The 230,686-nt window shown below is 43.9% G+C and carries 183 protein-coding genes, 1 tRNA gene and 4 pseudogenes (1 of these 188 cut by a window edge); 71 read left to right on the top strand and 117 right to left on the bottom strand.

The genetic code is table 11. The annotated features are described in order from the left end of the window. The 4 genes in view from R7F67_RS04810 to R7F67_RS04795 are tightly spaced (at most 9 nt apart) and all read right to left on the bottom strand, a layout consistent with a single transcriptional unit that may run on beyond the window. Positions 1-883 carry the 5' portion of a GGDEF domain-containing protein gene (locus R7F67_RS04810; RefSeq protein ID WP_017635346.1) on the bottom strand. It extends 488 nt beyond the left edge of the window, so 883 of the gene's 1,371 nt are visible here — the first part of the coding sequence; it begins with the start codon at positions 881-883; its stop codon lies beyond the left edge, outside the window. Between the two features lie 9 nt (positions 884-892). Continuing rightward, entirely contained in the window at positions 893-1,489 is a 597-nt protein-coding gene (locus R7F67_RS04805) for a response regulator transcription factor (RefSeq protein WP_158159339.1), read from the bottom strand. Further along, positions 1,482-2,648: an EAL domain-containing response regulator gene (locus R7F67_RS04800; RefSeq protein WP_206948991.1), complete on the bottom strand. Its 1,167-nt coding sequence runs from the start codon at positions 2,646-2,648 to the stop codon at positions 1,482-1,484. The genes R7F67_RS04805 and R7F67_RS04800 overlap by 8 nt, the downstream gene beginning before the upstream one ends. Further along, positions 2,632-6,297, bottom strand: coding sequence for an ATP-binding protein (locus tag R7F67_RS04795; RefSeq protein WP_318057057.1), 3,666 nt, complete (start codon positions 6,295-6,297; stop codon positions 2,632-2,634). The genes R7F67_RS04800 and R7F67_RS04795 overlap by 17 nt, the downstream gene beginning before the upstream one ends. Before the next feature lie 676 nt (positions 6,298-6,973). Here R7F67_RS04795 and R7F67_RS04790 point away from each other — a divergent pair. Continuing rightward, on the top strand, positions 6,974-8,224 hold the full coding sequence (locus R7F67_RS04790; RefSeq protein WP_318057056.1) for a tyrosine-type recombinase/integrase: 1,251 nt from the start codon (positions 6,974-6,976) through the stop codon (positions 8,222-8,224). A gap of 24 nt (positions 8,225-8,248) precedes the next feature. Here the strand turns inward: R7F67_RS04790 and R7F67_RS04785 are convergent. The 11 genes and pseudogenes from R7F67_RS04785 to R7F67_RS04735 form a co-directional block, all read right to left on the bottom strand. Continuing rightward, positions 8,249-8,401, bottom strand: a pseudogene (locus R7F67_RS04785) (IS256 family transposase); the annotation flags it as partial. A 129-nt stretch (positions 8,402-8,530) separates the two neighbouring features. After that, positions 8,531-9,181 (bottom strand): hypothetical protein, encoded by a 651-nt coding sequence (locus tag R7F67_RS04780; RefSeq protein WP_258614610.1) that lies wholly within the window; start codon positions 9,179-9,181, stop codon positions 8,531-8,533. A gap of 85 nt (positions 9,182-9,266) precedes the next feature. After that, positions 9,267-9,563, bottom strand: coding sequence for an antitoxin YezG family protein (locus R7F67_RS04775; protein WP_258614611.1), 297 nt, complete (start codon positions 9,561-9,563; stop codon positions 9,267-9,269). Between the two features lie 6 nt (positions 9,564-9,569). Continuing rightward, on the bottom strand, positions 9,570-10,583 hold the full coding sequence (locus tag R7F67_RS04770) for a DNA/RNA non-specific endonuclease (RefSeq protein ID WP_318057055.1): 1,014 nt from the start codon (positions 10,581-10,583) through the stop codon (positions 9,570-9,572). Between the two features lie 125 nt (positions 10,584-10,708). Next, positions 10,709-11,491 (bottom strand): DNA topoisomerase, encoded by a 783-nt coding sequence (locus tag R7F67_RS04765; RefSeq protein WP_318057054.1) that lies wholly within the window; start codon positions 11,489-11,491, stop codon positions 10,709-10,711. After that, on the bottom strand, positions 11,491-15,273 hold the full coding sequence (locus tag R7F67_RS04760) for an AAA domain-containing protein (RefSeq protein ID WP_318057053.1): 3,783 nt from the start codon (positions 15,271-15,273) through the stop codon (positions 11,491-11,493). The genes R7F67_RS04765 and R7F67_RS04760 overlap by 1 nt, the downstream gene beginning before the upstream one ends. Continuing rightward, positions 15,270-17,102, bottom strand: coding sequence for a hypothetical protein (locus R7F67_RS04755; protein WP_318057052.1), 1,833 nt, complete (start codon positions 17,100-17,102; stop codon positions 15,270-15,272). Before R7F67_RS04755 ends, R7F67_RS04760 begins: the two co-directional genes overlap by 4 nt. Positions 17,103-17,379: 277 nt before the next feature. Then, positions 17,380-17,550, bottom strand: a pseudogene (locus R7F67_RS04750) (IS66 family transposase); the annotation flags it as partial. 211 nt (positions 17,551-17,761) lie between these two features. Next, positions 17,762-20,107 (bottom strand): AAA family ATPase, encoded by a 2,346-nt coding sequence (locus R7F67_RS04745; protein WP_318057051.1) that lies wholly within the window; start codon positions 20,105-20,107, stop codon positions 17,762-17,764. Next, entirely contained in the window at positions 20,073-20,762 is a 690-nt protein-coding gene (locus R7F67_RS04740; RefSeq protein WP_318057050.1) for an ABC-three component system middle component 1, read from the bottom strand. The genes R7F67_RS04745 and R7F67_RS04740 overlap by 35 nt, the downstream gene beginning before the upstream one ends. Continuing rightward, positions 20,755-22,011, bottom strand: coding sequence for an ABC-three component system protein (locus R7F67_RS04735; RefSeq protein WP_258614619.1), 1,257 nt, complete (start codon positions 22,009-22,011; stop codon positions 20,755-20,757). Before R7F67_RS04735 ends, R7F67_RS04740 begins: the two co-directional genes overlap by 8 nt. Positions 22,012-22,373: 362 nt before the next feature. On the opposite strand from R7F67_RS04735, the gene dgt reads away from it, so the two are divergent. Next, complete coding sequence (dgt, locus tag R7F67_RS04730) at positions 22,374-23,903, top strand: dGTPase (protein ID WP_318057049.1); 1,530 nt, start codon at positions 22,374-22,376, stop codon at positions 23,901-23,903. A gap of 95 nt (positions 23,904-23,998) precedes the next feature. Here dgt and R7F67_RS04725 read toward each other — a convergent pair whose 3' ends face one another. The 4 genes from R7F67_RS04725 to R7F67_RS04710 all read right to left on the bottom strand — a co-directional run bounded on the left by R7F67_RS04725 (position 23,999) and on the right by R7F67_RS04710 (position 30,505). Next, positions 23,999-25,345 carry a DNA-processing protein DprA gene (locus R7F67_RS04725; protein ID WP_318057048.1) on the bottom strand — a complete coding sequence of 449 codons (1,347 nt, stop codon included), beginning with the start codon at positions 25,343-25,345 and terminating at the stop codon, positions 23,999-24,001. Then, the gene (locus R7F67_RS04720) at positions 25,345-27,459 is read right to left on the bottom strand and encodes a DEAD/DEAH box helicase (RefSeq protein WP_318057047.1); all 2,115 of its coding nucleotides are present in this window, start codon (positions 27,457-27,459) and stop codon (positions 25,345-25,347) included. Before R7F67_RS04720 ends, R7F67_RS04725 begins: the two co-directional genes overlap by 1 nt. A gap of 182 nt (positions 27,460-27,641) precedes the next feature. Continuing rightward, positions 27,642-28,844, bottom strand: coding sequence for a C-terminal helicase domain-containing protein (locus tag R7F67_RS04715; RefSeq protein ID WP_318057046.1), 1,203 nt, complete (start codon positions 28,842-28,844; stop codon positions 27,642-27,644). A gap of 719 nt (positions 28,845-29,563) precedes the next feature. Beyond that, positions 29,564-30,505 (bottom strand): LysR family transcriptional regulator, encoded by a 942-nt coding sequence (locus R7F67_RS04710; RefSeq protein WP_318057045.1) that lies wholly within the window; start codon positions 30,503-30,505, stop codon positions 29,564-29,566. A gap of 263 nt (positions 30,506-30,768) precedes the next feature. Between R7F67_RS04710 and R7F67_RS04705 the strand changes: the two genes are divergently transcribed. Both R7F67_RS04705 and R7F67_RS04700 read left to right on the top strand, forming a co-directional pair. After that, positions 30,769-32,610, top strand: coding sequence for a 2-oxoacid:acceptor oxidoreductase subunit alpha (locus R7F67_RS04705; protein ID WP_318057044.1), 1,842 nt, complete (start codon positions 30,769-30,771; stop codon positions 32,608-32,610). Continuing rightward, the gene (locus R7F67_RS04700) at positions 32,600-33,598 is read left to right on the top strand and encodes a 2-oxoacid:ferredoxin oxidoreductase subunit beta (RefSeq protein ID WP_318057043.1); all 999 of its coding nucleotides are present in this window, start codon (positions 32,600-32,602) and stop codon (positions 33,596-33,598) included. The genes R7F67_RS04705 and R7F67_RS04700 overlap by 11 nt, the downstream gene beginning before the upstream one ends. A gap of 131 nt (positions 33,599-33,729) precedes the next feature. On the opposite strand, the gene R7F67_RS04695 is transcribed toward R7F67_RS04700, so the two are convergent. From R7F67_RS04695 to R7F67_RS04680, 4 genes are all read right to left on the bottom strand, one after another. Beyond that, entirely contained in the window at positions 33,730-34,368 is a 639-nt protein-coding gene (locus R7F67_RS04695; protein WP_318057042.1) for a CatB-related O-acetyltransferase, read from the bottom strand. Positions 34,369-34,578: 210 nt separating this feature from the next. Further along, positions 34,579-35,742 carry a class C beta-lactamase gene (ampC, locus tag R7F67_RS04690; RefSeq protein WP_318057041.1) on the bottom strand — a complete coding sequence of 388 codons (1,164 nt, stop codon included), beginning with the start codon at positions 35,740-35,742 and terminating at the stop codon, positions 34,579-34,581. 356 nt (positions 35,743-36,098) lie between these two features. Then, complete coding sequence (locus R7F67_RS04685; protein ID WP_318057040.1) at positions 36,099-36,551, bottom strand: carboxymuconolactone decarboxylase family protein; 453 nt, start codon at positions 36,549-36,551, stop codon at positions 36,099-36,101. 326 nt (positions 36,552-36,877) lie between these two features. Beyond that, entirely contained in the window at positions 36,878-37,510 is a 633-nt protein-coding gene (locus R7F67_RS04680; RefSeq protein ID WP_318057039.1) for an NAD(P)H-dependent oxidoreductase, read from the bottom strand. Positions 37,511-37,570: 60 nt separating this feature from the next. Here R7F67_RS04680 and R7F67_RS04675 point away from each other — a divergent pair, with 60 nt between their 5' ends. From R7F67_RS04675 to R7F67_RS04660, 4 genes are all read left to right on the top strand, one after another. Further along, complete coding sequence (locus tag R7F67_RS04675; RefSeq protein ID WP_318057038.1) at positions 37,571-38,986, top strand: PLP-dependent aminotransferase family protein; 1,416 nt, start codon at positions 37,571-37,573, stop codon at positions 38,984-38,986. Between the two features lie 688 nt (positions 38,987-39,674). Beyond that, positions 39,675-40,277, top strand: a complete 603-nt coding sequence (locus tag R7F67_RS04670; protein WP_318057037.1) for an NAD(P)H-dependent oxidoreductase — start codon at positions 39,675-39,677, stop codon at positions 40,275-40,277. Between the two features lie 65 nt (positions 40,278-40,342). After that, positions 40,343-41,398 carry a TlpA family protein disulfide reductase gene (locus tag R7F67_RS04665; protein ID WP_318057036.1) on the top strand — a complete coding sequence of 352 codons (1,056 nt, stop codon included), beginning with the start codon at positions 40,343-40,345 and terminating at the stop codon, positions 41,396-41,398. Positions 41,399-41,492: 94 nt separating this feature from the next. Next, positions 41,493-43,559, top strand: coding sequence for a protein-disulfide reductase DsbD family protein (locus R7F67_RS04660; RefSeq protein WP_318057035.1), 2,067 nt, complete (start codon positions 41,493-41,495; stop codon positions 43,557-43,559). 618 nt (positions 43,560-44,177) lie between these two features. Here R7F67_RS04660 and R7F67_RS04655 read toward each other — a convergent pair. Both R7F67_RS04655 and R7F67_RS04650 read right to left on the bottom strand, forming a co-directional pair. Further along, positions 44,178-44,718 (bottom strand): annotated as a pseudogene (locus R7F67_RS04655) (single-stranded DNA-binding protein). Positions 44,719-44,721: 3 nt separating this feature from the next. Continuing rightward, positions 44,722-45,024 carry a helix-turn-helix transcriptional regulator gene (locus R7F67_RS04650; protein WP_318057034.1) on the bottom strand — a complete coding sequence of 101 codons (303 nt, stop codon included), beginning with the start codon at positions 45,022-45,024 and terminating at the stop codon, positions 44,722-44,724. A gap of 14 nt (positions 45,025-45,038) precedes the next feature. Here R7F67_RS04650 and R7F67_RS25135 point away from each other — a divergent pair, with 14 nt between their 5' ends. From R7F67_RS25135 to R7F67_RS04640, 3 genes are all read left to right on the top strand, one after another. Continuing rightward, positions 45,039-45,230 carry a PhoPQ-activated protein PqaA family protein gene (locus R7F67_RS25135; protein ID WP_411913739.1) on the top strand — a complete coding sequence of 64 codons (192 nt, stop codon included), beginning with the start codon at positions 45,039-45,041 and terminating at the stop codon, positions 45,228-45,230. Between the two features lie 12 nt (positions 45,231-45,242). Further along, entirely contained in the window at positions 45,243-45,647 is a 405-nt protein-coding gene (locus tag R7F67_RS04645) for a PhoPQ-activated protein PqaA family protein (RefSeq protein WP_318057033.1), read from the top strand. A gap of 414 nt (positions 45,648-46,061) precedes the next feature. After that, on the top strand, positions 46,062-47,585 hold the full coding sequence (locus R7F67_RS04640; protein ID WP_318057032.1) for an EAL domain-containing protein: 1,524 nt from the start codon (positions 46,062-46,064) through the stop codon (positions 47,583-47,585). Between the two features lie 42 nt (positions 47,586-47,627). Here R7F67_RS04640 and R7F67_RS04635 read toward each other — a convergent pair whose 3' ends face one another. Then, positions 47,628-48,401 carry a helix-turn-helix transcriptional regulator gene (locus tag R7F67_RS04635; RefSeq protein ID WP_318057031.1) on the bottom strand — a complete coding sequence of 258 codons (774 nt, stop codon included), beginning with the start codon at positions 48,399-48,401 and terminating at the stop codon, positions 47,628-47,630. 97 nt (positions 48,402-48,498) lie between these two features. Between R7F67_RS04635 and R7F67_RS04630 the strand changes: the two genes are divergently transcribed. Next, the gene (locus tag R7F67_RS04630; protein WP_411913738.1) at positions 48,499-49,632 is read left to right on the top strand and encodes a multidrug effflux MFS transporter; all 1,134 of its coding nucleotides are present in this window, start codon (positions 48,499-48,501) and stop codon (positions 49,630-49,632) included. 83 nt (positions 49,633-49,715) lie between these two features. Here R7F67_RS04630 and R7F67_RS04625 read toward each other — a convergent pair whose 3' ends face one another. After that, on the bottom strand, positions 49,716-50,624 hold the full coding sequence (locus R7F67_RS04625; RefSeq protein ID WP_318057029.1) for a LysR substrate-binding domain-containing protein: 909 nt from the start codon (positions 50,622-50,624) through the stop codon (positions 49,716-49,718). A 199-nt stretch (positions 50,625-50,823) separates the two neighbouring features. Here R7F67_RS04625 and R7F67_RS04620 point away from each other — a divergent pair, with 199 nt between their 5' ends. Both R7F67_RS04620 and R7F67_RS04615 read left to right on the top strand, forming a co-directional pair. Then, positions 50,824-51,594, top strand: a complete 771-nt coding sequence (locus tag R7F67_RS04620; protein WP_318057028.1) for a carbohydrate deacetylase — start codon at positions 50,824-50,826, stop codon at positions 51,592-51,594. Positions 51,595-51,742: 148 nt separating this feature from the next. After that, positions 51,743-53,596 (top strand): hybrid-cluster NAD(P)-dependent oxidoreductase, encoded by a 1,854-nt coding sequence (locus R7F67_RS04615; RefSeq protein ID WP_318057027.1) that lies wholly within the window; start codon positions 51,743-51,745, stop codon positions 53,594-53,596. A gap of 14 nt (positions 53,597-53,610) precedes the next feature. Here R7F67_RS04615 and R7F67_RS04610 read toward each other — a convergent pair whose 3' ends face one another. The 3 genes from R7F67_RS04610 to R7F67_RS04600 form a co-directional block, all read right to left on the bottom strand. Next, positions 53,611-53,949, bottom strand: coding sequence for a hypothetical protein (locus R7F67_RS04610; RefSeq protein ID WP_318057026.1), 339 nt, complete (start codon positions 53,947-53,949; stop codon positions 53,611-53,613). Positions 53,950-54,224: 275 nt separating this feature from the next. Beyond that, the gene (locus R7F67_RS04605) at positions 54,225-54,446 is read right to left on the bottom strand and encodes an AlpA family transcriptional regulator (protein WP_411913737.1); all 222 of its coding nucleotides are present in this window, start codon (positions 54,444-54,446) and stop codon (positions 54,225-54,227) included. A 125-nt stretch (positions 54,447-54,571) separates the two neighbouring features. Then, positions 54,572-55,009 carry an RNase H family protein gene (locus R7F67_RS04600; protein WP_318057024.1) on the bottom strand — a complete coding sequence of 146 codons (438 nt, stop codon included), beginning with the start codon at positions 55,007-55,009 and terminating at the stop codon, positions 54,572-54,574. Between the two features lie 228 nt (positions 55,010-55,237). Here R7F67_RS04600 and radC point away from each other — a divergent pair, with 228 nt between their 5' ends. The 6 genes from radC to R7F67_RS04570 all read left to right on the top strand — a co-directional run bounded on the left by radC (position 55,238) and on the right by R7F67_RS04570 (position 59,222). Further along, complete coding sequence (gene radC / locus R7F67_RS04595; RefSeq protein WP_318057023.1) at positions 55,238-55,714, top strand: RadC family protein; 477 nt, start codon at positions 55,238-55,240, stop codon at positions 55,712-55,714. Next, complete coding sequence (locus R7F67_RS04590) at positions 55,711-56,136, top strand: DUF2787 family protein (RefSeq protein ID WP_318057022.1); 426 nt, start codon at positions 55,711-55,713, stop codon at positions 56,134-56,136. Before radC ends, R7F67_RS04590 begins: the two co-directional genes overlap by 4 nt. Before the next feature lie 26 nt (positions 56,137-56,162). Continuing rightward, the gene (locus tag R7F67_RS04585) at positions 56,163-56,591 is read left to right on the top strand and encodes a DUF2787 family protein (RefSeq protein WP_318057021.1); all 429 of its coding nucleotides are present in this window, start codon (positions 56,163-56,165) and stop codon (positions 56,589-56,591) included. A gap of 220 nt (positions 56,592-56,811) precedes the next feature. Next, the gene (locus tag R7F67_RS04580) at positions 56,812-57,642 is read left to right on the top strand and encodes a hypothetical protein (RefSeq protein WP_262638211.1); all 831 of its coding nucleotides are present in this window, start codon (positions 56,812-56,814) and stop codon (positions 57,640-57,642) included. 418 nt (positions 57,643-58,060) lie between these two features. Beyond that, positions 58,061-58,621 carry a tyrosine-type recombinase/integrase gene (locus R7F67_RS04575; RefSeq protein ID WP_318057020.1) on the top strand — a complete coding sequence of 187 codons (561 nt, stop codon included), beginning with the start codon at positions 58,061-58,063 and terminating at the stop codon, positions 58,619-58,621. 100 nt (positions 58,622-58,721) lie between these two features. After that, positions 58,722-59,222: a lecithin retinol acyltransferase family protein gene (locus tag R7F67_RS04570; protein WP_318057019.1), complete on the top strand. Its 501-nt coding sequence runs from the start codon at positions 58,722-58,724 to the stop codon at positions 59,220-59,222. A 26-nt stretch (positions 59,223-59,248) separates the two neighbouring features. On the opposite strand, the gene R7F67_RS04565 is transcribed toward R7F67_RS04570, so the two are convergent. Both R7F67_RS04565 and R7F67_RS04560 read right to left on the bottom strand, forming a co-directional pair. Continuing rightward, positions 59,249-60,016: an inovirus Gp2 family protein gene (locus R7F67_RS04565; protein ID WP_301949065.1), complete on the bottom strand. Its 768-nt coding sequence runs from the start codon at positions 60,014-60,016 to the stop codon at positions 59,249-59,251. A gap of 219 nt (positions 60,017-60,235) precedes the next feature. Then, positions 60,236-61,339, bottom strand: coding sequence for a hypothetical protein (locus R7F67_RS04560; RefSeq protein ID WP_318057018.1), 1,104 nt, complete (start codon positions 61,337-61,339; stop codon positions 60,236-60,238). A gap of 184 nt (positions 61,340-61,523) precedes the next feature. On the opposite strand from R7F67_RS04560, the gene R7F67_RS04555 reads away from it, so the two are divergent. The 3 genes from R7F67_RS04555 (at position 61,524) to cqsA (ending at position 65,311) form a co-directional block, all read left to right on the top strand. Continuing rightward, positions 61,524-62,021: a ribbon-helix-helix protein, CopG family gene (locus tag R7F67_RS04555; RefSeq protein ID WP_318057017.1), complete on the top strand. Its 498-nt coding sequence runs from the start codon at positions 61,524-61,526 to the stop codon at positions 62,019-62,021. A gap of 826 nt (positions 62,022-62,847) precedes the next feature. Further along, on the top strand, positions 62,848-63,792 hold the full coding sequence (gene ylqF, locus R7F67_RS04550) for a ribosome biogenesis GTPase YlqF (RefSeq protein ID WP_054866316.1): 945 nt from the start codon (positions 62,848-62,850) through the stop codon (positions 63,790-63,792). A gap of 337 nt (positions 63,793-64,129) precedes the next feature. Further along, complete coding sequence (gene cqsA / locus R7F67_RS04545; protein WP_053349163.1) at positions 64,130-65,311, top strand: alpha-hydroxyketone-type quorum-sensing autoinducer synthase; 1,182 nt, start codon at positions 64,130-64,132, stop codon at positions 65,309-65,311. 103 nt (positions 65,312-65,414) lie between these two features. Here cqsA and R7F67_RS04540 read toward each other — a convergent pair whose 3' ends face one another. Next, entirely contained in the window at positions 65,415-67,460 is a 2,046-nt protein-coding gene (locus R7F67_RS04540) for a response regulator (protein ID WP_137282685.1), read from the bottom strand. A gap of 363 nt (positions 67,461-67,823) precedes the next feature. On the opposite strand from R7F67_RS04540, the gene R7F67_RS04535 reads away from it, so the two are divergent. Next, on the top strand, positions 67,824-68,441 hold the full coding sequence (locus R7F67_RS04535) for an HAD family phosphatase (protein ID WP_318057016.1): 618 nt from the start codon (positions 67,824-67,826) through the stop codon (positions 68,439-68,441). Between the two features lie 89 nt (positions 68,442-68,530). Here R7F67_RS04535 and R7F67_RS04530 read toward each other — a convergent pair whose 3' ends face one another. Continuing rightward, the gene (locus tag R7F67_RS04530; RefSeq protein WP_005376525.1) at positions 68,531-69,079 is read right to left on the bottom strand and encodes a GNAT family N-acetyltransferase; all 549 of its coding nucleotides are present in this window, start codon (positions 69,077-69,079) and stop codon (positions 68,531-68,533) included. A 271-nt stretch (positions 69,080-69,350) separates the two neighbouring features. Between R7F67_RS04530 and R7F67_RS04525 the strand changes: the two genes are divergently transcribed. Both R7F67_RS04525 and dcuC read left to right on the top strand, forming a co-directional pair. After that, positions 69,351-70,475: an acyl-CoA desaturase gene (locus R7F67_RS04525; protein ID WP_017821552.1), complete on the top strand. Its 1,125-nt coding sequence runs from the start codon at positions 69,351-69,353 to the stop codon at positions 70,473-70,475. Positions 70,476-70,834: 359 nt separating this feature from the next. Further along, positions 70,835-72,202 (top strand): anaerobic C4-dicarboxylate transporter DcuC, encoded by a 1,368-nt coding sequence (dcuC, locus tag R7F67_RS04520; RefSeq protein ID WP_005376528.1) that lies wholly within the window; start codon positions 70,835-70,837, stop codon positions 72,200-72,202. A gap of 103 nt (positions 72,203-72,305) precedes the next feature. Here dcuC and R7F67_RS04515 read toward each other — a convergent pair whose 3' ends face one another. Further along, a complete protein-coding gene (locus tag R7F67_RS04515; protein ID WP_005376535.1) occupies positions 72,306-72,662 on the bottom strand; it encodes a hypothetical protein in 357 nt (118 codons plus the stop codon). Between the two features lie 576 nt (positions 72,663-73,238). Here R7F67_RS04515 and R7F67_RS04510 point away from each other — a divergent pair. The 4 genes from R7F67_RS04510 to R7F67_RS04495 all read left to right on the top strand — a co-directional run bounded on the left by R7F67_RS04510 (position 73,239) and on the right by R7F67_RS04495 (position 77,314). Further along, the gene (locus R7F67_RS04510) at positions 73,239-74,471 is read left to right on the top strand and encodes an OFA family MFS transporter (protein WP_262659667.1); all 1,233 of its coding nucleotides are present in this window, start codon (positions 73,239-73,241) and stop codon (positions 74,469-74,471) included. A 67-nt stretch (positions 74,472-74,538) separates the two neighbouring features. Then, positions 74,539-76,152: a VRR-NUC domain-containing protein gene (locus tag R7F67_RS04505; protein ID WP_017635353.1), complete on the top strand. Its 1,614-nt coding sequence runs from the start codon at positions 74,539-74,541 to the stop codon at positions 76,150-76,152. Positions 76,153-76,315: 163 nt separating this feature from the next. Then, positions 76,316-76,963, top strand: coding sequence for an AcfA family outer membrane beta-barrel protein (locus R7F67_RS04500; RefSeq protein WP_017635354.1), 648 nt, complete (start codon positions 76,316-76,318; stop codon positions 76,961-76,963). A gap of 15 nt (positions 76,964-76,978) precedes the next feature. Next, complete coding sequence (locus R7F67_RS04495) at positions 76,979-77,314, top strand: YgiW/YdeI family stress tolerance OB fold protein (protein ID WP_017635355.1); 336 nt, start codon at positions 76,979-76,981, stop codon at positions 77,312-77,314. An 81-nt stretch (positions 77,315-77,395) separates the two neighbouring features. Here R7F67_RS04495 and yegS read toward each other — a convergent pair whose 3' ends face one another. The 11 genes from yegS to R7F67_RS04440 form a co-directional block, all read right to left on the bottom strand. After that, positions 77,396-78,298: a lipid kinase YegS gene (yegS, locus tag R7F67_RS04490; RefSeq protein WP_017635356.1), complete on the bottom strand. Its 903-nt coding sequence runs from the start codon at positions 78,296-78,298 to the stop codon at positions 77,396-77,398. 8 nt (positions 78,299-78,306) lie between these two features. Then, complete coding sequence (locus R7F67_RS04485; protein ID WP_005376541.1) at positions 78,307-79,212, bottom strand: LysR family transcriptional regulator; 906 nt, start codon at positions 79,210-79,212, stop codon at positions 78,307-78,309. A gap of 172 nt (positions 79,213-79,384) precedes the next feature. Continuing rightward, positions 79,385-79,810 carry a bifunctional diaminohydroxyphosphoribosylaminopyrimidine deaminase/5-amino-6-(5-phosphoribosylamino)uracil reductase RibD gene (locus R7F67_RS04480; RefSeq protein WP_005376542.1) on the bottom strand — a complete coding sequence of 142 codons (426 nt, stop codon included), beginning with the start codon at positions 79,808-79,810 and terminating at the stop codon, positions 79,385-79,387. Between the two features lie 49 nt (positions 79,811-79,859). Continuing rightward, positions 79,860-81,161 (bottom strand): BatD family protein, encoded by a 1,302-nt coding sequence (locus R7F67_RS04475; protein ID WP_318057007.1) that lies wholly within the window; start codon positions 81,159-81,161, stop codon positions 79,860-79,862. Next, positions 81,158-82,888, bottom strand: coding sequence for a vWA domain-containing protein (locus tag R7F67_RS04470; RefSeq protein WP_213966174.1), 1,731 nt, complete (start codon positions 82,886-82,888; stop codon positions 81,158-81,160). The genes R7F67_RS04475 and R7F67_RS04470 overlap by 4 nt, the downstream gene beginning before the upstream one ends. After that, complete coding sequence (locus R7F67_RS04465) at positions 82,881-83,951, bottom strand: vWA domain-containing protein (RefSeq protein WP_222716375.1); 1,071 nt, start codon at positions 83,949-83,951, stop codon at positions 82,881-82,883. The genes R7F67_RS04470 and R7F67_RS04465 overlap by 8 nt, the downstream gene beginning before the upstream one ends. Further along, entirely contained in the window at positions 83,944-84,522 is a 579-nt protein-coding gene (locus tag R7F67_RS04460) for a DUF4381 domain-containing protein (RefSeq protein ID WP_054729304.1), read from the bottom strand. Before R7F67_RS04460 ends, R7F67_RS04465 begins: the two co-directional genes overlap by 8 nt. Then, entirely contained in the window at positions 84,523-85,485 is a 963-nt protein-coding gene (locus R7F67_RS04455) for a DUF58 domain-containing protein (protein ID WP_258475439.1), read from the bottom strand. A 12-nt stretch (positions 85,486-85,497) separates the two neighbouring features. Next, on the bottom strand, positions 85,498-86,481 hold the full coding sequence (locus R7F67_RS04450; RefSeq protein WP_033906480.1) for an AAA family ATPase: 984 nt from the start codon (positions 86,479-86,481) through the stop codon (positions 85,498-85,500). Between the two features lie 106 nt (positions 86,482-86,587). Beyond that, complete coding sequence (locus R7F67_RS04445) at positions 86,588-87,868, bottom strand: anaerobic sulfatase maturase (RefSeq protein ID WP_318057003.1); 1,281 nt, start codon at positions 87,866-87,868, stop codon at positions 86,588-86,590. Positions 87,869-87,974: 106 nt separating this feature from the next. Continuing rightward, positions 87,975-89,501 (bottom strand): arylsulfatase, encoded by a 1,527-nt coding sequence (locus R7F67_RS04440; protein ID WP_054576045.1) that lies wholly within the window; start codon positions 89,499-89,501, stop codon positions 87,975-87,977. A gap of 141 nt (positions 89,502-89,642) precedes the next feature. On the opposite strand from R7F67_RS04440, the gene R7F67_RS04435 reads away from it, so the two are divergent. Further along, entirely contained in the window at positions 89,643-90,500 is an 858-nt protein-coding gene (locus tag R7F67_RS04435) for a LysR family transcriptional regulator (protein WP_005376559.1), read from the top strand. A gap of 135 nt (positions 90,501-90,635) precedes the next feature. Here R7F67_RS04435 and R7F67_RS04430 read toward each other — a convergent pair whose 3' ends face one another. Continuing rightward, entirely contained in the window at positions 90,636-92,183 is a 1,548-nt protein-coding gene (locus R7F67_RS04430; RefSeq protein ID WP_005376560.1) for an arylsulfatase, read from the bottom strand. 306 nt (positions 92,184-92,489) lie between these two features. On the opposite strand from R7F67_RS04430, the gene R7F67_RS04425 reads away from it, so the two are divergent. The 3 genes from R7F67_RS04425 (at position 92,490) to R7F67_RS04415 (ending at position 95,522) form a co-directional block, all read left to right on the top strand. Beyond that, positions 92,490-92,876 (top strand): winged helix-turn-helix domain-containing protein, encoded by a 387-nt coding sequence (locus R7F67_RS04425; RefSeq protein WP_005376561.1) that lies wholly within the window; start codon positions 92,490-92,492, stop codon positions 92,874-92,876. Between the two features lie 80 nt (positions 92,877-92,956). Further along, positions 92,957-95,311: a fatty acid cis/trans isomerase gene (locus R7F67_RS04420; protein WP_054576046.1), complete on the top strand. Its 2,355-nt coding sequence runs from the start codon at positions 92,957-92,959 to the stop codon at positions 95,309-95,311. 19 nt (positions 95,312-95,330) lie between these two features. Then, entirely contained in the window at positions 95,331-95,522 is a 192-nt protein-coding gene (locus tag R7F67_RS04415; RefSeq protein WP_005376565.1) for a hypothetical protein, read from the top strand. 50 nt (positions 95,523-95,572) lie between these two features. On the opposite strand, the gene torS is transcribed toward R7F67_RS04415, so the two are convergent. Continuing rightward, a complete protein-coding gene (torS, locus tag R7F67_RS04410) occupies positions 95,573-98,536 on the bottom strand; it encodes a TMAO reductase system sensor histidine kinase/response regulator TorS (protein ID WP_005376567.1) in 2,964 nt (987 codons plus the stop codon). A gap of 43 nt (positions 98,537-98,579) precedes the next feature. On the opposite strand from torS, the gene torT reads away from it, so the two are divergent. Both torT and R7F67_RS04400 read left to right on the top strand, forming a co-directional pair. Continuing rightward, positions 98,580-99,629, top strand: coding sequence for a TMAO reductase system periplasmic protein TorT (gene torT / locus R7F67_RS04405; protein WP_080960073.1), 1,050 nt, complete (start codon positions 98,580-98,582; stop codon positions 99,627-99,629). Positions 99,630-99,693: 64 nt separating this feature from the next. Further along, positions 99,694-100,149, top strand: a complete 456-nt coding sequence (locus R7F67_RS04400; protein WP_005376571.1) for a methylglyoxal synthase — start codon at positions 99,694-99,696, stop codon at positions 100,147-100,149. 77 nt (positions 100,150-100,226) lie between these two features. Here R7F67_RS04400 and helD read toward each other — a convergent pair whose 3' ends face one another. Next, positions 100,227-102,296, bottom strand: coding sequence for a DNA helicase IV (gene helD / locus R7F67_RS04395; protein WP_005376572.1), 2,070 nt, complete (start codon positions 102,294-102,296; stop codon positions 100,227-100,229). Positions 102,297-102,620: 324 nt separating this feature from the next. Between helD and yccS the strand changes: the two genes are divergently transcribed. The 3 genes from yccS to R7F67_RS04380 all read left to right on the top strand — a co-directional run bounded on the left by yccS (position 102,621) and on the right by R7F67_RS04380 (position 105,577). Then, positions 102,621-104,774 carry a YccS family putative transporter gene (gene yccS, locus R7F67_RS04390; protein WP_005376573.1) on the top strand — a complete coding sequence of 718 codons (2,154 nt, stop codon included), beginning with the start codon at positions 102,621-102,623 and terminating at the stop codon, positions 104,772-104,774. 189 nt (positions 104,775-104,963) lie between these two features. Then, positions 104,964-105,194 (top strand): hypothetical protein, encoded by a 231-nt coding sequence (locus R7F67_RS04385; RefSeq protein WP_005376575.1) that lies wholly within the window; start codon positions 104,964-104,966, stop codon positions 105,192-105,194. An 80-nt stretch (positions 105,195-105,274) separates the two neighbouring features. Further along, entirely contained in the window at positions 105,275-105,577 is a 303-nt protein-coding gene (locus tag R7F67_RS04380) for a hypothetical protein (protein ID WP_176311502.1), read from the top strand. A 183-nt stretch (positions 105,578-105,760) separates the two neighbouring features. Here R7F67_RS04380 and R7F67_RS04375 read toward each other — a convergent pair whose 3' ends face one another. Further along, the gene (locus tag R7F67_RS04375) at positions 105,761-124,381 is read right to left on the bottom strand and encodes a retention module-containing protein (protein ID WP_318056998.1); all 18,621 of its coding nucleotides are present in this window, start codon (positions 124,379-124,381) and stop codon (positions 105,761-105,763) included. Between the two features lie 861 nt (positions 124,382-125,242). Here R7F67_RS04375 and R7F67_RS04370 point away from each other — a divergent pair. Then, complete coding sequence (locus tag R7F67_RS04370) at positions 125,243-125,473, top strand: YgjV family protein (protein ID WP_031780770.1); 231 nt, start codon at positions 125,243-125,245, stop codon at positions 125,471-125,473. A 108-nt stretch (positions 125,474-125,581) separates the two neighbouring features. On the opposite strand, the gene R7F67_RS04365 is transcribed toward R7F67_RS04370, so the two are convergent. Both R7F67_RS04365 and R7F67_RS04360 read right to left on the bottom strand, forming a co-directional pair. After that, entirely contained in the window at positions 125,582-125,863 is a 282-nt protein-coding gene (locus R7F67_RS04365) for a DUF2218 domain-containing protein (protein WP_005376622.1), read from the bottom strand. Positions 125,864-125,904: 41 nt separating this feature from the next. After that, entirely contained in the window at positions 125,905-127,911 is a 2,007-nt protein-coding gene (locus R7F67_RS04360; protein WP_054576049.1) for a TonB-dependent siderophore receptor, read from the bottom strand. Positions 127,912-128,027: 116 nt separating this feature from the next. Here R7F67_RS04360 and R7F67_RS04355 point away from each other — a divergent pair, with 116 nt between their 5' ends. Beyond that, the gene (locus R7F67_RS04355; protein ID WP_054576050.1) at positions 128,028-128,996 is read left to right on the top strand and encodes a helix-turn-helix domain-containing protein; all 969 of its coding nucleotides are present in this window, start codon (positions 128,028-128,030) and stop codon (positions 128,994-128,996) included. An 87-nt stretch (positions 128,997-129,083) separates the two neighbouring features. Further along, entirely contained in the window at positions 129,084-129,470 is a 387-nt protein-coding gene (cueR, locus tag R7F67_RS04350; protein ID WP_005376627.1) for a Cu(I)-responsive transcriptional regulator, read from the top strand. Positions 129,471-129,512: 42 nt separating this feature from the next. Here cueR and vctC read toward each other — a convergent pair whose 3' ends face one another. From vctC to rbsD, 14 genes and pseudogenes are all read right to left on the bottom strand, one after another. Next, complete coding sequence (gene vctC / locus R7F67_RS04345; protein WP_017635379.1) at positions 129,513-130,268, bottom strand: iron chelate ABC transporter ATP-binding protein VctC; 756 nt, start codon at positions 130,266-130,268, stop codon at positions 129,513-129,515. Between the two features lie 2 nt (positions 130,269-130,270). After that, the gene (vctG, locus tag R7F67_RS04340; protein WP_005376631.1) at positions 130,271-131,221 is read right to left on the bottom strand and encodes an iron chelate uptake ABC transporter permease subunit VctG; all 951 of its coding nucleotides are present in this window, start codon (positions 131,219-131,221) and stop codon (positions 130,271-130,273) included. Continuing rightward, positions 131,214-132,149 carry an iron chelate uptake ABC transporter permease subunit VctD gene (vctD, locus tag R7F67_RS04335; RefSeq protein ID WP_017820306.1) on the bottom strand — a complete coding sequence of 312 codons (936 nt, stop codon included), beginning with the start codon at positions 132,147-132,149 and terminating at the stop codon, positions 131,214-131,216. The genes vctG and vctD overlap by 8 nt, the downstream gene beginning before the upstream one ends. Before the next feature lie 22 nt (positions 132,150-132,171). Further along, the gene (locus R7F67_RS04330) at positions 132,172-133,080 is read right to left on the bottom strand and encodes a siderophore ABC transporter substrate-binding protein (RefSeq protein WP_005376635.1); all 909 of its coding nucleotides are present in this window, start codon (positions 133,078-133,080) and stop codon (positions 132,172-132,174) included. A 163-nt stretch (positions 133,081-133,243) separates the two neighbouring features. Next, positions 133,244-133,923 (bottom strand): annotated as a pseudogene (locus R7F67_RS04325) (Crp/Fnr family transcriptional regulator). Positions 133,924-134,057: 134 nt separating this feature from the next. Beyond that, entirely contained in the window at positions 134,058-134,789 is a 732-nt protein-coding gene (locus R7F67_RS04320) for a nucleoside phosphorylase (RefSeq protein WP_017635382.1), read from the bottom strand. A 10-nt stretch (positions 134,790-134,799) separates the two neighbouring features. After that, positions 134,800-135,531, bottom strand: coding sequence for a nicotinamide riboside transporter PnuC (gene pnuC / locus R7F67_RS04315; protein ID WP_318056995.1), 732 nt, complete (start codon positions 135,529-135,531; stop codon positions 134,800-134,802). A gap of 160 nt (positions 135,532-135,691) precedes the next feature. Continuing rightward, entirely contained in the window at positions 135,692-135,910 is a 219-nt protein-coding gene (locus R7F67_RS04310; RefSeq protein WP_005499106.1) for a hypothetical protein, read from the bottom strand. A 231-nt stretch (positions 135,911-136,141) separates the two neighbouring features. Continuing rightward, a complete protein-coding gene (locus R7F67_RS04305) occupies positions 136,142-137,149 on the bottom strand; it encodes a substrate-binding domain-containing protein (RefSeq protein WP_053304493.1) in 1,008 nt (335 codons plus the stop codon). A gap of 35 nt (positions 137,150-137,184) precedes the next feature. After that, positions 137,185-138,102, bottom strand: coding sequence for a ribokinase (rbsK, locus tag R7F67_RS04300; RefSeq protein WP_053304494.1), 918 nt, complete (start codon positions 138,100-138,102; stop codon positions 137,185-137,187). A gap of 222 nt (positions 138,103-138,324) precedes the next feature. After that, positions 138,325-139,203: a ribose ABC transporter substrate-binding protein RbsB gene (gene rbsB, locus R7F67_RS04295; protein WP_005373143.1), complete on the bottom strand. Its 879-nt coding sequence runs from the start codon at positions 139,201-139,203 to the stop codon at positions 138,325-138,327. 87 nt (positions 139,204-139,290) lie between these two features. After that, positions 139,291-140,274, bottom strand: coding sequence for a ribose ABC transporter permease (gene rbsC, locus R7F67_RS04290; protein ID WP_005373145.1), 984 nt, complete (start codon positions 140,272-140,274; stop codon positions 139,291-139,293). After that, entirely contained in the window at positions 140,271-141,776 is a 1,506-nt protein-coding gene (rbsA, locus tag R7F67_RS04285) for a ribose ABC transporter ATP-binding protein RbsA (RefSeq protein WP_158173458.1), read from the bottom strand. The genes rbsC and rbsA overlap by 4 nt, the downstream gene beginning before the upstream one ends. Before the next feature lie 23 nt (positions 141,777-141,799). After that, positions 141,800-142,219, bottom strand: a complete 420-nt coding sequence (gene rbsD / locus R7F67_RS04280; RefSeq protein ID WP_005382620.1) for a D-ribose pyranase — start codon at positions 142,217-142,219, stop codon at positions 141,800-141,802. A 473-nt stretch (positions 142,220-142,692) separates the two neighbouring features. Here rbsD and R7F67_RS04275 point away from each other — a divergent pair, with 473 nt between their 5' ends. Continuing rightward, on the top strand, positions 142,693-145,053 hold the full coding sequence (locus tag R7F67_RS04275; RefSeq protein WP_318056993.1) for an EAL domain-containing protein: 2,361 nt from the start codon (positions 142,693-142,695) through the stop codon (positions 145,051-145,053). Positions 145,054-145,192: 139 nt separating this feature from the next. On the opposite strand, the gene R7F67_RS04270 is transcribed toward R7F67_RS04275, so the two are convergent. After that, the gene (locus tag R7F67_RS04270) at positions 145,193-145,768 is read right to left on the bottom strand and encodes an imm11 family protein (protein WP_171343171.1); all 576 of its coding nucleotides are present in this window, start codon (positions 145,766-145,768) and stop codon (positions 145,193-145,195) included. Positions 145,769-146,626: 858 nt separating this feature from the next. Between R7F67_RS04270 and R7F67_RS04265 the strand changes: the two genes are divergently transcribed. The 3 genes from R7F67_RS04265 (at position 146,627) to R7F67_RS04255 (ending at position 148,463) form a co-directional block, all read left to right on the top strand. After that, positions 146,627-147,268 (top strand): murein L,D-transpeptidase catalytic domain family protein, encoded by a 642-nt coding sequence (locus tag R7F67_RS04265; RefSeq protein WP_017633652.1) that lies wholly within the window; start codon positions 146,627-146,629, stop codon positions 147,266-147,268. Positions 147,269-147,594: 326 nt separating this feature from the next. Continuing rightward, positions 147,595-148,053: a hypothetical protein gene (locus R7F67_RS04260; protein WP_017633653.1), complete on the top strand. Its 459-nt coding sequence runs from the start codon at positions 147,595-147,597 to the stop codon at positions 148,051-148,053. Positions 148,054-148,139: 86 nt separating this feature from the next. Continuing rightward, positions 148,140-148,463 carry a hypothetical protein gene (locus tag R7F67_RS04255; RefSeq protein WP_005373158.1) on the top strand — a complete coding sequence of 108 codons (324 nt, stop codon included), beginning with the start codon at positions 148,140-148,142 and terminating at the stop codon, positions 148,461-148,463. Positions 148,464-148,588: 125 nt separating this feature from the next. Here R7F67_RS04255 and R7F67_RS04250 read toward each other — a convergent pair whose 3' ends face one another. From R7F67_RS04250 to R7F67_RS04240, 3 genes are all read right to left on the bottom strand, one after another. Continuing rightward, on the bottom strand, positions 148,589-149,269 hold the full coding sequence (locus R7F67_RS04250) for a DedA family protein (protein WP_054577812.1): 681 nt from the start codon (positions 149,267-149,269) through the stop codon (positions 148,589-148,591). Between the two features lie 50 nt (positions 149,270-149,319). Next, positions 149,320-149,757 (bottom strand): hypothetical protein, encoded by a 438-nt coding sequence (locus R7F67_RS04245; protein WP_258475446.1) that lies wholly within the window; start codon positions 149,755-149,757, stop codon positions 149,320-149,322. 87 nt (positions 149,758-149,844) lie between these two features. After that, positions 149,845-150,363: a DUF4136 domain-containing protein gene (locus tag R7F67_RS04240; protein ID WP_005382627.1), complete on the bottom strand. Its 519-nt coding sequence runs from the start codon at positions 150,361-150,363 to the stop codon at positions 149,845-149,847. A gap of 371 nt (positions 150,364-150,734) precedes the next feature. Between R7F67_RS04240 and R7F67_RS04235 the strand changes: the two genes are divergently transcribed. Continuing rightward, positions 150,735-150,809: transfer RNA gene (locus tag R7F67_RS04235), tRNA-Gly, on the top strand. A gap of 15 nt (positions 150,810-150,824) precedes the next feature. On the opposite strand, the gene R7F67_RS04230 is transcribed toward R7F67_RS04235, so the two are convergent. Both R7F67_RS04230 and R7F67_RS04225 read right to left on the bottom strand, forming a co-directional pair. Next, positions 150,825-151,682, bottom strand: a complete 858-nt coding sequence (locus R7F67_RS04230; RefSeq protein ID WP_005373167.1) for a sterol desaturase family protein — start codon at positions 151,680-151,682, stop codon at positions 150,825-150,827. A gap of 7 nt (positions 151,683-151,689) precedes the next feature. Then, complete coding sequence (locus R7F67_RS04225) at positions 151,690-152,700, bottom strand: DUF2804 domain-containing protein (RefSeq protein WP_258474104.1); 1,011 nt, start codon at positions 152,698-152,700, stop codon at positions 151,690-151,692. Positions 152,701-153,005: 305 nt separating this feature from the next. On the opposite strand from R7F67_RS04225, the gene gdhA reads away from it, so the two are divergent. Then, positions 153,006-154,358 carry an NADP-specific glutamate dehydrogenase gene (gdhA, locus tag R7F67_RS04220; protein ID WP_258475447.1) on the top strand — a complete coding sequence of 451 codons (1,353 nt, stop codon included), beginning with the start codon at positions 153,006-153,008 and terminating at the stop codon, positions 154,356-154,358. Between the two features lie 75 nt (positions 154,359-154,433). Here the strand turns inward: gdhA and R7F67_RS04215 are convergent, their stop codons facing one another. From R7F67_RS04215 to R7F67_RS04205, 3 genes are all read right to left on the bottom strand, one after another. Continuing rightward, complete coding sequence (locus R7F67_RS04215) at positions 154,434-154,901, bottom strand: OsmC family protein (protein WP_017820322.1); 468 nt, start codon at positions 154,899-154,901, stop codon at positions 154,434-154,436. Between the two features lie 99 nt (positions 154,902-155,000). Next, complete coding sequence (locus R7F67_RS04210; protein ID WP_258475449.1) at positions 155,001-157,358, bottom strand: ATP-binding protein; 2,358 nt, start codon at positions 157,356-157,358, stop codon at positions 155,001-155,003. Continuing rightward, positions 157,351-158,319, bottom strand: coding sequence for a cytochrome-c peroxidase (locus tag R7F67_RS04205; protein WP_005373180.1), 969 nt, complete (start codon positions 158,317-158,319; stop codon positions 157,351-157,353). The genes R7F67_RS04210 and R7F67_RS04205 overlap by 8 nt, the downstream gene beginning before the upstream one ends. A gap of 498 nt (positions 158,320-158,817) precedes the next feature. Here R7F67_RS04205 and R7F67_RS04200 point away from each other — a divergent pair, with 498 nt between their 5' ends. Both R7F67_RS04200 and R7F67_RS04195 read left to right on the top strand, forming a co-directional pair. Then, entirely contained in the window at positions 158,818-160,194 is a 1,377-nt protein-coding gene (locus tag R7F67_RS04200; protein ID WP_170890143.1) for an NfeD family protein, read from the top strand. Positions 160,195-160,204: 10 nt separating this feature from the next. Continuing rightward, positions 160,205-160,987 carry a slipin family protein gene (locus R7F67_RS04195; protein ID WP_005373196.1) on the top strand — a complete coding sequence of 261 codons (783 nt, stop codon included), beginning with the start codon at positions 160,205-160,207 and terminating at the stop codon, positions 160,985-160,987. Between the two features lie 41 nt (positions 160,988-161,028). Here R7F67_RS04195 and R7F67_RS04190 read toward each other — a convergent pair whose 3' ends face one another. Beyond that, on the bottom strand, positions 161,029-161,463 hold the full coding sequence (locus tag R7F67_RS04190; protein WP_031780773.1) for a globin: 435 nt from the start codon (positions 161,461-161,463) through the stop codon (positions 161,029-161,031). Positions 161,464-161,706: 243 nt separating this feature from the next. Here R7F67_RS04190 and R7F67_RS04185 point away from each other — a divergent pair, with 243 nt between their 5' ends. Next, positions 161,707-162,363, top strand: coding sequence for an NAD(P)H-dependent oxidoreductase (locus R7F67_RS04185; RefSeq protein ID WP_170890145.1), 657 nt, complete (start codon positions 161,707-161,709; stop codon positions 162,361-162,363). Between the two features lie 96 nt (positions 162,364-162,459). Here R7F67_RS04185 and choV read toward each other — a convergent pair whose 3' ends face one another. From choV to R7F67_RS04115, 14 genes are all read right to left on the bottom strand, one after another. Further along, entirely contained in the window at positions 162,460-163,638 is a 1,179-nt protein-coding gene (gene choV, locus R7F67_RS04180) for a choline ABC transporter ATP-binding protein (RefSeq protein ID WP_132937138.1), read from the bottom strand. 2 nt (positions 163,639-163,640) lie between these two features. After that, positions 163,641-164,483 (bottom strand): choline ABC transporter permease subunit, encoded by an 843-nt coding sequence (choW, locus tag R7F67_RS04175; protein WP_005392552.1) that lies wholly within the window; start codon positions 164,481-164,483, stop codon positions 163,641-163,643. Between the two features lie 78 nt (positions 164,484-164,561). Further along, complete coding sequence (locus R7F67_RS04170; protein ID WP_005382646.1) at positions 164,562-165,500, bottom strand: choline ABC transporter substrate-binding protein; 939 nt, start codon at positions 165,498-165,500, stop codon at positions 164,562-164,564. A gap of 36 nt (positions 165,501-165,536) precedes the next feature. After that, a complete protein-coding gene (gene betA, locus R7F67_RS04165) occupies positions 165,537-167,252 on the bottom strand; it encodes a choline dehydrogenase (RefSeq protein WP_005373209.1) in 1,716 nt (571 codons plus the stop codon). 180 nt (positions 167,253-167,432) lie between these two features. Then, positions 167,433-168,893 (bottom strand): betaine-aldehyde dehydrogenase, encoded by a 1,461-nt coding sequence (gene betB, locus R7F67_RS04160; protein ID WP_064354705.1) that lies wholly within the window; start codon positions 168,891-168,893, stop codon positions 167,433-167,435. Between the two features lie 18 nt (positions 168,894-168,911). Then, positions 168,912-169,511, bottom strand: coding sequence for a transcriptional regulator BetI (betI, locus tag R7F67_RS04155; RefSeq protein ID WP_017820329.1), 600 nt, complete (start codon positions 169,509-169,511; stop codon positions 168,912-168,914). A gap of 605 nt (positions 169,512-170,116) precedes the next feature. After that, complete coding sequence (locus R7F67_RS04150; protein ID WP_373921102.1) at positions 170,117-172,138, bottom strand: diguanylate cyclase; 2,022 nt, start codon at positions 172,136-172,138, stop codon at positions 170,117-170,119. Between the two features lie 462 nt (positions 172,139-172,600). Then, the gene (locus R7F67_RS04145; RefSeq protein ID WP_033906450.1) at positions 172,601-173,359 is read right to left on the bottom strand and encodes an SDR family oxidoreductase; all 759 of its coding nucleotides are present in this window, start codon (positions 173,357-173,359) and stop codon (positions 172,601-172,603) included. A gap of 9 nt (positions 173,360-173,368) precedes the next feature. Then, positions 173,369-174,265, bottom strand: a complete 897-nt coding sequence (mmsB, locus tag R7F67_RS04140) for a 3-hydroxyisobutyrate dehydrogenase (protein WP_033906449.1) — start codon at positions 174,263-174,265, stop codon at positions 173,369-173,371. A gap of 19 nt (positions 174,266-174,284) precedes the next feature. Next, positions 174,285-175,415: an enoyl-CoA hydratase/isomerase family protein gene (locus R7F67_RS04135; protein ID WP_033906448.1), complete on the bottom strand. Its 1,131-nt coding sequence runs from the start codon at positions 175,413-175,415 to the stop codon at positions 174,285-174,287. Positions 175,416-175,425: 10 nt separating this feature from the next. After that, positions 175,426-176,202 (bottom strand): enoyl-CoA hydratase, encoded by a 777-nt coding sequence (locus R7F67_RS04130; RefSeq protein ID WP_213891419.1) that lies wholly within the window; start codon positions 176,200-176,202, stop codon positions 175,426-175,428. A gap of 49 nt (positions 176,203-176,251) precedes the next feature. Continuing rightward, a complete protein-coding gene (locus R7F67_RS04125; RefSeq protein WP_006741037.1) occupies positions 176,252-177,406 on the bottom strand; it encodes an acyl-CoA dehydrogenase family protein in 1,155 nt (384 codons plus the stop codon). A gap of 95 nt (positions 177,407-177,501) precedes the next feature. Continuing rightward, complete coding sequence (locus tag R7F67_RS04120; protein ID WP_318056987.1) at positions 177,502-178,995, bottom strand: CoA-acylating methylmalonate-semialdehyde dehydrogenase; 1,494 nt, start codon at positions 178,993-178,995, stop codon at positions 177,502-177,504. Between the two features lie 70 nt (positions 178,996-179,065). Next, positions 179,066-180,244, bottom strand: a complete 1,179-nt coding sequence (locus R7F67_RS04115) for a thiolase family protein (protein WP_033906446.1) — start codon at positions 180,242-180,244, stop codon at positions 179,066-179,068. A 209-nt stretch (positions 180,245-180,453) separates the two neighbouring features. On the opposite strand from R7F67_RS04115, the gene R7F67_RS04110 reads away from it, so the two are divergent. The 7 genes from R7F67_RS04110 to R7F67_RS04080 all read left to right on the top strand — a co-directional run bounded on the left by R7F67_RS04110 (position 180,454) and on the right by R7F67_RS04080 (position 188,083). Next, complete coding sequence (locus tag R7F67_RS04110) at positions 180,454-180,840, top strand: MerR family transcriptional regulator (RefSeq protein WP_005373242.1); 387 nt, start codon at positions 180,454-180,456, stop codon at positions 180,838-180,840. Between the two features lie 45 nt (positions 180,841-180,885). Continuing rightward, complete coding sequence (locus R7F67_RS04105) at positions 180,886-182,055, top strand: isovaleryl-CoA dehydrogenase (protein WP_005373245.1); 1,170 nt, start codon at positions 180,886-180,888, stop codon at positions 182,053-182,055. Between the two features lie 114 nt (positions 182,056-182,169). Further along, on the top strand, positions 182,170-183,777 hold the full coding sequence (locus tag R7F67_RS04100; protein ID WP_053304724.1) for a carboxyl transferase domain-containing protein: 1,608 nt from the start codon (positions 182,170-182,172) through the stop codon (positions 183,775-183,777). A 105-nt stretch (positions 183,778-183,882) separates the two neighbouring features. Continuing rightward, positions 183,883-184,665 (top strand): enoyl-CoA hydratase-related protein, encoded by a 783-nt coding sequence (locus R7F67_RS04095; RefSeq protein ID WP_017633676.1) that lies wholly within the window; start codon positions 183,883-183,885, stop codon positions 184,663-184,665. Next, entirely contained in the window at positions 184,658-186,706 is a 2,049-nt protein-coding gene (locus R7F67_RS04090; protein ID WP_318056981.1) for an acetyl/propionyl/methylcrotonyl-CoA carboxylase subunit alpha, read from the top strand. The genes R7F67_RS04095 and R7F67_RS04090 overlap by 8 nt, the downstream gene beginning before the upstream one ends. After that, positions 186,687-187,589: a hydroxymethylglutaryl-CoA lyase gene (locus R7F67_RS04085; RefSeq protein ID WP_033906441.1), complete on the top strand. Its 903-nt coding sequence runs from the start codon at positions 186,687-186,689 to the stop codon at positions 187,587-187,589. Before R7F67_RS04090 ends, R7F67_RS04085 begins: the two co-directional genes overlap by 20 nt. Before the next feature lie 173 nt (positions 187,590-187,762). Next, positions 187,763-188,083, top strand: coding sequence for a DUF1840 domain-containing protein (locus R7F67_RS04080; RefSeq protein WP_005373256.1), 321 nt, complete (start codon positions 187,763-187,765; stop codon positions 188,081-188,083). 98 nt (positions 188,084-188,181) lie between these two features. On the opposite strand, the gene R7F67_RS04075 is transcribed toward R7F67_RS04080, so the two are convergent. Next, positions 188,182-189,048, bottom strand: coding sequence for a mechanosensitive ion channel family protein (locus R7F67_RS04075; RefSeq protein ID WP_005463614.1), 867 nt, complete (start codon positions 189,046-189,048; stop codon positions 188,182-188,184). 338 nt (positions 189,049-189,386) lie between these two features. Between R7F67_RS04075 and R7F67_RS04070 the strand changes: the two genes are divergently transcribed. After that, a complete protein-coding gene (locus R7F67_RS04070; protein WP_033906440.1) occupies positions 189,387-189,935 on the top strand; it encodes a sugar O-acetyltransferase in 549 nt (182 codons plus the stop codon). A gap of 9 nt (positions 189,936-189,944) precedes the next feature. Here the strand turns inward: R7F67_RS04070 and R7F67_RS04065 are convergent, their stop codons facing one another. Next, positions 189,945-191,378, bottom strand: coding sequence for a PLP-dependent aminotransferase family protein (locus R7F67_RS04065; protein WP_085569101.1), 1,434 nt, complete (start codon positions 191,376-191,378; stop codon positions 189,945-189,947). A gap of 136 nt (positions 191,379-191,514) precedes the next feature. On the opposite strand from R7F67_RS04065, the gene R7F67_RS04060 reads away from it, so the two are divergent. From R7F67_RS04060 to R7F67_RS04050, 3 genes are read left to right on the top strand one after another with little or no spacing between them, the layout of a single operon-like run. Then, positions 191,515-192,879 carry a cytochrome ubiquinol oxidase subunit I gene (locus tag R7F67_RS04060; protein ID WP_318056975.1) on the top strand — a complete coding sequence of 455 codons (1,365 nt, stop codon included), beginning with the start codon at positions 191,515-191,517 and terminating at the stop codon, positions 192,877-192,879. A gap of 28 nt (positions 192,880-192,907) precedes the next feature. Continuing rightward, positions 192,908-193,915, top strand: coding sequence for a cytochrome d ubiquinol oxidase subunit II (cydB, locus tag R7F67_RS04055; RefSeq protein ID WP_033906439.1), 1,008 nt, complete (start codon positions 192,908-192,910; stop codon positions 193,913-193,915). 20 nt (positions 193,916-193,935) lie between these two features. Next, complete coding sequence (locus R7F67_RS04050) at positions 193,936-194,064, top strand: DUF2474 domain-containing protein (protein WP_017447407.1); 129 nt, start codon at positions 193,936-193,938, stop codon at positions 194,062-194,064. A gap of 133 nt (positions 194,065-194,197) precedes the next feature. Here R7F67_RS04050 and R7F67_RS04045 read toward each other — a convergent pair whose 3' ends face one another. From R7F67_RS04045 to R7F67_RS04035, 3 genes are all read right to left on the bottom strand, one after another. Then, positions 194,198-194,620, bottom strand: a complete 423-nt coding sequence (locus R7F67_RS04045) for a hypothetical protein (RefSeq protein WP_228010152.1) — start codon at positions 194,618-194,620, stop codon at positions 194,198-194,200. 77 nt (positions 194,621-194,697) lie between these two features. After that, positions 194,698-195,423, bottom strand: coding sequence for a hexitol phosphatase HxpB (gene hxpB, locus R7F67_RS04040; protein ID WP_054574664.1), 726 nt, complete (start codon positions 195,421-195,423; stop codon positions 194,698-194,700). 129 nt (positions 195,424-195,552) lie between these two features. Then, positions 195,553-196,434, bottom strand: a complete 882-nt coding sequence (locus R7F67_RS04035; RefSeq protein ID WP_318056974.1) for a LysR family transcriptional regulator — start codon at positions 196,432-196,434, stop codon at positions 195,553-195,555. A 97-nt stretch (positions 196,435-196,531) separates the two neighbouring features. Here R7F67_RS04035 and budA point away from each other — a divergent pair, with 97 nt between their 5' ends. The 3 genes from budA to R7F67_RS04020 are packed head-to-tail and all read left to right on the top strand — an operon-like array spanning position 196,532 to position 199,805. Then, complete coding sequence (gene budA / locus R7F67_RS04030) at positions 196,532-197,317, top strand: acetolactate decarboxylase (RefSeq protein WP_053304714.1); 786 nt, start codon at positions 196,532-196,534, stop codon at positions 197,315-197,317. A gap of 29 nt (positions 197,318-197,346) precedes the next feature. Continuing rightward, positions 197,347-199,050 carry an acetolactate synthase AlsS gene (alsS, locus tag R7F67_RS04025; protein ID WP_047008215.1) on the top strand — a complete coding sequence of 568 codons (1,704 nt, stop codon included), beginning with the start codon at positions 197,347-197,349 and terminating at the stop codon, positions 199,048-199,050. Beyond that, positions 199,047-199,805, top strand: a complete 759-nt coding sequence (locus R7F67_RS04020) for an SDR family oxidoreductase (protein ID WP_318056973.1) — start codon at positions 199,047-199,049, stop codon at positions 199,803-199,805. Before alsS ends, R7F67_RS04020 begins: the two co-directional genes overlap by 4 nt. A 288-nt stretch (positions 199,806-200,093) precedes the next feature. On the opposite strand, the gene R7F67_RS04015 is transcribed toward R7F67_RS04020, so the two are convergent. The 9 genes from R7F67_RS04015 to R7F67_RS03975 all read right to left on the bottom strand — a co-directional run bounded on the left by R7F67_RS04015 (position 200,094) and on the right by R7F67_RS03975 (position 210,835). Next, the gene (locus R7F67_RS04015) at positions 200,094-200,690 is read right to left on the bottom strand and encodes a methyltransferase domain-containing protein (RefSeq protein ID WP_062731036.1); all 597 of its coding nucleotides are present in this window, start codon (positions 200,688-200,690) and stop codon (positions 200,094-200,096) included. Between the two features lie 136 nt (positions 200,691-200,826). Further along, the gene (locus R7F67_RS04010) at positions 200,827-202,029 is read right to left on the bottom strand and encodes a phenylacetate--CoA ligase family protein (protein ID WP_318056972.1); all 1,203 of its coding nucleotides are present in this window, start codon (positions 202,027-202,029) and stop codon (positions 200,827-200,829) included. Between the two features lie 9 nt (positions 202,030-202,038). After that, complete coding sequence (locus tag R7F67_RS04005; protein WP_005373283.1) at positions 202,039-202,860, bottom strand: ABC transporter ATP-binding protein; 822 nt, start codon at positions 202,858-202,860, stop codon at positions 202,039-202,041. A gap of 80 nt (positions 202,861-202,940) precedes the next feature. Next, positions 202,941-204,185, bottom strand: coding sequence for an ABC transporter substrate-binding protein (locus R7F67_RS04000; RefSeq protein WP_005373285.1), 1,245 nt, complete (start codon positions 204,183-204,185; stop codon positions 202,941-202,943). Between the two features lie 45 nt (positions 204,186-204,230). Further along, positions 204,231-205,298 (bottom strand): branched-chain amino acid ABC transporter permease, encoded by a 1,068-nt coding sequence (locus R7F67_RS03995; RefSeq protein ID WP_005382737.1) that lies wholly within the window; start codon positions 205,296-205,298, stop codon positions 204,231-204,233. 11 nt (positions 205,299-205,309) lie between these two features. Beyond that, on the bottom strand, positions 205,310-206,203 hold the full coding sequence (locus R7F67_RS03990; RefSeq protein WP_005373295.1) for a branched-chain amino acid ABC transporter permease: 894 nt from the start codon (positions 206,201-206,203) through the stop codon (positions 205,310-205,312). Next, complete coding sequence (locus R7F67_RS03985; protein WP_005373296.1) at positions 206,203-208,155, bottom strand: long-chain fatty acid--CoA ligase; 1,953 nt, start codon at positions 208,153-208,155, stop codon at positions 206,203-206,205. The genes R7F67_RS03990 and R7F67_RS03985 overlap by 1 nt, the downstream gene beginning before the upstream one ends. After that, on the bottom strand, positions 208,155-208,955 hold the full coding sequence (locus R7F67_RS03980; protein ID WP_005373297.1) for an ABC transporter ATP-binding protein: 801 nt from the start codon (positions 208,953-208,955) through the stop codon (positions 208,155-208,157). The genes R7F67_RS03985 and R7F67_RS03980 overlap by 1 nt, the downstream gene beginning before the upstream one ends. Before the next feature lie 242 nt (positions 208,956-209,197). Continuing rightward, entirely contained in the window at positions 209,198-210,835 is a 1,638-nt protein-coding gene (locus tag R7F67_RS03975; RefSeq protein ID WP_213872467.1) for an electron transfer flavoprotein-ubiquinone oxidoreductase, read from the bottom strand. 155 nt (positions 210,836-210,990) lie between these two features. Between R7F67_RS03975 and R7F67_RS03970 the strand changes: the two genes are divergently transcribed. The 3 genes from R7F67_RS03970 (at position 210,991) to R7F67_RS03960 (ending at position 214,784) form a co-directional block, all read left to right on the top strand. Continuing rightward, positions 210,991-211,743 (top strand): electron transfer flavoprotein subunit beta/FixA family protein, encoded by a 753-nt coding sequence (locus R7F67_RS03970; protein WP_017633698.1) that lies wholly within the window; start codon positions 210,991-210,993, stop codon positions 211,741-211,743. Then, positions 211,740-212,666: an electron transfer flavoprotein subunit alpha/FixB family protein gene (locus R7F67_RS03965; RefSeq protein WP_017633699.1), complete on the top strand. Its 927-nt coding sequence runs from the start codon at positions 211,740-211,742 to the stop codon at positions 212,664-212,666. The genes R7F67_RS03970 and R7F67_RS03965 overlap by 4 nt, the downstream gene beginning before the upstream one ends. A gap of 87 nt (positions 212,667-212,753) precedes the next feature. Beyond that, entirely contained in the window at positions 212,754-214,784 is a 2,031-nt protein-coding gene (locus R7F67_RS03960) for an acetoacetate--CoA ligase (RefSeq protein ID WP_318056971.1), read from the top strand. A gap of 178 nt (positions 214,785-214,962) precedes the next feature. On the opposite strand, the gene R7F67_RS03955 is transcribed toward R7F67_RS03960, so the two are convergent. Further along, positions 214,963-216,513, bottom strand: coding sequence for an alpha-glucoside-specific PTS transporter subunit IIBC (locus tag R7F67_RS03955; RefSeq protein WP_171345609.1), 1,551 nt, complete (start codon positions 216,511-216,513; stop codon positions 214,963-214,965). A 55-nt stretch (positions 216,514-216,568) separates the two neighbouring features. Further along, positions 216,569-217,897 carry a 6-phospho-alpha-glucosidase gene (locus R7F67_RS03950; RefSeq protein WP_005373308.1) on the bottom strand — a complete coding sequence of 443 codons (1,329 nt, stop codon included), beginning with the start codon at positions 217,895-217,897 and terminating at the stop codon, positions 216,569-216,571. Between the two features lie 180 nt (positions 217,898-218,077). Here R7F67_RS03950 and R7F67_RS03945 point away from each other — a divergent pair, with 180 nt between their 5' ends. After that, the gene (locus R7F67_RS03945) at positions 218,078-218,785 is read left to right on the top strand and encodes a GntR family transcriptional regulator (protein ID WP_005373312.1); all 708 of its coding nucleotides are present in this window, start codon (positions 218,078-218,080) and stop codon (positions 218,783-218,785) included. Between the two features lie 19 nt (positions 218,786-218,804). Here R7F67_RS03945 and mnhG read toward each other — a convergent pair whose 3' ends face one another. From mnhG to R7F67_RS03900, 9 genes are all read right to left on the bottom strand, one after another. Then, complete coding sequence (gene mnhG, locus R7F67_RS03940) at positions 218,805-219,098, bottom strand: monovalent cation/H(+) antiporter subunit G (protein ID WP_005373314.1); 294 nt, start codon at positions 219,096-219,098, stop codon at positions 218,805-218,807. Then, on the bottom strand, positions 219,098-219,376 hold the full coding sequence (locus R7F67_RS03935) for a cation:proton antiporter (protein ID WP_318056970.1): 279 nt from the start codon (positions 219,374-219,376) through the stop codon (positions 219,098-219,100). The genes mnhG and R7F67_RS03935 overlap by 1 nt, the downstream gene beginning before the upstream one ends. Further along, positions 219,369-219,845: a Na+/H+ antiporter subunit E gene (locus tag R7F67_RS03930; protein ID WP_005373320.1), complete on the bottom strand. Its 477-nt coding sequence runs from the start codon at positions 219,843-219,845 to the stop codon at positions 219,369-219,371. The genes R7F67_RS03935 and R7F67_RS03930 overlap by 8 nt, the downstream gene beginning before the upstream one ends. Beyond that, positions 219,842-221,338, bottom strand: a complete 1,497-nt coding sequence (locus R7F67_RS03925) for a Na+/H+ antiporter subunit D (protein ID WP_053349220.1) — start codon at positions 221,336-221,338, stop codon at positions 219,842-219,844. The genes R7F67_RS03930 and R7F67_RS03925 overlap by 4 nt, the downstream gene beginning before the upstream one ends. Continuing rightward, a complete protein-coding gene (locus R7F67_RS03920; RefSeq protein ID WP_017633704.1) occupies positions 221,335-221,688 on the bottom strand; it encodes a Na+/H+ antiporter subunit C in 354 nt (117 codons plus the stop codon). Before R7F67_RS03920 ends, R7F67_RS03925 begins: the two co-directional genes overlap by 4 nt. Then, on the bottom strand, positions 221,688-224,357 hold the full coding sequence (mbhE, locus tag R7F67_RS03915; protein ID WP_318056969.1) for a hydrogen gas-evolving membrane-bound hydrogenase subunit E: 2,670 nt from the start codon (positions 224,355-224,357) through the stop codon (positions 221,688-221,690). Before mbhE ends, R7F67_RS03920 begins: the two co-directional genes overlap by 1 nt. 164 nt (positions 224,358-224,521) lie before the next feature. Then, complete coding sequence (locus R7F67_RS03910; protein ID WP_005373328.1) at positions 224,522-224,713, bottom strand: hypothetical protein; 192 nt, start codon at positions 224,711-224,713, stop codon at positions 224,522-224,524. Positions 224,714-224,822: 109 nt separating this feature from the next. Continuing rightward, complete coding sequence (locus R7F67_RS03905; RefSeq protein ID WP_005373330.1) at positions 224,823-225,758, bottom strand: universal stress protein; 936 nt, start codon at positions 225,756-225,758, stop codon at positions 224,823-224,825. 393 nt (positions 225,759-226,151) lie between these two features. Beyond that, the gene (locus tag R7F67_RS03900; RefSeq protein WP_318056968.1) at positions 226,152-226,871 is read right to left on the bottom strand and encodes an SDR family oxidoreductase; all 720 of its coding nucleotides are present in this window, start codon (positions 226,869-226,871) and stop codon (positions 226,152-226,154) included. A 135-nt stretch (positions 226,872-227,006) separates the two neighbouring features. On the opposite strand from R7F67_RS03900, the gene R7F67_RS03895 reads away from it, so the two are divergent. Continuing rightward, entirely contained in the window at positions 227,007-227,915 is a 909-nt protein-coding gene (locus R7F67_RS03895; RefSeq protein ID WP_005373334.1) for a LysR family transcriptional regulator, read from the top strand. 90 nt (positions 227,916-228,005) lie between these two features. On the opposite strand, the gene R7F67_RS03890 is transcribed toward R7F67_RS03895, so the two are convergent. After that, on the bottom strand, positions 228,006-228,779 hold the full coding sequence (locus R7F67_RS03890) for an AraC family transcriptional regulator (protein WP_053304702.1): 774 nt from the start codon (positions 228,777-228,779) through the stop codon (positions 228,006-228,008). A 99-nt stretch (positions 228,780-228,878) separates the two neighbouring features. Here R7F67_RS03890 and R7F67_RS03885 point away from each other — a divergent pair, with 99 nt between their 5' ends. After that, positions 228,879-230,015 (top strand): multidrug effflux MFS transporter, encoded by a 1,137-nt coding sequence (locus R7F67_RS03885; protein WP_053304701.1) that lies wholly within the window; start codon positions 228,879-228,881, stop codon positions 230,013-230,015. 114 nt (positions 230,016-230,129) lie between these two features. On the opposite strand, the gene R7F67_RS03880 is transcribed toward R7F67_RS03885, so the two are convergent. Then, a complete protein-coding gene (locus R7F67_RS03880) occupies positions 230,130-230,540 on the bottom strand; it encodes a hypothetical protein (RefSeq protein ID WP_318056967.1) in 411 nt (136 codons plus the stop codon). Positions 230,541-230,686: the final 146 nt, after the last annotated feature.

Here is a 230,686-nt window from a genome sequence, read left to right as displayed (position 1 = left end):
TGCTCTCTTTAGATTCATAAGCTTTGTTGTAATACGCTAAAGTTACGAAAAAGAAGATGATAAACAAGAACACGTAATCCAGTACAATTTTACTGAATGGGTACATGTAAACGATAAGATTGTTGTTGTCTGCGACATATGATTGGGTGTACGCGAATGATGGAAAGGGGTAGCCAGCGAAATAAATCACCATTTGCTTGTTCCCATTCGCTATTTGAACATCTACCGCTTTCCCATCATTGTAAAGCGGCGAGAGGTACAATTGTTCCGAGAACTCCCCCACTAACTCACCTTGAAAGTAAACCGGACTCATGATGCTTATCGCCATGTCATCGGAGTATGTCGTTTTAAATGGTAGGGAAAACAATACCCGGTCCGTCAGTTGTTCTTTCCACGCGGCTAACACACAAGAATAGTTACTTTTACACCAATCAACATCAAATGTGGCTTTCACTCCCTCTAGCGCTTCAATCGGTCTCTCTAAGATGAGTTTGTTTCCAGTATAAGAACGAAAATACATAACGGCATTTTGTCGATTGAACGCATTTGATAAATACGCTTCAGCCTGATGAAGCGATTTCCGTGCAACAGCTTCAACGTAATTAAGTTTTTCATAACGTGACAGGGAGTAAATCGCATCTTGAAAGCTCAGCTCTGTTTGCGCTTCTACTTCACTCACGCTCATACCTTTGTATTGCTCGAGCTGCGCTTCCGTCAATAGCCCCATGAGAATTACTTTTTGTTTTATTTTGGCTAAATTATTCGCGTAAGTGTTGAACTGCTTTACTTCATAAGAAATTAACACCGCACCAATCATTGTGACAGAAGTGACGAATAGTAATGTTGCGATGAAAAGAGACAACGCGATACTTTTAAGTGTCATGATGCGGTCTTACGCCCCCGCCACTCTTGTTAGCTCAACAATGTTCTTTACGTTAAATTTATCCAATAGACGGCGTTTGTATGTGCTGACTGTTTTATCACTTATTGATAGCACTGAAGCGATTTCTCTATTGGACTTTCCTTGTAGTAAATACTTCATTACTGCACTTTCTCTGCTTGAAAGTTGTGGCATTTCTCGAACGCTGTTAACAACTTGCTTAAATTTGAAGAAGGTATACCCCTTCTCTACCGCTTCTATCGCGTCTTTAAGAATGTCGTGATTTTCCGATTTACACACATAGCCATCAGCGCCAGAACGAAAAGCCATTTGGCTGTACATTTGGCTAGTTTCAGCGGAGAAGAAAATGACTTTGCCTTCATAACCATGGGATTTGATACGTTTGTAGAAATCAAACCCATCGCAATCTGCCAAGTTCACATCTAAGATCAACAGTTGAATTTCTTCCTTTTTCAATATTTGTAATGCCATCTTCGCTGATGTTGCAGTAAATACCCCGTTTGTTTTACCTAATTCTTCCATCAACGACTTGATCGCAACACAAACGAGAGGATGATCGTCAAAGATCAAGTAATTCAATTTATTCATATCTTTCATTTAGTATGGTTATGGCTTCTAGTGGCATGGGTTTATCAATGTAAAAGCCTTGGCAAAGATCAATCCCATACTCACGTATCGCTTGCAGTGTGACTTCGTCTTCAATACCTTCCGCGACCAGTCGTATATTCAAACTTTTCGCTAACGCGCAAATAGCAACAACGATGTTGTGTTTTTTGATGTCGCATTCGACACCTTGTACAAACGAACGATCGATTTTTAACTCGTTGAATGGCAGTTGAGCCAGTTTTTCAAACGTCGATGAACCCGTGCCAAAATCATCTATTGAGACAGTGACACCGTTCATCCTCAACTTGAGTAAATTCTTGTACAGGGACGCGCTAGTCTGAAATGTATCTCGCTCTGTAATTTCAATGGTGATTTGTGATGGGTCAATCTCGCTCTCTGAACATTGCTGTAAAAAGTAGTGAGAGAACGCCGTATCTTCTAAATTTTCATGGTCTACATTGATGGATACGTTTTGCGTCAATCCGCGGTGTTTCATGTCATAGATAACATTACTCAATACAGCTTGAAACAACTCTCCAGAAAGGCGGCAACGCTCTACAATTGGCAAAAAATAATGAGGGGGTAACACACCATAAATAGGATGATTCCAACGCGCGAGCGCTTCATACCCAAGCACTTCCCCACTTTGCACATCGACTAAAGGCTGGTAATAATTTTTCACGCGCCCTTCAGCCAGAGCAAACAGGAATTCTTGATCTTCCACTTCAATAGGTTGCGCAAAGCTGACTTGTTTCGCTTTTTCATCTTTTATTTTACCCAACAAATCAACGACTTCATTTTCATCGTATGGCTTAGGCAGCTTCCCTAATACTTCAAAACTAAATCCCTCGCACATGGCTCTTACCGCAGAAATAATGGTCAATTCCATTGCACTGACCAGTACAACTTGCCCCTGGTACTGGACTTCATCGAGCATTTCCATCATATCGATGCCGTCTTTTCCGGGCATTTGGATATCACAAAAAATTACGTCAAAATGTTGTTCCTGCACACTCTGAATAGCGGCATCCACACAGTTAAAAGGGATGACTTGCGCGCAATAGCGTTCCAATATTTGCGTAAGTATTGTGGTTTGTAGCGGATGGTCATCAATCACCATCACATTAAATTGTGTATTCATTTGTCTCTACCCAATAGTTTATGTTTTCGATCTCCTGCTCGATTCGTAAAATTAGCTCCGCTGTTCGCCTGTCAAACTCCGCAGCAGTAACTCGTTCTGCCTCAATACAAAGCTCAGCCAGCATGCTTACCCCTATCGTCCCAACCGCTCCTTTGATGCCATGAATGACCCGTTTTTTGTCTCGCTCAGTCGATGCGGCGTTTAAGTTTTTTATATCTGTAGACATTGATTGACTAAACACGCGCGCAATCTCTTTTGCGTCCTGTGCTTTGAACCGTTTAATCCAGCCGGGCAGCCTCCCCCTCTCTTTTTCGCCAATAAATGGAATCAAAACGGTTTTTAATTGATTAAGGTCATAGGGTTTGTAGAGCACATCATCAATGCCGATATCCTGTGTACGTTCAATGGCAAGACGAGCATCTTCTGCTGTCACACCGATGATTGGAATAGCTTTAAATTCGGAGTTTTTCACGTGCCTAACAAGCTCATAGCCATCCATTTCTGGCATATGAAAATCGGTCAGCAGCAACACAACGTTTTCATCTTGGTTGATGTATTCCCATGCTTCGCGGCCGTTGTTCACAATGACAGGTTCGATTCCAAGTTCATGAAGCTGCATTGCTATCACGCTTTGGTTAATGGGATTATCTTCTGCGACCAGTACCGTGCCGAGAACCCAAGAAACCACTTCTTGATTTACGTCACTAAGCTTGGTGTCTTGCTGCGTTTGGCAGAGCAAATTGAACAATATATCTGGATACTTAAGCTCTCTTAGCGTAAGACTGCCAAGTACTCTTTGTTCGTCACGCAGCATTAGGCCATTAAAACTGGCATCGCTGTCGTGTATAGGGTGAAGGTTCGCCACCATTGTTTTTAACGTCGCTGGACGCATTTTCCACGCGTCACACCACTGGCGAATATTAAGTGGTAAGCTCTCGCTATACGTCCAGTTCAAACAAACGTCTGGCTCAGAGTCGCAATGCTCAATTGGCAGTTTGACGGTAATCGTCGTGCCCAAGCCAAATTGTGAATCGATGCAGAGCACGCCGCCCATGCAGTCGATCAATCGGTCAACAATGCTCAGCCCCAATCCAGTACCGCCATATTTACGCGTAATAGTGTCATCCGCTTGAACAAAAGGATTGAGAATGCCTTCGAGTTGGTCATCCGTCATGCCGATACCTGAATCCGCCACTTTCAAAATAAGCTGCTTTTCATGAAGAATGACACTGATTCCAACCTCGCCTTCCGCAGTGAATTTCACCGCATTGGAGAGCAGATTGGTGGTAATTTGCACCAATCGCAGCGCGTCGATTTCAATGAAAGCATTCGAAAATGGTTTGATTGTCACTTTGTAATCCAAACCTTTCGCGAGCGCTCGTGGTTCAAAGCTTCGAAACACATCGCACAAGGTTTTAAGCAAGTCGGTCTTAGCTGGGGCGACGGTTAAGTGCCCTGCTTCTAACTTTGAATAATCCAGTACTTCGTCTACTAGCGTATTCAAATGATTGAGCGAGCGTATGGCTTGGGCAATTAACTCGCGATTTGAATCTGCCGTCACTTGGTGATTTAGCAGATCGAGGATGCCGTGTGCTGCCGACAATGGCGTTCTTAATTCGTGACTCATGGTTGCCAAAAAGTTTTCGCGCGCACGTACCGCGGTTTGCGCTTCTTTTTGCGCATCGATTAACGCCTGCTCACGTTCTTTTTGCTGGGTAATATCTTGAATAACCGTCAGTACAAACTTGTTCTTACCGCTAGGAGAAGCGATGACTTTGCGTTCTCGATATACATGTTTAATATCAAGTTCACAGCCCGACGAGGCAACCTCTTCTGAAACACGCTTTCCAGCAATAACAGTGGTCAGTTCATCAAAATTATTCACCAGAGGAGCGTGCGTAGAATCACTTTTCAACTTACATTGTTGGCACTGTTTACTGTTGTAGTTGGCACAATTGCTCATCTCCATATGGTTATTTTCACTATGGATAAAAACCAAGCTATTGATCTCTTTGATGATGTCCATCAGCCATTGCTTTTGCGCTTCCTCATTGTCAGCATTAAATTCGGCTAACCTCACTTTAAGTCGCATGTGAGATAAGGTGAAATACGCCGCAATTAACATGAGACAGAATATGAATGAACCAGCAACAACAAATGTAGCGATCTGCTCCGCGTCATAGCCATAAGTCAGTTTGAAGCTTCGGTGAGAACGCTGCAGTTTTTCGATCTCGTTAGAATCAATGGTTTCGATGATGCTGTTCAACATGTGTTGCAGTTGTGTATTGTGGTTTGCAACCGCAAATGCATTAGAGAACGTCAAAACGTCCTCCGCATTGATCACCAAGCCATCGACTTGATCTTGTGCAATCATGTTGTGAACGATGTCGTCAGGAATGTAAGCCACATCCAAAACGCCCGATTTCAAATCGGTAAGCAGCTTTTTCAAATCATCATAATGATCAACTTGGCCTTGCTGCCAAGTGCCCAAATGAACTAACCCTTGCTTTTTCAAAGTGAGCAGAATACCCGCTTCTTTCAATGCAGATTTATCGCGCTTGCTCTGCTCCGCTTGGATAGCCACGTAATTACTGTGCATGAATGGTTTAGTGAACAACCAATCTGACTTAGGTAGCTCACCCACATAAGAAACGGGGACTATATCGGCATCAAATGCCGTTAATCCATTAGAAAGGCTCGACGTCGGTTTCACATACTTAAAGCTCAAGCCAGTACGAGACTGCAATAAGTCGATGAAGTCTGGAAAGAAACCGTCTAACTCGCCCGTTTGCGAATCTCGGTAGAGAAACGGATAAGCTTCGTCACTGCTGCTGTAAGTTATCACTAGTTTGTTTTGATGATTACGTCGGTAATCTACCAATAACTTATCACTGATATGGTAAGGATTTTTCGAGGCGACGGAGCGAATGTTTTTTCCATTTTGCTCCCACTGAAGGATTTTGTTGATGTCATCGATCAGACTCTGTTTGTCCAACGAAGCGATAAAACTCACCTCTTCGTTTTTCAACCAACTGGGAATATCGACAACCCCTTTTACAATGTCATTCAAATCCAAATATTGGGTAATACCAACATAAGTGTAAATCAGCGCGTTCGCTTTACCTCGCTTAACTTCATTAAACGCCTCTAAACGTGTTTTAACGTAATGTATCTTATCGATACCACGTTCAGTGAGGTTGTCACAATACACACTGCCCTCAACACACACCCATTTAAGATCACGCGCATCACTATCTCGGTAAGTGGCATTCCGATACCAAACAGCGATAGTGCTCGAAAAGAAAGGCATCGAAAACAAAAAACGCTTTTCTCTTGCTGCTGTTTTACTAAATCCAACCGCACCATCAATCCTCTTGCTTTCGACATCCGCAAGTAAAGACGGAATATGCTTGTAAGTCCGAAGTTCTAACTCATAATCCAAAGCTTTAGTAATGTTAGACAAATACTCAAGACTAATTCCGTACGAAGGACCAACGCTACCGTCAAACGAGTCTTTAGCTTCGTCTTGCGCAATAACGCCAACGATGACCTTCGGTTTAGGACTCTGTTTGGCCATTGAGCAAAAAGAACTCGCTAAAAAAATTAAGGCGACGGACGATACCGTAATACTTCTAAGAATACTGAGCATGACTGCTTCCTCTGAATGGAAGCTCAGACTAGTTTTTGTCAGATAAAAGTCAAACTTCGCTCAACAGCGAAATAAAAATAACACTTTGATATAAAAGCAGAAAACCAAAATTCGTCAGAACAATCTGACAACACAATCCACCTTTGACTACACAGCGTTTGCGTTCGGTCTCTCACCCAGACGGATATTCACTGCGAGTCGGTATATATAAGAGATGTGTGCGTTTAGGTTTGCACGCCATAGCTTTTTACTTTCATCTTGAATGATTCATCATCATTCCATGATAAACTGACGTATTAACATGAAAGAAAGCTCAACTCCGCGGTTTCGAGCAGCTTGAAGTAAACACAGTTTTAGAAAATGCGTTCTAGTATTGTATTACTCAAGACTCACATTGCTACTTTTACAACCGCTGGAGCATTAGAAAAATTAAGGTATTAAATTCAAATGGTTAATAACTCAATCCAGTGGTTTCCTGGACACCCACATGGAAATCCCAGAACTTACCAAGCTATCTCGCTTATTATTTAATATCAATAAGTTAAATAGAATCTCAATTCCAGAACGTCCCACAAAATATCGCTAAAAACCATCATTTTGGTACCCCACCTGGTACCCCACCAAATCAATTTACTATACAATGGTCTTCAAGTAGTCACCTCAAAGATCATTGGCCATGGCAAAACGAATCACTGATACATCAATCAAAGCTCTCGTTATCAAAGAAAAGGAATATACATTCACTGTTGAAGAGGGTTTACAGCTACGTATTCGCCCTAAACGGTCAGATAAAGGGATAGGCACTAAGGCATGGCAATTTAAGTACCGTCACCCTGTAACGCGAAAAATAACCAAAATTCCAATGGGCACCTACCCTTCACTGCGACTTGCAGCTGCAAAACTCGAAGCCGCCGAATATCGGAAACAAATCGCAGAAGGTATCGATCCAAAACGATTCAAAGAAGATAAACGAATCGAAGAATTACGAAAGCACAATGATAGTTTTCTCGAAGTTTCAACCATGTGGTTTGATAGGAAACGCAAGTCAGTCAGCTCATTTCATGCGGAGCGAATCTGGAGAACACTGGAAAAGTACGTATTTGATAACCTAGGGCCCCTTCCAGTAAGTGACATTACTCGACGTGATGCTATTGAAATGCTACGCCCTCTCGAAAAAGACGGAAAGTTATCCACCATCAAAAGAATTTGTCAGAGCTTAAATCAAATAATGGAATTTGCTGTAGCGAGCGACGTGCTACAAGCCAACCCTCTCACTAAAATGATCAACGCTTTTGAAAAACACAAAGTTGAACATATGGCCACAATCCGACCAGAAATGCTCGGCAAGTTTCTATCAAGATTAGAAAAAAACGAAAAGATTCAAGATAAGACAAAGTGTCTGTTGTTATGGCAGCTTCACACGATAGCAAGACCCAAGGAAGCGGCCAGAACACGCTGGAAGGATATTGAACTACAAAATAAGAGCTGGACGATTCCAGCGGCTGAAATGAAGCGCGGAAAAGAGCACAAAGTGCCACTGACTGACGAAGCTATTGAGATTCTATCTAAAATGCGTCCTCAAAGTGAAGGAAAAGAGTTTGTCTTCCCCGGAGAACGAAACCCGAACAGCCATGTAAGCATCTTTACGGCTAACGCGGCACTCAAACGTAGCCTCGGCTTCAAAGGTGAACTTGTTGCGCATGGGCTACGAGCGATTGCTTCTACTGCCTTACATGAACAAGGCTTCGATACGTTGCACATCGAAGCATGTCTATCTCACGCAGATCAAAATGAAACTCGGGCCAGTTACAACCGTTCAAACTTCTTTGAGCAGAGGAAAGACATTATGCGCTGGTGGAGTGAATATATTAGAACTGCGAGTGAAAAGCACTTGAACTCACAGCCAATATCGGACACGACCCTGTAAATAATTCTCTGTAACTGCCATTGGTTACAAGTATTCAGCTAATCGGTCTTCGAACATAATCATAAAGCGGTTCAGCTCTTGCCGCCAGTTTCTAATTGGCATCGTCCATTTCTTGGAGGCAGCCTGAATAGCTAGATAGACCACTTTTCTCGCAGATTCATCCGTTGGGCACAGCTTATGAACGAGCTGAGGTTCAAAAGGTGGAGTCACGGTCGCGAGGTACGTCTAGAAGAATCTAGCCCAGATATAATCTGACAGGCATCGAAAAGTGGGTAACTGTCAGATCAGCTCATAAGCTAGCACATGTTAGTCGAGAAATTTCAACCAATTCAGCCTACTTTGAGCGGTAATAGGCATCGCCGAATTTCCACTGCTAATTTTTATCTGCTCTACCAGTTGTTGCTTTAAGCTTTCATTAATGGGGACCGATTTTTTCACCAGCGCGATCCCATAATCGATCTGTAATCGACTGAGCGTATTCCACCCGTATGTTTTGCTGTAGCGTTCGAAGTTTTGGTCCCAATCATCCAATAAGTTTGTGTAGCCAAAAGTAACTTGGTACATAATGTAAGCATCCAATAGCGCTAAAGATGGAACCCTAGGCATTAATGAATACAGCCGGTTGATACGCTCAAGGTTATCTGGTGAAAGGGGTCGGCAAAGCGTCGCCTTAATCACGTCAGCAATAGCTTTTTGGCATTGAGGGTTATCCTCAATTCCATTCGCCAAGTCTCTATTTGACATGCGATCGAAAGAGGCCGCTATTGATTCCAGTAGGCGCGCATTATCAGGTAAGGAAGGGCTTTTGCTGTATTCCACAGCAAAAGTTTCGATACTCAGCTCTATCCACTCTAAATTGTAACTTAAGGAAGGGGTTTCCATTTGGGTAAGTTTGAGTTTTTCCACACACAAATCTCGAGTGAAAGGCCAATAACTAAAATCTATTTCTTGACTCATACTTACGATCCTGAGTGTACCTTCTTAATTGGAAGTCTTGAGAGAAATGCATGTCAACGTTGAACTCAACTTGTCGAGTCACTTTCTAAACCGAATCAAAATCAATGCTAAAATCACCGGTTGGCTGGAGAGTGAATATAGCTCTATTCCAAGTATTATGCCCATGCTCGGTAGTGATTTGATGAAGTTCTTCAAAAGCTTGATAGGCATCATAGCTAACAACAAAGTCATGCTCACTACCTGAGTCATCTTTTTTGTACACGCACTCAAATTCACCCGCGTCTTCTTCTCGATAAAATACAACAATGGCACTGCTCCATTGATCATCTATCGCATCAACGATGTCTTGAGCGATAGTAAGGTAGAGATCATCTACGGTCATTTATGTTCATTTCCCTGGTCGATTATAGAAGAATTTTACTTTGCTTTTGCCATTTGTCCAATACCTGACTGCGAAGGCATCAGGTCGATTACTGTCTCTACCATAAAGGGGCAAGATATCGACTTTTACGTCTTTAGGAGGGGCGGCTTTTAAAGCACTTCGCCATTCATTCTCCATTTTTAACCAGGCGCTGCGGTTGAGGTTGGAGTCCATCGGGAGATAATTAATCTGCTCTCCCGCGCCAGAAAAGGTGGATGCGACCAAATGACCGCCATCATCACGGGGAAGACCGTCTTTGATGCCGCCTGTTTTACTAGATTTCGATTGTTGATAGGTGTTTCTGTCTCTTGTTTTAAGCTGCAGTTTACCACTGACTCGATTAACACGACCATTAGCGTCTGTCTTATACGTATGATCGCCGACTTTGTAGCTTTGGTTTGATTTAAGTTTCGTGTTGAGCTGTTTATTCCAACTGCCTTTTTTGCCTGGCGCGAGTGTAACTACATTACCCGAATCTTTTGCACTCGTTGGCGTCACCTCTTGCTTAATCTGACTTTGGCTATTGACTTTTATCGTAGAGTGCGTACCTGCCATAAAGCTTTTCTGCAAGACGAGAGCTTCACTTGGATGTGAATGAATCGCTTGCATTATCGCCTGGCCTGATTGATCGGAGACAGGATGGTTATCATCAGCCAAACTCAATGTCATGCCACTCGAGTCTATCAATACTGGTGGGCTGCTTGTGCCCAACTGTTGGGTCGCAACTCGAAAGTCAAACAGCCCAGTAGCATTGAGCCTTTCATGGATTGGTCGTTCGACATCAGGGCTAAGAGAAAGACCAATGGACACCATGGTCGCGTTGAGTGTTTGGATATGCTCCCGATACTGTTGCATTTCATCCGGGTTCGATGTCACATCGGGCTCTAACTTCACGTAGAGTTCTTGATGTAAGTGCTCGAGAAGGAGTCTTTTCAAATACGGTGGTAGACGATGCCAACCGATCAAATGTAACAATGTCATAATACTGTTGAGATCATTCAGGCTCACCTTGCTCGAGAGCGCTCGAATGAGTCTCGAGATCTCTTGCAAACGTTGTTTGTGTAAACGTTCTCCTGTACTACGGGGGTAGGTAATATAACCCATGGCTATTCAACGGTCTTATACAGTTTAGTCACTAGACCACCTACACGCTCTGGACGCTTATCTTGCGAATAAAGCGTATTGGGGTCCGTCCATGTCATCTCGTTGACCTTGGTTCTTTCTTCATATCCGAACAGATCTTCGTAAACCATAAGGATAGGGATATCTGCGGATAGATACCCTGTTTCTACATCCTGCAAGGTGCTTGAAAGTGACCCATTCCACTCGAAGGTTCCAATATCGCCCAGATGCGCCCTGAGAGTCTCGTTAACGATTTGACCGGTTTGGGTCACGGACACCTCATCGACATTGGTATTGATATCTATCAAGGAGGAGTCTTCCATTAACGTGCTTAGAATGTGTTCAATCGTAGAAGGACGTGCGATCCCATACAATTCCATCTGCTCAATTAACTCATCCAAACGAAGCGCAGGAAGCGCTATTTCCTCACCTTCTAAGGTGATCACAAAGTCCCCCCGTTCGATGGCGTCTAAGTCATGTTTCGTCAATGACGGTTCTAGCTTAGGTTTGATCCGATTGTCTTGGAACAGTTCCCCTTCCCACCATCCTGATTGAGTCACTGACTCGACTTCAAATACAATTGGGGCCTGACCATTTTCACTATTGAAAGTGAACTCTAAGGTTTGCTTGATGGTTTCCGCATTTCCCATCTTTTCGGCTTCTTCCATGTGCAAAATCAGCTCAAACAACGCCCTCATATTTGGGTCGCTGATTTCATCCAACACGTCAGAGCTCAAGACACTAATGTCATCATGTGCACTGTTCATCAAACATTATCTCCAATATACAAGCGCTGAAGTAACGTCATGGTCAAACTCGGGGAAAATTTATAGTTGAGGTAAGCATATCGTAACAGCCCCGCTGTCGATCGATTGGGTGGGGAGTAAGAAGTGAGTTTGCTTTCAAGTTTATTGAAACTATACCGTTCGGGATCACTAGCCATCGAAGTAATCTTCTTGTCCTCTAATTGTTTCTTAAATTTGATCACATCATCAGGTGACATGTTGCTCAGTCGCCCTTGTATCTTCCTGCCATTTACGCTTAGGGTCACGTTAATTGACGTCGAGCGTACTCGCTCCACTTCCATCTTCTTTTTGGCCAATAAGTCGAGAACCGCGGCTTTAACACGGCCCATCCCAATCGATTTTATGTTCTTCAAAGGCGCATGCTGTTGGATGACGGCATACATTCGCTGAGCAACCCACTTATCAATAATGTCACGACTTATTTCTGCAGAAACCATGTGTAAATCAAAGTCTCGTGGGTTATCCTTGGCCCCACTAACATGTTCTTTTGTTATAGCATTAAGTGGCACACGGATCATTTTGCGCGCGAGTTCAGGGGCTATTTTTTTCGTGTGTTGGAATAAGTGCCAAGCAATGGTCTCGCCAACGTTGTCATTATCTGTTGCGAGTAAAATACTCTTCACTTTCGGGCCTTCGGTGAGGATTGCGTCCAAAGCCTGAGTGCCATTGCTGTTTAAACCATAGTCGGGCAACAGTTGTCGCCGTGCAGTCTCTACACTGTCCTCCTGCAACCCCGATTTGGTGACAGCGCCATTGGTTGGGTAGACGACATATTCTTGTCCGAGCATCCGCGTCAATACACTCACCTTGCCTTTCGCCTCAACGATAAATAGGTGTTTGGGGAACAGACGTTTACCATGTTGGTTAAGGTAATGCCCTAGAAAGTGGACAGAGTTGCGTGAACCTTGGGACGTTTGCGGGTCGAATGAAACTTGGTTTAAGTGATACAACTTAGGGCAAATTACGGCAATAAACGACTTCTTCGCTCTTGAGACTGCAACATTGAGTAAAAAGGGCTGTTTCTCAAAGAACAGTCGTGCGCTATCACTGTGTGTCTGTACACCAGAAAATATCACGATGTCTTTTTCCGCACCCTGTAACTTATGGATAGTATCAATCGTCGTGTCTTCGATTTCACTCTTTGGGATCAAGTGACCATGTGCCTCATTGGTTTTATACAGTGCATCGCGAATCACTTCGGGCTGTTTATTGAAAGGGGTTACAATCGCTAGCATGGACGCGAGCGCAGGCAGAGCATCTCCCTTTTTCAAGCGCTCTTGCCAACTTCGATAACGCAGAACCACCATTTCAGCGATAAGGTTGGCTTCCGCATAATTGACTTTGGATGTCTTGCCTTTCCCAGCTTCCGAAGACCCAGGCGTTTCCACGTAGGCCATAGCTGGTAGATCTTCTGGGTCGACTTCTTTGTCATTGTTTGGCAGATAGAACAGTTTGTTGTCGTAAACCATTTGATTGCAGTAATCGATGATTTTTTGAAAACAACGATAATGCCCCCTCAACATAAAGCCTGCACCTTGGTAGGAGTACGTTGAGGCGTGCATGACCAAGTGCAATAAACTACCAGAGGTCGGTGTGAAACCAAGCTCTATCAAGCGTGTAATTTGCTTAGCGCTGTACCCTTCCTTTAACCAAGCACTGTAGTCATCATAGGCTGAGATATCTTTCTTGTTATCAATTACTGGCTCTAATTGACTGATGTCTCCAACACTGATCAATTTTCGACACAGCGACATGGAAGGGAGACCTAAGCGAATATCAGCCTGCCCCGACTCATCGGTGATCAGTAAGTCTATCCCACCGTAGACAAAAGAGCGCTGTATGGATCCTGGGGTATAGCTTTTGACCTGCAGTAGCTTAGGCAGCATATGAAGGGTTGAGATGACAACAGGTGTGACCATACAAATGCGTCTTAACCCTTCAATGATGTTTTCTTCTGTTTGAGCAAACAGAACTGAGTTTCTCAGTGATAAAAGGTATTCCGCTTCCCAATACCTTGCCGCAATGTGAAACAATAACGGTCGATACGAGGTATCAAGAAGGTGTTCAATGTAGATATCTACCGTTACGTCGTGTAATTTCTCGCCAAATTTCGCTTCTGGAATGGCTTCATCTTTAATGCGTTCTCGATTTAAGCGCTCGACAATATCCAGATAACCTCGGCTGGTTCTGTCCATTTGTAGCCAAGCCGAAAACTCTTCCCTAGCCGTGACAAAATAAGGTAGGCAATAACGAGTATCAGAGATTGGGAACAAAGCACTAGGCTCAACATGTCCGGCTCTGATTTGAGCCACGCAGTGCTTCGCCACGGCAAGCATCTCTGCACTTTGATCCGTTAAGTACTTATGCAGATAACGTTTCGCTTGTTCTATATGGTCAATGTGTGGGAGCCCCAACCTTTGGCAGTGAAGCTGCAATTTGGCCAAATAGTACGCCTCATGATCTGGCAAGGATTTGAGATGATTAAGCTCCTCACACACACTCGTCCAACCAAAGACAAAAGGCTTCTCTTTACCAAAAGCTTCAATCACCGGCGTTTTGGCTCTTTCTTCTTCAGTGAATTTTTTTAACGCATCGCTGGAGGCTAAAAAGCTGCCGTAGTTGTTGATCTTGGGTAACCAGCGTTGGTACAAAATGAAATCGTCATCGTCATCATGCAATACGTCAGGAAAGGCGGAGACGACATTTTTCACTGATTGGTTCGTTGCACCTGCAGCAACGATGATCGGACACGGCCTTCCCTCTAGGGCTGCGATGACACTTTCTTGAGCAATGACCGCTTTTAACATGGATGTCTTGCCACTACCAGGTGGACCACTTACCGCCAAGACCTGACCCAACTCAGGGTGTTGTTCGTCAAAAGCACCGAGATGCCGGGCCATTATAGAGGCGTGACGTTGTGTATTATCTAATGGAAAAAGCTCACGCGCTTTTTCCGGATCACTATCCCCCGTTCTTGTGTCCATATGCCCCATGATGGCACTCGAGCCGATGTGACCACTGTACCAACCTGTTTGAGCCTCAAGATACTGGGTTGATACCGTCTCCGAATAGCTGTTGCCTTCGAGCGTAGCTAGTAACTTTTTCAGCGGAGTATGCTGCCAATCCTCCGCCCTGTCGGAGAGCAGACCTCGGTATAGATTCGAGATATGCGTTAAGGAGCCTCCCGAATCAAGGACCGACGAAATGCTAAACTGGACCGTTAAATCAACATTGCTCAATTGCCCACTGATTGACTTGGTCAATTCCAGTAAGCTACTTACTTCGCAGGTATGGTAAAAAAGCTCCTTCGCCTCTTTTAGCCAAGACTTTGATGTCCCGAGTTGATAATAGACCGCTATATTTTCTAAAGCATTCGACGAGCTAGCCAAGATCACTTCAGGCTTACTCTCATTGTGTTCACCTAACAGATACTCTGGGTTAATTTGAATCGGCTTGATAGGGTTTGGGTGGAGAAAGAAACCGCTTTTATCGTTTGGAATGTCAATTTTGACCGGAATGGCCAACAACAAGTAGCCTCGACTTTCACCTCGCTTGACCATCTCCAAAATCAAATAACTGGAACCATTTGGCGTTGGCAACTTTTTCGAAGTGAGTTTCTGACTCAAGTCATTGTCCCATTCCTCGATTGATTCAGGAAGCATGAGCCGGGTTCGTTCAGCGTTCTTTAACACTTCGATATTGTTATGTGACGTTAGGGCGTAAAGAGATTTTAGAGCGTTCATTGGCGAAACTTAGCGGAAAGAATTTCTTTCACATTGTTGAATTGACCATTTACCTGGATCTTACAAACATATTCGTAACATTCAGGCTCTGATATCGTTAATAACTGATGACTATAGTCTTTAAATTGAAAGCCGCGCTTTTTATCTAATGAAATGAAGTTGTAGACGCGGACGATTTTGGAGGCTTTAGCTTTCTTATCATAATACGTAAACGCTTGACTGACTTCCTCACAGGAGAAGGTAAGCTCTTCGATAGAGATGCTACTTTGTCGCGAAAGGCCTGTTACTTGCTCGACGTCATCGATGACTTCACAGGTATCAGCGAGCCACCCTTGCTGCCCCTCGGTAAACAATTCAAGAAGTTCGAGTCTTGCTTTACCTCGCATAAGAGTCCCAGCTTCTATTTGAGTTATGCCCTGCAATTTCAGCAATGGTGCTGGTATAAAAATCATATGCGCGACACCCTGTGAGATGACTTGACAGACTAAATGGTTTCGCAATGCGTAGTGATCGAGTTCTCGGTTGACTTGACCGAAAGGGGAATCTTTCTCTTGACTATAGACATACCAATCATGCGCCGCTTTGCCCTCAAACGCGACCAGATCTTGATGATGATGGTTTGGGGCGAGCGCAATGGGATCCTTCGATTTTATTTTCCATTCTGGCGCGAACTTTTTGTTTTTCTGAAACTCGTAGAGACTGACTCTCTCCTGGGCCCCTTTCTCGATATAATCAATGACACTGTGAGCAAATAACTCCGGTTGCTTGATGATGAACTGATTTCCATCAAAGGGTTGTGTTTTAAATACTAAATGCTTGACCTTATTATGGGTAAAGCTGCGTTGATAGGTAATTAATCCTTCGTAATTGGTACAAGTCGAAGAGATAATCCCAAGATAGAGCTGACCTTTTTCTTTTTTTAAGGTAATTTTGAGCATCCCTTCAACAAGATCACCATAAGTTAATTTGTCACCCTCGATACCTAAACGCTGCAGCTCATTTGACCAAGCGACCGCGCGAAAAGTCGCGCCTAAAGTCTCAAAAGTAAAGTAGTACTTGTCACCGTCACTGTTAAGAAAATAAAAACAGTGCCCTACTTTTTGTCCCTCTAGCGTTTGAGCGAGCTTTTCCTTTGCTTGCTTTAAACATACCGTGGACCTGTGGTTTTCGTGGTCAAAATTGAGCGTCACATTGTCAATCTCGCTAGACTCCTTGACTACGAGAAAATCATCTATTAAAAACCCGGGAAACTCGGTATATAGACACTGGCCATCGTCACTACAAAACCAAGCACTGTACCATTTTATGTCCTTTTTACTGTTTGTTTTGGTCGGCTTGACTGTGATGTTGTATAAGTAACCCGTTAACTGAGTCGGCTTTGCTTTGGACTCAACCACCTCAAGCTTGAATCCTTTTTCATCTCTTAAGAAGCTTATCCCTACCAACGAATTGTGAGAAACGCAGTAACAGAGTTTTCGGTAGTTTTCATATGACTCGGAAACGATGGTCAGTAATTCTTTTCCATCCGTATCTAAGCAAGAAATTTGAGGTGATATGTCACCACGATACGAGACTCTCACCATGACCGGCTGTTTGAAATCGCTAAACTCTACTGGAATGAGCTGTTGAATAAAGTGAGGACCTTCAGGCTCACCTTTGACTAATGCTATGTATTCTCGCCCCACTATAGGGAGCGCGTAGAATCGGTTTTCTGTTAAGCTCTTTTTGCCAATATATGCCGTAATGATGCCATCTTTGCCCTCAATCTTTGAGAACAAAGTACCATTAGCATTCTTGCTTAATTTTATGTGGTAGTACTGTAAAGACAAAACCGCACCATCAAAAGGTCATATAGTCAAAGCTCGAAGTAGACCAAGGTTTTTAAACTATGTATTGAACATATATACTAATAGAATTACTAATTAGTTCCAAGGATTACCTCTAAACCCTGCCAAATAAGAATAAACACATGAAAAGGGTAACATCCTGATATTAAATACAAAAAAACAATGTCAATATTCAAGCTCTTTCTCACTTAGTGCTAACATGACTGATTATTGGTAAACGTTCCGCGATCCCACGGGCGCGGCCTTAGTGAGAGAAGTTTCAAGGGAGAAGTGAGTCGATGTCAGGCTCTGGCTTAACCAACTCCTTCATGCCCTAAACCAGACAGTCATACAAAATCAGCCCGTTGGCCTTTGCCGTTTCGATAACGCTGTACAGCATGGCGCTGGCACCTGCACCTTTCGGAGTGTCCATGAAAAGCCAATTTTTCTGCCAATAACCATGGATTTGATTACTAGCTAATTAGCGTCTAGTGAAACGGTAACGAATCAGAAAGGGTTAAAACTAGTCGGTTAAAAATACGAACAGTGGAAAGCGCATAGCTTTCCACTTACGCTGATATAGACAATTACACAAAATTTAGGACAGTCTCTAAAAATAAAACTCGTATCAAGTCGACCATTGACTATATGCTCTAATACATCTAATAAACATTGCCACCATTTGCAGCAAGTTTGGCCTTTTCTAACAAATTAACCTGCTTTCTAGAAAGCCCTGCTTTCCCATACCTGTAACATAAATAGTCGGATATATCCTGCTCATGTGTAGAGATGATTACCTGCCGATCTCTCAGCTCAACTCGAAGTAAATCACTCAATGAAGCAATATTGATCTCATCCATACACTGGGTCGGATCATCAATAAACACAAAAGCGGTCTTAGCGTATTTTTTATTTAATGCTAAAAACAGAGATAATGAAAGTGCACTAATCTGTCCACTACTCATCGACAGAGTTGCATCATGTTGAGAATCACGCGCGGTTGTAAAGTTCATAGCTGCGGTTTTTCGCTGTGCATCCGGTGTATCGATAAACACACCTAATCCACTCTGATAATTTTGAAGTAAGCGTCCGCTGTAAATGTGGAAAAGTGACTCCATTTGGCCAATCGTTCGGTTCATGTAATCGGTTTGAGCGTGCTTTAGTTTAGTCTCAACCTGTCCAAGTTGCCCATTAAGCGTTTCTAAATGGCCTACTTTTTCTTCTGCTAGCAATACCTCTTTATTTTTCTTTAAGATGGAAGCATTAACCGTCAAATTATGCTGCTGCTGAATATAGCTTCGTTTTGACTCAATCATCTCTTCGGTCAAACGATCTAACTTCTCCAGATCACCAAAATTCTGAGCAAAGAAATTTAACTCCTGCTCTGAAATTACCTCATCCTCTTGTTCAAGTGACCTTAAAACTGCACTTTTCACATCTGAAATTTGCTCAGATTGACTCTCTTCCTCAACGACGTAACGTTTTGGTAGATTGATGCCTAGTGAAATAAGTCTCTCTCCAATAGCCATCAACCTTTTTTCCTGATGTTCATGCACCGTTAACTCAGAATACAACCTGCCTTCAAACTCGGTTCGAGCTTTTTCTAAATCAGAAATATATTTAACTTTTAATGGATTCAAAATTGAATTCATACCTTGATAACATTGGGTAATTTGCCTCCCAATCCCGTCCAGTTTTTTCTTTATCAATTCAGTCTTAGCTTCTATCGCCTTAACTAATAGCACTTTTTCTTGATAATCAAAACCACAGAGAGGGCATTCAGAATCATCTTCATCACCAAGTTGTAGCAACTTACCCCGAAGTTGCATCATTTCCACCTGCTTACTACTCATCCCTCCATGTTCGAGAAGCAAGTTATTTTTAACTTGTAAAAGTTTTATCAGCTCTTCAGCTTCTCCTGCTTCAAGGTAAGCTGATAAGAAAGAACCATGACTTGAAGAAAGTTTAGAAGGGTCATTGCTCAACGTCCTACAGACCTTTTCTAGCTCATCTAATCGAACTTTCTTTTTATTTAGTTCTGCTAACCTATCAAAGTGGTGATATAACCTAATGGCTAAACCAAATTCATCACGCTTAGTAAAATCAATCTTTTGCCCGTTTCGAATCCTCTTAGCTATCTCTTGCCTTCCGGCATAAATTCGTTTTAACAAACTAGTTTGCTCTAACAACTCACTTATATTCTTATAATTTTCTACCGAAAATGGTCGCTCCATATCCCACTGTGGAGTAATAGTGGAATCTGTTAATTTCGTATAATTAATTTCCTCTGAATCATCGACAGTTAACGCATCTTGCAGTTCTTTTAGTGAATCCTTTTTAACTGCATGTTCGCCAATAGCTTTAGCCAATTGTTCTTTGCTAGCAGATTTTAATTTACCTATGTTATCAATACGTTTTTTAAGCTCTTCGAGGTTAATAAGATGCTCAATTTGACCAGTCCTCGATCTCTTGTCACACTCGTCTGGGATAACAATGGATTTGCTGTCTTGTTGAAGGTAATTAAGAACAGAAAAGTTACTTAAGAACTTATCACCAAGTTTTTCAGACCAAAATGCGTGCTCATCATCAATTAACCTAGCATCAGCTACACTGTCAAAACTTGTTAATTCATACAGCTTGAAGTCTTCAAAGCTACTCGGCTTATTTTTGCTTGCATCTAGGTCCTCTTTCTTTGCTAGCCTCATTACATAAATCGACTCGTTTTCTTTTCTAAGCTCTGCAATTATCGAGACATCTTGTTCACTATAGTGGTTTTGATACAAGCTTCTTTTAAACTTTTTGCTCCCTGAGACCTTTAACGCACCAAGCCTTGCAGCTACCCTAGGGAGCTTATTACAGAAGAGCACTTGCTTGGCATCAAACAACGAGGTTTTACCGAAACCATTTGGGCCATCGTAAACAATCAGGCTAGATGAGTAACTTTCTTCAAACTCAGAAAATACTTTGAACCCTTTAATCTTTAGCCTGTGAATTCGCCATTTTTCCACGAATATAATCCTCAACTATTGCTTGGTAATTGTTTCCATTGTTGGCAATAAGAGCTTCAAACTCATTATTCAAAGCCAACAAATCCACATTTTTCAGGTAATCATCTGCAAGCTTACAAGGGTCATCCAACTCAGATTCATCCACAGGAACGGATAGGAAAGGTAACTTAATGAAAATTCGGCTTGCTATGCCATACTCAGACTCTACCAACGGGGATTTCTTATATAAGCTGAATTTACTTTGATCTTTTATCAAATTAGCAAAATCTCTTGTATCGATTTCATTGAGAAGATCTAGTTCGGTTTGAGAGTAATACAAAACATGTTTTTTAAAGCTGAAGCCATCTTCCTCTAAAGAAAAAACCTCACTTTCATGGTCAATTATATCGGCTAGCCGATCTAGCTCGAACAAAACCACCACATCTGTATTCTTTGCAAAAGTGGGGTGCTCTCTTAACACGTGCGGTGTATTTGCCAAGACCCATTGATTAAGCTCATTTGGTTTCATCAATTTCGAAACCTTCACAACGGCCAGAAAACGATGATAGTTGCTCGACATAGAACGATAAAAAGAAAACTGCTCAGCATCTTGTTCTACTAGTTCAAACTGACACGGAGAGTTGCTTGATAGCGTATTAATTATTTGATTAATCATTTATTTCATCACTTGCGTCACGGACTGACACAAACCTCACATTGTTTATTTTTGTAATTCGGTTTCTATCGTTTTCAGATATTTCTGTGAATTTACCAGTAGAACTAGATTCACTATTAAGTGGAAATGGAGCACTATCCATATGTACAACTAGATTGTCGTAATCATAAAGCACATCTTGTATGGTCAGGTTTCCACGAAGAGCATCAACATTTTCTTGAATTTGCTTTATATCTAACTCTTGATTTAAAAAATCGAACTTCATTGCAGTAGGAAGAAATGAACCTAATCCATTTTTGAAATAGTGTGGTAAGTCTTCAGATGTTTTAACTCCCATGATGCTAAGAATAACTCTTAAATAATTATCTACTGTATCATTACTAAAACCAGATAATGAGATTTCCTTTTGATTTGGTTTCTTTGAATAATAGAGTCGAGCTAAAGCAGGAGCACCCATATTAGCTACTGCAAATCTACACTGGCAAATACCATTCAAATCAACAGATTCATTTTCTTGAAGACTATCTAATATTTGATCGGTTCTATCCAAAAGAGTCTTTCTAAACTCAAACAAAATTGCTGCTCGATCATCACTATGAATTACCTCAGAACGCAAACAATTTACAATGTCAGAAAAATAAATTGGAATAGATTCTGCAGCTTCAAATTTGTTCATCGACTCATGCTGGTTTCGATAATGAGCTAAGTTTACCTTCCCAGCTAACAATACATGCAACTTAGCCAATTTGTGCGCAATTAGTAATTCTGTGGATGGCAGCCCGTATGATTCAAGGTACTGATCAACAATTTCATTGAGTTTAAGGTCGATAGAGTTCGTTTCAACATAACAACGTTCATCATGGTACTGATAAAACTGAACAAAATGCTCACCATCAGCGTCATTAGCAGCTCTATCAGAAAAGTCATCAAGCTCCACCGAAACGTGAAACCATCTAACAGTATTCTCGTTACACCTCTCTGATACTTTTGATGCCTGCTGCAATGCAGAGTTATAAGAATAGCGCTTGTCACTCTTCATAGCTTTTACTTGATGAAGAGATAAAACACGCCTGGCTCGATCGTGGATAACAAAATCATCTAGGTGCTCAACATTGAGGGAATGTGCTTGAATATCCCGCTGAACTAGAAGACGTATCGCGTGATACAAGGCGACTTTTCCCTGATATACAAACCCACTCCAAGCAGGGATGGCGCTACTGTTGATAATCTGAGAGGATACTTCTGTCAATCTAGATATTCCTTTTGATAAATGGTCCAGTATTTCCAAGCTTTCATAGCTATATACAACGTCAAACTTAACCTTGTACTAATCAAAAGCCCACTCAGCTCTATTTCATGTAATGCTATTGCATATCAGCCTAAAAGGCCATGACAAGAAAGGGAAATTGGCAATAGTCAAAACCTAAAAAGTGAACACATCAACATATAACATTCATCACCTGAGCATCCCGCTTGCGACTAGATAGTTTTTGAAATCTCACTTCAATAAGCATGATTAAATGCCTAATCACATTATTAACTCAATCTAATATGAGCCTACTAGAGTATTAGCTATAGTTACTTCAGCGCGCTAAACAATGAGAAAAGACTATGACTATCAACTTCAACGAAAAAGTTCGAGGGACGAGGGTATATCACAACGGTTCAGCCACTAAACCTCGCTCACTGACTGAACCTGATAAAATTGCAGCACAAGGAAACTTCGAAAGTGATCGAGGTAGAATCCTCAACTCTGCTGCAATCAGAAGGCTTCAACAAAAAACCCAAGTGTTTCCTCTCGAACGCAATGCAGCCGTTCGCAGTCGTCTCACTCACTCTCTCGAAGTTCAACAAGTTGGTCGATACATCACTCAACTAATCTTTAGAGAGCTTTCCGAAAAATCTAAGCAAGAATACAAACTAATCGGATTAGAACGTCAATTTGAGTCGATAGTCGAAATGTCATGTTTAATGCATGACGTTGGCAATCCACCTTTTGGACATTTTGGAGAGCAAGCTATAAACGATTGGTTTTCTAGAAACTTACTATCTCTAGTAATTGATAAGAAAGGTAAGCCCACAATCGACTTACCAAAGCCTATCCAACAAGACCTTACCAATTTCGAAGGTAACGCACAGGCTATCCGCCTAGTTCACACTCTACTCGAACTCAATCTAACCTATTCTCAAGTATCTGGTGTGTTCAAGTATACTCGCCGTGGGGATCAACCATCGCCTAAAACACAGAGCAACCCGGAATTACATGACTATGACTATTTGATGAAAAAAGTGGGTTATTACTTAAGTGAACACCGCTACATAGAGTCACTAAAAACGGTGTTGTCAATGGACTCTCATTGCCGCTCCCCATTTTCATACATAATGGAAGCTGCGGATGATATTTCCTACGGGATTGCAGACATTGAGGATGCTGTTGAAAAAGGCATTCTCACAGTAGATCAACTAAAAGATGCTTTAGACGACGAATACCAATCTCTTGTAAAAAAGTACGCTTTACAAAGCAATGACGAGATGAAAAGGATCGTTGATGTCGCCAGTGAAAGCGCTTCAAAAGCTGATAACTGTGCGAACAGCCACTTCTTCATAACTCTTCGCGTAGAAATAAACAAACGCCTACCACAACATGCATGCAAACAGTTTATAGATAACATAGAGAAAGTATTTCACGGGAGCTTCAATAGAGCGCTAATTGAAGATCATAGTGATAATCATGCATTAGTAAAAGCTCTTAAGAATGTTGCTATGAACTATGCTTTCTGCGATCCAGAAGTAGAAAAAAGTGAGCTACAAGGATATAGAATCATTACGGGGTTACTTGAAGCGTATAAGCCATTATTACTATTAAGCAAAGAGACTTTTACCAACATTAAAGAAGCCCCTCTATACGAGAGAAGACTCTACAAAAAACTACCGAACAAGCATCTTCGAGCATACGAAATAGCTATACAAAGATTAGAGCAAGAAAAAAATAAACCGTCTGACCCTCCGTACTTACCCTACGACTTTGATAACGATGTTTGGGAGTTTTATTTTCGAGTCCGCCTCATCCAAGACTATATTAGCGGCATGACCGATCAGTACGCTTATGACGAATATCGTAATCTACATGTGTTGGACTAAGTAAAAGCAGATAACCTGAAATGTAGTTACAAGTTACAATACAAGGGAAGTCACCTTCCCTTTTAATCACTCTTAATTTAGCTGTTCACGATCATTCATTTTGAATTATCATCAACCCATTGATATCTAACCGGTCTTGTTAGTTTAGTTACCAAATTTTGTTCTAGAGCGAGGGATAGCCAAATTTTTACCTGACCTTTATGTAAATCAGATACTTCCACAAGCTCTGATTCTGATATTGGTTCAATGGCTACAGTTTGTAGATACTGAACAAACAATTGATAAAAGCTGTCTTTAGAAACAATCTCAGTCTCTGACTTTGTTTGTGAAACAGATTCTTTAGTCTCTAACAGAGCTTCATTGTTTTTCGTTTTTTTCTCAGAACCGTCCTCTACAGCCAGATCATCATTGCTATCTCTCGGAGGCATTTCATCATTTGGCTGCGCGAACAAGTCTGCTTGCGGCTGGCTAAACAAGTCTGTTTGACTATTAACGTTAGAGTTGGCGCTGCTAACTAACAACGATTGAACATCCAACTCTGCAATGTTCTCGCTACACCAACTTGCTCCTGCTGCAACAATTCCAGCATTGCCAGCTGCTGAATCTTGGGTTTGTTTTACCCAAGTTGGAACCCAACCTTTCTTTAAGTTCTGAATCGCCCCTTCCCAAGTACCACCTTTAGCACCTGAGTGAACGACTAAAGATGTATCCGCTAAACAATAGATGTATTTATTTCTGTCCATTGCATTGAAGCGGTTGAATCCAGCTTCCGGGTTAAAAGGAGAAACTAGTACGACGTTGCCATTCATGAGGCCACTGCGGTACTTTGCTGAAGTGGAAGCTTTCAATAAACTATCAGCGAGTATACCAACAACGGCACCACCAGAATTCATCGCCCCTAGCATTGAAGACTCATCGACTCCTCTTGCTCCACCAGAAACTGTCCCCAAACCAGCACTCGCCGCTTTAGAACCAACCTGTTCGGCATACACTAGATCTGAAGGTGAAGCGTTACGCGAACCTACTACAGCAATACCACCAGCCTTGAGTAACGCTTTGTCTCCGCATCCATAGAGTACAGGAGGAGCCTGGTTACCAAGTTGGTGAAGTAGACGTTTGGGGTAGCTATCTTTGTCAGCACGAGTAATGACCCACAAGCCTGAGCGACTCCATTTTTCGAGCGCTAGTGCCATGCTGTGCCCTCGCTTCAAGAGGGCTTCAACTCGCTCTTGAGTGATTTTGTTTTTGGGATCACGCCACTGAGATAACAACGCTTTCTTGTTGTTATCCAGTAAGTCGGCAGGACTGAGTTTGCTATCTCTCAACCACATAGCGAAACGCGCCCACTCCGCATTGGTGAGCGGCTTTGCGGCATCTTTATCCTGCTTACCAAAGTAACTGGTAAGCAGGATAATCGCTTGTGCTGTTGTTGTTAAATTCATTAATCATTTACCGATGTGGAAGCTAAAGCGACCGGGTATACTTTTCCGCTGCCAGCTTGCTGAAGCTTCGCCGCTATAACAGTTAACGTCCATCCTGAATCAACAATGTCATCCACTAAGAAGCAAGGACCCTCTGGTATCGACTCCTGAACTTCAAAAGCACCATCTAAATTACGACACTGATGAAAACGGTTTTGCTGGAACTTTTGCTGCTCATTGTCTCTAACTTTTTGTATAACGTCGACAAATTCTAGCCCCAACCTTTCAGCTAATCGCCTAGCATAGTCAGGAACTAGTTCAGGATGGTTGCGGGATGGTACACAACATAACCAAGTTGGTCGTTCTTCCAACTCCCAACGTTCAAGTATCATTTCTGCCATAGCATCAACCAGCTCATTTCGGAAATGATTCTCATGTTTATCATCCCTTACCATTTGCCCCCAACCAGCATCGCCCCAACGAGATAATACTCTGCCCTCTTGAGCTCTCAATTCGAGCGGTAAGTTACCTCTAAAACCTTCTTCAACAAATGCTCCTGCTGCAACCTGAGCGTTTGGTTTTATTGGCATTTCTGCATGGCGTAGAAAAATGCCTGCATCGTGAGCTAATGAAGGGTTAATAGCACTACTCACAATTTCTTGTTCAAGACACACAGCGCATCTTCCGCATGGCTGTGCTTCCTCATCATCCAGAGCTTGACGAAGATAAAGCATTAAACAACGATCACTCACTTGATAATCTAGGACCTCTTGCCATTCTAATTCTCGCTGTTGCGTCAGATGTTCGATTCTATCCTGATCCAAATTGAACCTAGCTGATGTACGTTTCCATTGTGAGCCCTCTTTAACTACAGGAGCCGGATTCTCTACGCTAAGCAACTTCAACACTTTCTCAATTTGGCCAAAACGAAGATTTGTACGTTCTTCCAACTGACGCATTGTCAATCCATCTACAGGAGCAAGCTCATTTAGAATTTCATTAATTTGCTCAAGACTAGGAAATGCTGAAGAGCGAAAGTACTCATGAATATCCGCATCTTCACGCCCAGACAAAAGTATGCCAACTGCGTTATCGATACCACGTCCCGCTCTTCCTACTTGCTGGTAATAAGCCACAATTGAACCTGGTGATTGATAGTGAATAACAAAACTTAAATCAGGTTTGTCATAGCCCATGCCTAGAGCCATCGTTGCAACCAACACATCTATTTGGTTATTAAGTAGCAAATCTTCTAGATGTTGACGATATTGATTAGTATCGAGGCTGCCTGTAGGGCTAACGAAGTCAGGATGGGTAACTTTTCCATGATAAGCGCGAGCATTGATATCGTTTCGTACTAGCCATTCAGTAACTTGTTCCGCATCTCGTGTAGTAAGAGTATAAATAATACCAGTACCATCTAATTGCGGAATTATCTGAGAAAGCCAAGCAAGCCTTGAAGCTTGATCAGGTAAACTAATGTTTTGTAGCGATAAGCTGTCACGCCCTAGCTCTCCACGTTGAATTTGAATATCACCGAGTTGGCGATGAATATCGTTGACCACTCTATTATTAGCAGTAGCTGTGGTTCCCAACACCCCCGTGTTCGCGGGCAGCGAGCTTAAGATATTAGCGATCTGTCGATATTCAGGAATAAAATCATGGCCCCAGTCAGAAATACAATGTGCCTCATCAACAACCATTAGGCCCACGTAATCAGAGATCGGCTCTAATACTTGCTCTCTAAATACTTCATTTGAAAACTGTTTCGGATGGATTAATAGCGCGTCAATTTCATTGTTTCTGAGCGCATGTAAAATTGCAGGTCTCTCATCACGGTTTGTTGAATCCCAACGAACCGCATTTAATCCTAATCTCTCTGCAGATTCTATTTGGTTGCGCATCAATGCAAGCAAAGGTGACACAATGATTGTTGGTCCTTGGCCTCTATCTCTGAAGATTTTGGTACTGATGAAGTAAACTGAGCTTTTCCCCCAGCCTGTTCGTTGAACCACCAGCAATTTCTGATTGTGGTTTACCAGTGCGTCGATTGCCTCCCATTGACCATCTCGAAATTGAGCATCTTCATCACCGATTGCAGTTTTGAGTAACTGCTCTGCCACCTGTTTGTCCATGAAGCCACCTATGTTGATTTTAATTTATTATGTAATCAGATTAGAAAGACTACTTAAGAAAACGTAAGCAAACCATGAGCTGTATTCCAATAAATACAATAGATTAAATACGTAATGGTCGAAGGAGATTAGCCACGATTTTGCATTCCTCCCGGAAAACTGCCCTGACTAGTTCGGGGTGGTTATATGGAATTCAAAGGGGCAAGGTCAATGATCAACGAATCCTTCACTCGATTAAATTCTTCACTTTCTATATCGCAGCCCGTGAAACTTTCTAAAAGCTCTTGTTGCCTAGGCTGTCCAAATGCCAAGCGATAGAGGACAAGTATCTTCTTTACTTCAGCATATTTTGCGACTTCTTTACTCATTGGATAAGTGGGTACAATTCGCTCGATTTGTACTTTCCCATTAGGAGTAAACCAGTACGGCTCTAAGTCACTCTTTTTATTCGCATCATCATTGGCTGCTTTTTCGAATAGCTGCTCCCAAACATCCGCTTTGTTGCCAAAAGCTGGCGTGTAGTTTTCTGCTATACGTTGACGAACGACAAGCGACTTATACCTGTTCACCCGACCTTCTCGTTGCTCAATATCGATAGGGTTGTTGGGTAAGTTCCAATGAACGACTCGACGGCAATACCAATGAAAATCTAGTCCTTCTTGACCTATCGATGTAGAACTCAATACAAATGGTCGGAATGGGGAGTTAAACGCGTCACGTACGCTCACTACTCGTTTCAAGCCGCTATCATCATTGAGTTTTTGACTACCGAGCGGAACAGCAAAATGACAACGCATCGACGATGAACATTTATCTTTCGCTTTTGTTCTATTCTCCCAGAAGTGAACCTGCTCGGATGAACTTCGTATTCCCATGGCATGCTCTAACTTACTTGTTGCGGCATGAACATCGCTGCCTGATGTCGCAAGTAAGTGACAGTATTCATCCAACATTGATTGGTAGTTACCATGTGCGCAATAGACCAAGATCTTATACCAAGCGGGTGACGCTGTCTGTCCAGATAGCAAAGTGTGTTTAACGTTACGTTTCACAATGGGAATAGCGTATTCATGATTGAACAGTCTGGTTGTAAGCTCCGCAAATTGAACAGAGTAACTAACCAAATCGAATTCAGATGTGTCTTCTGACCATAGCGCTTGAATGGTCCTCATCGCGCAGGTAGCAGGATTAGCTAAGCTTGAATATGCCAGCACTTTGGCTAAGTCATCAGGCATTTTACCTAGAGAGAGTGGCTCACTCTCCTCAAAGTACTGCTTAATTTTGGCAAAATGCTTAATACGGCCTTCTGTGTTCAAGCGAGACTCAATCACCTCTAACCAATTCTCGAAATGATCTGTCTTCCCAGCTTGTCGATCCAGCAGCATAGGAGCGAGTACATACTAATCTCTGTTGGTCTTTTCTTCGCTTTCATATTGCTTTAAACAAGCTAATTTACTCTGGATTAACATGGTTTGTTGAGCCAATACCTCATCTAGGCTCTCACCCAAATACAACACGTCGGCTAGCGATTTACAAGGATAAAGTAAATGCCATACGTTGAGAGTTGATTTCCCTTCAAACCGAAGTAAAGGTGAAGAGTTTTTATCACTATGGTACTGCGGCCTCTTACCCTTCCCTTTTATTACTCGACGTTCAGCCTCATAAGACCACAGGCAACTTAAAGCCTTTGGCACAAGCGCCCACGATGAAAATAGAAGCGTCTTTGTAAAATTCTCATTCCCTTTAAATACACCGTCAAATGGGTTGGAAGGTTTTCATTAGCTAAGAAGATAATCCGCATAATAAATTGCTCATCGAAATACAAAAGGGAGCATAGGGTTTCTCACGCCATAGGCACTTTACTGTCTAGCCATCCTTATTCACGCAATCGAATACAAACAAAACATGAGCTGATCTCATATTTGCCTCTATCGTATTATCTCAACAGACACCATTAATTTCACTTCACTCGTCAGAACTTTGTCACAATGCTCCGAAGTTTCTGCCCATAAATCATTGAAAATAGCTCAATAGGACTCAAAACCCTTTATGTACAATCACTCATTGAGCACATGGTTATGCCTATAAAGCTAAATTATTCCACTTATTCTTTTAAACTGCCTCGGTACATCCAACTACTGTTCATTGACTCTCCCTGCCCTTCTAACTTCTGAACCACATACTCAATAAACACTTTCACTTTAGCAGGAACAAAGTCACGACACGGATAATATAGATACACAGCCTGTTCTGGGTTTCTTTGTGGTTGCGATACTAACACCAATTTGCCTTCTTGGACTAAATCGCGAGCAAGGTAATGAGGCATATAAGCAATACCCGCTCCAAGACTAGCCAATATTGCCATCGCGTAACCGTTATCTACTGTTATTTGGCATTCTGGATTGATTTCTATTTTCTGCCCATTGAACGTCATCACCATAGTTACTAAACGACCAGATTGCTTAAAGCGATACATGATCCATTTGTGTTGATTTAGCTGTTCAGCGCTATCAGGCCATCCTTCTTTCTTTAAGTAATCTGGACTGGCAAACATGCCTAAATCAATAGGGCATAACCGTCTAGCAATTAGGTTGCTGTCATTCAGCTTCCCACTTCGTACGGCGATATCCATGCCACTTTCCAGTATGTCGGTATATTCATCCGAAAAGCTAAGATCCAGCTTCACCTCTGGATAAAGGCGACAAAACTCGGGCATCAGAGGAGCAATATAGTGCTGGCCGAATGAAAGAGGGAGATTCACTCGAAGTATCCCCGAAGGTGAACTCGTACTCTGAACTAATTGTTCCTCACTATTTTTAAGAAGATCGACCACTTCTCTTGCCGTGTTTAGGTAATTAAAACCAGCTTCAGTGAGTTTAACCTGACGCGTTGTGCGATGAATCAAGCGAACACCCAAGTCTTGCTCTAACCTGGCAATGGCTTTACTGATGGTCGAAGGTGACTGCCCTAGCTGATTCGCAGCCGAGGTGAAGTTGCCTAAATCAACGACTGATATAAACAGTTTTAATAAATTTAATTTATCCATACTGACCAATAATTAGTGAAATAATTTCATATCTGATGTGATGAAAAATGTATTTCTGTACCCCGTGATCTTTCCTAGTATACCGTGACAAGGCTCAATTCCACACCTTAACATTTTTGCTTTTAGGCTAGATATCTCATAAGTCAGCACTGCACTACACCTTGAAAACTCAGAGTTGTATTCGTCCTTGCCGCTTATTGCTTTTCTGGTCAAAAAAATCGCAACACCTATACCTATATTGAACAATGAAAGTCAGAGGTTTTATGACGATAATTCAACTTGAACGCGAAGTCATTTGTTTTGCCGGAGACTCAGGGGATGGTATCCAGTTGCTAGGAGAGCGCTTTTCAGATAACTCATCAAAGCAAGGTAATGATGTAATGACATTACCTGACTACCCAGCAGAAATACGCGCTCCGGCCGGTACCACATCGGGTGTGTCAGCTTTCCAAATGCAGTTCGCTTCTTCCGAGATATTTACACCGGGCGATGAATTTTCCGTCTTGATTGCTTTAAACGCAGCGGCACTGAAAAGCAAGATTTCACAGTTAGCCTGTGGCGGACTCGTCCTTATTGATGTGGATGGCTTTAATAACAAGAACCTTGAGCTTGCCGGATACCAATCTGATCCATTAACCGATGGCAGTTTGGCAAACTACCGGGTCATTGCCGACAGCTTTACCCGCTTGACAGTGCAATCGCTTGCAGAGCTGAATATTGCGCCAAAAATAGTTAAGCGCAGTAAGAATTTCTTTATGCTTGGTATTGTGTGCTGGATTTATAATCGCCCAATGGAGCCAACCATCCGGTGGTTGAATGATAAGTTCTCTGATAAACCACAAGCTCGTGAGGCGAACATCCTGGCACTAAAATCCGGATTCAATTACGCTGATACCACAGAAATATTCAGTGAATGCTATCAGGTTGCCCCCGTGGCTGAAAAGCACGGTCTCTACCGCACTGTATCTGGCAATGAGGCTTTATCATTAGGCTTGATATGCGCCGCCGAAAAGCTAAAACGTCCATTGTTCTTGGGTTCATACCCCATAACACCAGCATCAGATATTCTCCATACCTTGTCTCGCTACGCACACTTTGGTGTTACGACTTTCCAAGCCGAAGATGAAATTGCTGCCGCTTGCTCAGCTTTAGGCGCATCTTATTCCGGAGGTCTTGGCGTGACATCAACATCTGGCCCCGGGTTATGCTTAAAAGCAGAAACCATTAACCTTGCTGTCATGGCTGAATTACCACTTGTGGTTGTTAATGTTCAGCGCGGTGGTCCTTCAACAGGGTTGCCAACCAAAACCGAGCAATCCGATTTATTACTTTCTTTATATGGCAGGAACGGAGATTCTCCACTGCCCGTTCTGGCTGCCGCGTCACCAGCGGATTGTTTTGAAATGGCCTTAGAAGCAAGTCGTATTGCAACAACCTTTATGACACCTGTAATTTTATTAAGTGATGGTTATCTAGCTAATGGTTCAGAGTCATGGCTCATCCCTAACCCTGACGATATCACTCTAAGCCCGAAACCGTCACATTCAGACTCAACACCATTTCAGCCCTATATGCGTGATGAGGTCTACCTCAGCCGTGAATGGATGACTCCAGGAACCCAAAATAAAATGCACCGCATTGGAGGGTTAGAAAAACAATCAATCACAGGTGAGCCTTCTCACGATCCCGAAAATCATCAGCGTATGACCGAGGAAAGAGCCCACAAAATTAGTAATATCCAACATTTCATACCAAAGCAGTCATTAGTCGGGCACCTTCAAGATTCTGTTTTAGTCATTAGTTGGGGCGGCACTCAGGGCACAATAGCAACCGCAATATCACAACTAAGAAAGCAAGGCGCCTCAGTGGCTCATGTCCATATCCAATACCTCAACCCTTTTCCTGCAAACCTCGCGGACATCATCAGTCAGTATGAGCACATAATCGTCTTCGAACTTAATAATCAGCAGTTAGTTAATGTCATTCGAGCTCAATTTTCCACTGACGCACACAGCATCACTCAGGTTAAGGGGCTGCCATTTAAGGTTCAAGATGTCATAGATTCGATTCAGCATTACCAAGAGGAAATCAAACATGAAGACTAATGAACTCAACCGCAAAGATTTCGCGTCTGATGTTGAAGTGAAGTGGTGTCGTGGGTGCGGCGACTTCAATGTTCTAAAAACCATGCAGTCAGTACTCGCAAAATCGGGACGGTCCAGAGAGAATACCGTCTTCATTTCCGGTATCGGGTGTTCTTCTCGCTTTCCTTACTATTTGGAAACTTATGGGTTTCACACTATTCACGGCAGAGCGCCAGCGATAGCGACAGGTGTTAAGGCGACCAATCCAGATCTGGATGTGTGGGTCGTGACCGGTGACGGTGATGCGTTAAGTATTGGAGGTAATCACTTTATCCACGCAATTAGACGCAACCAAGATATTAAGATCTTGCTATTTAATAACGCGGTTTATGGGTTAACGAAAGGGCAATACTCTCCAACCAGTGAGCAAGGGTTTGTTTCCAAATCAAGCCCAGAGGGCTCGCCTGACCAAACACTAAAACCATTGGCCGTAGCAGCGTCTGCAGGTGCCACTTTCCTTGCACGAACCTCTGACAATGATCCTACCCATATGACCATGGTTCTAGAAGCCGCTGCCGCCCATACTGGAACAGCGGTTGTTGAAATCTTACAGAACTGCGTTATTTTCAATGACAAAGTCCATGAGCCCTATAACGGGCCAGCAAATAGGAATGAACATTTGCTTTACCTCAAGGAAAATGAACCCTTATTGTATGGCAAACACCATTCCAAAGCACTGGCCAACAAAGGGTTTGGGTTTGAGGTCGTGGAATCCGATACTACTAATCTTCTGATGCACTTACCCAATAGTGATAACCCAAACTATGCTTATGCTCTGGCTAACTTGAGTTATCCTGAATTTCCTGTTCCAGTCGGTGTTTTGCGGTCAGTTAACCGCCCAACCTATGACCAAGTGATTCGTCATCAACAACGAGCAGCCGTTGAGAAACATGGCCAAGGTGATCTGCTCACTCTGCTCAAACACAACAGTTACCAACGTGTGTGTTGACCCTATTGAAAATCGGCAAGCCAGTCCTAACTAGCTTGTTTGATAATCATATTTAGAGCTCAAAAATAAACAAAGGAGACGAATATATTCAGCCTCCTTTGTTTGATCAAAAAATAATGGTGGTCTTGTATTCAGCTTGCTCTGCTATCATATTCTGCGCTGGCTTTTTTCAAACCTTCAATGTCATCTGAACATAGTAACCTTTTTAGGCTTTCAATTTTATCTGCCGGCCAGTCATATACTTTCAACGCCATTAACTCATCAATGGTTTCTTTGGTGAAACGATATCTTACATGCTGAGCGGGTGAACCTGCCACCATACTATAAGGCTCTACATCCTTAGTAACTACGCTATTTGCAGCGACAACCGCCCCTTCTCCAATATTGACACCCGGCATGATCATAGATCTCATGCCTAGCCATACTCCATCACCAATATGAGTATCGCCTTTTCCAACATACGCTTCTTCGATAAAGTCCATAAACGGATATAAGCAAAACCAGTCTACTCTGTGAGTACTATTACCACCCATCACAATCACAACCTCAGGCGCAATGCACACGAAGTCACCGATATGTAACTTATCAACCTTCCATTTTAATTCCCAATCTCGGCTGCCCTCATCACCTTGTAAATATCTGACGACAGACTCTTCAAACCCTGCGTCCCAGCAGTCGCTGTAGTAGCTATGTTTACCCTTAATAGTGATATTAGGGTTCGTCACGACTTCATGCAGCAAAGTGGTCTTCGACCAGTGCTTGTTTTTCATTTTAACTCCAGATAAAAACAGAGATTTTGAACTTTTCTAATCACCGTAGATATAGCATCAATCCTACCAAAGCGTATATCGACTTGTCAGTGAATTTATATGTTACTCAACGCCTCATGGATCTTTTATCGGTTCAATATCGGGGAATGGGAAAGAGTGTGTGAGCAAGCTCAACGTTAATTTGAGCTGTTAACGTTGAGCGCTTTCTATCTATTGAGTGATAGCACTAATAATGTCGTAAGCCGCTTCCACTCTTTCATTAATTGGATAGCTTTTATTGGCTAGAATCACCACTCCAATTTTTTCAGAGGGTACATACGCCACATACGCGCCAAAACCACCTGTTGAGCCTGTCTTATTGACCCAAGCAGCACCTCCTAGTTTACTAGATTGGCTTTCAGTAACTGGATTAGAAGCGAACGTAATCTCTCTTGAGTTCCCCTTTAATAAATCTTGAAGTGAAACCGGGTAGTCATAACTCTCCCAACCAACGGCTTGGGTGAATGGGCCAACATCAAAATACCCTTTATGTGTGCTTTCTATCGCCTTCTCAATATCATCACTTAGAGATATTTTTCCCATATTCGCTTCGATAAAGTGAAGCATATCCGCACTAGTCGATTTAATACCATAAGCTTCAGCGTCAAGCACTCCTGGGCTTACTCGCACTGCTTCATTCTTTGCATTATATCCAAAGGCATATTTGTGCGTTAAATTGCTAGGAACATTTACGAACGTATTGGCCATTCCAAGCTTAGGGAGAATAACCTTTTCCATCATTTCAGTGTAGTCAGACTTCATACTCAAGGCACCGATATAACCATACAAACCGATGCTAGGGTTTGAATACCTCCGCTGTTCACCTGCTTCAAACTCAGGCTGCCAAGATTGGTAATAATTGATCATGCCCTGATGATCGGTCACTTCACTAGGAAATTGAAGAGGTAGCCCACCCGCTGTATAGGTGGCGATGTGTAGCAACTTAGCCTCTCCTAGAGGGCTACCATTCAGCTCTGGCATGTAAGCCGAAACTTTATCCCCCATATTCAACTTACCCTTTTGCTCAGCATAGCCAGCCAAAGTTGCCGCGAAAGTCTTACTCACTGAACCCAGCTCAAAGATGGTTTCATTGGTTATCGGGCTGTTGGTTTCTTTATCCGCAACACCATAATCATAATAGTAGCGTTCACCGTCTACCGTGACTGCCACAGCCAAACCCGGAATACCGTACTCCTTCATCAGCTCTGCCGCATTTTCATCTACGATATTTTTTAATTTGCTATCTATGGTCACGTCAGAGCTTGCAAAAGCCGTAAAAGTGCTAACCGAAAAAACAGCGACTAAAGTGGTATGCAGTTTTATACTTTTCTTCATTATCTTCTCTATTTTCAAGTGTTATCTGCCGCGAGCTCAGACAACTAAAATTTACTTCAGGGAAACATTTTAAGTGGTTACTAGGAGGACAAGAATGCCTCGTTACTTTAAATCCTTAGCCGACATAACAAGTCAGCTGTTCAAAGTCTGTTAAACTTAGGAGCCCTATACATCAAAATAGGGGTAATCCTAATTTCTTTAAACTGATTCTGTCTGTACAGAAAAACGCTATATGAGTTGTTTGTCTCTTATTTCTAGAACCACCTGTAGTGTCAGTTCAAGGTGTAGATTTCCGGTTCATAAAATGAAAGACGCGGATTCATCCGCACCTATTCATTGCATTAAGCCTATCTTGTTTATTTCTTTGCGATTTGCGGTTTGAACGTTTTCGCTACCCTGTTCCAGCTATTAATGGCGTTGATCGCTACGACTAAATCGACTACCGCTTTATCACCCAAAACTTCCACTGCTTGGCTGTATTTGTCGTCTTCCAATGATTGCCCTAGGGTGAGAACTTCTGCCATATCAAGTGCTATCGATTCGACCTGATCGTAAAAAGGCATTTCACGCCATGCGCTAAGACCGATCAATCGTTCCACACTTTCTCCTTGCTCAAGCGCATCTTTACTATGCAAATTCACACAGTACGCACATTGATTCATCTGAGACACTCTAAGCTTAATCAACTCCCATAACTGAACCGTAAGAGTTTCAGATATTTTAAATTGCTCACGCAAATACTCTTCTTGTCCAATCAGAATTTTCATCGCTTCCGGAGCAGTAGTGTAATAATTCATACGTGATTTCATACTCTTATATTTCCTCTAAAATCAAAACTGAGCACATTGCCATTGTGTGTTTTGGGTCACACCCTACATGACATCGAGTTAATAAATGAACAACCAACCATCAATAATCTTTGAAGAGAAACAATAAAAAAGCCTCATGCAAAACAATCAATGAGGCTCAAACTAACCTTAGTTAATCACATAAGGGTCAACAGAGAGACTCTGAATACAGAGCTAATTTATCGATATGTCTCCCTTACGACAATCAGACGGCTCTAAAAAATCATGACTCAGTGATATACGGCGATACTACAAGGAAGTATCTATATCTTAGTTACCGATTACCATTAAGTCGCGACTAATATCTCTCTTGACATGTCAGTACTTTCTAAATGGTCTTTTAATTGTTTTTGCAGTACATCAATTTGTTCTTGTACGGTTTCGCGATTTGTAGCAGTCCCTTCAATGGTGAAAAACTTCATATCTTTTAACCCTATTGTAGCCATAATTTCTGTCAGGTACGGAGTAAAGAAATCTGGCTGATAAGAATTTTCCCCAGAAAACCTTCCGCCTGCAGATACAAGAACATAAATAGGTTTATCGATTAGCAAACCACGCTTTCCAGTGTCTGTAATCTCAAATGTCCTTCCAGCCCTCACCACATGGTCCACCCAGCTTTTAAGACTGGAAGGTAAAGTAAAGTTATGCATTGGTGATGCAATAATAATGAGATCAGCTTTATTTAGCTGGGCAATTAATTGATTCGACAATGATAAACTACCGCTTGATTCATCGTACATAAGGTCAGGCGTACTCAGTGCCTTAGCATAATCAGCATCAAGATGAGGCAAGGTTGCTGTATCGACTTCAACCACTTCAACGTCTACCTTCTCTGACATCTGCTGAATAATAAATTGCGCCAATTGATACGTACAGGCTTGAAGCTTTCTAGGACTACTGTTAACTAGCAGGATATTCATATATTTCTCCCAAAAAACAGGGTAATTGCTGCTGCTTTACTTAGTATGTTATAAGAGGTAATGGTTCAGTTTAAGAACCATAAGTTATCTTTTTTTATGGTCCATATAACAATGAAAAAACCAAAACAATTTGCATATAAGCGTGTGTATCGGCGTATTCTCGACGCAATTTTACAACAGACACTAAAACCGGGTGAGAAAGTACCTTCGGCTCGCACACTGGCGAAAGAAATGGGAGTTTCACGAGGGACAGTTGAAGAAGGCTATGCATTACTTAAAGCTGAAGGTTACCTCGAAGCGAAAGGGCAGGCTGGCACTGTCGTCAGTGATCGACTATTGACCCCAGCTAAAGGGAATTCACCTGCTCCCTCTTCTCATCTCAATTTAGAGATCAATCACTCTGATATTTTACCGTTTCACCTAGGCATTCCCGCTTTAGATGCCTTTCCTATCAACACTTGGTCAAGAATTTCGGCGCGATGTGCGAGGAACACACACAAAAGCAGCCTTGCCTATCCTCCAACCTGCGGGCTGCCGGGTTTAAGAGGCGCAATAAGCCAATATCTGCAGTTATACCGAGGTGTCCAGTGCCACCCGGCACAGGTTTTTATTACATCAGGGTATGTCAATTCAATTCGCTGGATCACTAGCGTACTGCTCAAAACACACACTCATATTGGCATTGAAGACCCCGGTTACCCGTTAACTCGTGAGGTATTGGCAAGCAGTGGTTTTCACCCTGAGCCGATTCCTGTTGACGAGGAAGGACTAGCTCTTCCAGACAACAGTAAAGTGAAAGCACTCATTGTCACACCAGCACATCAAAGCCCGACCTGTGTATCACTTTCACTACAACGGCGACAGATGCTATTAAACTGGGCGGTGAGCAATCAAAGCTGGATTATAGAGGATGACTATGACGGAGAGTATCGCCATACAGGGCAGCCCCTACCCGCTTTAAAAAGTTTAGATACTCATGACAGAGTGATTTATTCGGGTACTTTCAGTAAAGTTCTCTTCCCAAGCTTGAGAGTTGCATACATAGTAGTTCCACCAAGTAAGGTCTCTCAATTTGAACAATGTGCAGAGTTATTCGCTGGAAACGTCCCCACTTTTACACAAAACTGTATTCTTACCTTCATGCAAGAAGGTCACTTTCCTCGCCATATTCAACGGATGAGGAAGCTATATCGCGAACGGCGAGAATTAACATCTGAACTGTTCACCAAAATCCTAGGCCACAAGCTATCTATTGAGCCCCAACCGGGGGGAATGCATATAATAGCAAGGTTAAATGACCCTAAGTGTGATGATCTAGCGCTCTCTCGCCAGATGATGAAAGCCGGAATATTTGCTCAAGCGCTATCACTGTGCTCTTCAAAGCCAACGCACCCCAGCCTAATTCTCGGTTTTACCAATATTAGAACAGCTGAAGAATGCCACGGTTTAATTGGCAGGTTAGGTCAATTCCTATAAGCCAACAATCATAGTTCACTCTTGAACACAATCCGCTGTGTCAAAGCTACTCGCGCATCTCTTCCTTAGGAGTACGACAGAAGGCCAAAACTTAAGCCTTCGGACGAAAAATATAAGACTTATCTGATAGTTATAATGCAACTGTTCCTCTTGCTATCTAGCCGACTCTCTGCCGTGATCTACCCACTGTCGCAACTTATAGGAATACATGCATATTCAAGATTCAAAGATTGAGCACTTTAAGTGCTCATCACTTTATCTACACACTATTCACTATCCTCGTTTTCCCCGCAGCAGCGCAGGACATATGTGCCCCACATTCGCTCAACGACAAACCAGAAAATGTATTGCAATGCTTTCTTTCAGAGCCATCACAGAACATGGCTAGCATTGAGCTAGTCAAGTCGGAAGCAAAAGATTCTATCGATATCCATCACTTCAAACTAATTAGCCAATACTGGTCAAATACGCCTATATAGAACGTTGGTAAAGAATGGGAACATACTCTTATCATTTATGTCCCTCACACCATTAAGCACCATCTTGTATGCAAACTGTTTGTTTGAGGGTCTACCCATATGAAAACATGGTCCATAAAAATTTGAAGCTTATGGATCTTATTATAAGCCATATTAGCCATTAATATTACCGGAAATACGGTGCATCTTTATGAAAATTTGGAGATAACATGCAAATACTCTTGATAAATAGTAGCCCGAGGAAGAAAGAGTCCTCTACGTATTTCCTCGCTCAAGCCATAATCAAGTTCATGTCTAAAACTACTTCGGTAAGCGTTACAGAAGAAGACGTGACTACACTTCTCCAAGTAGATGTAGAGTTTTCCAAATCGGTCACTGAAACTGAACATAATTATGATGAGTCAGTGGGTAGTCTCGCCCTGTCAAACCAACTTATTAGCGACCTCATTGACGCAGACCTTATTATAGTTACTTCGCCAATACATAATTTTTCATTGCCTTCAGGTCTAAAAAGCTGGGTAGACCATGTGGTAAGAGCTGGAAAAACCTTTTCAATCGATCCGGCAGGAAAAAAGGGGTTATTAAAAGATAAACCTGTGTATGTTCTTGCATCTTCCGGAGGAAGGATTTTGGGCGAAAATGCTTACCAACCAGATTTTTTCACACCATATATGAAAACAATCCTTTCTACTATTGGTATAGATAGTGTGAAATTTTTTATCATTGAATCAACTGCAGCTACTAATGATTCTATGGAAGATAATATAAATAGGATATGTGAAAAACTATTAAAAGACGTAGAAGGCACCTAATAGAATACAGTATTAGTAATTCAACCATTAAAAATTCACAGTCACTTTAAAATTGGAAAATTGAAATGAAATCAACACCTTCAAACTATTTAAAAATATTACTAATCACCATAGTAAGTATATTTTCTTTGCATCAGCAGGTTCATGCAGAGGAAATAGACTATTCAGCGGATGGCGAACGTCGTGCTAAATCTGCTGGAGAATCATTAGTTGGAAAACTTGCGCCAAATCTGAAAATTACAACCATTGATGGAACGGCTATAGATCTGAACGAACTCTATGGAAAAAAGCCTATCTATATCAAATTCTGGGCTACATGGTGTATTCCTTGTCGTGAACAAATGCCTGGTTTCGAAAAAATATACAATAAGTACAAAGATGAAATAGAAGTGATATCTGTGAACACTGGCATAAACGACAACTTAGAATCTGTTGTTCCTTTTATTTCTAAAATGGGGCTTACTATGCCTACCACAATAGATGATGGAACACTCGCCCGTGCGTTTCAGTTAAGGGTCACCCCACAACATGTATTGATTGATAAGCAAGGTCTTTTTTCATACTTTGGGCATGTAGATGATGAAGACTTCCATAAACAGCTTGAGCATTTGATTGAACAGTCAACAAACGATAAGCCAGCATACGATAACTCAATAGCTTCTGAGCATTTCGAATATAAAGTAGGAGACATTATTCCAGAGTTAAACTTCACAACTATAAACGATCAAAGCATCGAGATTAGATTCGGTGAAAAGAAAGAAGACAAAGTAGGTCTCGTGTTTTTTGGCCCTTGGTGTGAATGGTACTTGGAGGAAACTGCACCTGAGTCAGCACAAGCATGTACTAAAGCTCGTGAAATCCTAGAACTGAAATCTAAAAAAGAGGGCATTGAGTGGGTTTCTATTTCTACCAATGTGTGGTCATCGGTTTCTGAACTACAAGAATACAAGCAGAGTTACGGGACCAGCCTCCCTATTGTATTTGATAGTGACGGTAAGTTATTTGAAATGTTTGGTGTAAATCAAATTCCAACCATTGTTTTGGTGGGCAAAGATGGAAAAATTCAATCAAAGGCATCTGTTCAAGATAGTGAATTTGAAGATTATTTAAACTCACTGTAACTCTTAGATTGAAAACGTCTACTTACAGCTGCCATTTTATTTTTATAAGTAAAAATATTGGTAGCTGTTATTATAATTTTTAGAGATGAAAGCAATGAAATGTGCAGCAATTCCTATCCGCACTATGATTCTTATCACTTTGTTGATAGTTTCATTTCAAGCTATATGTGATCAATATGATTACAGTGATAATATATTATCTGTTTCAATTGTTACTGATTCTGAACAACCATCAGTTGGTAAATCGCAAACACTCGCATTGAAAATGAATCCTCGTAAGGGTTGGCATGGATATTGGGAAAACCCTGGAGATGCTGGCTTTGCGAATAATTTTAAATGGTCTCTACCTGAAGGCATTAGCATAGGTGATTTTGTCTATCCATCACCAAGCCAACTTATATCAAATGGTTTAATGAACTATATCTACCATGGTGAGTATGTCCTTCTGGCACCCTTTACTATAAGTGATGACTATGCTGAAGGTACTTCTTTCGACATGGTGCTTGAGTTAAATTACTTAGTTTGTAACCCTGAAAGTTGCATACCTGAAAGCCAATCTCTTACAAAGACTTTCACAGTTGGGAATGGTGAAATAGACAACGCGCAACAAGATCAATTTGACGCATGGAAGTCATTACTACCCAAACCTATCAACGAAAAGGGGCAGTTTTATACTGACAAAGATAACTTTATTCTGAACCTGCCGTTGCCAGACTCTGTCAACATTAAGAATGCTCATGTGTATCCCGTAATCAATAATTTGATATCGAATATTGCCGATCAGAATTTCACGTTAAAAGATAATCTTCTCACGATGCAAACACAAAAAGGAGATTATCAGGGAGACATATTTGAAGGTGTATTAGCTCTAGAGGACGGGATCTCTCTAAAATTTGTTGCAGAACGCACCGATACTTTAAGTCCTCCGTTGGCTCAATCTAAAACTCTGAGTCAAAACGAAGTCGTACTTTCTGTGATTGCATTTTTTGGTGCAGTTGCTGGTGGTCTGATTCTAAACGTAATGCCATGCGTATTTCCTATACTGAGTCTTAAAATTTTAAGTATTTCCCATCAGTCCTCAGAGAGACAAGCAAGAGCAGGTGCATTAGCATACACCCTCGGTGCTGTATTGGTCTGTGTCGTTCTGGGTGGTGTTATTCTTGCTTTAAGAGCTCTTGGACATCAGATTGGATGGGCTTTTCAGTTACAAAACCCAATCGTAATAGCATCACTGATAATTTTAATGAACGCTATAGCGTTTAACCTTGCTGGGTTATATGAAGTTGGTACCTTAACTTCGGGCTCGAGCCTACAAGAGTCCAAAGGAATCAAGGGAGATTTTTGGACGGGTGTACTCGCAGCTTTTATTGCTACTCCATGTACTGGTCCGTTTATGGCTACTGCGTTAGGTGCTGCTCTCATTTTGCCTATTGCTAGCGCATTTATGATTTTTGCTGGTTTAGGTCTTGGGATGGCCCTTCCATTTTTACTCGTTAGCTTTATACCTAGATTACGCTCGGTGTTACCAAAGCCGGGACCATGGATGATTACAACTAGACGAATTCTTGCACTGCCAATGTTTGTGACAGTATTGGGATTATTATGGATACTCATGCGTCAAGTAAGCAGTGAACTAGTACTGTTAGTAATTGCAGCGACGATGTGTTCAACATTTGGCTTATGGTTAACTGGCTTATGGCAGATTTCGCAAAAGAGAATGCAATGGTGGCCTGCTATTCTTTTAACGATATTCCCACTATTGATAATTGTATCTTGGAACCCTGGTTCTAGCTCATTGATAGATGATTCTCAGGTGATATCAAAAACTTTGAAGTTTGATGAAAGGAAACTGGATAAGCTTCGAACTGAAAATGATATATTTCTATACTTTACCGCTGATTGGTGTCTGACTTGTAAGGTCAATGAAAGTACCGCTATAGAACGAGATAGCGTAAAGAAAGCATTTGATGAAAATGGTGTTATAACAATGGTTGGCGATTGGACTAATGGTGACAGCAACATCACTCAATTCCTTACCAAGCATAAACGTTCAGGTGTACCACTTTATTTATGGTACGAAAAAGGTACGAATGAGCCAGTAATCCTTCCCCAACTACTGACTACTGACGTTCTAATCAATCAATCGCAAAAAGATCAATAGAAATGACAACCATATAAGCCTTTGCTTATATGGTTGTACGCAATGTATACAAACACCTCGAGCACCACTAGCATACTCTTTAATTTGATTTATTTGAGTCTTACTTAAACTATCTTGACCGTTACCTAATATCTCTAGAATCGGGCATTTTCAACAAGCTCTTCTTCGATAGATTGTCACTTTTAACAAAGAGTCAACTAATGCACATTCAGTTGACTCTCCCTAGGGGTATAAGTAGGAACAATGGCGTCGCTCGGTTCGGTGGTTTCTAATAAATCGCCCCTATCAATACAGCCTACATTAGATACGTAACCCTGCCATGAATGCCATGGGCGATAACTTTAAATTTCTCTTACGTATTAATGTACTTCCAAAGAACTAATGTAACGTGATATATCTTCTATCAGACAACTAGTTTAGAGTTTACTATATTAACGTTGAATAACTTCTTACTTAACCAGAAGAAATGGCAGAGAAGTTATCTTCATACGATTGTGACTTAAACAATTAAAAGGCAGATATTAATAAATAAACTAGCGTTTCCACCTTGAAACTAGCTCCCTTTGTGTATCGCCCCACAGCACTTTCTCTCCCCCGAAAATAAGTGGAAACTTTGTCTTAAGCCGCCACGTAACTAAGCATCTTGTAATGACGAAACTCGTTTTGGAACGGTATGTCATCGTCAAAGTCCATTGGTGGCTCGCTGTATTGCTGTTGAGATTGCTCCCAACCACCCTGTTGCTGTGGTGAATGCTGTGGTTGTTTAGGTTGACCCCAACCGCCTTTTTGCTGCTGGCCCCCAACTCGGTTATTGCCAAGCATTTGCATCACGCCATTAAAGCCTTGAACTACTACCTCTGTGCTGTAACGATCTTGGCCTTGCTGGTCTTTCCATTTGCGAGTCTGCAATTGACCCTCGATGTAAACTTGTGACCCTTTGCGTAGGAACTCCCCCGCTACTTCGGCCAACTTGCCGAACAACACCACTCGATACCACTCGGTTTTTTCTCGGCTCTCCCCTGTCGCTTTATCGCGCCAAGTTTCGGATGTAGCGATCGTGATATTCGCTACTGCACCGCCATTTGGTAGGTATCGGATTTCGGGATCTGACCCCCAATTTACCAACCAGAATAACCTTGTTAATGCCTCTTGAAGCCATTCGTTATTCTCCGGTATCTATCTTTACCGCTTCGTCTCTGTTAGAAATTGCATCACCAAAGAACAAATAACCCACGTCTGTACTTGTGTAGACCGCTATCAGTTCTAGGTTTTGCACCCTTGGGTTCACCTCGTCATTCTCGATTTTTCGATAAGTGTCTGGTGATAGCCCTACTAACCTGCTCATTTCGAGTATGGTTAAATCTACTTGCCGTCTCGCTCGCTTGATTCGCGCTGCACGTTGCTGTCGATACTCAAGCGATTGGATTCGAGCGGCCTGTTTAGTCTTTGCGTCTCGCATTTTCATAGAAGCATTACTTACTGTATATCAATGGCGGCACTAATGTTCCCCAAGACGCTCACGGGAACCCTCAGCCAGAGTGCTTAGCTTTACAAGAGATTGCCTTGAACAACGCATCGATAGTTGTGGATCTACATGATGTGCCGAACCAGTATTTGTTTTTTAACGATGGAATACCGCAAAAGGAAGATAGCATAGTGGCTTATAGCTGAATCGTTATATGGATGCGTATTGAGGAGCTACTTGCGTATTCAAATTTACCTGAATACGCAGACCGACTTTCTATTCCAAAATATATTATCAATACCTCATCAGATGACTTTTTTACTCCAGACTCTCTGCTTCAATACATTGATAAACTGCCAGGTGAAAACATGGTTCGAATATTACCTAATGAATCACATTCGATTGATTCCAAAATCATAAGTACGGCTCTTAATGAGTACTACGCTCTGTTCCTTGATAATCACTCTTATCCCTCAGTGACATGGAGATACGACAAAAAACATATCGTAATCACGACAGATTTGTTCCAGAAAAGGAAGCGACACTTTGGTCTGCATACAACCCCAATGGGCGTGATTTTCGCATATTCCCTACCAACATTAGGTACAGCGCCAATACGATAAAAGGCCGCTGTGATGAGAAAAATGTACGTTTACTCTACCCAAAGTGACAAATACCATCGGTTGGACGTCTAGGTTTATTGAATTCAACTATAAAGAAGGAAAACATGAGATAACCGTGACCTCTCCTGCGTTTGTCTCGCCCAATACCTACCCACAACCCAATCAGTAACATAAAATTCTCGGTTTACGTATAATAAAACATTTCCGACTACATATTGAGATCAACTGCTTGCAGGCCTAAAATCATCAGGGCTCAAGTTATGCGCATCAATGACGTATTCAGGACACCAATTTCGTGTCACCGTTATTGAGACATTCAAAGCCTCACAACATAGTTGGGGAACTGCCCAGCTTGAACAGCATTGACTTACAAGCGATACACTCAATCATTAACACGCAGAAACGAGGTAAACTATGTCACTAAACACGATGCGCACTTTAATACTAAGCATTGCGACGGTGACATTTTTGGTGCTGCTTGCACTGGCTAATTTTTCTATTATGCAATTTCAACTTTCCAAGCAATCAGCATTTACTGAAAGGTTACTCGCACATACTGAACGTGTTGTACAAGATGTGATGACGGCTATCGATGAAGCTCAAGAAAAACCACTTGAGCAATGCTCTTCTGCTACCATTGATAAGTTTCAGCTTCTCGCGAATTACCATTATTTTGTCTATGACATTGGTTTGATCGAAAAAGACACACTCGTATGCACCGCCAACTGGGGTCTCTTAGATTCACCTCCTCCTTTGATTGATAAGCAAAGCCAAGAGACTTCAGCGCTGCAAATTTATACAGATACTAACAACCTTTTTCCGGCAGATTTACCTTTGGTTGCCTTTAGAGTAGGCTCCATTGCTGCATTTGCATCACTGGATTTCTATGCTCAGTATTCGCGATTGGCTCCTGATTTTTCTTATCGCATTTTATCCCAAGGCCCGTCTCAGACTCTTGCTTCGTATGAAGCCCTCGACTCAGAAGCCTTTGAGCTACCTTTCCTATATCAACAGATTCAGCAATGCAGTGACACACTGCCTATTTGTATAGACACAAATAACAAGCGTTCTAGTATCTTGTATTTATCAGCTCCCGCGCTCATTGTCGTGGTTCTGATATGCGCTTTGCTCAGTGCCTTACTCACTTATTGGTGGGCTTCCGTTCAAAAGCGACGTGCCTCCATGGAGCATCGATTTCAAGAAGCTCTCAAGCATAAGCGGTTACATTTAGCCTACCAACCTATTGTTGATGCCCGATCTGAACATATTGTCGGAGTTGAGTCGCTACTTAGATGGCACGATGAACGACTAGGCCATGTATCGCCAGAATTTGTCATTCAGATGGCTGAGGAGCTATCACTTTATGCTCAATTGTCTGAATTCATCGCCGATACCGCATTATCAGAGATGGAAGCCCTGCTACGTTCGGACTCCTCGTTTTTCCTCGCATTGAATGTTTCATCTTACGAGATACTTCACTTGGACTATCTTGATGCCCTGATCGATAAAGTGGCCTCAAAGGGGATTAACCCTAGCCAAATTAAACTTGAGATTACTGAAAGAGTGGAATTGGATATTCCTTACCTGAGGGCATTTTCACAAAAAGCGAAAGGGCTCGGTTTTATTGTGGCTCTGGACGATTTTGGAACAGGGTTAGCAAACTTGGTGTGGCTAACGGAAATAGATTTTAGCGAGATAAAAATAGACCGTATTTTTACACAATCTCTATCCAATGATCTCAAGCGAGAGTTGGTTACACATATTATTGTAATGATAAACCAATTGAATAAACCGCTCATTTTTGAGGGCATTGAGCACCCATCGGAGCTGGCACATATCAAACAGCTTTGTGACAGCCCCAAAGCACAGGGTTGGTTATTTTATCGAGCAATGCCAAAAGATGAACTTGAATCCATATTGGGCAAGCACTCACTCTAAACGGGGCGAGCAGTCATGTATGATTTTCTTTCTCGCGCCCGCTTACTCATTATTTTGATAATGGAGTGGCGTATGCCCTGTGTGTTTTTTGAAAAAACTGATAAAAGCACTATCGCTTGAAAAGGCTAATTTATCAGCGACTTGGTTAACTTGTAAGTCATCAGCTAATAAATTCATTGCTTTAAGTAACCGCCATTGCTGACGCCAAGCTTGGTAACTCATGCCCGTCTCAGCTTTGAAAATACGGCTGACCGTCTTCGTACTCATTCCAATTTGTTTAGAGAATGTGTTGAGTTGTTCAGGTAACAAATGATCTTGTTTAAGGTCTGATAACCAAGTTTGTAACCTCGGATGTTTCGGCATTTTTAACTGCCAATATTCGCGTGGTGCGCTCTTTATCTCTTCCAAAAAAAGAGCAAGTATCGTTTTTTGGTCACCCACGGGCATGTCCCATTGCCAATGAGCCATCCTTTCAATCAGCTCTCTCAGTAAAGGATTGACCTCCATTATCTGGACCTTGTCAAAGTCAGGCAACGCAGTGTCAAGCGAGAAGTAAAGTGAACGGTACTCAACGACACCAGTCATTAACACTCTATGTACCATCCCAGCTGGAATCCAAACAGCGCGGCTAGGAGGAAGCAGACATATCCGCTGATCCAATTCAATACTCATACACCCTGCTTGAGCAAACAGCAGTTGGTGAGATCGATGCGTATGTGGGCCAGAGTCATGCACAGCGAGCTTTGAGGCCACGCCAACAACCATGGCATCGATTAAATCAGGATTAAAATCTTGCTGCGGATGAATGATTGCCATAATGTCCTATTTTTGATGTATTTAGTCTTAATTATTATAACAGAGCTTTAAGCGAAACTTTACAATGGCCGCCACTTAATTAATGGAGGTTATTATGATTTCTAAAGTTCCACCTCTATGGCTAGCGGTGGTATTAATGATGTTTCCACAAATCGTGGAGACAATCTACAGTCCAGCTCTTACTGATATCGCTCATCAGTTTAATGTTAGCGATGCTAAAGCATCTCAAACACTTTCCGTCTACTTTTTAGCATTTGCTATCGGAGTGGTGTTTTGGGGAAGACTAAGTGACTTAATCGGAAGACGCCCAACTATGCTTGCAGGTTTACTGACGTATGGACTTGGTGCACTACTCGCTTTAGTCACAAACAAGTTTGAAATATTGTTGTTGGCGCGTGTCATTTCTGCATTTGGTGCCGCAGTGGGTTCGGTCATTACTCAGACAATGCTGCGTGATTGCTATGATGGCTCTGAATTAGCAAAAGTATTCTCCGTCATGGGGGTTGCTCTCTCAATTAGCCCTGTCATAGGCCTATTGAGCGGTGGGTTGCTTGCTGAATACTATGGCTATGTCGGTGTTTTCAGTGGTTTGATGCTACTCGCAATGGTTCTATTGCTCATAGCAGTATGGGGGTTACCTGAAACTAGGCCCATGACAACCTCTAAGGTACAGATGTGGCCCTTGATAAAGCGAATGTCAAAAGACTCAACACTTTGGCTAAACGCCTTACTGGTTGCTACTTTCAACTCAATGTTGTTTGGGTATTACAGCCTCGCACCATTTTTGTTTTCAGATATTGGTATGACAGCAAAAGACTTTGGCTACTCCGGTGTAGTGCTTGCTATGGCGACATTTATTGGTAGCATGATGAATAAGCACCTTATCAATAAGGGATGGTCACCCATGGCACTGACCAAACTCGCCGTTGGTATCGCGCTCATTTGTGGAACAACGGTATGGCTGACTCAATCATCACTGTGGTTCTTGTTACCTATGATGGGCGTTGTGATCTCATTTGGTATCGCAATACCAAATATCTTGAGCCAAGCTTTAGTCGATTACAAAGAGGTTGCGGGGAGCGCTGGCGCATTATTTGGCCTAGCTTATTACTTGTTGCTAAGTATAGGGCTCGGTCTGGCTGGAGCCATGCAGTCGCTGGGATTAGTCTTGACGCTGTGCGGTGTCGCCGCAACGATTTGTGCTTTTTTGTTACATACAAGAAATCGTTGATTTCATTATTCCCAACTCAAAGCCTAGCAGCGATGCTAGGCTTCTTTAGTTGATAGCGAACGAGGCTCTACTGCTCCATCCCATTAGCCCATATGATTATTCTTACTATTCACCTCAGCGTGAATCCAACGAGAGAAGGCTTGAAATTTTGCTCTTGTTTCCATCCCCTTAGGACATACCAGGTCGTAGCCTTTCCCTGATTCAATCCTTGGAAAAAGTGCCACCAGCTTTCCTGCATTAATTAAGGGAAGAGCAAACTCTAGCCGTGCTAGAAAGACCCCTAGAGATAACTCTGCTGCCTCCATTGCTAGGCGGTTATCACTGTAAAAGTCACATTTTTTCTTACAGTCAATATTGGCCCCCATTTCATCTAGCCAATACTGCCATGCACTCGTATCCCCCCTATGAATAAAATTCACCCGAGAAAGTGACTCAATTCCACTATGAAGGTTAAGCTCTTGAGCATAAGAGGCGCTGCATACTGGAGTCCTGATGCCAGAAAAAAGTCGTTCACTATAGTGATTGGGGTAACGCCCTTCGCTATAAAAAATAGCTACATCGTATGGTTCAAACTGAAAATCAGATTGGTTTTGCTTCGTCTGCAACTTAATACTTAAACTTGGGTATTGCCGCCGAAGTGAGGGTAAGCGAGGGATCAACCATGCCGAAGCAAAATAAGGTGAGGTGGCTATGTATAAATCGCCAGTAAGTTCCCCCGTTTGGATATCGGATAATACGGAAAAGATAGATTCGAACGAACTATTGAGTGTAGTTAATACCCTCCCCCCCTCTGGTGTAAGTTCTAGCCTTCTTGTTTTTCGGATAAACAAGTTGAATTTAAGTAAACCCTCAAGCTTTTTTATTCGCTGACTGATCGCTCCTTGCGTTAAGAAAAGCTCCTCAGCGGCATCGGTAAAGCTCAAATGACGAGCAGCCACACTGAATGTATACAGTAGCGAAAGGAGTTGCTGTTGGTTAGCTGGCACACCCATGCATTACCTCAGTTAATTTATATTGGGATTGTATTAGTTTGTTAGACGAAAAATTACATTATAAATTAATCAATCTAATACCCACCATAAAAATACTTAGTTTGGCGTAAGAGAGAAGCTCGAAGCTGTCACTACAGAAAGTTGCTGTGATCATGCTTAATGCCAGTATTATTCACTTTAATCATTCAGGTTATGCCGTATGAAACTTATATTGAATGCAGATGACTTTGGTCTTACAGAGTCAGTAAATTTAGGTATTGCCGACTGTTTTCGCGCAGGAACGGTAAAATCCACAACCATCATGATGAACCAGCCAGCGGTAAACCACGCGATACAACTCTACAAAAGTGGATTAATTCGTCATGTTGGGCTTCATTTTACAGTGACATCAGGCAAGCCTATTTCCAAGCCTGAAGCCATACCGACTCTCGTAGACAAAAATGGTAATTTTTTCTCGAGGACAGCGCTATTTAGTAAGTCAGAGGTGTCCGCTGACGATATAAAAAGAGAGTTACTGGCACAATATCAAGCCGCGCTAGACGCAGGGTTAAAAATCAGCCACATCGACAGCCATCATTTTGCTAGCGCATACCGGCCTCTAAAAGCGGGGTTTGTCCAAGCAGCGAATGAAATCGGCCTTCCGGTAAGACGGATTGATACCTTTATTCTTGGTCAAGATCGACTTTCTGTGCCTACACCAGATGCATTTGACACTGGCTTTTTTGCAGAAGGCGCAACTATCGAACACCTAAAAGCCATATTGACTGCCTACAAGCAAGCCATGCCGAATGGCACCATTGAGTTAATGTGCCACCCTGCTAATTCAGTCAGCGCAGAGTTGGAGCAACTGTCTAGTTATACGCATCATCGACGCCAAGAATGGGAGATCTTAACTAGTGACGCGTTTTCCAACTGGTTGAAAGAGAACGATATCGAGTGTATTGGGTTCGACGACATTCATCCTAAGTAAGTGTGTCTTCGGTTATGAAGCCATATTCTGTCGCAGTAAACGATCATACTTCTATTGATTATGCTCTGTAGGCTGAGATAGGCATTTTCTTAGCGTCAGCCTACTTTTTATTTCATTCCTCAAAAACATCATTTTAAAAGGGCACATTGTGGTCAATCCTACTGTACTTTCTCAAATAAGTGTTTACCCAGTTAAGTCCACTAGTGGAATTTCCCTGTCTTCATCATGGGTCGAAAAGCAAGGCCTCTGTTTTGATCGCCGCTTTATGCTAATGCTAGTGGGTGACTCCCGAGCAATGAGTGCTAAGTACCCGACGATGGTCACTGCACGTCAATACCCGAACATGGTTAAGGTGGCATCAAGCTTACGACCTACGGGAATCGTCTTTACTTATCCCGGCATGCCTCCACTTGAATTGCATTATGCTAATTTCAATATGCACAACACCAACGCAATCGTATGGAGAGATCACTTTTCTGCTTATACGACGACCGATGAAGCGGATGATTGGTTCAGTAAGGTAATAGGCAAACGAGTGACACTCATCTTCACAGGGGAACAGTCCAACCGGATAAGAGAAAACACGGCCCAGCCCGTCAGTTTTGCTGATGGCTTTCCACTATTGCTCATTAGTTCCGCCTCGTTGGATGAGCTCAATAGGCGAAGTAGTGAGGTACATAACATGGCGCAGTTTCGTACCAATCTGGTCGTTCAATCCGATGAGCCTTTTATCGAAGATTCATGGAAGCGGATTAAAATCGGTGACGTAGAGTTTGAAACCGTAGAACCTTGTGAGCGCTGTATATTAACCACACTCAATGTTGATCAAGGCGCATTCAGAGCAAACAAGGAGCCACTCAAGACCTTCTCTCGTTTTAGAGCCAACGAGGATGGAAAAATATTTTTTGGCCAGAATCTTATCGCAAAAAACGAAGGGATGATCTCAACCAATGACATCGTTGAGGTGCTTGAATATAAAGCCAAAGAACGCTACGAAGACCTCGATGCGAAGAAACAAGAGTTTATTTGTGTGGCCAGAGAAACCGTCGCAAAAGATTTTGAGACCTTCTGGCTTAAGCCCAAGACAGATCACACGCCAAGCTACAAAGCTGGTCAGCATCTTCCAATTGAAGTGTTGATCGATAATCAGCGCGTAAAACGAACCTATACCCTCTCCTCTAGTCCAACTCGGCCAGAACGTTTGGCCATTTCGGTGAAGCGAGTCCATGGCGGTAAAGTGTCCAATTGGCTGCTTGCTCATCTTCAAACCGGGGGAACAATTATCGCGGACCAACCAAAAGGGAGTTTTCACCTTTCAGAAGCGTCAAATGCCCCTTTATTATTACTGTCAGCAGGTAGCGGGGTAACCCCTATGATGTCGATACTGCGTGATTTAACAGATAGAAATGATACTCGTGACATCGTGTTCTATCACCAATGCGTGGCCGAAGATGATATACCTTTCAAACAAGAGCTGAGACTCATCAGCGAGCACCACCCGAATGTGACCATTACCTACCTACTCAGCAAGCCATCAGAACATTGGCCAGGACAAGCAGGGCGGTTTAATCTTTCCCATTTGAAGCAAATTCCAGACTTTAGCTCACGACAAGTCTTTGTTTGTGGGCCTAGTGGCTTCATGGAAAATATTAAAAAACTAATGCTAACCAACGGACTAAGAGAAGAACAATATCACCAAGAAACCTTTGGTATATCAAGAGCTCCCTTGCCGCCCTATAAAAAGGTTAAAGTTTGCCTAGATGGAGTGGTATTTGAAGGTGACAACCAAAGCACTATCCTTGAGCAAGCCGAAGCTGCTGGTCTTTCCATCTCCAACAGCTGTAGAGCCGGATTCTGCGGAGCGTGTAAATGCACCGTTAAATCAGGTTCCGTGCACCAAGCCGATGCCCCCGCAATTCAAGCCAGTGAAAAAGCACAAGGTCAGGTGTTGGCGTGCTGTGCGGTACCTATCACCGACATAACCCTCGTTTGCTTTAAATAGCGTATTATTCAGTCTTATCTTGAGATAAGGCTAAAATTTGCCATGCTAACTTGCTGCACCATGCTGCGCCTTCTTGCGCCGATATGGGCTTTTTCTCTCGCAGCAAACTCTCTATGCGCGCGGCGCTCTTTATAAACGCCGCGTCTTTGATGACGACGAACTAAAGTAAACTCATCTGATTTTAACAAGCCCCCACTTACCAACAAGTACACCGTGACACCACCCAACTCAACGATCAGATATCTATTCTCTATTGCGACTGTTTCTAGGTAGTCAGCGCGCTCACTATTTTGACTCGCAGCTAATTCAACCAACTCACCTAGAACACCACAACTACCTCTCAAGCACCCCATGATAACCTCCCTCATTTTTGCGCCTAGAAGACTGATGGAAAGATACTCAGTTCGGACAACAACCATCACTTGGTTTTGTTAGAAATTAATGCGTTAACCGACTATAAATGACACTCTAAATTAAATATTTGTGATTCAATAATAAGCCATACTCTCGAAAGAAATGCACGAGCCAATCAACGCAAGCTACACTGACTTATGACTTTCAAAGCACTACGCAAAACATGAAGACAAAGTGTCAACATTCTCTTCACACATCCTCATTTCCGTGAGAACTATCGCTCTCTAATTTCACGCTCTCCCAAACACGCTTCCATCCAATCATCAATTTCACTATCAACCCAAGCTACAGACCTATCCCCCAAACTGATGGACTTTGGAAACTCACCATCATTCATTTTTCGGTAAATCGCTGAACGGCTCAGTGCAGTTTTTTGCATTACTTCTTTTAACTTTAGAAATCTCATGGGACGTCCTCCTATGCTGTGTGTTCCCATGGGATTGACTGACACGTAGAAAAATACTGCTTTTTGCCCCCTAAGCTTTGTCTGCAAAGCTATAAAATTCGATAACAACAAAAAAGAATCACTTGCTGGTAATACCAGCAAGTGATTCATTGTCATTACAACAGACGTTTCGTTGCCAGGAGAGCGTATCTATAAGCGGCATCTTTTCCTGCGGAACAGGCAGCGACTTTTCTCACCTCAACACGCTTCTCCGCGCTTCTTTCATCCACCAGCCGCCAAAGATCTTCATTAGCTATCGGTTCTTTATTTGCCTTACACCAGTCTCGTCGCTTCCAGCAATCTAACCACTCATTAAAACCCTTGACGCAATAATCGCTGCTTGAATAAATAATATCGCCATCTCTCGCTCGCTTTAATCCAAAAGCAAGCGCTGACAGCTCTAGGTAAGCCTGGTCAGTAACATAGTCAACAGGATCCCAATCTTCATCATCAATACATCCATCAGCATCGAGTGCTATGTACGCAACACCACCAACAAGACGACCTCTTTGTTTTCTCACCATGGCCGCTTCTACATAAATTTCTATACTCATTCTCATACTCTCCAGAGACTAAAAAGCCGATACATTCTTTGATTCGGCTTGGTTGTTAATAACTTGCTTTACAGCGATTTCTACATAACAACGGCAAGTAAGTTATTTTTTACCTGTCTCTGGGCACGCTTGCTTTCTACCCTCCAGTTCCTAACAAGCCTGATTTAAAACACTTTCAGATATATTTCATCAGTACGCATAACCAAACAGATACCCCAAGGAGCCCTTATGCGTACCCCAAATACTGACCATGACTACCCCTTTGAGACTTCAGAACTCAATGAGCTGCTAGAGCGTGCAGCCGAAGCTCTAGCTACGAAATACAAACGTGAAGGCACGTTTACTAACCCCACCAATGTCAAAGAGTATTTAGAACTCAGATTAGGAGCACATGACCGCGAAGTGTTTGCCGTGATGTTTCTTGATAACCAACATCAATTGATCAGCTTCGAAGAGTTGTTCTTTGGCACGATTGACGCCGCTTCGATTTACCCCCGTGAAGTATTAAAAACGGCACTAAACCACAACGCTGCCGCGGTGATTTTTGCCCACAACCACCCTTCCGGCATTGCTGAGCCTAGCCAAGCCGACAAACGCATTACTCAGCGACTTATCGACGCTCTAAAGCTCGTGGATATCCGTGTCTTAGACCACATCGTTGTTGGTGAAGACTGTGTCTCATTTGCTGAAAAGGGATTGATATGAGTGAGTTTATTGTTTCCGGGCTTAATGATGAGCTCGTTACTCCAATGCATTGCTTTCTTGATGCCCTGCTATTGGACAGCACCATTCCTAATACAGTTGAGCGCTTGGCGTTAAACATTCGTTCTCAAGAGACTGACCAACGATTTCAGCCCATTGAAATTCAACTAGAACGCACATCCAGTGATTCGCCTTGGCAACTTCGCTTTATCGCAACCTTTGATGTTGTCGTCACAGGCTCGCCACAAAAAGAGTTATCGCTGTATTTCAACTTCGCGGGTTGTTGGTTCTATCACCCTGAGATTAAGCAGTGCAGCTTACAACGGCCAGAAGTACAAATCTTACTCGCCAGCTGGCTTAAAGCAGTCACTCGCTCGCTCATCGCGCACTCTGCAATCTCAATCGACATTACCCCCATTCGCTAATCTCCATTTCCCTCAAAGAGGTCACTATGAATCAAGCTGCTCACCTGGCTATGTTCGCGTGCAAGCGAGCCAAGCCTTCACGCCAACTCAAAGACTTAATCAAACGCTCTATTCATGATGTTAATTACCGAGGGCGGCTAACTATCCGTTTTAAGGACACCAGTTGCCACCCGAAAGAAGGAGGGTTTCATCCTGTCTCTATAACTATCGATATTAAAGACAGCCATATTGCCATTAGGGAGATAACGGACCGCGTTTATGTTGGTGACGAGACACCGGAACTGGTTCCCGACCTGACTTTTGATTTTGCTAACAACGTCGCTTTCGCTCGCTTTAGCGGCTGGCTGGGCATGCACCTACAAGAAACCACGGAGCTGTATGAAATGTGGGAGTGTAACTTTCTAGCTTATGTAGCAATTGGCGTATATGACTCAATAAAAGTAATCGGCGCCTAAACCCAACTTTTAATTTCATAGAAAATGTAAGTTTTATCAATAAATTCAACCAGACGCATAGAAAAAGCCATGCCTATATATGTATAGTGCTGAACGATATAAGTATATCCGTTCAGCGTGGCGGGCAATCCATCACTAACTTGGCTATTAACTGGGTTGGTGATGCCACTTATTAGGAAGGTACTACTTAACAATTAATCAATGATTCTAAGGATAAACAATGTCAGTAAAAAAGCAGTTTCTACTGAGTTTAACGGCTATCGCCGCCACTATTTCACTATCAGGTTGTGAGGGTGACATAGAGTCACTTCAAAACCAACCTTTTAGCTACATCAATATAGATAACGAAATTATCCAATACGAACGATCATTCACTATTAATCAAGCTTTCAACAATCGCCAGATATGTGAAGAGGTAAACTGGGAAACTTTCGAAGATAGTCGCGAGAGAACCATCGTACAGTACCAGTGTGACTTTAAACAATTAACCAAAGCAATTAACACTCAGATTGAAGATGAGAGGTCTGAGAAAATTGAAAGGCTAACCGAAGAGTACAAAAAGTTAGTCAAAGATCTGGAGCTAAAATCCACACTAGAGCAACGTTTAGAAGAAACAGCGAAGATTGAAAACATTATTAAAAAGCTTGAAGCCGAAAGGCCGATCAAAGACAGCCTTATGCGAGTAGAACGTTCCGAATGGAAGATGAAGAAAGAGTTTCCGCAAGGATTAGAGCCTAGAGTCAACGAGATCAATGATAAATATGCAGATATCATATCTCCAGTGAAAATCAGTGAAATTTATCAATGGTCTACCACTCCAGATGAAACTTATGTATTTTCTTACAATGGCTTTAGCACAGAGATGTCTGACGGTACTCATGTTGACTGTCAAATAGACCTTTTTGATTCTCTCCAAAATATCTACAAAGATAATAATGCACTAAGTTATATGTCATTAACCAAAACGATACTGCATTGGACTCAAGGCATGAATGGCTTGAGTAATAACGACATTATCCACTTACGTGATCTAAAGTGTAAACGTACGTAAAATGTTCATAAGCCTTGAGTCGTTCTCAGGGCTTTTTTGATACAACAACTAAAATCATCTTTCACCATAAAGCATAGATGCTCTCAGCTCACTGCATCATCATAACAAGAAAAGCTAGAAACATAGACCTCTGCTTTTTCTCATCGACAAAATCAACCTAACCCCATGCTTTACAGCTTAAATCACCCCTATTGTGCAAGAGTTTAAATCTCTGGTTTGAGGTTTGACACTTCGTAAAACCTTAGCACTTTCAGTAACCAAGCATTCAACAAAACCACCAGCATAGAGCTACTCCGATGCCTGCTTCCCATATTGTTAAAACGGGAAGCTTCAATCCCTTATTGCACAAGGGTTTCTTGATATCGTCGGCTCTGTGCTTCCCAAAACATCCTTATACAGACAAAAAAGGAAGCAGATTATGGCTGAGGTCCAAGCAATCAAAAACGATGACACCATTCGCCTGATTGGTCATTTGCTGAGTATTCGTTGTCATCCACAAATGGCCGATGTGTGGCATATCGGATTAAACCTGGCACTGCGGATTTCTGATTTGTTATCGATCCGCTTTGAAGACATTCATGGTGACCGACTTATTATTCGTGAGAGCAAAACTGGCAAGCTGGCAAACATTCAGCTCAATACTAAAGCGCAGCAACATATTGCTAGGTTAAGGGAGCAACATCCCGACCATATGCACTTGTTTCAATCCCACCGATGCCAACAGTTGAAAAACAAACCACCACAGCCAATCACGCGACGTGCTGTGTCTATAGCATTTCAACAAGTAGGCCAAGAGCTAAATATCGCTTTAGGTACTCACTCGATGAGAAAGACGCGAGGCTACTTTCTTTACCAATCTACAAAGGATATAGGCCGTGTCATGAAAATGCTTCGTCACACATCTGAGGGCGTCACCCTTCGCTATATCGGTATCACTCAAGATGAAGTCGATAAATACTTTGTTTCTCTTGAGCTTTAAACCTGGTCATTTAGTGAGGGGGCGGGACCGTCAATCCCTTATAAACATTAAGCTCATGGCCTTTTGAGTTTCGTGATTATTACATTTGAGAGAAAATAACATGAATCCATATCACGCAATAGGAAGCTTTGTTGTAGGTAGCTTATCGAAAAGCTTAATCCAAAACTTATTCTGGAAAACCAATCACCCAGTCAGAGGTAGCATTGTGTTTTGCGATCTCGCATTTGGTTATGCTGAACATTCAGGTGTCTACGTGGGAAATGGACGTATCATCCATCGTAATGGTAAAGGTCTTATTGAAGCCGTAACAATTCATCAGTTCCTAGCTGATACTACAGCCCTTTCCATTTACGTGAGCTGCAATGCTCAAGGGAGAGCAATTGGCAGCGAGTTTACCGCTCAAATTGCAGAAGCCATGCTTGGTGTGCAAACAGACTATTCCCTGTTAAATGAAAACTGTCATCAGTTCTGTAGCTACTGTCTAAGTGGTGACATCTTATCAAACACCTTCACATTGACTCAGCTTAAACGTGACGCTCGTACGCACATTCAAGCGAGTCAGTGGCGCGTATGGGACTTAAGGCATCGTCACAAAGGATAAGGGGAAACGAATCCCCTTTTTTTTGTTTAAAAACGAGGAAGTAAACTTTCTTGCAACAACTCTCTAAAGAACTGATTATCTATTTCTTTTTGGGTTCGACGACTAGTGCCGAATGTCCTACCACGCCCGAACGCTCTTGTTCTCAATTTGGTTAAATATACGGCACGGTTAAACAACTCATTGAACATTTTATCAAAACTGCCCCCCTCATAGTCTTCATCATCATAATCATCAAAAGGGTGACGTTCTATTACGTAGTAAATTGGGTTCTCGGGGACATGTACTGCCCCATACGCTGCTTCCAAGTCAATATTAAGCGCCCGCACCCATGCACATACCGCCATTTGATAGAGCGTTTTACACTTATCAACACTCTCCAGGAAGCTAAAGTCATTGTAGTTCCCTAAGCACCGAAAGTTATCCTTGTTCAAAATAATCACAATGTGGAAGTGAGGATACGGTGACGAGTAGATCTCTTTACACCAGATAAAGCGTAAGCGCTCTCGGCTTACTGATGATTTTCGCCTTTTTCGTCGTTTGAGCTCTTCTTTGATTTGACTATTTAATGAACGGAAAAAGTAGGTAATTGCATTGGGAACTTCATCGCCATCATATGAATCAGGGTATCGAAGATCGAGCCTGATGGCCGTTATTCGTGAGAACTCCTCGACCGCATCCGTCAGTACGTCATGGACCTGAACTAGGTTTTTATACACCAAAGGGAACTGTCTTGTTCTTAGCTCTATTCCTTTGAATATATTAGCGTTGGTTGTTCGTGGTTTACGTCTTGTCATGATACTACTCCTTGGTTTAAGAACATATGAGTAGTAGCCATGTAAAAACTAACTGTATCAGTAGTGCCCTACCTACTGATTAGTAATAGGTAATATATTAAACATTTCCGACACCAAAAACGCCCGCGACAATAGATACCGATTGGGCTAGAGGACAGGATTCAACTCGACATTTAGTTACATTAATTATCGCACCCAATCATGCTTAACCTGACCAAACTACTTAAAGAGGGACAAGGTTGTTGATTCATCACAAAATGATACCACCATATGATTTGTACTTAAAAGTTCATGCACATCATCTGTATTACTGAGGTAAGATAGTAGACGCTCAAAGCTCACTTCTGCAGCTCTAATAATGACTCGATAGCTCCAAAGTCTAGACATTGTTATATTTTTTTTCGAAAACATTGAAAACAACAGATCATTCAAGACTTCTTCTCTTACAATTGTATGGTTATCTGGTTTAATCACTTTGCCATCCTTAATATATGACAATTCAAAAATTCTAGACAAGACAACCTCAATAACCTTGAGATAAAAATCATATTTCTGGGGGTTAATGTCATAATGAATAGCATCCCAAACTTTTATTTCCCTCTTAGTAAGCTTTTTGCTCAACCATGTAGGGAGAGTGCTATTTCCTTGAAAAAAAGGGAGATTGCTCATCACTTCTTCTCTTTTAAAGCAATTTAAACCTAACAATACTGGGTTTATTCTACAAATAGAACAAAACGTACCATAATCGTTTTTTACTCCAGGAGAGTAATAAACAATCAACATTTCATCGTCCAAAAACTTTAACATTTTATAATTTAGTGATTTAAAAATCCTTTTGGCTGTTTGAGTACTTTTAGATATCACGGTGGACATGACTTTTAAAGACACCCCACAAACCCAAAAATTATCGTTCATATTATTAAACAAATAAAAAACTAACAAAAACTCTTGAATAGATAGGAAGTCCTGATTTACAACTTGATGTCCATTATTGCCCTTGACAATTTGTCTTTTTCTCAACTTACCGTCTGAGATAATTTCTTTTATCACCTTGTTCAAATTTTCATCGGGCAATGAATAAAAACTTCTCTGAAAATCCAATTCTAAATAACCATTTTCATCCAATGTCCAAGATATAAGCTCTTTTTTACTCAAAGATCTCAGGGACGTAGAAACCATCGTTTTTGACGTACCGATCCTATCAGCAAGTTTCTCGATAGTTGCTCTGTAGCTTTGATCTTGCTCTTCCATAAGATAAGACAGCACGATAAATAAATACTTGCTCTCAGCACTCATCTCGTTGTCCATCAACAGTTCATTCATACCAACCACCTAAATTCACGTATTGATACCTATCATAACATATTGAATCAAACATCATTGAATCATTGTTCAAAGTTTGAGTAGCTGCACATTCCGAATTAATAGTTCTTCTTAAGTTTCACAGCTTGCAACATAGACACCCAACTCTTACACTATCACTAAGTGATATAATAAGGTATGAGTTATGAAGTTTGATATAGAGCATCTAGTAGAAAATGGGATACACGATAAAAATTGGGTGATAAATTATTTATCTAATAAGGTGGGTTACAAGAAAAATATTAGGTTAGAGAATAGAAGAAACATTTTAGAAATAAACAAAATAGTTAACAGGAATTATAATGATGATGAAATAAAGCTTCTTTGCAAGCAAATTCGAGGAGCTTGGTCATCAAAAACCCATCGAGAAAATAAAAAACACCAAAGACCAAACCAAATAAATATATCGATTTCAGATAAAAGTAAGAAAAAACTAGACAGGTTGACTAATAATCTTGACACTAGTCAGGATGATATAATCGAGAGAGCAATAGCTATTATGTTTGATAACTTACTGCCTAGTAGAATCATTAATAAAAGTATCCCATATGTAAATCGAGATATAATTCAGATACTAAATAATCAAATTAAAGAAAAAGATAAGATTATTAAAGAACTAAAGAGATTTAATGGAGATGGATAATTTATCTTAGTTAAGATGCTGATTATATTAACTTATATACTGTTTCTCGAGAACAACGATACTAACTTGAAACCTATTTACGAAGAAGTTTCATCTACCAAAAAATTAAAGGTGAATCATAGAGAAACCAATCAAAGAAATGAGACGAAAACAAATACAATTATAGTAGGCCTAACGATGGTACACACTTAGCTAACGTCTTAATCAAACTGTATCTAGATTAACGTCTAAGTCGAATTTTTTGAAAACTTCCGATAAAATACAAATTCCATAGTTCATTTTATGAGCACTACATTTGTCGTTTTCGGATTGATACTGAAGTGGAGTTCTAAAAAGATTAGGTGTCACTCAAATCGCTACACCGTTATAAACTGTTTTAGAAATTACGTCTGAATTGCCGTTGATATGCAAAAGGCAGATCATCACTTCCAGCCGTGAAAACATTGACTTAAGCGGTAGCTATTAGTAGACCCTCTTTGAACGCTGACAACTCTATAACGTTACATAAGCTAAGAACAGCCCCTCAACCCCAGACTTAAGAGAAGCATTGGTATAAATAATCACTTAAGAGCTGAACTTACGTTAGCGTACCGAGATAGACAGATTAAGCCAGAAAAATAAATCTCACTAATCGACTTGTTAAATTTTTAAAGTGACGAAGATTTTCGTCCTAACAGTTAAAGTGTTAAAATGATCACAACATTGCTGTCGTGGCTTCAGGTGACACTTAAAGTACTTCTAGTACCCCACTATCTGATTTTTTCTTTTGGTACCCCACTTGATACCCCACCGGCTTAACCATAAAAACAAAAGGCATATTTTTCAAATGGTTAACAACAATATTCAATGGTTTCCTGGCCACATGCACAAAGCACGTAAAGAGATCGAAGAAGCAATCCCTCAAGTGGATGTGATCATCGAAGTACTGGATGCTCGTATTCCTTTCAGTAGTGAAAACCCTTTGATTTCTCAAATCCGTGGTGACAAACCTGTCGTTAAAGTTTTGAACAAACGTGATTTGGCCGATCCAGAGTTAACTCAACTGTGGATTGAGCACTTGGAGCAAGAGCAACATGTAAAAGCAATGGCGATCACGACTTCTGAACCACAAGAAGTGCATCGAATCATGGAGCTTTGCCGCAAACTTGCCCCACACCGAGAAGAAATTGGTAAAAACATTCGCACCATGATCATGGGCATCCCAAACGTTGGAAAGTCGACGATCATTAACACCCTCGCAGGTCGAACAATCGCTGTAACAGGTAACCAACCCGCGGTTACACGTCGTCAACAACGTATCAACCTGCAAAATGGCATCGTATTATCTGATACTCCAGGAATTTTATGGCCAAAAGTGGAAAATCCACACAGTGGCTTCCGCCTTGCGGCTACTGGCGCGGTAAAAGATACAGCGATGGAATATGACGAAGTCGCATTCTATACCATTGAATACCTAGCAGCTCATTATGCAGACAAGCTTAAAGAGCGTTATCAAATTGAAGAGCTTCCAGAATCAGATATCGAGATCATGGAAGAAATTGGTCGTCGCCGCGGTGCACTACGTGCAGGTGGACGTGTTGACTTGCACAAAGTATCGGAGATCTTATTGCACGAACTTCGCCAAGGCACTTTGGGCCAAATTACATTAGAACGCCCAGAAATGATCACTCAAGAGCTGATTGAAGTCGAGATTGAAACCGCCCGTAAAGAAGAAGAAAAAGCGAAGCGTAAAGAAGAGCGTCGTAAGCGCTATTTACGTAATAAGCGATAAGCTTGTCTTTTATCTACTCATGTTTCAAGGCGCGATTTTCGCGCCTTTTTTGTTATCTAATGCGCCCATTTTTTTCACTTTTCAAACTTTATATTCCTCATCCAAAATCCCAGATATGAAGCACGAAAAAACACCGCAAAATCGCCGTATAAACTTTAAGCACAAACTAGTTTAGACCCCGGGCCCCTATAGAGTTACAGCCACCATCCAACCCTCAAATGTCGAGTTTGCAAGGGTCTGCAAACTTATGCAACCTGGTTAGTGACACTCTCCCCAAAATCCGCAATATGAATAAGTGTCAGCGCTGGCGTTTTTCCATATGAAGAAGAGATTTATTATGAGTGAAACTATACAAAGCAAACCACTTCCCTCCTTTATCGAGGAACGCCTAGATTTTTATATTCAAGATCTAATCGAACCGAATGAGAACAAAAAACACCTTGTTCTTGGTAAACGCCCACCGTGTAATGCCGTTGTCCTGCAAAGCAATGATTACCTTGCACTGTCTCATAATAAGGAGATTCAAAACGCGCATCGTGATGCGATTTCCCAGCACGATGACAACGTCGTGATGTCCGCGATTTTCTTACAAGATGATGAATCGAAACCTGCATTTGAAACGCAGCTAGCCAGTTTCGTTGGTATGCCTAGTTGTCTACTCTCTCAATCTGGTTGGGCTGCGAATGTCGGTTTATTGCAGACTATTTGTGCACCGAACATACCTGTGTACATTGATTTCTTTGCACATATGTCTTTGTGGGAAGGCGCACGTATTGCCGGAGCACAAATTCATCCGTTCATGCATAACAACACCAGTCACCTAAGAAAACAGATTTCACGTCACGGCTCAGGGATCATTGTTGTGGATTCGGTTTACAGCACTATCGGGACCATCGCTCCTCTACGTGATATCTACGAAATAGCACAGGAGTTTGACTGCGGCCTGGTTGTAGATGAATCACACTCTTTAGGTACACACGGTCCACAAGGTGCGGGGATACTGCAGGGTCTTGGCTTAACTCATAAGGTAGATTTTATTACCGTTAGTCTTGCCAAGACATTTGCTTATCGTGCTGGCGCGATTTTAGGCCCAGAAAAACTGGCGAAGACGCTTCCATTTGTGGCGTACCCTGCAATATTTAGTTCTACCGTACTACCGCAAGAGATCATTCGGCTAGAGAAAACACTGGACGTCATAAGAAAATCAGATGATAAGCGAGATATTCTGTTTGAAAGAGCCAAGTCTTTAGCCGTTGGTTTAAAACGCATTGGATTTACTATTCGCAGTGAATCACAAATTATCGCATTAGAATGTGGTAACGAGAGAAACACTGAGCGAGTCCGCGACTTTCTCGAAGAGCGAAATGTTTACGGCGCAGTGTTTTGCCGCCCTGCAACTGGAAGGAACAAAAACATCATCCGTTTTTCAGTCAATGCAGACATGACAGCTGCTGAAGTTGATCATGTACTCACTGTCTGCCAACAAGCATTTGCACACCCTGACTTAGAGTTTGTGTAAGTTAGTGTGTAGATAAAACTAAAGAGCTCAACAGTTTTGCTGAGCTCTTTATTCGTGTTATTCGTTGTGAGCAACTCGCCTCAAGAAAACAAGTCGCGAATGATTAGATCCAGTTTGCGATTTTATCGAACAAACGATTTTTATCCGCCGGTTTTACGATGAAGTCAGACATACCCGAAGACCCAATTTTGTCCAACGTGACAGGTGAACTATCCCCTGTATGCGCAATAATAGGTACCGACGCATAGTTTTTATCCGAGCTTCGAATTCGCCTAGACGCTTCTACACCATCCATAATTGGCATTTCGATATCCATCAGAATGAGATCAACATCTTCTTGCTCTAGTGTATCCAGAGCCTGCTGCCCGTCTTCTTTCTGAATCACTTCAAAGCCTTGCTTTTCAAGTAACATTGCCGTGAATTTACGCAAAGACTCATTATCATCCACGACCATAATTGTGCGCTTATTTGAATTATCTAACGTCACCGAGGCCGTTGGTGTCGATACATAGCTTGAATCATATAAGAGACGCTCAATAGTTGGTTTAGTATTCAATAACCAGGCTTGCGTTTCGATCCAAATAGGTTCATATGCAGCCTTACGTGCTCTCTGAGTCGGATGATGCTCAAAAAGATAAACTATGCGTGCTTCAGTGAAAGACAAGAGAGATTCTAATCTATCCAATTGGTTTGCTCTTGGATCTAAGCTCTCAAGATCGATAAAAATCAGATCGAATTCGAACTCGTACTCTTTCTTTTTGAGTACTTGGTTGGCATCTAAAATCGTCGAGTCAAAGCCCATAAAACGGCTAATATCTGTTACTTTAGACACCAAGATATCTTGGCTAGTCACCGTTAGAATGGTTTTGAGTTTAGTCAGATCGTTTTTGATTTCAGTAACGGTATCAGATGTCGTTAGTGGGAAAGTTAACGTAAATTGAGACCACTCCCCTAACTGAGATTGACACTCAATGTTCCCCCCAAATGAACGCATGACTTTTTTACAAAACGGTAGGCCCAAACCATAACTTCCTGATTTGCCGGTGGTGTAAAAGTCTTGAAAGATATTGCGTAGAACATCAGGAGCAATACCAGCACCATTATCGGTTACAACAATTTGATTAAAGCGTTCTGAACTTATCATGGATACATGTATGTGAAAATCTTCAGATTTACGGTGATGGAAGGCATTCTTGAAAAGATTATACATAACGTATTTAAGCAGCGTATCACTACCTAGAAACTCAAACTCACTTCTCGCATCCAACGATATGGCAAATCGATCAGTGGCACGTTTATAACTGAAGCTTTCAATTGCCTGTTCAACGACCGAGTGAGCTGAATATTTTTTGAAGCTAGAACGAGAAACTCGATTTTCATCAATCGAAGTCAGCAATAAATCGATGGTTTCATTACCCGATTGGATAATGTTCATTGCATCCTGACTCACTTCACGTAATAAGGTGACATCTTCTACACTCATGACGTACTGCTCTTTTCCTGCCTCTTTCATGTTGGGCAAGATCGACTGGATAACATCTATTGAAGTGCAAAGCCCACTCAACGGGTTACGCATTTCATGTGCAATCCCTGCCCCGAATGATTTTGCCAGCGAGACTTTTGCTTCATGTTCAACTTGGTTACGAAAATAGAACAAATTACCGAAGACATAAATAAACAGAAAGATTGGCACATGAGTCCAATCCATGGTCAGGTCCAGATGGAACCCTTTTGCAACCCAAGCGAAGAATGTGGCCAAGCCTATCCCAGCAAAGGTTTGAGCAAACATGACCCTAGTAACATGAACCAGTAAAATGTGTAAGAAAATTGCAGACATAAACGACATAACCCATACATTGGACCAGTCATTCATCAGTAACATATAAAAAAAGAAAAACGGTAAACACAGCGTTATCGTCACTTGGTAATAAATAGGAACATAATCTCTCCAAGTCGATGATAAGCGGTTTCTAAAAATGATTCCGAAAAACAATAACGAACAAAACAATCTAAGGGGTAAATTTTCATAAGCCTGTGGAAAGGCAAACTCCCAGACAAAGTAGTACAGCGGAAAGCCAAGAAACCCCATCCAGCCAACGAGAGTTAGGTTTGGTTCTGCATATTGATAAACCTTACGTATCGAGTCCATATAATCTGTTTTGCTTACTCCGCCTGACGCACAATAGTGTGATTTTGATTCACTTTTATCGTTTTATTATTAACTAATTATATATTAATCATCATTTATAAGCAGCGCGAAATGACGTAAACAGCTCGCAATACTTATCTTTAGTTTCAATCTTTTAAGACAGCTACACTTGATTTACAACCAAATAAACAAAGTTGCATATAGTTTAGTGCAATTTTGCGATAATCGCTCTGTATCCAATTGGATGTTAATCTCATTTTGTGTAAGAAACTTAAGTCGCGCCTTTGGCACGACTTTCCAACGATTCAAAAACAGCACTCACCGCATATAGCGTGGTGAAGAACAATTGGCTTGGGGTGTGTTATGAATTCTGTCCAGATAAAAAATGTCATTTTTGATGTAGGTAATGTGTTGGTACGCTGGTCTCCAGTAGAAATCGTTCGCTTAACATTTGGTGGTTCCGTAGAATCAGAGAAAATGGCTCAGATGCTATTTTCATCACAAATCTGGAAAGATTTAAATAAAGGGACGCTCTCCGAAAGGGAAGCAAAACAGCGTTATCAACGTGAACACCAAGTAACGACGGAAGAAATGGACCGCTTCTTTTATTATGTAAAACACACTCAAATATTACTTTACGGCAGTATAGAGCTGTTAAAACGAGTAAAAAGAGCCGGATATGGCGTATATGCGCTCACAGACAACATCAACGAAATTGTGGAACATCTTCGTACTACCTATGAGTTTTGGCCACTGTTTGATGGAGCAATCATCTCTTCTGAAGTTCAATTACTAAAACCACAAGCGGAGATCTACCAAACTCTACTTTCAAAGTATCAGCTTAACCCCGAAGAGACAGTATTTCTTGATGACATGCCTTACAATGTTGAAGGTGCCCGAGCAGTTGGCATGGCTGCTATTCAGTTTGAAAATGCTCAGCAATGTGAGCTCGAACTAAAAGCCATGGGGGTTAACTTCTAGAAAGCTTTCAATAAAACATAACGTTAGGGTGCATAAACAAAAAAGAGCAGTGTTGAGACTGCTCTTATCTAATGTTTTAGAACGCTAGGTTAGGAGTAAATCACGTTTTCCTCAATCCCACTAACTAATGACTGGGCGTTCTTCCAACGGAATACTTTTTCTAACACCTCTTTGCCATCAGGTGCGCGCCAAGTTCGCTCTTGATCCTCTTGACCACCAATGTGGCGATAGAATTCAATCGCAGAAATGTTTTGCGACACAACTTCTAAATAAAGACCTGTGTCTTTAAAGTACTGCTGTTGCCATTCTGCGACAGCAAGTAATAGCTGCTTACCAATCCCACGACCACGGTAACTGTCATCAACATGCAATGCGTCAATAAAGGTTCCACGCTCGAAATCATGGTTGCCGAACACACAAACAAAGCCAAGTAGCAAACCTCCCTCCTCCGCCAAGACAATGTGCTGATTGAATGGTGGGTTGGTCAAACGGGTTTGCCAAATCAGTAGTTTGTCGTCAATCGCTTCTTTCTCAAGATAGTTATCACTAAGAATGCCACGGTAATGACGCTTCCAGCTATCCGCATGAAGATGCGCAATGCGCTCGTAGTCCTTATATTCCGCTAATCGTAAATCCATTACGTATTCCTATTTTCTTACATTTTTGCTTCTTTATAGAGTCTCGGTATATTCCACCTTTATAACACTTGTTTCTTGGCAGATTTTATACACCTTAAGCCAGAGCTCATTTTTTAATACTACTCATTATTCAATTAAAAGCAAAATATCCCATCAAGTTCCTTAATCTACACCCAAAGGAATAGTCACATTTGTCTAACTTTAATTTGACTTACATGTGTACGCTGATATTCTGGCGAACAGTTGTTAGCTCAAAGTTAGGGATACACCTGTGACTCAAAACAAACCACCTGTTATCTGGTTGAATACATTAATATTTTCTGCCAGTTTTGTTCTAACTTTTATTGTAATGCCTTGGTATGCATATCATTTTGGACTGGGTTGGGAACATCTAATTTGGGGAGTGATTGCATTTAGTTTTACTAACCTTTCTATTACAGCAGGCTATCATCGTCTCTGGAGCCACAAAACATACGAAGCTCATCCTATTTTGCGCGCCATTTTTGCGATTGGAGGAGCATTTTCTTTGCAAAATAGTGCATTACATTGGTCTTCTGATCATCGTGTGCATCACAAACATGTCGACAATAACGATAAAGATCCGTACTCAGCCAAGCGGGGTTTTTGGTATTCTCACATTGGGTGGATGTTACGTGATTACAATAAATCAAAGGAAAACGAATATACAAACTGCCGTGATCTAAAGCGCGACAAAATCGTCATGTGGCAGCATAAGTATTATGTTCCACTTGCCCTACTGACTAATATTGGTTTCCCAGTCATGCTCGGACTGATCTACGGTGATATCTGGGGGATGTTATTGGTCGTTGGTGCGGCTCGACTCTTTATGAGTCACCATACGACTTTTTTCATTAACTCCCTCGCACATATTTGGGGTAAGCAAACTTTCACAGACAAAAACACTGCTCGCGATAATGGTGTACTCGCCTTTTTCACATTTGGAGAGGGTTACCATAATTTCCATCATATTTTCGAGAATGACTATCGCAATGGCGTGTATTGGTGGCATTACGACCCAACGAAGTGGTTGATAAAGTCATGTTCTTGGCTAGGACTCACATCTAAGTTGCGCACAACGCCTACATTTAGAATTGAAAAAGCCCGTGCGAGTCAACTTTTGAAGAAAGCAAGAGAAAAGCTAGAATCGAAACCGAACACGCAAACAATCCTCGATCAGCTACAGCACGAGTTTGATACTTTAGTTCATCACATGCAGGAATACTACGAGATGCGCAAAGAAGTACTCGGTGCCAAAACTGCCAGTGTGGTAAAAAAATACGAATGTTCTGTAACGAAAATGAAGTACCAGCAAATTAAAGCAGAGTTCGAACGGCAGCAGCGTAGTTGGAACCTTATGGTTCGTCGATACGCATAGTTTATCCTCATTCTTACGATTACTTAGCTTCGCTTCGGCGAAGCTTTTTTGTTGTGAAGAGTGTTTTCCAATAATTGCTTACTGAGTAAAGTCTTTTTCCTATTGTGAATCAATTCACTCTTTATTCATTCACTTTCCTAGTCATATTTTCCTTCCTATAAATAGCTTCAAACCAGCACATAACACTTAGAAAACCAAATTCCAACAATACAATCTAACGAAATTATTTATTAAATTATTATTTGTCTCAGATCATGCAAGCCCCATATTTGTCTCGTGCCACAGCTAAGAATTCTGTAAATTCCTTGTCATAAACTGAAACAGTTTCTTTCTTTTTCACATAACATTCGGAGATCCCTATGTTAGAGCTCTTAATTGGCTTAGTGGTTACCATTGCGGTGGGTTACTTTATTGTCAAAGGCTATAAAGCTGCGGGCGTGTTACTGACCGCTGGTATTGCTTTACTTCTTATGACTGGCGTTTTGGGGCACGACGTGCTGCCGTCAAAAATCACCTCAACTGGTAACATGGTGACAGATGCGCTTGAATACGTGAAATACATGCTTCAATACCGCGGTGGCGGTCTTGGTATGCAAATCATGCTGCTTTGTGGTTTTGCGTCATACATGACTCATATCGGCGCGAACAACGTGGTAGTGAAACAGTTCTCTAAACCGCTTTCTGTCATCAAGTCTCCTTACGTCCTTTTGGTAGCGGCTTACATTGTGGCGTGTTTAATGTCTCTTGCGGTAAGTTCTGCAACAGGCCTTGGCGTACTATTAATGGCGACATTATTCCCAATGATGGTCGCGATGGGCATTTCTCGTCCAGCAGCCGTTGCAGTGTGTGCCTCTCCAGCGGCAATCATCCTTTCTCCTACTTCTGGTGATGTTGTTATCGCAGCAGAAAAGTCTGGTTTAGAGCTTGATGTGTTTGCGGTACAAACTGTGTTGCCTGTTTCTATTTGCGCAATCATCGTCATGGCAGCGGCAGCGTTCTTCTGGAACAAATACTTAGATAAGAAAGAAAATACACCAATGGAAAAAATTGATGTATCAGAGATCAAAGCTGACGCACCAGCGTTTTATGCAGCTCTTCCTTTTCTACCTATCATCGGCGTTTTCCTATTCAACGGTCGTACCATTCCAGGACTTAGTCTAGACATCTACACTATTGTGGTTGGTTCGATTTTCCTTGGAGCTCTGATCCATTATGTTGTAAATAAGTTCGATGGTAAGAAATCACTAGAAGATTTAGATTCTTGTTACGCAGGCATGGCTGACGCGTTCAAAGGCGTTGTGATGCTTTTGGTTGCCGCTGGGGTTTTTGCACAAGGTCTGATGTCTATCGGAGCTATCGATAACCTACTTCATCTAGCAGATAATGCTGGTGCAGGCGGCGTTGCTTTAATGCTTATTCTAACTGCATTGACAGTTGCAGCAGCAATTGCAACGGGTTCGGGTAACGCGCCTTTCTATGCGTTCGTGGAGTTAGCACCATCTTTGGCTGCGAAAATGGGATTAAACCCTGCTTTCCTAATTATCCCGATGCTTCAAGCATCAAACCTAGGCCGTACTATCTCACCAGTATCTGGCGTAATCGTTGCGACATCAGGTATGGCAAACATCAGCCCGTTTGAGGTTGTAAAACGCACATCCGTTCCAGTTCTAGCAGGCCTTATCACGGTGATTATTGGTACTATGGTGCTTGTTCCAATGAGTGCCTAACGGTATTGCCACGATCAAACTAAAAGCAATATCCGAACAAAATTACGTTTAATTAAAAACGCCAGCAAATGTGCTGGCGTTTTTTTTATTCTAATGTGTTGATTTACGCTGACTTAAATCGGTCAGGAATCTTAGTGATGCTCTCTCTGTAGCTAAACCATAAGTAGGTAACGGCAAGCGAAAAGAATAAATATGAAAGTGCGAATACGATTGGAGACGTGATTAATTCCGCGGACATTCCCCACATCACACCGACTACGGTTATCGTCAACTTAGAAAGCATACCGCAAATGAGTAGGAATAAAGCAAGCTGTGGAAAGCGCGAGCTGCGAAATGCGAAGAAATAACAGCTACCTACCGCTAAAGAAGCAATAGATAAGCCCAACATAAATGAATGGATGTGGTCTGCTGATGCGATACCAGCGGATACCGAAGCCATGAGTAATAGGAACAGTTTCATAAGTCACCTCACAACAAATCTAAAAAGCATCCCTTCATAAATGAAAACTCATTTTTCACTATATTCTGCGCCTAAAATCAGCAATTACAAGTTACTTTTTTGCTCACTTAATGAACATAAAAGCTAATCAGCTTCAATTATTACAAAAGGTTAACAATTAAAAATTAAGAAACCCTTTGCATCTGATACTTACGACAGTTAGATGATAAATTCGCCATTTTTGTTACAAATGGTTAACATGGAAACATTTTGAAATTTTTTATTTGAAATGTGAACTGTGCACTCAACAGCGTAAAACCTCTCTGTCTTGACTCATCATTCGTTATTAGCGAACAAAAAATATCACTTTTTTACAACGTTCTTGCTACATACAAAACCATGAATTCACATCCACTTTTAATGTTGCAAATTATTTTATCAGTAACCGTAAAAAGAGATTCCAATCACATATTTATTGGTTATAATCCGCGCTCATTGCGTTAAACGTTGAAAAACGCAAACTAATTTTGAGAAAAAACATCTTTAAACCAACCTTCTTTGCGGCATTGCCAATAAGAGGAAAAACTGAGAATAAAAATGAGCAAGATTGATAAAGCTATGCGCATCCTGTTAGCAGGGTTCTGTATCAACCTTTGTCTTGGCATCCTGTATGCTTGGAGTGTATTCAACAAGGCACTGGTAACTGAATCAGGCTGGAGTGCTGCAGAAGCTTCTGCACCTTACGCAACTGCAACCATCACTTTCTCTATCTGTCTTCTTATTGCAGGTGTTCTTCAAGACCGCATGGGCCCTCGAATGATCCTTATCCTAGGTACTGTTCTTACAGGTCTGGGCATGATCGCGTCTGGCTTTGTTGACACTCCACTCATGCTGAACATTACCTTCGGTGTGATCACAGGTGCAGGTATCGGTTTTGGTTACGCATGCCTATCACCTTCTGCGATGAAGTGGTTCCACGCTTCGAAGAAAGGTATGGTTAACGGCATTATTGCGGCAGGTTTTGGTCTAGCGGCTATTTACCTTGCGCCAGTAACTTCTGCGCTAATAGACAGCATGGGCATTCAAACTAGCTTTATGGTTCTTGGTGTTGGTATCCTAGCGATTGCGGTTCCTCTTGCAGCAACCATCAACAACCCACCAGCAGACTACACACCTGCGGAGCCTAAAGTAAAAGAAGGCCAAGCACCTAAAGCGGTGAAAAAGTCAGATGACTTAACTTGGAAAGCAATGTTGAAAACGCCACAGTTCTACTCTCTATGGATCATGTACGCGTTTGCAGCTTCTGTTGGTCTAATGATCATTGGTAACATCACGACAATCGCAAGCGTTCAAGCAAACTTGCCAAACGCGGTTTACCTAGCGTCTATTCTTGCTGTATTTAACTCTGGCGGTCGTGTTGCCGCGGGTATGCTTGCAGATAAAATCGGCGGTGTTCGTACGCTTCTACTCGCGTTCGTTCTACAAGGCGTAAACATGGTGCTGTTCGCGACGTTCGACTCTGAGTTTACACTGATCATCGGTACAGCAATCGCAGCGGTAGGTTACGGCACACTTCTAGCGGTATTCCCTACTCTAACGGCTGAGTTCTACGGTCTGAAAAACTACGGCACTAACTACGGCGTGCTTTACACAGCATGGGGTATCGGTGGTGCAATCGGCGCAGCGGTTGTTGGTTTCTCGATGACAAATGGCGACGGCTACACCTTGGCTTACACAATTTCTTCAGCAATGATGGCAGTATGTATCGTACTAGCGTTCATCACTAAGCCATTGTCTGAAGCGAAAGTAGCACAGCTAAAAAACGCATAATTGCGAATTGATTTGATAGCGAAAAGGCTTAACCTATGGGTTAAGCCTTTTTTGTTATCGGTCGTTTATGGAAAGCCCTATCGAACTTGCACCAGACTACTATCTAGAGAACTTCTTCAAGCTGACTCATCACGCAATAACTTGGTACAGCGATTTACTGACCAAGGAAGAACACGCATGGCTTTGCTCGTTTGATTCTTTGAGCAAACACGCCCAGTGCCTTTTGGTGCGTTTATACAGCCGAAAGGGATGTTGGTTTCGAAGTGATAAGCTGAGTTATCAAGAAATACCTTCTATCAATGAAGCACTGGCAGAATTGAGTCAGCATGAGTTTGTAGCCCTTTCCCCACCCCTTTCTCATCAAGAGTTAGCGGCTAATTTACTGACCAAACCAGAAATCTCCGCGCTTTATCCCGAACTGCCGAAATCACTCAAGAAAGACGCCCTTGTCGAACATTTGAGTAATACGGAATTTGATCGTATAGAGCGGCTTGAGTTTACGATCGTCAAACTCAATTCTGCTCATATGATCGACGTGTTACTCACTCTGTTTTTTGCCAACACCCATCAAGACTTAAGTCAGTTTGTGCTTGATGACTTAGGTTTGCATCAGTTCGAGCAATATCAATTGAGTAAAGTGCGCCGTTTCTTTGATTCACGTGAGCAAATAGACCGCTTAATTGAACTGAGCCAGTTGGCCAACCTGTACTGGCAATTTGACCGAAAAGACAAAGCCAATCTCGACTTATTAATTGAGGCAATGCCTCAGCCCGTTAAACACCGTTACGTAGATCGTAAACGCGAGCACATGTTGAATGACATAGCACGTGATTACGAACGGCTTAATGATCTAGAGACCGCCCTATCTCTATTTGGCCAAACTCAACTCACACCGAGCCGAGAACGACGCGCACGTATCTATGACAAATTAAACCATGATGATTTATTTGGTGACATTGTCACAGATATGCTTAACTCACCGATCGATGTGTCTGAGCTCGAAGTTGCACAAAAACTTGAGCAACGGTTAAAACGAAAACAAGGCGAGAAAGTGCCAAGAGTGACGAAGCCAACCTGTACGGAATACCGCCTTGAACTGGATTTATCTCAACAGAGAGTCGAACTCGCCAGCAAAGCGTATTTTGAGTCCTTAGGCTGGACTGTATTTTACGCCGAAAATGCACTGCTTAATGCATTACTTGGTCTCACTTTTTGGGATGCGATTTTCGCTCCCATCGAAGGCGCATTCATCAATGCCTATCAACACCGTCCTTTAGATTTGTACCATTCTGATTTTGTTACCAAACGCCAAGCTTTGATAGATGCGACGTTTGATGAGTTGGAAACGGGCAATACTCATACGTTGTTAACTAGGTACGATGAGAAGTTTGGTATCAGCAATCCATTTGTGCATTGGAGCTTAATAAGTAAAGAGCTACTCGAAACGGCACTCGATACAATCCCAACTAGCATGTTGGTGGCGCTATTTAAAATACAATTGAGTGACCTAAAGCTTTACCGCAATGGGATGCCTGATCTGATTGCTTTCAAAGGAAACGAGTTCGAATGGATTGAAGTAAAAGGCCCAGGAGATAAACTCCAAGACAACCAATGGCGTTGGATTAAAGAGTTTACTCGCCTTAATGTGCCATTTGCGGTGTGTTACGTCGCCGCAAGTTAACTCTCTTTATATAAAGAGCTTGGCGCATATTCATTAAAACAATTTCTTTTTTACCGCACCTTGCTCTTTTTCTGAAATATTTTTGTTTCTTCACGATCACTTCACGCTTCATCACACACAATGCGCTTCTACTCATTAAGTTGATTTGAAGAGGCAAAATAAAATGAACAAAACCATTCTTGCGTTACTCGTTACCTGCTCAGTTTCGGTATCTGCGGCTCCTTATGTAGGTCTGGAATATGGACTAGGCACCACTGACCATGACTTGGAACCTCACTTTTCATCTGAAAATGTAACGCTTAATCCAGAACTTGAGGGTGGTATCTTCTCAGGTTTTATCGGTTACTCGTTTAATGACAATTGGGCAATTGAGCTAGGTTACAGCCAGTTTGACCTTGATGACGGCCGTTCTAAGAACCTTGGTATCAAGACAATTGATGGCAAAGATTACCATCATGAAATGGATTGGGATGCCTCTATCACAGCCAAACAAGTCTCGCTAGCACCAGTGTTTAGCTATGCATTAAGTGATAAATGGACAACAAAATTCAAAGCGGGTTTAACTTACACACAATACGACGCCAAGGTTGCTCAACATCAAGAATATGAGCTTGTCGCGAATGACGATGTGGAAATAAGCAACACGCTTTTCCATAGCTCGGAGAAAAGCAACGAGTTAGGCGCAATGTTCTCTGTGGGCGCGGAATACCAAGTGTTGCCAAAGCTCACCATTGGCGCAAACGCTAAATACCAACTAGACAGCTACGCAAACACTGCATCCTTTAACGTAGGCACAACTTATTACTTCTAATATAAGGAGATGATAATGAAAAGAGTATTGTTAACATCCATGCTTGCCCTACTTTCAAGCTCGGCTTTCGCCGCGTTTAATGGTCCAGAAGTCAGTGCAATCAATACGGTGAAAGAGGCGCGCAACGCAACCGACGACAGCGCTGTAGTGCTAACCGGGCATATTGTTCAATCATTTGGTAACGAGACTTACTTGTTCAAAGACAACACTGGTGAGATCGAAGTAGAGATCGACAACGAAGATTGGATGGGTCAAGAAGTGACACCAAAAGATACCGTAATGATTCGAGGAGAGGTTGACTCAGATTGGACAACTACGCAGATAGACGTTGAGACCATTCAAAAACGTTAAGAGGTTGACTGATACCTCAACACAAGCAACACAGCCACATTTTAGTGGCTGTGTTAAGCAATAATCATGGAAAACGCTCGTTTAGCTAGTCAAGCAAGGGCAATCTTGCGGTACGACTAATCGTATACTCTTAGGCTGAACATCAAATCTAATGGTTCTCGAATGATAAGGTTCTCCATCTAAATTAAGAGGCAATGGATTCGGGAAGTCTATCTCCAACCAGCTTGCTCTTGTGTACTTCACAAACTCTCCTTTCTCACTCGGGTTATTGATCTCGTCGATTACTTTAGGCAGCTCATGAGGTAAAAATGGGCGCACCAATGTTAGATCCATCAGCCCATCATTAATCATCGCTTTTGGAGCTAACTCTTGCCCACCTCCAGCAAGGCGCCCATTACAAAACGCACCGAGCAACATTTCTCCCTGATACGCACCACCTTCAATCGTTATTGTTCCGTCATATGGTTTAAAGCCAAGTGCTTTTACAACACCAGTTAGCGTGTAAGCTCCGCCGCCAAGAAAGTTTTTGAGTTCAACAGGCGTTTCTGCTGTAACTTCTGCGCCAAACCCTGCTGTTGCCACGTTAATAAAGCAGCGATCGTTCGCTTTGACGCAATCGACCAAAGCGGACTGCCCCTCAACAGCAAGAGATAAAGACGCCTTAATGGAATTAGGTACTTGAATAGCGGTAGCAAAGTCATTGGCGGTACCAAGTGGAATAATTGCTAACTCAGGACGTTTTTCTTTGTCAATTTGAATAATCGCAGAAGCCGCCTCATTGACGGTCCCATCGCCACCAGCGACAACAATACGTTCAATGCCTTCATCAACCGCTTCTTTTACTAGCCGCGGCATGTCTTGAGATTCCCACGTCACACGCACCTGTACGTCGATGCCTTTGTCTCTCATTTTCATGATTGCATCTCTTAACTCTGGATTCCCAGCTTTTTTTCCGTTAAGGATGGCACGTATTGTCTTTTTCATTGCACTTCCTATTGGTTGATGACTTTTCCTGCTTGCTTAATCTGTGAACGCAACCACTGATGGGCGCTGTCGTTTGTGCGACTAGGATGCCAGATTGTGCAAAGCTCATACATTTGTTCATCAAATGGCATTGATAAAGATTTAACATGATAGGTGTTATTGAACAAGTTGATCATCGACTCTGGCATTAAACCAATGTATTCACTACCACAAATAATTGGGAGCATTTCTAGTACGCCTGAGGCTCGATACTTAATCTTTCTCTTATCCAAGTCGACAATGTCATCGGCGTTTAACAAGCTCTTACGACTCTGCCACTGCGAAACCACTACGTGTTCTTCTTCAAAAAATTGTTCAGCCGTAATCTCGTCATTCAGGCGTGGATGCGCTTCGCTACATACCACCACCAAACGCTCCGTAAGTACAGTTTCCAGTTTTAACACCGTTCTTGCTCTTGGTGTGATATCAATGATCAAATCGTATCGTTGTAACCGCAGATCACTTTCAAAATCTTCCGTAAAAAGCGGATGTACTTCTAATGCAACATTTGGCGCCGACACACGGATTTGTTTCATGACTTGAGGTAGCAACTCAAAGCTTGCAACGGACACACAGGCAATAGAAAACACTCTATTCGACACTTTAGGGTCAAACTCACTAGAGGCCGATAATGTCGAAGTGAAATTTTGTACTGAAGCTAGAAGAGCAGGATAAATATCCATCGCAAACGAGGTAGGCTCGACACCTTTAACGCAACGATGAAACAATGGATCATCGTAGATATCACGTAGCCTTGCTAGCGCTTTACTCACCGCAGGCTGGGTGATGTTTAAACGCGCCGCCGCCCGAGACAAGTTACGCTCTTCATAGATGGCAGTGAAAATGGGAATAAGATTAAGGTCGGTCGGTTTCATGCTATTAAATTTTTCAAAAGTCACTTTCTCTATTTTAATCTAACAGCATGATCCTTCACGTAGCCAAGTGCAATAAATGGGCGGTATCGCTTGTTTTAATGAGTTTTAACTCAATTTTGACGCACTTCATTCACCACATAAACTGGCACCATAGTGCAACGTAAAGCTTGACTTAGGCTTTGCCTAGGTAAGGGGTAAGAAACTCGCTGACTTCCTCGCCGCACAAACCCGTTTCTACCTCTATACCTGCTTGTTTTAGAATCTCGATACCTCGACCACTGTTGCGCGGGTCGGGGTCCAATATGGCTACGACGACTTTGCTTATGCCGGATTTGACTAATGTCACCGCGCAAGCTGGCGTGCGACCAACAAACGAACACGGTTCCAGCGTAACGTATGCCGTCACCGATTCTAACGAGCCTTGATACGCATTCAGCGCTTCCACTTCCGCGTGATTGCCACCAATCGCTTGAGTATGACCTTCAGAAACGATTTGATTGTCTTTCACTAACACGCAGCCAACCGGCGGGTTGGGTTGACATTCAGGAAGCGCATTTTTGGACACTTCCAATGCGCGGCGCATAAACTCTTGGCTCATTTGAACTCTATTCTCTAATAAAAACGAGGCGCTATATTAGCGCCCCGTTTTATTCATTGCCATCTCTTCCAATGACTTTGTCCAGTTCTGGTAACGCTCGCGGAATACGGAATTTAAAGCGTTTTTGTTTGGTCTGGACTTTGCGCCACATCGACTTCAGTAAATGAGCGCTATTTTCACCATTTTGCATTCGCGACGCACTTTTTTGCCACGATTCACTCGTATCGGCTTTGGTCATTTCTAGCTCGGCCGTATTTAAACGCAATTGTTTGTACAATATGGTCCTTGCTTCAGACCAACGTTTAGCCTTTAACAAACGGTGGAACGTCAGCCATGCTGGTGTCGGTCTGTTGCGGTAGTAACGTTTAATGGCTACCAATGAAATAATCACAAAACCCAGAAATACAAGCGTGGATACAATCCATGCAAAGTACGTTTTGATGAAGGATTTCAACGTGTGCTTCGCAGCAAATGTTTTGCCCTCTAACACCACCGTTTCCACTTGTTGAGTCTTACTGTTCCACCAACGGAACTCATAATCTGGCAGGGTTAATTCACCACCTTGTTGAATCACGTACACACTCTCTTCTGTGCGTGTTGACTGGTAGTCACCACGTGTTTGCGTATCTGTAAGACGGTGCGGTTGAGGATACGCTTGGTAACGGGTTGTTGATTCTCCTTTCAACAAGTCTGGTAGCAACACAGATAGCGAATCATGAGCCAAAATGGTGATTTTACGCGTGATTGCATCCCCAACTTTGAGTGACTCAGTGGAGGTTTCCCACTCTTGTTTTACGTCTACGTGCGTTGCAGAAAACCAAGGCGTATCACCGCTCAACAATCCCGATGGCAAGACAGTTTTGAACTTAATCGGCTGCGTATAAAGTGTGCCTGACACCTTCTCGCCATCCGGCGCCGACACCTGAACGCCCACAGCGACAGGTGGAATCACAAAATCACCAGATGCTTGTGGATACAAAGTCACTTCCCAGCGTTGACGCGACCAAGTTTGTCCCTCTTTTTGCTCAGTAAAGTTGGTTGCTAGTTGATTACGCTGTTTGGCGATAACATTGGGTATTTCAATATTGCCAATTCTCGTACCACCCGTAAACCAACGCGGCGTTGCCACTTCGATGGTTAAAATAACTTGCTCATTGACGCTAAAACTTGGTGTTTTACGCTTCTCTCCAGCCGTTGGTTGTTTACCAACCCACGCTTGTAACTCAACACCATGCTCTCGTTGAACGTCACGAATATCTTGAGCCAACACACTACTGCTCAGGAGGAAACCGAAACAGATAACTAACCACAAGGGTAAAGCAAAGTGCGTAAAACGGTGGCTTTTCATCATTGCACCGCCTCCTCTGTATTTTCGTTCGCAGTAGAGGTTGATTCTCCGGTTTCTATTGAACGCAATTGAATCTGAAACTTCGCATTTAAGAAGTATTTAGGATCCGCTTCGACTCGCTTTAACCATTTGTCGGCTAATTCTTGGCTACCTAAGATGTCGTCTGCACTTAACGTCTCTTTAATCATCAACTCCGCTGACGTTTTTTCATCCGCCCCTTCTGCGGTTTGAGGGTTATCGCCTAGCTCGGTTGATGCTTCTTGCTCCGTTCCTGCCTGACTCTCACTCATCCGGTTGATATCCTCTACAATACCACCAATCACTTTCAAGTTATGCTCAACATCCGGTCTTAGCCTCTCGCTTAACGTTGGCTTGTTGGCTAGGGATTTTAACAAGTCACGTGCAGCCAAATATTCACGCTGACGCGCCAATGCACTCGCCGCATTATAAAGACCGTAATCTCGAACCTCTTCGGACGGGTCGTTTTGCATTTCCAAAAACGCACTGTGGGCGAGTTCAAACTCGCTAGCGTAGTAGTACGCCGTCCCTTTGCGTAATGGATCGACAAAGTGTTTCGCGGCTTCTAAATACGCTTGTTGGTTGAACAAACGCTGTCCTTGTTGATCTGGCGTTAGCCACAAATCCCACCACCATTGCGTCACCTTGTCGAAAGCCGTCACTTTTTGCACAACTTGTGGCTGCTCGGCTTTAACTGAAATGTTCTCGGCCAATGCACTTGTTGGCATCAATAACGTGCCGCTCACCATTACAATCACGCACCACTGCACTAACCACCCTTTTCTAAACCACAGCATCATGATCAGCGCGATTGGGAACAGAAGTTGATACCCCATGTCTTTCCAAGGCATTGAAGATTCGCCATTAAGCTGCATATTGCGCTCAACGTATCGATTCAGTTGCTCGATATCACTATTATCGACGGTCACTTCCACCAATCGACCGTTAGTCTGACTAGCCAGTTTTTGTAGAGAATCCAAATCCATTGGGTTGTTACTCACAATGTCAGCATTCCCTGCCGCAAGAATTAACAGTTGATAAGGTTTGCCCGAGAAATACGCTTGGTATTGCTCAATCGTGGCTGGATTAACGCCATCACTCACCAACAGAACGGTGGAGCCTGGTTGACCTTGCAATTGTTGGTCAATTAACGGCAATGCTTTTTCGGCAAGCTTACCTTGCACGGGCATAATTTCTGGCGTAATGGCCGCCAAAAACGGGTCAAATACTTTGCTGTCTTGAGTTATAGGCATCGCGACATGAGCACTGCCCGCGAACACGACTAAACCCGTTTTTCCGCCTTTTCGCACGGCTAGCAAATCGCGTATTTTCTGTTTGGAACGCTCAAGGCGGCTTGGTGGGAGATCTTTTTGCAGCATCGATTCGCTGTTATCAAGCACCACCAGCAGAGAGGCTTTATCTTCGCCAAAGGGGGAAGATTCACGTTGCCACGTTGGGCCTGCACAAATCACAATGGCGATGAACACAATCAGCATCAAGAGCTTAAGCGGCAGTTGCTTACGCCAGCCTCGCTCACCTATCGTCAAAGCATTGCGTAAATGTTCGGGCAGAATATCCTTCCAGCTTGGCTTGCTTTCTTCTCGCCAGCGTAACCACACCAAGAAAAACATGGGGACCAAAGCCAGTAACCACAGTGGTCGAATAAAGTGAAACTGCGTAAAGAATTGCGTCCAACTAAGAGAATCAAACATCGCTCTCTCCTAATGATGATCGTGTAACAGCCCTTCTTTTAAGTGTTGCGACGCTGAACGCGAGCAAATGCATGATGACCACTAACGCCATCAAGTAATGATGAAGGCTTTGTTTTGGGCGGTATGTGGTGCTTTCGTAAAGTTGAGGTTCCAGTTTGCCAATTTCGTCGTAGGCAGCCGATAGTTCATCACGGTTGAGTGCTTCAAACGCTTCACCGCCGGATTCTTTCGCAATGCGATGAATCGTGTCCATATCCAACGCGGTTTCACCTATCGTTTCCGGATCGCCCATCGCAATGACGTGTACTCTCACGCCTTTGGCTTTCGCAACTTTCGCCGCATCAATCGGTTCAACAAAACTGCCCGTGTCGTTACCATCGGTTAATACAATCGCGACTTTTTCACGGTTTTGATCTTGTTCTAAAGCACCACGCGACTTATCGCTTTGCTCAAAAACTTTAATCGCTAAGCCAATCGCATCACCAAGATGGGTACTCTGCCCTGCCATTGCCACATCGGTTTGGTTAAGCAGTTCGAGCCACACTTTTTGGTCTGCGGTAAATGGCGTTTGCACGAAAGCAGCATCACCAAAAAGCACCAAGCCTAATCGGTCACCTTTACGAGACTGAACAAACTCCGACAGCACTTCTTTTGCCGCATCAAGACGAGAAATTTTTTCGCCTGTACGTGAGGTGAAATCTGGCTCGGCCATGGAGCCCGAAAGATCCACCACCACCATCACATCGCGGCCTAAACTCGCGCGAACTTGAGGCTCGCCTAACACGGTGGGTTTTGTCATCGCACACACCACCAAAAGCCATGAAAGAATTAACGTTGCTCGCTGCCACCAACTCGGGGTCAACTGGCTTGCACCTTCTGATGGCGTCTCGCCAATCGCTTCCACCAGCTGACTAAAAAACGGCACTTTGATCGCCATTTGCTTAGTGCGATATGCGGGCACCAAGTAGTACACCACCAACGGCAAGGGCAAAACCAGAAACCACATTGGGTGAGCAAATTCAAAACCAGACAAACCAGTTATCGATGCAAGAAGATCATTCATGTTGACCTCCCTGATGTGCTTTGCGTTTCAATCGTGGTGATTTATTTGCCGCGCTTTTTTGAGCATCACAACGGTGCTCACTCACCCAGTTTTTCGCACGAGCAATAAGCGTTACTCGCTCTTCGTTGGTTAGCGTAACGCTTGGGTCAACAATACTTTGTAGCCAGCACTTTGAAAGCTCATCGTTAAAAACCATTTGCGAGTTTGCTTGAGAATCTTCGGTTTGCGGATACAGCGCATCGAGCTTGCGCAGAAAGGCGGTATCAAACAATTTCGCGTTGCGGCTATCAATATGAATCAGCACTACTTTAAGCACAGAGAACAATACTTTTGGCATGTCTTTGTCGCTCGATTTGATTTGCGAAATCGCCAGTAGAGCTTCTTTTCGGTAACGATTATGCCACCATTGCCGAGCCAATCGATATACGACATACACCAATGCAATGAGCACAACCGCCGCTAAAATTTTCCAGCCAATAGTTTGCGGGTACCAACTCACGCTGGGTGGTACAGCCACATCATGCAGCTCTCTGAGTATGTAGGTACTCGGAGGCGTAGGAAGATCACTCATTTAACGCCCTCCTACCAGTTTTTGGAATTGTTTAATGTGCTCACCTGTCGTATCGAGTTCGATGTGCGGAAGGTGTTTCATCGCCATAAGTTGAGAGAGTGATTGACGCTGTAAGCTAGTTCGAGCCTCAAGCTTTGCGCTCGCAGCTTCTACCTTTGCTTTGCTGTCTAAATTGAGTTGATACTGCCCATCACCAACCACCCATTTCGATTTTGCCAAATCGTCTGGTAGCGCTTGTTCTAATGGGTCACTGACCATCACTGCAAGAACATCGTTGTGCTGTTGTAGCTGTTTAAGGTGATCAAGATGGTGCTCCTCGCAGTCGCTCCAGTCGCTGATAAAAATCAAAGTGGATTGCTTGAGCTTCATGCGTTTAATAAGCTCAATCCATTGACTGAACGTTGCTTTTTCGGAATTGCGGGAGTCCACATTGAGCGATTGATTGGCTTTAGCGAGACGTTTAAGTTGCGCCAGAAGATCGTTTTGCGAACGCTGTGCCTTGCTGTGAAACAACGCCTGCTGGGATGCGATGACAAAACCGACTCGGTCGCCATCTTTTAATACTCGCCACCCACACATCGCTGCGATCTCTGCCGCGACAACTGATTTCATTACTTGCGTCGAAGCAAAAAACATTGTGCTTCTCTGGTCGACACACACGATTACGTTGCGATCTTTTTCTTCTGTATAACTGCGTACATGCGGCTTACCCGTACGCATCGTAACTTTCCAATCAAGGTTACGAATATCGTCACCCAATTGGTAATGGCGCAGCTCTTCGAAGTTCAATCCACGACCGCGAAACAACGAATTGTGTCGGCCAGAGAGTACGCTACCCGCCTTTAGGTGAGGAAGTAAACTGAATGATTCTGCTTGTGCTTGCAGACGTACTAAACGAGCGTAATCGCAGTACAAACGGGTATCCATCCCCTGTGATTTTGGCGCAAGAGTTGGCTTAGCCATAATACCTCCCACTTACCCAATTTCTACACAATCTAGCAGCTCTTGTACGACTCGTTGGTGATCGACTCCGTCTGCTAGTGCGTCGTAGGTCAAAGAAAAACGGTGGCCCAATACAGACGGAACCATGGCACGCACATCGTCAGGAGTCACATGGTCACGTCCTTGCATCCACGCATACGCACGAGCGCATTTGTCGAGTGCGATGGAAGCACGAGGACTAGAGCCAATCTCAATCCATTTTGCTAAGTTTGAATCGGCATAACGCTCTGGCTTACGAGTCGCCATCACTAACGCAACGATGTAGTTTTCCACTAGGTCCGATACCACGATGTTTGGTAACTGACGACGCGCTTCTAGCACCACGTCTGGCTCGATGTGTTTTGGCGTAACAATTTCGCTGCTGGTTTCCGCACCCAATTCTTCACTGCGCACCAAACGAATGATGTCACGTTCGGCGTCATCTTCTGGATAATCGACGGTAACCTTCATGATAAAGCGGTCCATTTGCGCTTCTGGCAGCGGGTACGTGCCCTCTTGCTCTACAGGGTTTTGCGTTGCAAGCACCATAAATAAGTCTGGCAATACGTGAGTTTTATCGCCTACCGTGATTGTGCCTTCGGCCATGGCTTCAAGCAGTGCCGCTTGTACTTTGGCTGGTGCACGGTTGACCTCATCAGCAAGTACAATGCTGTTAAAAATTGGCCCTGACTGAAAATGGAGTTGCGGCTTACCATCCAGCTCTTGATAAACCTCAGTGCCCGTCACGTCAGATGGTAAAAGATCCGGCGTAAACTGGATTCGACCAAAACTGGTGTTTAACAAGTTCGCCAACGATTTTACGGAACGTGTTTTTGCCGTTCCCGGTAAACCTTCTAGCAGAATATGCCCATTTGTTAATAACCCAATGACTAAAGCTCGAACCACGTGGCTTTGTCCAATGACGCTTTTTTCTGTTTGTTCGATGAGTTCTTTTATCGCTTGTTGTGCGTGGTTCATAGGATACCTTTTCAATGGTTTAAGCCGTCTTTTCGATAGTTAAGTATAAGAACAAATGAAATAACTTAAGGTTATATTCACTATGTTATCTTTGCGGTTCTTGAGATTAGAGAAGTTGTGCAAGACCAACCAACATCGGTAACGCATAATCAAAGAACATTTTGATTCCCGAACACAAATAGTTTAGACCACTCTCACCATTCGGCGTTTTGATCAAACGGTTTTTGGGGCACTCACCCCAACAATAAGGCAAGTAAGGGCATTGCTTACAATACGTCGGCAATGAATCGCGTTTTGCCATGCCAAAAGTATATTGTCTTGTAGAGAAGGCCATTTCATTCAGTGAGTGTTCATGAATGTTGGCGAGTTTGTATTCTGGATACACATAGTGGTCGCAACTGAACACGTCGCCATTGTGCTCAATCGCCAACCCTTTGCCACAAAACTCCGCCGTCACGCAAAGCTGAGACGGTTTCCCCATTACTTGCGCCACCGCGGTTTCAAACAGATTAACCAACACACGGCCAAGATCGTTATTCACCCACTCTTCAAAGGTCGCCATTAAAAAGCGTCCCCAGTCTTCAGGATCGACTGACCAATCCGTTACAATCGACATTGGATGCCCCGGTTTAGCCAGAACACTGCCTTTGGTTGGGATCATCTGTTCGTTCCAAAACTGCGGCGCGGTTGTTTGGAAGTTGTTGGCTTCTACCACCGGCGCAAACTGAATATAAGTCACACCCAATTCTTGGGTTAAAAATCGATATACTTCGAGCGGGTATTTCGCATTGTGACGATTCACCGTGACCAACGCGTTGAATTTCACGCCATGCGCTTTGAGCTTATCTACCGCTTTCATCACGAGATCAAACGTTGGCTTACCGCTGCGGGTTTTGCGATATTTGTTGTGCAGCTCTCGTGGCCCATCAATCGACAAGCCAACTAGGAAGTTGTGCTCTTTTAAAAACGCACACCACTCATCGTTTAGCAAAATGCCGTTGGTCTGAAGGTCGTTTTCAATGCGAACGCCTTTCGGCTGATGTTTCTTTTGCAAAGCTACGACATTGCGGAAATAGTCCAACCCAAGCAGCGTCGGCTCCCCGCCCTGCCATGAGAATACAATTTCTTCGCCATCCTGACTTTCGATATAGCTTTTCACGAACGCTTCCAGTGTTGCGTCGTCCATTTTTGGCTGCTTTTCTTGGTGCAGTAGATTTTCTTTATGCAGATAAAAGCAGTACTGACAATCGATGTTGCACTTTGCTCCGCCTGGCTTTGCCATCACATGGAATCGACGGTCATACGCGCCCAGAACCGGCGCTTTAGACGCCGTTTTAAGGGGAACAATAGGCATAGTAGTAGAATGGCGAGGGGAAATCTTACTCATACGTTTCTCACTATTACATATACCCAAATAACCTCCTGAGCGCTGTACAGCAAAAGTGAAGCTATTTGGGTATATAGCGCTCCAAAAAGCGCTATATAATCTTAATTTACTTAGAAGACTTAGGTACGAACGAACCTGCTTCCATACGAGGAGGGAACTCTTTGAATGTACCCATCACCTCTTTCACTGTATCCATTGCTGGCATCATTAAGAATGAACGCTCGTACATCCAACGAGAATAACCCATGCCTTGATCGCCTCGTTCAAATGGATCAATGCTCAAGTCAAAGATCAGTGGCACACGAAGTTTAGTGAACGGCTTACGCCATACATCCATACCCGTTTCATTCTCTTGAATCATAAAGTGGAACTTGTACTTTCCTTGGCGCAATGCCACAAGATCGCCGTCGTCGCTCCAGTAAACGAACTCATTTCGTGCGGATTTGTCTGACTTACCCGTTAAGTATGGCAATTGGTTGTAACCGTCTAGGTGAACTTTGTAGTCCACATCGCCAACTTTTTTGCCTTTTAGTAATTCGTCTTTAACTTTGGTATCACCTGCCGCAGCAACTAGTGTCGGGAAAAAGTCCTCTAATGACATCATGCCGTTGAATGTTTTACCTGCCTCAATTTTTCCAGGCCATTTAATCAACATTGGCACACGGAAACTCCCTTCCCAGCCAGTGTTTTTCTCTGAGCGGAACGGTGTCATCCCAGCATCCGGCCACAAATCAACCATAGGGCCGTTGTCAGTGGTGTAAACAATGATTGTATTGTCATCCACACCTAACTCTTTGATCTTGTTAAGTAGCTGACCGATTTGGTCATCGTGCTGCTTAACACCATCCGCGTAGAAACCGGCACCTGTTTTACCTTGGTATTCTTCAGGAACATGTGTGAAGTTGTGCATGCGAGTGGTGTTAAACCAAGTAAAGAACGGCTTGTCCGCTTTTACTTGCTTTTCTATGAAGCTCTCTGCGGCATCAAGAAACTCACCATCAACATTTTCCATACGCTTACGCGTTAGTGGACCGGTATCTTCGATTTTGCCGTCAGCGTAAGAATGGATAACGCCACGAGGGCCAAATTTCTTCTTGAACTCCGGATCTTTAGGGTAATCCACGTTCTCTGGCTCTTCTTCTGCGTTCAAATGGTATAGGTTGCCGAAGAATTCATCAAAACCGTGGTTGGTAGGAAGATGCTCGTCTCGGTCACCTAAATGGTTCTTACCAAATTGTCCGGTTGCGTAACCCATTTGTTTAAGCACGGTTGCAATCGTCGGATCTTTTTCCGAGATACCTTCCGGAGCGCCTGGTAAGCCCACTTTTGATAGACCTGTACGTTTTGGCATTTGACCAGTGATGAATGAAGAACGGCCTGCTGTCGAGCTTTGCTGTGCGTAGAAGTTAGTGAACTTCGCACCTTCTTTAGCAATGCTATCGATGTTTGGCGTGTTGTACGCCATCATGCCTTGGTTATAGGTACTAAGGTTCCAGTAACCAACATCATCACCAAAGATGACAAGAATGTTGGGTTTGTCCGCTGCATGTGCAACTGCAGATGCAGCGCCTAATGCTAACGTACATGCGTTAAGTACGAGTTTTTTACTGCTCGTTTTGGTCGCATTTTTCATATTATCTCCAAGAGTTCGCTAGTGCGTAAAAAACGGTATTCGCTTTTCAATACCATTGTTGATATAAGATAAAGCACTAATTTCAGGCGATAAATGCAGTCAAAATTAGTTAACCTATAAATTAAATTTATGAGTGACGTTATGGACTTGAATTTGATCCAAACTTTTCTTGTTGTTGCGGAGTTTCAATCTTATACAAAAGCCGCGGAACAATTAGGGCTTACACAACCTGCTGTGAGCGCTGCAATAAAGCGTTTAGAGCAAGTCGTAGATAAGCAATTATTCGTTAAAAAAGGACGAGGTATCGCACTAACCTCCACCGCTTATCAATTACTGCCGCAATTCCAGCAAGCGGTTAGTATTATTGACAATGCGATATCTGATAGAAATCATTTTGAAGTGTGTTGTTCGGAAATTTTGTTGCACATTATGGACCCGATAAAGAACACTATTTTTTATGAATCACCACCCGAAAAATTCCTATTATTTGAGCTGTTAAGACAACAAAAAGTCGATCTAGTAATCGATACGGTGATCACGAAAGATGCAGCGTTTATTATTGAAGATGCCTATGAGGAAGAAGCCGTGGTTATCTGTCGTGAGAACCATCCCCGTGTACACGGCACGCTCACAAAAGAGCAATTTTATGAGGAAACTCACTGTTTATTTTCAGGAAAATGGAACAACATGTCGGGGTTCGAGCAACTAGCAAAGGAAACAATTCAAGAAAGAAAAGTCGACTTGATCACATCTTCGCTAGCGGGCATGGCGCTGTATGTCGCCCAAAGAGACAGTTTAGGGATCGTGTCTCAATCTTTTGCAAACAAGTGGAGCAAAGCGCTCAAACTTCAAATTTTGCCCTGCCCCATTTCGATACGCTCTATCCCTTACAAGTTCGTCTACCATAAGCGAGAGGTAAACAACCCAGCCCACATCGCTCTACGTGAAAAAATCAAAGCCAACTTAACGGCAGCCCACTACGAACCAATTTGTTTATAAATCTTGTCAATTGAAGCGTTAGGCGTTTTCGTCATCAAGCTTTCTACAAACCTTAATAGATAGAATTTTACAGATAAAAAAAGAGGCTCACTTTAATGAGCCTCTTTCTAGATGTGGAACTTCACTTAGCTTTTCTTACTTATTTGGGTTCTCTTTTAGTTTCTCCATCACTTGATCGAGCGAGAAGCTTGCTGCTTTTTGCCTTGGTGGGAACTCTTTAAACGTTTCAAGGAATCTGCCTACGTAAGCTTGCGCAGGAACAAGCATGTAAGCACGGTCTAGCATCCAATCGTAGTAAGTGTTAGAAGTGATATCAGCCACTTCGTAAGGATCCATACGCAAGTTGAAGATCTTAGGAACACGAAGTGTGGTGAATGGTTCAGCCCAAATACGCAACGTACCTTTTGCTCGTTGCTCCATAAAGACCAGCTTCCATTTGTTATAACGAAGTGCAGTTAAGTCTCCATCATCTGAGAAGTAAAAAATTTCTTCACGTGGGGCCTTATCCTCTTTACCAGTCAAATATGGTAGGAAGTTATAGCCGTCTAGGTGAACTTTGAATTTCTTACCATTCGCACTATAACCTTTGAGCAATTTCTCTTTGATATTGTCATCACCCGCGGCAGCAACGAACGTTGGCATCCAGTCCATGTGATGCATGATATCATTCGAAACAGAGCCAGCTTTAATTTTACCCGGCCAACGTACCATCGCAGGAACTCGGTACGCACCTTCCCAGTTGGTATTTTTCTCTCCACGGAATGGCGTTGTGCCTGCATCTGGCCACGAGTTCATGTGTGGGCCATTATCGGTGGAGTAAAAGACGATTGTGTTGTCTTTAATACCCAAATCATCCACTTTTTTCAGCAGCTGACCTACATGATTATCATGCTCGACCATACCATCTGCATACTCGCTGATGCCTGTTTTTCCAGAGTTCTCTTCTTTCACATGAGTACGGAAGTGCATACGAGTTGCGTTCCACCAGACAAAGAAAGGTTTTTCAGCCTTGACTGCACGATCCATAAAGTCGAGTGCCGCATCTAACGTCTCTTCATCCACGGTTTCCATGCGCTTGCGAGTTAGAGGTCCTGTATCCTCAATTTTGCCATCAGCGTACGAACGGATAACGCCGCGCGGACCGAACTTTTTACGAAACTCAGGATCTTTAGGATAATCGACGTTTTCTGGCTCCTCCTCGGCGTTCAAGTGATAAAGGTTGCCAAAAAATTCATCGAAGCCGTGATTAGTAGGAAGGTGCTCATCTTTATCACCTAAGTGGTTTTTACCAAATTGCCCTGTCATATAGCCCATCGGCTTCAGCATTTCGGCAATGGTTGCGTCCTCTTCCTTCAAGCCAAGATCAGCACCTGGAAGCCCCACTTTACTCAAACCTGTTCTAAGAACGGTTTGGCCCGTAATGAAAGTAGAACGGCCCGCTGTACAAGATTGCTCACCGTAATAGTCAGTGAACATCATGCCTTCTTTGGCGATACTGTCTATATTTGGTGTTTTGTACCCCATCAAGCCAAACGTGTAAGCACTGAGATTGGACTGGCCAATATCATCACCCCAAATGACGAGAATATTTGGTTTCTCTGCTGCGATACTGCTACTTGTCGCACCGATTAAAGCGGCGGCAAGAATCGCTAATCGGCGTTTAACGCCATATTTCGCTGTCATATAAACCTCTGTGTGTATTAGAAAAGTGCTTCCTGCAACAGAATGTATAGTTCACAAATGGCGGATAAGCGAATTTACTAAATGAGAATTCTTTCTATCTTTGCCTAACATTACACCGTTATTTGTAGCTAATACGCACTCCAATAGCACTTTAGTTCAGAGCGCCATCGCATCATTCATCACTACTGGTAATCTCAAGTATTAAGATTGTCTACGCATATCACAGTGCTCATAAAGTACCTGATTGCTTTTATATAAATATTAATGATAATACGTTTTACTACTATTAATAATTAAGGTACCCGTGTGCTTGACTCCAAGGTTTCAAATGGAAAAACTTCCCAATGCCAACACAACGGCGTTCACCATAATGATGAGGAGCTATTACTAGATAAGCGCACTCACTCTGTGGTACTCAATTACTTGCCAAACAAGAAATCTGTTCAGTTAACAAGCATTCAATTTAAGCTGCTGCAAACTCTCACTCACCATCAAGATCAAGTGCTTAGTAAGCATTTTCTTTACGAAACAGTACTAAAACGTGAATTTACTGAACATGATCGAGCACTCGATATGCACATGAGCAGAATGAGAAAGCGTCTAGTTCACGAAGGCGTTCCAACAGACAGAATTCAGACAGTCCACCGCCAGGGTTACATTTTCAAGCGCTCAGACAATCAACAGAAAAATTAACGCTAATTGACCCAACTTTTGGTAATTGACCGCTTATTTTGCTTTAATTAATGCAAATTCTAATCACGTAAAATAACTCAATGAATTTGCGCTTAATTTTTACACTTTGCATTGCTACTTTGTTTGCCGGCTGTGCAACCTATGCTGGTCTTAACTATGACCAACTGTTTGGTCCACAGCTCGTGCGTGAACGCACAGTTGACGTGGAAACCCCTCAAGCAAACTTCTTCCAAAGCGAAGTTAAACCCATTATGGATAACCGCTGTGTCGTCTGCCACGCGTGCTACGATGCACCATGCCAACTTAAGCTCTCTTCTGTTGAGGGCATTGACCGTGGTGCGAGTAAAGCACTGGTATATGAAGGAACAAGACTCACAGCCGCAGCACCAACACGCTTATTCGAAGATGCAGAAACAACCCAAGAGTGGCGCGATGCGGGTTTTCATCCGGTTCTCAACGAACGTGATCAAAGCATGGCAGCCAACATTGATGCAGGACTTATCGCACGTTTGCTACAACAAAAAGAGCGCCACCCATTGCCTGACCAAGTCCAGTTAGAAGGCTTTGACTTTTCGATAGACCGAGAGCAAACCTGTCCGACGATTGAAGAATACGAGCAATACGAGAAGGATAACCCAACCTGGGGCATGCCTTTTGGTATGCCAAATCTATCAAACAGTGAATACCACACACTCATGACTTGGTTGGAAAACGGCGCAATAATGAACGTTCACCAACCTGTTAGTGAGAATGAGCAAGCGCAAATAGATAAGTACGAAACATTACTTAACCACTCTGATTTGAAAAATCAGCTGATGGCTAGGTATATATATGAGCATTTGTTTTTATCTCATCTCTACTTTTCAGAACTCGATGAAGATCCCCGATTCTTCACGCTCGTCCGCTCTGCTACACCACCAGGACAGCCCGTCAAACGTATTTCAACGCGTCGCCCGTACGATGATCCAGGGGTTGAACGTGTGTTTTATCGAATTATTCCAGAGCAAGGGACCATAGTAGATAAAACTCACATGCCATTCGCGGTAAACAAGCAACGCATAGAGAACTGGAAAACTTGGTTTATTGATGCTGATTACACGGTTAGCCAGCTACCGAGTTATGCACCAGAAGTTGCTGCAAACCCGATGACATCATTCATCGACCTTCCAGTGAAATCGCGCTTTAAGTTCATGCTAGATAATGCACAAAATACAATAATGGCATACATCAAAGGCCCAGTTTGTCGTGGCCAACTGGCATTGAATGTTATCAATGATCGCTTTTGGGTGTTTTTCCTTGATCCAGATAAAGCAGACATCCCAGAAGTAAATGAGTTTTACCGATCTCAGGCTGATAACCTAAAACTACCGGCAGAACAAGAAAGTAACACGCTACCTGTTACCAACTGGGTCAAGTACGCGCGCCAGCAAGCTCGCTACCTAGAGGCTAAATCTGAGTTCACTAATAACTGGTTTAAAGAAGGTGAAAACCTATCCACCGATGTAATTTGGGACGGTAATGGCACCAACCATAATGCGGCATTAACGATATTCCGCCATTTTGATAGTGCTTCTGTTGTTCAAGGGTTAGTTGGTGAGCAGCCTAAAACAGTGTGGATTCTTGACTACGCGTTACTAGAGCGTATCCACTATTTGCTTGTTGCTGGGTTTGACGTTTACGGTAACTTCGGCCATCAGCTCATGACACGAATGTTTATGGACTTCTTGCGTCTAGAAGGCGAAAGTAACTTTATCTCGTTGTTACCCGCCGATATGCGCCATGAACTGCAATCTAGCTGGTATAAAGATCAAAGCCCGCAGTTGAGTGACTTTTTACAACGAAATGTGAAGCCGTTTAACCAACCAACCAGCGTTCAGTATAAGAGTGACGATCCAAAAACGGAGTTGGTGGAGTTGTTGAGCGAACATGTCTCAGATGTGCTTCTGCCTCGCTACGAAATTCAAGACACGGCTCTTTCTGCGAGTAGTGAAAAGCAACTAAAACGTATTGACCACGTTCGTGGTGAAGGCCTAAAAACCGTTCCGCAAATCACTATGCTTATGGTGAGAAGTCAATCAGGGGAAGATGAACTGTTCACCTTACTTCACAACAATGCACACACAAACATCTCTAGCTTGTTTGATGAAGAAAGTAACCGTGACTTTGCTAACGATGATATGACCATTGTACGCGGCGTTGTGGGAAGCTACCCTGCGGCATTTTTCTCGATCAACGAAAACCAAGTAAAAGATTTTGTCGATCAATTTAGTGCCATCCAAAACGAGTCCGATTACGTTAAGTTATTGGATAATTTTGCGATTCGTAGAAGCTCAGAAAAATTCTGGTCATTTAGCGATCGTTTACATAATTGGTACCGTACAAAACAACCGATCGAATTTGGATTACTTGACTATAATCGTTTTGAGAATCGATGATGATTTAAAGGGGGTTCTCATGGGTATCCGAGATAACATTGCCGCTCTTGAACAACAGATTTACGTTGCTTGTTCTGAGGGAGACTACGAAACGGTCAATATGCTTGAGCATCAACTCGAATACTTGCGTGGCAAAGTGGAACATCCTTTTGATGATGACCCTTATGCCCTAGACACTCGATTCGAGTGGGAAGATGACATGACCGAATAGAAAAAACCTCCGGAAAGCCGGAGGTTTTTTTATTTTCAATGCTCGATGGATTACTTCGCCATTAACTCATCCAGAGCTTGAATTGATGCAGACACTTGAGAAACTAAATCATCTTTAGTCGCATTATAGGTATCTAGAGGTTGAGGCGCGGCTTCAATTGCTTGGCAAGCGTTCATTAGCGCAGTTAGTCCTAAACTTCCTGCACTGCCCTTTAATTTATGGGCAAGGTTCTTTACTTCTTTACTATCATTGTCCTCAGCAGACGCTTGCAGCTTGCTTAATACATCAGTGCTGGTGGCTCTAAACAGATTAATAATGTGCAACATCTTATCTCTGCCCAAGATTTTCATATCGGACTCAATCACGCTCGGATTAATGATAACCACATCGGGTTCCTTTGTTTTAGGTGCTTGAACGACCTTTGATTGTAGCTCTTGTTCTTGAGGCGAAATTTGATCAAACGGGGTACAGTCGGCATTTTGTGGCAACAACAACGGCTTTCCGTCTAGCGCATCCTGAATCAATGCCGCGAGTGCCTCTTTTGCCAATGGCTTAGGCAAGTATCCGTCAAAACCAGCGGCTAGATAGCGCTCAACTTCTTCCGCAAAAACGTGCGCAGACACTGCAATCATTGGCGTGACGGCAAGCGCTTTATTGGCCGGCTTATCACACTCAATCCGCTTTAAGCGTTGGATCAACTCAGTTCCATCACAATCAGGGAGGTTGATGTCGACCAAAGCGATATCAAAATCTTGTGTGCTGATCAGTTGCTCTGCTTGTGAGCCGTTTTCTGCCATCACGACTTGGTGCCCCATGCTTTCTAGAAAGCCTTCCGCGACCACTCGGTTGACTTCATTATCTTCTACTAGCAAGACCTTTGCTTTCACTTTGCAACGTGCGGTTGCCACGGTTCCTGTTTCAATAGGTTCGCTTTCCTCTAACGGAATAGAGAACCAGAATCGGCTACCATTTCCCTCTTCGGAATCGACTTCTAAAACACCGCCCATCGCTTCAATGATTCGCTTACTGATGGCAAGTCCAAGCCCCGTGCCTCCAGTTTGGCTCATCCCACCTTCAGCTTGCGTGAAGGCATCAAACAACGTTCTCTGGTATTTTTTGGCAATTCCTATTCCAGTGTCTGATACTTCAAACAGGACTTGCGACTCGTCCTCTGGGTTCAGGCTAACGTAGATATCAATTTCTCCTTCGTCAGTGAACTTAATCGCGTTACCAACGAGATTGTTCAGCACCTGACTGATTCTGGTGACATCCCCTTTCCAGTAGCGACTAACATCACTTTCAATATGGTAGGAGAACAGCAGCTTCTTCTCTTGTGCTCGACTGTTCATTAACTGGAAAGTGTCCTCCACCATTTGGTGTAAATCAAAGCCCATGTGACGAATTTCTAAATGCCCCGCTTCAATCTTGGAGTAATCCAGTACATCATTAAGGATCGCGAGCAACGTTTTACCACTACGATTAATGATTTCCGCATAACGCTTTTGAATTGGGTTGAGGCCTGAGTCAATCAACAAGCGTGCTGTCCCCAACACTCCGTTCATTGGCGTTCTTATCTCATGGCTCATCGTCGCCAAGAATGCCGATTTTGCTCGGCTCGCTTGCTCTGCTTGCTTGCGAGCTTTAGCGTGATTCAAAACCTCTTCATTCAAACGGCGGTTTGCTTGTTTTAACTGCGAAGTGCGCTGCTCAACGAGCTCTTCTAAATGCTCTTTATGCTCCTCAAGCTCTCGCTTGGCTTGAGCTTCACCCTCTGCTACCACTTTTAGTGCTTGCGCGGTATTACGAGCCGTGATGATGGCCTGCCCCATATGCGCCAACTCATCTTTGCCTTTCACTTCCAACTCAACCGCTAAGTTACCCTGCGCCACAGACAGCAACGCAGCGGAATATTCAGCTAACCGCTTCACAACAGAAAGGTACACCACACGCCATAAAATCAGCACCAATACAATCAAACCAACAATTGAAATAACGGTTAAAGACCACTGAGCGAATTTCAGTGTGCTGGTCAATTGGTCTACAGCAACGGTAGTGGTTTTGTTTGAATCATCAACCAATTTGTTGACCGTGCCATTAAGCTCTGAGAACAACTCTAATGTCTTTTGCATCAGTTGTTGTGACTGTTCGTTATTCTCGTATTGCTGCATCAGTATAGAAAATACGACCTGACGCTTACCAAGCTCTATGAGCAGTTGGCTCATTTGCTTAGAGCGCGTAGGATCTTCCACAGCGAGTACACGGCGTTGCATGATTTTGAGGTTGCTATCGAAATCACTTTGAACCTGTTGAATTCGCTCAATATTCGTTAATGTCCGAGCCTCTTCAATCTGATTCAACATTTTAAAGGCCAACAAGTGCAGTTCATGCAATCGCTCGGTCAGATCAAGATCGACCTCCACCAGTGCATCTAGCGCCTGATAAACTTGCGATTTTTTATTCGATTCTAATAAGTCATAAATATGCGTGACGTTAGCAACAGCAATGGTGCTTGTATTCTGAACTTGCGTACGAGTTAGTTGTTCTAGCTCTTCACTGAGCAGACGCATTTCTTCAACACGAGTATCTATCTCTTTTGCAAGCCACAGCTTTTTTTCAACCGAAACACCGAGTTCTGCCAAATTGTCGATAACGTTCTGGACGTTATTCTCTAAAGCTTCTAACAATTGAGAATCGAACGACTCACTCCCGAGCTCCTTGATGTGAGTGAGTAAAGACTCGAGCTGTTCGAACAGCACTCGCCCTGACTCCTTTCTTTCCTGCTCGTTTCTTGCGTTCGACAACATTTGTACAGACGAAATAATACGAGTACTCAACTCAGAGACTTGTCTCGCCTCAATCATGGCGGGAATCGCAGAATCCACGACATTTCTTTCGGTTTTGGCAACCAAAGAAAATCCAGACACACCAATAAGTGCCGATAACATGACCAGTATTGCCATCGCAATGAAAGACAACAAAAGTTTACGACCGATGCTTGCAGTTGCTAGCAGCATATTTTCATGACCTTAATGTTCGTGTTCAGCGACATATTACGTTATATTTTGCAGTGTTTACTTAATCTATGCCAACGAACTTCATTTCATGGTTAAAAATCAACACGCATTTCGCACATTTTTCAAACATTCTGCAGCCACTTTAACCCTCGTTGCTTCTTTGCCAGCGGTTGCCGCAGAGAAAATATGTGCAATATACCCTCACCTAAAGGATTCATACTGGTTGTCAGTAAACTATGGAATGGTGTCCGAAGCGAAAAGAGAAGGTGTCGAGCTACGAGTCCTTGAAGCGGGCGGCTACCCAAACAAAACCCGTCAAGAACAACAACTCGCACTGTGTAACCAATGGGGAGCAGATGCGGTTATCCTTGGGACCGTGGACCCACAGGCTTACGAGCATTCACTTAAAAATTGGGTGGGGAATACTCCCGTTTTTGCTACTGTGAACCAACTCGACTTGGATGAAGAACAAAGTGAGTTGCTAAAAGGGACTGTCGGTGTTGACTGGCATTGGATGGGATACGAAGCGGGTCAATATTTGGCAGCTCGCCATCCAAAGGGGTCAGGAAAAACCAACATTGCCTTACTTTTGGGGCCGCGAACTCGTGGTGGTACGAAACCCGTTACTGCCGGATTTTATGAAGCGATACAAGGAAGTGATATCAACATTGTTGACTCATTTTGGGCAGACAACGACAAGGAGTTACAACGTAACCTAGTTCAACGTGTGATCGATATGGGAAATATAGATTACATTGTTGGCAGTGCAGTGGCGATTGAAGCGGCCATCAGTGAGCTGCGCAGTGCCGGCAAAGCCGAGGAGATCGGTTTAGTTTCTGTGTACTTAAGTCATGGTGTATATCGAGGCCTGTTACGTAACAAAGTACTCTTCGCACCAACAGATAAAATGGTGCAGCAAGGTCGGCTTTCCGTGATGCAAGCAACGCATTACTTAAGAGGTGAAGCTTATGACAAACATGCCTCACCAACCATCAAACCACTGACTCCGAAGACGCTTCATGACGACACGATCGAAGAATCGTTATCTCCGTCAGAATATAGGCCGACATTCCGTGTTAAGGCTGTTGATTGAAAGACCAAAAACGTGTTCTATTGAGTCACAACAATTTTAAAATCATACAAACGGAAACATCTTGATGCAAAAAACCATTCGTACCATGCCAACCCATAAACATGTGGCTTTGGTTGCTCACGACAACTGCAAACCTGAGCTACTTCGCTGGGTAAAAGAAAACAAAGAAAAGCTACAGAGTCACTTCCTTTACGCAACTGGCACGACAGGACACATGCTGAGTAAAGAAACTGGACTTGCGATCAAGAGCATGATCAGTGGTCCGATGGGCGGTGATCAACAACTAGGCGCTCTCATTTCAGAAGGCAAAATCGACGTTCTCGTTTTCTTTTGGGATCCACTGAATGCCGTACCTCACGACCCAGATGTTAAAGCGCTTCTTCGTATTGCTAGTGTTTGGAATATTCCTGTAGCAACGAACCGAGCCACCGCTAAGTTCCTGTTTAACTCCCCTCTTCTTGAGCAAGAAGTAGACATCGAAGTACCGGATTACGAAGCCTATCTTGCTGAGCGCATGTAAGCTTTGATGCCAACCAAATAAAGCAAGGGCGATACCAAGTATCGCCCTTGCTGTTTTTAACATTCTAAACGTTGCATTTAACGGGAAGTCACTATGGGATAGTCACCATTAACGAGCTCTTGAACGAATGCAGATCCCGCACCAGTATGCGTGATCCAAACCTTCTCTTTCGCACGTGTAATCGCCACGTAAAATAGCCTGCGCTCTTCTGCGTAAGGGAATTTGTCTTTGGACTCCGTCAACGCACCATCAATGTGAATTTGCTTCTTCTTAGCGGGGAATTGCCCCTCATCCACAGAAAGAATAATCACAAAGTCAGCTTCGCGTCCTTTACTCGCATGGCAAGTCATAAAGCGAATATCGAGATTAGGGAAACGTCGCAACCAATCGTCGAACAAATCGGGCTTATGATAATGGTTACGTCCTAGCAATAAAACTGACTTGGTTTGCTTGGCTTGTTGATTCAAGTGATCCAAGATCTTTTCCACTTGATTGCTCGGCGCGGTATGTACGCTCTTCTGCTTGCGTTGTTTGTGGCTGTTTAGTGTTTTCGGCAACTGCGATGGGTTTTGCTGCACGAATGTATTCGCTACATCACCAATCTGATTGTTGAAACGATAAGTTGTATCTAAGTGATGAACGGTAGAGTGAGCAAAGCGTTCTTTAAAGCCAGTGATAAGATCTACATCCGCTCCTGCAAACTGATAGATCGCTTGCCAATCGTCGCCAACAGCAAATAACGTGGCACCTGCTTGTTTCTGAGTGGATTCACACAGTGCTTCAATCAATGCCAGACGATCTGGAGAGATATCTTGATACTCATCGACCATAATAAAGCGCCATGGCGAGACAAACTTCCCTTTATTCACATAATCTGTCGCACGACTGATCATGGTTGGGAAATCCACTTGGTTGCTTTCTTTAAGCATTTTCTGCCACGCTGTAAAACATGGCCAGCATAAGGCGAGTTCACTATTTAAACGCGTATAGTCTTGGTGGTTTACGAGCTTTTCTTGTACTTGCTTTTTGGTCAACCCTACCGCCGCTAAATGAGACAGCTGCGAATCTAGCCAAGCGATCAGTTTTGGATTTTCTGAATGGCTTCCTAACTCATCATCCCCTTTTAGGTACGCAATCGGCCATTTGTCTAAATGTTTTTGCCAACGTTTAAAGTTGGTGGGTGTCATCCAATGTTTTTTCAACCAGTCTACACACCATGCCGTTCGTTGATTTTCGTCCAACGCTAAAGGGCTAATTTCGACAGGTTGCTGTTCGACTTGTTTAAGAATATACAAGCCCAACTGATGGAATGTGTTGACGCGCACACCGTCTGCCGCCATGCCCACTTTATCTACTAAGCGTTCTTTCATTTCAGTCGCCGCATCACGACCGAACGCTAACATGAGAAGCTCTTCTGCTTGAGCCTGATGGCTTTGCAACAAATAGGCAACTCGTGCGGTTAAAACGCTGGTTTTGCCCGAGCCGGCACCAGCAAGAACTAAGTTGTGGTCGTCGTTGAGTAATACCGCATATTGCTGGGATAAATTCAAAGGAGAGGATTCAATTTGATTAAACAGCACTTCCCAATTTGGACGTTCTGCTTCTAGCCAATCGCGATTACGCTCACCAAGCGCCTCAGAGGTATCAATGAGCCAAGGCTCTATTTGCGACATACGATTCGGCATTCGCATTTTGGCTTCTTCTAGGGTGGTTTTCATCTCGCTTAACTCTTGGTTAAGACTTTCAACCCAGGAGACCACTTGAGAATGCGATAAGTAAGCAGGCAAGTGCTTTAGTTTGTAAAGCTCTTCTTCCCACTTAGGTAGATACTCAGCCAGTTTTCGGCACTGAGTGTTGTGCCACTCTTGATATTGACGAACGGCCTCAAGCGCGAACTTTCGGCATTGTGGCCACGGTAAACCTTGGACTAGCCAGCTTTGTTGTTTGCCTTCGTGTTCATGAGCAAAAAACTGTAAAGAGCTCCATAATAACCCACGCTTTACGCTAACTTTGCCATTCCAGATCGTAAAAGGAATATGTTCTTCACTGCCTATCGAGCTTAATAAAACACTGTTCTCTTTTATTTCGACGTGATGGTACTCATTTTGAATAAAAAACTGTGCTTTGCTAGTGGCAGTAAGCTGCATGAAACGTGCGCCTTTTAGTTTAGAAGTTGTCGATTTATATCATTTTAAGGCGCTAAATTGTAGCAACGGCGAGCTCCTAAGTAAGCTTCTTCTTCTATTCTTTAATAAAATTCACATTACTGTCGATTTAATAACCTAAAGCTGAGGTTATTTGAAGCTGGCTTTACAATCCTCAATACATGACCTGGCAGCTTTAATATAAGTCAATGACATCCCTGCTGATTTTATCAGCAACCACGAATTTTTCTTAAAGTAAATCATAAACGCGCTATAGTGGGTCTGGTAGTATTCCCCCTGTTCTTCATCGGAAACATAAGGCGCATTGTGCAAGCAACTTCTAAATTTCGGCTATATTGGGCAAACAAGACGATAAATTACAGCGTTCTTATCCTCATTACCTTACTGGGTGTGGTTATCCCAACTTGGTACTTCGAGCAAAACACGCTGATAACGCCATTAATATTAGGCGTTATTGCTGCTGCTTTGGCTGAAAGTGATGACAGTTTCACTGGACGCATCAAGGCTCTGATTCTCACCTTTCTCTGTTTTGCGCTTGCTGCTTTTTCAATTGAAATCTTGTTCGATACCCCATGGGCGTTTGCGTTGGGATTATTTATCTCAACCTTCGGCTTCATCATTCTTGGGGCGATAGGTCCTAAGTACGCGAGTATTGCTTTTGGTTCGTTGCTGATCGCTATTTATACTATGCTTGGCGCACATGAAAGCACCAACATTTGGTTTCAGCCACTACTGCTTTTGACTGGTGCCGCCTGGTATTACTTCATGTCCATGATTTGGCAGATATTTTGGCCTCTTCAACCGGTGCAACAAAGCTTAGCCAATGTGTTCTTCCAAATGGCGAATTATCTTGATGCGAAAGCCAAGCTTTTTCACCCTGTGACCAACTTGACGCCACAACCGCTGCGGATTGAAGCTGCAAAATGCAATGCTGCCACGGTTACGGCACTAAACGCTTGTAAAACCACATTACTTAACCGATCGAAACGGGGTCACATTGATGGGCCTAGTGACCGATTTTTAAATATTTATTTCATCGCTCAAGACATTCACGAACGCGTCAGTTCTAGCCATTATCGCTATCAGGATTTAGCGACCGAATTTGAACGTTCTGATGTGCTGTTTCGTTTTAAATATCTTTTGGAGTCTCAAGCCCAAGCGTGTCGTGATATTGCACTAGCCATTCAGCTAGGAAATGAATACTCCCATACCGATCAATCTATTCTGGCATTAGCTGAAGTACAAAACTCTCTTGCTTATCTAGAAGAACAAAAGCAAGGGCACTGGAAACGTCTGCTGATGCAGTTAACATATTTATTCAATAACTTAGCGACGGTAGAAAAACAACTTAATAACATTAACAACCCAGATGTTGAAGGCCTCGAAGAAGATACCCTCGCCGATACCAACCCACACACGCTAAAAGCGATGTGGCAGCGTATATCAGCAAATTTACACAAAGATTCGATGCTGTTTCGGCATGCATTACGTATGTCAATTGCCTTAACGATTGGCTATGGAATCATTCAAATATTCAACATCGACCGAGGTTACTGGATACTCTTAACCACTTTATTCGTATGCCAACCGAACTACAGTGCCACTCGCCAAAAATTGACGGCGCGAGTAATAGGTACATTAGCTGGTTTGTTGATTGGTGTACCATTGCTGACTTTTTTCCCTTCTCAAGAAAGCCAGTTAGTATTTATCGTTATCTCTGGTGTGATGTTTTTCGCCTTCCGGATGAACAACTATGGGTACGCGACTGGTTTTATTACACTGCTCGTCCTCTTCTTATTTAATCAACTAGGTGAAGGTTACGCAGTTGTCCTTCCTCGACTAGCAGATACCCTCATCGGGTGTGTGCTTGCAGTAGGAGCTGTATTAGTTATTTTGCCCGACTGGCAGTCGAGAAGGCTTCACAAAGTTATGTCGGATGCGATAGAGGCGAACAAGCAGTATCTCGATCAGATCATTGGTCAGTATAGAATCGGCAAGAAAGACAATTTGAGTTACCGTATCGCTCGCCGCCAGGCCCACAATAATGATGCCTCACTCTCTTCTGCGATTAGTACGATGCTGGCGGAGCCTGGCAAATATCGCGCAGCTGTTGATGAAAGTTTTCGCTTCCTAACGTTAAATCACGCAATGTTGAACTATATTTCTGCATTAGGCGCGCACAGAACTCGCATCGAAGATGAGTCAATTCATAAACTCGTTTTAGATGCTCACCGTTGTATTCATCAGCATCTGGATGTACTTCATAAACAGCTTCACCAGCATTGTGAGGAGTGTGACCTATCTAATATTGATGATGCTGGACTCGAGCAACGCTTAAACGAATGGCGCGATGAAGACGACAGCTCTGCCCGCATGGTATTGCAGCAACTTCATCTTATCTATCGCATGCTCCCAGAGCTTCATTCACTTGCTAGTAAGTTTGCCGTCAGGGTAAGTTAGTAACATTCAAACCATATGTAAGAGGGAAGCGCTATATCGCTTCCCTTTTTCTTTTTACGCTTCCATCTACCCCAAAGTGGGTAATTATGTACCTTCTTAGGAAAAATCTGACGTATCACTTAACACACCTTGACAATATTCGGACAAAAAGCAATCGATCAAATTCTAATCTATTTTGGTTGAATAAATATGTTGTATCCAAAGGATGAAGAATTTCGGGCAACGACGGATAAACCGAATCACGACGAAGGTATTGAGATGAACGCACAACAATTTAATGAACTTAAACAAAAGCTCAGTGATTTAACGGCAAGTCAGTTAAAGTCATTACAAGGTGAGATCAGCGTGAAACTAAATAAAGCGCAAAAACCGGTTCTATCTGGTGAAGAAAGAGAAATGCTTGCCAAACTGTTTGCCTAATCAAGTCATTGATATAAAACACTTGAACGTTTTATAAACTCCACCTATGCTCTCACTATCATAATGTTGGGAGTAGTGATATGCCTGTATCGGGAATTCAATCTGGATACCACATCGTTCAGATGTCACAACAAATGGCCGAGAAAGCTGCACATGGCATTAGCAATAATGTAAGTAAGGTAAAAGAAGAGCTTTCTGATCACAACATCGATTTAGCTGCGGTTGCGGATGTCGCAATAACAGCCTCAACACCTAGCCTTCCCTCTCAAAAAGTTGAATCTCTCATCAACCTCGCACAAGCCGCTGGTTATAGCCGAGTTGGCGCGTCTGTCATAGAGAAAAACAATGAAATCATTGGCAGCTTGCTAGACATCCACGTTTAGGCGATTTAACGTCAAATTATCGCTATTTTAATTTCCAACTATCACTATAACGTCGTAACAAGATAACCCCTTTGCTTCGCACTTTATTTCTATTTCGATTCAAATACTCCTGTTTAAAATCAAGCTTTCCCGAAAAAAATGGGCGGCTTATCAGAGCCGCCCATTTTTGTGTTGTATACAGGTTTATCCGTTATCAATAACACCGTTGTTGAGCAATGACTCTACAATCTCGTTGGAGCTAAGACCGTTGAAGTCGATTGAAGTACCTAAGTTTTCCACGACAATAGTCTGTTGAACATTTGCATCCGTCGTAATGTTCAGAGAAACACTTTCCGTCGATGCATCGTAGTCTGCCGAAATGTGACCAAGCAGATCATCCATGTCGATCATTGAGTTATTGAGATCAGAGATAACTTCACGTAAATCGATACTGTCTTCGTTAACAGTGAAGTCAGTAATGGTATCCACTGCCCCTTCATCAACGGAATCTACCGTCCACTTGAAGATATCGCTGCCGTCTCCACCCGTTAAGATATCTGAGCCTAAGCCACCGATAAGCACGTCATCACCATCACCACCCAGAATAACGTCGTCACCGTCTCCACCAATCAAGTTGGTACCTGTGTCTCCGCTGACTAAATAGCTGTCGTCCACTGCGGTTGACTGGTCAATATCGTCGCTATCACTACTCACATCCAAACTAATTTGGACAGGTGAAGACTGCGCTTCATCGCCATTAGATTCCGTTGATATCGCCGTAAGCGAAATATCGTAAGAACCGACATCAATACCACTGTTAGTATCTGTTGCGACAATTTCTAGCGTATCAATTTCATCGCTTGGTACTGTCCAAGTGGTACCATCGAAGCTAATGCCTGATGGAGAAACGCCACTTGTTACCTCAGCACTAGCTGGTACGCCCGTTAGCTCCAAAGACAGCACCTCGTCAATATCAGTAAGCGCCGCCATGATTCCGACAATCGCTAAACCTTGACTGCTCGCGGTTTGGCTAGCCGCAATTTGACGAATGTAATTAAACTGAGGATTGATACTCAATGTAGGTGCATCAGCTACAGGTGTCACATTGATAGTGAAGTCTTGATTCGCTTCCAATGCGGTACCCGATGCATTTTCGAAGTACACGCCGTTGTCTTCGACTTTCACCGATAAAGTGATTGAAGCTGCGTTGACATCTCCTGCATCCACAAATACACCCTCAGAAGCGTCTGTTGCTCCAAGAACGGAGTTAATATTATCTGGTGTGCCCATTAGGGTGATTTCACCAGCCATCCCCGCCCCAACAGTCACACCACTACCTGCTGGCGGCTCGACACGAAGGTCGCCCTCGGTAACTGTAAGAGTCACGGTCATGCTTTCATTTGCTTGTGCGCCCGCAAAGTCGACGTCACTCACACTAATACCCGTTACTTTCTGGCCATCAGCTTCATTGATCGTATCCGTTACCGACGTTGCAGTGATTTCAGGTGCGTCATTGGTAGCTTCAACATTCAACACTGCTGTGCCCGCGATTGTAATTGGGTCTGGAGCGCCGTTAGTGGTTCCGTCATCTGTGATTTCATAAGTGAAATTAACGTCACCAAAGAAATCTGTTGCGGGTTCAAACGTCCACTCTGTCGCACTCACTTGAGTCAGCGTGCCGGAAGCTGGATCCACTAACACAACATTATCGACGGTCAAGTTGTCTGACTCAGGATCACTTGCGTTGCTCAGCAACTCAGTAGCCGTAATAGTTACCGAACCACCATCTTCTTCCGTACTACTCAACGTTACCTCTGATGTTACCGGTGCATCGTTCACCTCAGTGACTTCGAAGGTCGCCGTTCCTGACACCGTTTGAGGATCAGAAACACCGTTCGTTGTACCGTTGTCGGTAATGTCGTAGGTCAGATCGACCTTGCCGTTGTAGCCAGGCGCAGGAGTAAATGACCATGTACCTGTTACGTTGTCGAAATCCAATGTGCCGCTGCTTGGATCAACCAACTGGACATTGCTCACCATCAAGGTGTCGTTTTCAATATCAGACGCATTCGCCAACAAATCAGCTTGGGTAATATCAACCGCCGTACTGTCTTCTGCGATATCAGAAAGTGTCACTTCAGACGTCGTTGGAGCATCATTGACTTCCGTTACGTTGAACGATGCGCTGCCGTTAACCGATTTAGGATCGGATGCACCATTTGTCGTGCCATCATCTGTAATGGTGTACGTGATTTCAACTGGACCGTTGTAATCTGGTGCTGGGGTAAATTCCCACTCTCCCGTACCACTGTTGAAAGTAATGCTACCCGAATTCGGATCCGTTAACTGAACATTGCTGACCGTGAGGTTATCGTTCTCTACGTCTGTCGCATTCGCAATAAGATCCGCTTCAGAGATGGAGAACACACCACTATCTTCTTCAATATCCGGTAGCGTCACTGGCGTAGTTTCTGGGGTATCATTCACCGCTGTCACTTCAATATTGAAGCTGCTGCTGTTGGTATTTAGGGTGTCATCTACCCCACCAATTACGATACCTTCATTACCTTGGTCATCGACTGTCACATCCACCTGAACGTCACCAAAGAAGTTCAGGTCTGGATTAAACTCAATCAGACCGTCTGCAATGGCATTGTTTAGATCGGCCACTGTGCCTTTCAGTTCAACGGAGTCCGTACCATCACCGCTCACGGTTAGGTTGTAAGTAGTGATAAGCGTTGGGTTGAGCTCCAAGATACCGCTGTCTACAGTAACATTGAGCACGTATTCAGCGTTCGGGTCATCTAACACCGCATCAACGTCTGTAATGTTAAAGCCATCAAGCAGTAACGGAGTATCCTCTTGCGTTTCAACATCCACTGTATTCACGAACTCTGGGCGGTCGTTCACTGCTTCAACATCAACAGTGACATCAAACTCCTCTGCGGAGCCCAAGCTTTGACTGCCATCGAGCCCAGTATCAACGGCTTGCACTTTGAAATGCAGCGAACCATCCCATGAGTTATCGTTGCGATCCCCAGAATTAAACAACACTTGATCCAAGTCTTGAGCATTGATTTCTAAGACAAAAATGCCGCCGCCTTGGTCAGTAAACACTGTCCCATCAGGTAATGAAACACTCGCCCCATCAGGGACATTGGAGACCTCAACTCTCAGCGTCTCTGGATCATTTTCCTGGTAGTTTGCACCATCTCCGATGGACACTTTGTTATCAACCACTAACGCATTTACATTAATAACAATGTCTTCGCCCTCATTACCTGCAGCCGAAGTATCGGGATTCACATCAACATCATCACCAATAGGATTGACAATAAGCGTAAAGTTGTTGTTTCGTTCCGTTGGAACTTGTAGCAACTCCTCTTGAATGAAGACCGTAATACCTATCTCAGCCTCGCCACTAAAGTGTTTTGGCGGTTTAATTTGGATGTCACTCAGGTCAATGGACGTCTGAGTGAGATCTTTTAGTTGAATACTCCATTCGCCCCCACCGTTGTTCTTAACAACATAATCAGAGGAATTGGATTTAACGATAAAGTCATCAGGAAGCCCCGTTAACTTGAGTGAAACGAAACTCTCAGAACCGTCATTATCGTTCAGGCTGATCGAAACACCAGAGCCCGATTGATTCAGCGAAATTAAAGTATCTTCGTCACCAATCACCGTGATTGGCTGCGTCGGATCGGCACCTGTAATGGTAATATCATCAACGACTGGCGTAACTTCAAATGTGACATCGTCAGTGAAGGTTCTCACATCTATATTATCGCCAGAGTTATTCAAGATAGACTGATCAAACACAGCTTCATCAGTAATTTCTCCCTCGATATTAATCTTGACGGTATTTTGGCCACCACCTACGGGGTAATTTTCTTTTGGCTTAAACAGAACATTGTCAAGCGCACCAGCTAAAATCTCAGCTTCATTAAACTCAATACTGGTTCCTAAGCTGTTACCATTGGCATCAACAAACTCACCTAATGTTGTGTCATCAAGCTCTAACTTGATGTTCGTTAGTGTTTCTCGACCACCTTGAGTGTTGTTAAATTGATCGGCAAAATCAACACTCAAGTTAAGTTGGATTAAGCCATCTTCGTAACCAACACCATCCGCCGTGGGAACGTCGTTATTTAGATCAGTCACAGGTTGTTTGTTTGCATCCAAGCCGAAAGTACCGACGATATCTACTCTTACATTTGGTGTGACATCGCTATCCAACGGCTGATCCCCGGCTGAACTCGGAACGTCTGCAACCGGTAAAACCTGAACTGGAAACTGAACATTATTTTCTTTTTCATCACCGGACTCAGTGTCTTTAGTGACGAACCGAATTGGTAATTCGAAATCACCTGCGTAATCTTCTGCCAAGTGCATCGTCAAACCATCAAGGCCAGTAATATTTCCACTCGCATCGATATGGGCTTGGAACACGTATTTACCATTGACAAAGTCGATATCCGTCCCCGTGATCACCAAGCCAGGAGGAATACCAGGAGCTGAAGGATCGACGATAATAGTCAAGACATCCTCCACGCCATCTGCATTAATCGCATCAACTTTCGACGTTAACTGAGCACCAAGGTTAATAGAATTGTCTTCCAACGCTTGAATTTGGACATCATCAGCCACCTGAATCTCTGCCGCTACACTCATTTGCGGTGTGAGAACGGTAGGAAATTCAAGTGTCACATCCGTTTGGCGCATGACCGTCGCATCTTTTTCGTTGCCCAAATCTTCGCCCAAATCATTCACTTCTGCGTAAATGGTTAAGCCAATTTGAGAGAGACCACCGTTATCGCCATCGTCACTGTCATCGTTTGGTGTTAAATCAAGTCCAGACGGCGCTTTAATTGAGAAGTTATCTTCATTGGTTACTGTCCAACGACCCCCACCTTCATTTAGTGCACCGACGATAACCAATTGGTTGAGGATCTCAGGGTCCACATTGTGAAATTGAACAACAAGTTGAGTCACCACTTCATCTGAAGACGCATCAAACTCTTGATATTTAATGATATGAGCACCAGATTCGCCCCCCATAGAAGTGTTGATCGTAAAGTCAATGTTACCTTGATCGTCTGACTTCACGATATCGGTAGCACCACCACCACTTTCAGTGACAAGCAGACGGGTTTGGTCGTCTATTGCCCCCGTCTTATCCTCTGGCTCAACGATTGGATTAACTTGGACATTCACCGTACCATTGATGGTTTTCTCAGCGATACCTTCACCGGGATTCGAAGCGTCAACATATTCATGGTCAATCTCTTTCACAGTGACGGTTGTGGTCAAGTCAAAGTCAGTACTTGAATCCTGCTCCAACTGGACTTGAACATAGCCACTTTGAGAGATTTTAGCGGAAAAATCTTGCTCTGATTCACCGGCTTGCGGTGAAAGCGTTAGTGTTCCAGAAACAAGCGTTTGTGCCACACCATCTACATAGACCGTGCTGCCTGGAGGAAATCCAGAGATGGTTACATCACTAAAGAATTCATCGGTATCAGGGCTTTGTACGAGCGTCGGTTTCCAATCGATGTCAAAGCGCGTATCTTCATCTCCCTCCGATCGAACAACGTAGTTATCTTGGGCGTCAATAACGGGTTCGACTTTGATCCTTACCTCTCTTTCAATCACACGACTATGACCATCATTCTCGGTAACAATGATCGTCCCTGTAATCGCAATGTTTTCAGTTGAAGAGGCTTCCGGAATAATTTGAATACCGGAATTAAAATTCAGCCCAGTGATGTTTGCTTCGTAAATCGGTTGACCGTTACCATCATAGCCAACAAAGGTGAGGTCAACGCTTGAGCCGTCTGAATCTACGACACGAACACCGTCGGGGATGTTGGACAGGATAACAGTAATGGCTTCTGAATCATCCTGTGGTCTATCGGCAACTTCACCAGATACAACCGAGAAGTTAAGGTTTACAACACCATTCTCTTCGATAGTCGTCTCTATCCCGGCCACATCTCCGTCTACGAACCGGTTCCAAACGTTCCCCGCGTCAATTAATACCGTGTCTGGTATGTCAGCAACACCTTTTACACCAACGATGACAGTCTTACTGCCCAGTGACAACACATCTTCTGTCGTACCGGTAGACAATGATGCTGTGTCTTTCACAATGCCTTCGACATTGAAAGTAAAGTCATCATTGCTGTGCAACGGAGGAAGAACTTCGACGTTCGCTAATTCAGACTCTGGCACTTCGTAATAAAGTATATTGCCGCCTGAATCGGTCACTTCTACTATCTGACTTGGGTTTGCTGAGTCCAGCCACACCAAAGTAACCCCATCAATTGAGAAGTTAGAAATGCGCACAAATAACGCTTCAGAACCATCTAAGTCCGCTGATGGTTTCATGGTGATCACTTCACTTAATTGGAGTGGATCGTGATCAGTGACAGGGTCTACCGTATTTTGAGTTCGAGCGTTATCCTCAAACACATTAATTCGATTTACAGTAAAACTACCTTTATCCGCAACTGGGTTTACATCAATAATGATGGTTTCGGTTTCTGAGCGAGCGGTATCTTTCCCAAGCAGTGGATTGTTGTTTTCCGTCGTAATAGCGGTGACATCAATTCTGATTTCGCCCGAGAAGTGATCTATCGGATCAACTTGAACTTCATCAATTCGGCTTGCATCCACCAGATAAACACCACCGGATTTTGGTATCGCACTACCATCTGAATAGACTAACTCTGCGTTACCTTCTCCTTGTGTAAAGACAAGCTCGTACACAATGCCTTCAGGGTTACTAGTGTCTTGGGTTTCAGCCGTGATGTTAAGTGCGACATTGTTTCCATCTTCATCAACCGAGTAGTTAAATTCGCTGCTTGCCGTCCACGTTGCAATATCTGCAACGGCAGCAACTTCAATGTCTAAACGACCATTAATCGTATGATCTGGCGTACCATTGTTAAGAATTTCCACACGGATACGAGGATCGATACCAGAAGCATCGGTTGATGTATGACGATCTGGTACGAAGTACAAGTTATCTAACGAGACAAGCTCACCATTGAATGACTGCTCGACATTTGATGCGTCGAGAACAACCGTATTGCCCACAGATGTTAATTCAATGTAGTTGCCACTGCCGTCTCGGTAGTAGAACGAACCGTTGTGAGTATCAGCATCTCGAATAGTGATGTCACCTAAGCTCTCGTTACGGTCGATATCATGTAAATTGATAACCAAGTCGACTTTCGCAGGGTTAACATCCAGCGTCGACAAGTTGTCCTGTGTATTTGCAGAGTCAACACCCACAACGATACCATCACGCCCTTGGTCCTCGAACGCAGTAACGGTAGACGTGTCAATTTGCGCATTGCGGTCTCTTATCGAGATATCCACATCGGCATCTGCGATATCGCCATCACCATCGGTTGCAACAACGTTGATGGTGAAATCAATCGAGTCGGTTTCGGTATGGTCAAGATCGTCATTCGGACGGAATGACACACTGCCATCGGTTCGAACAACCAAACGACCGATTTCAGTATCCACTCCGTCAAGAACCTTGTGAACAAATACGACTTGGTCGCTGCCGTTCAAATCGACAGAATCAGAATCAACACCATTTTGCTTAAAGTAAATGCCTGAATCATCAGCCGAGAATGAAGTCACTTGTGCGTCGTCAGCACCAAGGTCATCATCCCCCTCTACAGGGTCTCGGAATAAACGAACCGTGCGGCTGCCTTGCCCCTCAACACGCGAAATAGATGCATCGTGCAAGGTTGGAACATCATCGGTAATCGTCACTGGTAAGTTAATACCTGCCGTATCACCATCGACATCGGTCGCAAAGACTGGGAGATCAAGTATGAGTGTATCTTCGCCTTGAGTTGAGTGATCTAGCGCACCCTCAAGCGTAAACTTGTAAGAGCCGTCAGCGTTCAAAACTAGTGTGAACACTGAGTTACCATCAGGTGTTTGACCTTGATAAGTAAAGTTGTTGTTGCTTACCGCGGTTTGAACTAACGTCACCGCAAAACCACCTGAAGTTACTCCTGGTATCGGGTTAGAAGTAAGATCCAGCTGATAAGAGACAACGGTATCTGCCCCTTCCACCGTATCGAAATTGCCCGTTGCTTCTAGGCTGTCTTTGTTGGTTGCCTGAGAGCCGTTGGCAAGGTCATCCTCATCAACAGCCAAAGCATCTGCTGATTTAATTTCGGGAATGTCATCAACTACGGTAATTGGAAGATTCAGTGATGATGACGTGTCACCATCAAAGTCTGTTACTGTAATTGGAATATCAATGACAAGGTTGTTTTCACCTTGAACAGCGTCATGGTCGATTGGTCCCAACAGCTCAAATTGGTAGCTGTCATTATTCGCATCAAGAGACAGCGTGAAGATCTTAGTTGATGTGCCAGTAATAACCGCTTCGTAACTGGTTACTCCACCATTCGTGCTTACTAGATTCAACTCGATGCTGCTGCCGTTCGACGTTAAACCAGACACGACTGCATCGAGGTCTGAAACTTGGTAGCTGACAATCTTGTCTGCACCAGCAACGACCTCAAATCCGCCGTTCAATACCGTAGAATCATTACTTGTCGTGTCAGAGCCACCGGCAAGATCATCTTCATCAACGGTTTGTTGGCTAGAGTCTGTCACGTTCACAATAGCTGGAACATCGTCCACCACGGTGATCGGCAAGGTGATGTTATTGGACACATCGCCATCAAAATCAGTCGCGTTGACTGGGAAGTTAATGACCAACGAGTTTTCATCGTTACCCGCAGGATGATCAAGTGCACCTAATAGTTCAAACTCATAACTGTCAGCTGAGCCATTTAGCGTCAGTTTAAAGACGGTATCCGTCGTACCTTGTACGTAAGCTCGGTACTCAATCACACCATTTGAATTTGAAAATTCAACCAATTCAAGCGGCTGACCACCTGAGGTAAGTCCAGAAACAGGCGACGTTAAGCTATCCAACTGGAAGCTAACGATAGAGTCGGCACCATCAGTAACGTCAAAGTTGCCACCAATGATATTGGATTCTGGCGTGTCGTCCGAACCTTGGCTCGGAATATCATCCTCATCCACAGACAAGGTACTACCAGAGCTAATAGCATCAATGGTTGGCTTGTCATCTACGATCGTCACTGGCAAGGTCGCAGTGATGATATCGTTGTCGCCATCCGTGATCTTCACAGGTAGATTCAACAAAATCTCATCAGAGTTAACCGCGTGATCTAACTGACCAGATAACTCAAAGTCGTATTTACCATCTTGATGAAGTGTCAACGTGAAGACAGTCACTCCACCCGGAGTTTGTCCCACGTAAACAAGCGCGTCAGCAGTTGAAGCACCAACGTCTTGAGAAAGTGTTACCTCTTCTCCACCCGATTTCAGATTCGGGATAGGATTTGAGCTTAGATCCAATTCGAAAGCATCAATACCATCTGCGCTAGTAACTTCGAACTCACCTGATACCGTTAATGGCTCTTTCGTTCCATCAGAACCAAGAGGTAAGTCATCTTCGTCGACACGTAGACTTTCAATATTGGTAACAACTGGAACATCATCCACAACGGTAATTGGCAATGTGAAGGCTGGTGAAGTATCACCATCATTATCTGTCGCCGTCACAGGGAGGTTAATAACAATCTCGTTTTGCTGATTACCATCGGGATGATCAAGCGGCTTCTGTAAATCGAACTCATAGGAGTTGTTCGTTGCATCCAGCGTCAGTTCGAAAACCACTTCAGCAGGATTGCCAGCAACACCTTGGTATACGTTCACGCCGTTTGCGCTAGAAGACAGAACTAAGGTGATAGCTTCACCATCTGAAGTCAGTGACGCAACAGGCGTGGTCAGGTCACTCAGCTGAATAGAAGCAACTTGGTCAGCACCTTCGGTGATATCAAAAGTACCTGAAATAACAGTATCTTCTGCACTTGCAGCATCCGTACCTGCTGGTAGGTCATCTTCATCAACGGTTTGTTCGCTGCCTGCTAGCAAACCATCAATGGTCGGAACATCATCCACAACCGTAATTGGTAAGGTGATGTTGTTCGACACGTCTCCATCAAAGTCAGTCGCGTTTATCGGTAAATTGATGATCAGTTCATTTTGTCCATCAGCATTTGGATGATCGAGAAGAGCGAGCAAATCGAACGTGTAGCTGTCATCAGAGGCATCGAGGGTTACACGGAATACTGGTGTCGTCGTGCCATCAATACGAGCTTCGTAAACTGAAACACCACCTGCGTTTGATACTTCAACCATAACCAGTGATTGACCACCAGAGGTCAGGCCTTGTACTGGCGTCGTTAGGTCAGAAACGCTGTACTCGACAATGCCATCAGAACCATCAGTCGCGATGAAGTTACCGGCAATGCTGTTCGACTGTGTACCATCAGATCCGACTGTTGGGATATCATCCTCATCAACCGTTTGCACACTTGTTGCTTCGATTCCACCAAGTGTCGGCTTGTCATCAACGATCTTGACAGGAATTGTCTCAGCAGAGGTATCGCCATCAAAGTCTGTTGCGATGATTGGGAAGTTCAGTGTCAACTCATCACTATCTACTGCGTGGTCGATTGGACCTTCAAGCGTGAAGTTGTAACTACCATCAGTATTCACTATCAGAGTAAAGACCGCTTCAGTACCCGCTGTCGCCTCGTAAGTAAAGCTGCCATCACCATTTGCGGTTTCCGTCAGTGTGACTGCCACGCCTTGTGATGTAAGGCCAGCCACTGGTGTTGCAGACGCGTCAAGCTGATAGCTCACTACTCGGTCCGAGCCTTGTGTGGTAGTGAAGTTGCCATCGATTGAAATCGGGCCAGTCTGATCTGAACCAATCGTGCCTAGGTCATCTTCATCAACGGTAATCGCATCGACATCGGTAATGGTCGGCTTATCATCCACAATGGTGACTGGGATCATTTCTGTGGTGGTATCACCATCAAAATCCGTCGCGATGATTGGGAAGTTCAGCGTCAGCTCATCACTACCCGTCGCATGGTCGATTGGACCTTGCAGCGTGAAGTTGTATGAACCATCCGTATTAATGGTCAGCGTAAATACGGCTTCAGTTCCTGCTGTCGCTTCATAAGTGTAGCTACCATCACCGTTTGCAGTTTCAGTCAGCGTCACTGCCACACCTTGCGATGTTAGGCCATCAACTGGCGTTGCAGAAGCATCCAATTGGTAACTCACTACCCCATCAGAGCCTTGCGTTGTAGTGAAGTTGCCATCAATGGAAATTGGGTCAGAGCCGTCAGAGCCAATCGTCGTTAAGTCATCTTCATCAACCGTGATGGCATCTACGTCAGTGATGGTTGGCTTATCATCAACGATAGTGACAGGTAACGTCTCCGATGAGGTGTCGCCATCAAAGTCTGTTGCGATAATCGGGAAGTCGATTTGCAGGCTGTCGCTGTTCACCGCATGGTCTAGTGGACCTTGCAGTGTAAAGTTGTAGCTGCCATCTGGCTTCACAATCAATTCAAATACGGCATTGCCATCTGCCGTGGCTGTGTAAGTAAAACTACCGTCGCCGTTAGCAGTTTCAGCAAGCACGACAGGCTCACCATGAGAGGTCAACCCAGATACTGGATCTGCTGTTGCATCAAGCTGGTATTTAACAACGCTGTCTGAGCCTTCAGTTGTGGTGAAAGAACCCGACATAAACGCATCATCGTTTTGGTCTGAGCCAATTGAGGCGAGATCATCTTCGTCCACCGTGAGTGGAACAACGTTGTCGATAGTTGGAACGTCATCAGTAATCGTGACGGGAATGGTCGCGGTCGTCGTATCGCCGTCAAAGTCTGTTGCAATGATTGGGAAGTTCAGTACTAATTCATCGCTGTTTAACGCGTGATCGACCGGCCCTTCCAGACGGAAATTGTATGTGCCATCAGCATTCACGTTCATGGTGAAAACCGGATTGCCATCCGCGGTAGCCACGTAAGTAAAGCTGCCATCAGCATTCGCAGTCTCTACCAGAGTAACTGGCTCACCTTGGGAGGTTAGCCCCGAAACAGGATCAGAAGTTGAATCAAGTTGGTAGCTCACCACACGGTCTGAACCTTGGGTAGTGGTGAACGCGCCTTCAACAAACACAGCGTCAGTTTGGTCTGAGCCAATACCTGATAAATCATCTTCGTCTACAGCCAGAGGCAAAACATTATCGATGATTGGTGCATCATCCGTAATCGTGACTGGAATGGTTGCCGAAGTCGTATCACCATCAAAATCGGTGGCAATAATTGGGAAATCAATCGTCAGGCTGTCACTGTTAGCTGCATGGTCAATCGGGCCTTGCAGCGTAAAATCGTAAGTGCCATCTGTTGCTACGTTTAACGTGAATACCGGATTGCCGTCTGCGGTCGCCACATAAGTAAAGCTGCCATCACCGTTGGCGGTTTCCACCAAGGTAATCGCCTCACCTTGAGACGTTAGCCCCGCAACAGGATCAGCCGTTGAATCCAGTTGATAGCTCACCACTCGGTCAGAGCCTTGAATAGTGGTAAACGCGCCTTCAACGAACACAGCGTCAGTTTGGTCTGAGCCCACGCCGCTAAGGTCATCTTCATCGACACTCAACGCATCCACCGCTGTGATGGTCGGTACATCATCAACAATCGTGACTGGAATGGTTTCAGTAACGGTGTCGCCATCGAAGTCGGTTGCGATAATTGGGAAGTTGAGTGTCAGCTCATCACTATCCACCGCGTGATCAATTGGCCCTTCTAGCGTGAAGTTGTAAGAGCCATCAGTATCTACTGTCAGAGTAAATACTGGGTTGCCACCCGCAGTCGCTTCATAAGTGAAACTACCATCACCATTTGCGGTTTCTATCAGTGTGACAGCCACGCCTTGCGATGTTAAACCGTCCACTGGTGTTGCTGAAGCATCGAGTTGGTAGCTCACCACTCGGTCAGAGCCTTGTGTGGTAGTAAAGTTGCCATCAATAGAAATTGGATTGCTTTGGTCTGAGCCAATTGACGCTAGATCATCTTCATCAACCGTAATGGTGTCGACGTCGGTAATCACAGGCTTATCGTCCACGATTGTCACTGGGATAATGGCATTTGTGGTGTCGCCATCAAAGTCTGTTGCGATGATTGGGAAGTTGAGTGTCAGCTCATCGCTATCTACCGCGTGGTCGATTGGACCTTCAAGCGTGAAGTTATAGCTACCATCAGTATTCACCGTCAGCGTAAAGACCGCTTCACTACCCGCTGTCGCCTCGTAAGTAAAGCTGCCATCAGCGTTTGCGGTTTCAGTCAGCGTAACTGCCACGCCTTGTGATGTAAGGCCGTCAACTGGTGTTGCAGAAGCATCAAGCTGATAACTTACCACTCGGTCAGAGCCTTGTGTGGTGGTGAAGCTACCATCAATAGAAATCGGGTCAGTCTGGTCCGAACCAATCGTGCCTAAATCATCTTCATCAACAGTAATCGCATCAACATCGGTAATAGTTGGCTTATCATCCACGATGGTGACTGGGATCGTTTCTGTGGTGGTATCACCATCAAAATCCGTTGCGATGATTGGGAAGTTCAGTGTCAGCTCATCACTGTCTGTCGCATGGTCGATTGGACCTTGCAGCGTGAAGTTGTATGAACCATCCGTATTAACGGTCAGCGTAAATACTGCTTCAGTTCCTGCTGTCGCTTCATAAGTGAAGCTACCGTCGCCGTTTGCGGTTTCAGCCAGCGTGACGGCCACACCTTGTGATGTTAGACCATCAACTGGCGTTGCAGCAGTATCTAATTGGTAGCTTACTACCCCATCAGAACCTTGCGTTGTAGTGAAGTTGCCATCGATTGAAATTGGATCTGAGCTGTCAGAGCCAATCGTCGCTAAGTCATCTTCATCCACATGGATTGCGTCTACGTCAGTGATGGTTGGTTTATCATCAACGATGGTGACAGGTAGTGTTTCTGTCGACGTATCGCCATCAAAGTCTGTTGCGATAATCGGGAAGTCGATTTGCAGGCTGTCGCTATTCACCGCATGGTCTAGTGGACCCTGCAGAGTAAAGGTGTAGCTGCCATCTGGCTTCACCACCAATTCAAATACGTCATTGCCATTTGCTGTGGCAGTGTAAGTAAAACTGCCGTCGCCGTTAGCAGTTTCAGTAAGCACAACAGGCTCCCCATGAGAGGTCAACCCTGCTACTGGATCTGCGGTTGCATCAAGCTGGTATTTAACAACGCTGTCTGAGCCTTCAGTTGTGCTGAAAGAGCCCGACATAAACGCATCATCGTTTTGGTCTGAGCCAATTGTTGCGAGATCATCTTCGTCTACTGTCAGTGGAACAACGTTATTAATGGTTGGAACGTCATCAGTAATCGTGACTGGAATGGTCGCGGTCGTCGTATCGCCATCAAAGTCTGTTGCAATGATTGGGAAGTTCAGTACTAGCTCATCGCTGTTTAACGCATGATCGATTGGACCTTCTAGACGGAAGCTGTATGTACCGTCTGCATTCACGTTCATGGTGAAAACCGGATTGCCATCCGCGGTAGCCACGTAAGTAAAGCTGCCATCGGCATTCGCCGTCTCTACCAAAGTAACAGGCTCACCTTGAGAAGTTAAACCTGCGACAGGATCAGAAGTTGAATCAAGTTGGTAGCTCACCACACGGTCTGAACCTTGGGTGGTCGTAAACGCGCCTTCAACAAACACAGCGTCGCTTTGGTCTGAACCAATGCCTGATAAATCATCTTCGTCTACAGCCAGAGGCACAACATTATCGATGATTGGTGCATCATCCGTAATGGTGACTGGAATGGTCGCCGAAGTCGTATCACCATCAAAATCGGTGGCAATAATTGGGAAATCAATCGTCAGGCTGTCGCTGTTAGCTGCATGGTCAATCGGGCCTTGCAGCGTAAAGTCGTAAGTACCATCTGCTGCTACATTCAACGTGAAGACAGGATTGCCATCTGCGGTCGCAACATAAGTAAAGCTGCCGTCGCCATTCGCGGTTTCCACCAAGGTAATCGCCTCACCTTGAGACGTTAGCCCCGCAACAGGATCAGCCGTTGAATCCAGTTGATAGCTCACCACTCGGTCAGAGCCTTGAATAGTGGTAAACGCGCCTTCAACGAACACAGCGTCAGTTTGGTCTGAGCCCACGCCGCTAAGGTCATCTTCATCGACACTCAACGCATCCACCGCTGTGATGGTCGGTACATCATCAACAATCGTGACTGGAATGGTTTCAGTAACGGTGTCGCCATCGAAGTCGGTTGCGATAATTGGGAAGTTGAGTGTCAGCTCATCACTATCCACCGCGTGATCAATTGGCCCTTCTAGCGTGAAGTTGTAAGAGCCATCAGTATCTACTGTCAGAGTAAATACTGGGTTGCCACCCGCAGTCGCTTCATAAGTGAAACTACCATCACCATTTGCGGTTTCTATCAGTGTGACAGCCACGCCTTGCGATGTTAAACCGTCCACTGGTGTTGCTGAAGCATCGAGTTGGTAGCTCACCACTCGGTCAGAGCCTTGTGTGGTAGTAAAGTTGCCATCAATAGAAATTGGATTGCTTTGGTCTGAGCCAATTGACGCTAGATCATCTTCATCAACCGTAATGGTGTCGACGTCGGTAATCACAGGCTTATCGTCCACGATTGTCACTGGGATAATGGCATTTGTGGTGTCGCCATCAAAGTCTGTTGCGATGATTGGGAAGTTGAGTGTCAGCTCATCGCTATCTACCGCGTGGTCGATTGGACCTTCAAGCGTGAAGTTATAGCTACCATCAGTATTCACCGTCAGCGTAAAGACCGCTTCACTACCCGCTGTCGCCTCGTAAGTAAAGCTGCCATCACCGTTTGCGGTTTCAGTCAGCGTAACTGCCACGCCTTGTGATGTAAGGCCGTCAACTGGTGTTGCAGAAGCATCGAGCTGATAGCTCACTACTCGGTCCGAGCCTTGTGTGGTGGTGAAGTTGCCATCGATTGAAATCGGGTCAGTCTGATCTGACCCAATCGTGCCTAAGTCATCTTCATCAACGGTAATCGCATCGACGTCGGTAATGGTCGGCTTATCATCCACGATGGTAACAGGCAATACGATTTGGCTTGTGTCACCATCGAAATCAGTAGCAATAACATTAAAATCGAGGGTTAAGCTGTCGCTATTTGCCGCATGGTCGATTGGACCTTGCAGCTCAAAACTGTACGAGCCGTCGGTATTCAAAATTAATGTGAAAACTGCGCTGCCATTTGCCGTTGCGCTGTAGGTGTAACTGCCGTCTGCATTTTGCGTTTCGGCAATGGAGACGGTCTGACCTTGAGATTGCAGGCCTTTTAAAGGATCAGCGTTTACATCCAACTGATACTGTACGACGCCATCAGAACCCTGAGTCGTCGTGAACTGACCTTCAACCAGCGTTGGCTGTGATTGGTCAGAGCCTACCGAACTCAAGTCATCCTCATCGACGGTAAGAGCAACAACGTTGTTAATGGTTGGCACATCATCAGCAATGGTAACCGGTAGAACAAGTGAACTGGTGTCACCGTCAAAGTCCGTTGCGACAATATTGAAGTCTAGAGTTAAGCTATCACTACCCGCAGCATGATCGATTGGACCTTCAAGGGTAAATGAATAAGAACCGTCAGGGTTCACTTGTAAGGTGAAGATAGCATCCCCTTCAGCTGTTGCAGAATAGGTAAAGCTGCCATCTGAATTGGTTGTTTCCGTCAGAGAGATAGATCGACCCTGTGATTCCAACCCATTGAGTGGATCAGTGCCGCTCTCTAATTGATAACTTACGACACGGTCTGAGCCCTGAGTCGTCGTGAAGTTGCCTTGCGCGAGCACAGAGTCGCTTTGATCGGAGCCTATGCTTGATAAATCGTCTTCATCGACGGCTAGAGCCTCAACGCCACCAATCGTAGGAACGTCATCTTGAACTTGAATGACAATTTGCGCTGCTTCTGGTGTGTTCGAGCCGTCGGTAATCGAGGAGCGGTCACCATCCGCATCTACCGCGTAAACTGGCAGTGAGAAAGTAAGCGAGTCATCGTTAGCACCCGTATGGTCGAGTTGTTCATACAAGTTGAATTGGTATTCGCCCAATGCAGGCGCATCAATCGCCACATCAAATATGGTGATACGCACGCCATCCAGCTCGATGAAGCCTTCGTAAGTACGTACGCCGTTACTCTCGGACGCTAGTTCTAGTTGAACAACCTGCCCTTGAGATTGGAGTTCTCCACCAACATTAAACTCTGTAGGTTCCAACTCATAGTGATCAATGATGTCACTACCGACCGCTGTCGTGATCGCCCCAGTACCACTTGTTACTACCGCGCCTTCCTGTGAACCTTGGTCAACCCCCGCCTCGTCTAAAGACAAGCCCGTCACGTTTTCAATCACTGGATTATCGCCATCAAGGATGGTCATCGTAAAGGTGTTGCTTGCCGTATCTTGGTCAAAGTCGACGATTGTGGTTGGCAAAGAGAGCTCAATTGTATCTTCACCGTTTGTTTGTTCTAACGGCTTAAATTGCTCAAATTGGTAGGTACCATCAGTATTCAGACTGATGGTTAAGACGGTTTCATTCGAGCCAGCAATGGACAAGGTGATAGTACTGCCGTCTTCAGAGAGTACCGCTTCTGTCGCCTGATTATCACTCAATAGGCCATCAAACTGACTAAGTCCTTCTTGATTAAACGTGACCGTTGCCAATTGATCACTACCAATATCAACAAAGGTGCCAGTGATTGGTGTAGAAGAAGATTCAACGTTTTCAAAAGTAACGTTTTGCGGCGCAGGATCATCGCCATCAATAACGGTTGTCGTAAAGTCAATAGGCGCTTGAATGCTGTTACCACCAATATCTGCGCCTGTAATATCAAAAGTAATATTGATTTGATCACCGACGATCGATACTTGGCCATCAGCAACAGACGCAACATGGTCAATACCCTGGCTAATCGTGGTAACGACCTCTAACTCTAAATCACGGCCTAAAGATGTCGCTTCGATCTCGATACGAAGCACTTCGTTACCACCTTGAGTGCCGATAATGGCATTTTGCGCTTCGTCGTAAACGAACGCCACTGGCTGACCACCAGAGGTAATGTCACTATTTAACTCGGTTAACAAAGACTCTAATGAGGACGTTTCAGGTACAAATGAAGCAGTATCAAGTGCGAGATCCCCTGCTTCAACCAGCACACTAGAAGAAATGGTTTGCGGGTAGCTAGATAGAGAAATTGAGCCTTCTATTACGCTAGATTGCAGTGACTGCCCACCATCAGCAAAAATCGTGACATTCAAACCGTCATCTTCGTCGCGATCATCTTCTCCGCTGCGAGTCGCAGACGTTTCAAAAAAAGTAGACGCGAGTACTTCCGGGTTATTATATTCAACCGTCACGTAGCCAGCATTAGCCGAGCCTTCAGCACCTGCGCCAGCAGCTGTTGCTTCTAAGATAGCGGTAGGGTCAGCTCCGTCTAAAATAGCTTGCTGGATAGCGGCAATATCGTTGGCGTCGAAGTCAGCACTTCCAATAGCCGTTGGGTCAAAAGTCACCAAGCCATTTACTGGAGATTGTACCAATACTGGTTCTAACGGTTCAGAAGAAGGCACAGGAAGACAAGCAACACAATTTGCATCGACCAGATAAAGCTCATTATTTATCTGTACGTCGAGAGAAGCATTATTTTCTGTGATAATAATCTCGCCAGGTCTTAACTCATCCCCCGCTTTTATGACCTTAACGTTTCCATCCAGGCCCAAAACCAAAACTTCACCTTTGACAGCATTTACAATCGCGCTCTGCGGTACCGTGTGCGTACTCATCTGACCTCCGCTAATGGCTTACGTTTCCCATTAACCTTTTTAGATAATTTCTTATTAATTTAGTGCGGCATACTGCACACCTTTATACGATTAAACTAAGTATTGAATCATTAAACAATCGATAAATACCCTACTACCAAGCAACATAAGTAAAACTTACTCGTAGTCACAGAAATGTGACACATGTGCTGACGCGTAGATATCGAATAATTATATGAAATTGATACCTTATTCTGATTAAGTGTAGTTGTTTTAAGAAAAGAAGAGAGATGAAATCATTCAGCTAAACGCCAGACTGCCGGTTGCGATCAATAATGGAAGAAAAGCAATGAGAATGTTGTATACACCGGAGCGTGATGACAGCTTAATCAATATCGGTGACGAAAAAAACGTAACGATTAAATATTGAACAACATAAATTGCAGGACAAAATGCAACGATAAAAATGTGGCTTACGATATGAATCCCCGCACACCACGAGTTCGGTTTTGTTCTGATATACAGCAAAAAAAACACGACCAAGCTAATAATAAAATACATAAACACAGCACTTGAAAATAATTATCATTTTCAATCATATGTAAATATTCCCTTACTTTCAATGGTGTTTGAGCTATTAATGTCATCGTTATTATCAATCAACACAATAAGTAAAATTATCAGTAATTCCAGTCCTAAACGTTTGCGTAATCGCTAACCTTCTCTTAACCTTGATTTGAGGCTTTTATCACGGTTTTTCCATTGATATAGTGCGTCCATACAACAAAAAAAGACCATTCGAGGCATGGAGCTTCCTCATTAATCTCAAGATGAGAAGAATTGGTACCGACAAAATTCGGCAGATTTTAAGAGGGTCAAAAAATGGACATGAATATGGTTGAGATTTTAGGTTATGCAGCTTCAATCATGGTCGCTATTTCGCTAACTATGAAAGATATTGTTAAGCTTCGTATCCTTAACTTTATTGGTTGTGCGCTATTTACCGCTTACGGACTAATGATTGATTCTTGGCCTGTAGTATTAACTAACGGTTTTATTGCTTGCGTTAACATCTACTTCCTAGCAAAAATGCAGCAGGAAAAAAAAGCCTAGAGCCTGAGAAAGCGCAATAGCATTCAAACAATAAAAGCCCGCAAATCATAAGATTGCGGGCTTTTGCTTTTAATATTCCCTTTCTATCACAGCATCCCTAAACGAGCGCTAACGAACCCAGCTAAGTGCTAATGTTTCTCGACGAGAAAACATGTCCACATGCGATGAAATGATCGCCTTAACCGTATTCAGTTTCTCTTCTGAATCCGCCTCACAGGTTATAGTTAGGCTAGATGCACAAAGGTTAAACTCCGCTTTTCCCGTCGGAAATGTCACCAAACCGCTATTTTCATTCCAAGTAGCAGGAACCTTTCGTCCAAAATGCCGACAAAGCGTCACTAAGTATTTGTCAGCGTGTTCACTATCTATTCGGGTGCTTTCTTTAATCATGCACTTACTCGTTACTTTGAAACGTCCTATGAAGAACCTTGTTAGAATTGATAAGCTGCAGAGAGCTTGAAGTTGCGACCCGGCTCGTAGTCATCAAGCGTGAAGCCACGTGCAGTACCCGAACGAGACGCATGAGAGCTGTACAACTCGTCAAATACATTATCAATACCAAAGGTCACCGACAGTCCATCAATATCAGACGGCACCCATTGAGCGTATAGATTATGCACATCATAACTTGCTTTCTTTGGCTGACCATCAAAGACGTTGTCTTCCTCTAGAACAAACATTGAGTTCCACCCGAAGATCGTTTCTAAAGCGTCTGACTGGTAATCCAAAGTTAGAGCAATGCTATCACCCATATCAATGCTACGCCCATTGCCCCCAGCAACAGGACCACCAGTATTCTTGTTTTTGGTGTCCGACTTAGAGTAAGAAAGTTTGCTGTTAAACTTGTCGTAACCATAAGAAGCACTTGCCTCAAAGCCTTTAATCTCAACATCACCTAAGTTGTAAATCAGGTAAGTTTGAGTCGCGTTTTGGTACTGGTCTGCAATGTAATCATCAATTTCCGTTTGGAATACCGTAATATTCGCCCCAAAGAAATGCTTATCAAAGGTTTTATCAAAACGAACACCACCCTGCGTGTTCAATCCCGTTTCTGGCTTTAGCCCATCCTCTAAAAATGCAACGTCTTGGTAAGCAATAAAGGTTTCCATTAGCTCTGGACCTTTAAATAGAGAGCGTGCACTCGCAAACAACGTCCAATCTTGCGTCACCGCCCACTCTGCAGCTAGAGCCCAAGTCACATCATCATAATTACTGGTTCCTGTCTCAGCTTTGCGTTTGTAATCATCAAAGCGCATACCTGCAGTAATAAAGAAGGCATCAGAGAAGAAGAACTGATCTTCTACAAACAGTGCGGTTGAAATCGCCGATTCGTCCATAAACTTACGACTACCGTAGTAACTCGAAGACGTTTTATCCATGTAGTCGAAGCCATAAGTGACTCGATTATCAAATTCACCCAACATAACATCTGACTGGAATTTGCCATTCAAACCAAAGTTTTGGTTTTTGGCGGTGTTCTTTGATAAACGGTTCGAGGGCCAACGAGGGGCCATCACCGTTTCGTCACGTTTAATTTCTGTCTCGGTATTATAAAGAGTGACGTTTCCTTGGTGTTGTTCGCCTCGCAACTCGTAACTCAAGGTAACGGTATCGCGGTCATAATCCGTAGGGATAAGTAACTTGCTCGACAGGCTATTATTTGCACTACCCGACATATCAGGACGCGGACTGTAATCTCCACTGTCTCGGTACATGTCATAAGAGAGCTCAAAACGATGGATGTCATTTAGTTCATACCCCAGCTTAGCCAGAATGTTGTAAACATCACCTGCAGCACCATAGGTTTTATTGCCATCACCATCTTCAAAATCAGCACGCGTAACGTAATGGCCATAGACCATCGCATCAATGTTTTCGGACAAAAGTCCGTACAGTGTCAACGAACCTTGTTGGTTGTCGTTGGATGCATAGCCGCCATAAACACGCGCACCAAACTTTTCATCGTAACGAAGTAAGTCACGAGCGTCTTTCGTTTCAAAGTAGACCGAACCGCCTAACCCGTTTTGAGTCACAGAGTTATTACCTACCTGAATGTCCGCAGATTTGAGAATGTCAGGGTTCAACGTCAAGTTACCAATATGATGGAACATGCTCGCATGCTGAGAAGCACCGTCAAGACGAATGTCCAAATCGGTTTCGCTCAAACCACGAATCGTAATACGTTGATTCACAGAGTGTGTGCCACCAACATCCACACCGGGAATATCGCGCAGTAAATCAGACATATGATCCGCTTGCTTCAGTGACATGTCGTCCGCAAACATCGACTCAGTGTTGCTGGAAACTTTCGTTCCCCATACAACGACCTCTTCAAAATGTGACTCAGTATCTTGAGCTAAAACAGGGGTTGATAGCGCCATTCCCACTGCAAGGCAAAGGCTTGAAAGCTTGATAGGTGAACAAGCAGGGCTTTCCATAACTTAACTCCTAAATATTAATGATAATAATTCTCATGTATAATAAGCATGAGTTTTATAAATACAAAGGCGATTCGGTTATGCGAAATCGCACAAGTGTTATGAGGAAGTGTCAAATGCAGGAAGTCACAACAAAACGAACTAAAATTGCCAAGATAGCTTTAACCCAAAGACTAGAGGCGACAGAGAAACAATGGATTGTCACGCAAGGCCAACCTTGTCAAACTCAACTGGCCGAAGGTAAGTTCCTATCATATCAGTACAATGATCAAATTTTTGTTCATGGCGGGCGTTGTCTAGAACTTATTGATTCGAATATTGTTTCTACTGCACACGCCTCACTGCTGGTCACTATTCTTTTAGAAGGTAGACTCTCGTTTGGCTACGACGATTTGCAATTTGATTTAGACGCGAGCGACGGCCCTAAGGGTGTAGTGGTGAACTTACTCAAACCTGCAAATTTTCGTCGTTCACTGCTCAAAGATAACCTCATTAATAAGATCAACATATTGGTTAAGCCCCAATGGCTAGAGGCCCGCCTTGTGCAAAATTGTAGTCATCGAGCCTTTTTTAACTCTCATCAGGCGTTTCAACAGTTGGAGCCTAACCAGACGCTATGCGAGCTGGCCGAAACGTTAACAAATAGAGAAACACCGCAAGAGTTCCAAGAAAAGCTAGAGGTCGAAAGCTTGATCTATCAAATATTACATCAAGCCACCAAGCAAATTCCTAAGAATTTCAGTGCTAAAAACAGCAGTATTGAACGACACATTGATGGTCGAATTGAGGATATTGTCAGCTATATTGAAACTCACCTTGATCAAGAACTACGCTTGGAAAAGTTGGCGAGCCAATTCTCAATGAGTGTTTCAAACCTGCAGCGTCGATTTAAACAATCACTTAATATGACCATAAACGGCTACATTCGTTTTCGACGTCTTGAGATTGCTAGGCAACATTTGGAACGTGGCCTAGTGACGATAACAGAAGCCGCCTATGAAGCCGGATACCACCACCCTTCTAACTTCACTTATGCCTTTAAAAAGGCATTTGGTGTGCCACCACATGAAGTGATTAAAGAGTAAGGGGACTCTAGGTAACTGACTGTTATTTAGGAGTGTCTTATCCACAACATCGGTATATACTCGCCTTAAACGTTATGGAGGTTAAACATGAATATTGGTGCCGTCGCGAAGCTCACTGGGCTTTCATCTAAGTCGATTCGATTATATGAAGACAAAGGGATCATATCTCCACCAGCGCGTAGCGACTCTGGCTATCGCGAATATTCAGATAATCATATTCAAGAGCTTAACTTGGTATCACGCGCAAAAAGCGCAGGCTTTTCGTTGCAAGAATGCAAAGAGTTCGTACAACTTGCTCATAACCCCAATCGCAAAAGTAGCGAAGTAAAAGCAAGAACCATGGACAAACTGAGAGAGGTTGAAGAAAAAATTGCACACCTCATGGAGATCAAAACGCAACTTGAAGGTTGGGTTTCTTCTTGTCCTGGAGATGCAGAGAGCCGATGCCCAATCATAGACGAGCTCACCAAGTAAGCCCGCCTATCTATTGATCTCGTTAAAAACGAACTAGCTCGCTTAATGATAAGTACACATGCGCTTACCGTTTAACTCTATGATGTTAAATGGCGTTTCATAGATGTCCTCTAGCGTAGATGCTTGAATCACCTCTTCAACCGCACCACTCGCCACAACCTTGCCTTTCTTAAGCGCCAATATGACATCTGAGTAACACGCCGCGAAATTAATATCATGAATCACGACCACCATAGCTTTATTCATGTCATGGGCTAACTGCTGCACAACTTTCATGATCTGAAGAGAGTGTTTGATATCTAAGTTATTAAGAGGTTCATCAAGAAAGACATAATCTGTATCTTGTGCAATCACCATAGCAATAAATGCAAGCTGTCGCTGACCACCACTTAATTCATCCAAGTATTTGTCTTGAATATCTTGCAAATCTAAGTAGTCGATCGCTTGTTCTATGACCTCATGATCTTCTTTAGTCAGATTTCCTTTAGAGTATGGGAAACGACCAAAAGAGACTAACTCTTTTACGGTAAACCGCATTGTAATCGAGTTAGCTTGGCGAAGTACTGCCAGTTTTTTCGCTAGCTCTTTTGTGTCCCATTCCGCGATTTCCTTGCAATCAATGATAACACTACCGCCATCTCGCTCCGTTAAGCGCGAGGCCATAGATAACAGCGTGCTCTTTCCCGCGCCATTTGGACCGATAATCGATGTTACCTTGCCCTTTTCAAACTGAGTATTGGCCTCGTCTACGACTTTGTTTGAACCGAAAGCCTTCGTTAATTTATCTATTACTATCATATTTATACAACTTTGTTTTTCAGCAGCAGGTATAAGAAATACGCACCGCCGATAAAGTTAATTACGACACTCAACGTCGTCTCAAAACTGAACACGTTTTCGATTATCCATTGCCCAGCAAGTAGTGAACTTATGGATAGAAACGAACATCCGACCAATAGCGTTTTATGTTGGTAACTTCGGAACATTTCTCGGCTTAAGTTGGTCACTAGTAAACCAAAGAACATGATTGGCCCTACCAAAGCCGTAGAAATAGCAATCAAAACCGCCGAGATAATAAACACATTTCTCGTCACTTTAGGTACATCAACACCCAAGCTTTTCGCATTGTCTTGGTCGAGCCAAAACACATCTAAAGTGCGATGCATCCTAAACAACAACCAACATGCAAACATCAAAGCCGGAGCACTAAAGTAAACCAAGTTCACTTTGACATTATTGAAACTGGCGTACAGTTTCGACTGAACAATTGCATATGTGTTTGGGTCCATCAGCAAAGAAAAGAATGACGCCGCATTGGAAAATAGCTGACCAAAGATCAAGCCGACCAATAGCAACGTAATCAAGTTCTTGCTGCCTTTTGAAAAGTAAAACCCAAACAGCAGTAGCGAAAACGACACCATTACAATTACTGCAATCGCGAAATTGACGTACAAGTTAAGAACTAAGGTACTCAACCCACCAAAAATCAACACGATCAAAATTTGGGTTAACACATACAGCGCATCAAAACCCATGATACTTGGCGTTAAAATTCGGTTGTGCGTAATGGTTTGAAATACAAGTGAAGACTGAGCAATGGCCACACCCGCTAGCACTATCGCCAATACTTTAGGAACTCTACGAGACAAAAAATATTGGTAGTTGTCAGCCGTTAGCCCAATACCAATAAACAGACACGCGAAAAGAATCGCAATGCCACCTAGCAGCAGGATTTTCGTTGAATCACGCATGTTGCTTACCTCGCAACAACATTGCGATGAATACCACGCCACCCAATATGCTAATCACGATAGAGATTGGCATTTCATGAGGGAAAATAATTAAACGACTCACCAAATCGCAACACAACACTAAAATGGCCCCATACATGGCCGTAAGCGGAATGTTCTTTTTGAGGTTATCGCCATAAAAGTGACTCACGAGATTCGGTACAATCAGCCCTAAGAATGGCAACTGGCCAACAATCATCACGACACTTGCTGACATGATGGACACCAATAGCACGCCAATCGTCACAACCTGCTGATAATTCAAACCCAAGTTAATCGCGAAATCTTTTCCGATACCTACGGCAGAGATCCTTGCGGCAAAAAGATAGCTGAGGATAACCATTGGTACCGCGATGTACAGCAGTTCAAAATCACCACGCAAGATGTTGGCGAAGTTTGCGACTGTCCAAGCATTCAGACTTTGAAGTGCATCATATTTGTAAGCGATAAACGTAGTCATGGATTGGATGACATTGCCGAAAATAATCCCGACAAGTGGCACAAAAACCACGCTCTTAAATTGAATGCGCTGAATAAAGAAAACAAACGCCAGCGTCCCAAATACCGAGATGCCGAACACGAGCCAAAGGTGATTATCATTACCAAAGAAAACCACGCTCAGTACATAGCCCAGCATGGCACATTCGATCGTACCAGTTGTAGAAGGTGCCGCAAATCGGTTCTGGCTGATTTGCTGCATGACAAGACCCGCAATACTCAAGCCAGCACCAGCAAGCAATATGGCAAATAAACGTGGTATACGGCTGGTAAAGAAAAGTTCTAATGCTTTCTCATCACCTGAAAAGAGTTGTTGGGGCGTCATGTTTGCCACCCCAACAAATAACGAAACCGTGCTTAAAACCACAAGGGTTAGCAATAACTTCTTCAAAGTTAACCTCTGCTATCTTGGATTACAGTTCAACGGTTTGCTTTATCTCACTGACCATTTTTTCTGTTGCTGTCACACCAGACATCGACAAGTACCACGCGTCCACATCTAAATAAGTGATTTTATGATTTTTATATGCCGCAGTCGCTTTGACTAAGTCGTTATCCATGGATTTACGAATATCGTTATCCGGCGTACCTGTCAGAGAATTTCGGTCAACCACGAGAATATTTTTCGGGTTAGCTTCACGAATAAACTCATAAGAAATGACATCTCCGTGAGTGCCCGTTTTCACGTGCTCAACCGTTTCCAAGAAGCCAAAGTCGTTATAAATGACGCCAAATCGCGACTGGGCACCAAACGCGCTGATGTTGTCACCCATGCTCAAAATCGTTAATGCATCATTTTTGTTCGATTGGTTGTAGTCACGGATTGCTTTAAATTGAGCATCTAGCGCTTCAATTTTCTGCTCTACTTTTTCTTCGATATTGAAGATCTTACCAATATTGCGCCATTGCGCTTGCGTGCCTTCCCAATAGCCTTGGTTCTCTTTCGCAGCAAAAACAACTGTAGGGGCAATTTCACTCAGCTCTTCATATTTCGCAGACGCTCGCGGACCAACCAAAATCAAATCCGGTTTTTGCATGTAGATGGTTTCAAAATCAGGTTCAAACAAACTACCCGCAGAGGTGTAGTTATCTTTGCTGTATTTTGAAAGGTAACTAGGAAGATTAGAAGAGTTAGATACTGCAACAGGATCGATACCAAAGTTGTCCAACGCATCTAGCGGGCCAAAGCCAATCACAACCACACGCTCTGGGGATTGTTCTAGCTCTGTTTGACCCATGTAGTGGTCAATCACAACTTTAGCAGCGAAAGAAGGAGAAACAGTAAATAACGACAGCATAGCCGCACCAACGAATTTTTTCATTTTGTTAAGCCTTAATGAGATCTATTATCATACGCGTTCGCAATATAACGCTACTCTTTAATGCATTCAACAAAATTTAAGGTACTTTACATTAGTTACGTTTACTCAAGACTTAGATATATCAAAGACTTATAAAACCCATCAGTTCCAATACCTGGGCGTATCATTCATGCGCTTCAATAAACGCTTTGAGTGCCAGCTCATCAATAATCTCCAAACCGTTGTCCGTTTTTGTAATCAATCCCTTTTCAATCAAGTCCTTAACTGCACGTCGATAGACTCGGCCTGAGGTACCAAACCGCTCAGCCTCTTGGTTCACTTTATCAAAACCACCAAGCACTTATCCGTCTGATTACGGACGAGAAGATCATAGGCAATGTTGTAAGTAATGGGATGCAACAAACGATTAGTGTAGATATCCATGGAGTCTTGATAATCCTCAGCCAATGCTGAAGCGAAGAACACCATCATTTGGGGATGATTTTGCAGTGCTTCGGTTAGTTTTTGGATACAGATAACATCAACCTGCATATGTTCATCTGCTATCACATTCCATTGACAAGGAGTCTGAGTGAAGAACTCCATTTCACCATAAATATGATAGTCGCAGTTAGCTTCCCCTAATTGAAAACGTCGTCCATTTGCGGCCAATATGTTCATCGAGACTCGACCTACTGGCACAACATACAAGTACTGAAGTTGCTCACCTTGGCGGAGAATTGCTTCCCCAGCATCAAAGTAACGCGAATTTATTTGGCATTGATAAATCAAATCGCGAAAGGTGGCACTCTTTTCTTCAAGGTATGTTTTGAAGCGACCAGTCGGATAAGGGCTGATTTTCATTTTCTGCTCTCTCAGAAAAAGTTACGGACAACTATTTAAGGTGGATTGTACCCCGTAACTCCAAATAAAAAAGCGACAGTGACCTGTCGCTTTACATCTATTCTGTTTATGTGACTTACTGAGATAGAGACTGGCTAACGCTGAGCAACCAAGGCTTCTAATGCCGTAATCGCGGCACTCTTCTCACCTTGCATCATTACTTTGGCTTCATCAACGTACTGACCAACACCTTCTTTCACATCTTGTTGATACAGCACCACGTTGTTTAATATCGAAGCCACATGAAGGCCTCGTAGTCGACCGACCGTAAACAGCGCAGAGGTTTCCATATCGGCACCTAAGATGCCTTTCTTGTTCCAATGTTGGCATATTGCATCTTCGTCATCGGTATAGAAACTGTCGTGAGAACGCACCACACCAAAATGATAATGCACTTTTTGCATCGACAAGTAACGCTCAACTTCCTTTAACAGTGAAAAGCTTGCGTAGGCTGGATAAGACGAATCGACATACGCTTTAGAGCCGCCCTCATCTCTTACCGCGCCTTCGGCAATGATCAACTCGCCAAGATGAATGCCTGATTGCATTGCCCCCGCAGATCCAACGCGTACCACATGAGTCACACCGCACTGTTTTAGCTCTTCCACTGCGATGATCATCGATGGCGCACCTATACCTGTACTACATACTGAAACAGGCTTGCCTTTGTAGTTGCCGGTAAACACACGGTACTCGCGGTTTTCCGACACCATTTCTGCATCATCAAATAATGCCGCGATACGATTCGCTCGATCTGGCTCGCCGCATACAATAACGAGGGGAGCGATTTGTGTTTCATCCACTCCGATATGAGGTTGTTTGGCCATTTTTCGTTCCTTACGCAGCAGCGTGCGCTAAGGTTTTATCGCCATTGCGCTTAGCGCTACGAGCCCACTCACGCGTGCCATTGGCAGCGATGAACATAAGAATCGCGTACTGAACAGACATTGCGTAAACACCTTGCGTCGCGTAGATACCCACACTGATAATATTAATCACAACCCATAGAATCCAGTTTTCGACGTATTTACGTGTCATCAGAATTTGTGCAACAACAGAAAGTACTATCATGGTTGCATCCCAGAACGGAAACGCGTCAGGTTCAAGCACCGGTTCAGCCAAGCTAGCACCAAAGAGATTCAAGCTATCAAAAGCAATGTTTGCTAGCGCAAAGAAAAATGGGTCGATATAGATCGTTAATAATGCGATACATGCAACGCTAATAGAGGCAGTAGTAATAAGTTTCTGTTTATTTAACCAGCGAACCTCCAGCGTTTCACCTTGTGCGTTTGGACGAGTCCACGCATACCAGCCGTAAATGTTCGCACAGAAGAAAAACAATTGAAGAAGCAATAATCCGTATAACTGAATTTGAAAAAAGATAACGGCAAAAAGCGTGACATTCAGCAAACCGAATAAGTAGTTGATGGTTTTTTCTTGGCTGGCAAACCAAATGCAAAGCAGTCCAAAAACTGTACCGAAAGCTTCGATCCAACTCATTGCGTAGCCGTCGCCGATCGGAATGTTAACGAGAGTATTATTAATATCGAGTAAGGCAAAGAGGTCCATAACATGTCCTTTATTATTTTGTTTGGAATACGCTTATATTAGAGCGTGATCCCCAACAAAAAGGAGGACATTTGTCCTCCTCTTGATGCACTCGATCATAAATCAGATTCATTACTTACTTGAAAGTACCTATTTATCTCAATTATTCATTCCAAATGAACTAGGACTCGTGTCCTAGGTAGCGCTTTTTGAACGTCGATGCTGACGCGAACAGTAAAGTCGAAGCAAATGTAAACACCACGCCAGCCAAGTATACATACTCTTCATTCGCAAGTAGTTCATAAACACTCACGACAAACACCGTTAATACTAGTGAAATATTGAAACGGTGAAACCACGGCCTCTTTACTGAATACTGTGCATATCTCTTAACTAACATAAAGATTTTCCATTCATCTCAATAATTTATAAATCTAATTATAGGCTTTATTAATAATAAGCTTTTTAAGCACTATCGACACGAAATCTTTCGAGTTACTCGCAAAAAATCACACTTTTCAAATGTTGAGTTAATAAATTCGAACATCTGTTTTGCATGCTTATTTATTTTTTAGCCCATTTTTTTATAAATTATATGCACTAAATTTGTTAACCATGCGTTTGTTTTTAATTAAGAGAAATTCGTCACACTGTTGCGTACAACCAATGTTGGTTCCAGTTGAACGACTTGAGCGTCGTTAGATTTGTCGTCCAGTCCTCGGACAAGAGTCTCAACGGCAGCCTGCCCCAAACGGTACTTAGGCTGATGAATGGTAGTTAGCGATGGCGACATAAATTTCGCGATATGGATGTCATCGTAACCAATAATGGACAGGTCGTCCGGCACTTTAATACCGAGCTCATTTGCGGCGTTAATCACACCCATCGCCATCATATCGTTAGAGACGAAAATCGAGCTGGGTAATGCGCCACGCTGAGCCATTTTTTTGAACGCTTGATACCCACCCTCACATTCGAAGTCCGATTCAATGATCCAATTGGCATTAAATTCCAAGCCCGCTTCGTTCATTGCTCGCTTATAACCTTCGTATCGCATTTGCGCTTGGTGTTTAATCAAAGGGCCAGTGATGCACCCAATTTCGGTATGGCCGCAATCAATTAAGTATTTCGCCGCTAAGTAACCGCCACGAAGTGAGTTGTCTTGGATTTTATCACTTGTAAATAGCATCGGCCCCCAGTCCATTACCACTACTGGGATATCTGGGTAACGCTCAAATACATCGATACGCTCTCCTTCTAGCGACGAACACATCAAAATCAAACCATCGACACGCTTTTGCAATAGCGTATTAATGGATTGACGCATACGTTCGTTATCACCCTCGGTGTTACATAAAATGAGGCTGTAGCCTTTTTGGTAGCAGCTGCGTTCGACGCCTTTTACGACTTCGCCAAAGAATGGGTTGGTTGAGGTTGTCACGAGCATACCAATGGTTTTGGTACGATTAACTTTGAGGCTACGCGCCAACGCAGAGGGCGCGTAGTAGTTAAGCTCTTTTGCGGCATTGTTAACGCGTTCAGAGATCTCTTCGCTCACAAAACGCGTCTTGTTAATAACATGGCTCACTGTTGAAGTGGAAACCCCTGCCAGTTTTGCGATGTCTTTCATCGTCGCCATGTTACTACTCCTATTTTAATGAGGCATTGTGCGCCTTATTGTTCAGCGAGAAACGCGTCCACCTCTTCGCGGGTTGGAATCGACGTTTGCGCGCCAAAGCGGGTCACAGAAATTGCAGCCGCCGCATGTGCAAACTTAATCGCTGATTCTAAAGGTAAATCTTCTAGGAGACCAGTGACGAATGCCCCATTAAATGTATCGCCCGCTGCGGTAGTATCCGTCGCTTCAACGCGGAAACCCGAGATGATTTCGCCTCGACCGTTTTGGCTTAGCCAAACGCCTTTTGCACCGAGTGTGATCATGACAATTTCTATACCTTTACCATGTAGCTCATTCGCCGCTTCTTGCGCGCTTTCGTTGTCTGTTACAGTAATACCTGTCAGAACTTCAGCTTCCGTTTCATTTGGTGTAATCACGTCAATGCAAGACAGTAATTCATCTGACAGTTCGCGAGCTGGCGCTGGGTTCAGAATGACATTGGTTTTGGCATCTTTCGCTACACGCGCAGCTTTCTCAATGCCGCACATCGGCGTTTCCAATTGCATTAACAAGTAATCTGCTTGGCGAATACGCTCTAAATCTGGCTCAATCGCTTCTGCTGTCAGTTTGGCGTTTGCTTCAGCTGAAATGCAAATGCTGTTCTCACCACTGTCCGACACTTGAATCATCGCGATACCTGTCGGGCAATTTGGCTGCATCTTCACACCAGTGATATCGATGCCGTCCATTTTGAAGTTTTCGCGAATGTTAATGCCGAATGAGTCGTCGCCCACACAAGCGATAAAACCTATGTCTGCATTTAATCGCGCCGCCGCGACGGCTTGGTTGGCACCTTTGCCACCTGGGATAACTTGATAGTTGCGACCATGCAGCGTCTCGCCTGGGCGAGGGAAAGAAGGCACTTGAAGAACATGGTCAGCGTTTACACTACCTAACACCACTAACTTATTCATACGGTTATCCTCGGTTCTGAATGAACCCTTTTTAAAAACTGTTTAGGAAAATACATTAGATGTCTTTAACTTCTCTTCCTGATGAAGGAGTCTCGATAAAAAGCCAAAGGCATCTATACCCCACACTTTGCAGTATTTTGGGTAAGTTTGCCCTCACCTCCTAAACGACAGATATAAACGGAGGAGAGAGCAAAAATTAGGATGATTTATTGAACTTAAAACTTACTTAGTGACTACTTTTAGTGGTACTGGGATGTACTCTTCTACTTCTTCACCTTTCAAAACTTTGTCAGCCGTTTCAACACCTAAAGCACCGATAAGGTCTGGTTGCTGAGCAATAGTTGCCGCTAGTTTGCCACGGTTAACTGCTGCAATGCCGTCTTCCGTACCATCAAAACCAACGATAACGACATCTTTGCCAGAAGCTTGAACTGCGCGAAGTGCACCTAGCGCCATTTCATCATTCTGTGCAAATACCGCTTGTACATCCGGGTTAGCCGCTAGCAGATTTTCCATTACGTTTAGACCTTTCGTGCGGTCAAAGTCAGCCGGTTGGCTAGCAAGAAGATCCATATCGCTGCCCTTCACGGCATTCATAAAGCCTTCACCGCGCTCACGCGCTGCCGATGTGCCCGCAATACCTTCAAGTTGAATGACTTTTGCTTTTTCGCCGACTTTTTCCATGATGTAGTGGCCTGCCATTTCACCACCAATTACGTTGTCCGACGCGATGTGACTCACGACTTCACCACGGCTTGCACCACGGTCTAATGTCAACACAGGGATCTTAGAACGGTTCGCCATACGAATTGCATTAGACACTGCATCAGAATCCGTTGGGTTGATAAGAATTGCTTTTACGCCGCGAATACTTAAATCCTCGATGTTCGACAGTTCTTTACTCGGGTCATTTTGCGAGTCCAGTACAATTAAGTCGTACCCCAATTCTTTCGCTTTTGCTTCCGCACCGTCTTTCATCGTTACGAAGAACGGGTTGTTTAGCGTCGAAACCACAATCGCCATGGTATCTTGAGCTTGCGCCGCTACCGATACGGTTGAAGAAAGAAGTGCAGCAGAGATAAGAGTTGCAAGTTTTTTCATCGTTCTAGTCCTTTGTGTAGGGTGAGCCAGTACACGTCCCCTGACTCGGTTTGTATTCACTGTTTTATATATACAGATTGTTATGAATTACTTGTTTTTGTTGTCTACCAATACCGCCAGCAAGATAACCACTGCTTTTGCAATCATTTGGTAGTAGGAAGAAACATCAAGTAGGTTAAGTGCATTGTTCAAGAAACCGATGATCAGCGCACCAATCAAGGTACCCATGATACGACCTTTACCGCCCATCAAGCTGGTACCGCCAAGAACAACCGCTGCGATAGCGTCTAGCTCGTAGCCCATACCCGCTGTTGGCTGCGCCGAAGAAAGACGAGACGTTACGATAATACCTGCAAGCGCTGCTAGCATACCGCAGATGGCGTAGACACCAATCTTCACTCGGTCTACATTGATACCTGATAGGCGAGTCGCAGACTCGTTGCCGCCTAGTGCGTAAACATAGCGACCAAAGCGCGTGTGGTTAAGTAAATACCAAGCCGCTGCGAACACAACCACCATTAACCAAACAGGAACCGGAATGCCTAGCGCGTAGCCAGTACCAAACCATGCAAACGCATCTGCGGTGTCAGTAAAGCCTGTCGAGATTGGTCGACCTTCGGTGTACACCATGGTCACACCACGTAGTAACGTCATGGTAACCAGCGTAGCGATAAATGCCTGCACCTTACCCTTCGCAATAATGATACCGCTGATCGCACCTAACGCTGCACCTGCGACTAAAGCAGTTGGAACCGCCACCAGCACCGGAACCTCAAGCGCGATCATGCTTGCCGCAAAGGCACCACACAACGCCAATACCGAACCAACACTTAAGTCGATACCTGCGGTTAAAATAACTAATGTCATACCCACTGCGATAATGGCATTCACGGAGGTTTGACGAAGAATGTTGAGAATGTTGTCGACCGTAAAGAAGTTCGGGTTCAAAAATGACACAACAACGATCAGAAAGATCAGAGCTATCAGTGATTTTTGTTCAATCAGCCACTCTTTTGTGAACAACTTCTTGTTGCTCGTTTCGGTTGGTTTGCTCATGGTATTCGTACTCATGCTGCTTCCTCATTGATCTCTTTGCCTACGGCACAGGCGAGTAATTTTTCTTGATCGGCGTCTTTCGCATCAAATTCGCCAGTGATACGACCTTCATGCATCACTAAAATACGGTCGCTCATGCCGAGCACTTCAGGCATCTCGGAAGAAACCAAGATGATGCTCATGCCTTCGGCCTTAAACTTGTTGATGAGCTGATAAATCTCTTTTTTTGCTCCGACATCAACACCACGTGTCGGCTCATCCAGAATCAGAACTTTAGGTTTCGTCATTAACCCTTTCGCTATCGCAACTTTTTGCTGGTTACCACCAGATAAGTTGCCGATGATTTGATCTCGCGTTGGGGTTTTAATGTTGAATAACTTAATAAAATCTTCCACAGCAATCACTTCGTCGCTGTGTTGAATCTGGAAGCCTTTGGTCAGCTGGTTTAGCGAACAAAGTGACATGTTCTCCTTAACCGAAAGACCTAAAACCAAACCATCGCCTTTGCGATCTTCAGAGATGTAAGCGATACCATTTGCCAAGCCATCTTGCGGGCTAACCGGGTTAATAGTTTTGTTATCAAGATTGATAACACCATGCTCACTAGGTAATGCGCCGTAAATGACTTTCATGAGTTCAGTGCGGCCTGCGCCCATCAAGCCAGAAATTCCAAGAATCTCACCACGCTTGAGAGTAAAGCTCACATCCTGAACGCCAGACCCAGTCAAACCAATGACTTCAAGACAAGTTTCGCCATGTTGGACATCAATACGTGGATATTGCTCTTCTAATTTTCGGCCAACCATCATTTCAATTAGGCCATCTTCATCAGTGTCGGACACCTTGCACTCACCGATAAACTTACCATCACGAAGCACCGTAATATCATCACAGATTTCAAAGATTTCTTTAAGACGATGCGAAATGTATACGATGCCGCATCCTTGCTCGCGGAGCTCATTAATCACTTTAAACAGTGATTCCGTTTCGGTATCGGTCAGTGCGTCCGTTGGCTCATCCATAATGATGACTTTCGACTCAAACGAAAGTGCCTTTGCAATTTCCACCATTTGTTGTTCACCAAGGCTTAAATCGCCAAGCAATGTTTTTGATGAATGCTTTACATTGAGACGTTTTAAAAGCTTGTCAGCTTCGTCATACATTTTGCCCCACCGGATACGCCCTAAGGAGCCGGTGAACTCTCGTCCCAAGTAAATATTTTCGGCAATCGTCAGTTCAGGAATCAGGTTCAGCTCTTGGTGAATAATGCTAATACCAGCTTCCTGTGAATCGCGTGGACCTTTAAAGGCCGCCGGCTGACCTTGATATTGAATGCTCCCCGCATCCATGTGGTAAATGCCTGTCAACACCTTCATTAACGTTGACTTGCCTGCTCCATTTTCACCCATCAGCGCCATAACACGGCCTGGATAAACATTCAGGCTTGCTTTGTCGAGTGCTTTTACGCCCGGAAACGCCTTCTCAATTTCGCTTAGTTGTAGAATGGCTTGAGTCATAATCTGTCCTCAATATCTCTGGCTTAAAAAACCACGCCCGCTTGGAAAATAACGTTCGCATATGGCGAGCATTCGCCGGTTCTTACGATAGCGCGACTTTGGGCCGTGCGTGCTTTAAACGCTTCATGTGACACGTAGCTCACCTCAATAGATTTGCCCGTCTCTTCACTCTCTTTGCTCAGTTCGTTGAGCAACGCTTCATGCAAAACTGGGCTTGCATCAGAGAACTCTTCCGCAATGATGACCCCTTCGATTTGGGACTCAGATAGAATTACGCGAACAGTATCAAGAAAACTTGGTACCCCATGCGTTAGCGCCAAATCGATTCGCTGAACATGCTCTGGGATTGGTAGACCAGCATCACATATCGTGATCTCGTCGGTGTGGCCTAGCGTCGCCACCAAGTAAGAAATATCTGAGTTAATTAGGGTACTTTTTTTCATCTCATCGACCTTTCGGTTACACGTTCATACAACCATGAGCGCCTGTCTTAAAGTGTTTTCGTTATTAACAGAAAACTCATCGAAACGTTTCGATGAAATAATAATTCGTCATCGCAATTTGACCAGTGTGAGATCGATAAGGTGTGAGAATGATCTGTAATTCAATTGTCATTGAATAGGAAAAGTGCACTTGAGTCACACTTTACCATCGAAACGTTTCGATGATGGTATTTCCCTGTCATTACGGTTAGGTTTTATACAGGGAGGAAGGAAAAGAGACGTCCAACTACTGAGAAAACCTCTAGTTAATAAGCTCGAAACCTTTCACGTCATCACAATTCTTAGATAGCTGCCTGATTTTGGAGAACGCTCACCTTACAATCTGGTTACAATTTGCCAAAACACATCATCCGTTCAGTACCTTACCTGGTACGCGACGTTTGTAGGGACACAAACGGAAACTAAGAACCATAATGAAGTTAAGCAATAGAGTCATTTTGCTTGTCGCGCCAGTGATCTTATTAAGCGCGTTAGTATCTAGCTATATTATTTATAGCATTCAAAAAGTGACGCTCATCAAGCGGGAAGACAGCTATATTCAGTTGCAGATGGAAAAGCTGGCCGGGCAGTTTCGACAAGCGAATATTTTTCTTAATAGCTATGCCTATACGCTCAGTAAAAGTGATGTATTACAAGACTATTTGGTTAATCATAACAACCCCTATCGTGAGCGAGTCTTGTTTAATCGATTAGACGAGACCGCTGAAGTATTAAGCCATGGTTACAAAGGCGATGCGAGCATGGCGATCCTCGACGGCAAACAAAACCTTCTCTACTACACAGAAAACAAATATTACGAATCATCGGGCGTGGTCGACCCAAAGGTATTAGAGTACATATCACGAAGTTTCAATGACAGAGAGGCTTTCAGTCACACTGGCTTTATTTATAACTCCAGTGGACAAAGCATTCTTCTTCAATATGAGGTCGTCGACAAAAGAACGGGGACTCACCCTTTGAGCTTTGACTCGAAAAATGTGTTTTTTGTGGTAGTTTCCGTATCACTTGAAGCCTTTAACGAGATTAAGCATGACATCGAGTTTGACACACACAGCGTGATTACTTTCGCCGACAAACCCATTTATCTTGATATTCCTCTCGCTCAAACCATTGAGCTGCTGCCGCACTTTTATGCCGTGCTTTCTCCTGCCGAATATTTAATGTGGAATAAAGTCGATAAAGTGTGGCTAGAACTTGCTTTCTCCTTTGGCGTAGCGGCGTTTTTCACCATCACATTAATCATTTTGGTGTTGTACCGCTATGTGTTGCGCCCTGTTTCTCGCCTTGATAAGCAGCTGAACGAACTTGAATCTAATCAACGTGACAATATTGAAAAGCTAGAAACAAACGATGAAATAGGACGCCTCTCTGCACGCTTTTTTGATATGTATGAGGAACTTAATGTCATCTATAAAAAGACAAAACGCCTAGCTGAAACGGATCACCTGACGCAACTCGCCAATCGCCATCGTTTTCATGAGCTTGCCACTCGTGAACTTATCTCCCCTTCGCAGTTTCTGTGGGTTGTTTACGTCGATCTTGATAACTTTAAATACGTGAATGATAAATACGGGCATGAATTGGGAGATAACTTATTAAAAGTGTTCTCATCACACATCAAGAATGCCTGTCAAAAGTTCTCGCACGATTACAACAGCCCCTGCTTTGCCGCCAGGTTGTCTGGTGACGAATTTGCAATTTTGCTGAGCTCAAATCAAGAGGTAAAACGCTTACCTGATTTGCTTGCATCAGAGCTGCTAAAACCGATTAGTAATCTCAGTTCATCTTGGAGTAATTCATTTCCCGTTACGGCAAGCGTAGGTATTGCACAATATCCTCAAGACGGTACTGACATCGCAAAGTTACTCTCCAGTGCCGATGCGGCTATGTATCAAGCAAAACGGGCAGGGAAAAATCAATACGCCTATTATTCAGCCGCTCTCAATATTGAGTCTCAAAGACGAAGTCAACTTGAACGTGCGCTCCGAAAAAGCAATGTAGAGGAAGAGTTTCACCTTGTTTTTCAACCCTATATGAACAATCGAAGCAACGAAATTGAGGGGTTAGAAGTCTTGTTGCGCTGGGAAGCCGAAGGTATCGGCCCTATCCCTCCAAAGGAGTTTATTCCAATTGCAGAGCAAGCCGGATTATTTGATAAAATTGACCGCTGGGTTTTCGCCAATGCAACGGCGGAATACCATCAATTAAGGAATATTTTCGGTAAGGATATTGTTCTTTCGGTCAATCTTTCATCAGCAGAGCTAAACTCGATAGAAATGGCAAACTACATCCATGAACAAGCGACACTGCACAGTGTTAAACCAGAATGTATTGAGATAGAAATAACCGAAACCTTTGCCGCAGAACAACAAGGCACGGCTCTACTTGATGAGCTATCAAAACGTGGCTACCGTCTTGCAATTGATGACTTTGGTTCTGGTTACACATCGTTAACTCAGCTCGTTCAGTATCCGGTTCAAAAAATCAAATTTGATCGAGAGTTCCTCGTTACATTGATGAACACCAACAACGGCCATGTGATCAAACCTATTATTGAGCTATGCCATGCCCAAAATAAAACGGTTACAGCAGAAGGTATTGAACACAATATGATGCATGAATGGCTATCGGCATACCGCTGCGACTATATGCAAGGCTATTTATTTGGCAAACCAATGACTAAAGAACAATTGAGCTTGTGGTGGCAATCGGCAAATGACGACAGTCGATTTGATGCGTCCATGGTCAGCTCAATTAGGGTTTCAAAAACATAAGTTAAGGGGAGACATACAGCAGTCACAACTGTGGCGGCTGTATTTAGCTGTATATGAGCTTCATTGATAGATGCTCAGCTTTTGTTCCCCCATACCTATATCTATGACTTTAGTTGAGTAAATCACTATTTATTCGTTTTTAAACCAGCACTTCCTTGAAATCCAAACCGGTCAAATTCAGCGCTTTGACGCTATCGTACAAGCCACCTTTTTTGTCCGTGCAAAACGTTCTGAGCCCAGCACCTTTTACTCTGAACAAGTCAGATTCATTAACGGCTTCTCTATTCAAAACGAGTTTCTTAAACGGTCTAGCACGACTTAGCTTACCATGACGAAGATTATACTCGGTAGCAGAGGTATCAATGGCATCAATTTGAGTGACAATGTTTAATGCTCGCCAAGGCTTTCCTTGTAGATTTAATGGTAAAAATTCGACATTCTCGCTCAACACATCGAGCTTATCCGCAATAGAAGCGGATACAGCAAGAGTAAAAGATCCCCATGCTGCAATATCAGGCCTGGGCAATGGCTTTTCACCCATAACGTCTAACCATTCAATATCAATACTTTTCCAACTGGCTTTAACAGACTCTCCATAGAGTTGGATAGGTTTGCTTGCCGTTACTTGAAGAGACATTTCCAATGGCGACTCTTGCAACATTGCAAAATCATTAACATTGGGAGAGACAATAAACACTTTATTAAATGCTGTCATAACCGTCCTTAAATAAATTCTAGCGCTTTTCTTAATGAGATGAGCGCTTTCACACCAAACCAAACCAAACCAAGCATAATAGATAGAGTTTAATTTCATGTTCAAAAATTTAATGAATTAAGATCTGGCGTTCTTATCTTTTAATTTCGAAGTTTTATTATTTATATATTTTAATCCACACGATAGAATTATTTTTTCAATTTTTACTATGTACCCTTCCTTATGTAATCGAATAAATTAGAAAATAAACAGTAGCACGCGTCACTTCACTTTTGTTGAGCTCATCACCCTCACTTAAATGATACATTCACAAGTTCAATTTTTGAACGACTTAGACTTAGCTTTGTCAATCGTGAATTAAAAACAACCGATTCACCGCTGTTTTACTGCCTTTTCTTACCACCCTGTTGTTTATTCATACATTATAAATGCACTTATACACATAACGATTCGGCGTTACGATTTGTTACGAGTTAAGTCACAAACTTTTGAGGTATTGGATAAAGTGTAGAAAAAGAAAACACATTGAAATAAAAAGAGTTTCTAAAGTACGAAAAATAAAACGCCGTTTTTATAAATTAGCAACTTCACAAATATCCTTAAACACAGTTTTATTAATTACATATATCAGATATTATTTACGCCGAAGTTTATAGAAACCATCGTTAAACTTCATATTTTATATAAGTTTCAATCAGTTAGTTTTTAACTCGAAAACTTATCGTCAACCCAATATCAAGCACCTAAGCGTGCAATAAGAAACATTGGGAATAGAATTATATTGATGTGCATGTTGTTTTAACGAATGCATGAAGCAATCGGTAAATTTGTAACACCATAGAGTTTTATTTAGCCAAGATGAAAAAATTAATTATATTATTTACATGTGCGCTGTTGTCTGTATCACCTTTTGCTTTTGCAAAACAATCAGATAACGAACCCAGGGATCATTTACGACCAAAGCAAGTTGAACATGTGTTTAAACAAGCCAAGCTAGATGGCATAGTAGACTTTAAGTTGTTCAGTGACGCTTACATCGCTTATCAGAAGACACCCGATAGAAAGAAGTCGGTACTAACGATCATCGACTATAGTAAACCATCAACTGAAAAGCGTTTTTATGTGGTGGATTTAGATAAAAAGAAGCTAATCTACAATACGTATGTTTCTCACGGCGTGAACAGCGGAAAGAAAACAGCGACACAGTTTTCAAATGTCGTGAACTCGCGAAAAACATCATTGGGCACTTTTTTGACTGATACCACTTACTACGGCTCAAATGGCTATTCACTTCGATTAGATGGGCTAAGCTCTGGATTAAACGACAAAGCTCGCGAGCGTTACATTGTCGTGCACGGTGCCGATTACGCAAACCCTTCCTTCATCAAGAAGAATGGATACCTCGGACGCAGTTGGGGTTGCCCTGCTTTGCCAGAGAAGTTGTCTCGCGAGATCATTGACACCATAAAAGGCGGCAGCGTTATTTACGCAAGCGCATAATATCGATGCGACACATATGGGGAAGAAAAAGAAGATTCTATTTCTTCCCTAGTAATAATCCTGTTAGCTTAATCGTCCTGTGCAACGACTCTCTTTCCATTTTCGCTTACTCGAAAGCGAAAATTATTGTGTTATTCGCTGATATACCTAAGTGCGATCAGAAAACTCTGTTCATCCCCCTTCCATCTCGTTAGTATACGCTGAGTTGATCAGACACTGGCTTTCATCGTTATCATAGTTCCACTAAGATTCCTTAATCATGGTGGGTAACTGTGGCTTTATATGTTTAGGGTTACTTCTTGCGTTATCTACACCGTATATTATTGATGCTTTCTTTGTCCCTGCTCTCAGGGCTCATCACAGCTTCATATGCGCATGAGTGGCACCACACCAAACATTACACTTCCGAGCGCCTACTTAAACTCTCTCAACAGGACGATTTTGAGCTAGCACACACTGATTTTCATGCCTCAGCTTCTCTGAGCTCTTGGGGTTCAGAAAGTTACTACCTACATATAAAGCGCGAGTTGTTCGGGCTTGTCTCCTGTCGCCGAACATCAGCTACTGATGGCGTTTTATCATCAGATTTTACTCCTGATTATTTTTTACTTATTGCTTTCTCTTCTCCACCACTACTGGAGTTGGCAAAACAAGCATCTCGCTTACCTCTAGACAGTTATGGCGGACTCATGAGTCAACGCTCTCTTTATCGCCTCTCAGGAAGAAAGGAAGCGAACTTAATGTACGTCTTTACTCATGGTCGCAACGCCTTCTCTGTTGTTTAACTTTTTATGACATACAGAGAACACGAAAATGTAACGATAAGAACCAATATGCTCATTGTTACTAGAACCAATTTGAGGTCCATATAATGACAAGAATCGCTACAACCATCGCACTAGCATTACTATTTGCAGCGGGCTCAACCTTAGCAAACACAGAAACTAAGCCAGAAGAAATGAGTAACGACACTCTGTTAGAGTGTGCCAACGTTTCTAACGCACGTATTGCAGTTCCGGAACACAGAGCGATGTTCAGACACTACTTAATGTCTGAGAGAGACTACAGCTTTGACCAGCTATCGTCTGCCGAACTTGAATTTAAAGCAGCAGATAAGAATGAGTCTGAAGTAGAGAACATCTACAAGTCTCAGTGCAAAGAAGTTGGCGAATACCTATATAGCATTGGCTATTAAATTCGAAACCCTAACGACACTCAAAAAGAAAGGCGCAATGTATGCGCCTTTCTTTTTACTGACAAAAACCTGTCGATTAGAGGTCTAATCTGCATACAAGCTTAAAAGTGCAAATCAAAGTAAACTTATTGGGAAAACTCTGACACATCCTTGGGTTTACAGGTCGCTCGACGTGCTTTAACAAACAAGAAACTAAGCACTCCAATCACAAGAGTAATTATTGGTGCCGCCATTAATAGCATTGTGATTGCTTTGCTCATATTTTCTGGTAGCAAAGGAAGTAATGAACCAAAACCGCATAATATCAGCGTCCATAAAATCGCACTCAGCCACGCAAAGTAATGGAATTTACTAATACGTTTCACTCGCAACCCCATCATTAATGGCAATAGGGAACGAACAACCGGAATAAACCGCGCGCACAAAAGCGCAACCAATCCATGTTTACTGAGTAATACGTCGACTTGTTCCAAACGCTTTTGAGGAACCGCACTCACCCAGCCTTGAACCTTAGGTAAGCGATTTAGCCACTTGCCTTGTAAATAAGCCGCCCAACTTCCCAACCCCGCACTAACAGCTATCACCAACATGATCATAATTGGGTCAAGGACGCCAACCGCCGCCAGCGTACCGGATAATACGACGACACTGTCGCATGGGAAAGGTGCAGCAGGAATAAAACCACTTTCCAAAAAGATACTCACAGCAACAACAAAATAAACCAAACCTGCACTGCCTGGCGCCATTAACGCCGTGAAATCTTGATGCCAAAAAGCACTCAAGACCTGAATGATCGAATCAAACATAAACCGCTCCTAAGCATAATTAACCAAAAGTTGCAAAAACATGGAATGTGTTAGCGAGCATGTATAAAGCGGTATATGAAATTCGATTCTTTTCTCACTCCGATTCTGTATTTAAAGTGAGTAAAAATACTTTCAATACAACAACCTAAAGTCTCAATGCCGATGCGTTTTAGCCGCTTCATCGAGTAAATTGCCGAACGATGCGCCCACCATGCTACATCAAGCATTTCAAACCATTCGGGTTCTACATCGTCGTTCGAGCTCATTTCCTTAGCATGGCTAACCCTCAATATGTTCCGGCTGTTTAAACTCGGATAGTCTTGTTGTATTGGAGAGATAGGATGTTCTGAAAAGCGCTTCGACTCAGCGTCAACAGCGATATTCTGGTTATGAACGGAAAGAAAATTTGGGTGTGAGTGCGCCAGGCTCATGCTCGGAGCCAGCAAGCAGAAAAGTAGTCCGAGTAAAGCAATCAGAGTCGTACGCACAAAGGTAACCAAAACCAAAATAATAAGTTCTTTTAACCCTGTGCGTAACTATTGGCAATTAGTATTCTTAATCGTTAAGAATACTAATTATTTTTCACCGTAAGGGTAGCTTTCAAACATCTTCGCGATTTCTTCTTGGATGAGAGATTCTCTTTTCTCAGAGCTCATTGACTCAGACAGTTTACGACTTGAAACGCCTTTCCAAACGACTTGATTAGCCTTTGCATCAACCAGTTCAACCACCAACTTCCCATACTTACGTTCTTTATATCTTTCTGGGCTTGAAGTGATCACACCAAAGCTATTCCAGCCATAGCCAAAGCTCACCGACGATCCTGAAGAAACAAGCTCGGATTCTTCTACGATATCATGATGTACGTAAAGGTCACCGCCACTATTTACCTTAATTAAACCCTTACCCTCAAGCTGTTCAGCAAGCCCTTGCTCAATACGTCGACCATCAATACTGGTAGGAGCTTCCGCCTGAGCACCGAAGTCAAACGTTCTGTAAGCTGAAAAGTCGGCTTGTTTATCTACATCGGTTGTAACGGTAGTACAAGCAGATACCAGCATCACCACCAGCCCTAATATCAAACCTCTCATCATGTTAAATCTCCTTTGGTTAAGCTGACTGTTTCAGCAGAATTACCCTGTGTTATACATACGCATCAACAGTAAAAAGTAATCATTTCAATATCTAGTCTTGACCATGAAACGTGACTGTTCAATAAACGAGATTAACCTTTACACAGAAAATCTTGAATATCATCAACATCTAAACACCTAAGAATTCGGTGTTTACGACCTAATTGGAAGCCCCTAGGCTTAGTAGCAGAATCGCGAGTGCCACAAAAAACCAGAGACAATGAACACTTTAACATCAGTCCGCTACTTTTTTAGGCAACTGACAAACATTTGATGAGAAAAGACTTTTCTTTTTCGTGCAGTGTGGCATATTAACTGAGTCCTATCGATGCGCGGGCATCGTATAATGGCTATTACCTCAGCCTTCCAAGCTGATGATGCGGGTTCGATTCCCGCTGCCCGCTCCAATCTCTTTATCCAATTTACTCATAAAAATCCGATGGCGGAGCGAACAAACGGCGGCAGCGTTGTTTCCATGATAAGTTTGGTCGAGTTACGTCATAAAACATGTCTTTCCATTCTGCAAACGTCACGCGGATGGGATTAAAGCTGTTTACAGGTTTAGAAACCCCATATCGAACCGTTTCCACCTCTGGTTCAAACGTTCCGAACATTCGATCCCAAATAATTAATACACCCGCATAATTTTTGTCGATGTACTGACGGTTCACACCATGATGAACGCGATGATGAGACGGCGTGTTAAATACCCACTCTAGTGGCCCGAGCGAACGAATTGATTGGGTGTGAACAAAAAACTGTAAGCCCAGATTAAACAACACAACGAAGACAACCCATTTTGGCTCAAAACCAATAATCACCAAGGGCAACCAAAAAATCCACATCCCCGCTAGCGGATACATTAAACTTTGACGAAATGCGGTACTGAAGTTCATTCTTTCCGAACTGTGATGAACAACGTGCGCGGCCCACATCCAACGAATACGATGGCTAGCCCGATGAAACCAGTAATAGAAAAAATCTTGCAGGACAACAAGTAAAAGAAAAGCTGAGACGCTCATTTCGATATCAAACAAACGCCAATCAAACCACCACAAATACAACTGAGCAATCAGTAAACCCGTGAGTATGTCTGTCGCTTGGTGTAAGCCCGCAAGAACAAAATTACACGCTACTTCAGGGAAGTAATACGTCGCGCTTTCAGGCAAGCGTCCCCTTCTTTGTCCGAACCAATATTCGGCAAGCATGCAGAAAAAGAAAACTGGGGCCAGAATCATCAGAAGTAATTCTGGGCGGTCCATCAACTGCGTCCAATCCATTGTGTTTCTACCATTTTGCATAGTGATCTTCAGTAAGACCCATAACTTCTTCTAACTGATGTTTGATGCCATTTCCATCGATAATATAGCCAGAGAAATAACCGATGTACTGACGAAAGTTACTTTTGAGAAGCCAAAAATTTTTCTTCTCTGAGCGTCGATTCAAAGGCGTGAACTGTAAGTTAACTCGTTTATCTTCCGACGTAATATGCCACTTTTGCCCTTCATCACTTCGTGAAAACTGAAACTGCACAGGTTGCAAAAAGTGGCGCTGACCATTAATCCACAATGCATTTTCGCAATAGCCAGTTTCATTAACGCCAGCTGCCAAGTTCAACCCCAGACGCCTGTCATCCTCAAAGCAATTGATACTCGCCCAGCGCCAACTTGTTTCTCGCCGCATGTACCCAGCGGAAAAATCGTAACCAGCAGCCACCTCTGAAAGATCTTGCTCTTTTCCTAATATGAACAAGTTACCGTCTACTGCTAACGCATTGTGCTTCTGAGTATATGTCCAACCCGCATAACCTGTTGGCGTACACAACATTAATGGCAAACTCATATTTTCTGGACGTAAATAGAGATCCGCATTGACTGACTCTGTCACAAAGTGGACGTGCCAAATACCATCCTTAATAGAAAACTGAACTCTTTTGTTAGCAAGATGGGCAAGACTGCACCAACTGGAAGGCTGAGTTTGATAACCTATATTAAAAGGTTTCAACCATTGTTGCTCAATCAACTTATTCTTTTTAATATCAAACAGGTAGCAAAAGCCGGATGCTAAATACCGTATATCAGCAATCGCTACTCCAATGACGTAATTAGGTGTGACCAAATTGACGAACTGAAACTGCTTATAATCGCGGTAACGGCGCCACTTAGACACTGGCTTATCCATCTCATCAAGGTAGGTAAATTTATCTAGCTGTAACGATGTTGGAATTCCATCAAGGTGGCCAAACGCTGGTAGACCATTCTGCTGAATAAACGAGTTCAGAACCTTAAGCTCATCCATATAGTTGTCTTTTCACAAGTTATCACACACACAAACTTTAACATGACGTTAACATAAACAATTTGCGTAACTGCACAACAACATCGACTAAAGTGATTTCTGCTTGTTATATGTGAAACTGATCACTCAACCACCCGCTTACTTAGCTCGCCCTACCTATCTCAACCAACACTGCCCGGGTTAGAAGCTGCACATTCTCATCCGCAGGAAATACCACTACAACCATTGAATCTTGGTCAAAATCACTATTTAATGGAAATACATTCATATAAACTGATTGCTTATTCACATCAAGGAAGAAACCTATGTCATACATACACGATACTATTGTTGCGTTGCAACACAGTAGCCCTGCGCAAAAAGAATTTTACCAAGCGGTAGAAGAAGTATTAACTTCTCTCGCGCCGGTAATAGAAGGCAATAATAAATATAAGGAACAAGCGATTATCCAGAGGATCGTCGAGCCAGAACGTCAAATCATGTTTCGAGTTCCTTGGGTTGATGATGCTGGAAATGTACAAGTAAACAAAGGTTATCGAGTTGAATTCAACTCTGCTTTGGGGCCGTACAAAGGAGGATTGAGATTCCATCACTCAGTCAATGCGAGCATCATAAAATTTCTCGGCTTTGAGCAAATCTTTAAAAACGCACTGACTGGCCTTCCTATCGGTGGCGGCAAAGGCGGTTCAAACTTCGATCCTAAAGGAAAATCCGACGGCGAGATCATGCGATTTTGCCAATCATTTATGAACGAGTTGTACCGTCACATCGGTCCTACCACCGATGTGCCCGCAGGCGATATCGGTGTCGGGGCGCGCGAAATTGGCTATATGTTTGGTCAATACAAACGATTGACGGGCCGCTACGAAGGTGTGCTTACAGGCAAGAGTCTTCTTTGGGGTGGCTCACTCGCCAGAAAAGAAGCGACAGGATATGGCGCCGTCTATTTTGCAGAATGCATGCTCAACGACCGCAACGATTCATTGAAAGGGAAAACTTGTCTCGTTTCTGGTGCTGGCAACGTGGCTATCTACGCCATTGAAAAACTGTACCATATGGGAGCAACGCCAGTTACATGCAGCGACTCTCGAGGTACGATCTATCATGAGCACGGTATTGATCTTAAGCTCCTAAAACAACTGAAAGAAGTGAAAAGAGCAAGCTTAGAAGAATATTTAGAAACTTACCCTGAAGCAGAATACACACCAGAGGGCGACTATCCTAATGAAGGACATGCTGTTTGGCGATATCAGGCTGATGCTGCCTTCCCTTGTGCGACTCAAAATGAACTAACGTCAGACGACGCACTGGCTCTTATCGAAAACGGATGTATTTTGATTAGTGAAGGGGCGAACATGCCAACCACCCGTGAGGCTGCCAATATTATCGTGGACTCAGACATAGCTTATGGGCCTGCCAAAGCAGCCAATGCAGGCGGCGTTGCAACCAGTCAACTTGAAATGGCGCAAAACGCAAGCATGCAAAACTGGACGTTTGAACAAGTGGATAGTCAGTTGCAAACCATCATGAAAAATATTTTCATCAATGCAAACGAAACCAGTAAAGAGTTTGGCCAACCTGGAAATTTAGTTTTAGGCGCCAACATTGCAGGCTTTAGAAAAGTCGCTGATGCAATGATTGAGCAAGGTGTCGTCTAGATGAACGAGCCAGCAGGATGACTGCTGGCTTAATATAACTCTGTAATAGGCCGCGCTTTTGATAAAGAGCTTCACTTAATTCGCAATAAGCGTTGTCACTTCTGTTTTAACGGAGTTGGCGATAAAGCAATTCTCATGGGCCATGTGGTGCAGTTTTTCTAATTGAGATGGTGTCGGTTGTTTTTCACCTGAAAATGTTATCTTAGGGTTTAACGTTACCTTTGATACCCACTCTTTTCCGTTTTCGCCTTTTTCAAGCTCCCCTACCGCTTCATCGAAGTAACTGTCCACAACATAACGTCGCTTTGCTGCAATAGACAGGAAAACGAGCATATGACAACTAGAAAGTGCCGCGACAAACGCTTCTTCTGGATCAACGTTTTCTTCTACGGATAGTGGTAATGGTACTACGTGGGGAGATGGAGATGCTGGGACTTGCAACCCTCCATCAAATTGCCAAATGTGTGCCCGACTATACTTATTATCACTAAACTCTTCGCCAGCTTTACGATGCCATTTGATTAAAGCGGAATGCTTACTCATTCTAACTCCCTGATTTTCCGACGACGAATCAACACTATCCGTCCTTGCCACAGTAAACCACAACAAAATGAGTTAAGGAAAGCATCGCACTCACAGGGACTATAAAATCTGTTGAGGATCGGCATTGTTCTTCTGGATATCATCCAAAAGTCTATGAGACTGATGGATGTTGACCTGTAACCGATTGATCAGCATCTGCAACTGCTCAATCTCGGGACTTTGGTTGGCTTTAAGTTGAGTTTCCAGGGCCTCCGTTTGGTTCGCCAAAATAGGTAAACTTAGGTTCAGTGCCATCCCTTTCGTTTTGTGCAACGTCAGCTCTAATGAAGCAAAGTCTTCAGCCATAAAGTATTCAATAAGCTCATCAACAGATGTCTCAAAATCGACAATAATGCTTTTTAGCAGCTCGTCGAGCGCTTCTGGCTCATCTTGTAAAGAAGCAAACATGCCTGAGTGGGAGAGCTCTTCCTCTGTTAACCTTAAGTTCTCGATTGGCTTACGTTGCAACTGAAGCACATTGCTGTCATTCGTTAGTGGCGGATTCCGTTTCGGTTCGAGTCTGGCTGCAAACTGTTTGAGAGCGTCTGAAAAGCTCTCATGCTGTAGCGGTTTTGTAAGCACATGGTCTGCTCCTGCTTCAATAAAGCTATCGTGAGCTTCACGAAATACGTCTGCCGTGTACGCAAAGAGTAATGTCTTGATACCTAACTCTTGTCGGATAACGCGTGTCGCCTCAACGCCATTCATCTCGGGCATATGGTTGTCCATCAAGATCAGGTCGTACTCGTTCTCTTTCGCCTTTTTAACCGCGATTAACCCATTTTCTGCTACATCCACTTCATGCCCGAGCTTTTCGCAAAACCCTTTTGCCACAATGGCATTCACACGGTTATCATCAGCAAGTAGTATCTTTAAATGGTGTGATTTTGCGCGAGGTTTCGGTGCTTCTTGCTGCTTTTTCGGAGCAGATTCTACCCAAGGAATCGGCAACTCAACGATAAATTGACTTCCAACGCCTTCTATACTCTTGAGAGTAATATAGCCACCCATCAAATCGGTTAGTTTTTTGACGATGGCTAACCCAAGCCCTGTTCCGCCGAACCTTCGAGTCGTTGATGAGTCTGCTTGCTCAAACGAGTTAAAAATATGCTCGTGCTTGTCTGGCGCAATACCAATACCGGTGTCGCTCACGCGCATGACCAACAACTGATTCGACTTATCTAACTCAGTTCTAACCAGCACATGCCCTTCATTGGTAAACTTCACCGCGTTACCGGCGAGATTAAACAAGATCTGTCGTAAACGCGCACAATCCCCAGTAAATTCAGTATATTCAGAAACCTCGTTTTCCAAGATTAGCTCGATATTTTTTTCATCAACAAGTGGTTTTATTGCGCTACACACCGGAGAAAGCACTTGATCGAGCTTAAACTTAGCTTGCTCAAATTCCAGTTTGTTTTCTTCAACTTTAGAAAAATCCAAAATATCGTTGAGGATCGTCATCAGATGCTGGCCAGAATCAAGAATAACCCTAATATGCTCTTTCGTTGTCGGCTCTTTGGTCTCTTCTGCAATCATTTGAGAAAGCCCTAGTACACCATTCATCGGCGTTCTTAGTTCGTGACTCATTGCAGCGAGAAAATTTGATTTCGCTTTTGCCGCTCGCTCGGCTTTGTTTCTCGCCTCTTCAATTTCAAGATTCAACTGTTTTAAGTTATGCATTCGGTGATGCGACTGATAAACAAACGCGCTAACTAGAAACATCACCGCGATAAATACAAACAGCCACGTAAAACGCGCCTCACTTTGAGCAATATTGAGTAACCGATGCTCTGAGCTTTCGACAAACTCAATATAAGTGTGATCAAGCAGTTCATTCGTCAGCAATTCAATTCTTTTATCACTCGTTTGAAGCCGTTTAAGGAAGTTCGCTTCCTTTTCACTCTCAACTTCCGTTTGTGTTAGAAGCAACTGGTTGAGAAATTCAAAATAACGACTGCCACCCAATGATTGACCGCTATCGGTAGAAACCTCTTGCTGATATAAATTGAACAACATGAGTAATGCATACCGATTTTCTACCTGAACACCAATTAACATATCAAGCTTCAACGTTGTTTGAAGCACTCGCTCCTTAAACTGTTCAAGCGTATCCCTAACTTTTATACGATTGGGTGTCACGGGAAACCAAACTGATGCCTTTGATGACTCCAACAGTGCCTGTGCTGCGATTTCTATCTCTACTAAAGATGTTGTTAACTCATAGTTTTTTCTATCTTCAACGGCATATCGGTTCACGATAACATCACGCTCTTCAATCAATTCATGTCCGATATTCATTAGCTCTGCATGAAATTCTTGAGCGTTTTTTGAGTTCATATACGACATATACGCCAGTGTGCAGCACGCCAGTATCCCAATAAAAAAGCACAAATTGATCAGTTTGAATTTATTCATTTTCCAACACCTCTAAAATTATGGGTCTAGGTGCTGTCAACGACTGCAAGAATGCTTCAATGTCCGCGACATTCTCATCGTTCATCGTTATACCGAGCTGGGTTTTAGCCATGATTTGTATCGCGTCGGATAACTTATCGACTTGCCCATTATGAAAATAAGGACTCGTTAGCGCGACATTGCGTAAACTGGCTACTCTAAAATAGAATCGCTCTTCATCTTCTATCGTAACGAGTTGCCTGCCCGAGTCCTCTACTACTGGCTTATCCTTGAAATAGGCGAACCTTTGGATCATCGCTCCGCCGATATTTTTGCCCTGATGACACTGCACACAACCTGAAGTCTGAAATGTTTTCCAACCTCTGATTTGCTGTTCACTCAGTACATGCGTGTAACCCAATAAGTAAGCATCGAATGGTGCTCCAGGCGTCTGCAGCCCTTCAACAAACTCCACAATAGCGGACTTGATATTATGAACGTTAATCGGCAATTCATCGTCACGACTAAATAGCGCTTGATAATGTTCACTCTCTTTTACATATTGCTCTATTGTTTGCCAGTTTGAGTCCATTTCCATTGGATTATGGATTGGACCATCAATCTGAGCCATCAAGGTGTTTTCCGTTCCATCCCATAAAAAACGATAATTTAACGCCGCATTAAACACTGTTATAGAATTTCTAATTCCATCACCTTTCACCCCCGTAGAGACTGGTGTATTTTCAGCGCCATTGGTTTGCAGATTGTGGCATGTCGCACAGCTGACATTACCATTTGACGATAATTGAGGATCGCGGAAGAGATGCCAGCCAATTCTCGCTAGCTTAATATCCACATTAGGATCACCCTGTATGGGCTGAACTAGGGAGATATCACCTAACATCTTCGCGTTTCTTGCGGTTGTTGTTTGGCTCAAAATGAGTGTTACAACAGCTAGTGCGATTGCGCTGAATTGCCTCATCAACTACATACCTTAGACTTGTCATTGATATGAATTTAGTTGCATTTTGGCGTTTTTTCCACCGACAGGAAGTTGAAAAAACGAGTTAAGTATTGCTTTGTTTAAGGCTTTGGTTGAAGAGGGAGTAATAAGGCGAATATGAAGAAACCTATCGCCTTATGAGTAGCTAACGTATTGAAATCTGAATTTAGTGTAGAAAAGCCAAAAACCGTTGAAACCAAGTCACCTCTCCATAGGAGATCAGATCGAAAATAGTAAAGAAAACGGCACAGATAACGGCCAACTTAATCAAACGCTGAACAATAAACATAAACATCACAATTACCAATAATTTGCTTTAGTTTACTATCTCACACAGCGTTTATATATAAAAAAGTAGTCTCCTAATTAGCCTCGGCAACTTATTCATTAGAACCTATACTCAAGCATCTCTAAGTTATTTGGATATACTTGAATTAGGATTTCAAAAAGTCCCTGTGACCACACAAGGAGGACTGCATGAAACGACTATGGATATGGTTCTTACCTTTACTCTTGATGGCCAGTCAAGCACTGGCGAATACCGTTTGGATTGTTCCTGTCAAAGGCGCTATAGGGCCTGCTACTAGCGACTATTTATCTCGTGAAATAGAAGAAGCTCAACTAAACGGTGTCAGTTTAGTGATCTTACAGATGGACACACCAGGCGGCTTAGATAGCGCAATGCGAGATATTATTCACGCGATTACCACCTCCTCGACTCCCATTGCAACTTGGGTCGGCCCATCTGGTTCTAGAGCTGCCAGTGCAGGAACATACATCTTGCTCGCTAGTCACGTAGCCGCCATGGCTGAAGCGACAAACCTCGGAGCTGCAACGCCCGTCGCGTTAGGTGGTACGCCTCAACCTCCTTCATCGGATGATGGCAAAGATCAAAACGCGGAAGAAACGCCAGAAGGAACCAACGAAAGCTCAGAGAAAGTTCCCGCTAAAACCGCAATGGAGAAAAAGGTAATTAACGACGCCAAAGCCTACATTAAAGGCTTAGCAAAACTTCATGGACGAAATGCAGAATGGGCAGAGAAAGCAGTAAGCGAAGCGGCGAGCTTGGATGCAACAGAAGCATTAGAATTAAACGTGATCGATTACATAGCCAATTCGCCAGAGGACTTAGTCAAAGCCATAGATGGGCAAACAGTTAAAGTAAACAATCGCACTGTGACATTGTCACTTGAAAATCCAACATGGGTTGAAAGAACGCCAGATTGGCGAGCAGAAATGTTAGCCGTTATCACCAATCCAAACGTTGCCTACATTCTAATGCTCATCGGCATCTACGGTTTACTTCTTGAATTTTACAACCCAGGAATTGGCTTACCCGGTGTGCTAGGTGGGATTTGTCTGCTTCTTGCCATGTACGCACTACAAATGATGCCCGTCAACTACGCAGGTCTTGGTCTGCTGTTACTCGGTATTGCACTAATGATAGCGGAAGCATTCAGTCCGAGCTTTGGTATTTTGGGTTTAGGCGGCGTTGTCGCCTTTGTACTCGGTTCGATATTTCTCATGGACAGTGAATTACCAGGGTTCCAGATCGCCCTTCCTTTGATTTTTGGTATTGCCATATTTTCCGTGGCTCTAATCGTGCTGACTGTCGGCCTGTTGCTCAAAATTCGTCGCCGGCGTGTAACGACGGGTTTAGAGACATACCCTGGGAAGGTCGCCGTGGTAAGCGATGACTTTATCGATGGCGAAGGACGCGTTCAACTCAACGGTGCGTTATGGCGAGCTAAAGCCAAAGACCATCAACAATTCAAACAAGGTGATCACGTCACCATTGTTAATGTTAAAGGGCTGACCTTAACTGTGATGCCTGATGACCGCCAAAATAAATAGGAGGCGCTTTATGATGCTCTATACCGTTGCGGTGATCGTGGTGCTGCTGTTCGCACTAGCGACCCAAATGTTCAAGGTCTTGAGAGAATACGAACGTGGGGTTGTGTTCTTTCTTGGTCGATTCCAAGAAGTCAAAGGACCTGGTTTGATCATCCTTATCCCATTTATTCAGCAAATGGTGAGGGTTGATTTACGTACTGTCGTTTTGGATGTGCCGACACAAGATTTAATTACCAAAGATAACGTTTCTGTGCGCGTCAACGCGGTCGTTTATTTTCGCGTAGTCGATCCTCAAATGGCGATTAACAATATTGAAAGCTACAGCGATGCCACCAGCCAGTTAGCACAAACCACGCTGCGCTCGGTATTGGGTCAGCATGAACTCGATGAATTGCTATCAGAGCGAGAACGCCTCAATAAGGATTTACAATCCATTCTCGATCAACAGACTGATGACTGGGGAATCAAGATTGCTACGGTTGAAGTCAAACATGTTGATTTAAATGACAGCATGGTCAGAGCCCTAGCCCGTCAGGCAGAAGCAGAACGTAACCGTAGGGCGAAGATCATTCACGCTACTGGTGAGTTAGAGGCTTCAAATAAATTAAAAGAAGCAGCGCAAATGCTCAACGAAGCACCGAATGCACTGCAATTACGTTACATGCAGACACTCACTGAAATCACTACAGACAAAACATCCACTATTATTTTTCCAATGCCGATCAATCTTGTCGAAGCTGTCAGTGATATCGCCGAAGCGGTGAAAAAGAATAAAGAGACACAAGATAAGTAAGATTTTGCCCCTAGGAAGTAACGACCGCTCACGTTACTTCCTTATTTGGTACTCGCTTTAAGGATGTGCCCATCTTCTTTATCACATTCTTGTTTCATTACTTCTAAGCCCGTTTTAAAGCATGTTCGCCAAGCGGTTTCAACATCGGCATCGTACCCAGAATCACACTGTCGAACCGTTTCTAACAAACTCTCAAGCCAAACATCAAAATCCTGCGGCTCTATACCAATTTCGGCACTTGCATGCTTTTTCCCATACTTTTCCACCATTTTGTGCGCTTCGGTCGAGGTATCTGCCATCATAAAAAACACGATAGACCCTCTAAGCATTCTCACTTGTTGGTGCATGTCTATACCGTCAAACTTCTGTCTAAAGTTGGCGCTTTTCGACCATAAATTTTTGTAGAACAAGTCGAAAAACTCCTGATCTGAAGTACAACGTTCATAGCTATCATTAAAAACTTCAATCACGTTCATGTTGCTTTCCCCTACGCCTCAATATGAGTTTAATTTAATATAAAATAAAAGCTTCCATATAAGGACTTTTAAGTTTCAAATCGATCAACTCACATCGATTTTCAACAAAAAGTAAAAAGTGATTTAAATAAACACCCTCTTATCAATGAAAAAATATCCATTATCATGACCCCATATTCGAGGTACGCATGGTTGTCGATGCTAGTGCATCCTCATCTGTCATCACATAAAGAGGATATAAACGTGTCCCATCAAATCATTACCGATCTAAATAACCGTTACACTGCAAAAAAATATGATGAAACCAAGCGCGTTTCTCAAGAAGACATGGCGATAATCAAAGAAGCACTGCGTTTGTCGGCGTCTTCTATCAACTCACAACCATGGAAATTCATCGTTATTGAAAGTGATGAAGCGAAGCAACGTTTCCACAATACGTTTTCAAATATGCACCAGTTTAACCAACCACACGCGAAAGCCGCATCACATACGATTCTGTTTGCTTACGATCCTAAATTTACTAAAGAGAAATTTGCGAAACGTGTGGATGCAGAAGTAACATCTGGCCACTTGCCAGCGGAGATGTACAACAACTTTATGGGTGCTTACGCTTTTGCCGATGTAAATACGGACGAAAATGGCTTCAACGGAAACTGGACAAAAGCACAAGTCTATTTGGCACTAGGCAACCTACTACACACATTGGCACGACTAGGCATTGATTCAACACCGATGGAAGGTGTCGATCCGGCTCTGATTGGAGAAGAGTTTAAAGAAGAGCTCGAGGGCCATATTTGTGAAGTTGCGCTGGCGATTGGCTACCATAAAGATGGGGAAGATTACAATCATGGTCTTCCAAAAGCACGCCTTGCAATGGATGACGTAATTACGACTCTATAGTCGACCATTGTCTTAGCTTAGCGACTTAACTCATTGTTTAAACTAAAAAGAGCCGCATTAATGTGCGGCTCTTTTTTACTTGGTTCTGCGTCAACTTTACGCAACTTGCTCTGACTTAAAATTACCAAGCAATGCATCGTAAAGCTCATTGTCGCTTAACACACCAACCAGCTTATTATCTTCAACCATAAGCAGAGGCTGATTGCTACGCTGTTTAAGTTCAATCGCTTCTCTCATACTGATTTCTGGGCTAACCTGAACCAGAGAATTTTCATTAACTTCGTCAAGGTTCGAAGAGTCGCTCTTCCATTGAATCAACGATTTATCTTTATCCGCTAAACTTAACCCCTTGCTCTCTTGTATCACCCAAATATCTTTATCAGGGCAAATCAGAACACGCGTATCTTCGCGAACCAAATCGTCACGCATTAAGGAACGTCCCTTCAGCACATTTAATGGATTAGTGTGAGCAACAAAGTCCGCCACATAATCGTTTTCTGGAGCAAGAATGATCTGTTCTGGCTTGCCATGTTGAATCAACTTTCCTGATTCCATAATGGCGATGTTGTTGCCGATTTTAAGCGCCTCATCCAAGTCGTGACTCACAAAAAGAATGGTTTTGTTTAGCTTTTCTTGAAGCAGAATCAATTCATCTTGAAGCTGAGCACGAATCAATGGGTCAAGCGCTGAAAACGGCTCATCCATTAACAAGATATCTGTGTCCATCGCGAACGCTCGCGCTAGGCCAACACGCTGCTGCATACCACCAGAGAGCTCGTGCGGGAATTTCGTTTCCCACTCAGACAAACCGACCATTTCGAGCTGTTCACGCGCTTTTTTACGGCGCTCTGCTTTGCCAATGCCTTGCATTTCTAGACCAAACGCAACGTTATCTAATACCGTTAACCATGGCATCAATGCAAACTTCTGAAACACCATGGATACGCGGTGAGTACGAAGGTGGCGCAACTTCTGTTCGTCACAGTTAGAGAGCTCAACCATGTCGTCGCCGTCTTTAATTTTCAGAGAGCCACGAGAAATTTCGTTCAACCCGTTAACTGTTCGCAGCAAACTTGATTTACCCGAGCCTGAAAGCCCCATCAAAACACAGATCTCACCCTGTTTCACGTTCAGCGAAACATTATCAACCCCAACCACTTGGCCAGTTTCGTCGATGATTTCTTGTCGAGACTTCCCTTGATCTAACAGTGCTAGCGCCTGTGCTTGTTGCTGACCAAAAACGACATCAAGATTGTGAATAGTAATAGCGTCCATGATTATGCCTCCTTCTGGTTTGGTGCTTTACACAAGCGATCAAGAATGATGGCAACGAGTACAATCGCTAAACCAGCTTCAAAACCTTGCGAGATGTTTACCGTATTCAGTGCGCGTACGACTGGTTTACCAAGTCCATCAGCACCAACAAGCGCCGCAATGACTACCATAGACAGAGACAACATAATGCACTGCGTAACGCCAGCCATAATACTTGGCAATGCCGCAGGTAACTCCACCTTAAACAGTAGCTTCATGCGGCTGGCACCAAATGCTTTACCCGCTTCAAGTAGCTCCTCCGGCACTTTAATAATGCCGAGGTACGTCAATCGAATTGGCGCAGCGATAGCGAAAATGATGGTCGAGATTAGACCAGGGACAATACCTAAGCCAAACAGAACCAAGGTTGGAATTAGGTAAACGAATGTCGGTACGGTCTGCATCAAATCGAGTATTGGCCGCAACAAGGTGTATAACCAAGGACGGTGAGCCGCCATAATGCCCAACGGCACGCCAATTAATACGGAAATCGTTGTCGCTGCAAACACAAGGACAAAGGTTTCCAGCATTTCTTGCCAGTAACCAAGGTTGAGAATTGCGAGTAAGGCCAGCACGATAAATACGACAAGAGGAATGCTGCGATGTAAGAACCAAGCAATTGCCGCCGTCATAATGATTGGCGCTGCAGGTGGCATCCATTTAAAAATGTCCACCACGAAAAGAATGATCGTTTCAAGTGTAATAGAGATTGCATCGAAAAAACCCGATGCATTGATGGTTAACCAATCGACGCCAGTTTCCATCCATTGGCCCAACGGTAGTTTGTTGTCCGTAATAAAATTCAAAATAAAACCTTTGTGTTAATGAAGCGGGCAAAAGTCTGCCCACTTTCTTTTTAAAAAAACGAGCTCAAATACTGCTTATTAAGCGTTTGTTTTTAAGTAGTTTGTAATAGCTGTTAGCGCATCTTGGCCATCTACCGTTTTCACGCCCTCTAGCCACGCTTCAATTTGCTCTTGGTTTGCATTCAACCATGCTTGCGCTGCTTTTGATGGCTTCTGTTTCTGGTTAAGAATCGCTTCCATCAGTTCATTTTCCATTTCTAGGTTAAACTCTAGATTTTTCACTAGCTGACCTACATTTGGACACTCAGCGAGGTAATTTTTACGTACGTTTGTGTAGACGTTCGCGCCGCCGTAGTTAGGACCGAAGAAGTCATCGCCACCCGCTAGATATTCCATTTCAACGTTACTATTCATTGGGTGCGGCGCCCAACCTAGGTACACAATCCATTGATTGCGGCGTGCGGCACGTGATACTTGAGACACCATGCCAGCTTCACTGGACTCAACTAGGCTGAAATCTTTTAGGCCGAATGCGTTGCTATCAATCATTGACTGAATTAAGCGGTTGCCATCGTTTCCTGGTTCAATGCCGTAAATGCGGTCTTTAAATTTGTCGGCATGTTTTACTAGGTCAGCGAAGTTGGTTACGCCTGCGTCATAAACGTATTTTGGAACCGCTAGCGTGTACTTTGCGCCAACGAGGTTCGCGCGTACGGTTTCAACAGTACCTGCATCACGGTATTTCGCGATATCACCTTCCATCGTTGGCATCCAGTTACCTAAGAAAATGTCGATATCGCCATTAGCCATAGAGGAGTAAGTTACAGGCACAGACAGAAGATCAGTCTTCGTTTTGTACCCCAACCCTTTAAGTAACTCTGATGTAACGGCAGTGGTCGCAGTGATGTCAGTCCAACCTACATCTGCGAAACGAACCGTTTCACATTGGTTGGCGTAAGCGCCTGTTGCTAAAGTACTTAGTGCAATTGTTGAGAAGATTTTTGTCATCTTAGACATGTTGAATTCCTTGTAATGATTACTGACTTTTTCATTTTATGAGATCGAATCGAGATCTCTTTTTGGCGGATGCATTCGTTGCATCTCTTGCCAGTCCGGTGCAATCCAAACTGGTACGTTGTTCGACGTTTCTAGGGCGTTATCCAAAATCATATCCGCGGCGCGTTCTGCCACCATAATCGTTGGCGCATTTAAATTACCGTTCGGAATGGTTGGGAAAATAGAAGAGTCCACCACACGCAAGCCTTGAATACCGCGTACTTGGCATCGCTCATTTAAGACGGCTAATGGGTCATTATCTGCGCCCATTTTGCAGGTACAAGATGGATGGTAAGCACTCTCGACGTTTTGCTTCACCCATTCATCAATCTGTTCATCCGTTGTGATGTTCAGACCGGGTTGGATCTCGTCCCCACGAAACTCATCCATGGCTGGCTGATTGAGGATCTCGCGAGTAAGGCGAATACAATCACGCCAATCCTGCTTATCTTGTTCAGTGGAAATGTAGTTAAACTCAATCTTCGGCTTATCATTCGGATTCGCAGAGACAACTTCGACCGACCCGCGACTTTCTGGCTTGTTAGGTCCAACGTGCACTTGGAAACCATGACCATCAAAAGCAGCTTGCCCGTCATAACGCATTGCCGCTGGCAAGAAGTGATATTGAATATTTGGCCACTTTAGCCCTTCTCGAGAGCGGATAAATGCACACGATTCAAAGTGGTTAGTCGCACCAAGGCCTTTGCGAGTTAATATCCACTCAGTGCCAATCAAGCCCTTGCTCACCAAACCTAATTTGCTGTTGAGCGTGATAGGTTGTTTACAGTGATATTGGAAGTACACTTCTAAGTGATCTTGCAGGTTTTTACCTACTCCCTCCAACGAGTGTTTCACCTCAATGCCCGCTTTTTCTAATACTGCCTTAGGGCCAATGCCTGAAAGCTGCAACAGCTGAACGGAGCCAACCGAACCCGCACTCGAAATCACTTCATTATTCGCAAAACATTGCTGAATTGAACCTGACTTTTCAAATTCAACGCCTACCGCTTTCTTTCCTTCTGCACCAGTTTCTTCTAATAAAACTCGATGAACCGTCACCCTCTTCATTAGGGTGAAGTTTTTGCGTTTTTTAGCACGGCTTAAGTATGCATTAGAGGTCGAAGCGCGTACGCCTTTGTCGACGGTCATATGCATTGGGCCAAAGCCCTCTTGCTGATAACCGTTGTAATCTTTTGTTTCTGGGTAGCCAGCTTCTTTGCCTGCATCAATAAAAGCTTGGTACAGCGGGTTGAGCTTCATATCGTTGCCGTTACATGTGCCGACTGGACCGTGATCACCCCGATATTCATCAGCACCACCAATCCAAGACTCTGCTTTACGGAAATAAGGCAAACACGACTGATAATTCCAGCCTTTCGCGCCTTCCTCTTCCCACTGGTCAAAGTCACAAGCGTGTCCGCGAACGTAAACCATGCCGTTGATAGATGAGCTACCGCCCAGAACTTTTCCGCGAGGACAATGAAGTTGGCGACCATCCAACCCTTGCTCTTCAACCGTCTCAAACTGCCACGCGTATTTTTCAGTGTTCATCGGGTAAGAAAGCGCTGTTGGCATTTGGATAAAAATACTTTTATCCGACCCACCCGCTTCGAGTAATAGGACCGAATTTTGACCACTTTCACTTAAGCGATCCGCTAACACACAGCCGGCCGAACCCGCACCGACGATGATGTAATCGTAGTGTTGTTGCATTTTTATTCTCCTAGGAGTTAATACTCATCACCGTAGATAAGTGAACGAAATTAGCGTAGGAAAAATGCTTGAGAACAAGGCGGAAATTTTGATAAGTAGTTAACCTACAATCAAAATTGACAACGTAGTTATCGAGCATTTTAACAAGCTAAAGTGGTCAGTTATCTACTATGAGTAGTATCATTTGTAAGGGCTTTCGAAGTCGCTTAGCTGAACCAGAACACTCTTCGTTTGTGTGTAATGTTTAAGGGTTTCGACTCCGTTTTCACGGCCAACACCTGATTGCTTGTAGCCGCCAACTGGCATTTCCGCAGGTGAGTCACCCCATGTGTTCACCCAACAAATACCCGCTTGAACTTGATGGATCACACGGTGCGCACGAGATAGGTTTTGAGTAAATACACCTGCCGCTAAGCCATAATCGGTGCCATTTGCACGCGCAATCACTTCCGACTCATCGCGGAATTTCAGAACTGACATTACCGGGCCAAAGATTTCTTGTTGAACGTGGCTCATGTCATCATCGCAATCGACAAATACGGTTGGAGCAACAAAGTTACCATTAGCTAGGCCATTGTCTGTTACTTTGTAGCCGCCAGTCAGTAACGTCGCGCCACTCGCTTTCGCGGCTTCAATCGCTCCTAGAACTTTCGATTCATGATCTTTAGAGATTAGCGCGCCAATTTGCGTGTTCTCATCAAGCGGATCGCCGACGACTAACAACTCGGTTCGGGCTTTAAGCTGTGCGATAAAGTCGTCATAAATACCTTCATGGACAAATACACGTGTACCGTGCGTACAAACCTCACCTTGGGTGTAGAAGTTCGCCACCATGGCCGCAGAAACGGCATCGTTTAACTTCGCATCATCAAAAATAATCAGTGGAGACTTACCACCAAGCTCCATCGTTACTTGTTTTAGTGTCTTAGCGCTGTCACTCATGACGACTTTACCGGTGCCTGACTCACCTGTGAATGACACTTTTGCGATATCAGGATGCGCCGTTAGCATCTGTCCTACTCGGTAATCCCCTTGCACGACATTAAATACGCCATCTGGCATGCCCGCTTCTGAATAAATTTCGGCGAGCTTAAGCGCCGTTAATGGTGTTTCTTCTGATGGCTTGAAGATCATTGCGTTGCCCGCAGCCAGTGCTGGCGCCGATTTCCACATCGCAATTTGAATTGGATAATTCCAAGCGCCAATACCCGCGCAAATGCCCAATGGCTCACGACGTGTATAGAAAAACTGGTCGTCGCTGAGTGGCTGCTGTTCACCTTGTAGACTTGGAGCAAGGCCAGCGTAGTACTCAAGAACATCGGCACCTGTTGTGACATCAACCGCGATAGCTTCTTGAATGGGCTTACCAGTATCTGCCACTTCCAATGCAGCCAACTCGTCATTACGCTCACGTAAAATGGCAACGGCTTTGTGTAAAATACGGCTGCGCTCAATCGCAGTCATCGCCGACCATGCAGCAAAACCTTTTTTTGCCGATTCAATCGCTGCTTGAAGATCGTCTTGGTTCGCTTGTTTAATGTTGGCCAATGGCTCACCATTCGCCGGATTGTAAGTGGTGAAGTGTTCATCTGAACACCCGTCGTACATCGCACCATTGATATAGTGTGCTTTCATTTCCATTTTGAAGACCTGTAACTTTTATATTTTTTCAGAATAAAACGTAAGTTGTTTTTCGAGATAATCGTTGATGATGATTCTCGCTCTTTCTGCATCAATGCCTTGCGGGTTGAGCGTTCCGCGCAGCCAAATTCCATCAATAAGTGATGCAATACCATGAGCAACCAATTCAGCCTGCTCTGCATTTAATAATGCTTTGAGTTCTTTTCTTAGGTGGGACAATAGACGTCGTTCGTTGACACGCTGCAAACGCTTGAGCTGCTCGTCATGCATTGAGTACGACCAAAACGCCAGCCAAGTCTTAGCAACTTGGTTTTCTGCCTGATAGCCGACAAAGTTACCATCAATGATGGCGTTAATTCTTTGGTGATGAGCATCACTTGGCAGCTCACGTAACTTCTGTGTGATAGTGGACGAAAGCTGACGCAAGATTTCTCGCATCGTTTCCTCCAGCAATCCGTGCTTACCACCGAAATAGTGGTTGATAATCCCCGTTGATACACCGGCTTCTTTGCTGATTAACGAAATACTCGCCGCGTGTAAACCGACTCTATCAATCACTGACATTGTCGCTTTCACAAGCTGCGGTTTTCTGATTTCAGGCATCCCCACCTTTGGCATTTTGCGTCCCTGTTATTTTTAATTGAACGGTTAGTTAAATATAAAATGCCTGAAAATTAATTCGAACTCAAATTATTTTTAAAGAAAAATGTTAGTAAAAAAGGATGAAAAGTTGAGGGTGTACGAAAAATCGCTCGGTAAGAACTTGTCGGGATAACTAGATTTCAGTTTAAGAACAAACAAACAAGAAAAACAAAATCAAACGCTTAACTCTTTCTCTATTTTTAAAACGATGATGAACGAGTTGATTTTTGAACAACAAAAATCTGTGCCACAAAAATTTTATATCGACCACTAATCATTTCACCTGTACATGGTTTGTTTGTACAAAGAATAGACACACTAGTTTGTTATAGTTTTGTAGACACAAGTGGCATTCGCACTTTGAAGGTGAAGGAGGCAAAAAGAGAGGTTATATTGAACGCCATGAATATGCGATTCGATATCCTTAAGCCATTTTTAAGTAATATCGCCAAGTGACTTTAAGATGTTAGATTCAGCGTTTTATATTCGAAGCAAGGATCTCAAAGTCACTTGGCTATCAAAGTAAATGGGAGGGATAAGTTCAGATTCATCGTGCGATGAGCCTGAACTTTTGATTTCTGTTACGCTAGCGAGCGACCTTTCACGCAGTTGCGTCCGTTCGCTTTCGCTTGATAAAGCAATTTATCGGCCTGATCGCAAAGTGATTTAAAACTCATCTCATTATCTTCAGTGGTAACGACTCCAAAACTACAGGTCACTCTCACTTCTTCTTTCTGTTCCGTAACAAAGCCATGTAGGGATAAAGCGCTACGTAAACGTTCTGCAGTAATAAGGGCGTTTTTATGGTCTGTATTGGGCATAACAACAACAAACTCTTCCCCACCAAAGCGAGCAACAATGTCGTTCTCACGTACAGTTTCCTCCAACACTTTGGCAACGCCCGTTAGTACGGTATCTCCAAACACATGCCCATAGGTATCATTTACCTGCTTGAAATAATCCACATCGATTAACGCTAAAGTTACTGGCCCCGATTGTGGTTTATTTGGCACCATTTTCTGTTTATCGAGTTTGCTATCTACCCATTTATTTAAAGCTAGATAACCGTACTTAACTTGCTCGACTTGCTCAAAAACAAAGTGTTGTATCTTTTCTTGCTTAGATTGAGGTACCGGTTTCTCTTTTCGCTCACGCCTCACTTCTACTGGCTTAGTGAACCAGTCCTCTAAAAAACGGCGATTGAACAACCCTGTCAATGTGTCTGTCTTTGCGAGGCGACGCATTCTCAAACGCGAGCGATTGACGACGAGAAATACTACCGCCATCAAAAATAGAACACCGATGAGCGCAAGTAGCGCTTCACCCAATAAGTAAAAAGTACGACGGTTATTTTCTAGCTCCATACGCTGCAACACATTGTTCCAGTTGAGATCTTCGTTCTCATATTCAAGTCGTTCCAATTCAAATAACGTCTGCTGGCGCTCAAGATTTTCAACTTCTCTTTGATTACTAAATTGGATAAATTTATCGTGATAGTTACCGTAAGTTTCGAATGCTAGTTTAAAGTCATTGCTCCCCGCATAGGCTATAGCGGCGACTTTTAGTAGCTCCATTTGCTGTTGCTTGACGTATCGACTCTCTATAATCTCCGGCAGCATTGGCGCGATCATCGCTAAAAGTATTTCAAATTGCTGCTGCTCTAACATATATTCGGCTTGTAACAACTTAAATGTTGCCAAATACGCGCTAGACGTTTCTCTGTACTGTAAATTCTCCGCCAGCTTCAAGTGGTTAACCATCTTCTTTTCTTGATTCGTCTCGCGATATAAAGCTGCAAGTTCAAGGTTAACTCGAAATCTAAAGCGTCCATCACCGATAATTTGAGCCAGCTTTAACGCTCGCTGATATGACGCTATCGCCTCTTCGTATTGGAACTGTGCTTTATGAAGTTTCGCTATCGTCAAAACGCTCAACAACTCATTGAACGACATACGCCTATCCCTAAAATAGCGATATGCTTGTTCCAAAAGCGCCTCAGATCGGTCGTAACCCTGAATTTTGACAAGTACGTCACCTAGCTCTAGTGCTGCACGTTCGACCAGCCCGTGAACACCTGAAGATTCAGCCACATCCATGGACGACATAAGTGCAGCATAGGATTTTTTAAACTCACCTTGCTCATCGTAATAGCGTCCTTTTAGCAACAGGATTTCTGATTCAAGTTGCTTATCACCATTCTCACGCGATGTTTCCAACAAGCTATCCAACGCAGAAAGCGCGGTATCGATATCGCTCTTTCCAACCATAGTTCGCATCTGAATCAACTTAAACAGGAGATACTCATGGCTCTGTGGACGCACAAGCTCCAATCCTTTTTGAACGACACTCTGACTCTCTTCTACGCGCCCTAGCAGCTCTAAAACCGTGGCCTTGGCAAGCCAGTAACGCACCAACAGCGCTGTTGGTTGGTTTTGTAGTAAAGACTCTTCTTCTAACGCTTCAATCAAAGCTAAAGAACTCTGAGGTAATGCGTAAATTTGATTTTCGATGCCTTCTAACGACTGTAAAAACTTACCTTCCTGTTCCACCTTTTCTGTGGAGGCCTGAACAGAAAAACACAGACACCCCAATAATAGCGGCATCGTCCTAAGCGAATGAAATAGTGACATTATTGCTCTTCCCTAATGGGTAGTTACTTCAGTGTAATTGAGAATTCTGATTATTTATTATTAAGACAACTGAAGGTTATTCAGTCAGCCTCATATTCCCATGTATTTTGCGCTGAATAATAAATCACCATCTTTAGATGCCGAAATAGTTTTCGGTTACAATATGACCAATAAGAATGTTTTTTACACACCAAGAATGACGATCTCGTTAGTGAGACAAAAGATCGTCTTAGTTGTGAGTTAATACATTTACATGACAAGCAATATAGAACTAACCATTCACATTAGAAATAGAATCAATTTTTATACCGTTCGATGAGATAGCAGTCGACCATGCATCCAATACATTTTTCAGATAGAAGCAATAAAAGAAAGAAGAAAGTGGAAGGAAGCGGACAATCAAACTCGCTCCCCTTTTTTATGTTGCAGAGGGGGTTACATTCGCATTCCGCCATCGACTTCGAACACTCGTCCGGTCACGAATTCGTTGGTTAACACGTATTTTATGGTCGATGAAATTTCATCCGCCAAACCTAAACGTCCAACCGGAATCATTCCGATTAAACGTTCCATCGCTTCAGGTTTTATTTGGTCTGTCATGGCAGTTTTGATGACACCCGGAGCAATCGCCACTGAGCGAATTCCGAAACGCCCTAACTCTTTCGCCCACACCGTTGCCATGGTGGCTACCGCCGCTTTAGATGCTGAATAGTTGGTTTGACCAATATTCCCGGCACGCGCAACGCTGGATATGTTGATCAGAACCCCTTTGCTATCGGTGTTCAGCATTACCTTGCTCGCTTCACGGCCACACAGGAAAGTGCCTGTTACATTCACATCTAGAACAGACTGAAATTGTTCCAGCGACATCGTGTTAACCTGACCATCTTTGACTTTAATGAACATACCATCACGCATAATACCTGCGTTATTGATAACGCCATTGAGCTGCTTGAAATCTGCCTCAATTTGCTCAAAAGCAGTGCACACCTGCTGTTCGTCAGTCACGTTCGTCACATAAAAACGAGCGGTAACGCCGAGAGATTCACATTCCGCTTTCGTTTCAGCCAGTTGCTCTGAATTGAGGTCGATAAGCGCAAGATGAACGCCATTTTCCGCCAGTGACAGTGCCATTTGTTTACCCAGCCCCTGCCCTGCCCCCGTGATCGCAATGACCTTATTTGCTAACTCCATAAGCGCTCCTTAGGCCTGATTTTGCTTTTGGTAGAACTCAAACAAGCTTGAAAAATCTTTTTGCCCGTTGCCCTGACCGTTGTGAAAATTAAACAGATTACGAGCCAAGCTGCCCATTGGCGTTGATGTTTGACTGGCAACCGCCGCTTCCATCGCAAGACCCAGATCTTTAGCCATTAACTGGCTCATAAAGCCGCCTTGATAACCATTGCTTGCAGGCGTATTTTCCATCACACCTGGACAAGGGTTATAAAGCTCTAGCGCCCAGTTACGCCCTGAACTTTGCAACATGATGTCGGAAAGCACTTTGGGATCGAGTCCGTTTTCCATCCCTAAATTTAGTGCTTCACAGGTGCCGCTCATCAAAATGCCCAACATCATGTTATTGCAGATCTTCGCGACCTGACCAGCTCCAACATCGCCCGCATGGAAGATGTTTTTACCCATGTGGCTAAGCACCGCTTTGGCTTGAACAAAGTTCTCTTGCGAGCCGCCAACAATGAAAGTTAACGTACCTGCTGCTGCGCCCGCAACGCCACCAGATACTGGTGCATCAACAAAACTTATACCAAGTTGCGATGCTTTTTCGCCAACCAAACGAGCAGTCGCAGGATCGATGGTGGATGAATCAATCAGCAAGGTGCCTGATTCGACGCTATCTAATATGCCATCTTGACCAAGATAAACGCTTTGAACGTGTTGGCTCGCTGGCAGCATAGTGACAACCACATCAACACCTTGTACTGCCTGCTGAACGGAATCGGCACTTGAAGCGCCCAATGCGGTCAACTCCTCAACTGCGTTTGGGTTCAAATCAAATACTTCGACGTTCAAGCCCGCTTTAAGTAGATTCTTAGCCATAGGCGCACCCATGTTACCAAGGCCAATAAATGCAATTTTGTCCATATCGTATTTCTTCCTTGTACTAAAGTGCCGCTATAGCTACCGACGATGCGGTCAGTGGGTATTCTGCTGAGTCAATTGGCGAGAAGAAGCGCTCCAAAACTTGTGGCGTTACGTCAGAAACCGTGCGATGTTGCCAAGTCGGTTGATTGGTTTTATCAATAATCAGCGCACGAACCCCTTCTCTAAAATCACCTTCTAAGCCACAACGTAGTGTTAGGTTAAATTCCATATCAAAACACGCTTTCAAAGAGAGGTTTTGATACTGCGTTAACTGCTGATAAGTGATACTGAGCGACAACGGACTGCCATAGTTCAGTGACTTCTGCGCATTGACGAACCACTTGTTATCAACGTTAGCACGGCTGATTGCATCAACAATTGACGCTAAGTCACCCGAACATAACTGCTCAATCAATTCCGCATAGGGCATCAACATCCCTTCGGTTGGCTCGTCCACGTGTACCGAACGCAGCGTAGTGGCGATTTTTTCGTTGATGTTCGCTTCACCTTTCCAACTTACCGATGCAAGCAGATCCAGCAGCACTTGCTTGTTTTCTGGCTGTGCAATCCATTGGCTTAACCCCAACGCTTTCATATCTGTTGCGTTAATTTGACAAGCCGTCAAACTTAAGAACAGTGCCAAATGTTTTGGCAACTGGTTCAGGAAGTACGTCGCGCCTACATCTGGGTAAAGGCCAATTTTAATCTCTGGCATTGCAAAGCGTGTGGTGGTTTCTGCTACGCGATGGCTGGCACCCATAAACAGGCCAACTCCCCCGCCCATCAAATAACCATGTCCCCACGCGATGATCGGTTTTGGATAAGTATGAATAAGATGGTCACAGCGATATTCGAGGTCAAAGAAGGTTTCCATCGCTGAAAACGCAGAATCAAAGTCTTGCTCTTTGTTTTCAAGTGCACGGTAGATCGCTTGAATATCACCACCAGCACAAAACGCTTTTTCACCTTGAGCATGCAAGAATACCGCGATGACGCTGTCGTCCGTTTGCCATTCATTAAGCTGTTTGTACAACTTCTCAATCATCACGTAACTCAACGCGTTGAGAGCTGCTGGGTTATCAAGCTCTAGCACACCAATAACAGAGCCATCAGCGCACTTAAGCTTTGAAACATTTACTGTACCTGTCATTTGGCCTCCGCTAGCTGTTTGTCCATTGTGGCTTGCGCTTTTGCAAAAACGCATTCACACCCTCAGTCTGATCTTGTGTATTGAACAGCTGTAAAAACAGTTCACGCTCCAAAACCAATCCAGCTGCATGAGTTTGGCTGCGTCGACCTTGAATGAGCGTTTTGCACGCAGACACAGATTTCGGTGATTGACCTGCAACACGCTGTGCTAGCTCCATAGCCGCTTCGAGTGCTTGACCTTTCGCCACCACCTCTTCGACTAACCCAATTTTTTCCGCTCGCTCGGCCGTCACACGCTCGCCACACAGGATCATACGCTTCGCCCAACCTTCACCTACCAACGCGGTCAGGTTTTGCGTCCCACCCGCACACGGCAACAAACCTACCGATGCTTCAGGAAGTGCCATTTGTACTTGTTCTTCTGCGATACGAATGTCACACGCCATCGCCACTTCCAGACCGCCGCCCATCGCATAGCCATTAATCGCTGCGATAGAAACCCCATCGAATGCAGACAGCGCTTCAAACGCTTCACCAAATGCGAACGCCATGTCTGCTGCTTGTGATTTATCACCCGATGCAAAGTTATTAAGATCTGCTCCAGCAGAAAAGAACTTCTCGCCTTCGCCTGTTAAAACCAACGCATAAATAGAGCGATCATTGCTAAGTTCAATCGCCAACTCTTTTAGCTGATTCAAAGACTCAAGCGTCCAAGTGTTCGCTGGCGGATTACTAATCGTGAGCTTGGCAATATGCGCTTCGCGCTCTAATTTCATTTGTGCCGTCATAATCTTTCAGTCCTTTTTAATTTCTTTAGGTAAGGCTGTGTCTCGCTGACTAAAGCAGCTCAACGCCTTCCGTTAGTAATCGTCTTGCGACGATCAGACGCATGATTTCGTTGGTACCTTCAAGAATTTGGTGAACACGAACGTCTCGGAAATGGCGCTCGACTGGATATTCTTTGATGTAGCCATAACCACCGTGAATTTGCAGCGCCTGATCGCAGACTTTAAAGCCCACATCAGTAGCAAAGCGTTTTGCCATGGCACAGTACGCACTTTTTTCTGCGTGCTGGGCATCGAGTTTAGCGGCAGCGAGTCGCACCATTTGACGCGCAGCGACCAGCTCAGTCGCCATATCAGCAAGCTTGAACTGCAACGCTTGAAATTGCGCCAGTGAACGGCCGAACTGTTTGCGTTCGTTCATGTATTGCTTGGCTTCGTTCAGTGCTTGTTGCGCAGTACCGACGGAACACGTGGCGATATTGATTCGACCGCCATCCAGACCAAGCATGGCGAACTTAAAGCCTTCTCCCTCTTCACCCAACAGATAGTCAGCCGGAATGCGGACATTTTCGAAGGTAATCATGCGAGTTGGCTGGCAGTTCCAACCCATTTTGGCTTCTTTTTTACCGTAGCTAATGCCTTCGCAATCAGCAGGAACAACGAATGCAGAAACGCCACTCGCTCCTTCACCACAGGAACGCGCCATCACGACTAATACATCTGTATCACCGGCACCCGAGATAAACACTTTTGCGCCATTGAGAACAAACTCATCGCCATCACGCACTGCGCTAGTCGTTAGAGAAGCGGCGTCAGAGCCGGCATTAGGTTCGGTTAAACAGTAGGAAGCGAGCTTTTCACCCGAAATTAGATCCGCGCTAAATTGCTGCGCCACTTCGGCTTTGGCAAAGCTGGTGATCATCCACGTCGCCATGTTGTGAATGGTCATAAACGCAGTAGTCGCGGTACAACCCATAGCCAACTGCTCGAAAATGATCGCCGCATCCAAACGAGATAACCCCAAGCCACCGTGCTCTGGTGGCGTGTAGATACTCAAAAAGCCCAGCTCACCCGCCTGACGCAGTACATCTTTAGGGAAGTGATGGTTTTCATCCCACTCGGCCGCGTGCGGCGCTAACATTTGGTCTGCAAACTGCTTTGCTACTTCGGCAAACGCGAGTTGATCTTCGTTTAATTCAAAATCCATCTTGAAGTCCTAAGGTCTAATTCGTTGCATTTGTATCCGAGCCAAGCCCTCTAAAAGGATGAAGGGCTTGGCTAGAGGTGTCGCTAATCCAGTAATTAGCTAAGTTGAATAGTCATGTTTGGACCGCTTGGAATGTCATCTTCAAACCAACGCGCGGTGACAGTTTTCGTCTCGGTGTAGAAGCGAACCGCTTGTTTACCGTAAGCATGCAGGTCGCCGTAGAAGCTGCCTTTCCACCCAGTAAATGAGAAAAATGGCAATGGCACCGGAATCGGCACGTTGATGCCTACGTTACCTACTTCGATATTGTGTTGATACTTTCTCGCGGCAGCGCCGTTCGCCGTAAAAATAGACGTACCATTACCAAAGCGGTTTGCATTGATCAGTTCAATCGCTTCATCTAGGTCATCCACTTCCATAGTTAACAGCACAGGCCCGAAAATTTCTTCCTGATAAATCGACATGTCTGTGGTCACGTTGGTAAACAGTGTTGGCCCCACCCAGTTACCGTTCGGAAAGCCAGGCACTTGGCAGTCTGTCCCGTCCAGAACACAATTCGCGCCTGACGCTTTGCCTTCATTAATCAGATTCACCACTCGCTGCTTCGCTTGAGGGCTAATCAGCGGACCATAACCAGCGGTTTCATCATCCCACGCGCCAGGCTGAACCTGAGCTAACGCCTCTTTAAGCTCTGGAATCCATTCTTTGGTTTCGCCGACAAATACGGCAACCGAAATAGCCATACAGCGTTGGCCTGCAGCACCAACTGACGCGCCAACTAGGTTATTGATGACTTGCTGTTTGTTTGCATCCGGCATGATGACCATGTGGTTCTTAGCACCTGCAAATGACTGCACGCGTTTCAGGTTGTCTGTACCTGTTTTGTAGATGTACTCACCAACGGGCACAGAGCCAACAAAAGAGATCGCACGAACAACTGGATCAGTCAGAATGCGGTCGACTTGCTCTTTGGTCCCGTGAACAACTTGCAATACGCCTTTTGGTGCGCCAGCTTGTTCAAACAGCTCCGCCAGTTTCATTGCCGTTAGTGGCACTTGCTCTGACGGCTTCAAAACAAAGGTGTTGCCACAAGCGATCGCCATCGGGAACATCCACAATGGGATCATCGCAGGGAAGTTAAACGGTGTAATGCCAGCACAAACGCCGAGCGGTTGAATGTAAGAGTAACCATCAATATTGGTCGCGACGTTCTCAACCGTTTCGCCCATCATTGAGCTACAAATGTTTGCAGCTTGCTCTACCACTTCAATTCCGCGCCAAATGTCACCCCTTGCATCCGCGAGGGTTTTGCCTGTCTCACTTGAAAGCAGTATCGCCAACTCATCGTGTTGCTCTTTTAACAGATGTTGGTAGCGCAACATCAATCTAGCACGCTCCGGCGCTGCAACTTCTTTCCAGCGTTTGAACGTTTCTGTTGCGCTGGCAATCGCCGCATTCATTTCCGATTCCGTGGCACAAGGTACTTGTGCAATCACTTCGTTGGTTGCCGGGTTGGTTACATCTAGCCATTGTTTTGAATCGGAGATGGCAAATTCACCACCGATATACTGCTTTACTTGTTCTGTCATGATGACATCCTTGTATTTTTCAGCTTGTTACTGACTACTGTTATGTAAGTGAAACTTTGTTGAGAGTGATTTAGCAGATTTCAATCGCGATAGCGGTAGCTTCGCCGCCGCCAATACAAAGCGATGCAACGCCACGCTTACCACCAGTTTGTTTTAGCGCATGAATCAAAGTGACAAGGATTCGATTGCCACTTGCGCCTATTGGATGCCCCAGCGCACAAGCCCCTCCGCGAGGGTTCACTTTGCTCTCGTTCAGTTCGAGAGCTTTCACCGCGTATTGAGTCACGACAGCAAAAGCTTCATTGATTTCCCAAAGGTCCACGTCTGATTTGTCCCAGCCCGTTTTTTCCAGCAGCGATTCAATCGCGAAGACTGGTGCGATGGTGAACTCATCAGGCTGTCTTGCATGCGTGCTGTACGCGACAATTTTGGCTAGAGGCTGAAGGTTTTCCTGACGACCAAACTCACTATCGACTAAGATCATTGCCGACGCACCATCCGAAATGGAACTAGAGTTTGCTGCGGTTACGCCGCCATCTTTGGCAAACGCAGGGCGTAAGGTAGGAATTTTAGTGACGTCGAGTTTGCTCGGTTGCTCATCATCTACAACCAAGGTTTCGCCGCGTCGACTTTTTACGTTAACGGGCACGATCTCTTCTTTGAACAAACCTTGTTCGATTGCTTGCTGCGCACGAGTAACCGACTGCTGCGCCCAGGCATCCATACTTTCACGGCTGAACTGATACTTTTGCGCCGTCTGTTCTGCAAAGACACCCATCAGCTCGCCTTGGTAGGCATCCTGCAAACCGTCATAAAACATGTGATCAAGCACTTGCTCGTGACCTAAACGGAAACCATCACGCGCTTTCTTTAATAGATAAGGAGAAGACGACATGTTTTCCATGCCACCAGCGATGACAGCATGCGCATTACCAGATTGAATAAGGTCATATGCCAGCATCACGGTTTTCATACCCGATCCACAAACTTTGTTCAGTGTCGTACAACCAATCGATTGTGGCATTTCAGCTTTAAGGCTTGCTTGTCTTGCAGGCGCTTGCCCCACACCGGCGGGTAAAACGCACCCCATCAACACTTCGTCTATTTTGTGCACATCGAGTTGGCTTTCGGCTAGCGCCCCTTGAATGGCTTTCGCACCGAGTTCCGTGACATCTGTTGAAGCTAATGCACCTTGAAAAGAGCCGATAGGCGTTCGCTTAGCGGCAACAATCCATGTTTCATTTTTCATTCCATTAACCTTTTGTTGACGTTTACGTCATAACTATACTAACATTTACGTCAACGTCAAGTTTGAGGTTATTGTTTGTTCGAGTGATTCTTTGATTTCGAGTAAATGCGAGTGATATCAAGGCTCAAGAGTGGATGTTGTTTGTTTACTTTAACGTTAACGAATTGTATATTCATGTAAATGTTATACGAAAGTCGTAAGGTTAAGGAATGAACACATTTAAGATCAGCGAGCTCGCGAAAGAGTTCGACATTACTACTCGAAGCATTCGCTTCTACGAAGATTTAGGTCTCCTAACTCCAGAACGTAAAGGCAACACTCGAATCTACAATGGTCGTGATCGAATTCGACTAAAACTGATTTTGCGAGGTAAGCGATTGGGCTTTTCTCTTGCAGATATCAAAGAGTTATTTGAACTCTACGATACCGATCAAAGTACTGAGCAGTTGAACTATATGATTCGGTTGATCGAAGAGAAGAAGGCAGCATTGCAACAGCAAGCAAACGACATTCAAGCGGTAATGATGGAGTTAAATGCTGCGCAGTTGCGATGCCAAAACACACTGAGATCCATGAAAGGCGAAAAAGTCACCTAACACCTCAACTCTGGGATGTAGGTGACGTAAAGGCAAGGACACGCAATGAAATCTACCTACTCTTCCCTGAACTTTGTTTATGACGAAAATACCGATTTGCTTCGCGAGCAAATCAATAGTTTTGCTGCAAGAGAAATTGCGCCGCTAGCGCAATCTATCGACCAAACTAACGACTTTCCAAACCATCTTTGGTCCAAATTAGGTGACATGGGTCTTTTAGGTGTGACCACCAGCGAAGAGTTTGGTGGTGCAGGCATGGGCTATCTCGCCCACGTTATCGCTATGGAAGAAATCAGCCGAGCATCCGCTTCGGTTGCGTTAAGTTACGGCGCTCACTCCAACCTTTGTGTCAACCAAATCCACCGCAACGGCACACAAGCACAAAAAGAGAAATACCTACCTAAGCTCATCTCCGGTGAACATATCGGCGCCCTTGCTATGAGTGAACCCGGCGCCGGCTCTGATGTGGTCTCTATGCAGCTTAAAGCCGAACGTAAAGGCGATATTTTCCTATTAAATGGCAACAAAATGTGGATCACCAACGGCCCTGATGCACACACCTATGTTGTCTACGCAAAAACAGACCCAAGCCAGCACTCCAAAGGCATCACGGCGTTTATTGTGGAACGCGGATTCCCTGGATTTACTCAAGCACAAAAACTCGACAAGTTGGGCATGCGCGGCTCGAATACGTGTGAGCTGGTCTTCCAAAACTGCGAAGTCCCTGCGGAGAATATTCTCGGCGAAGAAAACCAAGGCGTGAAAGTATTGATGAGCGGCCTCGACTACGAACGTGTGGTGCTTGCAGGCGGCCCACTTGGCATCATGCAGGCGTGTATGGATATCGTTGTGCCTTACATTCACGACCGTAAACAGTTCGGTAAATCCATCGGTGAATTCCAGCTAGTTCAAGCAAAAATCGCCGATATGTACACACAAATGAATGCCGCTAAAGCGTATGTTTACGCCGTCGCTGCCGCTTGTGATCGCGGTGAAACCACACGTAAAGATTCTGCTGGCGCGATCCTCTACAGCGCAGAGCTGGCAACCAAGATGGCACTGGATGCGATTCAACTACTTGGCGGTAACGGCTACATCAACGAGTTTGATACGGGCCGTTTGTTGCGAGATGCCAAGCTGTATGAAATCGGTGCGGGCACTTCAGAAATTCGCCGCATGCTTATTGGTCGCGAATTGTTTAACGAAAGCGCCTAATCAACATACCTAGGCGTTCTGAATCTAAATAAATTCCTTATTCAACCTAAATCTTATTCAACATAGATAAAGGCGGGTGGTGTCACCCGTCTACCGAATGGAGATCGGCTATTTATGGCTTGTTTGACGACCAATATTAATACCCATTCAGAGCAGTATCAGGAAAACTACCGCTCTATGGCGTCGCTCGTGGATCAACTCTATACCGTGACTGCGCAAATCGAAGATGGTGGCGGCGAGAAAGCACGTGAGCATCAGCAGAAGAAAGGCAAACTTCCGGTACGTGAGCGCATTCTTGCCCTCCTCGATCCCGGTTCATCCTTCTTAGAAATTGGCCAGTTCGCGGGTTGGGATGTGTATCCAGATTACGTTCCATGTGCTGGAGTGGTTGCCGGTGTGGGTGTAATTGACGGCACTGAGTGCATGATCGTCGCGAACGACGTGACGGTAAAAGGCGGCAGTTACTACCCACTCACCGTGAAAAAGCACTTAAGAGCACAAGAAATTGCAGAAAAATGCCAACTGCCGTGTGTTTACTTAGTCGATTCTGGCGGCGCTAACCTACCCCGCCAAGATGAGGTCTTCCCAGACAAAGACCACTTCGGTCGTATTTTCTATAACCAAGCCCGAATGTCAGCCAAGGGTATCCCGCAAATCGCTGTGGTCATGGGGCTATGTACCGCTGGCGGCGCTTATGTTCCTGCGATGTGTGATGTTTCCATCATAGTCAAAGAACAAGGCACGATTTTCTTGGCAGGTCCACCTCTTGTAAAAGCAGCGACAGGTGAAGAAGTCAGCGCGGAAGATCTTGGTGGCGCAGACGTTCATTGTCGCACCTCTGGTGTGGCGGACTATTACGCAGAAAATGATCACCACGCGTTAGAGTTGGCAAGACAAGCCGTTTCTCAAATTAACCACTTGAAACCCGTCCAACTCAAGCAAAAAACGCCACTGGAGCCGCGTTTTCCTGCCCAAGAGCTGTACGGCATCGTCGGAACCGATCTCAAAAAGCCGTTTGATGTTAAAGAGGTCATTGCCCGAATTGTTGATGATTCCCAGTTCGATGAATTTAAAGCCTTGTTCGGCGAAACCTTGGTCTGTGGCTTTGCCCATATTCACGGTATGCCGATTGGCATTGTCGCTAACAACGGCATTCTATTTTCGGAATCAGCACAAAAAGGCGCGCATTTTATTGAGCTGTGCGCACAACGCAAAATTCCTCTGCTCTTCTTGCAGAACATCACGGGCTTTATGGTCGGTCAGAAGTACGAAGCCGAAGGCATCGCCAAACATGGTGCGAAAATGGTAACTGCTGTTGCGTGTGCAGACGTGCCGAAGTTTACCGTGGTTATTGGTGGATCGTATGGCGCAGGGAACTACGGCATGTGTGGCCGCGCTTATGATCCAACCATGATGTGGATGTGGCCAAACGCACGCATCTCCGTAATGGGTGGAGAGCAAGCGGCTGGCGTGATGGCGCAAGTGACCCGCGATATCAAAACTCGCAAAGGTGAAAGCTGGAGCGTAGAGGAAGAAGAAGCGTTCAAACGTCCAATTGCGGAGCAATATCAGACTCAAAGTCACGCTTATTACGCCAGTGCTCGTTTGTGGGACGACGGCATTATTGACCCTGCGAAAACCCGTGATGTTGTCGGCATTGCTCTGTCTGCTGCGCTTAATGCGCCAATACCAGACAGCAAATTTGGCATCTTCCGTATGTAGCCGGATGCAAGGCAAACCTTAACTCCTCGCGAATACCGATGTTTATACAAGTAACGGTTAGCGAGCATTGGAATAGAGACTGAAATGTCAGACAAAGGAAGTCACATGACCGGACTACTGCTTGAAAAAGACAGCAATGGCGTTGCTTGGTTGAGCCTCAATCGACCAGAGAAACACAACGCGTTTAATGATGAATTAATTGCTTCACTTATCGAAACCTTGGAAAAACTTGAGAGAGACGACTCTCTACGTGCATTGGTACTAACGGCGCAAGGGAAACACTTTTCTGCGGGTGCGGATCTTGGCTGGATGCAGTCAATGGCCACCAAAACCGAGAGTGAAAACCTGCAAGATGCACAGCAACTAGCAAAACTTTTGCATACGCTGGATACCTTTAGCAAACCGACTATTGCTATGGTGCATGGCGCTGCATTTGGCGGCGCACTTGGGCTTATCTGCTGCTGCGATATCGCTATTGGTACACCTGAAAGCCGCTTCTGTTTGAGTGAAGTGAAGCTCGGTTTGTTACCCGCCACCATCGGACCTTACGTAATCCGAGCGATTGGACAACGACAAAGCCGACGCTACTTTTTAACCGCGGAACTGATTGATGCCGAAACCGCGCTATCGATGAGTATTCTTCATCAGATAGACGCTCAACCACGTGAAGCCGTCAATCGCACCATTGATCACCTGCTCAACAACGGTCCACAAGCCATGCAGGCTGCAAAAGCACTTTGTTTACGCTGTGATAACCAACCTATCGATCATTCATTAATTGAATACACCAGCCAAGCTATTGCAACCGCTCGCGTGTCCAGTGAAGGACAAGAAGGACTAGCTGCATTTTTTGAAAAGCGCGCCGCCAATTGGAGGAATCATGTTTAAAAGAATACTGATCGCAAACCGCGGTGAAATTGCCTGCCGAATCATTAAAACCGCAAAAAGCATGGCTATCGAGACGGTAGCCGTCTATTCCGAAGCGGATCGCAGCAGCTTACATGTTAAACAAGCGGATTTCGCTGAATTCATTGGCCCCGCTCCTGCGAGTGAATCGTATCTCTATATCGATGCGATTATCGGCGCTGCGAAAAAATGGCAAGCCGATGCTATCCACCCTGGGTATGGTTTTCTTTCCGAGAACCCGAAACTAGCCAAAGCGTGCAGCGAAAATGGCATTGTCTTTATTGGCCCTTCCACCAGCGCAATTGAGGCGATGGGTTCGAAGTCGCAAGCCAAAGCCATCATGTCTGAGGCGAACGTGCCCTTGGTTCCCGGCTATCACGGCACAGACAACAGCGTAGAGCACTTATTAGCGGAAGCTGAAAAAATCGGTTACCCAGTGATGCTTAAAGCAACCCAAGGGGGTGGCGGTAAAGGCATGCGAGTAGTCAATAGCGCAGCCGAAATGCCGCTGGCCATCGACGGTGCGCAGCGTGAAGCACTTTCAAGCTTTGGCGACAAGCGGCTTCTAATCGAAAAATGCATATTGCAGCCTCGCCACGTTGAAGTTCAGGTATTTGCTGACCAACATGGCAACTGTGTCTATCTTTCTGATCGCGATTGCTCCATTCAACGCCGTCACCAAAAAGTTGTGGAGGAAGCACCAGCTCCCGGTCTTAGTGATGAACTGCGTAAACAAATGGGTGAAGCTGCGGTTCAGGCCGCTCAAGCGATCGACTATGTTGGCGCGGGCACGGTGGAGTTCTTACTCGATAGCCGAGGTCAATTCTACTTCATGGAGATGAATACCCGTCTGCAAGTTGAACACCCTGTCACTGAATTGATCACCAGCGTTGATTTGGTGGAGTGGCAATTCAAAGTTGCAGCTGGCGAGCATTTACCTATTTCGCAATCTGAAATCACCCACAACGGCCATTCAATTGAGCTGCGAATTTACGCAGAAGATACAGACAATGACTTTATGCCGTCGACTGGCCGCATTGACTACTTAAAAGAACCCGTATCAGACAGTAATGTGCGCCTAGCGTGCGTACGCGTTGATAGTGGTGTTACCCAAGGCGATAGCATCAGCGAATATTACGATCCAATGATCAGCAAACTGATCGTCTGGGGGCAAACTCGTGATATCGCGCTAAAGCAGCTTAAGCAGGCGTTAACTCAATATCACGTACGTGGAGTAACGACAAACATTGGTTATCTGCACAGTATTATTTCGCAGCCAGCCTTTGCCGAGATTGAGCTCGATACAGGTTTCCTCGTAACACATCAACAAGGCATAAATGAGCAGCAAGACGTGTCGGATTCAATCTGGCTTACATTGGCGGCGGTTGCTCACCGGAATGATCTCATTTCAAAATCAGACAGCTCAACGTTACCCGCGCCAACCAGACGAGGTTTTAGACTGTCAGTTGACAACGTTTACCGATTTAACTTCACGGATGCCAATGCCAACCATCAGGTACGTTTGCAACAATCATCGCAAGATACAGGATCTCACTTCACTGTCCGATGTGGTGAGGAGCTGCATCAGGTCATCCTGCTTGAAAGTGACAACCAGATTATCGTCGATATTGATAATGTGCGTTACACCTTTAATGCACTTAGCGATGAACAAAGAACAACACTATTTTATCTTGGTCAGCAGCGTACGTTCGCTCATCAACCTAACTTTGACTCTGCAAAAGATGTAGATGATGAACTAAGTCCAACCGCACCACTCAACGGCATAATTTCAGCAGTTATGGTGGCTAAAGGTGACGAAGTGGCGACGGGCGATCTGCTTTTGGTACTCGAAGCAATGAAAATGGAATACACCATCACGGCTCCGGTCGCAGCAACAGTCGACGAATTGTTTTATCAGCACGGGGACCAAGTACAGCACGGTTCCATACTGCTGAATTTGTCTTTGATATCGGATAACGTCAGTGAAGATAAGGAGCGCGAATATGCTACCAGCGAAGGTTAATATCGTCGAAGTCGGCGCTCGTGATGGTCTGCAAAATGAAACGGCAGTGACGCTGGTTGATAAAATCCGTTTGATTAACCAACTAAGCAGCAGTGGCTTAAAGCATATTGAGGCGGGATCTTTCGTCTCTCCAAGGTGGGTGCCTCAAATGGCCGATTCCGATCAGGTGTTTGCTGGTATCTCAAAAAAGCCTGACGTGGTTTATAGCGCGCTCACACCAAATCTCGCAGGGTTAGAACGTGCGCTGGAAAGCAGTGTAAAGCGAATTGCGGTGTTTGGCTCCGCTTCAGAAACGTTCAGCCAGAAGAACATCAACTGCAGCATTACCGAAAGTCTCGCTCGATTTGAACCCGTTATCGAATTGGCGAACCAGCACAACATTCCTGTACGCGGGTACTTGTCTTGTACCATGGTGTGTCCATATGAGGGAGTAATCAAGCCAGAGCAAACTACCAAGGTCGCCAATACGTTGTTTGATATGGGATGTTATGAGATTTCGCTCGGTGATACTGTCGGTAAAGCAACGCCTAATCGCGTTATCGCCATGCTGGATTCGTTGTTAACGCTACTGCCAAAAGACGCGCTCGCAGTACATTTTCATGACACTTATGGACAAGCATTAGCCAATATCTACCAAGCCTTGTTAATGGGCATCAACACCATTGATAGCGCAGTAGCGGGGCTCGGCGGCTGCCCTTACGCGAAAGGAGCCAGTGGCAATGTTGCAACGGAAGATGTACTTTATCTGTGTGAGCAACTTGGGATTGAAACAGGCGTTGACCTTGGCGTCATCAATGAAGCGGGTTGGCAAATTTGCCGTGCGTTAGGAAAGTCTCCTGCTTCTAGGGTCGCATTGGCTCTAGGCGATCCGTATAGCTTGTAAATCATCAACAACCAATCAGGTAATGTATTTCAACGGGCATGCAGACGTACGTGCCCGTTTTTTGTTGTTACTCATAAAAACCTTAACGCTCAACGGTCTTCATCACATTAATTAGTGTCTGATTTCAGCTACAATTTAGTTTCAAACCGAACATATAAAACAGGATCAGGTAAATGCTCATAACATTTCGTTGTCGAAGCCACTCAAACGTCACAATGTTTGGTGATATTGCATTAGATATGCTCAAAATGATGGGTCACAGCGGCACGGTGCCGGGATCAATTTCCGCTCAAGATGTTCCTGACGCGCTATCAAGATTAACTTCTGCTCTATCTGCGAAAAATGCAGCTGAAGAAAACCTCCCTACTGATGTAGACGAAGAGGAAGAACAAGCAGAGCCCGCGGTAAGCCTAGGACGCAGAGCGTTTCCACTGATTGAGTTGCTAAAATCAGCAATCAAAGAAGAATGCGAAGTCATGTGGGACAACCAATAACGCCTTCAAACTGGTTTCTAGCGAGGTGAATCCATATTGTGACCGCCTCGCTATCACTACTCGAAGCCAAGATAAGGGCACCTACACCGCTTATCGCCCTATCCGTTTCTCTCCCTAGACAACTTGATTTCCCCATCAATGTGCACATCTCGTTGTGGAAACGCGATTTCAATACCGTGCTTTTCGAAAGCTTCATAGATTTCAAAACGTATGGCACTTGCGACCGATCGAATCCCGCCTTCAACCGTTGAGTTAATCCAAAAATAAGATTCGAAGATCAAAGCATTATCGCCAAAGTCTTGAAAAAACACGTCTGGAGCTGGCGAACTCAGAACTTGCGCTTGCTGCGAAGTCACCTCCGCCATTAAGGCAGCAACCTGTTTGACATCGCTCCCATACGCGACGCCGACGACGACCGAGCCACGGACTAATCTGTCGCATAACGTCCAGTTGATCACCACGTTCTCAATCAATTGACTGTTGGGAATGAGCATGTGAACGCCATCGGTTCGCCTGATTCGCGTTGAACGCGTATTTATTTGCTCGACAATGCCTTTGGCTCCCTCGACCTCTAAAAAGTCCCCAATTCGGATTGGCTTTTCACCAATCAAAATCCAGCCACTTATGAAGTTGTTAATGATGTTTTGTGCACCAAAACCGAAGCCGATAGCGATGGCACCAGACAGAAAGGCGAACGCGGTGATTGGCACATTGATCATCGAAAGTGTGGTCATAAAAATAATGGCGAGAGCGATGACAAATAATATCCGTTTAACCAAATGAATGACGTTTGGATCTTTCCCCGATGAGGACATTCTTGACGTAACGGTTTTGATTAAAATTTTGGACAACCATAAAGCGACAATCACCCATGTCGGCACCATCAATATCGCCCACAACGTGATAGGTTGTTCGTTAAAGGTAAACAGCGTTGTTTCTAAAAATGAAATGACCCGTTCGAACATAAAGTGCTCACTCTTGATTCATCGTTGCCAGCAAGCCAGAGCGCATAAGTCTTAAATTTTTAGGTCAATCGATAGCGCAAGCGACTCAATTAAGTTCTACTTATTAACTATATTGTAATCTACGTAAAACGCTTCGAGTGGTTTCCCGCTTTGGCTTCAACACGATTAAGCCATTTAAGGAGTACGTCTTTGTGTACTCAACGAGCCAATCAACCGACTGAATACGCAAGGCAAATCAGTGATAACTTTCTGATTTTTAAGCATCAAATTTTCACTTCGAATCACCTTCATTTATTATTATGCACCTTATTGCAAACAACATTGATGGAATGATTGTTATGTCAGAACTGACTCGGATGCGCTCTGGAGAAACCTATAATTGTCTGGATGAAGAACTAAAGCTGATGCGCGCCAAAACCGCGCAGCTTGTCTTCCAATTTAACCACGAGCCAAACCCAAGTATCCGTAGACAACTATTGGCGGAAATGGGCGTCCAATTAGAAAACAGCGCCTGTATAGAGCCACCGCTTCAACTTACCTACGGTTGTCACTTGTCCATCGGGGAAAACTCCTACATCAACTGGGATGCCATTATTCTGGACAATGGGCAGGTTAAGATTGGCGCGGACGTCATGATTGGGCCTAGAGTGCAAATTTACACAGCCGCTCATTCACTCGATACACAAAGACGCTTAGCCGGAGATGAGATCGCCAAACCGGTAAAAATCGGCAATAACGTTTGGATTGGTGGGGGCGCTATCATACTGCCAGGCGTGACCATTGGCGATGAGGCCGTCGTCGGCGCTGGCTCTGTCATAACCAAAGACGTTGCGCCGGGCGATCGAGTTGCTGGAAATCCCGCGCGCTCTATTAAACCAAAAAACTGAAGAAAGTCGCTATTTCGCCAAATGACAGCGAATAATGTTGGCAAGCAGATTGAGAGCATGGACGTATTTGTCATTGAGCTCAAAAGAAGCGTTAAGACGAATACAGTGATCGTATTGTTCTGTCAGGCTGAACATCTTTCCCGGTGCGATGCTGATATTATCTTTTAGCGCTTCTCGATATATCTGCAAGGCGTCGATATGCTTGGGAAGCTCTAACCAAATAAAGTACCCGCCGCTTTGGCTTAACACTTTGACTTCTTCAGGTAACAGCTCACTAAGCAGATCCGTCATCTTACTTTTACGTTCAAACAGCTTTTTCCGTAACTGCTTCAAATGCGATTCATAATTGCGGCTTGTTAAATAATGCACCAATGTCATTTGCACTGGTGCACTCGTCGCTAATGTACTCATTAGCTGTAACTTTTGTACCTCTAGCGCCCGCTTTCCCGCCGCAACCCAACCAATACGTAGCCCTGCGATTAATGATTTTGAAAACGAGGAGCACAACATGGCATTGCCCGTGTCATCAAACATTCTTAGTGGGTAGACCGAGTCATTCCCTGCATGCAGTTCGCTGTACACATCATCTTCAATCACTGGTACGTTATATCGCTGTGTCAGCTCAATCAGCTTTTGTTTTTTCTCGTTGGTGAGCGTAAAACCCAGAGGATTTTGGAAGTTCGACATCAGCCAACATGCTTTCACATCGTGTGTTTGCAGCGCTCGTTCCAATGAGTCTAGGTCAATGCCCGTGACTGGGTCTGTTCTTACTGAGAGCGCTTTCAAACCTAACCGCTCTAAGGATTGCAATGCACCGTAGAATGCAGGCGACTCCACAACCACCCAATCTCCCGGTCTTGTGCAGGCTTGCAAACTGAGCGTTAACGCCTCCAGCGCGCCTGCCGTAATAACAATTTCATCGGGTGAAATTTCAATGCCTTTCGCAGCATAACGCTTCGCGATGATGGTGCGTAATTGTTCGTTTCCCGGCGGTAAGTTATCAAAGGCGGTAGAAATCGGCATATTGCGAGCGGCTGCGCTCATCGCCCGATTCACGTGATAGCGTGGGTACAAACTTGGATCTGGATAGGCAAAGCCAAAATTGATCATGGATGGATTTTTACTCGCTTGCAGCACATCAAAGATAAATTCATTGATGTCTACCTGTTCTGTCCACGAAACCGCGGCTGGCGCTTGGGGTTCATTTGAACTCTTAATATTGGGAGCGACTCGATAACCAGAGCGCGGCTGTGAGGTGACCCAGCCTTGAGATTCCAGAATTTGATAGGCATGCAACACCGTCATCAAGCTTAAACCCGAGTGTTCAGATTGGCGACGCAGAGAAGGCAGCTTGTCACCCGGATGCCATATCCCCGATTTTATCTGCCTTTTAAGCTGTTCCACTAACTCTTGATACTTCGCCAAACGCAAATCCCCCTCCATAAAGCTGAATTCAAAATAATAACACTTCAATATTTAATCTGTTATAGGTTTATAGTCACTGTCTGTACCTACTTCCCTCATTCCGCTCCTTTTAAAATAGCTCTCTCATAAAACTTAAAAGATCAAAGGAAGTTTAATGTTTGGCCTCGACGCATTTATGCTTGCACGGATACAGTTCGCCTTCACGGTATCCTTTCATATTATTTTCCCCGCTATCACCATAGGTTTGGCCACCTATCTCGCCGTGCTGGAAGGCTTATGGCTAAAAACACGTAATCCCGATTACCAAAAGCTCTATCACTTCTGGTCGAAAATTTTTGCGGTTAACTTTGGGATGGGCGTTGTATCTGGCCTTGTCATGGCCTATCAATTCGGCACCAACTGGAGTGGTTTCTCCGACTTCGCTGGTTCTATCACTGGCCCATTACTGACTTATGAAGTGTTAACGGCTTTCTTTCTCGAAGCCGGATTTCTTGGCGTGATGCTGTTTGGTTGGCGTCGCGTCGGCGAAAAGCTGCACTTTTTTGCAACCTCGATGGTGGCGTTAGGCACGATCATTTCGACCTTCTGGATTCTCGCCTCCAACAGTTGGATGCAAACGCCACAAGGCTATGAAATTGTCGACGGACGTGTGGTGCCAACCGACTGGTTTGCTATCGTTTTCAATCCTTCATTTCCTTATCGTTTGGCTCACATGAGCGTCGCAGCTTTTGTCAGTTCAGCACTCTTTGTAGGCGCGTCAGCCGCTTGGCATTTATTGAGAGGCAATCAATCGACTGCGGTAAAAACCATGTTTTCGATGTCGCTCGGGATCTTAGTGTTCCTTGCGCCACTCCAAGCCGTGATTGGCGATGTGCATGGGCTAAACACTCTGGAACACCAGCCCGCCAAAATCGCTGCCATCGAAGGACATTGGGATAACAGTGATGGCAAACCAACCCCATTGATTTTGTTCGGCATGCCAAACATGGAACAAGAACGCACAGACTATGCCTTAGAAATTCCTGTTCTAGGAAGTTTGATCCTACGCCACAGTTTAACTGAGCCAATCCCGGCGCTGAAAGACTTCCCGAAAGAGGAACGACCGAACTCACCTATCGTCTTTTGGTCATTTCGAATCATGGTCGGGCTAGGACTTCTGATGATTTTTCAAAGCTTCTACAGCATGTGGTTACGAAAAAAGAACACGCTTTATACCTCGCGTTGGTTCCTCAAATTTTCATTATTTATGGGGCCATCTGGCCTTATCGCAATACTCGCTGGCTGGTTTACGACAGAGGTTGGTCGACAACCTTGGGTCGTGTATGGCGTACAAAAAACGCGTGATGCGGTTTCTGCACACGGAGACCTACAAATGAGCATCAGCCTGCTGTGTTTCCTTGTTGTGTACAGCTTGGTGTTTGGTTTTGGGTATTACTACATGATCCACCAAATCAAGAAAGGCCCCGATGCAATCGAGCACGATGAGCACGACATGACGACCGTTTCAGTCCGCATCTAGAATTTGTCACAAAGTTAAGGTAGAGAATATGCATTTTGATTTATCCGTGATTTGGTTCGCGATCATCGTTTTTGCCACTTTGATGTACATCATCATGGACGGCTTCGATTTGGGTATTGGAATACTGATGCCCTTCATCAAGGATGAAAAACAAAAAGACGTCATGGTCAACAGTGTCGCGCCAGTTTGGGACGGTAACGAAACTTGGATTGTGCTTGGAGGCGCATCTCTATTTGGCGCTTTTCCGATGGCTTACGCGGTGATTATTGAAGCGCTAACCATCCCTTTAACGTTGATGTTGATTGCTTTGATCTTTCGTGGAGTCGCATTTGAGTTTCGCTTTAAAGCATTGGAAAGCCACTTAAAGTTCTGGGATCGCTCTTTTATGGTCGGATCGATTTTAACCACGTTTTTCCAAGGCATCGTTGTTGGCGCGGTAATTCAAGGCTTTGCGGTGGAAAACCGCGTCTTCGTAGGTAGCCAACTAGACTGGCTTACCCCTTTTCCCATCTTTTGCGGTTTGGGTTTAGTCGCAACGTACGCGCTGCTCGGTAGCACATGGCTCATCATGAAGACGGAAGGTGCACTGCAAAACACGATGTACCGCTTCACTAATAAAACACTACTGGCGATGATCTCCGCATTAGTCATTGTGAGCGCTTGGACTCCACTTGCTTACCCTACCATTGCGGAAAGATGGTTTTCTCTGCCGAATTTGTTCTACTTACTGCCCGTACCAGTCATTACTGGACTGGTATGTTTGAAGATTGCTGACTCCGTTAAAAAGCGTAAAGAGCGCAGCCCTTTCGTGATGGCGCTAGTGATCGTGATTCTCGGGTTCGCAGGGCTTGGCATCAGTATCTGGCCAAATATCATTCCTCCTAGCATATCAATATGGGAAGCAGCGGCTCCTGCAAGCAGTCAGCGCTTTATGCTCGTTGGAGCGGTGATCATCATCCCGATCATTCTGGCTTACACCTTTTGGAGTTATTACGTCTTCTCTGGAAAAGTGAAAGAAGACGAAGCGTACCATTAACGAGTTGATAAGGAGTGAGTATGAAAGTCAAAAATTGGTGCCGCCAATGGGCGTGGATGGTTGGAATTTGGGTCGTTAGCGTCGCTGCATTAGGGTTAGTGTCTATGTTATTTCGCGTCATGATGACCGCTGCAGGGTTAAAATCTTAGCGCGGCATTTTTAAGTCAATAAAAAATGGATGCCTCTAGATCTTGTGTAAGAGCTAGAGGCGTTGAACCTAATACTCAATCTTAATGAAAAAGCCAAGCGTTAAGAATCTACTCAAAACATTCTTTCATAAGTCTACATTGCCTGAAGTCGTTCATGCATGCTTACGAGATCAAAAGGTTCAAGCTTTTTCGCAATGCTCAGTAATGCTTCCTTTTTATCTTGCGGTAAACTTTGAAACTTCGACTCTAAACGTAAATCCACTTTGCTAAAAAGTAGCTTTCTAATTTGACTAGCTTTTGCCTTTGATAATTGCAATCCATCATTATCGGAGGTTTCAATTATCATGATAATTCTTGCTAAATCACTGAATTCATCATCAGAGCATAAATAAAGTGATTGTTTGTATAAATAGCCAACCGAAATTTCAAAATCAATATTAAGCGCTTGAATCTGACTGACAATGTTTTCACTCATATCACTTTGAGAAGCAGAGTTGATACAATCATCAAATCGCCTTTCAAATGTAACAAATCGATTATTGAGCTCGTCCAACATAGTTGTATCTTTTGCGAATGATTCTATAGGTAAAACCAATAAGAACATTGGCAGTAGGTATTTTTTTCAGCGACCGGCTATTCACAATCAAGTCCTTCTTCTAAAAAACTTTCATGCGGTGTTGGTGCAAGTGTTGCTTTCAAATTCAAGTCCATTAAACTCGCCAAATGGCTTTCATTAAACTCTGATAGCTTTTGCAGCTTTAGACTGGCTTCATTAAACTCTTGGTAGAACTTATCAGGTTGAGGTATCACGACTGTTTTTATGTTTGCTCGTGTTGCCGCAAGCATACCCGAATAAGAGTCTTCAAAGGCAATACAGTTACTTGAATCTACACCTAGTTTATTGATTGTTGAAAGGTAGACATCTGGCTCTGGCTTACCCTGCTCTACATCGTCTGACGATGATATCGCGTCAAAGTAACTGGCAATACCGAGTTTGTTCAAAATGATGGGAATGAGTTGATAAGGTGAATTAGTAGACAACCCTATCTTAAACCCTTTTTCCTTAAGCAATTTGAGTGTTTCTGTAACACCCTCTAATTCGCATCCTTTTTCAATTATTAATGCCTCCACTTTATCCACAACAGCATTCTCTACTTCCTCTAGGCTCTTTTCTTGCCAAGGATTACGTTCATACCAAAACCTTGTTACTTCACCTGTCGTCATAGTTGCAGTCTGCTTTGACAGCACTTCGGTCACTTGGACACCAACTGATGAAAACACCTGCTTTTCCGCTTCCTTCCACAAAGGTTCTGAATCAATCAGCAACCCGTCCATATCAAAGACCGCAGCGTATATCATTGGTACATCCTCAGTAAGTTCTATTCGTTGAGTAAGATTTGTCTATTCAACCAAAGCATAGCTTTGCATATAACGAGTGAGAGTATCACATTTGCCTGTGGCTATCAGAGCCAATTCGATGACTCATCTTTAAGCCTCAACATGACCGATGTGCATGGCTACTTTTAGCGCTTGTTTATTGAGATTAGATGCCTCCCAAGCAACAACAACACGACTAATGAGAGGGATATCATCAATCTCAGCGACTGTCGCGGAATCATCGAGATGTTCAGCCAGTGAGCGCGGAACGAGAGCAATACCTAACCCGGCCTGCGCCATGGCAATCGTCGTACGAAGTTGCGGTGCTGCGAACTGTGGTTCGAGCCTTACTCCTGCGTCGGCAAAAAGTGTGCTCATACCATCAAACAATGCGGGTCCAGTCTCTCGTGGAAACAGTAAAATTTTATGGCCTCTCAACTGTTTCATCTGGATACAGGGATATTTTGCCAGTTCGTGGCCCGCCGGAATCACTGCGACAAACGGGTCGTTAAACAACACCTTGTGCTCAAAAGGCTCACTGGCGTAACAGGGTAGCCGCATGATTGCGAGATCAAGTTGTTTGCTTTTTAACTGAGTGGCAAGCTCTGGCATTGATAGTTCCGCCGTCTGTAAATGAACCCCATTCTCTTGAATACGCCCAATCCTCTCCAATACCTTAATGCAGGTTGATGTTGACGTCGCGAACCCAATTTTAACCTGCGTATTTTCACCACGAGCAATCTGACGAGCTTTTGCTTTAGCGCGTTCCACATCAGCAAGAATATTTACCGCATCCGTATAAAAGACTTGCCCTGCACGGGTCAGCTCTACTCCTCTAGACAAGCGCTTAAATAAGTCCACGCCAAGCTCGTGCTCTAGCTTTTTGATTTGTTGACTCAAAGGAGGTTGCGCAATCCCTAACAGTTCAGCTGCTCGGGTAAAGTGACGAGTCTCGGAGACCGAGACAAAATACTTCAGGTAGCGAAATTCCATATATTTTCCATATCAAAATAAATCTTTTTTATATTGGATTTAGCACCGTGTAGAAGTCAATCTAAATATACTCTTCATTGCATAACTGGTCTTACTCATGCGTGGATTTTATAACCCTCTATGTGCTTGTTCGCTTGAAGTAGCGAAAGAATTTTCTGAATACCATCACGTTACCGGAGATGGTGAGATTTATCAGACTTCGTTAATGAGTGCTTTGATAGCTGGTGTTTACGAAGGCTCAACAACCATAGAAGAACTGCTGAAACATGGGGATTTTGGTTTAGGTACGTTCAATGAATTGGATGGTGAGTTGATTGCTTTTGATAAGGAAGTTTTTCAACTCAAGTCGGATGGCTCCGCAAACCCGGCAGACCTAGCGCAAAAAACGCCCTTTGCTGTCATGACTTTTTTTAAGCCTGATATCGAGCTGCCATTGACATCGCGCATGTCACGTCATGAAGTCCATAGCCTCATAGACGACCTGGTTCCAAGCGATAACCTATTTTGCGCAGTGCGCATTGATGGTGTTTTCGATTCAGTTCGTACTCGTACCGTACCTAAACAAACACGCCCTTATCGACCAATGCTTGAAGTGGTCAAAGAACAACCAACATTCCGCTTCACGCATAAGCAAGGCGTGGTCGCCGGCTTTCGCAGTCCTAAATACACGACTGGCATTAATGTACCCGGCTATCACGAACATTTTATTACCGATGACCGCCAAGGAGGTGGTCATATCCAGGATTACAGCATTTCGTCAGGGTTCCTCCAGATTGGCAAAGTCTCACGGCTAGTGATTGATACCCCAGTATCGACAGACTTCCTCAACGCCAATTTGGCTCCGGAAGATATAAATACCGCCATAGAAAAGGCGGAAAAGTAACAAAGTCAGGCAAATAATAAGGACAACAAATGCAATCCAAACCTTCAAATAAAAATGGAGCTCAGTTGATCGCTCAACAGCTAGAGTCTCTCGGCATTAAGTACATTTTCGGTATTCCCGGTGCAAAAATCGATCGACTGTTCGATGCGATTGAAGACACTAACATCCAAATGATTCCGGTACGCCACGAAGCTAACGGCGCATTTATGGCGGGCGTTATGGGAAGACTAACCGGCAAAGCAGGCGTCACGATGGTTACGTCAGGCCCTGGCTGTGGAAATCTAGTTACGGGGGTTGCAACAGCAAACTCCGAAGGCGATCCGCTGATTGCTATCGGTGGTGCGGTGAAACGAACTGACCAGCAAAAACAAACACACCAGAGCATGGATACCGTCAGTATTTTTCGCTCTATAACCAAGTTCAGTGCTGAAGTGCAGCATGTGGACGCCGCAAGCGAGATCATGGCGAACGCATTTCGTATCGCAGAGTCAGGTCGTCCTGGGGCTTGCTTTTTGAGTCTCCCCCAAGATGTTTTATCCGAGCAAACCCAAACGGACATTATTGTCCCCTCGCCTTACACACAGCCTGGTTGCGCAGACATCGCAGCAATCGAAGAAGCGGTCAGTCGAATCAGTAAAGCAAAGCGCTGTGTGGTTTTACTTGGCCTTCACGCGAGCCGCAGTCAAAACGCTGCTGCTATCGCCCGATTTCTTCAAAATACGCAGCTACCCGTTGTCGGCACTTACCAGGCCGCCGGCACGGTAGACATCAATTACTATCATCACTTTGCTGGGCGTGTCGGTTTGTTTAATAACCAACCTGGCGATGTTTTACTGCGGGACGCCGATTTAATTCTCACCATCGGCTTTAGCCCAATAGAGTATGACCCTGAGCTTTGGAACAGCCACCGCAACCCAGTGATTCACCTCGATATTGAACCAGCAGAATACCAACTTAATTATCAACCTTGTGTTGAAATCGTCGGAAACATTGCGCAGTCATTAGACAAAATGGGCAGCTATATCTCTGAATATGCTCGCCTTTCCCCAACGGCACTTTCAGTACTGGAAGAGGTAGCACTGCAACGGCAAGTGATCAAGACCTATCCCAATGTCTATAACAAGCAAGGGTTTCATCCACTGGCGCTAATTAAAGCCATGCAATCCATCATCACACCAGATACCACGCTATGCCTTGATATGGGGAGCTTCCACATCTGGATCGCTCGTTACTTAAGCTGTTTTCGAGCTCGCCAAATGCTGGTGTCTAACGGCCAACAAACGATGGGCGTTGCACTACCATGGGCCATTGGTGCCAGCCTACTAAAACCTGGTAGCAAAGTGGTATCGATATCGGGAGACGGCGGTTTTATGCAATCGAGCATGGAGTTAGAAACCGCGGTTAGACTGAACTGCAATATCGTCCATATTGTGTGGGTTGATAACGCCTACAACATGGTAGAAATGCAAGAGATCAACAAATATCAGCGCTGCTCTGGTGTGAAATTTGGACCAATTGATTTCAAGGCCTACGCCGAATCATTTGGCGCGAAAGGCTTCGCAGTGACTAGTCAACACGAATTGCTACCGACATTGAATAAAGCCATGGACGTTGAAGGACCAGCAGTGGTGGCTATCCCCGTAGATTACAGCGACAACGACAAACTGATGTTGCCGCGCACAGAGAAAAATCAAGATCCCGTTTTTGTAAGTTTCGAAGGAGAAATCGCATGAGAGGATTAAAAAATAAAGTCGCACTCGTGACTGGCTCTGCCAATGGCATTGGTTTGGCCATCGCAAAACGTTTGTATGAAGAAGGCGCAAACGTCGCTCTTGCCGATTGGAATGAAGAGCAGTTGGCAAACGCCGTTGAGGGCTTTGATAAACAGCGTGTGTCTGCGCATTCCATTGATGTTTCTGATCCAGACAAAGTCGCAGCACTGATTTCTGATGTTGTTACCCGTTTCGGTAAACTGGATATTTTAGTAAACAATGCTGGCGTACATGTCCCTGGTACCGTGATTGAAGGTAGTGTGGAAGACTGGAAGAAGATCTCTGGTGTAAACATTGATGGTGTTGTTTATTGCTCGAAGTTTGCTTTGCCTGAACTCTTAAAAACGAAAGGTTGTATGGTAAATACCGCGTCCGTTTCCGGTTTGGGTGGTGACTGGGGTGCCGCATTCTATTGCGCGAGTAAAGGCGCAGTGGTGAACCTTACCCGAGCGATGGCATTGGACCATGGTGCGGATGGGGTAAGAATTAACGCCGTATGCCCAAGTTTAGTAAAAACCAACATGACAAACGACTGGCCGCAGGACATCCGCGATAAATTCAATGAGCGCATTGCGCTTGGCCGAGCAGCCGAACCTGAAGAAATTGCGTCTGTCGTGACTTTCTTGGCAAGTGATGACGCATCTTTCATTAATGGCGCAAACCTACCTGTAGACGGCGGTGCCACCGCATCAGATGGTCAACCTAAAATAGTATAAGCATGAAATAGACAGATCAGTGAGAGACGTTCTACTACCTTTCGGATCGATGCTGATCTGTCGCTTTACGCTCTGAGCACACAACCCGTGCCAGCAATAAACTCAACCACTCGACCGCTGTTAGAGATATCTCAACAACTTAAACCAGCAACGAGAAATTAATGTTTCACACAAACCGACAAACTATGTGAGCATTCCATCAGGCATAGAGTGAAGACTTATGTATCAGCGATTCACAAAGAACCAGACAGTTTCCGCGAATACTTTCTAAAGAAGTCTCAGTGACGACTAACGTTTCTGCCACACCATCCATTGCTCTCTGCCTTTAAAAACCTCAACACTGTTTGCCACCACTGAGGACTTCACAAGTTCAAACGTGGGCTCTAGAAAAGCTGCCAACTCCCCACTTCGCAAACAAAATGGAGGGAAGCGAGAGTGGTAATCATCATCTATAACGAAATAACCAATTAACAAACCGTCTCTTGGCAGCAATTTATCCACCATAGAGAAATATTCTGACCACATGTCTCTCGGTAGTGCTGCGAGAAAGGCCCGCTCGTAAATGACATCAAACGAGTGAGAAAAATCGGCATTAAATACATCACCCAATACGACTTTATCTTTGTAGTTACCTAACGTTGATTGCGCCATTTTTACCGCTTCTTGGCTGTAATCCATCGCGATCACGTCATGCCCATATTGAATAAAAGTGCTCAGTTCATAAGCGGCACCACACCCAGGAATAAACACTGACTGGCCTACATGAAGTGAATTGTCGAGATAATCCTTGAGTTCTTGAGGTGTCGATTGGGCATCCCAAGGCATAGTGCCTCGGATAAACAAATCATCCCAGAATTGTGTGTTAATCATTGGTGCCTGTTTCATTTACCCGCTCCCTGATTGCGGTAGTAAAAAATAAAGGGATACGCAGCGCAATGTGGTATCCCTTTTCTAGCCTTTTGTCTGACGTTGTTAGTTTTTTATGACAACCACTTTCTACTGCACTTATGCCACCAATGAGTTAACTGCGAAGATCATTGATTAACGGCTGCTCCGCTTGGTTCGGTACAAACTGGACATTGCCTTTCAGTTTAGTGACAGACTGGAGTGTTGCTTGAATGTCCTCTGCTGATACATGCACATCATGACAACAGAAAGTAATGGCATCGTTGAAGCCATCGCGCTCAATTTTCAAGGAGCCTTTAATATCGTGGCGACGACAGACTTCTTGGATCTGATGCGGATAAACAAACAGCCCTTTTACTTTCACCGCGGAGTCTGCTCGTCCCATCCAGCCCTTAATTCGTGCGTTCGTGCGTGAAGAATCAGAACTAATCTCTAGATATGCCGATAAATCTCCCGTTGCGTAGCGAATCAGCGGGAACTTCCCATCGAGCGACGTTACAACGACTTCACCGACTTCTCCCGGTTGTACAGGAACACCATCAGGATCAACGATTTCAACAATAATATCTTCGGCAATCACTAATCCTTGTTCACCAGACACTTGATAAGCAATCAAACCAAGTTCTGCGCTTGCGTAGGCTTGAAAGACTGCAATGCCTTTTTCCTCAAACATCTGTTGCATGTCTGCTGTAACCGCTTCACCAGAGACCAGAGCTTTCTCAAAGCTAGGCAGCTCATCGTATTTCTCTTGGTACTTTTGTAGCAACGTCAGCAAATAGGAAGGTGTACCAGTGTAACCATTAGGTTGAAGCTGTTTAATTGCCTCTATTTGCGCTTCGGTATTGCCTACTCCAGCCGGAAATACAGCGCAACCACAAGCCCTTGCGCCACCATCCATAATAAATCCGCCAGGAGAGAAATGGTAAGAGAGCGTGTTATGCACTAAATCACCCGCACAGAACCCAGCAGCGTGAAACGCGCGCCCCATACGCCAGAAATCGGCCTCATCCGTTTGAGCCTCATATAAAGGCCCAGGAGACTGAAAAACACGCGCCATTTGACCAATGGCAACGCTATTTAAGCCACCAAACGGCGGTTTAAGTTGCTGCTGATTAGGTACATTGAACTTACGTGTAATCGGGAACTGAGCAAGCCCTTCACGATTGTTTGCCAATGTAGGCTCTAACTCAGAAAAATGCGCTGCGTAATGTTCGCTATTGGCTTTCGAATTCTCAATCAGCGCTGGCAAACGTTGAAACAGCGACTCTTCTCGCGCCTGTAGAGACAACGATTCTTTCGCATCAAATAGTTCGTTCATCCTTGCTCCTTACAACCAACGCTTACGACGTTTGTAAGATTTCAGATTCTTAAAGCTCTTGCGATCTTCATCGCCGCCGCCAAGGTAGAACTCTTTTACGTCTTCATTGTTTAGCAATTCGTGCTTGCTGCCATCTAGTACGATTTTGCCTGATTCCATGATGTAACCGTAATCGGCCGCTTGAAGAGCGAAGTTGGCATTCTGTTCAACCAAAAGCATGGTAATACCTTGCTCTTTGTTGATCTTGTTAATAATGCTGAATACTTCTTTAACTAGCAGTGGAGAAAGCCCCATAGACGGTTCATCCAACAAAATCATCTTCGGTCGAGCCATTAACGCTCGGCCAATCGCTAACATTTGTTGCTCGCCGCCAGACAAATAGCCCGCCAGGCCAGTGCGCTCTTTGAGTCGCGGGAAGTAGTCAAACACCATTTCGATGTCTTGTTCAACTTCGTTGTCAGTGCGTGTATAAGCGCCTAAGCGAAGATTTTCTATTACCGTCATATCTTCAACAATTCGGCGCCCTTCCATAACTTGGAAGATGCCCGAACGGACGATCTCTTCCGGGCTTTTGTTGTCTATGCGTTCGCCCATGAAGTTGATTTCGCCGCGCGTCACTTCACCATCTTCGGTTTTCAATAAACCAGAAATGGCTTTCAACGTTGTGGATTTACCCGCACCGTTGGCGCCCAGTAAGGTCACAATCTGCCCTTTTGGAACTTCTAAACTCACACCGCGAAGTACTAGTATTACTTCGTCGTAGACGACTTCAATGTTGTTCACTGAAAGCAGTATTTCTGCCGGTTCGATATTCGTTGCTAATTCAGCCATCAAGCTACTCCTTGCTAGGGTGAGAGTGTTCTCTCACCCATCCTTATTTTCAGTAGGCTTTGTTATTAATAAGTCGTAAATTAGTAACCTAGCCAATCGTCACGACGTGACAATGTCACCTGTGATACTTTCTTAATATCAACTGCACCGCCATCGTTGTTACCCATAAAGACGTTCACGGTTGTTGTGCCTCGGTGATCTTCCGGTTTCCAGTTCGCAGGGACACAGACACCTTCTAAGCCTTGTGGTACCCAGTTGTCATGGACATACATGCCCTTCTTGATGTTTTCACCTGTGATGCCACCATTATCTTTCGCCCACTCCATCGCTTCTTTCATATAGAACGCAGAACAAATACCGCGAATGTAATGGTGAGTTCTGAATTCGCCCGGCTCTGATTCAGACTGCTTAGAAATCTCACGAACCAGCTTCATGCCTTCGTTATCGTCTCCCCAAAACGCCGTCATACCTGGGAAAACGTAATCTTTAAGGCCATCGCCTGCTGCTTCAAGCACTGGCTTGTCGCCGCCCCAAATGTTTGCCATGTACTGGAACTCTGTCCCAACCGTGTTACAAGACTTCACTAGTGAGATAACCGAGCTACCGATATTGGCAATGTAACCGTAGTTGGTGCCTGACTCTTTCAGCGACAAACATTGCGCTTTAAAGTCCCCTGGTTTTAGTGACACAACGACTGGGTTTTGCACATCAAAACCAAGCTCTTTGGCGTACTCTGCACACGCTTCTTTTGGCGCATTCGGGAATGGATGGTTATCGCCAATGTGCGTAAATTTCGGCGCACCTTGATTGCCCTTAGATTCCCAATCTTCTTTCGCCCACTTAACTAGCGCACGGCACGCATCTGAGTACGACGCACCATAAAAGAAATTATAAGGCGCTGGTTTCGCGGTTTTTGGGTTTTTGCCAGTTGGGTCAGTTAAGTGACCAGAGTAAGAAGCAGAGAACACCGGCACTTTGTCTTTGGTAACAAACGAAATAAGCGCTTCGGTATCCGCCGTACCCCAACCTTGCAGCGCAACCATGTCTTTACGCGCAACCCAACGTTTATAGTTAGAAATCGCCACTGGTACTTTGTACGCCATGTCTACTGTTTCAAATTCGAGCTCGGTACCGTTAATGCCACCGTTTTGGTTAATCCAACGCAATGCGTCTCGCACGCCAGAACCATAAGGCTTGCTCACATAGGCAGTTGGTCCAGAAAAGTCGACTAATTGCCCGACAAACACAGAATCTTTTGCCCAAGTTGCGGTAGTAAACAGTGCAGATGACAGCACCAACGTTGTCGCTAAATGTCCTTTGTTCATAACTCGTTGTCCTTGTTATTGAGGTATATTCCACTTAATTCCACGTTAATATGAGAACGGATAGTGTTTCCAATATGCTCGAATCTGTTGCCAGCGATGCGATAATCCTTGAGGTTCGAAAATGAGGAACAGCATGATGACTAAACCAATCGCCATCTCTTTGAAGTAAGCCAGACCATCAGTGAAAGCGGTGGTATCACCAAACGCTGAAAGCCCCGTTACGCCAAACTCTAAAACTTCAGGCAGAAGTACGATAAATATCGTACCCATCAGCGTACCTTTGACTGAGCCTAAGCCACCAATGATGATCATGGCCAAAAACTGGATAGACATCATGATGGTGAAACCTTCTGCTGATACAAACCCTAGATAATGTCCGTAGAGTGCGCCCCCGATGCCAGCATAGAATGCACACACTCCAAATGAGAGCAGACGATACTTAGTTAGGTTGATGCCCATGATCTCTGCTGACAGATAGTGATCTCGTACTGAGACAAACGCGCGACCGTCACGAGAACGGATTAAGTTTGATGCCCACATATACATGAAGATCAGCGCAAACAGAGCGATGTAGAAGAAGCTTTCGTCAGTCGTAAACTCAAAGCCAAACAAATTAATTGGGTTCGCGCTTGCACCGTATGAGCCGCCACTGAACCAATCTGCGCGAGCAAAGAAGTCCTCTAAAATAAACTGCGCCGCCAACGTTGCGATAGCTAGATATAAACCTTTAATTCGAGCGGCTGGCAGACCAAACAGCATCCCCACAATCATGGTTAAGTAACCCGCGAGCGGAATCGCAAACACGACTGGAATGTTAAACTGGTTATTTAGCCAAGCCGATGCAAAGGCGCCAAAGCCAAAGAACGCACCGTGACCTAGCGAGATTTGTCCGGTAAAACCAACCAGAATGTTTAAGCCCAATGCCGCAATACCGAGGTATGCAATCTGAATAAACAGGTTTAGGAAGTAAATATCCAAGACCAGCGGTGCTGCCAGCATGGCGATGACACCTGCAATCGCAAGGCTTCTGATGGTTTTGGTTTCAAAAATTGGCGTATCGCTTTTGTATGTGGTTCGAAAATCCCCACATGGGCGCATGCTAAGTTGAGCCATGTTATTTCTCCTTAAATACGCTCAATATCTTTGGTACCAAACAGGCCATATGGCTTGAAGGCAAGAATGATTAACAGCACATAGAATGGTGCGATGTTGTACAGGTTACCCACTTGCAGGTATTGGCTATCAAAAAACTCAGCCAAGTTTTCTAGCACCCCGATGGTGATACCACCGACAATTGCGCCGACTACCGAATCTAAGCCACCTAAAATAACGGCTGGGAAAACTTTGATACCAATAATGGATAGCGCGTCAGATACGCCGTTAACGATACCGATAACAATCCCTGCTGTTGCAGATACCATTGCCGAAATGGCCCAACTGATGGCGAACACTTTCTTGATGGAAATGCCAAGACTCTGGGCTACTTGCTGGTTGAATGCCGTTGCGCGCATTGCCAGACCCATTTTGCTGAATTTGAAGAACCAGTAGAACGCGCCCATGATGAGCATTGAGAAGATCAAGCTCAGAATGTAAGCAAACTCAACATTCAAACCTCCGATATTCACCACGTTGGTTTCGAACACTTGCGGGTACGACACAGCAGAGACACCGAATATCCACTTCATCAGCGCTTGGAAAAACATCGATAGACCAATGGTCACCATGATCACAGAGATAATCGGTTCACCAATCAACGGTCTGAGCACAATGGTTTGCACGGCGATACCAAAAATCATCATGAACGCGAGCGTGAGTAAAAAGCCTATAAAAAACGGTAACTGTAGGTGTACCAATGCCGCCCAACATACCCATGCGCCAATCAACAGGAACTCACCCTGAGCAAAGTTGACCACCTGGGTCGATTTGTAAATCAATACAAAGCACATGGCGACAACACCATACAACATGCCAACGATCACGCCATTAATGACGAGTTGCAGTAATAAATCCGTATTCACTATGCGATCCTCCGTTGTTCGCTATCCACTAGTGTTGGCTCATGCTCAATAAGCGTTTCAATAACTAGCGACGTTTGAATGCGTGTTTTAGTGCCATCTTGATAAGTAATCACTGTATCGACATCGACTTTTGGATCGTCGCTGTAGATGGTTTCGATGATGTCTCCGTATTTCTCTGCAACCACACCACGGCGTACTTTACGTGTGCGAGTTAGTTCTCCATCGTCGGCATCCAGCTCTTTGTAAAGTAGAATGAATTTGCTGATCTTCTGTGCATCCGGTAGGGATTCGTTCACTTTTTGAACTTCTTCACGAATCGCTTGGTACACTTCTGGTTGAGCAGATAAGTTGGTGTAGTTGGTAAATGCCAAGCCGCGTTGCTCTGCCCACTTCGCGACGATCGCATAGCGAATACAGATGATGGCAGACAGCCAAGGTCGACCTTTACCTACCACCACGGCTTCTGCAATAAACGGCGAGAACTTGAGTTTGTTTTCAATGAACTGCGGAGAGTAGCGGTCGCCGTGGCTGGTTTCCGACATATCTTTCAGACGATCAATCACCACCAAGTGACCGGAATCTTTAAAATAGCCCGCATCGCCTGTGTGCATCCAACCATCTTGAACATCTTCATCATATGCTGCTTGGTTGTTTAAGTAGCCAGTAAACATGCCTGTACTTTTCGCGATGATTTCACCAACGCCATTGCTGTCTGGGTTGATGACTTTCACTTCTGCATTATCAAACGCAACGCCAACCGAATCATAGTCCACGTCATCGGCTTGGTGGACGGTGTACGCACCACACATTTCGGTTTGACCGTAAAGCTGCTTGAGTGGTACACCAATAGCTTGTAGGTAACGGAAAGTGTCAGGCCCCATCGCCGCGCCGCCCGTTGCAGCAGATGTTAGGTTCGAAAAGCCTAAACGGTCTCGCAAAGCACGCAAAAGAATCCATTCGGCGAGTTTAGAACGTTTGCCCTGCTCTAACGCTTTGTTGGCTAAGCTCATGCCCAGTTTGTACATCTTTTGCTTAAACGGTGTCGAATCCATCATTCGTGCAGACACGTCTGCCACAATGTTTTCCCACACTCGCGGCGCTAACAGCACAAAGTTTGGACCGATTTCACGCAAGTCGGACATCATGGTTTCTTGTTCTTCCACAAAGTTAACGATTTGACGAGAAATCAACGCCTGACCAACCACGTAAACCTGCTCCATAATCCAAGGCAAAGGCAGAACAGAAACGTAGTTGTCGCCTGGGGAACGAGGGTCTGCACGCAAGTAAGCCGCACAGTGATCCAAGAACGTGCCACTGTGCAGCTGAGCCAATTTTGGTTTAGAAGTCGTACCCGACGTTGTACAAAGAATTGAAAGATCGCTGCCTTTGGTTTCAACAACCATATTGAGATATTTGTCTGGGTCCGCTTTATCAATCAGCTGACCTTTTTTGTAGACCTGTTCAACATCAATCAATCTTGGATCATCGTATTTACGCATTCCACGAGGATCGCAGTAAATAATGTATTCAACGCTAGGAATTTCATCACCAAGCTCAAGCAGCTTGTCGCATTGCTCTTCATCTTCGGCAATCACGACTTTTGCTTTGGCATAGTTGATAAGGTACGCCACCTCTTCGTGCATAGAATCTTGATAGATGCCCAGCGAGAAACCTTTGATCGCATGTGCCGCTAACTCGCCCCATACCCATTCCGGGCGGTTATCACCTAGCAAACCAACGACATCTTGCTCACCAATACCCAAATCTCGTAGTGCCAGTGCCATCCACTTGACGCGGTTTTCATAATCCTTCCAAGTGAACTCTCGCCATATACCAAACTCCTTTTCACGCATTGCGACTTGTTCGGGCCAGTTCTTGGCATTGTGTTGCAACACTTTTGGAAAGGTATCTAAGCGGGTTATATCTGCCCAATCATTATGTTGCTGTGCCATTATGCACTCTCCTCTAATGTCGGTAACTCTTCGCCTAAGTACGCTTGTTTCACATGTGGGTTGGCCATCACTTCTTCAGGCTCACCCGTAGCAATGTGTTTACCGAAATCCAAAACCAAAACGCGATTAGAGATGTCCATGACCACGCCCATGTCGTGCTCAATCATGATGATCGTGATATCTAATTCTTCATTCAGATCCATGATGTAACGTGCCATGTCTTCCTTTTCTTCCAAGTTCATACCTGCCATTGGTTCATCAAGCAGCAGTAACTTAGGTTTTAAGGCAATGGCACGAGCAAGCTCTACACGCTTACGTAAGCCGTAAGATAGCGTGCCTGCAGTCGCTTTTCGGATGTGCTGGATTTCTAGAAAATCGATCACGTCTTCCACATATTTGCGGTGCGCCATCTCTTCTTTCTGCGCATTGGAGAACCAATAGAGTGGCCCCGTGACGAAGTTATTTTTCAGTAGGTGGTGTCGGCCAACCATGATGTTGTCCAGTACCGACATATGAGAAAAGAGCGCTAAGTTTTGGAAGGTTCTTCCCAGCCCTAACTCAGCTCGTTGGCTTGGTGTACGTTTAGTTACGTCATCTCCAGCGAAGATTACAGAGCCTTTGTTTGGTGTGTATCGACCAGAGATGCAATTGAGCATTGAGGTTTTACCTGCACCGTTTGGACCAATGATTGAAAAAATTTCCTTTTCATTCACATGGAAGCTCACGTCAGTTAAAGCTTTCACCCCACCAAAAGCCAATGAAATATCGTTTACCTGCAACAGAGGCGATTCCGATACCATAGTTGATCTCCCTTTCGTTATTTTAAGTGCGTTCCATTGAGCACTATTTGATCAAACCTAACTTTGATACTGGTAACCGCTTTTACACCTATGCATCAACTTTGTATTCAGTTTACGTAAACGTCAATTTAAAATCAGAATAGTGCCTGAAAGATTAAGTTGCAATCGAGTTCATCGAGAAAGATTTGAACTAACGCAAACTTTAAGTAAATAAATTGTTAATAAAAATTATTCTCAAACGCTTACATATTTGGATAGTTCGGACCACCACCACCTTCTGGCGGAGTCCAGGTAATATTTTGACTTGGATCTTTGATGTCGCAGGTCTTACAGTGGATACAGTTGGCCGCATTTATTTGCAGCTCTGGCTGCTGCTCCCCCTGTACGATTTCATACACGCCAGCCGGACAATAGCGCTGTGCTGGCTCTGCATATAATTCAAGGTTCTGCTCAATAGGGATCCGCTGGTTCTCCAGTCGTAAGTGGCATGGTTGATCTTCCTCATGGAAGATATTGGATAGATAAACGGAAGAGAGGCGATCGAAACTTAACACGCCATCAGGCTTCGGATAGACAATTTCATTGCTGTTTTCCGCCAATAACAGAGACTGATGATCAGGCTTATCACAGCGGATATGCCACTTAGCTTTACCTTTTAACACGTTATGTTCCAGCAGCGCTAAACCACCGCCCAGCCACGATCCAAAGCGGTGGATTCCACTTGAGAAGTTACGTGCTTGATAAAGCTCTTCATACAGCCAAGACTGTTTGAAATGCTTTTGATAATCAGCAGTAACTGACTGACTCTCAAGGGCTTCACATACTGCTTCAGCGGCAAGCATTCCAGATTTTATTGCGGTGTGTGTGCCTTTGATTTTAGCGCCGTTAAGTGTTCCTGCATCACAGCCAATTAACAAGCCACCAGCAAACTGCTGCGTGGGAAGCGAATGAAAGCCGCCCTTGGTAATCGCTCTCGCGCCATAGCTAATACGCTTCCCATTTTTGAGGTATTGCTCAATCAACGGGTGGTGTTTAAAACGTTGAAACTCATCAAATGGACTCAAGTGCGGATTCTTATAATTCAAGTCAACAATCAACCCGACGGCAACTTGGTTTCCCTCTAAATGGTAGAGATAACTGCCACCTGTAGCTTCATTTGATAACGGCCAACCTAATCCGTGCACTACTAAACCTTGCTGATGCTGCTCTGATGGGATTTCCCACAGCTCTTTAAAACCGATAGCGTAGTGTTGAGGCGTTTTCTCTTCAGCAAGATTAAATCGGTTAATCAACTGCTTACCAATATGCCCCCGTGCGCCTTCAGCAAATAAAGTAAACTTCGCTCGCAGTTCAATACCAGGTTCGAAATTTCCTTTTTGTTCACCATTTTTATCTAATCCCATATCGCCCGTGATCACGCCACAAACACGACTATCTTCATCGATGATCGCTTGACTGGCGGTAAAACCTGGGTAGACCTCCACCCCCAAGTTCTCAGCCTGCAACGCCATCCATCGGCATAGACTGCCCAAACTTATGATGTAATTACCTTTGTTATGTAACGTATTAGGCACCGCCCAAGAAGGCAGTTCATGACCATTGATTTCATTGCCTAGATAGTAGGTTTTATCTTGGTTTACTTTGGTATTGAGCGGAGCGCCTTTCTCTTTCCAGTCGGGAAAAAGCTCATCCAAACTTCGCGTTTCAAACACCGCGCCCGATAAAATATGCGCTCCAACTTCAGAACCTTTTTCTACCACGCAAACAGAGAGCTCTTGTTTTTTTTCTGCTGCTAATTGTTTGATTCGGCATGCCGCAGACAAACCTGCGGGACCAGCGCCTACAATCAGAACATCAAATTCCATGCAGTCTCTTTCCATGATTGCATTCCTTTTTCTTTGCATGTTGCCAACTTGTTAACCAACAATATATTTAAAGTTGACGCAAACGTAAAGGTAAATTAACATCATTTTAAAGACGTCATCACATCGTCTTCACTGTAAACACATAGTCTTCACTGTAAAAGGAATCTAACGTGAAAATACTAGTGCCAATCAAAAGGGTCATTGATCCCTACGTTAAAGTTCGCGTGAAAGCGGACCATAGCGATGTTGAAACCAATAACGTCAAGATGACGATTAATCCATTTTGCGAAATAGCCGTTGAAGAAGCCGTACGACTAAAGGAGCAAGGTATTGCAGATGAAGTCATCGTTGTCAGTGCCGGCGGTAGCCAGTGTCAGGAGCAACTACGTACTGCGCTTGCGCTAGGTGCCGATCGCGCTATTCATATCGATACTGAAGACAAAATAGAGCCATTGGTCGTCGCTAAGCTGCTCAAAGCTCTGGTTGAGCAAGAACAAGCACAGCTTGTGATTACGGGTAAACAATCCATTGATACGGACAACAACCAAGTGGCTCAGATGCTGGCCGCCCTACTTGACTGGCCTCAAGCAACTTTCGCTTCCGACGTGAAGATAGAAGATCAAAAAGTTCAGGTCGTGAGAGAAGTGGACGGCGGCTTGATGACGGTCGCGATGAACTTACCTGCGGTGATCAGTACTGACTTACGCCTGAATGAACCGCGTTTTGCCTCTTTGCCTAATATCATGAAAGCTAAGCGCAAGCCGTTAGATACCATCACACCTGACAGTCTGGGTGTTGAAGTGGTATTTAGCCAAACCATCCAAGAAGTCACACCGCCAGCGCAAAGAAAAGGTGGCATCAAGGTTGAATCTGTCTCAGAGCTTCTCGATAAGCTGCGTAACGAAGCGAAGGTGATTTCATGAAGAACTTAATCATAGCAGAGCATGACAATAACCAATTGCATGCGGACACACTCAAAGTGGTTAATGCAGCAAAACAAGTCAGCCAAGACAATGTTTTGATCGTAGTGGGCCACCAGTGTGAAGAAGTCGCTCAACAAGCTTGTCGCGTTGATGGTATATCAAACGTAATTTGTGTCGATGATGAGCAACTTAAGCATCAATTTGCCGAGAGTATCGCACCTATTGTAGTGAGTGTTGCTGAAGGTTTTGACGCAATCTGGGCTAGCTCATCATCAAAAGGGAAAGATCTTGCACCGCGAGTAGCAGCGAAGTTCGGCGTTGGGCAAATTTCCGATATTGTCCAAGTTATCGATGAAAACACTTTTATCCGCCCTATTTACGCAGGAAACGCATTTGCCAAAGTGACCACCAGCGACAAGGTTCGCGTCATCACCGTGCGCGCGTCTGCGTTTGAGCCGGTTACTTGTCACAACCAAGCTGATATTAAGCATCAGCAGGTCACTATCTCAGCTCCAATGGTTGAATTGGTTTCTGCCGATAAAACCGTGTCAGAACGTCCTGAATTAAGCGCGGCAGAGGTGGTTGTGTCAGGTGGACGCGGGGTCGGTAGCAAAGAGAACTTCGCGTTGATCGAACAAGTTGCCGATAAACTAGGTGCTGCCATTGGCGCTTCTCGCGCGGCAGTTGATGCCGGGTTTGTTGCCAACGACTTACAAGTGGGTCAAACCGGTAAAATCGTTGCACCTAAGCTTTATATAGCGGTTGGGATTTCCGGTGCCATCCAGCATCTTGCAGGAATGAAGGAATCCAAAGTGATTGTCGCGATCAACAAAGATCCAGAATCTCCTATCTTTGAAGTTGCCGACTATGGATTGGTTGGTGATTTATTTGAGGTACTACCTCAGCTTGCCGAACAACTTTAAACGATCAGATAAGGGGCGAACACTGCTATGTTCGCCCCTTTATTTTGTTTTTGGTCATATTCAAAAGAATTGAAATTAGAGGGACCTATGCCAAATTCTGCACCTATTTGGTCACCATCTGCTGAGCGCGTCAGCAATAGCAACTTGTTACGGTTCATCGAAAAGGTTAATAAAGACAAAGCCGAAGGTACCGTAATCAACAATTACACGTTTCTACACCAGTGGTCCATTGAGCACAATGATGAATTTTGGCGACATACTTGGCAGTTTTGCAACGTAATCGGAGATATAGGTTCGCAAATCAAGAGCCTTGGCAGTCCCAAATGGACACAAACAGGTTCTAATCATCACCATGTAAATAGAGACGCAGTATGGTTTGCTGACGCCACGCTGAACTACACAGAGAACCTCCTATCTCAGGCTGAACAATCACCAGAGCGTGAGTTTATTGTTTTTAGCAATGAAAGCGGTGAACACCGACAACTCTCCGGTAAACAATTGCTTGAACAAGTTTCTGCCATTCAACAATGGCTACTCAATTGTGGTGTCGGTAAAGGCGATGTCGTTGCGGGTTATTTGCCCTACCTTCCTGAAACCGTTATTGCCATGCTGGCCACCACCAGTCTTGGTGCCATTTGGACTTCAACCTCTCCTGATTTTGGTATCGATAGCGTCGTAGAGCGTTTTGGTCAGGTCAAACCGAAAGTTCTTTTTTGCTGTGATGGCTACCAGTTCGGAGGCAAAGCTTTCGATATGACGGACAAGAACACCACTCTTAGTAGTAAGTTAAGCAGTGCCTCCGAAGAGACTACTATTAGCGTATGCCAAATCGAATATTTACAAAACGCTGAGAGTGCTAGCACTTCTGAGTTTGTTTCTTGGTCCGATATTACTCACCACTTTTCTCCACAATCAATTCAATATCAACCAACGCTGTTTAATGACCCGTTATTCATTTTGTATTCTTCTGGTACAACAGGTCAACCTAAGTGTATTGTTCATTCCGCAGGCGGTACCTTGCTCAATCACCTCAAAGAACATCAACTGCATTGCGACATCAAATCGCAAGACAAGGTTTTCTACTACACAACATGTGGTTGGATGATGTGGAACTGGCATGTTTCCGCTCTTGCGAGTGGTGCAACCTTAGTGATTTACGACGGTAGTCCGGTTTATCCTGATCACTCCGTCTTATGGCGATTAGCAGAAGAACATAACGTGTCGCTGTTTGGTACTTCAGCGAAATACTTAGAGGCACTGGAGCATGCGAACTGCTCTCCAAAACTAGAACATAACTTGAAGTCACTCAAAACTCTGTGCTCAACTGGTTCGGTGCTTTACCCAGAACAATTTAATTATGTCTATCAGCACATCAAGCAGGACTTGCATCTCGCTTCTATCGCTGGCGGCACAGATATTTGCGGATGCTTTGTACTTGGAAACCCTATTTCACCAGTTTACAAAGGTGAATGCCAAGGCTCAGGGCTGGGAATCGACGCACGTGTTCTAGAGGATGATGGACATACTATTACGCAAAAACGCGGCGAACTGACTTGTAATAACTCGCTACCTAACTTCCCTATTGGCTTCTGGCACGACAACGGCGAATGTTATCACAACGCTTATTGGAGCAAGTTTACCGATATCTGGCACCATGGCGACGATGTGATGCAAACCGAACATGGCGGCTTTATTTTTTATGGCCGTAGTGACGCAACCTTAAATCCAGGCGGCGTACGAATCGGTACCGCTGAAATCTACCAGCAAGTGAACGCGTTACCCGAGGTTGAAGACTCCATCGCTGTCGGCAAGTTAAACCAGCAGTCTGAAGAAATCTGGTTACTAGTAAAACTCGCTCACAATGTCGAGTTAACCCAACAACTCACCGATTCAATTCGCCAAACATTGAAAACAAAATGTTCACCGCGCCATGTCCCACGACAAATTTTTGCTATCAGTGATATTCCTAAAACGCGCTCAGGCAAATTGGTTGAGCTAGCAGTGAAACAATTGGTAAACGGACAAGCTGTAAAAAACATTGGTGCTATTGCTAACCCAGAAGTGCTGGAAGAAATTAAAACGCTTTTCAACATAGAAAGTGGCGCCACTATCACTTAGAGACTCAACAAGTCTTCCAACAATACAGACGGGTATAACCTAACTGTATTTTTAGCTCGCTCGATAACTCCTCCCCACTTTCGTGGAAACTGCGCGAAATATGCTTCATGTACACAAAAAAGGTGAGATAATTCTATCTCACCTTTGAGCCATATGAGCTGGAGCATTAGTTTGGGGGTTAAGCTTTTATCAGTTGGCTCATATCTTCGCGAACTTGTGGCACCGTTAAACCAACGATGATTTGAAGGCTCTCTTGATTTCTAACAATATTCACCGCTCCGTGCTGTGTGAAAAATGCGTTCTCCTTTACCAGAGAGACATCTTTAACTTTAACACGCAGACGCGTCGCGCAATTAGTTAACAAGTCAATGTTTTCTTTTCCACCCAAACCTTCAATAAAGGCACTAGCTTGTGACGGACTTGCGCTACTGCTATGGACCGCTTTCGCTTCTTTGTAGTCAGCTTTGGAATACAACTTACTATCTGCACCTTCACGCCCCGGAGTAAGTATGTTGTATTTTAAAATAAGCGCGCGAAACGTAACAAAGTAAACACCAGTAAACATGAGACCAATAATAATCTGAATCACGTATGTTCCTGCATGGTTACCAGCCAAAGGCAACCAGTTTTGGAAAATGAAGTCTATCAAGCCAGTCTGAAAGTTACCGGAAACACCAAACATAAAGGCGATCGTTGCCATTGTCGCAGATAACAACGCATGCAAAGCAAACAGCGCAGGTGCGATAAATAAGAATGTAAACTCTATTGGTTCGGTGATCCCTGTAAGAATTGCTGTGATTGCGGCTCCGAGCACTAACCCCATCACCATCTTTTTATTTTCTTTTTTCGCAACTGAATAGAGTGCTAGTGCGATACCCGTACAACCAAACACTTTACCCATTCCCGTCAACATCAAACCACCCTGAGGAAATTGTGTCGTTAAACTTTCCGAGCTCTGGGCGAATGTCTGTATATTTTGAATCCAATAGGCAACCGTCCCGCCATCGACTGCAACTGGCCCATAAAAAACGGGACCATATACGAAATGATGCAATCCCGTTGGTATCATGATTCGCTCTAAAAACGTAAATAGCCATACCCCTAACGATCCAGCAGAAACCAAAAATGATTGCAGATTGTTAATACCATGCTGAATACTTGGCCAAGTCAAACAAGTTAGAATTGCCATCACGACCATAATGGGGAAACTAATGATCACAACCAATGGCGTTCCGCCAAATACAGCCGCCCAATCCGGTAGCTTTTTATCAAAGAATCGGTTGTGAACCCAAACAGAGAGACTTGCAATTAAAATGGCACCTAGCAAGTTGGTATCAAGCGTTAGAATGCCACCAACTTCAGTCAAACCTCGCTCACCTTCCGTATAGTTAACGCCCAGTTCTGGCCCCCAAAATTGAAGGATTCCACCAATAACGTAGTTATACGTAATGTAGGAAACAAGTGTTGCAAGTACAGCGCGACCAGATGCTTTTTTAGCTAAAGCGATAGGTAACCCAACGGCAAAAATAAGTGCCATATTTTTAAATACAGCGAGAGATGCCTGTAAAATGATCGTCGAGACTTTAACCCAAGCACTCCCCTCTAGTGCCCAAGGGAACACTTCTTGATTTAACAGCACAACAGAGAAACCCAATAACATGCCCGCTGCTGGAAATAATAGAACGGGAACAAACATCGCGGCTCCGAACCTTTGAATAATGTCTTTCATATAAACCTCTTGTTTCATTCACGGAGCCTACAAGTAGGCCCCGAACGTCCAGTTGTTATTGAAAAAATTGAGGAAGGTAGGCTTTATTTTCTTCTAGTAATTGTTTTGTTATTTCTTTAGCTTTTGGCACATTAACCACGGTACGGTTAAGTGTGAGTGCATTAATCAGCTTTTGCTGACTTCCTTCGTACCAAGCATCCACGACTAATTTCTCGTAACCAAGTTGGCTTTCAATCATGGCTTTTTGGAAGGTTGGGATTTTTCCTACAGTAAAAGCTTTCGGTCCATCACTAGTTAGCGCAGCTGGAACTTCTACCATGGCGTCATTTTGTAAATTTGTAATAGCACCATTATTCGGTACGATGACGAGATACACATCGCTCAAGTTGTAGGCAAGCGAAGCCGCAACTCTCACCATGTATCGACCATGGATATCGGCATGCAGTGTTTCGTGCTTCGTGGTGCCCGCTTCAATTATTCTTGCGTTCAATTCGAACACTCGTTTCTCACGGCCGTTAATTACCTGCCTTGCGCGGGTATTGTTGATATCCTCTTTCGCCACCATTTTTTCAGGGTACAAATAGTACTGAAGATACGTATTCGGCAAAAACTCTGGATTATCAGCAAGCATTGTTCTCATGTTTTTGAATGTGGCTTGCCACGATGGGTCATCCGCTATTTCCGCATCAACCGCACTGATCCCTTCTTTTAGGATGATATTTTTAATTTTGTCCGTTAAGTCTTCACCCTGTTTGTTACGAATTTTGGTAAACCAGCCATAGTGATTAAGCCCAAAATATTCAGGAACGAAGTCCCAAATTTCACATCCTAACAATTGCGCATAGCTGACCATAATCGCTGCTGGCATATCACAGATATTTAGAATTCGCTTATCATGCGGAAATTCACGATTTAAAGCTTCAGCGACAATTGCCGCCGGGTTGGTGTAATTAAGAATCCACGCATCTGGACACGTTTGTCGGATCTCGTTCACTAGCTGGATCATGTCGCCGATAGAGCGAAGTCCATATGCCATTCCTCCCGCGCCACATGTCTCTTGCCCAACACAAGAGTTGGATAGCGGGATTTGTTCATCGCGCTCGCGCATGGCCAACCCACCAGTGCGGATCTGGATAAAGAAAAAGTCCGAATCTGCGAATGCGACAGATTTATCCGTTGTATAAACAAACTCTTCAACTTCTGGATAGTGTTCTCGCAATAGAATTTCAGTAGCTAATGCATTCGATTCTTGGCGTTTCTCATCTATGTCGTAAAACACGACTTTTGCGAGTGGAAAGTTATCTTTTTCGGCAATAAGGCTGTTCATCATACCAAGTGTGTATGTACTGCCAGCACCAACAATCGTTAATTTTTGACGTTTCATTTCGCTACCTCAAATGTTTATCCTGAAAATGTATAAAATAAGTATTAATACTTTTATGATACATTTAAAGTGTAAGCACAAAGATACGAGATAAAAATCACACAAAGATCCTAAGGAAAAGTATTAACTACATCTCAGATCACATTCTTGCTATCATGATCCAAGACTTAGCGAGGTATTATGAAACCCAAATACATAGACATTGCGGAACGATTAGAAAAAAAGATCAAAGATGGGGAACTACAACCTAAATCGATGCTTCCAAAAGAGAGTGATTTGCAAGAAGAGTTTTCCGTAAGCCGCGTAACCATCAGAAAAAGCTTACAAATTCTGGTCGACAATAATTTAATTAGTCGGACAAGAGGTAGTGGAACTTATGTAAACGATCTAAAAGCCCAACATGATGCCTTACATTTGCTGGGTTTTATCGAGGAAGTCAGTAAACAGGGGAAAACGCCTAGCTCTCAAGTCATAAAGTTCGAACTTAAAAAACCGAATGAACAGGTTGCTAAGCAGTTAAATCTCTCGCCCAATGATGATACATATGAAATACATAGACTCAGATGTATTAATGATGAGCCTGAAATTTACGAAGTCACTCATATGCCAGCAGTGTTATTTCCAGACTTGAGCATAGCCATAATGAATGGTTCTAAATATGAGTACATTGAAAATAGCAAAGGATTGAAAATTGCGAAAAGCAGTCAGTCTGTCAAACCGTATTTGTTAGATGCAGAGACGGCCTCATACCTGAATGAATCAGAAGCTTCCCCTATTCTAAAAGTTGAGTCCACTGGTTACCTAGAAGATGGTCGTGCATTTGAATATACCGTCAATTACTTCCGACTTCATCAATACAGCTTCGAGTTTATTTCAACTAGGACGTAGTACTATTCGACGCTAATGGTTAATCATTGCGCCAAATCTTATATCCGACCTCTCGCATTGCTCTGCCGAGCAGGTGGGAGGCGACTGGCGCAGTGAGAACGATAAACAACATCGTACCGATAACCCGAGAGATCACGGTAACTTCAGGGAGTGAGAAAGCGACCGCTAATAACAAGCAGCTCACTCCGACAGTTCCAGCTTTGGTCGCTGCATGCATTCGGGTATACAAATCCGGAAGCCTCAGGACACCTAGACTTGCAACCAAGGTCAACAATGTTCCTAAGCATAAAAATAGTCCAATCAACACGTCCATTATTCTTTCTCCTTTCTTTTAACGATCAAACGTGCAAATGCGATCGTGCCGAGAAATGCGACCAAACCTAATGTAATGGCGATGTCTAACAGAGCGTCCTCACCGCTGTCTAAGGTGTAAACCGTAATAAATCCGATAGTGATAAATGAAATCAGATCTAACGCCACAACTCGATCAGCTAGCGTTGGTCCTAGAATTAAACGAGCAAAAGCCATAACAAAGCTGAGTAGTAGCCCAGAATAGGCAAAAGTGACCGTTATTTTCAGCCAACTATCCACGCGTCACCTCCAAAATTCGATGCTCTAACCCATCTTTAATTCCGCGAATAACCTCTTCATGTTCAGGTGCAAACATGGCATGAACGATAAGATACTTTTTATCAGCCGTAACATCCAAACTAAGCGTGCCCGGTGTTAAAGAAACCATGTTCGCCAGTAATGTGATTTCTAGATCAGAATCGACCTCCAGAGGGACATAAACGATATCAGGCTGACTCAAATGAGTAGGTGTCACGACGTCCCACACCACTTTCGCAACCGATATAACCATTTCATAAGCGAAGTACACCAATAACTTCAATGCAGATGCAAAACGTTGAAAATAGCTCGTTTTCAATCCAAATGGTTGACTCAACCTTAAAGCAAAAAAGCCGACCGTAAATCCGACAACAAAATTCAGACTCGAATAGCTGCCATTAAGCATCATCCACGCTAACGCTAAGAAAAAATTGAGGAATAGATAGATCATGCATTTCCTCCTAACACCACTCTGATGTATTCAGTCGGATTTAACAGTTGTTCTGCAGCTTGAACGGAAAATTGATAAAAAGGCTCCGCCACTAAGCCAATGATTAGCGTCAACGTTGTCAATACAATAATTGGAACGCAGTACAACCAATGTACTTTGGCCTGCAGAGTCTGTTCTGGCTTCTCTCTAAATGGCTTTTTCCAAAATGCCTCACTCCAAATTTTCGTCATCGAGTAGACAGTAAGCAACCCCACCAATAACGCGGTACCTGCTAACCAGTAATACTCAGCCTGTATGCTCGACTTGATGACCAATAGCTTTCCCCAGAAACCCGATAGCGGTGGGAAACCGGCCAGAGAAAACGCAGGGACAAGAAACAAGAACGCTAACCAAGGCATAGCTTTGTATACCCCACCCAAATGTTCAAGTTGACTAGAGCCATATTTGCGCTCGATGAATCCACCTATTAAGAACAAATTCGCTTTTACAATGATGTGATGAACAATGTAGAAAATGGCACCGGCTAAAGCTAAGGGAGTGTAAATAGCCAACCCCATGATCATATAGCCTATTTGGCTAATAATATGAAAAGAAAGAATTTTCTTAATGTCGAATTGGCTAGCCGCTCCTAAAACGCCCGTTAACATGGTTAGCCCTGCGACCCAAATTAACGTCGGTTGCCAACCACTCTCGGCGAGCGGAAATACCAAGGTAAAGACTCTTATCAACGCGTATACACCGACTTTAGTAAGCAACGCGGCAAACAGTGCCACCACACCGCTTGGTAACGTGTGATAAGAAGCTGGCAACCAAGCAAATAAAGGAAAGAGTGCCGCTTTAATAGAAAAGGCAAACAAAAATAGCGCGGACAGCATCATGTTGATGCTCAATTCATTTTCCCCTACTTTGGTGTAGAGATCGGCCAAGTTCAAGGTGCCCGTTGCTCCATACAATAAACCGATAGCAAGCAAAAATACCAGCGTCGAAATCAGGTTCAACATCACGTACTTTACTGCACCATCAACTTGAGTTTTCGTTGCATCTAACACCATTAAACCAAATGATGAAATGAGCATGACCTCAAACCAAACATACAGATTAAAAATATCTCCAGTCAGGAAAGCACCATAAACGCCAGCAAGCAACACGTGCATTAACGCATGGTAATTGCTATAGGAGGGCTTTCGGTGAAGGTCCGCCATCGCGTAGAAAACACATATCGCACCAATCACCGCCGTTATCATCACCATAGCAACGCTGAGGTAATCTGCGACAAACACGATACCAAATGGCGCACTCCACTGACCAAAAGCAACGGCTTGAATACCATTACTTATGATGTTTTCTGTGAGAAAGCCCGCAACGAAAAGGTTCGAAATCGCACTTACACCGCTCAACCACTCAACACTTTTTGTTGAGCGACGGACGAAGAAGATAGTCAACGCCGTACTCAGCGAGAGAACAACCGGTAACGTAAGCAAAATCGAACTCATTGACCCTCCTCAGAACGTTGCATTTCATCGACGTTTGCAGTTCCAGTGTCTTTATAAGCTCGATAGAACAGCATTAAAGCAAAAATAAGTAGTCCAAAACCGATGACTATCGCAGTTAAGATAAGCGCTTGAGGTAAAGGATTTGCCGCGCTATCTGGTGGTAAAAGAGCATTATCGCCAATCAATGGCGGCTCTCCGGGCGTCAGCCTTCCAGCGGTAAAAATAGCAAGGTTAACCGCACTACTGAGTAACATGATGCCGAACAAAAGGCGCAAGATATGCTTTTCAAGCATTAAATAAACACCTGCTGCGACAAATACTCCAACGACAACACTCCAGACTATTTCCATCACTCTAGCTCCTCATTAATACGAAGCAGCATACCCATCACGCCACCTATAACGGCAAGGTAAACACCAACATCAAAAACCAATGGCGTCCCTAGTGGTATCACGTCTTTCCACCACAGTCCGGTCAAAAACGGTTTATCAAACGCAAAGCTCAAAGCACCAGAAACTAAGCTCAATGCGATGCCAGATAACGCAATGAGAAACGGTTTGAAATACAACCTAGAACGAACGTATTTCGGTGATTCCGCGAACATGAGAAGTGATAAACCAATAACGGCAATCAACGCACCAATAAAGCCACCACCCGGTTCGTTATGACCACGTAACAACAGATACACTGAAAATACGAGCATGAGTGCCGAAACAATGTGTGCCGTGGTTGCAAAAATTAATGATTGGATACGATTTTGCTTTTTCGCTCTTGTCTTAAGCAAACTCACTGCAGCAATCCCTGCAATAACAACGACAACAACTTCTCCCAATGTATCAAATGCGCGAAAGTCGACCAGAATAACGTTAACAATGTTTCGCCCATGTCCACCCGGGACACTGTTTTCTGCAAAGAAATCTGACACCGAAGAGTCCATCGGCTGAGACGTGATTCCTAACAAAAGTAAAGTAACCGAAACACCTATCACACCTGCTATGCAAATATTCGCTACTTTACGTTTTATTGAATGCTTAGGCACGGTGGTTAGACGTGGCATATGACGCATTAACAATGCAAGAAAGACCACCATTAATGTTTCCACTAACAGTAAAGTCTTCGCAACGTCCGGGGCGCTATAAATCATAAAAACAAGCGTGGTCATGAAGCCAATCATACCAAGCGCAGAAATCGCAAGAAGTCTTGCGTGGGACAACGTACATACGAGCGCAGCACCAATCAACAATAAGGCAATACCAATCTCATAGAAAGTGACACTTGAAAGTTCGCCAACCAAAGGCAGAGGAATAAGCGCTACCTGACTCAGTAACGCAACGGCAAGTACCGTGAAAAATAATAGGACATAGCGACTCAATTTCTTTTGCTGTAACCGCGCCGTTTGCCACTTCGCCACTGTCATCATGCCATCTAATAGTCGTTCAAAAATATTCTCCGCTTTGGGGACGAATAGATGTAGCCGCTGAAAAAATGCAGACACAGTAGGATAAACACGGTACACCACATACCCCAACGCTAGCGTAATAACGCTTAACACTAACGGTACATTCACGCCATGCCATAGTGATGTCTCTTTAAGAGTTGCTGTGGGCAGAATGTCAGTAGAGCCCGGAAAAATAATATTGCGATCTAACCAATTCAAACCGAATAACGGAACTAGGAGGCTGCCAACTGCCAAGAGCAAAGGCGAGATCCACATGGCTTTTTTTGTCTCAACTGGCTTAGTTTCAATCGGCACGAGATCACGGCGAGCAAAGAATGGTCTCGCAATAAGCATAATGGTTAGCGCGACCATCAGTATATTCACGATTAAAAGTACAAAGGCGATCCAGTTATTGAGCTCTACTGCGGACTTGTACATGTATTCTTTGCTCAAAAAGCCTAACAACGGCGGGAACCCCGCTTTAGACAATGCAGCCAAACTCCCCGCAACCATGCTGATGACGAGAACTGACTTCAGGCCGTACAATTGATCAATATCTCGTGTTCCTGTCGCTTTGTCGATATTACCCACCACCATAAACAGCGCAGCTTTATAGAAAGAGTGAGCGAGAATAAACATCAATACTGCACTAACGGCCAAATCTGTGCCCATACCTAGTAATAATGTTAATTTACCCAAAGCAACATTCGTGCTGTAGGCTAGCATCAGCTTCAAGTCAGTTTGTTTTAATGCGACAAATGTGCACCAAATGGCCGTGATACTCCCAGTGATGACTAAAGCATAAAACCAGATCTCGCTGTGGGCATAAACTGGCGATAAACGTGCTAATAGGTAAATGCCTGCCTTTACCATTGTTGCCGAGTGTAAATACGCACTGACCGGAGTGGGAGCTGCCATCGCGTTAGGTAGCCAAAAATGAAACGGGAATTGCGCAGATTTAGTAAATGCACCGAGTAGTATGAGTACTAGAGATGGGATAAACCATTCATGCTGCGCAATAGTGTCTGCCTGCTCGATAATGGTATTTAGCTCATAACTCCCTGCCATTGCTCCCAGCAAGATAAGACCAGCTAGCAACGCTAGTCCACCAGCACCAGTAACAATCAGCGACTGCAAGGCGTTTTTCCGAGACGTTTTATTTTCGTGATTAAACCCGATCAGTAAATAAGAAGTGATGGTGGTGAGTTCCCAGAAAACAAATAACAACAGAATGTTATCGCTCATCACAATCCCTAGCATGGCAAGCATGAATAGGGTTAGATACAAATGAAAGGAAAACCGGCTATCACTTTCTCGTAAATAAGCCAAAGCGTAGATTTGAATCAGTGCGCCAATCCCACTGATCAGTCCCGCAAAAAGAAATGAAAGGCCATCTAGTCTAAAGCTAAGGTTGATATCGAGGCTTGGTATCCATTCCGCATTCCAGCTCACGCCTGCAGGAGTATAGATGTAGAGGAGAAAAGAGAAGATTAAAACTGGCAGCGCAGGGAAAATCAGTAAGACCAACTGATTATCTAGGTTTTTCGGCAGGTTTTCTTTACCCGTTATGTTATTCAACATCGCAGCCCATTCGTTATTATAAGAAGGTACGCCCTATTCGGCGCAAATGACAAACTCCACTGTATTGTTTTAGCCCAAGCGCTTCAAAAACGATCATGAAACCAAGGGAAAAGTAGCAAACAGTAATCACTGAGTGCTACTTAGAGGAACGCCGATACAAACCGCTATTTGCTGTCTGCTACGGCATAAGAACGTAGGTCACTACTTACGTGTTCTTGGCTGAATGTATATGGATTATCGTCATCAGCTAACTCGAATGCATCGTAGGTGCAGTCACCGATATCATTTCTCGGACAAACATAAACATTCGAACGTTCTATCATTTCTGTGTGGCATTTCGGGCATAGGTTTTTCATGTCTCTCTCCTCTGATAACTTATTGATACATTGATAATTCCATGTTCTAGAGATCCATCTCCCTCCTTTACCTAAAACATCACTTAAACCCAACTTTGTTACACCTCAATTACTGAATCGGTGAGACAAAACCATCGGGCTTAAGAGCGACCAAACTACAGTTAATCGATTGCAAAATATTTTCAGCCGTATTACCAATGACATAGCCAGATATACCAGTTCTCGCTAAGGTTCCCATTACCAGCACGTCTACCTCAATACTCTCTACGTAATCTGGAATCTTTTCGTCGGGTTTTCCATGCAGGTGGTGAATCACAATTTCACCTGTAATCCCAGACTCCTCCAACAGCTGTTGCAGAGCTTGTTTATGATCGGCTTTTGCTTTGTCGAGTTCATGTTTCAACTCAGCATCATCGACTTGAATCCAAGCGTTACCATTTAGGTAGTTTTCTAAGTAATACTCCCAGCAAGAAATCACGTGTAAACGACTATCGCAGGTGTCGGCAATCGAACGCGATAATTCGAGTAAACGCACGGCTAATGAGTGCTGTTCATCGCTTGCCGTTAATGGGTCGATAGCCACAGCAACACGGCGCTTATCTCTTGGCTTATCAATTGGTCGGTGCAACCAAAGCGGACAAGGGCATTTTCGTAACAGAGTCATATCAATAGCTTTGAAACCCTCAGCACCTTCACCGAGCGGTTCAGCTTCTTTGATGATGAGATCTTTGTTATCAGCTAATGCTTCTTGAATAATACAGACAGCGGGCTTTTCACTGCTTTTCACAGTAAGAGGAAATGCGAGATCCTCTTCAGAGAGTCCCAGCTTCTGTCTATATTCGTGAATACTTTGTTTGAGGGAGTCTTGCAGCGATTGCTCATAACTTTGCTGATACTGGATCATGTCTGTTGGGAAATCAGGACACGCTATTAGCCCTGAGACAGGCACTTTGTTGCTAGATGCAATCCTCATCGCTTGTTCGAGGGCGTCACTATGGCCTGGCAATCCTTGTGTTGCAAAAAGTATGTTTGCGAATCGTTTCATACACACCTCCTTGTTTGGTTAAATATTAACCACCCACAAAGTATAATACCTAACGGATAATTGTAACGGCTTGTGACGTTGATGAAATCAATTCTCATTAAGAGACGGATATTGCTTCATTTTGTTTTACGTCACACTCTCCTTTCTTCACAACTATCGCCTTCGACCTAAATAAATTCCGCTACCTAAAGTTAAGACCAAATAAAAACCCAAATTACTCAAAGTTTTTTCTCACCTTAAGTAACTTGGGTATAAGCAATAACACACTTATTGTCCGGATTTAAATAGATGGCCTAAATTTTCACGCAACTTAGTTTAAAGATGCCATCTCAATCACGAATCGATATGCAAAGTTTTACGGCTTTAGTGACCTAAAATCGCCGTAACTCAATGTTAAGGTTGTTGTTTTGTCGGTGCCAAAGCAATTTCACGAACACATACACCTTGCGGTTGCTGATAAGCAAACAGCACTGCTCGTGCAATGTCGTCTGCTGCCAACACGCCGCCCATATCCATCTTCCAAGCGTCATAGCCATCTTTAATATCTTGAGACGTTGTATGTGAAAGTAATTCCGTTTCCACTGCACCAGGTGCAATCGTCGTAACGCGAACATTCGATGACGCAACTTCTTCACGTACGTTTTCAGAAATAGCATGAACCGCAAATTTGGTACCGCAATAAGCAGCATGATCAGGGAATGTTTTCTTGCCCGCGATAGAGCTGATGTTAATGATCGTACCACTGTTACGTGCTTTCATAGGTGCTAGGACGGACTGCATGCCATTGAGCAAACCAATTACGTTCACATCAAACATGCGCTTCCACTCCGATGCTTCCTGAGTATCTATCTGACCTAGAAGCATAACGCCTGCGTTATTTACAAGTGCATCTACCGGACCATACAACGCTTCAGCTTTCTCAATTGCAGCCTCAAAAGAAGCTTTGTCGGTCACATCTACCTTTTCACAAAGCGTATTTGGTAAGTTTAATGCTTCCAAACGTTCTACACGTCTTGCTAACAAAAGAAGAGCATGGCCCTGTTCACTGAAGTGACGTGCAATCGCTTCACCAATGCCTGAACTAGCGCCTGTAATAACAATTAACTTTTTCATTTTGAATCCTTAATCGAACGGTTTACATCAGTGGCGGTAAGTTTAAGAAAACTTTGTTTGTTGATATATACCGACCTAGTTGAAACACTGTTGTTATACTGCAACAATACTTTTTTGAATTATGAAGAAGTCATCATGCAAACACACATCAACCTTGCGGATATTCGCTCTTTCGTCCTAATCGCTCAACTAGGAAACTTCACGAAAGCAGCAGAGCAACTTGGCGTTTCTCGCTCACACGTTTCACGTCAAATAACAAATCTGGAGCAACAGATTGGTGTCACTTTGCTACAAAGGACCACTCGAACACTGAACCTCACCGAAGCAGGCAAGGTTCTGTATAAACAGTGTGAAACTGCCCTTCACAATATTGATCAAGCTGTTATGGCAGTGGTTGATGATGTAGAAGACTTAAGAGGTGACATTCGTATCAACTGTGTGGGGGGCTATTTAGGAGAAGACGTTGTCGCAGATATCGTTGCTCAATTTCTAATCCAACACCCACAAGTGAGCATTAACTTAGATTTTAGTAGCCATCGTGTCGATTTAATCGCGGATGAATTCGATATCGCTTTTCGAATGGGAAAGTTAGACGACTCCAACTTTATCGCTCGCAAACTGATCGATGTGGAAATGGGGACATACGCAAGCCCAAACTATTTAGAAACATATGGCTATCCTTCTCATCCAAAGGACTTAGAAAAACACGTTTGTTTGACAGGTAGTGTGACACGGTGGGCATTTGAGAACACGAATACAAAGCAGTCAACGGAACACCAGATACGTGGACAGTTACGATGTAAGAGTGGCAGAGTAATGATAAAAGCAGCCTTGGCGGGAAATGGCATCATCCGTGTGCCAGCACTTTATTGTCAACAAGAACTCCAGACAGGCAAGCTAAAAGAAGTGTTTACCAATTGGAGCATTCCGAGTGTGGAATTTTCACTCCTTTATCATCACGACCGACATCAACCAAAACGCATCCGAGCCTTTGTTGATTTTACTACGCAATACTTTCGCAAACTGCAGAGTAAAGACAAGTAACCTGCACGTTGGTACCTGTCTATGTATGCTTTATAGGCTGAGCCTGTGAACCTGGGGATTGTTCTAGAAAGAGTGTGAGCATTTTGACGCTTAAGGTTTGGTTTTCATAAACGTCAGAGGTGTTTGTCCAGTTTGCTTTTTGAAAAATGCAATAAAAGCACTGTCTGACGAAAACTCCAGCCAATCGGCAGCTGCGCTGACTGGCATGCCCGTTGATAACAATTCAACTGCCTTTAAAAGCCTCCACTGTTGCCGCCAATCTTGATAATTCATTCCCGTTTCCGACTTAAATAATCGTGTTACCGTCTTGGTGCTTGCCCCAACTTTGCTTGCAAGAGTAGTAAGCGAAGGAGCCAGAAATGAAGGTTCAACCAACTCTCGACGAAACGTTGTTAAGCGCCGATGCGATGGCAAAGGCAACTGAAACGAATAACGTTTCGCAGCATAAAACTCCTCCCAAAAAAGCGCCGTCGTATTTACCATCTCGCTGCTAGGCTTATCCCACTCCCAAAATGACATTTTATCAATAAGAGCTTGGAGCAAATTATTCACTTCTATCATCGTGATCTTACTCGGACAGGCAAACTCCTCACAATCAAAATACAAAGATCGATACGCCACCACATTCGTCATTAGTGCGCGATGCGGCGTATTAGGTGGGATCCAAACCGCCTTTGTCGGTGGCAAAATACAAATCGAGTCTTCCAGAGCAAAACTCATACAACCTTGAGGTGCGTACAATAACTGCCCTTTCTTGTGCATATGCATACCTGAGTCGTGCTTGCCAATATCAGCAGCAATTCCCACTACATAATTAGTAATCTTGTCTGCATCAAATTGTGTTTTTTCGTTAATAAGCGCCATTTTGTCCGAATGTTGATGTATTTGGTTTTTATGTTGTTATTAGATCAATCATAGCCTCATTTATACTGCCCGCCAACTTCATTAACGATGGGTAACAATATGAATACTAAGCCCTCTTTATGGCTCATGCTGGTTATGTTGATGTTTCCGCAAATTGTAGAAACTATTTATAGCCCAGCGTTGAGCTCAATCGCTCTATCATTTGATGTAAACCACGCACAAGCAGCCCAAACATTGTCGATTTACTTCCTAGCTTTTGCCATTGGCGTTGTAGTTTGGGGAGTTCTCGCAGATAAACTGGGAAGAAGGCCCACCATGCTTATTGGGCTCTTTATCTATGGTTGCGCATCTTTACTCGCAACTCAAACCGAAAGCTTTGCTGTTGTCATGACCGCGCGAGCCCTAAGCGCATTTGGTATCGCGGTAGGATCCGTTGTCACACAGACCATGCTTCGTGACGCGTTTGACGGCCAAGAACTGAGTAAAGTCTTCAGCTTAATGGGGATGGGCATATCAATCAGCCCGGTAGTTGGCATGCTATTAGGTGGGCAGCTTACAGCGTTCGGTGGATACCGTTATGTGTTTTTTGCCTTGTTTTTAATCGCGTTAGTATTACTCGCTTATAACGTTATTAAGCTTCCTGAAACACAGAAGGAACAGACACCAGTGCGGTTGCATCAACTTAGCTGGGAAATGGTAAGAGACGCGCGAATTTGGCGCTCAGGATTATTGGTTGCTTTGTATAACATTGCTCTATTTTCTTATTACCAGCTTGGCGCATTTACTTTCTCAGCACTTGGGTATAACTCCGAACAATTTGGATACAGTGGCATGGTACTGGGGTTAGGCACTCTGCTTGGGAGTTATTTAAACAAATCCCTAGTGTCTAAAAATGTTCGAAAAAGCCAACTACTTTGGCTCTCAGCAGTATTGCTTAGTTTGGGATCAGTCGGTGTGTTGATTCTGAGCCAATCAATCTGGTTTGTTGCTCCAATGGTGTTAGTCGTCATGTCTTATGGGATTGCGATACCCAATATACTCAGTGACGCACTCGTTGATTATAAACAACAGGTAGGTAGCGCAGGCGCTTTATTTGGGCTCATGTACTACATCATGATCGGGACGGGACTAGCGATGGCTGGAACAGCACAAAACTTAGGTGTCGTTCTATTAGCATGTAGCTGTTTAGCGATTTTATTAGCGTTTTCTAAAAGGCAAGTTCATACCAACTTGTGACCAGATACTACGCATTGCTTGCCTAATCTTCCGAAGATTGGTCTACATCTTTTCTAACGGTTAACTCAAACGTAAATAAAAAGCGCCTGTCGGCGCTTTAATTATCCATAGATCTTATTGCCATTTTGGCTCGCCAAACTCTTCACAACGTTGCTTGTCGTAATTTTCAATGCGCCCGCGTTTACCTACAAACTGAACCTGAACAACCATTCCAGCTTCAACATATTCACTGAAATAATCGCAAGAAACACGAAAACTAGTATCGCGTATCACAATTGGTACCCATTCATAGCCGCCGCTGCGTGGTAAGTAAGACTTGAAGGTAATGACCCCGTCATCTGAAACGTTGATTTCTTCATCATATTCATTCAACTTATAAAAACGTTGTCCATCAAACTCTGCCTTTGCTTTTTCAATTATTTCGTTCGTTGCTGTCGATTGCATCGGCGTATTTGAGACCAGTTGACACCCAACAACAGATGTCAATACGGACAAAGTCAAAGCGAGTTTAGTTATTTTATTCATTTACCTAACCACTGCTGAATTATTCAACACTTACCACTTTAAAAGGAGGGAGACCATACTTTATTTTAAAGAAAGTAAATTACCACCTTCTAAAGAAGGTGGCTTTGTGTGAGCCCCCTAAAAGGGGGCCTTTGTTTAGTCCAGCG

It is taken from the genome of Vibrio sp. YT-17, from assembly GCF_033337375.1.
GTDB classification, from domain to species: Bacteria; Pseudomonadota; Gammaproteobacteria; order Enterobacterales; family Vibrionaceae; genus Vibrio; species Vibrio alginolyticus.
The sequence above is the reverse complement of the archived record's forward strand: the minus strand, read 5'-3'. Positions and strand labels throughout refer to the sequence as shown.

Bases quoted from the DNA above. Each gene is read 5' to 3' on its own strand.
- R7F67_RS04680 (WP_318057039.1), bottom strand. From the start codon at position 37,510: ATGAATATCCTGCTAGTTAACAGTAGTCCTAGAAAGCTTCAAGCCTGT.
- R7F67_RS04565 (WP_301949065.1), bottom strand. From the start codon at position 60,016: ATGACAAGACGTAAACCACGAACAACCAACGCTAATATATTCAAAGGA.
- R7F67_RS04805 (WP_158159339.1), bottom strand. From the start codon at position 1,489: ATGAATAAATTGAATTACTTGATCTTTGACGATCATCCTCTCGTTTGT.
- R7F67_RS04780 (WP_258614610.1), bottom strand. From the start codon at position 9,181: ATGAGTCAAGAAATAGATTTTAGTTATTGGCCTTTCACTCGAGATTTG.
- R7F67_RS04765 (WP_318057054.1), bottom strand. From the start codon at position 11,491: ATGAACAGTGCACATGATGACATTAGTGTCTTGAGCTCTGACGTGTTG.
- R7F67_RS04720 (WP_318057047.1), bottom strand. From the start codon at position 27,459: ATGGACAAACAGGTGGCAGAGCAGTTACTCAAAACTGCAATCGGTGAT.
- R7F67_RS04725 (WP_318057048.1), bottom strand. From the start codon at position 25,345: ATGAATTTAACAACAACAGCACAAGCGATTATCCTGCTTACCAGTTAC.
- R7F67_RS04270 (WP_171343171.1), bottom strand. From the start codon at position 145,768: ATGACAGCATTTAATAAAGTGTTTATTGTCTCTCCCAATGTTAATGAT.
- R7F67_RS03955 (WP_171345609.1), bottom strand. From the start codon at position 216,513: ATGAAAGACATTATTCAAAGGTTCGGAGCCGCGATGTTTGTTCCCGTT.
- R7F67_RS03880 (WP_318056967.1), bottom strand. From the start codon at position 230,540: ATGAATAAAATAACTAAACTCGCTTTGACTTTGTCCGTATTGACATCT.
- R7F67_RS04260 (WP_017633653.1), top strand. From the start codon at position 147,595: ATGCTTTCTTTGTCCCTGCTCTCAGGGCTCATCACAGCTTCATATGCG.
- R7F67_RS04710 (WP_318057045.1), bottom strand. From the start codon at position 30,505: ATGGATAAATTAAATTTATTAAAACTGTTTATATCAGTCGTTGATTTA.
- R7F67_RS04555 (WP_318057017.1), top strand. From the start codon at position 61,524: ATGAAGTTTGATATAGAGCATCTAGTAGAAAATGGGATACACGATAAA.
- R7F67_RS04485 (WP_005376541.1), bottom strand. From the start codon at position 79,212: ATGAAACCGACCGACCTTAATCTTATTCCCATTTTCACTGCCATCTAT.
- R7F67_RS04145 (WP_033906450.1), bottom strand. From the start codon at position 173,359: ATGGAGTTAGCAAATAAGGTCATTGCGATCACGGGGGCAGGGCAGGGG.
- torS (WP_005376567.1), bottom strand. From the start codon at position 98,536: ATGCTGCTAGCAACTGCAAGCATCGGTCGTAAACTTTTGTTGTCTTTC.
- R7F67_RS04800 (WP_206948991.1), bottom strand. From the start codon at position 2,648: ATGAATACACAATTTAATGTGATGGTGATTGATGACCATCCGCTACAA.
- R7F67_RS04620 (WP_318057028.1), top strand. From the start codon at position 50,824: ATGAAACTTATATTGAATGCAGATGACTTTGGTCTTACAGAGTCAGTA.
- R7F67_RS04225 (WP_258474104.1), bottom strand. From the start codon at position 152,700: ATGGATGAGCTTAAGGTTCTGAACTCGTTTATTCAGCAGAATGGTCTA.
- R7F67_RS04190 (WP_031780773.1), bottom strand. From the start codon at position 161,463: ATGAACGTGATTGAAGTTTTTAATGATAGCTATGAACGTTGTACTTCA.
- yegS (WP_017635356.1), bottom strand. From the start codon at position 78,298: ATGAAAAAGACAATACGTGCCATCCTTAACGGAAAAAAAGCTGGGAAT.
- R7F67_RS03950 (WP_005373308.1), bottom strand. From the start codon at position 217,897: ATGAAACGTCAAAAATTAACGATTGTTGGTGCTGGCAGTACATACACA.
- rbsC (WP_005373145.1), bottom strand. From the start codon at position 140,274: ATGAGTACGAATACCATGAGCAAACCAACCGAAACGAGCAACAAGAAG.
- R7F67_RS04430 (WP_005376560.1), bottom strand. From the start codon at position 92,183: ATGACAGCGAAATATGGCGTTAAACGCCGATTAGCGATTCTTGCCGCC.
- R7F67_RS04540 (WP_137282685.1), bottom strand. From the start codon at position 67,460: ATGGACTCGATACGTAAGGTTTATCAATATGCAGAACCAAACCTAACT.
- alsS (WP_047008215.1), top strand. From the start codon at position 197,347: ATGCAATCCAAACCTTCAAATAAAAATGGAGCTCAGTTGATCGCTCAA.
- R7F67_RS04465 (WP_222716375.1), bottom strand. From the start codon at position 83,951: ATGAATGATCTTCTTGCATCGATAACTGGTTTGTCTGGTTTTGAATTT.
- R7F67_RS04240 (WP_005382627.1), bottom strand. From the start codon at position 150,363: ATGATGAGAGGTTTGATATTAGGGCTGGTGGTGATGCTGGTATCTGCT.
- R7F67_RS04470 (WP_213966174.1), bottom strand. From the start codon at position 82,888: ATGTTTGATTCTCTTAGTTGGACGCAATTCTTTACGCAGTTTCACTTT.
- R7F67_RS04475 (WP_318057007.1), bottom strand. From the start codon at position 81,161: ATGATGAAAAGCCACCGTTTTACGCACTTTGCTTTACCCTTGTGGTTA.
- R7F67_RS04015 (WP_062731036.1), bottom strand. From the start codon at position 200,690: ATGAAACAGGCACCAATGATTAACACACAATTCTGGGATGATTTGTTT.
- R7F67_RS04535 (WP_318057016.1), top strand. From the start codon at position 67,824: ATGAATTCTGTCCAGATAAAAAATGTCATTTTTGATGTAGGTAATGTG.
- R7F67_RS04105 (WP_005373245.1), top strand. From the start codon at position 180,886: ATGAAATCTACCTACTCTTCCCTGAACTTTGTTTATGACGAAAATACC.
- R7F67_RS04230 (WP_005373167.1), bottom strand. From the start codon at position 151,682: ATGGATTGGACGCAGTTGATGGACCGCCCAGAATTACTTCTGATGATT.
- R7F67_RS04200 (WP_170890143.1), top strand. From the start codon at position 158,818: ATGAAACGACTATGGATATGGTTCTTACCTTTACTCTTGATGGCCAGT.
- R7F67_RS04790 (WP_318057056.1), top strand. From the start codon at position 6,974: ATGGCAAAACGAATCACTGATACATCAATCAAAGCTCTCGTTATCAAA.
- R7F67_RS04715 (WP_318057046.1), bottom strand. From the start codon at position 28,844: ATGCTGCTGGATCGACAAGCTGGGAAGACAGATCATTTCGAGAATTGG.
- R7F67_RS04510 (WP_262659667.1), top strand. From the start codon at position 73,239: ATGAGCAAGATTGATAAAGCTATGCGCATCCTGTTAGCAGGGTTCTGT.
- R7F67_RS04605 (WP_411913737.1), bottom strand. From the start codon at position 54,446: ATGGGAACACACAGCATAGGAGGACGTCCCATGAGATTTCTAAAGTTA.
- R7F67_RS04275 (WP_318056993.1), top strand. From the start codon at position 142,693: ATGAAGTTAAGCAATAGAGTCATTTTGCTTGTCGCGCCAGTGATCTTA.
- R7F67_RS04375 (WP_318056998.1), bottom strand. From the start codon at position 124,381: ATGAGTACGCACACGGTACCGCAGAGCGCGATTGTAAATGCTGTCAAA.
- R7F67_RS04420 (WP_054576046.1), top strand. From the start codon at position 92,957: ATGAATTTGCGCTTAATTTTTACACTTTGCATTGCTACTTTGTTTGCC.
- R7F67_RS04320 (WP_017635382.1), bottom strand. From the start codon at position 134,789: ATGGCCAAACAACCTCATATCGGAGTGGATGAAACACAAATCGCTCCC.
- R7F67_RS04075 (WP_005463614.1), bottom strand. From the start codon at position 189,048: ATGTTCGAACGGGTCATTTCATTTTTAGAAACAACGCTGTTTACCTTT.
- R7F67_RS04305 (WP_053304493.1), bottom strand. From the start codon at position 137,149: ATGGCGACGATGAAAGACATCGCAAAACTGGCAGGGGTTTCCACTTCA.
- R7F67_RS04255 (WP_005373158.1), top strand. From the start codon at position 148,140: ATGACAAGAATCGCTACAACCATCGCACTAGCATTACTATTTGCAGCG.
- R7F67_RS04195 (WP_005373196.1), top strand. From the start codon at position 160,205: ATGATGCTCTATACCGTTGCGGTGATCGTGGTGCTGCTGTTCGCACTA.
- budA (WP_053304714.1), top strand. From the start codon at position 196,532: ATGCGTGGATTTTATAACCCTCTATGTGCTTGTTCGCTTGAAGTAGCG.
- R7F67_RS04005 (WP_005373283.1), bottom strand. From the start codon at position 202,860: ATGGCTGAATTAGCAACGAATATCGAACCGGCAGAAATACTGCTTTCA.
- R7F67_RS04215 (WP_017820322.1), bottom strand. From the start codon at position 154,901: ATGAGTAAGCATTCCGCTTTAATCAAATGGCATCGTAAAGCTGGCGAA.
- R7F67_RS04355 (WP_054576050.1), top strand. From the start codon at position 128,028: ATGCAGGAAGTCACAACAAAACGAACTAAAATTGCCAAGATAGCTTTA.
- R7F67_RS04120 (WP_318056987.1), bottom strand. From the start codon at position 178,995: ATGACAGAACAAGTAAAGCAGTATATCGGTGGTGAATTTGCCATCTCC.
- R7F67_RS04110 (WP_005373242.1), top strand. From the start codon at position 180,454: ATGAACACATTTAAGATCAGCGAGCTCGCGAAAGAGTTCGACATTACT.
- R7F67_RS04640 (WP_318057032.1), top strand. From the start codon at position 46,062: ATGTCACTAAACACGATGCGCACTTTAATACTAAGCATTGCGACGGTG.
- R7F67_RS04570 (WP_318057019.1), top strand. From the start codon at position 58,722: ATGAATCCATATCACGCAATAGGAAGCTTTGTTGTAGGTAGCTTATCG.
- mnhG (WP_005373314.1), bottom strand. From the start codon at position 219,098: ATGGACGTGTTGATTGGACTATTTTTATGCTTAGGAACATTGTTGACC.
- R7F67_RS04310 (WP_005499106.1), bottom strand. From the start codon at position 135,910: ATGTTAGTTAAGAGATATGCACAGTATTCAGTAAAGAGGCCGTGGTTT.
- R7F67_RS04045 (WP_228010152.1), bottom strand. From the start codon at position 194,620: ATGTTGGACGAGCTCAATAATCGATTTGTTACATTTGAAAGGCGATTT.
- R7F67_RS04455 (WP_258475439.1), bottom strand. From the start codon at position 85,485: ATGGCTAAGCCAACTCTTGCGCCAAAATCACAGGGGATGGATACCCGT.
- gdhA (WP_258475447.1), top strand. From the start codon at position 153,006: ATGTCATACATACACGATACTATTGTTGCGTTGCAACACAGTAGCCCT.
- R7F67_RS04000 (WP_005373285.1), bottom strand. From the start codon at position 204,185: ATGAACAAAGGACATTTAGCGACAACGTTGGTGCTGTCATCTGCACTG.
- R7F67_RS04500 (WP_017635354.1), top strand. From the start codon at position 76,316: ATGAACAAAACCATTCTTGCGTTACTCGTTACCTGCTCAGTTTCGGTA.
- R7F67_RS04705 (WP_318057044.1), top strand. From the start codon at position 30,769: ATGACGATAATTCAACTTGAACGCGAAGTCATTTGTTTTGCCGGAGAC.
- R7F67_RS04095 (WP_017633676.1), top strand. From the start codon at position 183,883: ATGACCGGACTACTGCTTGAAAAAGACAGCAATGGCGTTGCTTGGTTG.
- betI (WP_017820329.1), bottom strand. From the start codon at position 169,511: ATGCCAAAGGTGGGGATGCCTGAAATCAGAAAACCGCAGCTTGTGAAA.
- dcuC (WP_005376528.1), top strand. From the start codon at position 70,835: ATGTTAGAGCTCTTAATTGGCTTAGTGGTTACCATTGCGGTGGGTTAC.
- R7F67_RS04530 (WP_005376525.1), bottom strand. From the start codon at position 69,079: ATGGATTTACGATTAGCGGAATATAAGGACTACGAGCGCATTGCGCAT.
- R7F67_RS04505 (WP_017635353.1), top strand. From the start codon at position 74,539: ATGGAAAGCCCTATCGAACTTGCACCAGACTACTATCTAGAGAACTTC.
- R7F67_RS04070 (WP_033906440.1), top strand. From the start codon at position 189,387: ATGTCAGAACTGACTCGGATGCGCTCTGGAGAAACCTATAATTGTCTG.
- R7F67_RS04625 (WP_318057029.1), bottom strand. From the start codon at position 50,624: ATGGGTGTGCCAGCTAACCAACAGCAACTCCTTTCGCTACTGTATACA.
- R7F67_RS04760 (WP_318057053.1), bottom strand. From the start codon at position 15,273: ATGAACGCTCTAAAATCTCTTTACGCCCTAACGTCACATAACAATATC.
- R7F67_RS04380 (WP_176311502.1), top strand. From the start codon at position 105,275: ATGCCTGTATCGGGAATTCAATCTGGATACCACATCGTTCAGATGTCA.
- cydB (WP_033906439.1), top strand. From the start codon at position 192,908: ATGCATTTTGATTTATCCGTGATTTGGTTCGCGATCATCGTTTTTGCC.
- R7F67_RS04205 (WP_005373180.1), bottom strand. From the start codon at position 158,319: ATGAGGCAATTCAGCGCAATCGCACTAGCTGTTGTAACACTCATTTTG.
- R7F67_RS03890 (WP_053304702.1), bottom strand. From the start codon at position 228,779: ATGGCGCTTATTAACGAAAAAACACAATTTGATGCAGACAAGATTACT.
- dgt (WP_318057049.1), top strand. From the start codon at position 22,374: ATGACTATCAACTTCAACGAAAAAGTTCGAGGGACGAGGGTATATCAC.
- R7F67_RS03920 (WP_017633704.1), bottom strand. From the start codon at position 221,688: ATGGAAATAGTCTGGAGTGTTGTCGTTGGAGTATTTGTCGCAGCAGGT.
- rbsD (WP_005382620.1), bottom strand. From the start codon at position 142,219: ATGAAAAAAAGTACCCTAATTAACTCAGATATTTCTTACTTGGTGGCG.
- betA (WP_005373209.1), bottom strand. From the start codon at position 167,252: ATGCAACAACACTACGATTACATCATCGTCGGTGCGGGTTCGGCCGGC.
- R7F67_RS04010 (WP_318056972.1), bottom strand. From the start codon at position 202,029: ATGAACGAACTATTTGATGCGAAAGAATCGTTGTCTCTACAGGCGCGA.
- R7F67_RS04210 (WP_258475449.1), bottom strand. From the start codon at position 157,358: ATGAATAAATTCAAACTGATCAATTTGTGCTTTTTTATTGGGATACTG.
- vctC (WP_017635379.1), bottom strand. From the start codon at position 130,268: ATGATAGTAATAGATAAATTAACGAAGGCTTTCGGTTCAAACAAAGTC.
- R7F67_RS04600 (WP_318057024.1), bottom strand. From the start codon at position 55,009: ATGAGTATAGAAATTTATGTAGAAGCGGCCATGGTGAGAAAACAAAGA.
- R7F67_RS03910 (WP_005373328.1), bottom strand. From the start codon at position 224,713: ATGAAAAACCTATGCCCGAAATGCCACACAGAAATGATAGAACGTTCG.
- R7F67_RS04575 (WP_318057020.1), top strand. From the start codon at position 58,061: ATGGCTGAGGTCCAAGCAATCAAAAACGATGACACCATTCGCCTGATT.
- R7F67_RS04560 (WP_318057018.1), bottom strand. From the start codon at position 61,339: ATGAATGAACTGTTGATGGACAACGAGATGAGTGCTGAGAGCAAGTAT.
- R7F67_RS04170 (WP_005382646.1), bottom strand. From the start codon at position 165,500: ATGTCTAAGATGACAAAAATCTTCTCAACAATTGCACTAAGTACTTTA.
- R7F67_RS04265 (WP_017633652.1), top strand. From the start codon at position 146,627: ATGAAAAAATTAATTATATTATTTACATGTGCGCTGTTGTCTGTATCA.
- R7F67_RS03995 (WP_005382737.1), bottom strand. From the start codon at position 205,298: ATGGCTCAACTTAGCATGCGCCCATGTGGGGATTTTCGAACCACATAC.
- R7F67_RS03980 (WP_005373297.1), bottom strand. From the start codon at position 208,955: ATGGTATCGGAATCGCCTCTGTTGCAGGTAAACGATATTTCATTGGCT.
- R7F67_RS04610 (WP_318057026.1), bottom strand. From the start codon at position 53,949: ATGGGGTGCTTGAGAGGTAGTTGTGGTGTTCTAGGTGAGTTGGTTGAA.
- R7F67_RS03945 (WP_005373312.1), top strand. From the start codon at position 218,078: ATGAAACCCAAATACATAGACATTGCGGAACGATTAGAAAAAAAGATC.
- R7F67_RS04740 (WP_318057050.1), bottom strand. From the start codon at position 20,762: ATGATTAATCAAATAATTAATACGCTATCAAGCAACTCTCCGTGTCAG.
- R7F67_RS04445 (WP_318057003.1), bottom strand. From the start codon at position 87,868: ATGAGTAAGATTTCCCCTCGCCATTCTACTACTATGCCTATTGTTCCC.
- R7F67_RS04365 (WP_005376622.1), bottom strand. From the start codon at position 125,863: ATGATTAAAGAAAGCACCCGAATAGATAGTGAACACGCTGACAAATAC.
- R7F67_RS03885 (WP_053304701.1), top strand. From the start codon at position 228,879: ATGAATACTAAGCCCTCTTTATGGCTCATGCTGGTTATGTTGATGTTT.
- R7F67_RS04100 (WP_053304724.1), top strand. From the start codon at position 182,170: ATGGCTTGTTTGACGACCAATATTAATACCCATTCAGAGCAGTATCAG.
- R7F67_RS04250 (WP_054577812.1), bottom strand. From the start codon at position 149,269: ATGTTTGATTCGATCATTCAGGTCTTGAGTGCTTTTTGGCATCAAGAT.
- R7F67_RS03905 (WP_005373330.1), bottom strand. From the start codon at position 225,758: ATGAAACGATTCGCAAACATACTTTTTGCAACACAAGGATTGCCAGGC.
- R7F67_RS03925 (WP_053349220.1), bottom strand. From the start codon at position 221,338: ATGAGTTCGATTTTGCTTACGTTACCGGTTGTTCTCTCGCTGAGTACG.
- mbhE (WP_318056969.1), bottom strand. From the start codon at position 224,357: ATGTTGAATAACATAACGGGTAAAGAAAACCTGCCGAAAAACCTAGAT.
- R7F67_RS03895 (WP_005373334.1), top strand. From the start codon at position 227,007: ATGCAAACACACATCAACCTTGCGGATATTCGCTCTTTCGTCCTAATC.
- R7F67_RS04400 (WP_005376571.1), top strand. From the start codon at position 99,694: ATGCAAAAAACCATTCGTACCATGCCAACCCATAAACATGTGGCTTTG.
- R7F67_RS04675 (WP_318057038.1), top strand. From the start codon at position 37,571: ATGGTTCAGTTTAAGAACCATAAGTTATCTTTTTTTATGGTCCATATA.
- R7F67_RS04440 (WP_054576045.1), bottom strand. From the start codon at position 89,501: ATGAAAAATGCGACCAAAACGAGCAGTAAAAAACTCGTACTTAACGCA.
- R7F67_RS04435 (WP_005376559.1), top strand. From the start codon at position 89,643: ATGGACTTGAATTTGATCCAAACTTTTCTTGTTGTTGCGGAGTTTCAA.
- R7F67_RS04480 (WP_005376542.1), bottom strand. From the start codon at position 79,810: ATGAGCCAAGAGTTTATGCGCCGCGCATTGGAAGTGTCCAAAAATGCG.
- R7F67_RS04775 (WP_258614611.1), bottom strand. From the start codon at position 9,563: ATGACCGTAGATGATCTCTACCTTACTATCGCTCAAGACATCGTTGAT.
- R7F67_RS04415 (WP_005376565.1), top strand. From the start codon at position 95,331: ATGGGTATCCGAGATAACATTGCCGCTCTTGAACAACAGATTTACGTT.
- R7F67_RS03930 (WP_005373320.1), bottom strand. From the start codon at position 219,845: ATGATCTATCTATTCCTCAATTTTTTCTTAGCGTTAGCGTGGATGATG.
- R7F67_RS04795 (WP_318057057.1), bottom strand. From the start codon at position 6,297: ATGCTCAGTATTCTTAGAAGTATTACGGTATCGTCCGTCGCCTTAATT.
- R7F67_RS04130 (WP_213891419.1), bottom strand. From the start codon at position 176,202: ATGACGGCACAAATGAAATTAGAGCGCGAAGCGCATATTGCCAAGCTC.
- rbsA (WP_158173458.1), bottom strand. From the start codon at position 141,776: ATGACTCAAGCCATTCTACAACTAAGCGAAATTGAGAAGGCGTTTCCG.
- R7F67_RS04090 (WP_318056981.1), top strand. From the start codon at position 184,658: ATGTTTAAAAGAATACTGATCGCAAACCGCGGTGAAATTGCCTGCCGA.
- R7F67_RS03985 (WP_005373296.1), bottom strand. From the start codon at position 208,155: ATGGCACAGCAACATAATGATTGGGCAGATATAACCCGCTTAGATACC.
- mmsB (WP_033906449.1), bottom strand. From the start codon at position 174,265: ATGGACAAAATTGCATTTATTGGCCTTGGTAACATGGGTGCGCCTATG.
- R7F67_RS04770 (WP_318057055.1), bottom strand. From the start codon at position 10,583: ATGACATTGTTACATTTGATCGGTTGGCATCGTCTACCACCGTATTTG.
- R7F67_RS04050 (WP_017447407.1), top strand. From the start codon at position 193,936: ATGAAAGTCAAAAATTGGTGCCGCCAATGGGCGTGGATGGTTGGAATT.
- R7F67_RS04020 (WP_318056973.1), top strand. From the start codon at position 199,047: ATGAGAGGATTAAAAAATAAAGTCGCACTCGTGACTGGCTCTGCCAAT.
- R7F67_RS04660 (WP_318057035.1), top strand. From the start codon at position 41,493: ATGAAATGTGCAGCAATTCCTATCCGCACTATGATTCTTATCACTTTG.
- R7F67_RS04580 (WP_262638211.1), top strand. From the start codon at position 56,812: ATGTCAGTAAAAAAGCAGTTTCTACTGAGTTTAACGGCTATCGCCGCC.
- R7F67_RS04670 (WP_318057037.1), top strand. From the start codon at position 39,675: ATGCAAATACTCTTGATAAATAGTAGCCCGAGGAAGAAAGAGTCCTCT.
- R7F67_RS04665 (WP_318057036.1), top strand. From the start codon at position 40,343: ATGAAATCAACACCTTCAAACTATTTAAAAATATTACTAATCACCATA.
- radC (WP_318057023.1), top strand. From the start codon at position 55,238: ATGCGTACCCCAAATACTGACCATGACTACCCCTTTGAGACTTCAGAA.
- R7F67_RS04085 (WP_033906441.1), top strand. From the start codon at position 186,687: ATGCTACCAGCGAAGGTTAATATCGTCGAAGTCGGCGCTCGTGATGGT.
- R7F67_RS04115 (WP_033906446.1), bottom strand. From the start codon at position 180,244: ATGAAAAATGAAACATGGATTGTTGCCGCTAAGCGAACGCCTATCGGC.
- R7F67_RS04685 (WP_318057040.1), bottom strand. From the start codon at position 36,551: ATGAAATCACGTATGAATTATTACACTACTGCTCCGGAAGCGATGAAA.
- R7F67_RS04650 (WP_318057034.1), bottom strand. From the start codon at position 45,024: ATGAAAATGCGAGACGCAAAGACTAAACAGGCCGCTCGAATCCAATCG.
- R7F67_RS04360 (WP_054576049.1), bottom strand. From the start codon at position 127,911: ATGGAAAGCCCTGCTTGTTCACCTATCAAGCTTTCAAGCCTTTGCCTT.
- betB (WP_064354705.1), bottom strand. From the start codon at position 168,893: ATGGAAATGAAAGCACACTATATCAATGGTGCGATGTACGACGGGTGT.
- cqsA (WP_053349163.1), top strand. From the start codon at position 64,130: ATGAGTGAAACTATACAAAGCAAACCACTTCCCTCCTTTATCGAGGAA.
- R7F67_RS03965 (WP_017633699.1), top strand. From the start codon at position 211,740: ATGAAGAACTTAATCATAGCAGAGCATGACAATAACCAATTGCATGCG.
- R7F67_RS04370 (WP_031780770.1), top strand. From the start codon at position 125,243: ATGGACATGAATATGGTTGAGATTTTAGGTTATGCAGCTTCAATCATG.
- ampC (WP_318057041.1), bottom strand. From the start codon at position 35,742: ATGAAGAAAAGTATAAAACTGCATACCACTTTAGTCGCTGTTTTTTCG.
- vctG (WP_005376631.1), bottom strand. From the start codon at position 131,221: ATGCGTGATTCAACGAAAATCCTGCTGCTAGGTGGCATTGCGATTCTT.
- R7F67_RS03960 (WP_318056971.1), top strand. From the start codon at position 212,754: ATGCCAAATTCTGCACCTATTTGGTCACCATCTGCTGAGCGCGTCAGC.
- rbsB (WP_005373143.1), bottom strand. From the start codon at position 139,203: ATGAAAAAACTTGCAACTCTTATCTCTGCTGCACTTCTTTCTTCAACC.
- R7F67_RS03900 (WP_318056968.1), bottom strand. From the start codon at position 226,871: ATGAAAAAGTTAATTGTTATTACAGGCGCTAGTTCAGGCATTGGTGAA.
- pnuC (WP_318056995.1), bottom strand. From the start codon at position 135,531: ATGGACCTCTTTGCCTTACTCGATATTAATAATACTCTCGTTAACATT.
- R7F67_RS04590 (WP_318057022.1), top strand. From the start codon at position 55,711: ATGAGTGAGTTTATTGTTTCCGGGCTTAATGATGAGCTCGTTACTCCA.
- cueR (WP_005376627.1), top strand. From the start codon at position 129,084: ATGAATATTGGTGCCGTCGCGAAGCTCACTGGGCTTTCATCTAAGTCG.
- R7F67_RS04125 (WP_006741037.1), bottom strand. From the start codon at position 177,406: ATGGATTTTGAATTAAACGAAGATCAACTCGCGTTTGCCGAAGTAGCA.
- R7F67_RS04695 (WP_318057042.1), bottom strand. From the start codon at position 34,368: ATGAAAAACAAGCACTGGTCGAAGACCACTTTGCTGCATGAAGTCGTG.
- rbsK (WP_053304494.1), bottom strand. From the start codon at position 138,102: ATGAATAAGTTAGTGGTGTTAGGTAGTGTAAACGCTGACCATGTTCTT.
- R7F67_RS04585 (WP_318057021.1), top strand. From the start codon at position 56,163: ATGAATCAAGCTGCTCACCTGGCTATGTTCGCGTGCAAGCGAGCCAAG.
- R7F67_RS04460 (WP_054729304.1), bottom strand. From the start codon at position 84,522: ATGAGTGATCTTCCTACGCCTCCGAGTACCTACATACTCAGAGAGCTG.
- R7F67_RS03975 (WP_213872467.1), bottom strand. From the start codon at position 210,835: ATGGAAAGAGACTGCATGGAATTTGATGTTCTGATTGTAGGCGCTGGT.
- ylqF (WP_054866316.1), top strand. From the start codon at position 62,848: ATGGTTAACAACAATATTCAATGGTTTCCTGGCCACATGCACAAAGCA.
- R7F67_RS04135 (WP_033906448.1), bottom strand. From the start codon at position 175,415: ATGACAGGTACAGTAAATGTTTCAAAGCTTAAGTGCGCTGATGGCTCT.
- R7F67_RS04035 (WP_318056974.1), bottom strand. From the start codon at position 196,434: ATGGAATTTCGCTACCTGAAGTATTTTGTCTCGGTCTCCGAGACTCGT.
- R7F67_RS04645 (WP_318057033.1), top strand. From the start codon at position 45,243: ATGCGTATTGAGGAGCTACTTGCGTATTCAAATTTACCTGAATACGCA.
- R7F67_RS04060 (WP_318056975.1), top strand. From the start codon at position 191,515: ATGTTTGGCCTCGACGCATTTATGCTTGCACGGATACAGTTCGCCTTC.
- R7F67_RS04330 (WP_005376635.1), bottom strand. From the start codon at position 133,080: ATGAAAAAATTCGTTGGTGCGGCTATGCTGTCGTTATTTACTGTTTCT.
- hxpB (WP_054574664.1), bottom strand. From the start codon at position 195,423: ATGATATACGCTGCGGTCTTTGATATGGACGGGTTGCTGATTGATTCA.
- R7F67_RS04065 (WP_085569101.1), bottom strand. From the start codon at position 191,378: ATGGAGGGGGATTTGCGTTTGGCGAAGTATCAAGAGTTAGTGGAACAG.
- R7F67_RS04450 (WP_033906480.1), bottom strand. From the start codon at position 86,481: ATGAACCACGCACAACAAGCGATAAAAGAACTCATCGAACAAACAGAA.
- R7F67_RS04495 (WP_017635355.1), top strand. From the start codon at position 76,979: ATGAAAAGAGTATTGTTAACATCCATGCTTGCCCTACTTTCAAGCTCG.
- R7F67_RS04385 (WP_005376575.1), top strand. From the start codon at position 104,964: ATGTTGTATCCAAAGGATGAAGAATTTCGGGCAACGACGGATAAACCG.
- choV (WP_132937138.1), bottom strand. From the start codon at position 163,638: ATGGACGCTATTACTATTCACAATCTTGATGTCGTTTTTGGTCAGCAA.
- helD (WP_005376572.1), bottom strand. From the start codon at position 102,296: ATGCAGCTTACTGCCACTAGCAAAGCACAGTTTTTTATTCAAAATGAG.
- R7F67_RS04700 (WP_318057043.1), top strand. From the start codon at position 32,600: ATGAAGACTAATGAACTCAACCGCAAAGATTTCGCGTCTGATGTTGAA.
- R7F67_RS04080 (WP_005373256.1), top strand. From the start codon at position 187,763: ATGCTCATAACATTTCGTTGTCGAAGCCACTCAAACGTCACAATGTTT.
- R7F67_RS04150 (WP_373921102.1), bottom strand. From the start codon at position 172,138: ATGCCGCTATTATTGGGGTGTCTGTGTTTTTCTGTTCAGGCCTCCACA.
- R7F67_RS04515 (WP_005376535.1), bottom strand. From the start codon at position 72,662: ATGAAACTGTTCCTATTACTCATGGCTTCGGTATCCGCTGGTATCGCA.
- R7F67_RS04635 (WP_318057031.1), bottom strand. From the start codon at position 48,401: ATGGCAATCATTCATCCGCAGCAAGATTTTAATCCTGATTTAATCGAT.